Genomic DNA, 222730 nt, shown 5'->3' with positions numbered 1-222730 from the left:
GTGGGCTGCAACTGTTCGACAGGCTTGATCGTGGGCGTGAGCGGTCACAGCCGGAGTGGCGATTCGGCAAGATCAGCGGCATGATCGAAACCGCCGAGAATGTTGCGCAACGCTGCGACATCAGTCGCGAGCAGTCTGATCAGTTTGCGGTGGACAGTCATCGCAAGGCGACGGCAGCGCGAGATTCCGGCCGTTTCGACACCGAGATCGTCTCCGTGGAACTGACCGATCGTAAGGGCAACGTCACGGAGTTCCGCAGCGACGAGGGAATTCGCGACGACACGTCGATGGACACACTCGGTCGGTTGCGGACCGTCACGAAGGGTGGCGTCGTCACGGCCGGAAATGCCAGTCAGCAGAATGACGCTGCGGCTGCGATGTTGGTGGTTGCCGAAGATCGACTGGACGAGTTGGGTCTCGAACCGATCGGCTTCCTGGACAGTTGGGCTGCCGCCGGCTGTGAACCCGCGCTGATGGGACTCGGACCCGTCGCAGCAGTATCGAAGCTCTTTGCCCGGACCGGCGGCAGCTTCTCCGATTTCGAGTTGGTGGAGCTGAACGAGGCATTTGCGTGCCAGGTTCTCGGCGTCGTGAAGGAATGGGGCTTCGAGGACCTCGATCGGCTGAACGTCAACGGGTCCGGAATTTCACTCGGACATCCCGTCGGTGCGACGGGTGCCCGAATGACGACTACAGCCCTGCATGAACTCAATCGCCGCGGTAGCGGAAAGGCGCTGCTGACCATGTGTATCGGCGGCGGGCAGGGCCTGGCCGCTGTGGTGGAATCCGCCTGAGCGTCCCCTGGGTACACTCCGTATGAGGGATAACAGCACTACGGAGGCGGTCGGGCATGGAGTCAAGCGGCGCTTTGAACATCGCCGATGTCCGGCGCGGGCAGGCGGCGCTCGAGGGCCTGGACGTGACTGTGTGGTCCAACAGGTTTGAACTGCTGTCCGATGCCAATCGCCTTCGGCTTCTCCTGTGTCTGCATCACGCGCCGGGGATCTGTGTCACGGACCTGTCCGTGGCATTGGGAATGAGCGGGACGGCTGTCTCGCATGCACTTCGGCTGCTTCGGAGCCAGGGGTGGGTGACAGCGACGCGAGACGGCCGTTCGATGCGTTACCAATTGGCTGACGACACCGTTCACCAGCTACTTCACTCGATCGGTGCCACGCACTTCGGCGACGATCCCACACATGGTCACTCGCACGACTGAACTACAACGCCTGAACTACGGAGTGGCGAAGAATTTCTCCACTGCCGGTGCGGCATTCGGGTTTCCGTTCATGATGCCGTTGCCCAGACCGATACCCGTTCCGATGGCTCCGCCGACGATGCATCCGGCGATGAAGTTGGGGAAGATCGACAAGCACCCAATCCCGATACCCGTGGCCGCACCGCCGAGCGTCGACTGCAAGCCGCCGTTGTTCCACCCGATATTGATTTCGTTCGTCATGGTGTCGAATGCAGCTTGTTTGGCATCGTTACCCGGGAAAAGCGTCGCTGCAGTCGGACTGTTCGTGCTTACCGGTTGGTTGAACGGATCGAAGCCGGTGTTCGGAGCTGCAACAGCCGTGCCGGCGCCTGCGCCGACGGCAGCAACGACAATCGCGGTCATGGTCAGAGTTCGGGACAGTTTCATGGGGAAAGCCAATCTGTCTGTGTGGAACTTTCGGGCACAAGCGGACCCGTCGACTTCCTCGCGACGGGTCGTGACAAGTGGCTACCCGGCCCCCACACTCCTGAAACCGCCCAGTCTCATTCGTTATTCGACACTCGAGCGCGGAGCGCTTCGTTCTCGGTGGCGAGCCTGGCAACGTCCGCCTGGAGTGAGTCGATCTGTTCCTGTAGTGGCCTGCGGGCCAGCGCCAGAGATTCGTCCATTCGTTCCTTGTCGTAGCGCGGAGTGATGTTTCGCGCGCAGTTCCAATCGAATGCTTCCACGTCGATGACTATCGAGCGCTGCGCCTTGGCCGGCATGATGCCGCCGGAAACCTTCAGAAGTTGTTGCAGCAGCGCGGGGTCGGCATCCGCGTCGACTACGTGAGCGCGGCCGTAGATTTTCAGGCGGGTTCGTGTCGGATAGTCGACGACAAAGAGCGAGACGCGGTTGTTGGTCTCGAGATTGCCGAGCGTCACGAACTGTTGATTTCCGGGCAGGTCGGCGAAGCCGATCCGGTTCGGACCCAACACGTGGAGAAACCCGCGGGGACCACCACGATGCTGGATGTACGGCCAACCGTCGGAAGTGACCGTGGACAGAAAGAACGAATCGACAGATGTAACGAAACCCTGAGCGCGAGAGTCGAATTCCATGGGGCCGGTATCGGGATGATCGAGTTTGGATCCGTAGATCGTGAAACTGCCCGACTCGCGCTGGCGCTCGACAGCAGCGGGTGAGAACGCGATGTGTGCGTATCGACTCGACATGATTACTCTCCTTGCGCTCAGTGCCAACAATGATCTTGCGCTCAGTGCCAACGGTGATCGGCGATTGCGGTGCGAGGCCCGAACTTCGGTTTGACGGCCTGGCCGCTGACCTGCAGGAGCCGGACCGCCCGATACCGATGCGGTTGCAGGGGAGCGAGGTACTCGACCATACGAGCGTCGTCGATCGGTTCCCCGAGGAGGGACCAGCCGACTACTGCGGCGAGATGGTAGTCGCCCACCGACAGAGCGTCCGAATCCCCGAACGCACGCTGGGCAACTTCGGCGGCCGTCCAGATTCCGACGCCGGGCACGGCTCGCAATCGCCTCGTCGCCTCCGCCCTCGAGAAGGTCGACGCTTGCTCGAGCCGATCGGCGACCCGAGCGCACTGCACGATCGTCTTGGATCTTGCCGGGTCCACGTTCGCGCGATGAAACTCCCACGACGGCATCCGTCGCCACTGATCCGCGGTGAGGGGAACTCGCATTCCGTCGGGTGCCGGTCCGGGAGCTCGTTCTCCGAACTTGGTCAGCAGACGTCGCCACGCTGCAAAGGCGTCGACGCCGTGGACACGTTGTTCGAGGATGGCGGGGACGAGAGCCTCCATGACGCGTCCGGTGCGTCCGATCCGCAGATGTGGGAAGCGTCGATGAGCTTCGGCCAGCTTGGGATGTTCGGGAGCAAAATCGTCGGCTTCGTCGTCGAGACCGAGCAATGCTTCGGCTCCGCTCAGGAACTCCGTAGCGCCGACGCCCCACGACTGCACGCGGACGGTGTGGCGATCCGACTGTGTAATGCGGTAGGTCACAGGACCCGAAAGTTGGCGGGAAACTCGCCAGATCGCGCCGTCCGGGGTACGCCTGTGAGCGGGGTCGCCAGGTCCGCGCTGATGCGGGCTGAGCGTCAGCGCGGCATCGAGTGGTCGCTGAGAAGTCACCGTGACTTCGGCAGCCTCGAGTTTCGGCGTCATCGTCGGCCAGCGTATCTGCAACGGTCGCCCCGCGTTCAGACACATGTCGGTGGGGCAACGTAAGGTCCGAGCCATGATCATCGTGAGCACCGACGGATCCTGTCTGCGCAACCCCGGCGGAGCTATCGGCTGGGCTTGGGTAAATCACGAGGGTCCGTCGATGTCGGGCGGCGAATCATCCGGAACCAACCAGATCGCCGAGTTGAGGGCGCTCTTCGAGGCCGTTGTCGCTCACCCCGGAGACGAGCCTTTGCTCATCGAATCGGACTCCCAGTACGCCATCAAATGTGCATCCGAGTGGCTGCCGAGTTGGAAGCGCAAGGGCTGGAAAACCGCGGGCGGCGGCGCTGTCAAGAACCTGGAACTGGTGCAGAGCATCGACCGTGCCATCACCGATCGTGTCGGGCCGGTGCGTTTCCGTTGGGTCCGCGGGCACGTGGGCAACCACTACAACGAGATGGCCGACAAGCTGGCAGGCGAAGCCGCCCGTGCGATTGTCTCCGGGGACATCGAGTCGGTACCACTTGCTGCGCAGACACCGGTGCCGGTGAAAAAAGAAGTAACCGCCGTGAACTCCTCGTACAAGGAGAAGTCCACGACGGCTGTCGAACCGGAAGATCTGTTCACACTGTTCTGAAAAGGCCTTCGGCCCTGTGCGCCTTTTTGGTAGTGGGCACTACCAAAAAGGCGCACAGGGGGCGCAGCCCCTAGATCAAGCTGCCCTCATGCACCGCTCGATCGAATGCCGGCAACGGACCGCCGGCACGCAGGGTGGTGGCGAGTGCCGGATCAGCCAAGTGCAAGCGGCCGATCGCGATCAGATCGAACTCTCCGCTACCGATGCGCTCCTCGAGCTGGGGGATGTTGTCCACGACGGGTGCAACGCCTTCGATGCGACTGTCGCGCAGTGACTTTCCGAGGCCGACGCTGCCCACGGCCATGGTGACGGCGCCAGTCAGCTTCTTGGCCCAGCCGGCGAGCGAGAGGTCGCTGCCTTCGAAGGCGGGAACGTCGAAGCGTCGGATGCTGGCGTCCAGCACATCGACCCCGGCATCGACCAAAGCGCCCAGGATCACGCCCAGCTCTTCCGGGGTTTCCGCGATCTTCGCGGTGAAATCCTGCTGCTTGTGCTGGGAGAAGCGGTAGATAATCGGCAGATCGGGGCCGATGGCTTCGCGGATCGCCGCAACGACGGCTGCGGGGAATTTGGTACGACGCTCCAAGTCGCCGCCCCACGCGTCGTCGCGCCGGTTGGTGCCTTCCCAGAAGAAGGAATCCAGTAGGTAGCCGTGGCCGCCGTGGATGGCGATGCCGTCGAAGCCGAGCTCGACAGCGTGCTTCGCGCTACGGACATACGCGTCGATGACGTCCTGGATGTCCTGCTCGGTCATCGCGTCGGTTGTTGCCTGGGCGCGCTCGACGTAGGCGGCAGAGTACGAGGTGACACCGAGCGGGCCCCACTCACCGGACGGGCGCATCGGTTTGAGCGAAGGATCCATCTGCGTCATCGCGCCCCACAACGGGCCGACGTGCCAGAGCTGCGGCACGATCTTGCCGCCGGCGCCGTGAACGTCGTCGATGACCTTGCGCCAGCCGGCCTGAGCGGCGGGCGTATGCAGGTTGGGGACGTTGGCATGGTCGACCGCAGTTACGTGGTCGATCGCAACGCCTTCGGTGACGATCAGGCCGGTGCCGCCCTCAGCGCGTCGACGGTAGTAGTCGGCGACATCCTGACCGGGGACGCCCTCGATGGAGTAGGTGCGCGTCATCGGGGACATGACGATGCGGTTGGGCAATTCGAGCGAACGAATGCGCAAAGGCTGGAAAAGGGGACTGGTCATGTCAATCACAGTGCTTTCATGAATCGGAAGAATCCGGGGTCCTGATCGACGCGCAACCTCGTGAGAGTGCGGTAGCTGATCAGCCACTTACCGTTCTCTTTGCGGTATTCCTCGTGGTAATGGCCGTAGCCGTGCAGGTGCAATTCCTTCTCACCGTCGTTCCACCACAGCATGTCCTCCATCGCCCAGATTCCCGTGGCGGTGGTGGGGGAGGTCAGCACGATTTCAGGTGTGTGTGCGTGGTGCGCCGTGGTGAGAGGAATCTCGCCGTCGAGCATGTTCCGGATGGCGTTGGTGAGTTTCTCGATACCGACCACCTGATTGGAGGTGTCACCGGTCTTGGGTTGCTTGTCCGTGGGGAGGCCGCCCCAGGTTTCGCTGACGACGTCCTCGGTGTGCAGTGTCGGGTAGATATGCCACTGCTTGGTGTCCATGCAACGCAGGCGAGCCGAGAAGACCTTCTTGATTTCCTCGATTGCGAGTAGTTCCTCGACAGGACTGAGTGACGCGACTTCGGACTCGGTCAAAGACATGCAACCTCCAGCAGTAATCGGCAAGATGCCTTCAGATTCGAGTGCGTACGGCCTTGCCGTCAATCACCTGTCTCAGTGAGCGCGACAACACTCGGTATGGTCGAGCAAACGGAAGGAGCGCTCGCTATGTGCGTAGATACGGATTCGGTCCCCGGGGCCGAGGAGATCGCCGCGGTTCGGGACTTTTGGGATGAGCTGGGTGTTCCGGGTTTGATCGACGTTCACACCCACTTCATGCCCAAGAGTGTCATGGACAAAGTGTGGGGGTACTTCGACTCGGCGGGTCCGATGATCGGTCGACCATGGCCGATCACGTATCGCCTGGTGGAAGAGGAACGCGTACAGCGGCTGCGTGAATTCGGAGTCCGCGCCTTTACCTCGATGATCTACCCGCACAAGAACGCGATGGCTGAGTGGCTCAATCAGTGGGCCGTCGAGTTTGCCGCCCAAACGCCGGATTGCCTACATACGGCCACGTTCTATCCCGAAGAGACGGCCGCGTCGTACGTCGGGAAAGCGTTGGAGTCGGGCGCGCGAATCTTCAAGTCCCACATCCAGGTCGGCAATTACGACCCTAACGATCCGTTGCTCGACAACGTGTGGGGCCAACTCGAGGACGCCGAGACACCCATCGTCATTCACTGTGGCTCAGGGCCGGCGCCGGGTACGTTCACCGGGCCGGATCGAATCGCGTCGTTGCTGGCGCGCTACCCGAGGTTGCCGCTGATCATCGCGCACATGGGCATGCCGGAGTACAGCGAATTCCTTGATCTTGCAGAGGCCTACGGGAATGTGCGACTGGATACCACCATGGCGTTCACCGACTTCACGGAAGAGCAGTGTGCCTTTCCGAAGCCGGATATCTCTCGCCTGATCGACATGCAGGACCGGATACTCTTCGGGAGCGATTTCCCGAACATTCCGTACCCGTATCTCAAATCGTTGCAAGCACTTACGCGGTTCGATCTCGGGGACGAGTGGTTGCGCGCCGTCGTACACGACAACGCGGCCAAGCTCTTCTCGGTGAGCTGAGCTCACCGAGAAGACTTCAGCTCAGCGCAGTTTGATGCTGCCGCCGTCGGCCATCAACGTCTGACCGGTCATGTACTGCGAGTCGTCGCTCGCGAGGAACACGACGACGGGAGCGATGTCGGTTTCGGGATCACCGATACGTCCGAGAGGAACCTTGGCAACCGACGCGGCTGCACGCTCGGGGAAGGCTTCCTGCCACTTGACGACGCCTTCGGTTGCGGCGAACGGGCAGACCACGTTGACGCGGATGCCTTCCGGCGCCCACTCGTTGGCAACGACGCGGGTCAGACCGCGCACAGCTTCCTTGGCCGCTGCGTACGACGTCTGGGTGGGCATACCGTCCAAGCCTGAACCGGAGGCGAAGTTGATGACCGAACCCTTGGTCTTCGCCAGTTCGTCGTGGCACGCCTGCATCAGATGGACAACCGGGTAGAAGCCGGTGTTGAAGGACAGGTCGAACATGTCCTGCGTGGTTTCCAGCAGCGGGGCCTGACGAGACGCGTGAGCGTTGTTGACCAGGATGTCGAGCTTGCCGAACGCCTCGAGTGCGGCGTCGCGGATCTGCTCTGCCGAACCTGCGGCGGCAAGGTCGACGTTGAGGAACTTGCCGGCGCCGGCCAGTTCCTGCTCGAGGGCCTGGCCCTGCTCGTCGTTGATGTCGACGAACAGGACCTTCGCGCCTTCACGGGCAAAGACTCGGGTGATTGCGCGACCGATTCCGCCGGCGCCGCCGGTGACAATCGCTACCTTGCCGTTCAACCTCATGAAAACGCTCCTTCTGTGTTTGATGCTGTTTAGACGGTTGCGGTCTCGTCGACTGCGAGTGCGATCTTCTCGAGGCCGGCGATGCTGTAAGCAGCGTAGGTCTCGTAGGGGCCACGGCCCGAGAAGTACGACGAGAGCTGACCACCGAGCTCTTCGACGGTGAACGCGGATCCGGCTGCGTCGAAACGGTTCTCGACCTTCGGTGCTTCCATCAGCGCCACCATCTTGCCGTAGACGACAAAGACCTGTCCGTTGATCTCGTCCGAGGCGGGCGAAGCCAGGTAGCTGACCAGAGTTGCAACACGCTCGGGTGCAAGCGGATCGAGACCGGTGACACCGGTGTTGTTCTCGCCGAACGCATCTGCTGTCATTGCTGTCCGGGCGCGCGGGCAGATTGCGTTGCTGCGGACGCCGTAACGGGAGAGGCCGGCTGCGCTCGAGAGCGTCAGAGCCGTGATGCCGGCCTTGGCTGCCGAGTAGTTGGGCTGTCCGGCGCTGCCGAAGAGGAAGGCTTCGGAGGAGGTGTTGATGATGCGTCCGTAGACGGGAGCATCGGCTGCCTTGCTTGCGGCGCGCCAGTGCACTGCAGCTGCATGGGAGGTTGCGGCGTGGCCCTTGAGGTGCACGCGAATGACGTCGTCCCAGTCGGATTCGGTCAGGTTGAAGATCATCTTGTCGCGCAGGATGCCCGCGTTGTTGACGAGAATGTCGAAGGAGCCGAAGTTCTTGACGCCTTCCTCGACGAAGCGCGCACCGAGAGACCAGTCGGAGACGTCGCCCGTGATGGCGATGGCCTGTCCGCCTGCGGCCTTGATCTCGTCGACCACGTCATTGGCTGCGGGGCCCATGTCGTTGACGATGACGGCTGCGCCGGCGGCTGCGAGGCCGAGTGCCTCCGCGCGGCCGAGTCCGGCGCCGGCACCGGTGACTGCGGCTACTTTGCCTTCCAAGCTCAGTGATTGCGTCATGTCGTGCTCCTTCGATCCGGGTCAGAAATTAGTATTCATTCTAATTTGTTGAATCTATTTTGGCGTAACTTCGGCAAAACTAACAGAGTCAAAATCAGAATTAGTTCTAGTTTTGATCAGAAATGCGAGCCAGAACACTACAGTCCCGGTCAGTGGGAGCGGTGATGTAGGTCACGAGCTGGACATGCCACCTTGTGGCTACGCGCCGACCGGGCGCGCACGCACTTGCGTCACCGCCGACACTGCCCGGAGCAACCCATGTTCAACGACTCGCCTGCTCGGAAGCATCTACGCCCCAGCCAATCGTCGGAGATCCTCACAGCAGGATCCGCTCTGGCTGCATCGGGTGGAACAACGGGAGGATCTGCGCAGCTCCTGGCATCGTTGTTGGGGCGTCGGATCGGCGGATGACGCACTCGAAGTACCACTAGATGCGGCCGGGCCGGACCTGCCGCACCTGAAATAACGGAAGGCACCAACAGTGTCACTGAATTTGGCAGATCTGTACGAGGGCGTAACGGACTTGATCTCGGACCGCACGGCAATCGTGTGCGACGGGCGTCGACGGACATACGCGGAACTCGACGAAGGCTCGAACCGCATCGCCCATCACCTCGCGAGTGTTGGCGTCGGACCGGGAGATCACGTCGCCTTGCACATGCGCAACAGCATCGAATACGTCGAGAGCCTGTTGGGCTGCCTCAAGATTCGCGCAGTGCCGATCAATGTCAACTACCGCTACGTCGATGCCGAGCTGACGTACCTCTACAACGACTCCATGGCGGTCGCACTCATCGTCGACGAGGAGTTTGCCGACACCGTCGCGTCGATCCTTCCCACAACGCCCGGCGTCAAGCATGTTGTCGTCGTCGGCGAAGCCGAGCTTGCCGGCGTCGACAGCATCAGTTACGACGTTGCAACGCAGGCGCAGTCGGCCAAGCGAGACTTCGGGCCGCGCAGCGAAGACGACCTCTTTGTCATCTACACCGGCGGCACGACGGGTATGCCCAAGGGCGTCATGTGGCGTCACGAGGATTTCTACTTCGCAGCGCTCACAGGTGGAAACCCGTTCGGCCCTCCGCACGTCAAGGCCGAAGATCTGTACGCCGCTGTGCCGCACGTCCCCGCGATGAACATGCTCAGCACTGCACCGCTGATGCACGGCGCGGCGTCCTACTCGTTGTTCACCGGATTCTTCATGGGCGCCAACGCAATTCTGATGGCGCGTTTCGACGCGAAGAAGACGCTCCAGCTTGCCGGGAGTGAAAAGGCTGTCTCCATCACCGTTGTCGGCGACGCGATGGCGCGCCCGCTCGCCGACGAATTGGCTGCGAACGCCGCGGAATACGACCTCAGCACGGTGGGCATGGTCTCGTCCGGCGGAGCGTTGTTCTCGCTCTCCCTGCGTGAGCAGTTGAAGTCGATTCTTCCGAACCTGATCATCCGCGACGGTTTCGGTTCGTCCGAGTCCGGCGTCGACGGCAACCTCGAGATCGGCGCGGACGGCTTGATGCGGATCGCCGCTCGCGACGAGACTCGTGTCGTGGACGATCGGATGCGTCCGCTCGAGCCCGGTTCACCCGAGACCGGGTACATCGCTCGTTCCGGTCACGTTCCGGTCGGATACTTCAACGATCCCGTGAAGACGGCAGCGACGTTCCCCGTCGTCGACGGCGTCCGCATGTCGGTTCTCGGCGACATCGGACGGGTCGAGGCCGACGGCTCGATTGTTCTGCTGGGGCGCGGTTCTCAGTGCATCAACACCGGTGGCGAGAAGGTGTACCCCGAAGAGGTCGAGCAGGCACTCAAGAGTCATCCGGCTGTTCTCGACGCCTTGGTTGCCGGAGTGCCGGACGACAAGTTCGGCGAGCGCGTGGCTGCGGTCATCACCACTCGTGACGGTTTCGCTGTCCCGGACCTCGCCGAGATCGGTGAGCATTGCGCGTCTCAGGTCGCGCGGTACAAGGTGCCTCGTACCGTCGTGAGCGTGTCGGAGATCCGTCGTTCTCCCAGTGGCAAGGCCGACTACCGCTGGGCCAAGGCAACTTTGACGGAAGCTAACTAGTTCGACGTCATCCAGCGCGTTTTGTGAGGGACGCGCTGGATGACGTTCGGGCAGAGCAAGAAGAGCTAGTTCGCCACCCCTGCGGCCAAGAGGGCGCGGGCTTCGGGGCGGCCGTCGAGGAGCGCGTTCGTACGCAATTCGACCTTCCAGACGCCGTCGTTCTTGACCAGTTCCCACCGGTTCGCGGTGATCCGGAGAACCTTGAATCCGGACGGGTTCTCGGGATCCTTGATGACGAGCTGCGAGTGGCAGGTTGCGACGGCTTTGTTGCCGTCGATGCGGATGTGCGCCGGCGTCATCATGTGCGCTGCGCCGTTCATGATCCAGTTCTGATGAGCGGCACTGCGCACCATGGCGCGGAGTTCGCCACGGCCGTGCATTGCTCCCGTGTCGACGTCGTAGACACCGTCCTCGAGCCACAGGTTTGCGACCTCGTCGGCAGATCCACTGTCGACGGCCGGGCTGTACGCGGTGAGCAGTTCGGTGATGGCCAGCTTGTCTTCGAGCAATTCGACTCGGGCAATCAGTGATTCGACCAGGGCAAGTGAGTTGCTCAGTGCGGTGGCGTCGGTCATCGGCATTCCTTACGTAGACGAAGTGGATCTATCAGGTGAAATCGATGCCCTCGGCGAGGGCGATGCGGTGAAGTTCCTCGAGTTGTTCCGCGAAGTGCTCAGCGCTCGACGCGCTGATCGACGTGCTGGCGATCGTGGCACCGGCGTCGCGGACTCGGGTCAGTGAGCGGACGACGCGTTCCGGGTCGCCGAGCGGATCGAAGGCTGCGCCAGTGGACAAGATGACGTCGAAGTTCTCGGGGAGCGGCGCTGCCGCGAGCATGTCCGCGAGCTCCGAGAGGCGCAGTCCGAAGGGAACCCAGCCGTCGCCATGGGTGAGTGCGCGGCGCAGTGAGCGCTTGGTGCGGCCACCGATCCAGAGAGGCACTCGCGGTTGGACGGCGTGCGGCTCGACAACAAATCCCGAGTAGTCGTAGAACTCGCCGTGGTACTCCGGGAGCGGAGTGGAGAGCGAGGTGCGCAGCGCTGCGAGGGCGTCGTCGGCGCGAGCTCCACGATCGGTGAACGGAGCGTTTATGAGATCGAATTCTTCTTTTAGCGTCCCGACTCCGAGGCCGAGGACAAGTCGCCCGTTGCTGACCCGATCCAGCGTTCCGTAGCGCTTCGCGATCTCCAGTGGGTGGTGGTATCCCAGCACGAGCACTTGAGTTGCGAGCCGAATAGTGCGTGTTCGAGCCGCAAGATATCCGAGTGTTGCGAGCGGATCCCAGTAGGTTCCGCCGCGTTCTCCGGCTATTTCTGTGGGAACTGCGATATGTTCACTGCAGGTCAGGTGGTGAAAACCGAGGCGATCAGCAGTTTCGGCGATCTGTGCGACCTCGTCGATCTCAGCCGTCGCTTCCCAATCTGATCGGGTGCTGGGGTGCTGGATCAGTACCGGTGTGACGAGTCCGAGGTGCATCGAGCGTTTATAGCTGCGACGAGCAGTTCTGGCACAGAAATTTCCGGTGATCGGGATGAGATTGTCGGATTGGCTTTCCAGATACTGTGACCTGGGTTATAGTCACTAGAATCAATTCCAGTTTCCGGGAGGCGTCAATGACCATCGTTGAAATCAACGACACCATGACCACTGCTCAGCCGACCAGCGCTCAGGCTAAAAAGGATCTTCCGCCGTCGATGGTCGAGCGGATGACGCTGATTCTCGACGCCTTCGACGGACGCGCAGCACGGCTCACCCTGGAAGAGGTGGCGTGCCGCACGCAGTTGCCGCGCTCCACCGTCCACCGCATTCTCGATCAGCTCGTCAAGCTCGACTGGGTAGATCACGCATCGTTCGGCTACTGCCTCGGACGGCGTGCACTCGGCCTCGGTGGCGGCGACGGTGGCCACAGCCAGATTCGTGAAGCTGCTGCACCCCTCCTGCACGAACTGCACCTTCAGACCGGAATGGTTGTGCACCTCTCGGTGCTCGACGGCCGTGAAACTGTTTATCTCGACAAGGTCGGCGGCCGGTTTGCCGCTGCACTCCCGTCGCGCGTCGGTGGCCGGGTTCTTGCGCACTCCACCGCGGGCGGCAAGGCGATGCTCGCGTGGATCGATCCGGAGCGCGTCGACGCCTTGTTCGGCGCGACCCTTCCGCGCTGTACCGAGAACACCATCGCGGAGATCGGCATCTTGCATCAGGAACTCAACCGCATCCGTCAGCGCCGGGGCTTGGCCTTCGAGCGCGGTGAATCCGCTCGCGGCCTGGCATGCGTGGCCGCTGCGATTCGTGGGCATGAAGGCCCCGTCGGCAGCATTGCGTTGTGCGGCGACATGCGGACGGCTCAGCTCGAGCGAGTCGCCCCGTTGGTAGTCGACGCGGCCCGTGAGGTCTCGCGCTCGCTGTACCCCGAGCTGGGTGCGCCTCGCCGTGGCCGCAAGGCTCCTCCGATCCCGACAAACACCTTCTCGGCAGACACGATGGACCGACTTCTGGCGGCGTCCACCGAGCAGTGGATCTGAGTTTTCTTGCCCTTTCTGTCTCGCTGATCGGGACGGTTCGTAGCAGCTCAGCGGCGGTGATGGCACCGTTCCGGGTATGACGACTGAACTGAGCTACGAGGACACTCTGAAAGAGCTGCAGACCGATCTCGGTGTGCTTCGGTATCACGAGGCCGGCGACGGTCCGCCGCTGGTGCTGCTGCACGGATCAGGTCCCGGAGTCACCGGGTGGCGCAACTACCGCGGCGTTCTCGCGGACTTCGCCGAGCACTTCCACTGCTACGTTCTCGAGTTCCCCGGCTTCGGCGTCAGCGACCCGGGCGACGGCCATCCGATGATGATGGCTCAGGCTTCGGTCAGCGCGTTCCTCGACGGACTCGGTCTCGGTCCGGTCCACCTGATCGGCAACTCCATGGGCGGCATTGTCGCCACCAAGGTCGCGATCGACGAACCGCACCGCGTCAGCAAGCTCGTCACCATCGGTGGCATGGGCAAGAACACCTTCTCGCCCGGCCCCGGTGAAGGCATCAAGCTCCTCATGGAATTCACCGACAACCCCACCCGCGAAGCCCTGATCCGTTGGCTGCAGTCGATGGTCTTCGACCCGGCCGTTGTCACCGAGCAGCTCATCGAAGAGCGTTGGGCGCTCGCCACCGAGCCGACGACCCTCGAGATCGCACGCCGGATGTACAGCAGCAAGGCCATGGCCGCTATGGGCGCCGCCGCTGCTGCGTCGACGGATGTTCCGTACTGGGCACAGTTGAACAAGATCAAGGCTCCGACACTGCTCACCTGGGGTCGCGATGACCGCGTCAGCCCCGTCGACATGGCGATTCTGCCGATGCGCGACATTCCCAACGGTGAAGTGCACATCTTCCCCAGGTGCGGTCACTGGACGATGATCGAGGCCCGCGACGCCTGGGTCTCGGCAGTTCTGGCATTCCTTACCCGCCCGTAAGGGCCTTCGGCCCCCGTGCGCCTTTCCGGCAGTTCCCACTACCAAAAAGGCGCACAGGGGCTGCTCCCACTCACCGGGAAGCATTTCTGCACTACCGATCCGCACCTGCCACGGTTTCACCAACAGATTTTCACCTCGCCAGATCTTCCAGGAGGACGCGATGCTCAGTGATACGCAGCGAGTTTTCCGCCGCAAGGTAGTTGGTGGGCAGGAAGACCAGTTGATCGACATCGCGCTTGGACTCGCCGCGAAGAAGTCTGCCTAGGCATTCGCCGGGTACCGAAACCAGAAAGCCGAGAAAACCATGGGACAGGTTCTAGACAACATCTCTCAGTTCGCCGACGAGATCCGCGCAGGCGGCGTCGAGGGCGACAAGATCATGCAGCTGTCGGACGGCAACGCGAAGCGTCTTCGCGATTCCGGCGTCATCCGCATGTTCCAGCCCAAGGAATTCGGTGGGCTCGAATCGCACCCGCGTGAGTTCGCCGAGACGGCAATGGCTATCGGCGCGATGGACGGCGCAACCGGCTGGGTCAGCGGCATCGTTGGCGTCCACCCGTGGGAGCTTGCATTCTTCGACAAGAAGGCGCAGGAAGAGGTCTGGGGCGAGAACCCGGACACCTGGATGGCTTCCCCGTACGCACCGATGGGTGTTGCTCGTCCCGTCGACGGTGGCTACATCCTCAACGGTCGCTGGTCATTCTCCTCGGGAACGGATCACTGTGACTGGGTCATGATCGGCGCGATGGTCGGCGACGCCGAGGGCAAGCCCCTCATGCCGCCGAAGCACCTGCACGTCCTGCTGCCGCGTAGCGATTACGAAATCGACCAGGACAGCTGGAACGTCGTGGGCCTGCGAGGCACCGGTTCCAAGGACCTCATCATCAAGGATGCTTTTCTCCCCGCCTACCGCACCATCGACGCGTCCAAGGTGTACGACGGCAGCGCGTGGAAGGAAGCCGGCCGCACGGAGACCCTGTACAAGTTCCCGTTCTCCTGCATCTTCCCGCTCGGCATCACCTCCTCGTTGATCGGTATCGCCGAAGGCGCATTGGCCTGCAACATTGCAGCCCAGCGTGAGCGCGTCACAGTCAGTGGTGTCCCGATCAAGGAAGATCCGTACGTACTCTTCGCCATCGGCGAGGCTGCTGCGGAGATCGCGGCTTCGCGCGCGGCGATCCTCGAGACGGTCGACCGTTTCTGGGACATGACCGAAAAGGGCCAGGAAGTTTCGTTCGAACTTCGTTCCATCGGCCGACGCACTCAGACGGCTGCCGCGTGGCGTGCAGTGCGCGCAGTGGACGAGATCTTCGCTCGCTCCGGCGGCGGCGCCCTCCAGCTCAGCACTCCGATGCAGCGATTCTGGCGTGACGCGCACGCGGGTCTCTCGCATGCCATCCACGTGCCCGGATCGATCTTCCACGCGTCGACCCTTACCCAGCTCGGTGGCGAGCCGCAGGGCATCCACCGCTCGATGATCTAGTCCCACAAATACTTTCGAAGCAAGGACGGTTAGGCATGACTGAAATTCGGGGCCTGGGGTATCTCAGGATCCAAACGCAGGACGTGGCTCGCTGGCGCGAGCTCGTGGTTGACGGACTCGGTCTCGCGGTCGGCAGCGGCCCGGAACCCGACGGCCTCTACCTCCGTCTGGACGAGCGTCGCTCGCGACTGATCGTCCTTCCGGGTGAGTCGGACAAGGCGCTCGCAGTGGGCTGGGAAGTGCGAGATCAGTTCGCCCTCCAGCGCGTTCGCGAAGCGGTCGAGAAGGCCGGAGTCGAGGTCGAGGTTCTCTCCGAGACCGACGCCAGCTACCGCGACGCCGAGCAGGTCATCGCGTTCAACGATCCCAACGGAAACCGCGTCGAGGTCTTCTTCGGACCGGTTCTCGACCACAGCCCGTTGGTCACCCCGCACGGTGGACGCTTTGTCACCGGCGACCAGGGACTCGGCCACGTCGTGCTCCCCGTCACGGCCTTCGACGAAGCACACGCCTTCTACACCGAGGTTCTCGGCTTCCTGCCGCGCGGCTCCATTCGCCTCGGCGGTATCGACGCGCCGCCGCCGGCTCGCCGTGTCCGCTTCATGGGTGTCAACCAGCGTCACCACAGCCTGGCTCTGTGCCCGGCCCCGCCGGTCGACGAGCCTGGTCTGGTGCACCTGATGATGGAAGCCGAGACCCTCGACTCTGTCGGTCAGGCACTCGATCGTGTCGCCAAGCTCGGCTTCACGATCTCCTCGACTCTGGGACGCCACACGAACGACAAGATGGTGTCGTTCTACGTGCGCGCTCCCGGTGGTTGGGACCTCGAATTCGGTTGCGAGGGAATGCTGGTCGACGAAGCGTTCTACACCGCTGAGGAAATCACAGCGGACAGCTACTGGGGCCACGACTGGTCCGCAAGCGAACCGCTTGCGGCCTTCACGCCCAAGAGCTAGTTTCACCCGGCAAAAGGCTCGGCCCCGACTTTCGCGTCGGGGCCGAGCCTTTTGTTGTCGACGATCAGGAAGCTGCTGCAGCCAAACCGATTTCGAGGTCGGCGAGGATATCGTCGATTCCTTCGATTCCGACTGCCAGGCGGACGAGTCCCGGGGTAACGCCCGACGCGAGCTGCTCCTCGGGAGTGAGCTGCGAGTGCGTCGTCGACGCGGGATGGATGACCAGCGAGCGGACATCACCGATGTTGGCGACGTGGCTGTGCAGAGTCAGGGCGTTGACGAACTTCTTACCCGCATCGACCCCACCGGCCAGCTCGAACGCCACGATCGCGCCGGTGCCCTTGGGCGCCAGCTGCTTTCCGCGCTCGTGCCACGGAGATGACGGCAGTCCGGCGTAGGCCACCGACGTAACCTCGGCGCGGCTGTCGAGGAACTCGGCCACCTTCTGCGCATTGGACACGTGGCGCTCGATACGCAGGCTCAACGTTTCGATGCCTTGCGAAATCAGGAACGCGTTGAACGGTGCGATTGCCGAACCGAGGTCGCGCAGAAGCTGAACGCGGGCCTTGAGAGCGTAAGCGGGCGCACCGAGGTCGGCAAAGGTGACGCCGTGGTAGCTGGGATCCGGGGTGGTGAAATTGGTGTGGCGACCCTGGGTCCAGTCGAAAGTTCCGCCGTCGATGATGACGCCGGCAATCGCGGTGCCATGTCCGCCAAGGTATTTGGTGGCGGAGTGGACGACGATGTCCGCGCCGTGTTTCAGCGGCTGAATGAGATACGGAGTTGCAACCGTGTTGTCCACGATCAACGGGATGCCGTTCTCATGGGCAATCGCACTGATGCCGGGGATGTCGAACACGTCGTTCTTCGGGTTGGAGATGGTTTCGCCGTAGAACGCCTTGGTGTTCGGACGGATTGCCTCGCGCCAGTGATCGAGGTTGTCCGGGTCTTCGACGAAGTCGACGGTGATACCGAGCTTGGGCAGCGTGTAGTGGAAAAGGTTGTACGTGCCGCCGTACAGACGCGGGCTCGAGACGATGTGGTCACCGGCTTCGGCGAGGTTGAGGATCGCGAACGTCTCCGCAGCCTGACCGGACGCGACCAGTAGAGCCGCAACTCCGCCTTCGAGGGCAGCGATGCGCTGTTCGACGGCGTCCTGCGTCGGGTTCATGATGCGGGTGTAGATGTTGCCGGGTTCGGCGAGGCCGAACAGCGCGGCGGCGTGGTCGGTGCTGTCGAAGACGTAGCTGGTGGTCTGGTAGATCGGCAGTGCCCGAGCATTGGTGGCGCTGTCGGGGCCCTGCCCGGCGTGGACCTGCTTGGTTTCGAACGACCAGTTGGCGGTCGGATCAATTTCGGCTGGGGTGTTCTCGCTCATGAATTCATACTCCGTAGTGAAGGTGATTGATGCGGGTCAGGCGGTTTCGACGACTGTATGCACTGGAACAGGATTGCGGGTGAGATCAAGCACGGGGCAATGGGCGTCGACGGTCTCCTGCAACTCCAGGTAGCGCTCACGCGATTCCGGGCCGGTCAGTGTGACAACCACACGAACCTCGGAAAAACCGGGGCGGACAGCGTCGTCGAATCCGAAGAAGCCGCGCACGTCGAGGTCGCCCTCGGCGCGTGCCGAGATGTCGTCGAGTCGGATGCCGAGCTTGTCCGCCCATACTCGATACGTCACCACCTGGCAGGACAGGAGTGAAGCGAGGTAGTACTCGACCGGATTGGCGGCAGTGTTCTCGCCGCCGAGGGCCGGCGGTTCGTCGACCTCGACGCTGTATTTGCCGAGCGTGACTGTGCTGGCAACGGCATCGTGAGCTTGCGCCGACGCCTTGAAGACGACATGAGCCTTGCCGGCGTCCTTGCCGATCGCGTCAGCGTTTGCGGCAACAACGGAACTCAAGTGTGAAACGGATGCGGTGGTCATGACAGAAAGATCCCCTGATCTGGGTGAGCATACGAATACCTTCCGCGGGCGGTGACCGCGGAAGTAGGTCCGATCAGAAGATCGGACACCCAGAGGTACAGACGTGCGCAAAATCGACATGGCGACGCCGCGTCAGCAGCGTGCGTGTCGTGTATGCGCCGAATCCCGTCACGCCAGTGACTGTAACCGGCTGGCAACCTTTCCCACCAGCCCTATAGGGAATCTGTCCCGAATGCTGGTTGCTCATGCGGTCGGGACGTTGTTCCAACGTGGCACTCGGCGGTTGGCAAATGCGTCGAGTCCCTCGGCGATGTCCGGCGATTGCAGGATGTGATCGCGCGCCGTGTCGGTGACATTCCAGCCATGCGAATCATCTTCGGTGTACAGGGCATTCACCGACTTCAAAGTCAGGCTCACCGAGGTGGGGGAGGATTCGCAGATTTCCGACGCCATAGCCAGTGCTTCGTCGAGCGCCTTGCCCGGTTCGGTTACCGCATTGACGACGCCCAAATTCAGCGCGCGTTCGGGATCGAGTGTGCGGCCGGTAATCAAGAGTTCACGGGCAACGTTGAGAGGTAGTGCGCGTGGTGCCCGGAACAGGGCACCCGACGTGGCGACCAATCCGCGGCGGGTCTCGGGAAGGCCGAATTGTGCTGTGCGAGAAGCAACAATCAAATCGCAGGCCAGGGCGATTTCGAATCCGCCGCCCAATGCGTATCCCTCGACTGCTGCGATCAACGGCGTGTTGCGCTGTCGCCGGATGACGCCGTATTCGCCACCGCGCGGCATGCGAAGGTCGGCGCGCTCACGGATGTCGGTGCCGGCGCAGAAGACGGAGGTTGTGCCGGTGATGATGCCGACCCACAGCTCGGGATCGTCGTCGAGGAGGTCGAGTGCGGATTCTATGCCTTCGGCGGTTTCGCGGTTGATGGCGTTGCGACGTTCTTCGCGTTCGATCCGAACGATAAGTACCTTGCCCTGGCGTTCAGTGGTTACAGTCGACATAATTGGACTGTAGTCCATCTATATTCTTACGTACGCTGATTGCAAGGCCAAGGGCTGAGGAGGCGAGTCCGCGTGGTTTCGAAAGACGTGGTTTCCAAAGACATGGTTTCCAAACGCGAGCAGAACAAGCGCGACACCAACGATCGGTTGTTGTCCGCGTCCCGTGTTCTCTTCTCGGCGCAAGGATTTGCAAGCACTACCGTCGACGATATCGCCGAAAGGGCAGAAGTTTCGCGGGCTACTTTCTTCAATTATTTTCAGGGCAAGGATGCGGTTCTCGAAGCGCTGCACAGCGACCATCTGGATCGGCTGGCGTCAATGGTGGACAAGCTCATGGGTACGCCGATGTCCACGACGGATCGAATCGTCAAGCTCTTCGAGGATTTTGCACTGCAAGCGGTGAAGCATCCACGCTATTTGCGTATGGTGACAACGGAATTGGAACGCGACTTTGCCGCATCCGGTGCGGGAGCCGCCCACGACAAGCGGTTTCACGTGGAACTGTTGCGCATCGTCACGGCAGGTCTCGAGACCGGTGAAGTTCGAGCCGACTATCCACCGTTGTTCTTGGCGCAGATGATCGGTGGCGTCTACAGCACGCTGGTCAGGTTCTGGCGTCAGGATGCCGGCTACGATGTGGTGGCCGAATTCGATCGTGGCGCAAGGTTTGTCACGGATAGTATCGCTGCCCGCTAGGCGTGTGGTGTGGGCACCACCTGTAAGAGAATCGACTGCACGGTGTCGGACAGATACGTGGCTGCGCTCGCGTCGCCGGAGAAATGGCGAAGCAGACCCTGTTGGAACAGGCCGTCGAAAACTCCGTACATAGCGGCGGGCGTAATGGTGGGTTCGGTGTCGAGGAGCTCTGCGTAGCGGCTGACGATGCGCCAGATCATGTTTTCGAGGCTTTCATCGATCGCGGCCACATCCGCGCGGAAAGAATCCTCGAACAGAGACTGTGCTCGCAGGTCGTACCAGAGCCGGTGCATGGTCGCCTCGTTGATCATGGTCTCGGCCAAGATAGCCCCGAAGCCCGCTCGCAGCTCGTCGGGTGTCTGCGCAGTGGAGACTATGCCGTCGTAGCGGGTGACGCAACGCGCCTTGTAGTGGCGCACGCAGTGCGTGATGAGGTCGACTTTGTCGCTGAAGTAGTAGTGCAGGACGCCGTGCGAAAACTCGGAGTTCTGAGCGATTTCGCGCAGGCTGGTACGCGCATATCCGAGTTCGGCGAGCGTTTGCAACGCTGCTTCGGCCAGCTCGTCGCGGCGATCCGAGAACTTGTCGACCTGCCGACGTGAGACCTTGTCGGCATTGCTCGGGGAGGACTTTTTACTTGTCCCACTTGCATTCTCGACGGTGGAAGTCACGGCGTTACGTCCTGTTCGTGCGATGTGTGCCATCAGTATGACCGGCTGCTGGAAACAGTGTAGTCCCTGCTCTTTGACGATCGTGTAACAAAATCTTGACAGTCGTCAAGATTTCTCTTGACACTCGTCCAAAGTTGAATACTCTGTGACTCACACCACTTGGCAGCGTCGCTGTGAACGGTGGCATCGCGAGATTCATTTCAGTCATGGAGGCAGTGAAAAATGAGCGTGTTTGATCTCGAGGGACGAAAAGCACTGGTCACAGGCGGCGCCAAGGGTCTCGGTGCAGGAATGGCAGAGGCGTTGGCAAAGGCGGGAGCGTCGGTGATGATCGGCGACGTTCTCGAGGACGAGGGCCGGGCAACCGCGGAGGCCGTCGGTTCGGGCGGAGCCAAGACCGGCTTTGTGAAGCTGGACGTCACCGACGACGCCAACTGGGCTGACGCGGTCGCTGCCACGACGGAGACCCTGGGCGGTTTCGACATCCTCGTCAACAATGCGGGCATTGAAATCTCTTCGCTCGTGGTGGACCTGGACGCGGATGACATCCGCCGGATGTGTGAGGTGAACATCCTCGGCACCGCGCTCGGCACCAAACACGGTTTGCGCAGCATGCGGCCTGGTGGGATTGCCGGCGGCGGCGGTTCCATCATCAACATCTCGTCGGTTGCGGCCACTATTCCGTTTCCCGGAATCAGTGGGTACTCGGCCACCAAGTCCGCCGTCGACCGCTTTACCCGCGTTGCTGCGACGGAGTCCGGAAAACTCGGCTACGGAGTACGCGTGAACTGCGTCTATCCGGGACTTGTCGCGACGGAGATGGGGCTGGGTCTCGCGTCGGACATGGAGAAGCTCGGTTTGTGGCCGAGCGCGGAGGCGGCCGTTGGCGACGTCATCGGCCTTACGCCACTCGGACGTCTCGGTGAAGTGAACGACATGGCGGACGTGGTCGTCTTCCTGTCCTCGGATGCTGCCCGCTTCATTACCGGTATCGGCCTGCCCGTCGACGGCGGCATGGGTATGTAACCCACACAGTCTTTTTCGGCTCGACCCCAACTTCGAAAGGTTCAACCAACATGTCTGACAAGAAGCCAGTCGTCGTCTACGGCGTTTCCGGGTACACAGGACGCCTCGTGTGTGAATACCTGCGTGAGTTCAACATTCCGTTCATCGCCGCCGGCCGAGATGCCGCACGCATCCAGGAAGTGCTCGACAAGATCCCCGGCCTCGACACTGTTGATCACGAAGTGGTCGAGGTGGAGCATACGGTAGAAGCATTGACCGAGTTGTTCACCGGCGCACAGGTAGTCAGCAACATGGTTGGCCCGTTCATCAAGTTGGGTGGCACCGTGGTCGAGGCAGCGCTCAATGCCGGCTGCCACTACATGGACACCACCGGTGAGCAGGACTGGGTTCTCGACGTCCAAGAGAAGTTCGGCGACAAGTACCAGGAGAAAGGCTTGTTGCTCTCACCCGGTATTGCGCAGATGTACACGACAGGTGAGATCGCTGCCAACATCGCGCTGGAGAATCCGGGCCTGGACACGCTCGATATTCTGGTGTTGTGGAAGGGCTTTCCCACGTACGCGTCCACCCAGACCATCTTCACGATCCTCAAAGCCAACTGGTACTACCTCGAGCAGAACAAGTACGTGCAGTGGGCGCCCGGTTCGACCTTCGACGTTGTTGTTCCGGGTCAGCACGAAACCGCTCTCGCTTTGCCGTGGGGCGGAACCTGCCATCCTGTGTGGTTCAAGAACGACCCGCGCGTGTCCAACGTCAAGGCTGCGGGTGGCGTGTTCGATCGGTCGGTGATGGAAGGTGTTGTTGCCACCCAGAAGATGGTGGAAGAGCAGATCAAGACGTTGCCCGCCGATCAGCAGGAGGCAGCGCTGGCGGAAATCGCCGGTTCGGTGCAGGCAGGCATGCCGCCACGGGAAAACCCGCGCATCAACACGTCGATGGACTCGGTGTACGCATCCGGTCCGCTCGGACGTGCTCACGTCGTCATCCACGGCAACTGCAACTACAAGCAGACGGGCCTGCTGCAGGCGTACGCGGCTCACTCGCTGCTGCAGCAGCCGCCCAAGCGTGCCGGGTTGGCGTCGGCGTGCCAGGCCTTCGGTCACCGTGAATTGCTCGGTGCGCTAAGGAGTTTCGGTTTGGTGCTGGAGCCGGAAATCACCGTCAACACCTAGACCACCATTCGATTCTGCCTGAGAGGCTCCCGCTATGCGTTTGACCGACTATCTCGACAAGGGAGCCTCTCTCGGTTCCACCGCGCCATGTTTGACGATGGGGGAGCGCACGCTCACCTACGGTGACGTTCAACAGTTCAGTCGCCGGTTTGCCTCATCCCTTGCAGCCTCCGGGATTGCCCCGGGAGACAAAGTGGCCATCCTGTCCGGCAATGATCCGATCTCGTTTTCGTGCGTTTTCGGTATCAGCCGGGCGGGTGCGGTGTGGTGTCCGATCAATCCGCGCAATGAGGCTGCGGAAAACCGTGACCTGTTGGATCTGTTCGATACTCGGGCGCTGTTCTTTCAGAAGTCGTATGCGCCTCTTGTCGATTCGATCCGGCAGGCGCTGCCGAAATTGGCGACGCTGGTCTGCATCGACGGTGAGACCGACTGGGCGCCGTCCCTCGAAAAGTGGCTCGGGGAGCAAGATTCGGAGGCGTCGCCGCCCGACGACGTGACCATGCTCGTCGGAACCGGCGGCACCACCGGGCGCCCCAAGGGTGTGATGCTGACCGGCCACAATATCGAGACGATGACAGCGATCACGTTGATGAGCTACCCGTTCGAGGGTCGTCCCGTGTATCTCGCGTTGGCGCCGTTGACACACGCGGCCGGGGTTCTCTGCTTTCCGATTATGGCGTTGGGCGGGGAGGTTGTCATCATGCCGAAACCCGATCTCGGTGCGTTCTTGGAGAACGTACAGAGGCATCGGGTCACGCACACGTTCCTGCCGCCGACGCTGATCTATATGCTGCTCGAGCATCCTGATCTGGCGGATACGGATCTTGGCTCGCTGCAATGCTTCTGGTACGGCGCAGCGCCTATCTCGCCGACCAGGCTGGGGGAGGCGATCACCAAGATCGGGCCGGTCATGGCGCAACTGTTCGGCCAGAGCGAAGCGCCGATGATGATTTCCACGATGGCACCGAAGGACCATTTCGGCCCGGACGGTGCCATTGCAACCGAGCGGCTGTCCTCCGCCGGACGCCCGTCGCCTTTGGTCACCGTCGCAATCATGAACGACAAGGGGCAACTGCTCGGGCGTGGGGAACGCGGTGAGGTCGTGATTCGCAGTTCGCTGGTGATGGCGGGGTACTTCAAGAACCCCGAAGCCAGTGCGGAGGCATCGGCACACGGATGGCATCACACTGGTGATATCGGATATCTGGACGAGGACAACTTCCTGTTCATCGTCGACCGGGCGAAGGACATGATCATCACCGGGGGATTCAACGTCTATTCGGTGGAGGTCGAGCAGGCCCTCATGGCCTATCCGGGAATTCAGGACTGTGGGGTGATCGGCCTCCCTGACGACAAGTGGGGCGAGCGCGTTGTGGCTGTAGTGCAGCCGCATCAGGGAGCTGTCATCGACGGAGCCGAAGTCATGGCCTTTGTGAAGGCTCGCATCGGAAGCGTGAAGACACCGAAAGAGGTTGTCGTCTGGGAAGATCTGCCGCGGTCGAAAGTGGGGAAGGTGCTCAAGAACGAGATCAAGGGGGTGTTGCAGGGATAAGTCCGGGATGAGTCATTGACAGGTTAAGGGCGTCTCCTTAAAGTTGAAGTGATCTGGTTCACTGTCGCTGTACTCGAGGGAGTCTGAAGATGGCCGTCCTGTTTCCCACCATGATCTTTCCGATTCCGACGGACCCATTGGCTGCGTATGGCCCGCTAGTGGCAAAACGGAATCCGGAAACGGTTGCACCAGAGCCGTATATCCATTTTGCGGTCAAGCCGCACACACCCACCATCGGTGCGGAAATCTCGGGGCTGCGGCTGGGTGGCGACCTGTCCGACGAGGTCATGGCCGAACTACGCCGCGCCTTGCTCGAGTGGAAGGTGCTGTTCTTTCGGGACCAGGACATCGACCGCGCGGAGCATCGTGCCTTCGCGGAACGATGGGGTTCACTGGAGCAGCATCCGTTCTTCAAATACACCCAGCCTGGTCAGACCGACATCGACGTCACGACGCTGGCCAAGGACGCAATGGTTGGGGGCGTCGAGAACAACTGGCACAACGATGTGACGTGGCACGAGCATCCGTCCTTTGCGGCAGTTCTTCGGGCCGTCGAAGTGCCGGAAGTTGGAGGCGACACGTTGTGGGCTGACACTGCTGCGGCGTACGACCTCTTGCCGCAGGACATCAAGGAACGCATCGAACACCTTGAAGCCGAGCATGATTGGATCAACGCGTTCGGAAAGTCGATGCCGGCCGAAGCGGTAGACATGCTGCGCCCCAAATTTCCGCCGGTTCGCCATCCGGTTGTGCGCGTTATTCCCGAGAGCGGCCGACGGGTCCTGTTCGTGAACATGACTTTCACGCAGCGGATCGTCGGCGTTTCGCAAGAAGAGTCGAACGAACTTCTCACCCTGCTGTACCGGCACGTCAACCGTCCGGAGTTCCAGGTCCGGTTGAAGTGGGAGCCGAATACCGTTGCCTTCTGGGATAATCGGACGTGTCAGCATTATGCGTCGAGTGATTATTTTCCCGCGCGGCGCGTGATGGATCGGATCTCCATCGTCGGCGACCGGCCGGTTGGGATCGTGTAGCCGCCCGCCGAATTTCGGGTGTAGCAGGGGCAAGGTCACTCGTCACGTACTTGTGAGTTCATTCAAGAAAGTTGGACTGAGCCGTTCGTCAGGCGTTCACTGGGATCAATTGGGTATTTCCCGCCCTACGGGAGATCCGGAGCTCGGTGATACCCCGAAAGGAACGAAGATGAACAGGCTCGAAGGTAAGAATGTTGTGATCACGGGGGCGGCCAGCGGGATCGGGCGCGCTGCGGCAGGGTTGATGGCTGCAGAAGGTGCGAAGGTTCTGGTTGCCGATCTTGATGCGTCTCACGCGGAGGAGGCTGCTGCTTCGATTCGTGAATCAGGCGGTATTGCAGTAGGTTTCGGCGTCAATGTGATGGACGAAGATGCCGTCGCTGCGATGATCGACCGAGCAGTAGCCGAATTCGGTGGCATCGACGTGCTGTGTAATCACGTCGGTGGAAGCAATCCACGCAAGGATCTTGATCTGCTTCGGATGGACTTGGACGAGTGGGATCGTGTCATGGCGCTCAACGCTCGCAGCACCGTTGTCGCGTCGCGGCTGGCGATTCCGCACATGATCAAGGCCGGCGGTGGGTCGATCGTGAACACCGCGTCGGTTGGCGGATTGATCGGTGACTCTTTGCAGTCGGCCTACGGCGCGGCCAAGGCTGCGGTGATCCGGCTGACTCAGTACATCGCTGTTCAGTACGGGCCGGAGAACATTCGGTGCAACGCCGTGGCACCGGGTGCGATTATGACACCCGCACTCGTGGACAACATCCCGGCTGACGTCATCGAAGGAATGAAGCAGGCAAACGCGCTTCCCTACCTCGGCGAACCTGAAGACATCGCGCACGCCATGGTCTACCTGGCCTCGGACGAATCTCGCTACATGAGCGGGCAGACCTTGGTGGTCGACGGGGGACTCACCAGCAAGAGCCCGCTCGCGACCGGCCGTTCGTCGATGTTGAGCTGAGTCAGCTCCGCCAACCGCTGGGGCCGGTGCCCAGAACCTCGATAGATCCCTGGCTGGCGTGGGAATGTTTGGTGCGGTGCGTCATTCGCCACGTTCCGTCGATCCGCGCCCACGAATCGTGGTAGTCGCCGAGGGTGAAGAAGTTCAGGTGAGCTTTGCTCCCGGTGCCAACATGCATGTCGCTGACATAGGAGCGGCTGGTGGCGAGATCGCCGACCACCTCGACCAGCACGTTGCCGATCAGATGTTGGGTGGGACCGCACTCGTCGAGGAACGAGCGGATGGAAGCCACGACCTCGGCGGGTCCGCGCAGCGTTCCGGTACCCAGTTCTGCAGTAGCGTCCGGCGTCATGATCCGGTGGAGTTCGTCCCAATCGCGAGCGTCCATGGCTCGGGCGAACTCGAAGATGGAGCGGGTGATCTCGCGTTCGGCAAGAAGAGTGGTGATGTCGACGCTCATGCTGTGCGCCTTTCTTAACGTAGAGGGGTTAATAAAGGCGCACAGCAGATCTCAGCGGTTGAGCAGCTTGCGCATCGCTTCGGCAGCGCCCTTGACCATCTTGTCACGGGGGAAGCCGCTGCGCTTCTGAGCGCCCTCGTAGTTTCCTGCGGCAACCCAGATCGGGCCGTCGGCAAGGTGCTCGAGGCCTTCGCGTGCAACATCTTCGGGCTCGGCGACGTTCATGCCGGGGATGTCGAAGTTGAGACCGGCGCGAATCATAGCCGGTGTGCGCGTCACCCCGAGAATGAACTCGACGACGTGAACGCCGTACGGCTGGAGTTCGAGCCACAGGCTCTCGGCAAAGATGCGTCCGAATGCCTTGGACGCTGCGTAGATGCTCTGGTGCTCGGAACCCATGAATCCGGCCAGCGAACCGAGCAGCATGATGCCGCCGCGTCCGCGATCCTTCATCAATCCGCCGAAGTGGTGCGAGAGTTCGAGCTGCTTATTGATGTTCAGCTCGATGACTCCGGCAAATCCCGTCAGATCACCGGTGACGAACTCGTGGCCGTAACTGTTGGCGCCGGCGTTGAAGATGAGCAGGCCAACCTCGACGTCGTCGGTGACAGCCTTGATCTGATCGAGCGCGTCGGGAACCAGCAGATCCAGTGCAAGAGTGCGTACTTCGACGCCGTTGGCACGTGCCTTGGCCGCGGTCTCCTCGAGCGGGCCCGGCTTGCGGGCGATGAGCACGAGGTTGATACCGAGCTTGCTGAGCTCGTCGGCGAACCCCGCGCCGACACCTTCGGAACCGCCGGCGATGACTGCCCACGGGCCGTAGTACTGAGGATCGATCATTACTACCTTCTTCGAAAGATGTTGGCTTGACTAATGAAACGGAGCGGGAACGGGTTCGCTGTCGTCGACGATCGGCTTGGGCACCGGCTCGTCGTTGAGGATCTCGAGCTCGCCTGCCGTTGCAGCGTTCACGATGGACGCGATCAAGGCGCCGCACTCCTTGCGAGGAGCGCCTGGGCGTCCCTCACGTTGCCCGAATTCACGTTCGTCGGCGATCTCGAGGCACTTGGCGCGGGCCTGGTCACTCCACTGAACGGTGGTGTGTTCCCAACTGTTCTTCTGGACCAGGACCTGCGCCTTGCACTCAGCGCACTGAAGAGGCTGCATCTTCGTCTGCCTTCTTCGCAGCGAGGTTGTCTTCGACTTCCTTCTGCCAGGCGGCGACGGGGCGCGCGGTGTCGAGTTCGAATTCGAAGCGTTCGGTCATCTCGGGAGCGATGTCCGCGACGTCGACGTAGAACTGCTCGTACCAGCGACGGAGCTGGTAGACCGGGCCGTCCTCTTCGCACAGGAGTGGGTTCTCGATGCGAGTCTTGTTCTTCCAGATCTCGACGTCCTGCTCGAAGCCCTTGGCGATGAACGTGCCGAAGTTCGCTGCCATCGCGTCGGCGGCTTCACCCTGGAAACGATCCGACTTCTTGACGATGATGCCGTACTGGAGCACGAACTTGTCTGCGCTGACCGGGTAGTGGCAGTTGATGAGTACGGAGTCGACGTTGTAGTCCTCGTACTCGTAGGTCAGGTCGTCGACCATGAAGGAGGGGCCGAAGTACGTGGCGACGGAGTTGCTGCCGACCATCTTCGGGGTGCCTGCTGCGTGCGGACGCATGTCCGAGCGAGCGACGCCGCGCATGTACTGCGTTGCGGCGTGGCCTTCGAAGACGTTCTTGAAGTACGTCGGGAAGGAGTAGTGCACGTAGAAGAAGTGCGCCATGTCGACGATGTTGTCGACGATTTCGCGGCAGTTGGTGTCGACGGTCGTGGTGTACCAGACCCAGTCGCTCCACTCGTCGCTGAGCGCGCCTTCGATGCGGGGGATGGCTACGTCGTCCGTCGGCGGGTTGCCCTCGGGGTCGTGCCAGACGAAGAGCATGCCGTCCTGGTCGAGGGTCTGCCACGCGCGGGTCTTGGCGAGCGGGGGAACGCGGCGTGCGTACGGAATCTTCTGGCACTTGCCGTTGCCGCCCCAGCGCCAATCGTGGAACGGACAGGCTATGGCGTCGCCCTTGATGGTGCCCTGGCTCAGGTCGCCACCCATGTGACGGCAGTACGCGTCGAGGATCTTGACGTTGCCTTCACTGTCGGCGAAGACGACGAGCTTGGTGCCGAACGCCTCGATGGAGTGCGGTTCGCCGTCCTTGAAGGACTCCGTGAGTCCAATGCAGTGCCATCCACGTGCAAAGCGAGTAGGTGCGGTTCCAGCTTGGATCTCGCGAACCTCGTCGTTGTCGGACTGATTGATCGTCACGATGAGTCCCGTCCTTTCCAGGGTCAATGTCAGACTGACGCTAGGTGAGCCGTGATGGGCGCTCTGGCCGTCGTCTCACTAGGCGGGACCAGTGTGTGACCGAGTCGAAGACGGCATCAGTCCCGGCCTCCGGGACTTCCGGTCAGCGGAATCACGGAAGAAGATATCGTGACGGGGCATCCGCTATGTCTATTTGCCGATCCAGTTTCCGTTGATCGGTGCAAGGAGTGTCTTCCCATGGTCAACAAGGTTCTGAGCGCCGTTCGCGATCTGCTTCCCAAGATTGCCGAGCGAGCTCAGAAGGTGGACGACTCCAGGAAGATACCGGATCGAACCATTCGTGAGCTTGGCGATGCGGGTGTCTTCGCGATGCTGCAGCCCAAGCGCTACGGCGGCGCCGAGAGTGATCCCGTCCAGTTCTACGAAGTGGTTCGTGCGATTTCTGCAGCCTGCGGGTCGACCGGGTGGGTCGCCTCCGTCGTCGGCGTACATCCGTGGCATCTGGCCCTCTTCGACGACCGTGCCCAGGCAGATGTCTGGGGCGATGACCAGTCGACGCTCATCTCGTCCGCCTATGCGCCGGTCGGTCGTCTGACGGCGGTGGAAGGCGGATACGAGCTGTCCGGCAACTGGGGATTTTCCTCCGGGTGTGAGCACGCAACCTGGGCTTTGCTTGGAGCGATGGTCGTGGGCATGGACGGGCGTCCGGTCGACTTCATGACTGTGTTGGTACCGCGCACGGATTACGAGATCCGTGACGTCTGGGACGTGGTGGGCATGCGCGGGACGGCGAGCAACGAAATAGTTGTGAAGAAGGCCTTTGTCCCCGAGCACCGGTTGAAGCGCAATTACGAGACGGCCCACTTGCAGGGACCCGGCCAGGCGGTCAATCCCGGTCCGCTGTACAAATTGCCCTTCGGAACTATCTTCACGTCGACGGTGGCAGCACCTTGCGTGGGAATTGTCGCCGGTTGCTACGAGGGTTACCTCGAAGTCATGCGCGAGCGTGTTCGGCTCAGCCTGGGCGGTGGACGGTTCAGCGAGGACCAATTCGCTCAGGTGGCCGTGGCGCGGGCGTCGTCGGAGATCGATGCGGCGATTCTGCAGATGGATCGCAACGTCCGCGAGATGTACGAACTCGCCGCGGCCGGTAAGGAGCTGCCTCTCTCGATGCGGCTGCGTGCTCGGCGTGACCAGGTTCGCGCTACGGAGCGTTCGGTGGAAGCGATCGACATGCTGTTCAAGACGGCCGGCGGAAACTCGCTGTCGCGCGGCAACCCGATCGAGCGGGCGTGGCGCGACGTTCACGCGGGCAGCGTGCATGTGGCAAACGAACCGGAGCGGGCGCTGGCGCTGTACGGACGGGCAGCATTCGGTTTGCCGGTCGAAGACAATCTGATCTGACTGTCCCGGGTTCACAATGTGAGGTTGCGGGGTAACCTCCGCCCTGTGAGGTACACCTCCGAACTGATCATCGGGTCGATTGTCGATCTGGCTGGTGTTTCGCGGGCGAAAATGGTGCCCGCGAACAGGGTTGACGTTTTTGTCACCAGCGGGATGGGGGCGTCGCCGAGCTGGAGTGTGTTCTGCGCCGACGACGCCCTCGCCTTCACCGAGGAGCTTTCCGCGGTGGGTGATCTTCGGTTGAGGATCGCGGAATCAGACCTGCGTGCCGTGGGGGACGATGTGTCCTGGGCGCCTGCGACCCTGCACGAGTTGGACGGATCGATATCGGCTGTGTGCAGTCGAACGGCACTACGCCGCACAGTCCAGACGCTTGCGCACGACAATCTCGAAGCTCGGGTGGGTCACGAAATCGAGTTCACACTCTTCGGCGGGGTTGTGGCCGAACAATGGTCCGCCTACGGACTCGGAGCTGCACTTGCGCAGGAGAGCTTTGTCAGGGATCTGTTGGTGAATGCCGAACGCGCCCAACTGAATATCGAACAGTTTCACGCGGAGTACGGCCTCGGACAGTTCGAGATCTCGCTGGCGCCGGCGTCACCGCTCGAAGCGGCGGACAGCGTGATCACAGCCCGAATTCTGATCTGCCGCACCGCCCGATCGCACGGAATGGCTGCATCGTTCTCGCCGATGCCCATCGTGGGTGGCTCGGGAAACGGTGCACATCAGCATATTTCGTTGACTCGATCCGGCAAGCCGATCTTCTCCGCTGGAAAACAGGATTACGGGATGACCGAAGACGGTGCCGGTGCGGTGGGTGGCCTACTTGCTAACCTCGCAGACCTGGGCGCGGTGTTGGCGTCGTCGCCGCTTTCGGGACTGAGGTTGCAGCCCGACACCTGGTCAGGTGCCTTCATCTGTTGGGGTCATGAAAACCGCGAGGCCGCAGTCCGATTCTGCGCCGAATCCATCGGAAATCCTCACGGCGCCAACGTCGAAGTGAAAGTGGTGGATGCCTCCGCGAATCCGTATCTTGCTACTGCCGTCATTCTCGGCGCCATGCATGCGGGTATTGCCGGTGCGCTGACGCTGCCGCCGGAAGTGAGCGTCAATCCGTCAGGTCTGGCTGATGCACAGCGGGCGGTACTTTCGATTACGCGCATGCCGACCGAGATGGGCGAGATGCTGCAACGACTGCGTTTGTCGGAAGTTGCGAAGAGTGTCCTCGGAGACGCGATCATCGATGCAATGGTCGCCGTGAAAGCACTCGAAAGGTCACGGTGCTCGGAGTTGGACGAGTCGGTGCTCGTCGAGCGATTGCGATACGCCTGGAGTGCTTGACGGGGACCGATGGGCGTTCTAAATTTAAGTTGTTCCTTAATTAAGGAGTTGCTTAAATGAGCAATGAGCTCGACGCGGTATTCGGGGCGTTGGCAGATCCCACTCGGCGTGCGATGCTGACGCGCTTGACCAGCGGTTCCATGACCGTGGGGGAATTGGCCGAGCCGTTCGAGATGAGTCGGCCGGCGATATCGCAGCATCTGAAGGTGCTCGAAAAGGCCGGATTGATCGAACGGACGGCCTCTGCGCAATGGCGCACCTGCACGCTGCGAGCCGAAGGTCTCAACGATGCAGCCGTCTGGGTCGAGGAACACCGTCGCGGTTGGAACGAGCGTTTCGATCTTCTCGACGAGCGACTCCGTGAACTGAAGAATCCCGAATTGAAGAAGGAGAAGGGCAATGAGTGAGCACAATGTCGATCAGACCGCAGAATTCACCATCATCCGAATCTTCGACGCACCACGTGAACTTCTCTGGCGCGCGTGGACCGACCCGGACGAGGCGGCGCGCTGGTGGCACCCGCGTGGTGTGAGGAGCCCCCGCGAGCACGTCGCCATCGACCCGCGCGTTGGTGGGACATACAGCTATTTGATGATCAACGACGAGGACGGCGCCGAATACCCGACAGGCGGAACGTATCTCGAAGTCGAAGAGCCGAAGCGGCTGGTCTTCACCTGGGGTAACCCGGAGGAGTCGGTCGAGAGTGCACCCCGCATCACTGTCACGTTGGTGGAGCAAGGGGACAAGACGGAAATGACGTTCCACCTGGTTGGTATCCCCGGATTCAAGGGCGATGGGAATGTGTACGACGGTTGGAACGAGGCCTTCGACATCTTCGAGGAGTTGATGACTGAATAGTCGCAATCGGGCCCTGTGTCCGGGTGCCGGTGATTGAATGGCGGAAAGCTCGCACTTCACCGATACCGCACTTCACCGATTTAAGGGGAGTCCAAGGCCATGGCGCGTGAGACGACCGTCGTACTCGACGGCTACACCTATTTCGAATGCCCACGTTGGCACGACGACCGCATCTGGGTATCGGATTTCTATAGCCACCAGGTGGTTTCGGCTCGCGAAGACGGAACGGATGTTCGCGTCGAGGCCGAAGTTCCCGGGCAGCCGTCGGGTCTCGGCTGGTTGCCGGACGGCAGGTTGCTTGTGGTGTCGATGCGCGATCAGAAGGTCCTTCGTCGCGAACCGGACGGGCAACTGGTCGTTCATGCGGACCTGTCGACGTATGTGAGCGGCAACGTCAACGACATGCTCGTCGACGCTCACGGCCGTGCGTACGTCGGCAGCTTCGGGTTCGATCTGATGAATCTGGCGGCGGTGGAGACTGCGGATCTGCTGCGGGTCGATCCGGATGGCAGCGTGCATGTTGTGGCGCGGGATCTGCACTTTCCCAACGGCATGGCACTGACTTCCAGTGGGGAACTGCTGGTGGACGAGACCTTGGGCAATCGCATCAGTGTTTTCTCCGTCGCGGACGACGGTTCCCTGGGGGAGCGTCGTGATTGGGCGACGTTCGGCGGCGTGCCTGATGGTTCGACGATGGAGTCCACCATTTCCCAGATGGTGATCGCGCCCGACGGGTGCTGCATCGATGCGGACGATTCGATGTGGGTAGCCGACGCAATCGGTAGTCGGATACTTCATGTGGCGGCGGGATCTGGAGTGATCGACGAGATTCCCTTCGAAACCGGGGTGTTTGCCTGCGGATTGGGTGGAGCCGACGGACGAACACTGTTTGTCTGTGCGGCACCGGATTTCAACGAGCACGCACGTAAGGTGGCAACGGAAGGAAAGTTGTTGTCGATACGTCTGGAGTAGTTGGATTCACATGGAATTAGTGACGTCGCTGCCTGCCGATACCCCGCTCCGGCACGTTGCGGAACGGGTGCGCCGCATCGAGGAACTCGGTTTCGACACCGTGCACATTTCGGAGACCGTTCGAGATCCTTTTGCCGTTGCGGCTCTGGCCATTGAGCACAGTTCCAGGCTCACCGTGCGGACGTCCATGGTGGTGGCGTTTGCGCGTAGTCCGATGCTGACGGCATTGGCGGCCTGGGATCTGGCGGACTTCTCCGGCGGCCGATTCCAGTTGGGTTTGGCAACTCAGGTGCGCGGAAACATCGTCGGACGGTATTCGATGCCGTGGACGGACCCTGTTGCGCAACTGCGCGATTACGTCGGCGCTGTTCGGGCGATATTCGAGGCTTTCCGATCCGGTAGTGCTCTCGACTACGAGGGCACACACTACACATTCAATCGGTTGCAGCCGTATTTCAATCCGGGGCCGATCGACGTCCCCGCACCCGAGATCTGGACGGGCGGGGTGAACGCGCGGATGTGCGCCCTGGCAGGCGAGGTTGCCGACGGTTTTGTTGCACATCCGACAAGTTCACATCCGAAAGTGCTCGGGGAGAAGATAATTCCGGCGCTCGAGGCCGGTGGTCGGAAACCTCGGATTGTCGCAGTTCCGAAGGTGATCACCGGGCGTGATGGCGCCGCAGTAGCTGCGGCCCGTGAGCCGGTACGCAAAGAGCTTGCGTTCCTGTACTCCACACCGGCCTACCGAATTGCGTTGGATGTACTGGGATTCCCTGAGGTCGGTGAGAAGTTGACGTCGATGGCGCGCTCTGGTGACTGGGCCGATCTGGCCGGCGTACTTACCGACGACGTTCTTGACGGGTTGATCACACAATGCACGTATTCAGAGTTGCCGGAAGTGCTGACTACGAAGTACGGAAGCATCTGTGACGGCGTTGCCTTGGCGATCCCGACGGATCCGGCCGACGATGAAGGTTTCCGAAGGATGTGCGCGGAGCTTCGAGCCGCGGAGTAATGCTGCTGCGGAGTGATCTCATCTCTTGCGGGTGATGCGCCGACGGTGTCGGCAGGCCAGATTGACTCCTGAGGGTTCTGAGACGAAGTCGGAGGAGACGTCATGTCCGGGCAGGAAAAACCAGCAACAGCATTCACCGCTGAGGTCAACCGCGCGGCGGTGGCTGATTACCCGATGTCGGATCGGGAAGATTTCGGCGACATCGATCGTGGATTCATCGCAGGCTGGAAAGACGACCAGGTCTTCAACGACAAGGGCGAACTGATCCACGATGGCCGGCCTCTCGAATACATCGCTGATGACAAGCAGGCGCCCGAGTCGGTGAATCCCAGTCTGTGGCGGCAATCGCAGTTGGTGAAGCGGTGCGGTCTGTACAAGGTTGTCGACGGTCTGTATCAAGTCCGATTCGCGGTCAACCTGACCATCGTCGACGCCCCTGACGGACTGGTCATCATCGACACCACCACCAGCGCTGATCTCGCCAAGGCAGGTCTTGAACTCTTCCGCCGTGAACTCGGCAACAACAAGCCGATCGTTGCAATCATCTATACCCACACCCATTTCGACCACTACGCGGGCGTCAAAGGACTTGTGGACGAGGCCGATGTGGTGGCGGGCAAGATCCCCATCATCGCCCCGGGCACCATCGAGTCGTTCAACAAGCACGCCATTGGTGAGAACGTCATCACCGGAAACGCGATGTCGCGTCGGATGGGATACACCTTCGGTTTGATTCTGCCGCAATGTGATTGCGGGCTGGTGACCGTTGGCCTGGGCTCTGGCGCTGACGGAATGAACATCCACATGACCTACATTCCGCCGACCGACGGCATCACCAAGACCGGTGAGGTACGCAATCTCGGCGGGTGGGATTTCGAGTTCCTCTACGCTCCCGACACCGAAGCACCGGAGGAGATGCACATCTGGATCCCGGCCATCAAAGCACTCACCTGTGCCGAGAACGCCAATCACTCGATGCACAACATCCAGACGATCCGAGGCGCACGTACCCGAGATGCGCGCAACTTCGCCAGGTACTTGGATGAAACACTGGTGCGGTGGGGCGACGAGGTCGAAGTTCACCACGGTCCGCACACGTGGCCGGTATGGGGGAACGCCACGGTGGTGGAATTCCTTGAATCGCAACGGGACATGTACAAGTTCATTCACGATCAGGCGCTACGATTCGCGAACCAGGGCTACACGCCGCTCGAAGCTGCGGAGGTCGTCCGGCTACCGGAGGCAATCGGTCAGAAGTGGTACAACCGCTACTACCACGGCGGATTGCATCACAACGTTCGCGCTGTCTTCCACAAGGAGCTCGGCTTCTGGGACGGTGACCCTGCGACGATTTTGCCGTTGTTGCCGGTAGATCATGCCAAGCGCCACGTCGACCTGATCGGACGTGAAAAGTTGCTTGCCGAAGGGCGCAACGCTTTCGAGTCCGGTGACTACCGGTGGGCAGTGCAACTGCTGCACCACCTCGTTTTTGCCGACCCTGACGACGTCGAGGCGAAGAACCTGCAGGCCGACGCCTACGAGCAGCTCGGATACCAGCAGGAAGTGCCGCAGTATCGTTCGATCTTTCTCGCCACAGCGATGGAACTGCGGAACGGGGTGACCGGTGCAGGCCAGATCAACACCGACACAACCGACACAATTCTTGCGATGCCGATCGATCTGCTCTTCGACTATGCGGGTGTACATCTCATCGCCGAAAAGGCGGACGACGTCGACATTTCCATCAACTTCAGTTTTGCTGACACAAAACAGGATTGGAACATGTGGGTGCGACGGGCGGTGTTGAACGCTCGGGCAGGGCACGTCCCGGATGCGCAACTGACGCTCAGCGGTCCCAAGCCTCTACTTGCGGGAATCCTGCTGAAACCGGGTGACGCATCAGCGATTCTCGACGGTGGGAAAGTAAGTGCAACAGGTGATCTGTCGGTTTTGAAGACGCTGGCCGAGGTGATGGATACCTTCGATCCGAATTTCGATATCGCCACGCCGTGAAACAAAGCAAGTGGGGCAGGCGGTACGACATCGCCTGCCCCACTTGCCTGTGTTGTGCTACTTCGCCATATCCTGGGCTGCTCGGTAGGAGAAGACCATGGCCGTACCCAGCGGGACGCCGGGGCCGGGGTAGAAGCGGCCGCTGAGCGACGCGCTCGTGTTGCCTGCTGCGTAGAGGCCGTCGATCACGGTACCGTCGGCGCGCAGAACGTGGCCGTCGATGTCGGTGACCAAGCCGCCCTTGGTGCCGAGGTCACTGAGAACGATGCGTGCCGCGTAGAACGGGCCGGTCTCGATTGCGGTGAGTGCTGCGTTGGCGCCGCCGTTGGGCGGGCAGAAGAACGCATCGTAGGGATCTTCGCCGCGGTGGAACTGCTCGTCGACACCCAATTTTGCTGCGTCGTTGAACTTTTCGACGGTGCTACGCAGCGCGTCAGCCGGGATGCCGGTCTTTTCTGCGAGCTCTTCGAGAGTGTCTGCAGCAACCCAGGTTCCAGCCTCGAGGTGCTTGGCGGGAGGGGTGTTGGGGATGCTGATCGCGGGCAATCCGCCGCGTTCACGGGAATCGAAGATCATGAACGACGGTACGGCAGAACCGTTGTCGTTGTGCGCGTCCATCGCGCGGCCGAACTGGTCGTACGGCAGCGACTCGTTGAGGTAGCGCTCGCCGGCCTTGTCGACGATCAGCCCGCCGCGGACACCGACCATGAATGCGGCGCTGCCGTCGGGCTGCTCGACGCCGGGGCAGAACCAGGCCTGATCCAGCAGCGCTGTTGCGCCGCCGACAGCAACGCCGGCACTGATCGCGTCGCCGGTATTCGCGCCGAACGGGCCCATGCTCCAGATGGCCTTGCCCGGGGTGCCTGACTGCTCGCGCAACGTGTCGTTGCCTTCGATTCCGCCGGCCGCCATGAGCACGCCGCGGTTTGCCTTGATGCGCTGGGTTTCGCCACCGGATTCGACCTCGGCGCCGACAACGCGGCCGTCTTCGACGATCAAGGAGGTGAGAGTGGTTTCGGTGCGCAGATCGGCCTTGCCGGTGCTCTGAACGGCTGCAAGTAGACGGCCGATCAGTGCACGTCCGCCGATCATCTTGCCGGGCGCATGGCCCTGGCCGGTTCGGTCCTGATCGAGTTCGGGACGAACCAGTTCTGCGAGGTCGCCGATGTCGGCCGGGTCGAGATCCAGCGGGTTGATGGAGCGTCCCGTGTCCATCCGGCCTTCAGCCTTGTAGTAGTCGGGGAAAGCCCGGAACTCGAATTCGATGTTCGGGTTCTTCTCCAGTAGCGCGACGACAGCGGGGGCTGTGTCGACGTACGCGTCCTGGCGATCGGACTCGGAATCACCGAGCAGTGAGCGCAGGTAGGTGCGCGCGTTCTCGGTGGAATCGGGCAGGCCGGCACGTTCCTGGACCTGAGTTCCCGGCAGCCAGATGGAAGCTCCGGAGTACGACGACGTTCCGCCGAAGCGGTTGGTCTTTTCGATCACGATGGTGCTCAATCCGGCAGCTGCGGCGGTATAAGCACCGGTCAGCGCGCCGCCGCCGGAACCGACGACCAATACGTCGCACTCCGTGGTCCAGTCCTGCATCATTGCGTCCTAACTCGAAGAGGGTGGGGCCTATACGCAATACCCAGTGACCCGCGTTGGCTATGTCAGGTCTCACTCAGCGGGCAATATGCCGACATGCGGGGATTGGGTGCGAGAATTGACTCGGTCGTCCGCGGCCGCTACACACTCACAGGATGATTAGGGGCGACGGTGCCGAGAATTGCCGAGGTCAGAGACGCGGCCGAGCCCAGTTCGGACGAGCAGCGGGCACGCCATGTCCGGATGTTGCAAGCTGCAGAAGAGCTGGCGACGGAGAAGGAACTTGCTCGCGTCCAGATGCACGAGGTCGCGAAGCGTGCCGGAGTCGCTATCGGGACGCTGTACCGCTACTTCCCGTCGAAAACTCACTTGTTCGTTGCCGTGATGGTCGAGCAGATCGATCAGATCGGCGACACCTTCACCAAGCATCAGGTGCAGTCGGCAAATCCGCAGGATGCCGTCTACGAAGTGTTGGTGCGCGCCACCCGTGGATTACTGCGTCGGCCGGCCCTCTCGACAGCGATGCTGCAATCAACCAGCACCGCCAACGTCGCAACAGTTCCCGATGCCGGCAAGATCGATCGGGGTTTTCGTCAGATCGTGTTGGATGCGGCGGGAATCGACAATCCCACCGAAGACGACAACACCGCATTGCGACTGCTGATGCAGCTGTGGTTCGGCGTGATTCAGTCCTGCCTCAACGGCAGGATCTCGATTCCCGACGCGGAGTACGACATCCGCAAGGGCTGCGATTTGCTTCTGGTCAATCTTTCGCGGCACTGACAGCGATTCGCCTCCGGGCGTTGAGCTTGTCTTATTCTCAAAATTGAAATGAATTCTAATTCAAGAAGCGTACTGAACGTGGACCGCCGCGTTGCTCTACTTAAATAAATAGAATACATTGCAGAAAAGTGATAGGTGAGCCAGCTCACCAACCGATATCTCTACGAAGGAGCGCTCATCATGGGCCATGCAGTCATCGTCGAAGCCGCCCGCACACCGATCGGCCGTCGTCGCGGCGCGCTGGCGGGACTGCACCCCGCCGAGATTCTGGGAGCAGCGCAGCTCGGAGTTCTCGAACGGGCAGGCGTCGCCCCGGAAGACATCGGACAGATCATCGGCGGCTGTGTCACCCAGGCGGGCGAGCAGTCCAACAACGTCACGCGTCAGGCATGGCTGCACGCCGGACTGCCGTACAGCACCGCGGCAACCACCATCGACTGCGCCTGTGGATCTGCCCAGCAGGCAGTGCATTTGATTTCCGGCCTCATTTCCTCGGGTCAGATCTCAGCAGGTATCGGCTGTGGCGTCGAGGCTATGAGTCGTGTGTTCCTGGGCCAGGCAAATGCGCCCGGAACGGGAAACCCGTACCCGGACGACTGGACGATCGACATGGGCGACCAGTTCACCTCTGCGCAGCGAATTGCCGAGAAGCGTGGCATCACGCGCGCCGACGTCGACGCGTTCGGTCTCGAGTCGCAGCGCCGCGCAGCCCAGGCGTGGGCCGAAGGTCGCTTCGACCGTGAAATCGTGCCCGTCAAGGCTCCGGTCGTCACCAAGGAAGGTACGCCGACCGGCGAGATCGCTACGGTGACCCGTGACGGCGGCCTTCGCGAGACCACTGCGGAAGCGCTCGCCGGACTCAAGCCGGTCATCGAGGGTCATATCCACACCGCCGGCAACTCGTCGCAGATCAGCGACGGAGCCGCAGCAGTGCTGCTGATGAGTGAAGAGCGCGCGCAGGAACTGGGCCTCAAGCCCCGCGCGCGGATCATCGCATCCGGCATGGTCGGATCCGATCCCTTCTACCACCTGGACGGACCGATCGAGTCCACCCAGATGGTGCTCGACAAGGCCGGAATGACCCTGAACGACATCGATCTCGTCGAAATCAACGAGGCTTTTGCCTCCGTCGTCCTCTCCTGGGCGCAGGTCCACGGGGCAGACCTGTCCAAGGTCAACGTCAACGGCGGCGCAATCGCTCTGGGACACCCCGTCGGTTCCACCGGTGCTCGCCTGATCACGACGGCGCTGCACGAACTCGAGCGTTCCGACAAGTCCACGGCTCTGATCACGATGTGCGCCGGTGGAGCTCTCTCGACCGCCACCATCATCGAACGCATCTGATCCGTACTCACACTTTCGAATTGACGAGGTAGACATGACTATTGGATTGAGTGAAGAAGATCGCGACCTCCGCGATTCCGTACGGGGCTGGGCCGCGCGCCACGCAACGCCCGCCGTCATCCGCGAAGCTGTCGAGGCCAAGGTCGAGACCCGCCCGCAACTCTGGGACGGGCTTGCCGAGCAGGGCCTTCTGGGTCTGCACGTAGCCGAGGAATTCGGTGGCGCCGGATACGGATTGGTCGAACTTGCGATCGTCGTCGAGGAACTGGGGCGTTCGATGGTTCCCGGCCCGTTCCTGCCGACCGTGCTGGTCAGCGCAGTCCTCAGCGACGCCGGAGTCACCGCGCCGCTTGCCGGCCTGGTCGACGGCAGCACACTCGGAGCTGTTGCCGTGCAGCCCGGTTCGCTGAAGATCACCCGTGACGGTGACACCGCTACCCTCAGCGGAACGTCGAGCCACATCCTCGGCGGACATGTCGGCGACCAGTTCCTACTCGCCACGGACAGCGGTTTCGTTCTGCTCGGACGCGACCGGCTCGAGGTCACCGACTTGGCCAGCTACGACGTCGTGCGTCGTAATTCCGAGGTCACCGTCGACGGACTGGTGCTCACCGCCGCCGAGATCCTCGACATCGACAGCCAGCGTGTACTCGACATCGCCGCAACCCTGTTCGCGGCCGAGGCGTCGGGTCTGGCCGACTGGGCGGTGACCACTTCTGCCGACTACGCGAAGGTGCGTCAGCAGTTCGGGCGCCCGATCGGTCAGTTTCAGGGTGTCAAGCACAAGGCTGCCCGGATGCTTGCTCTTGCCGAGCAGGCCCGCGTCTGTGCTTGGGACGCAGCGCGTGCGCTGACGCCCGCAAACGGAGTCGGTGCCGAAGAGGCTTCTCTCGCAGCAGCAGTCGCCGGAGCCACGGCCCTCGAAGCCGGTTTCTCCGTCACCCGTGACTGCATCCAGGTGCTCGGCGGAATCGGCTACACGTGGGAGCACGACGCGCACCTGTACCTGCGCCGCGCGCAGTCCCTGCGGATTCTGTTGGGCTCCACCGCTTCTTGGCGCCGCCGCGTCGCCGCGCTGACCATTGCCGGCACCCGCCGCGTGCTCAGTATCGAATTGCCGCCGGAGGCCGAGGCGATCCGCGCCGATGTTCGCGCTGAACTCGCTCCGGCTCTCGAACTCGAAGGCGCCGCGCAGAAGACGTACCTCGCGGAAAAGGGCTACACCGCACCGCACTTCACGGCTCCGTGGGGCAAGTCCGCCGACGCCGTCAGCCAGCTCGTGATCGCCGAGGAACTGCGCGCGGCGAAGATCAAGCCGCACGACATGATTATCGGAAACTGGGTCATCCCGACGCTCATCGCGCACGGCAACGAAGAGCAGCTTGCCAAGTTCGTCCCACCGTCACTGCGCGGTGACATCGTCTGGTGCCAGCTCTTCTCCGAGCCGGGCGCAGGTTCCGACCTCGCAGCTCTGAGCACGAAGGCCACCAAGGTCGACGGTGGCTGGAAGTTGCAGGGCCAGAAGGTATGGACGTCGATGGCACGCGACGCGCACTGGGGCATCTGCCTCGCCCGCACCGACGCCGACGCCCCCAAGCACAAGGGCCTGTCCTACTTCCTCATCGACATCAAGAACAGCGGCCTCGACATTCGCCCGCTGCGCGAGATCACCGGTGAAGCACTGTTCAACGAAGTCTTCTTCGACGACGTCTTCGTTCCCGACGAGTGCCTCGTCGGCGGGCCGGGCGACGGCTGGAAGCTCGCTCGAACCACGCTGGCCAACGAGCGTGTCTCGCTGTCGAACGACTCCTCCCTGGGATCGGGCGGCGAGGCACTGCTGAGCCTGGTCGACGGACTGCCAGGCGGTATCGACGACGAGCAGTTGACGGTACTCGGAAAGGTGCTGTGTGACGCGCAGTCCGGCGGTTTGCTGGGTCTGCGGACCACGCTGCGCTCGCTGTCCGGTGCGCAGCCTGGTGCGGAGTCCTCCGTTGCGAAGCTCATCGGTGTCGAGCACATCCAGCAGGTGTGGGACGTGGCCATGGAGTGGGCCGGACCGAGTTCGCTACTGGGCGACCAGCATCGGATGTCTGCAACTCAGATGTTCCTGAACTCGCAGTGCATGTCCATCGCGGGTGGTACAACGAATGTTCAGCTCAACATCATCGGTGAGCGAATCCTGGGTCTACCTCGTGACCCCGAACCGGGAAAGTGATCTGCACATGAGCAATCGCACATTCGTCATCGGCGTGGGTATGACCAAGTTCGAGAAGATCGAGACCCGTGACTGGGAATACCCGGACATGGTGACCGAAGCTGTCACGAACGCACTCACCGATGCAGGGATCAGCTACGACCAGATCCAGCGCGCTGCAGTCGGTTACGTGTTCAACGCGTCGACAGCGGGCCAGCGTGCCCTGTACGAAACGGGTCTGTCCGGTATCCCGATTTTCAACGTCAACAACAACTGCGCCACCGGTTCGACGGCGCTGATGATGGCTCGCGAGTGGGTCCAGGCCGGACAAGCCGACTGTGCACTGGCCGTCGGGTTCGAGAAGATGACCAAGACGGCACTGACCGGCAACGGTGAGATGCCCAAGGTCACCACCTTGGACTCGCAGTTGAAGATCATGGTCGAGGATTACGGGTTCGCCCGCTCGCCGATGACAGCTCAGCTGTTCGGTAACGCTGCCGTCGAGCACATGCAGAAGTACGGCACCACGGTCGAACAGATCGCTGCCGTCGCGGTCAAGAATCACAAGCATTCGGTCAACAACCCGTATGCGCAGTTCCGTGACGAGTACACCCTCGAACAGGTGCTCGAGGACAAGATGATCCATGCGCCGCTGACACGTTCGCAGTGCTCGCCGACCTCGGACGGCGCCGGTGCTGCCGTCGTCGTGAGTGAGAAGTTCGTCCGTGAACACGGACTCGAGGACCGTGCGATCGAGATCGTCGCTCAGGCCATGACTACCGACACCGAGGCAGCGTTTGCCGAGAAGTCGATGATCGACGTGGTCGGCGCTCCGATGACGGCTGCGGCCGCCGAGCAGGTCTTTGCCGAAGCCGGCATCAGCATCGACGACGTCGATGTCATCGAACTGCACGACTGCTTTGCGATCAACGAGATCATCACCTACGAAGGTCTCGGAATGTGTGCGGCCGGTGAAGGCGGCAAGCTCGTCGAATCCGGTGCCACGACGTACGGCGGCCAGTGGGTCGTCAATCCGTCTGGAGGCCTGATCTCGAAGGGCCACCCGCTAGGTGCCACCGGGTTGGCGCAGTGCGCCGAACTGACGTGGCAGCTCCGCGGTACCGCAGACGCCCGTCAGGTCGAGGGCGCTCGAATCGGATTGCAGCACAACCTCGGACTGGGCGGCGCGTGCGTCGTGACGGTCTACCGAGCCGGAACTTTGGAGAACTGATGGCTGTCGATCTCGAGGTGGCATTGGCCGCCGAACCGACTGTGCGCGAAGCGTCATGGACTGACCGCGACGTCATGCTCTACCAGCTGGGCCTCGGAGCGGGAGTAAATGCTCTGGATCCTGCCGAGCTCACCTGGGTGTACGAAAAGGGTCTGAAGGTTCTTCCGACCTTCGCGATGGTTGCGGGTCAGGGCATTTCGGCAGGCGTACTGCCGCCCGCCGCGATGAACATGCCCGGCATCGACATCGATCTGCGCAAGATCCTGCACGGCGGACAGTCGCTGACCCTGCACGCGCCGATCCCGTCGACGGGTACTGCGCGCATCTCCACTCGCATTGCCGATGTGTGGGACAAGGGCAAGGCTGCCGTCATCGTGCTCGAGACTGCGGCCGCGGACTCCGACGGTAATCCGTTGTGGACCACCGGAATGCAAATCTGGGCCCGCGGTGAAGGTGGATTCGGTGGAGGCGCCGGTCCCGAAGTTGTTGCCGGAGTTCCCGATCGTGCGCCCGACGCCGTGCTCACCTCCGCAACCAGCTCGTCGCAGGCGTTGCTCTACCGGCTCAGTGCAGACATGAACCCGCTGCACGCTGATCCGGCATTCGCGAAGATGGCCGGCTTCGACGCACCGATCCTGCACGGCCTCGCGTCGTACGGCATCGTCTGCAAGGCCGTCGTGGACGGTGTGCTCGGCGGCGACCCCTCTCGGGTGAAGAACTACTCGGTGCGCTTTGCCGGTTCGTTGTTCCCGGGCGAATCCATCACCACGTCGGTGTGGCAGGACGGCAACACCTTGACGCTGGCTGCAACCTGCCCTGAGCGCGAGAACTCCCCGGTTCTCACGCACGCCACAATGGAGATCAACTGATGACCGTCGGAACCCACCCCACTGCCGCAACACATCCGGGCGGAACGGTTCTGACGTCGCCGCCGCAGGATGCACCCATCGATCGGGCGACCGAGGCAGCGCGCAGGCTCATCGACGCGCTACAGCGCACTGACCGCGACAACGCAAACCTCGATCGAGTTGCCGAGGAACTCAACAGCATCGTCGCTCACCTCGAGCAGCATGCGCCCGAGGTCGAAGAGCGATTGATCGACATGTGGAACGGTGAAGGCGTCACTCGTCACGACCCGGTGACCGGTCGAGAAAACGCCATCGCACCGCCGGTGGTTCTCGAAGGACTCGAAGACGGTTCTGTGCAGGGCGTTGTCACGTTGACATTGCCGTACCAGGGCCCTCCCGGCCACGTGCATGGTGGCGTGTCGGCGATGCTGCTCGATCACGTCCTCGGTGTCGCGAACGCTTGGGGTGGAACAGCCGGTATGACAGCACAATTGAGCACGCGCTACCACCGTCCGACCCCGTTGTTCGTGCCCTTGACCATCAGCGGCAAGTTCATCTCCAAAGAAGGCCGCAAGGTTCACACGGTGGGCGAGATCAGGACGCCCGACGGTGAAGTGTGCGTTTCGGTCGAGGGTCTGTTCATCGACAAGACAATTCCGCGCCCCAGGTAGGGGTTCTGACGAAGGAGGAACCGCAGTGGGGAAGCTCGACGGACGCGTAGCTGTTGTGACCGGCGCCGGCATGGGCATCGGACGTGGTGTGGCAGGTGCCTTCGCGCGTGAAGGCGCGTCGGTGCTGGTTGCCGAGATCGACGAGGCGGCCGGCCTCGAAACCGCCCAGTGGTTGCGCGACGAGTGGGGCGCGGAAGCAGAATTCATCCGCACCGACGTCACCGACAAAGCTCAGGTTCTTGCCATGGTCGACAAGGCCGTCGAGCGGTTCGGACGCCTTGACATCCTGGTCAACAATGCTTGGCGGACTTTCGGTTTCGCTCGGCTGGAGAAGATGACGGACGAGCAGTTGCGCGGCGGTTTCGACATGGCAGTGATGGCCGCTTTCTGGGCCATGCAGGCTGCGTTGCCGGAACTCGAGCGTCACGGCACCGGCCGCGTGATCAACATGTGCAGCCTCAACGGCGTGAATGCTCACATGTACTCGGTGCAGTACAACGCGGCCAAGGAAGCGCTGCGGACACTGACTCGCACTGCTGCCCGCGAGTGGGCTCCCAAGCACGTGAACTGCAACGTCATCTGCCCCGGTGCGCAGAGTGCGGCGTATAAGCGTGTTGCCGAAGCTAATCCGGAGAACGTGGCCGTCATGGCCGCGCAGAATCCGATGGGGCGGATCGGCGATCCCCTCGACGATATCGGCCCCGTTGCAGCCTTCCTGGCAAGTGACGACAGTCGTTATGTCACCGGCAATACCCTCTTCGTCGACGGTGGTGGGCACATCAACGGTGTGCAGTGGGCGCCTACCGTGGACTGACTTTCGCCTGCATAGACACATGTGGCTCGACGCTGATTCAGCGTCGAGCCACTGTGCGTTTGTAGGCCTTGTCCCGTTCCTGCCGCGAGTACCCGAAACAAACGACGTCCTTGACAGCGCCTCGTGGCTCACCGATAGTAGTCAAACGAACGATCGCTAACCTGTCGATTGCAGGTTGAGGCTTCACGGCGTTGCAGTGGCGTCTGCGATCGATCGCTCAGGCTATTCTTCCGAGCTGAAAGTACCGAGGCAGACATGGAAATCGAGCATTCGACTCTGTTCATCGACGGCGAGTGGGCAAAGCCGGCGACTGGTGGTGCGATTCAGGTATTCTCGCCAACTACCGAACAGTTGTTTGGCATTTTTCCGGAATCCTCGACGGCAGATGTCGACTCGGCCGTCGCTGCCGCAGGCCGAGCACTGCGCTCCTCGGAGTGGGCAAACCTGGACGGATCCGATCGCGCCGCGATTCTCGACAGGTTCGCGGATGCTGTCGAACGGCGATCGGAGGAGCGAGCTTCGCTGGTCAGCCGGCAGAACGGTATGCCGATCACGCTCGCCCGGTTTGCTGAGGGGGACGCCCCGGTGCAGCTGCTGCGCTACTACTCCGATCTGATTCGTTCGTCGTCGGTCGAAGAAGTGCGTCAGAGTCTCTCCAGTGCCGGTACGACGATCGTTCGCAAGGAACCGGTCGGCGTCGTGGCCGCGATTGCGCCGTGGAATTACCCGGCCATCTTGTCGATGTTCAAGATCGCTCCTGCACTGGCCGCCGGTTGCACGGTAGTGCTCAAGCCTTCTCCCGAAACGACACTCGACTCCTACCTCCTGGCGGAAGCTGCCGTCGAAGCCGGCCTACCTGCAGGTGTTCTCAATATCGTGACCGGCGGCCCCGACGTCGGTCAGTATTTGGTGGCCCACCCAGGCGTCGACAAGGTTGCGTTTACCGGTTCGACACCTGCCGGTAGGCACATCGGTCGAGTCTGTGGTGAACTTCTGCGTCCCGTCACCCTCGAACTCGGCGGAAAGTCAGCCGCGTTGATCCTCGACGATGCTGATATCGAAACGACCGTGGCAGGCCTGGCCACGGCGTCTCTGCTGAACAGTGGTCAGACGTGCTACATGTCGACGCGAATTCTTGCACCGGCCAATCGGTATTCCGAATTCCTCGATGCGGTGACTGCAATGGCGGCGTCGCTGCCGATCGGTGACCCCGCTGATGCCGGTACCTTTGTCGGCCCCTTGGTCAGCGAGCGTCAGTACAAGCGAGTTCTGTCGATGATCGACGCGGGAAGTGCCGAGGGCGCAACGGTCACGACAGGTGGCAAGCGTCCTGCGCACCTCGATCGTGGATGGTTCGTTGAGCCGACAGTATTCGGCAATCTGAGCAACGACGCGAACATCGCGAAGGACGAAGTGTTCGGGCCGGTTCTGACCGTGATCCCCTACAGCAACGAAGCCGACGCCATCGCGTTGGCGAATGATTCCGAGTACGGCCTCGGCGGCACGGTGTGGACTGCCGACCGCGATCGGGGAATCGACGTGGCCCGGAAGGTGGAAACAGGTTCCTTCGGAGTGAATACCTATGGCCTGGACTGGGGTTCGCCCTTCGGCGGGGTCAAGGCGAGTGGGGTAGGCCGTGAATTGGGGCCGGAAGGGCTCGCGTCGTACTACAGCCTCAAATCGATCTTCCTGCCGGAATAGGACTTTCCCGGTGTGCCATTCACTCGACATTTCGAAAGAGGTTTCTCGATGAAGACAAAAGCAGCAGTTCTGTTCGAGGTTGGAAAGCCCTGGGAAATATCGGAAATCGAACTCGGAGACCCGGTCGCCGGCGAGGTGCAGGTGCGGTTGGTCAGTTCGGGAATGTGCCACTCCGACCATCACCTTCGGACAGGCCAGAGTCCTGCTCCGCTACCGATCATCGGGGGCCATGAAGGTGCCGGTGTGGTGGTGAAAGTTGGCCCCGGAGTGCGTGAATTCGAAGTCGGGGATCACGTGGTGACTGCTTTCCTCCCAGCCTGCGGAGTGTGCCGGTCCTGTGCGAGTGGTTTGCAGAATATCTGCGACGAAGGTGCCGGACTGTTGACAGGACTGGCGATTTCGGACAAGACGCACCGAGCAAACGTGAACGGGAACCCGGTTGGACAGATGTGTCTGCTCGGCACGTTCAGTCCGTACATCACAGTCAACAAGGCGTCGTTGGTGAAGATCGAGAAGGATATTCCGCTCAGAGAAGCGGCGCTGTTGGGATGCGGAGTAGCCACCGGTTGGGGTTCCGCGACCGCGATCGGTGAGACCAAGGTTGGTGACACAGTTGTTGTCATCGGTTGCGGTGGTGTGGGAATGAACTCGGTCCAGGGAGCGGCCGCTGCCGGAGCCCGCTTTGTCGTAGCTGTGGATCCCTCTGAGTTCAAACGTAATTCGGCATTGTCGTTCGGTGCCACTCACACGTTCTCTGATATCGAGAGTGCCATCGACACCATCTCCGAGATCACCTGGGGAGCAATGGCTAACGTCACCATCATCACCGTCGGAGAAATCAAGGGCGATATCATCCAGCCTGCTATGACGGCGACGGCCAAGGGTGGGCAGGTAGTAGTCACGGCCATGGGCGACTTCCAGGACACCACCGTGACGTTGAGCCTGTTCGAGCTGACGCTGCTGCAAAAACGGCTGCAGGGCGCGATCTTCGGTGGAGTTGGACCTCGCACTCAGATCCCACAGCTTCTGGATCACTACCGAAGCGGCGCTCTCAAACTCGGTGAACTCGTCACGAACACGTACAAGCTCGAAGACGTTAACCAGGGCTATGCGGATATGTTCGACAACAAGAATATTCGAGGTCTTATCGAGTACTCGGAGGCAGATTACTGAGCAGGCCGACTGCTAGGTCTTCTTGCAGGTCTACCTGCCCTGGAGTCTCTACCGGCCCCGGAGTCCGCACGTCGTGTGTGGACTCCGGGGCAGTGTTGTGCCCACTCGCAAACTGTCCGAATTAGTCGATTTAGACGTATTCTCGTTGCAGGAATAGCGCGGACTCGGTTCGGAAGAGAAGAGGCTCGGGATGTCCGATTGGGTGAAGAAGATCGAGGCCGAGGCCAAGGGTCTGCTAGCCGAGGCAGAAGAAGAGCTGACGGTGTTGGAGGGCGTCGACACCATCGATCCTCTTGCCGAGCAAGATGAAGACACGCCCACCTCGGATTGAGCCTTAAGAGCGCTGGCGCCCGTCAGAATGGCGGCGGGTCGTTGCCGTAGTCGACGGTTTCTCGAGGCACGCGCTTGCGGGGTGTGGAGATTGGGAAGGTTTGCCGGCGTTTCCGTTCGGCGTGTTTTGCTGTGCGGTGTTGAATCTTGACGCGCCGATGTTGGCGTTCGCTTCGGATGCGGGCGGCTTTGTTCTCGAGTCGTGTTCGTCGCGGTTTGCCGCCTTCCGGTGGCGGTGGTTCCTGCATCCCGGCTAGTAGTCCGGCAGCCCTGGTTCGGTAGCAGTGGCCCGTCTGTGAGGTCAGGGTGATGCTGCGATCCGGATTCGGGTGGAGCCGCCACTTGCCGGAGTGCTTGAGGCGGTGGTGGTTGCGGCAGAACGCGCTCAGATTCGACGCAAGCGTCTTGCCACCCTGTTCGGGGTCGGTGTGGTTGAACGGGTCGTTGTGGTCGAGGTCGCAGTTCCAGGCCGGGACATCGCAGTGCGGCCATTGGCAGCTTCCCGCGATGACCCGCAGCCACCGATCGAGTGCCGCGCCAGGGCGGTACACCAACGCCGATGCCGGCTCAGGTGTCGGTTCAGGTTCAGCATCTGCCGGGACTCGCACTTCCCGAACCTGGGCGTCTTTCGCGATGTCGCGGGCATGCTCGGCGCTGATGACGCCAAAGCCGTCGAGATGTGCAGGTTCGTTCGATCCGGGGCTCAGGGTGGAATCGTGTACTACGACATGTACCAACGGCCGGCGCATGATCACCAAACCACTGCGGTCCTGCGGGCAATCTCTGCGGTCGCAGTCGCACACCAACACCGTTGAACCGCTCACCAAAGCGCCCAACGCGTCGGCTCGGCGCTGCTCGTACGTACGCGAATCACGGCGGCACACCGACATCGCCAACTCCCGCAACCTGCCGTCAAAGGCGCGGGCCTGCTCCGCCGGGATACTGCCCAGGATGCGGGCCATCCCGTCCTCGGCGGCACTGACCCCCACGAACCGATCCGCCAGGGCCCGGCGGCGTCGTTCCCGCATCCCCTCCGGATCGACGCGGGCGACAATCCGGTCGATCGCCGCCGTCAACCGCCGACCCGTCAACCCCGTCCCACCGTCCACGGGTGGAGCCAACACCTGCTCGAGCAACAAGCGTTCGACCTCGTCGATCAGCTCGTCACCGACATTCGCGGTCGCGGACTCGATCAACCCCACCCGGTAGAAATCGAGTTCACCGCGGGCCATCGCGGCCCGTGTGCGATGCAGCCGCGTCTTCAAAGCGAACCCCAAACCGATGAGCTTCCCGGCAGCGGCGCGCCCCATCGTCAGGACCGCGCCGACTTCGGATTCGGCGAGCTCGTGCGCCGACGACGTCCACGTACCGCCCTCGACATGCTCGGCACTACGACGGGTGAAAAACTCCGCCACCACCGCCAGCTTCCGCTCGACCAACATCGCCTCGCACGAATGCAACTGGGCCATCAAATCAACGAGGGCGCAATCGGTTTCAGTACCACTCAGCTGTGCTGAGATACCGAAACTTCCCACCCCCGAATCGAACATTTCCTCACCATAATCGAAACCCTGTTCGAATAGAACGGTTATTCGAAATCAGTCGGAAAAGTCCGATTGTTGTGGAAGAGATTTTCTCAAAGCGGCCAACGGATCTGAATCGTCGCGTCGTCCTCGGGGACCGGCACTCTCGGGATTCACGAAACGGCCTTCGTCGGAGCGGGTCCATTCGCGTACGGCCCAGCGCTCCTTGATTGCCCAATGCCCGTCCCGACGCTCCATATGGTCGATGAAACGTGCGCCGCTGGTGAAGTTGATCATTCCGACTCCTTCGGGTCCGCCCCAGTGGGTGGACATCGAGTACGCCTCGCTGATCGCGTGGTCGCCGTGCAGTTCGACGAGGTGGTTGCCGATGTGATGCATGGTGCCGCCGATGACGGAGAGTTTGGGCTTCACCCAGGCAATGTATTCGTCGATGTTGCCGTCGAATCCGGTGTGATGATCGATGGCGTCGGGGTGATAGGCGCTGCGAACGAGATCGAAATCGAGCCGGTCGATGCCTCGGGCATACGTCAGAACGACTTCACGAATAGCCTGCTTGTCCAGCAGATCCTGCAATTGCTGTTCCATTTCAGGACTCCTTGACGCTGATCATCCAGTCGAGCAGTTCCGGTAGTTCTTCGCTGGCACAGTCGAATACGACCGGACGGAAGACGACGACGGATGCGCCGCGGTGGGACCAGTCGTGAGCCTTCTCAGCAGTGGCTTCGAGGTCGACGGTTCCGTTGTCACGACGAACCGGCGAAGCAGACACCTGCACGCGCGCGGTATCGGGATCACGATCGTGAGCTTCGAATGTGTTGCGCAGCAGCGCAACACTGTCGGTGAAGGTCGCCAAATCGGCAGGGTTGACGGTCCAACCGTCGGCGACACGTGCGATGCGGTCGAAGTTCCGCTGGCTGGGCCCGAACCCGAAGAGGACAGGAACGCGGTCTTGGGTCGAGAGCGGAATGCTGTGGTAGTTCTCGAAGGAGAAGTCGCGCCCCTTGAAGTTGGCGGGAGCCTGTGTCCAGAGTTCGCGGCACGCTGCGACGGTTTCCTCCATGCGCCCGAACCTGGCATCGAAAGGCATGTTCGTGGCGGTGTATTCGGCCTCTTGCCAGCCGACTCCGAATCCCATGGTCACTCGTCCGTCCGACAATGCGTCGAGCGTTGCGACCTGTTTGGCGAGCAGTGCCGGTGGGCGAACCGTTGCGATAAGAACCGACACTCCGAGGCGAGCGCGCTCGGTGACGGCAGCGATCGAGGAAAGCAGTGAAATCGGCTCGTACCAAGGATGATCGAGCGGAAACAGAAAGTTGTGTTCGCTGACGCGCTGCGCATGAGCGTCAGCATTGAACCCGAGGTGATCGCCGGTGCAGATCAAGTCGACGCCGGCCCGATCGGCGGCAGCAGCAAAATCGAGAACCGGTCTGATCTTCCCCTCGAACAGTGCCTCGAGGCCCAATACGTTGACACCGATTTCCATGCAAACAGTCCTTTCCGAAAATCTACGGGAACGACGGGCGAGTCTCAGCTGTGCGGCAATTCGCGCTCGTCGGTAACAAACTGAATGATCTTGCTTTGATCGAGAAAGTTGGATTCGTCGGCCCGGATTCGATCGCCGACCTCCGGGCGGGCATGAGTGGCCAGCATGTCTTCGTACCCGGCCTTGTCGTGGAACCACAATTCGGTGATGACATCGAAAGCCGGGTCGGGGACGCCGTCTGCGCGCAGAGCCTGAGCGAGATCGGGGTAATTCCGCCGGTACTCGATGATCGACGGGAAGGTTGCGGCAATCAGTGGGGCATGGTTGTTCTCGTAGTAGTCGATGAACTCTTCTTTCGTGAGTCCCGGCTTACGAGTGAGTAGCGCGATTGCCTTGAACATCGTTCGTCTCCCCGTTGAAGGTGCTGCGAGATGTGCTCAGAGTGACCGGTTGGCATGAGCAGACATATCACCCATGTTGTCCATGCAGAAAAGCCGTGATGCAAACTGCCACGATCCCTCGACGCACGTGAATCGATCGAAGTACCGTCCCGACAAAATGGGTTGCAGGGCAAAATCTTCGGTGCCCTGGATGACCGTGATGTAGGACAGCGCCGACGCCTCGTTTCCGTCAACCGAGATACGGGTATTGGTCAGCAGGTGTTTGGTTCGCGGGACCGCGGGAGTGCCGTACATCCGGATGAAGCTGCTGCACGCGGCGAACACAGCGTCGGCATCGGACGAAATCAGAGTTGTTGCAACACCGTCCGCGCCGCACTGGCCGTAATCGGAGTGCGCAAACAATGATGCGACATCACGCAACCTACCCTGATCGATCAGGTGCGTGTACTCGCAGAGCAGGTCACGGATCGCCGACTCGGCGACGATCCGTGACAGCTCTTCGGTCATACCGTGATCTCGCGGCGAACCATCTTTCCGGTTGCGTTGCGGGGCAACAGATCGCCGGTTATACGCCACTTCGAGGGCACCTTGAAGTACGACAGACGCTCAGCCGCGAATTCGCGGAGGTCTTCCTCGGTCGTGACTGCACCGGCGCGCAGAACGACAACTGCTGACACTTCCTGGCCGAGGTCCGGGTGAGGCGAACCGATAACGGCGCATTCGATGACGTCGGGATGCTCGTCGAGGGTCTGTTCGATCTCTGTGGGGTAGACGTTCTCGCCGCCACGCAGAATGAGATCCGACCGGCGTCCCGTCAGACGGAGGCGACCGTTCTCGATCACGCCGAAATCGCCGGTGCGGAGCCAGCGTCCGGGAGAAATTGCCGAAGCGGTGGCTTCTTCGTTCTCCCAGTAACCGAGCATCACGAACGGGCTGCGCACGCAGACCTCACCCTCGATGCCGTCGGGCAGCCATTCACCGAAGGGGTCACGAATTTCCATGGACACGGTGATGATGGGACGTCCGAGCGTCCCGGGGAACTCTTCGAGCTCAGCTCCGACGGCAACGGCGATAGCCGTGCTGCACTCGGTGAGGCCGTAGCTGTCGACCAGGGCGTTGCGGGCGAACGGTACCTGCTCCTTGAGGCGTTCCTTGAACGCGGGCGACGACGGCGCCGATGCCAGGGAGAATGCCGTCAGCGAGGACACGTCGTACTTGCCGATGTTGCCGTGTTCGAGCAACCGCGACGCCATGGTGGGAACCGCGCCCCAGTTGGTGATGCGTTCGCGTTCGACCAATCCGAGCACCTTGTCCACGTCGAAGCCGCCGTCGATCATCACGACAGCGCTGCCGGTAGCCAGACGCGGGATGACAAGGTTATGGAGGCTCGCGATGTGGAACAGGGGAGAGGTCAGGAGGTAGCGGAGCGGGCTGGGCTTGGAGCCGTCGTACTCGCGGCCCGTGAACGCAGCGCCGATGGCGTCGCTGTACTTGTGGTAGTCGACAACAGCCATCACGTTGCGGTGTGAGTGCAGGGCGCCCTTGGGGCGGCCGCTGGTGCCACTGGTGAACAGGATGACAGCCGGATCGTCCTCGTCGATGTCCGTGGCGGGTACATCTGCGCCGGCGTATTCGGCGATGAGTGCGGGCAGATCCTCTTCCATGGTCAGAACGGTGATGCTTGCCGGCAGTTCGGGAAGCGCAGCGCCGCGCTTGGCGTCGACTACCAGCACCTTCGGGCTCGACAGCTCGATGCCGTGTGTCACCTCGCGCGGAACCCACCAGCCGTTGAGACCGACCGCGATGGCGCCGAGTGCCTGCGTCGCGAAGAAGGTCATGACCCATTCAGGGTTGTTGGCGGCAAGAATTCCCACTCGATCGCCCTTGCGGACGCCGTACTTGTCGCGAAGCGCAGTCGCCAGCGCGGCTACCGCGTCGGCATGCTCCGTGAAGGAAATCCGACGGTCGCTCGTGACGAGATAGTCGCCGTCGCCCCAGGCCCGGGACGCGGAGATGAGCTCACCGATGGCATGTCCGCGATTCTTCATCACGGGCATGACGGTGCCGAGAACCTCTTCTTCGACGATCTCGAACGGCCCACCGGGACCGGTGAGGCGCGAGACCGCCTGGTCCAGGAGCAACTGCGGATCTGCGGGGGCAGTCATGGAATGGCCTTTCGTATTGTGGCGCTTTTCACGTCACAAAATGTCACGGGACAATCCTATCTGTGGGGCGGTTACCACTGAGCGAGACTGAGCGGGTTACTGACATAACGCGCAGTTAGCGTTCCGAAAGAATCGCAGCCGAAGGAATGAGCGTGAGCGCACACGAATTCCCTCCCTCTCGAGTAGGACACAGGATCACGATGACGAACACCGCCACCGAAGCACCTCCGAGCAGTTCCGTTGCCACTCCGCAGCGCGCGGACGTCGCACAGATGTTGATCGATCGTGTCGGTGATCAGCATCTGGGACTGCGGACGCGTACTCAGGACTGGACGTGGGACGAGGTTGTCCATGAAAGTGCCGCCCGCGGTTCGTACGCCAAGTCGCTTCGCGCGCCGGGCCCCTTCCACATCGGTGTTCTCCTCGAGAACGAGCCCGAGTTCCTGTTCTGGCTCGGCGGCGCCGCACTGACGGGCGCCACGATCGTCGGAATCAACCCGACTCGTCGCGGTGCCGAACTCGAAGCCGAGGTCCGGTATGTCGATTGCCAGATGATCGTCACCGACAAGGCAGGCCACGAGAAGCTCGCTGGTCTCGATCTCGGTCTGACCGACGACCGCTTCATCCTCGTCGACGACGCGTCGTATGCCGAAACCGTTGCTGCGCATCGCGTCGAGACGCCGCAGATCGACCTGGGCGTCGATGCGTCGACGCTTTTCCTTCTCCTCTTCACCTCCGGCACTACCGGTATGTCGAAGGCTGTCCGATGCAGCCAGGGTCGTCTGACGCGTCTGGCATACGCGAACTGTGCCAAGTACGACATCGATCGCGATGACGTCTGCTACTGCTGCATGCCGCTCTTCCACGGCAACGCGCTGATGGCACTGTGGGCTCCCGCGCTGTCACAGGGCGCTACGGTCTGCCTCGTTCGCAAGTTCACGGCTTCGGGCTTCATGCCCGACGTCCGGTTCTACGGCGCAACATATTTCACGTATGTCGGCAAGGCACTCGGCTACCTGATGGCGACGCCGGAGCAGTCCGACGACATCGAGAACACCCTTACACACGGTTTTGGTACCGAAGCGTCGCCGGGTGACAAGGCCGAGTTCATTCGTCGCTTCGGCGCACAGCTTTTCGAGGGCTACGGCTCGAGCGAAGGCGCCGGTTCGGTGGTTCTCGATCCGAACCAGCCCGCGGGAGCGTTGGGACGTCCGGCTAACGAGAACATCGTCATCGTCAATCCCGACACCAAGGAAGAGCGTCCGCGCGCGATCCTGGACGAACACGGCCATGTGCTCAACTCGGACGAGTCCATCGGCGAAATGGTCGACAAGGCAGGTTCGCAGAAGTTCGAGGGCTACTACAAGAACGAAGACGCCATGGCGGAGAAGATCCGTGACGGTTGGTACTGGACAGGCGATCTCGGTTACGTCGACGAAGCGGGATTCATCTACTTCGCCGGCCGTAAGGGTGACTGGATCCGCGTGGACGGTGAGAACACGTCGGCTCTGATGATCGAGCACATTCTGCGTCGCCACCCCAAGGTGATCGCAACCGGTGTGTTTGCCGTACCTGACCCGCGCTCGGGTGATCAGGTCATGGCGGGCATCGAGGTTGCGGATCTGGCGGATTTCGACCCCGTCGAATTTGCGGCTTACCTTGCCGCACAGGCAGATTTGGGAACAAAGTCGGCGCCGCGCTTCATTCGCGTATCGACCAACCTGCCCGTCACCGGTTCCAACAAGGTGCTCAAGCGTGACCTTCAGGTCGATCGCTGGCGGACCGACGAGCCGGTGTACCACTGGGTGGGCCGCGGCGCTCCCGAGTACACGCTGATGACAGAAGCTGATATCGAGAGCCTCGAGAAAGAGTTCGAGACTCACGGTCGTTCGAGGTTCCTGTGAACCGAGTTGCGCTGGTAACCGGGGCTTCTCGCGGTATCGGCCGCGAATGTGCACTGGCATTTGCTCGCGCCGGGTTCGATGTCGCGATCACTGCCCGCACCGTCCGTGAAGGTGAGGGCAGAGCCGCACCGCGAACGCGCGACGGCGAGCAGGTTATCCCTGTTACCGGAAGCCTCGAGACGACAGTTTCCGAAATCGAGGCCTGCGGCGTGCGGGCCATGGCGGTTCCGATGGACCTCCTCGATCGGGCATCGGTTGTTGCGGCCGGTGAGCAGGTGCTGCGCGAGTGGGGCCGGGTGGATGTGCTGGTCAACAACGCCTATGCGCAGACCGTCGGCAACATGGACCGGATTCTCGACATCGAGATCGACGATGCCCAGGCAATGGTTGTCGGAAACTATCTGCATCAGCTCGCCTTGGTCCAGGTGATCCTTCCGTCGATGATCAAGAGCGGCAACGGTGTTGTCATCGGTCTCGCATCCGGTTCGGCCACCATGGACCCACCGGCACCTCCCGGTGAAGGCGGCTGGGGCCTGTCGTATGCAGCGTCGAAGGCCGGCTTCGGGCGTATCGCGGGTGCGATCAATTCGGAGTACCGCGGCGCCGGTATCAAGGCATTCAATCTGAGTCCGGGGTTTGTGATCACGGAATCGGGTAAGGCTCGCGGCGGTGCGGACGCGATCGTGGACGCAGGATTTGCCGCCACACCGGCGTCGGTCCCGGCAGCGGCCGCAGTATGGCTGGCAACTGATCCCGATGCCGACCGATTCCTCGGCCGAGTGGTGGACGGTCCGAAACTGATGGCGACGCTTCACGAGAAGAAATGAAGCTTGGGGTTCATCGACGAGAAGGCCGAATACTCGAGCAGTTGACGGCAAATTCGTAGCACCCCACAGCTCTCGATCACGGTGTTAGCATCCGATGGTGCCCGGGTGAACAGCTCGGGCACGAGCGATGTTTGCTGTCTTTGGCCAGCGAAAGCGCAAGTACAGCAACCCTTCACATAAGGAGTTTCACATGGGATCGATCGCCGATCTTCTTGCCCAGAGCCAGGCTTTGGCTGCGTTCAAGTACCTCCTCGGTGTGCTCGGTGGAGCGTTCGGTAGCTGATAGCGCGCCCGGACTGCGGTGACTACCAGTAGTCGCCACCGCACTTCAACGTGCGCTCTATCCGAGCGCGATCAATTTTCTCGAAAAGGCCGGTTTCTTCGGCCTGGTCCAATCATGGAGGCACACAATGGGTTCCCTTTCGACAATTCTCATGATCCCGGTCGGTAGCGCAGACCTCGTCCTCAAGGGCGTGTTCGAATCTCTGACGAACACCGTGAACAGTCTCGTCGTGGTTTTCGGTGGGTTGAGCTAGTTCCGCATCGAATCGACCGAGAAGGTCCGCGCGCCTCTGGCATGCGGACCTTCTCTGGTTTGAGGCTACGGCCGTGCGCTCGTGTCGTAGGCATAGACCGAGACCCAATCGAGCATCAGGTTCCCGTTGCTGGTTCCCGTGCCTTTTGTCTCGGTCTGCAACTGCCAGCGCATCGGGGTGGACGGAACCCAGGACGTGCTTTCCAGGACTACCTGGTTGTCGAGTAGATATTTGATCCGCCCGGGCGACCACTCGATCGTGTACGTGTGCCAATCGGTGAACCGCGCTCCGATGTCTGTCGCGAGTTCCTGACACCCGCCTACGCAGGAACCCGCGCCGGAGTAGTGGTGAAAACCGCCTGCAGTGCCGGACAGTCCACCTTCGGGGAAGTCGAATTCACCGTCGCGTGGCCACACTTCGGACTGTGGCCACAACAACCAGGCAACGTAATATTCGTTGAGATTCGGATTGTCGACCTTGAACCTGGCCGAATAGCGGCCGTAGGTTTGATTTTGATTCTGGCCGTTGATGACGGGTGACGGGCTTGCCCCCGCCGGTTGCCCGTTGACATTGTGCAGATTGAAATTGAGGACGCCATTCTTGACGCTGAGAACTTGATCGGCGCGATACGGCCGCTGTTGATATGTATCGAGATAACAAGACGGGTATGTTCGCCACTTTTGCCCTTGTGCGCCGGTGTAGACGATCTTGTTGGGATCACACGTATTTGCCCACGTCCCCAGCGCAGCGTCTTTTGTGAAGTCGTCGTAGAAGATCTGACGCCATCCGTTGAGATTGCCGACCGGTACCGCAACCCCTGACGGAGAGGGAAGCGTCACGATGGCTCCGGTGTACGACCAACTCTGCGCCTGTGTGCCATCGCATACCTGTACGGCAGCTGGATTTCCGTTTGCATTGACACCACCGCGATTCTCGACGCAGAGTCCGTTGACCTGGCTTCGAACGGTACCTCCGGGACCGGAGGTCCATTTTTGGAATGCTGCGCCTGTGCAATTCGATATGACCAGGGCAGTCCCTGCCGCCAGAGAACCACCCTGGGGACCCAGGCATTTCGTCTGTACCCGGACGGTGCCATCGCTTTCAACGCTCCAGATCTGTGCGGCCGAGCCGTTGCAGTCGTAGATCTGAACCGGGTTGCCGTCCGATGTCACGCCCCACTTGTTTTCCAGGCATCGCCCACTGGGTGTCTTGACCGCGCCGATCACGGCAGCCTCGGACACGGCAGGAGAAACTACCAGTGCGCCCATCGCCAAGACGATGGACGCGATGAGAAAACAAACGGTTTGTTTCGAATGTCGATTCTCTGTTGACGATTCCCCCGAAATATACGAAAACACAGTCACTCTCATTGTGATTCCATTCTTTTGTGCGGCGAGAACCTAGCCCGGTGGAAACAATTCCACAGGCTTTGTTGGCGAAATGCTACACAAAAGGATCGGGGTTATTTGCACCTTTCGGGAAGGTTGAAATAGTGCAGATATTGACGAAATTCGCCGATGCGTGATGCTCTTCGGTTGCTGCCGGCGTCAGTCGAGTGAAGGAGCGTCTGTGGCTTCCGTATCGAGGATCATTTCGCCGTTCGTGGACTCTTCAGGGAAGACGAATTTGCGCATCGCCCACCAACGGAAGGCCGTTGCGAGCAGCGTGCCGATGATGGAGCCACTGATGAAGTCGGCGAAGTTCTCCATCAATACGGAGACGTTTGGCTGGCGGAGGTCGAATACGTAGCTCGAGATCCAGAGTGGCACCTGGTTGATGGCCAGGCCGATACCGGCGACGATGAAGAACAGTGCCGCCTCGTGATGACGTTGGCGTCCACCCCGCTCAGCGAACGACCATTCCCGGTTCAGTACGTACGACAGGACCGTCGCGACCAGGACCGCGATGATGTTGGCGGTAACCGGATGTTGCGGCAGTACGGTCCACTTGATGCCGAAGAACAACACCGTGGTGACGATGAAGGCGATGCCGCCGACCACCAGAAACTTGAGCATCTCCGCGTGCGGCAAAACCCGTACGAGAATCTTCTCAGGAAGCCAATTGACCAGTTTTCCTACAAACGCCATTGGTCGAGGCTAACCGTGTCGGTGCCGTTAGGCATAAAAATCGCAAGCGCCGGAGCGTTCGGAAAGTTAGAAACCATACCCCATGACTGCGGGGCGTGTGGTGCCGAAAGCGAAGTCGAAGTCGCGTATCTCCTGAGGGGTGGAGGCCTGGACGCGCCCTGCTGCCGCGAAGATTCGAGCCTGATGCGAACCCAGGTAGATGCTGGACAAGATATCGGACGGCATCGTGATCTGTGCGTCGGCGTCCGTGGGTCGGCAGGTGGCCTTTCCACCCCGAATGCTGAGCGCGAACGTACCACCGGAGTCGAGGAACGGATCCTCGATTTTGATGACAGTGTCGAGGTCAGCGGCATATTCACGAGCTTCGAGTGCTGCTGGGACGTTCATGATTCGCAGCCACAGACGGTCGGATCGGCGGGTTGTCCGCACCGAACGGTAGTCCGTCAGCATCAGTCGCAGCGGATCTTCAGGATGCTGCTCGGCTTCGATGCGGGTCACGAGATCGAGCCCGCACATTGTCCGCCACAGCGCGGCGTAGGCGTCGTCGTTGATGGCAACGAACTCGGCGATGTCGACGACGCTGTCGGAGCCGTCACTTCGGTGGCGGTAGGAAACGTAGCCGTCGGGATGTGTCAGAAAGAACAGTCCGGAGGCGCCGGCACGATGGTCGGACGGGTCGGCAAATGTGAAATCCCAATGCGCCTGCGGACGCCTTTGCGCGCCTGGAGTGACGAGGCGCCAGCGGTCGTAGATTGCGGGCAGTAGCGTGGCTGCGGTCTGCGCGTCGGTGATCCGCACGCCGCTTCCGGTTGGAGCCTGCGGGCGGAAATCGGCAAAACGCCGATCGATCGTGATGCTCTCGCTGACGGTTGCGGGGCCGTAGCCGAACCGGTTGTAGATGCGCGCGTCGCTGGCCGTCAGAGCTACCAGGGGAGCACCCGTCGACGCGATGTGGTGGTGCAACCGGACGAACATCGAGCGCAGAATTCCGCGGCGACGGTGCGTCGGGGCGACGGACACCCAGGTGATTCCGCGAGTGGGTAGCTGGTTCCCGCCCGGAACCGTGATTTCCATGTCGAACTCGATGGCCAGTCCGACAACTTGATCACCTTCTGTCGCGACGACGATGTCCTCGGGGCGATAGAGCGTCCGAGTGAGTGTTTTGTCGGCGCTCGACGGATGGAATCCGAACCCAGTCGAGTCGAGTAACTGGATCGCCGGCCAATCGGCTTCAGTGGCAGTTCGGATGGTGATCTGGTTGTCGGTGCTCACGCTCATTGATGCTGGCACAGATTGCGCGGTGACGCACGTAGCGCGCGAGTCGACGTTTCACCGGTGATTCATGGGGGTACCGTCCGACGAACCGGCCCCGCGACAGGAGTGAACACAGTGGCGATCACCGATATCAAGGAATATGCGCACCTCACCGAGGAAGACGTCGAGGCACTTGGGCGTGAATTGGACGCTATTCGGCTCGACATCGAGGAGAAGCGCGGTGCGCGTGACGCTCGATACATTCAGCGAACTATCGCGTTTCAACGCTCTCTCATGGTGGCCGGTCGTGTCGTCCTGTTTGCCAGCAAGAAGAAGCCCGCATGGATCCTGGGAACAGCGCTTCTGGGGGTCGGCAAGATTATCGAGAACATGGAACTCGGCCACAACATCATTCACGGTCAGTGGGACTGGATGAACGATCCCGAGATTCATTCGAGCAACTGGGAGTGGGACAACACCTGCCCATCGTCGGGTTGGAAGCACTCGCACAACTTCACCCATCACAAGTTCACCAATATCGTCGGTCTCGACAATGACGTGGGCTACGGCATCATGCGCGTCACGCGAGATCAGAAGTGGCACGCGGACTATCTATTCCAGCCGATCACCAATTTCGCGTTGGCAACACTGTTCGAATGGGGCGTCGCACTTCACCATCTAGAGACAGACAAACTTCGCAAGGGGCAGGTGAAGTGGTCCGACAAATCCGAGATGGCAAAGGAAATCGGCAAGAAGATCGCACGGCAGGTGACCAAGGACTACATTCTGTTCCCAGCTCTGACCGGCCCAGCGTGGAAGACCACGCTGACGGCAAATATCGTCGCAAATCTCATTCGCAATTACTGGAGTTACGCAGTCATCTTCTGCGGGCATTTTCCCGACGGAGCCGAGAAGTTCACTCTCGAGGAATTCGAGAACGAATCGCGCGCGCAATGGTACCTACGACAGATGCTCGGCTCGGCCAACTTTCACGCCGGACCGATCATGGCATTTATGAGCGGCAACCTCTGCTACCAGATCGAGCATCATTGCTTCCCCGACTTGCCGAGCAACCGATACTCGGAAATCGCTGTGCCACTTCGTGAATTATGTGACAAGTACGATCTCCCGTACACAACAGGTCCGCTGTGGAAGCAGTACGGACTGACATTGCGCACCATCTGGAAGTTGTCGCTCCCCAACAGGTTTCTCTCCGCCTCCCAGGACGACGCACCGGAAACGCACTCCGAGTTGAAGTTTCGAGTTCGTGGCGGCATCAAGGAAGTATTCGGCGTCGACCCGCACACAGGTAAGCGTCGTGGGTTGCGAACGGCCATCGCCATGATGGCGAGTTGACGCTCGCCTTTAACTGCCGAGCAGAATGACCGGCACGTCCTCGGCGAAGTCCACAACCAATTCGCGACGAGAAAACAGCCAGGTGCCGTCGACCTTGTCGAAACTGTCCTGGTAGCGAATCTCGATTCGGTTGTTCCGGAACCCCTCGCCGCGGGGATAGATGTGATGCGCGGAGCAGTACGCCTCGCCGTGGGCCGTGGTGGCGCTGTCCTGATCGAGGACCTGCTGCTCGACGATGTGCCGCGTCGAGTGCAGGTGTGCGACGGCGCCGACTATCGAATCGGACAGAGTCGACCGGCCCTGAATTTCGGTCGGCCCGGCGGTGCCGTTCAATGCCGGAGGCAGGACAAACGTGGCGTTTTCGGTGAACAGGGCTGCGAGAGCGGCCGGATTTCGGCGGTCGACTGCCTGTGCGTACCTGGCAGCCAAGTCGGTGAGGGCGATCCGATCCGAAGGTTCCATGGCAGCATTTCACCTTATGTGACGGCGCTCATGTTTCGCCTTCCCGCTCAACGAGACACATTCAGCGCCCAAAGATGCATCTAGTTAGCGTCCAGATCAAAGTTGCTAGCCATGAAAGCCATAGGAGAACCGCGATGGATCTGAGGGAATCGCCCGAGCAGCAGGAGCTCCGCAAGGAGCTGCGCGCGTACTTCGCGACGCTGCTGCCGGAGGAGAAGCGCCGCGCTGCCGGTGAACAGGGTGTTGGCGGCGAATACTTCCGTGAAATCGTGAAGTTGCTGGGCAAGGACGGCTGGCTCGGTATCGGCTGGCCCAAGGAATTCGGTGGCCAGGGACGCTCCATCGAAGAGCAGTTCGTGTTCTTCGACGAGGTTCAGCGCGCGGGATTGCCGTTCCCCTTCGTGACGGTCAATACCGTCGGGCCGACATTGATGAAGTACGGCACCGAAGAGCAGAAGGAACGATTCCTGCCGGGCATTCTTGCCGGCGACATCGTTTTTGCCATCGGCTACACCGAGCCGGAGGCCGGAACGGACTTGGCTTCGCTCAAGACCCGTGCAGTCCTCGACGGTGACGAGTGGATCGTCGACGGCAACAAGATCTTCACCAGTGGCGCCAACACTGCCGACTACGTGTGGCTGGCCTGCCGCACCGACGCGGACGCCCCCAAGCACAAGGGCATCTCGATCCTGATCGTCCCCACGGAGGACGCAGGCTTCGAGTGGTCACCGATCAACACCGTCGGCGGCTTGATGGTGACGTCGACGTACTACTCCGGCATTCGCGTCCCGTCGAAGGACGTTGTCGGCGAGGTCAACGGCGGCTGGCAGCTCATTACCGCTCAGCTCAACCACGAGCGAATCGGCCTGGCGGCCATCGGTGGTCGCACTTACGGTCTGTGGAACCTGGTTCTGGACTGGGCCAAGGAAAACGGCGCCATCGACATCCCGTGGGTGCAGCAGGACTTCGCTCGTACACACGCCAAGCTCGAGGCCATGCGACTGCTGAACTGGAAGATGACGGCAGCCGTCGCACAGGACACGCTCTCCGGAGCCGACGCCGGCGCTACCAAGACATACGGGACCGAGACTCACGTCGACGTCTACCGCACTCTGCTCGGAATTCTCGGCTCCGCCGGACGCATCCGCCCCGAGTCTCCGGGCGCTTTGCTTGCCGGTCAGATCGAGCAGATCTCGCGTCAGGGTGTCGTGAACACCTTCGGCGGCGGCGTCAACGAGGTTCTGCGTGACATGGTCGGCACCATCGGCTTGGGACTCGTTCGCGAAAAGAGGGTCAAGTGAGCGACATTTCGGCGCAACTCGACGCTTTTGTCGGCCAGACGCTTGTTCCCACCACCTGGGGACCCGACGAGGTCAACATCCCCATGATCCGGCATTGGGCCGAGACCATGGGCGATACCAACCCCGTCTACCTCGACGACGAAGCTGCCCGCGCCACCGGCCGTGACGGCGTCGTCGCTCCCGCTCAGATGCTTCAGGTCTGGATCATGCGGACGTTCACCGACAAGATGGCGGGCAACGACCCGTCACAGGTGTGGACCGATCTGATCGCCACCCTCGACGCTGCGGGCTACAGTTCCGTCGTCGCCACCGATTCCGATCAGGAGTTCTTCGGCGAACTGCGCCCAGGCGATCGCGTGAACTACACCGAGGTCATCGAGTCGATTTCCCCGGAAAAGAAGACCGGCCTAGGCGTCGGACACTTCGTGACGACGCTCAAGACGTACCGCAACGGCGACGACGAAGTTGTCGGCACGCAGCGGTGGCGGACACTGCGGTTCAAGCCGCAGGAAGCCAAGGCTCCGGAGGCTCCGCGCGCACTGCGTCCGCGTCCGGCTCTCAACGCGGACAACGCTTTCTGGTTCGAAGCGGCCAAGGAGCACCGTCTGGTGATCCAGCGCTGCACGTCCTGCAAGACGTTGCGTCATCCCACCGGCCCGATGTGCGGTGAGTGCCAGTCGCTCGAGTGGGACACGATCGATGCGTCGGGCCGTGGCACGGTGTACAGCTTCGTGGTCAATCATCACCCCAAGATCGACGCGTTCGACTACCCGCTCATCGTTGCGGTCATCGAACTCGAAGAGGGAACCCGATTGATCGCCAACATGGTGGGTATCGCGCCCGAAGATGTCGTGGTCGACATGCCCGTGGAACTTGACTGGATCGACGCCGACCCGGATTTGACGCTTCCCGCGTTCCGGCCGGCCGCACGCGAGGAGCACTGATGGACTTCAATTTCAGCGAAGAGCAGGACGCGATTCGCTCACTGGCCGACGAGGTCTTCACCAGCAAGGCCACGATCGAGCGCACCAAGGAGATCGAACTCTCCGCCGAGCGCGTCGACCGTGAACTGTGGCGCGAACTCGCGACCACCGGCCTGCTCGGTATCGCCCTGCCCGAGGAGTTCGGCGGCGGTGGACTCGGCTTGTCCGAGCTGTACACCCTGCTCGAGGAACAGGGCCGCCACGTTGCGGCCGTGCCGATCTGGGAGACGGCGCTCGCCGCGTTGGCGATCAACGAGTTCGGTTCCGATTCCCTTCGCGCAGAGCTCCTTCCGAGTGTTGCCGACGGCAGTCGATTCCTCACGATCGGGCTCGAGGAATTCGGGCCGTACACTGCCGGCGACCCGCTGACGACGGCCGCCGAGGATACCGACGGTAACTGGACGCTGACCGGTGAGAAGGCCGTTGTGCCGATCACGAACATCGCGAACCTCGCGCTCGTCTCGGCAACCACGTCCACGGGAACAGCTCTGTTGCTGGTGGATCTGAATGCAGACGGTGTCACGGTGGAGCAGACGCAGTCCACCAACCACGAGATCTGTGCCAACCTCACGTTTGCCGGTGCCCCCGCGCAGCTGATCGGTGCGGCTGACGGCACCACGGTTCCGTGGCTGATCGACCGAGTTGAGCTGGCATTGGCCGCAATTCAATGGGGCGTCGGCTCCGGCGCCGTTGCGCAGGCTGTCACGTACCTGAACGGCCGCATGCAGTTCGGCCGTCCGCTCGCGACCTTCCAGGCGGTCAACCACCAGCTCGCGGACTGCTACATCGATCTCGAAGCGATGCGCGTGACACTGTGGCAGGCTGCATGGCGCATCTCCGAGGGACTGGATCTCGGCACCTCGGTACTCGTCGCCAAGTGGTGGGCCACCGACGGCGGACAGCGCGTCGTGCATCGCACCACGCATGTCCACGGTGGTATGGGCGTCGACACCGACTACCCGGTTCACCGTCACCTCTTGTGGGGCAAGCAGATTGCTGCCACCCTCGGCGGTTCCAGCTCCGATCTCGCGCGTCTGGGTGCGCAGCTCGCATCCGGTGTGGAGGTGCTCGCATGACCGTTCTTGCCGGTCGTAGCTACGCAGACGTCGTTGTCGGAGAGGCATTGCCCGAGTTGGCGATCCCGCTGACCCGCACGTTGATCGTCGCCACGGCAATCGCCACTCGCGATTTCCAGGACGTGCACCACGATCCGAGCCTGGCTCAGGAGCGCGGCTCCAAGGATGTCTTCATGAACATCCTCACGAGCAACGGCCTCGTCGGCCGGTATGTGACGGACTGGGCCGGATCGGCATCGACCCTGCGTCGCATCGCCATTCGTCTCGGCGCGCCCAACTACCCGGGTGACACCATGACGATGACCGGTGAGGTCGTGTCCAAGGAAGACGGTGTTGTCGTGGTCAAGGTGCAGGGCGCAAACAGCCTCGGCAACCATGCATCCGGCACCGTCACAGTTGCTTTCAAAGAAGAGGGGAAGCCCTGATGGCGATCAGCCCGCTCTCGGGAGCCGCTGCCATCGTCGGCATCGGATCCACCGAGTTCTCCAAGAACTCCGGTCGCACCGAACTGCAGTTGGCCTGTGAGGCCATCGTCGCTGCACTCGCGGACGCGGGTATCGCCCCGTCCGAGGTTGACGGACTTTCGACCTTCACCGCGGAAACCAACGGCGAAGCCATTGTGGCTCGCAACTGTGGTCTCGGCGAGCTGAAGTTCTTCTCCCGCATCGGTTACGGCGGTGGCGCCGCATGCGGCCCCGTGCAGCAGGCAGCCATGGCCGTTGCGACGGGTGTCGCCGATGTCGTGGTCTGCTACCGCGCTTTCAACGAGCGCTCCGGTGAGCGTTACGGCCTGGGTCAGCATGATCGCCCGATGGCAACCACAGCGGACCGCGCGGCTTATGCGTGGATGACACCGCAGGGCCTGTCGACTCCCGCTCAGTGGGTCGCTATGTTCGCACGGCGGTACATGCACCAGTACGGTGCGACGAGTGAGGACTTCGGACGAGTTGCAGTGGTGGCGCGCAAGCACGCTGCCAACAACCCGGCTGCCTGGTTCTACGAGCGTCCGATCACACTCGAGGATCACCAGAATTCCCGCTGGATCGCCGAACCGCTGCACTTGCTCGACTGCTGCCAGGAAACAGACGGTGGCCAGGCGCTCGTCGTCGTCTCCGCTGAGCGCGCCAAGGATCTGGCCAACAAGCCGGCCTTCATCAAGGCCGCTGCTCAGGGCAGTGGCAAGGATCAGCACATGATGACCAGTTACTACCGACCAGACATCACGGGTATCCCGGAGATGGGTCTGGTCGGCCGTCAGCTGTACAGCCAGAGCGGCCTGACACCGGACGACATCAACGCGGCTATCCTGTACGACCACTTCACTCCGCTGGTCCTCCCACAGCTCGAAGAACTGGGATTCTGCAAGCCCGGCGAGGCCAAGGACTTCATCCGCGAAGGCAACCTGGAACTCGGTGGACGCCTGCCGGCGAACACTCACGGTGGTCAGGTCGGCGAGGCGTACCTGCACGGTGTCAACGGTGTTGCCGAAGGTGTGCGGCTCATTCGTGGCACGTCGACCAATCAGCCCGATGGTGTCGAGAACGTATTGGTCACTGCCGGAACAGCAGTACCTACCAGTGGTCTCATTCTCGGCGTGGTGTGAGAGAGGAATTGAACGTGACTACTTCGGAAACTGCGAAGACTGCCGGCGATTGGCGCGGAGCCGATCTCGGTACCCGCACCGTGTCGTACACCGAGCGCGACGCGATCCTGTACGCACTTGCCGTGGGCGCCAAGGCAACCGAGTTGGACCTCGTTTTCGAGGATCAGCTTCGGGTGCTGCCGACATTTGCTCTGACACTGGCGCAGTGGGCTCCCGACGCTCTGGGCTCGGCGGGCGCTTTCGACACCTCGACGGCACTGCACGGCTCGCAAGAGTTGAAAGTGCTTGCTCCGCTTCCGCGTAGCGGTGAGGTGACGCTGAAGGCTTCGGTCGGCGAGGTGTGGGACAAGGGTGCTGCAGCCGTCTTCGAAGTGAAGGTCGAGTGCGAGTACTTCGTCGCGACCTGGTCGCTGTTCGCTCCCGGCGCCGGTGGATTCGGCGGAGAACGTGGGCCGTCCCGTCCCGCAGAGCCGACGGGCGAGCCTTCACTCACCGGTGTGCTGACCACGGCGGAGAATCAGACGGCGATGTATCGCCTGCTGGGCGACATGCACCACATCCACATCGATCCAGAGGCCGCGGCACGGATCAATCAGCCGCGCCCGATCATGCACGGCCTGTGCACGTTGGCTGCCAGCACGCTCGAGCTTGCCCGGGTCGCCGGAGTGCATCCGGCAGACCTCGTGAGCCTCGAGGGTCGATTTGCGGCGGCTATTCATCCGGGTGAGGCGCCGTCCATCGTTGCGTGGGGTACTCCTGACGACCTGGCCTTCCAGGTGCACAAGGATGGTCAGGTAGCGATTTCCGGTGCGCGAGTGAGCTTCTCCGCTCGCTAGCATCCGCAGACTCAACTGCGGGGCGCTTGACCCCCCCGTCGCGCCCCGCAGTTGTTCACACAAAACGAGGAAGCCCTCGAGCAATTGCTCGAGGGCTTCCTTGGTTGCTCGGTCTTACGAGCTGGTTCGCGAAAACAGCTCGGGGTGGGTAGCAAGGTAACGGGCCGGGTATTCGCCGCCGCCGTGGACGGCGATGTCTGTCCCCGTCACGTACGACGAGAGCGAACTTGCCAGGAACAGGCAGGAATTCGCGATGTCCGACGGTACGGCCATGCGCTCCATCGGGATGATCTCGGTGACGGCCGCGCCGCCGTCTGCGCCGTAGACCTCTGCGGCTGCTTCCGTGCGGATCAAGCCGGTCGTGATGTGGTTGATGCGGACCTTGGGGGCCCATTCGAGCGCCAAAGCCTTTGTCAGGACCAACAGTCCGGCCTTGGCGGCGCTGTATGCCGCGGTGCCGGGCTGCGGGTCGATGCCCGAGACACTGCCGATGTTGATGATGGCGCCGCCGTTGTCCTGTGTCTGCATGACGGCGTTTGCAGCCTGAGCAACGTTGAAGGGGGCCAGCAGATTCAGCGCCACGATCTTCTCCACGAAGCGCGGGGAGACGGTGGCTGCGTCGGCGTCGGGGGAGCCGCCGGCATTGTTGATCAGAACGTCCAGTCGGCCGAAGCGATCGACGGCATCCTGGACGAGCGCTGCGGCGTCTGCCGGATCGCGGACGTCCGTGGCTTTGAATGCTGCAGTGCGTCCGTCAGCCGACGGGAGCTTTTCGGGCTCGTTTCGGCCACAGACCAGTACGTTTGCCCCGGCAGCCAGGAAGGTTTCGGCGATGACAAAGCCGATGCCCTTGGTGCCGCCGGTGACGATCACCGAGCGTCCGCTGAAATCGACGGGGTTGGGGAGTGTCACGGTGGAGCCTTCCTGATGTTGGGGCCGAGCCGATTTGCCGCCCAGTGTGATTGACGCGACAGTGCCGGTCGTCATAGGGTCAAGCAAATGCTTGGTTGCTTAGTTCGTTGAGTGTAGACGACCAACACCGGCAGTCACCAGAATCGACCAGTCCCCGCAGGCAACAGGACATTGGAGCAATCACATGGGCACGCTTGACGGCAAAGTTGCACTCATCACCGGTGCAGGTCAGGGAATCGGGCAAGGCATTGCCTTGGCATTGGCGAAAGAAGGCGCCGAGATCGCGGTAGCCGGTCGCACCGAGTCCAAGCTCCACACCACGTGCGGGCTGCTCGCCGACATCGGTGCCCGCGGCGAGGTAGTCGTGTGTGACGTCAGCAAGAAGGACGACATCACCGCCGCCGTGGACCGTACCGTCGAACTGTTCGGCGGAATCGACATCCTGATCAACAACGCCAACGACTGCAAGCCCGGCCCGCTGCTCAGCGTGCTCGACGAAGACTTCGAACGCTCCTTCGCGACGGGACCGCTCGCCACCCTGCGCATGATGCAGGCGTCGTATCCCCACATGAACAGCCGCGGCGGCGGCGTCATCATCAACATGGTCACCTCCGCGGCCGTGCGCTGGGATGCCAGCAACTACGGTGCCTACGGCTCCATCAAGGAGGGCATGCGCGCACTAACCCGCGCTGCGGCCTGCGAGTGGGGCAAGGACAATATCCGTGTCCTCAACGTTGCGCCACACGCGCAGACCCCGGCCCTGCAGTGGTGGATGGACAAGAACCCGGAAGAAGCGGCAGCCTTTGTCGCGGGAATCCCGCTGGGTCGCGTCGGCGATCCCGAAACCGACATCGGGCGTGCCGTCGTCTTCCTGGTCGGCGAAGATGCCGGTTACCTGACCGGCGCAACCATCCCCCTCGACGGTGGACAGTCGCGCTGGGGGTAGTTCCGTCAGGTGCGGTCGAGCCACTCCCTGGCGTCCGCCGGGAAATCCGTGGTCGTGCCGTCCACTCCGAGTTCGAGGGCTCGTGCTGCATCTGCCGGAGTGCGCAGGGGCCACGCGTGAACCTGCAGTCCGGCTTCATGGAGGTCGCGGACCAGGTCGGCTGTCAGGCCGTCCCAGCCGCAGTAGAACGCGCCGGAACCGGTGGCCGCAAGAACGGATTCGATACCAGCCGGGTGAGCGTCGGCGCTTGGATACGCCGATACGATCAATCCGCGCGGGATGAACGGTGCTGCCTCGGCAACTGCGAGCAGAGCCTCGGCCGAGAAGCTCGTGAACTGAATGCGCTGAGCGTCTTCCGGCCGCGCCGCCACGATCCGTCCGAGTTCCGGCACCACCTCGATGGCCTTGATCTCCACCTGCAAGGTCACCGTGGTGTTGTCGAGAGCTTCGTCGAAGGTCAGGACGCCGCGTCCGGAGTCCAATTCGATGTCTTTGATCTGGTCGAACGTGAGTTCCGCAACGGGTCCGAGCCCACGCCCGGAATCGTCGGCGGCGGTGCGATCGAGCGTCGCGTCGTGGAGCACGATCGCAACGCCGTCGGCGGTCAAGCGCACGTCGAGTTCGATCTCGTCGACGCCCATCTCCTCGGCGAGACGAAATGACGCAATGCTGTTCTCGGGTGCGTGGGCCATGGCGCCGCGATGGCCCACCAGGGTGAATGATTCGGATCGCATGGTCAGGCCACTTTGCTTTCGTAGAGTTTGCGCACGGATTCCGTGTCTGCGCGCAGCTTGGTTGCCGTTGCCTTCAAAGTTGCGCCGGCGTCGGCATTTTCGGTGTACAGCTTCTGAATTGCGGTGCGCATTTCCGTGATGGTGCTCTGGACGTACCGTCGAACCGCGTCAGGCTGGCGGGCGAGCTCGAGTTGGTCGACGGCCAGTTTGTAGTTCGGATTGTCGGACATGACCTGACGCACCTTGGTGGAGTTTGCCGCGGAGATTGTCGAGGGCAGGTATCCCGTTCCGACGGTCCAGGTCGACGACGCTTCCTCGCCGGACAGATACGCGAGCACCTGGGCGGCGGCCTCCTTGCGTTCCGGGCTGGCATTCTTCATGATTCCGAGTCCGGCACCACCGGTCGGCACGCCGTGTGTGGTCTGTTGAGGCAGGAAGCCGGCACCGACTTCGAACTGGGCGCCCTTGATCAGTCCGGTCAGCGATCCGGTGGAGTTGGTGATGGTTGCGACCTGGCCGTTGATGAAATCGTTGTTGATTTCCTGTGCGAGGTACGCGATCTTGTCGTCGTTGATCACGGCCCGGTCGAACTCTGCGGCGGCAATTGCAGCTGCGGAGTCCACGGTGACGTCGAGTCCGTCGGAGATCGATCCGCCGAAGTTCCAGAGCAGTCCCTGCATGTACCAGTCGTCGGCACCGGTGTATGCGCGCATCTTCAGAGAATTGCCATTGTAGTTCTGGCCGGTGATTTGTTTTCCCCACGAACGGAATTCATCCCAGGTGGCGGGGGCGCGATCCGGCAAACCTGCGGACGAGAAGATCTCCTTGTTGTAGTAGAACAGTGGTGTCGATCGGCCGAACGGGATCCAGTAGGACTCGCCGCGGACAACGCCCTCGGTGAACAAGCGCTCGTTGAACGTGCTCGGACCGAAGTTGCTGTCGAAGTATCCGCCGAGCGGTTCGAGTGTGTCGTTGAGGAAGAACTTGTTCCACGACACGTCGGAGAAGACGCCGATGTCGGGGATCTGCCTGGCCTGGAGTCCGGCGGCGATCTTCTCGGTGACGCCGTCATACCCGTTGAACTGCTGAACTTCTGCGTAGATATCGGATTGCGAGCGGTTGAATCCGTCGACCACTCCGGTGAAGACCTCGTGGTTGTTGCCCGACCACGGACTCCAGATGACGACGTTGGTCCTCCCGGCAAATTCGCTGGGGGCCTTGACGTCCGGTGCTGAGAACGAAGCCGTGCCGCCGGCGTTTCCGCACGCCGCGAGTACGGGGAGTGCGATCGCGGTCATACCGGCAGCAGTGAGAAAGCTGCGGCGAGAGATGTTCACAGGCTTCTGCGCGGAGCCTGATCGGGCAAATAACGACATGATGGGTATCTCCTGGAGGATGCTGAACTGGCAGGGAAATTCGGAAAACTGATCAGCGTCGAACGGACGCTCCGGCAAGTCCGGCAACGATGAACCGCTGGGCAAAAAGAAAGAGCAGCAGCATGGGGAGGACAACCATGGTGGTGCCGGCCATGATCGCGCCCCAGTTGTCAACACCCTCACTCTCTTTGAGTGCCATCAAACCGATGGGAAGAGTGCGCATCTGAACGGAATTGGTGACGAGAAGAGGCCAGATGAAGTCGTTCCACTCGTCGATGACAGCGATCAGCGCAACGGTGACAACCGCCGGAACTGACATCGGTAATGCAAAGTAGAACAGCTTGCGGATGTGTCCGGCGCCGTCGAGCTCTGCAGCCTCCATGACTTCCTTCGGGAGACTCAGAAAGTGCTGGCGTAGAAGGAATGTTCCGAATGCGCTCGCGAGTCCAGGCAGGATTATCCCCGCGTAGGTGTTGATCATTCCGAGATTGCCGATGGTGATGTAGTTGAGCAACAGTGTCACGTGCCCCGGCACCATCAAGGCTCCCAGGACCGCGAGGAAGATCCACTTCTTGCCGGGAAAGGGAAGGAAGGCAAAGGCATAGGCGCTGAACACTGCCAAGGTGACCTTCGCAGTGGCACCGACGATCGTGACGATCAGTGAGTTGACGAAGAAGTCGCCGAACGGAACGGCATTCCACGCGTGGCTGAAGTTCTCCCACGCCAGACGGCTGGGGACGAATTGCAGTGGCCACTGGTAGATCTCGCTCTCCGGCTTGAACGCCGACGAGATCATCCAGTAGAACGGGATGGCAAAGACGAGGCCGACAACAACCAGTCCGATCCAGGACAAGCGAAATCGAATGCGCGTCTTGTTCGGGGTTGTCGTTCTGCTGGGTGCGGACATCAGTAGTGCACTTTCTTCTCGACGAATCGCATTTGGAACACTGTGACGCCCATCAGGACGACAAACATCACCATGGATCCGGCGGCGGCAGTGCCGGCACTGAAGGCCTTGAATCCTTCTTGGTAGATGAACCAGCTGAGAGTGGTTGTGGCGCCTGCGGGTCCGCCGCTGGTCATCATCGCGATGACGTCGAAGGACTGAAAGGCGCTGATGACCTGGGTGATCAGGAGGAAGAACGTTGTCGGTGAGAGTAGCGGCATGGTGATGTGGCGGAATGTCTGCCATGCCCCTGCCCCGTCGAGACGTGCCGCCTCGAGGACGTCGGCCGGCATCGACTGAAGCGCAGCTAGATAGACGATGGCTACAAAGCCGACACCTTTCCAGATCGAGACGATGATCAGCGCGGGCATCGCCCATGAACTCGAGGTTGTCCAGTGTGGTGAATCTGCTCCGAACAACCCGAACAGCGCTCGGGACAGTCCGTAGTTCGGATCGAAGATGAACAACCAGATCGCGGCCACCGCCGCGCCCGAGAGGATGTGCGGCGAAAATGCCAAAGCGGAAACGGCTGCGCGTCCTCGTGATTGGCGATTGAACAGGCACGCCAGGGCCAGTCCCACGCTCAGGCTGATGCCGACAATCGCAACAACCCATACCAAGGTCAGGCGTAACACCCGGAGAAACGCAGGATCGTGCAGCAACTTCGTGTAGTTGTCGACGCCGACGAACAGCGGCGTCGGCGCGATCATGTCCCATTCAGTGAGGCTGAGGTAGATGTTGCCGATAACGGGCCAATATGCGAAGACCGCTATCAGCAGCAGGTTCGGGAAGGTGAAGAGCACAAAGAGCTTGTAGCCCTTGCGTTCACGCCTTCGGGTAGGGCGACCCCGGGTTGATCCGCGACTCACAGGGGCGGAGACCGTCGGCGGTGCCGGGCGTTGAGTTGTCAACGACATGTCGAGACCATTTCTTCCGGGGGTGTCGCTTTCTTGATGCGAGACGGTGAAGATCACATCGACGGTGTTACGTCTTCGTTGATCGCAGTGATCGTTTCACTCGTGCGGATGGTCGTCAAATGGACAAAACGGGTAGATCTCGCGAGTGTGAAATGTCTACGTGACGTGTCAAATATGTTGTTAAACAGTGGATTTAGTCGACAGTGCGTCTGCGGTTCTGGCGGTGACCGAGCTGAAGTTTCAGTTTGTCATGCCTAAGCTTCTCGACTCGTTCATCGAGCATTCATATCAGGAAGAGTGATATAAATGACTCGTAATCACACCAGCAACAGCAAGGTCTTGGATGAGTCGACGATTGATCACCCACACCAGGCAAGAACGGCTGGACGGCATTCTCGAATGCTTGATGGCAGATGAATCGGCGTCCGCACAATCGCTGGCCGCTCACTTCGACATGTCGTTGATGACGGTCCACCGTGATCTCGACGAACTTCAACGCCGCGGAATAGTCCGAAAGTTCAGGGGCGGAGTCAGCATCGAACGAACCAGCAGTTACGAGATTGCAGCACCGCTGAGGCGTCGCATCGCCACCGAACAAAAGTTGGCGATCGGCGCTGCTGCTGCCACCGAGGTTGCTCCGGGGCAGGTGATAATGCTCGACGATTCCACCACCGCCTCCCACATGATCCGCCACTTGATCGAGATCGAAGAACTTCGGGTTGTGACGAACTATCTGCCCTCCCTTCGTGAACTGTCCGAAGTGACCGGCATTTCGGTGACCGCTATCGGCGGCGACTTCGACTCCGGTCATGAATCGTTTGTCGGCGAGGGTGCAGCCAAGGCCGTGCGCGAACTGCGCGTCGACGCTCTGTACTTCTCGACGTCGAGTGCTGATCGCGACGGCATGTATCACCAGGAAGAGAAAGTCGTTCGGCTCAAATCGGAGATGATTCGGTGTGCCGGTCGGCGGGTTCTCCTTATGGACAGTTCCAAATTGGCGCACACCTCGCTACATCGAGTGTGTGGTTGGGACGTGATCGACGAGTTGATCACCGATGACGGTGCACCACTGGGGATTATCGAGGATATCCGTGCACAGGGTGTTGTGGTGCGCGTCGTTGGATCCGATCGTGTTGAGCTACAAGAGGAAGGAAAGTCCTGATGCTGCAAGCGGTCTTCTGGGACATGGACGGCACACTGGTGGACACCGAGCCGAGTTGGTTTGCGGCGGAGCGTGCCTTGATGTCGAGGTACGGGGTGGAGTGGTCTGACGAACAGGCAACAGCACTGGTGGGGAAGGCCTTGCCCGACTCTGCTGCGATCCTTCGCGCGGCGGGGGCGGATCTCACGATCCGCGAGATAGTCGATGAACTGGTGGCCGCCGTCGTGGCGGGTGTTCGGCAGTCCATCGAGTGGCGTCCGGGTGCCCGTGAGTTGTTGGCGCAGGTTCGCGACGCCGGAATACCCTGTGTGTTGGTGACGATGAGCGAGGCGCCGTTGGCGGAGGCTGTTGCGAGCGCGCTCCCACCGGGAACATTTCAGTTGATGGTTACCGGAGACATGGTCGAGCACGGTAAGCCGCACCCGGAGCCGTACTTGCGGGCCAGAACGGATCTCTCGGCGCTGACCGGCCCGATCTCCATGGATCAGGTTGTGGCGATCGAGGACTCGATTCCGGGATTGGCGTCGGCGATTGCCGCGGGCGCCGTCGCAGTGGGCGTGCCGAACGTGGTGAGTCTGAAGGAAGATCCAGGCGTTGTCCTGTGGGCGACGTTGGCCGGAAAGTCGGTCACGGACCTCGAGGAGTTGGTGGCTGGGCGAGCAGCGTCGCTCGAATTGCAGTCGATCTGAAGACGTGAAGGTCCCACCGCGAACGAAACTGCGGCGGGACCTTCGTGATTCAGTGCTTACACGTGCACAGCGGTGTCATCGGTGGACAGGCGGGTGCCGGTGGTCGGGTCGAAGAGGTGCGTGCTTTCGGCTACGGGAAGAACGTCGAATCGTGAGCCGATCGGCGGCGCACTATTTCCTTCCTCGCGAATCACCAACTCGTGGCGCTTGCCGTTGATCATGGTGTGGCCATAGACAAATGCGTCGGCGCCCAGTTCTTCGACAACGTCGACAACGACGGTAATTCCTTTGTCCACCCGCACAAACGACTCCGGCCGGATACCCACTGTGACGTGGGGAGTCAGTGAGGCATCGGCGACGGAACGTGGAACGCGGTACGCCGTCCCGCCGAGTGACATCTCGCCGTCGTCGAGGTCGAGATCGATGAAGCTCATGGCGGGTGAGCCGATGAATCCGGCGACAAAGATGTTGGCGGGACTCGTGTACAGGCGGCGAGGCGTATCTACCTGCTGCAACACACCGTCTTTGAGCACCGCAACACGATCACCCATGGTCATCGCTTCGACCTGGTCGTGGGTGACGTACACGGTGGTGACACCGAGTCGGCGGGTCAGGGAGGCAATCTGCGTTCGAGTCTGCACTCGCAGTTTGGCGTCGAGATTGGACAGCGGCTCGTCCATAAGGAATACCTGGGGATTGCGAACAATGGCCCTACCCATGGCAACTCGTTGCCGCTGCCCACCGGAAAGTGCCTTCGGTTTGCGATCGAGGTACTGCTCGAGATCGAGTACTCGTGCGGCTTCGAGGACCCGTGCTTCCCGTTCCTGCTTCGGCACCCCGGCGATCTTGAGAGCAAAGCCCATGTTTGCTCCCACGCTCATGTGTGGATAGAGCGCGTAATTCTGGAAAACCATCGCGATATCGCGATGCTGAGGTTCGACGTCGGTGACATCACGATCACCGATCAGGATGCGGCCCGAATCAACAGGTTCGAGTCCGGCGAGCATCCGCAGAGACGTCGATTTCCCGCAGCCCGACGGCCCGACGAGTACAAGGAACTCTCCGTCTGTGATATCCAACTCGAGTTGGTCGAGTGCGGGTCGATCGGTTCCCCCATATGAACGAGTTGCGCGGTCGAAAGTAACGCTGGCCATGGTGATTCCCTTCACGGGCAGGAACGTGCCCGACGATCCGAGTGAGTGGGCGAGAGTATCGCCTCTGTAACTGAACACGAGCCGGGTGAACGGAGTGTGGCGCACAGCAGAAATGCCGGGTATCGCACTTCCATTGAACTACAATGCAGCGCATGCTGATTCATCCGACACTTCGCGTACAGTCCTGGGGCTTCGTGATCGGATCGACGCTCTTTGCACTTGGTTCAGCCCCCTACTTGTCGTCGCTTTTCGGAGCAACGCTCGTGAATCTTCTCTTCTTTGTCGGGTCGTGGTTCTTCACCGCAGCGGCGATTGTTCAATTGGCGCTCGCCGGTCCCGTCATCATCACTGATTCGGGTAGGCCTGCGGTACGCGTTGTGTGGTTGTCTGCAGCGGTGCAATTGCTCGGCACCATCATGTTCAATATCAGCACCGGATCAGCTATGCGCACGCTCAATGTTCGTGGAGAGATCAACCTCGTGTGGAATCCCGACGCCGAGGGGTCGATTGCGTTCTTGGCGTCAAGTTTTCTGGCGATACTCATGCTGTGGCGCTCGAATACGCGCTGGGCGTCTCGATCGGCGGAATGGCAAAGTGTGTGGCTCAATGCTCTCGGATCTATCGCATTTGGCGTGTCCGCAGTCGGTTCGTTCATTCTGAAAGACGGGAACACGCTTGATCCCAACGTGGCGAACATCGGCACCTTTGTCGGCGCACTGTTCTTCCTGTTCGCTTCTGCGGTATTCCTCGGAAGAAGTCGCCCCGGTGCGCTAGTGGCGGAACCGGCCTAGCAAGACTGTGATGCTCGGAAGGACCCGCCTTGCGTGATCAGTTTTAGTCACTTAGACTAAAACTCATGAACACGGTGAAGAACGATCTCGAAACTGTCGAGGCGGCAACAACCTCGACCGAGCTGTTCGGAAGTGCCACCACGGATTCGGAATCGCGCCGGCAGGCGAAGCGTCAATTCCATTGCTTGGTTGCTGCGATCCATCCGGATCGGGCGCAGGCGAGTGATGTTGCGCGATACGCTGCCGCAACAACTCGGTTGAATGAGCTGTACCGCAGTTGGGTGGCGGAAGCCGAAGCAGTGCAGTCATCCGCGACATATGTCGGGGACAACAACGAGTACGTGTTGGGTGATGTCCTCGCCCGAGGTTCGGTGGCAACTCTCTACCGTGCGCAGGACCGATCCGGGGCATCTGTTGTGGTGAAGATCCCTCGGAGTCGGCGAGCGAACCCGCTGATGGAGACTGAGAGGTCGGCGCTCACCGACATCCGCGGCGCGCCGTACGTCCCGACGCTGGTCGACCGCATTTCGGCGGCCGACCCAGCTTCGGGGGAAGTTCGCCGGATCAATGTGCTCGATGATCTGTCCACCGGCTTTGTCACCCTCGCCGATGTTCGCCGCGCTTACCCGAACGGCCTCGATCCACGAGACTGGGCCTGGATGCACCGACGCCTGTTGCGCGCACTTGCGGCAGCCCACCAGGCGGATTGGGTCCATACAGCGATCGTCGAGGAAAATGTGCTGATACAGCCCGAATTACATGGCGTGGTGCTGGTGGGCTGGTCGTTTGCGACTCGTTCAGGAATGCGGCCGGCAGCAAAGATCAGTTCCTGCCGAAGTGCCTATCCGCCGGAACTTGGCGAAGCAGCTTCCCCGGGGTGGGACGTCTACATGGCGCATCAGTTGATGACGACTATGCTCGGCGACCGAATCCCCAGTCGTATGAAGACTTTTGCACTGGGGTGTATGCAAGACAATCCACGACTACGACCCGACGCCACTGATCTCCTCGGCGAGTTCGACGAACTCCTCGAGCTTCTATACGGCGAACGCACCTTTCGGGCGTTTACCGTCCGCCCAATCTGAAAGGCAGTGATTCATCATGGGATACGGATATTGGGACGACAACACATACCTGGCGGGCAAGACATTCCGTGCCGCACGCGGTGTCGACGATTTCGGGTACACCGACACGCTACGGTCGCGTCCGCGAAACAGTTGGAAAGCAGATCCCACTCTCGATCCGTTCGGTGTAGACAAACGAGAATGCCGGGATTCGGATGGACACCCTGATTCTTTGCCTATTGCAGTGCTTTTCGACGTCACCGGTTCGATGGGTGCCGTTCCGCGCATCATGCAGGACAAGCTCGGGAAGCTGCACGGATTGCTGCAACGCAAAGGATATGCAGACGACCCGCAGATTCTGTTCGGTGGAATCGGAGACGCGGATTCCGATCGGGTTCCCCTGCAGGTAGGGCAATTCGAATCGGGTAACGCGATGGACGAGCAGTTGCGCACCATCTTCCTCGAAGGGAACGGTGGTGGCCAGAAATCGGAAAGCTACGAACTGGCAGCATATTTCATGGCTCGTCACACGAGCACCGACGCTTGGGAGAAGAGGGGCCGCAAAGGTTACCTGTTCATCATCGGCGACGAATTGAACAAGCCGCGACTGTCGGGTCGTCACATTCGCGACGTGATCGGCGACAAGGTTCGACGCGATATTTCCGTTCCCTCGGTGTATCGGGAACTGGAGCAAAAGTGGAACGTCTACTTCGTGTTGCCCAATCAGTCGTCGTACTACAACGATCCGGAGATCGCGGACCACTGGACGGATCTCCTGGGTGAACGCTTCCTCAAGCTCGACGATCCTGCCGCCGTGTGCGAACTCATCGCCCTGACCGTGGGGATCGGTGAAGACCGCATCGACTTGAGTGACGGATTGGCCGACCTTCGCGATGTGGGATCGACAGCCGAAGCCAAGACGGTGCACAAGGCACTGGCGAGAATCACGAGAAGGACGCCCGCACGGGTGGCTGCTTTGCCGAAGGATCTCGGAACAGGCTCGGATGATGTCGATTTCGACTGAGTTAGGACACAGACTGAGGGAGGACACAATGGACGCTCGGAGTGACATTATTGTCGTCGACCTCGGCTTCGGCGACGCCGGAAAGGGTGCCACGGTCGACTGGCTCTGCTCACCGCAGGCGGATCTCGATGTTGCGGCAGTGGTTCGATTCAACGGAGGTGCGCAGGCCGCTCACAATGTCGTGAACGGAGAACGCCACCACACCTTCTCGCAATTCGGATCGGGGACGCTCAACGGTGTCCCCACGTTTCTCTCCCAATTCATGCTGGTCGAGCCGATCTCTTTGGCGAGGGAAGCGCGAGCGTTGGAAGCTGTTGGCGTGCAAGATCCATTCGACCTGTTGACCATCGACGGGCGGGCACTGTTGACCACGCCGATTCACGTTGCGGCCAATCGAGCTCGTGAGGATGCGCGAGGTGACAATCGACATGGCTCGTGTGGCAAGGGAATCGGTGAGACGGCGGCGTATGCGCTCGAGCGCCCTGATGCGCCGACTGTCGGGGACTGCCAACGGCCGGATGTGCTTGCTCGCAAGCTCGAGAACATGGCGGCGTACTACGGACCGTTGATCACCGACAGTCGTCATGGGTTTCCAGAGATAGTGGACATGGCCGACATGTACGCGGAATGTGCTGCAGTAGTGGATATTGTCGGCCCTGGGGCGCTGGAGTCCATCGGTGCACGTGGCCGATTGGTCTTCGAAGGTGCGCAAGGTGTGCTCCTCGACGAGTGGCGTGGATTTCACCCGCATACCACGTGGTCGACGGTGGAACCGTCTAATGCCCGCGCAATGGTCTCCGAAATAGGCAGGGAGAGTTATGTGCTCGGCGTGACCCGCACGTACACCACGCGTCACGGTGCCGGGCCCCTTCCGACGGAGGACAGCGCGCTCGGGGCGGTCCTGCCGGAACCGCACAACGGCGTCGGCGAGTACCAGGGGTCATTTCGGGTAGGGCACCTCGACACACTGCTGCTGCGGTACGCGATCGAGGTCTGCGGCGGCGTCGACGGGTTGGCCCTCACGCACCTCGACGCGCTGGAGCGTGCGACAACGGCGGGAACCCCGATCCAGGGTGTGGACAGGTATGACGGGTGCGCGGGTATACCTGTCGGAGAGTGGAAGGATCTCGAACACCAGGCAGCGTTGACGGAAGCGCTGCGGGCCATGTCGGCTGTGAGACGGGACGTTCCGGCAGAAGCCGAGCCGTTTCTCGATTACCTGGGTAGCGAGGCCGGCGTTCCGGTAGTGCTTACTTCGGACGGACCGGACCGGGCCGACCGTCGGCTTCGCGCCGGCGTGCCTGCATGATGGATGGCGTGGAACAGTCACTTGTCTCGATCGACGTTATCGCTCTGCGTTTCGGCAATCCGGAACCGGGCCAGTTGCGTTTTGCCGTCGCGCAGCGGCAGACAGAACCGTACACCGGGCAGCGTGCGTTGCCCGGTGTACTGCTCGGTGCGGGTGAACGGCTCCAGGATGCGGCTCGGCGAGCGGTGACAACCAAGCTCGGGCTACCCGATGACGCGATTCTGGCGAGCGGACAGTTGGCGGTGTTCGATGAACCTCATCGAGACCCGCGTGGTCCGACACTGTCGGTGACGATGTGGGCCGTGATCACTTCGGGTGACGTGCCTACGGGTGACATCACTCCGGAATGGGTGAGCTGGGATGACCCGGGTGATCTTGCATTCGATCACAACCGAATAGTGGCGGATACCCGGCCGATCCTTGCGGACTCTCTGTTGTGGCGCGATGAGGTCTTCACTCGGGCACTGACCGGTGCGTCGTTTCCGGCGTCCTATGCGTTGGCCGTCGCCGAGGAACTTTCCGGCGCCCGTCCGGACCCCGGCAATCTCAACCGGACGCTCAAATCCTTACCCGGACTGGAACGTACCGACGAGCGTGTGCGGGTCAGTACAACGGGTCGTCCGTCTGTTGTGTGGCAGTGGGGAGCAGACACCTAGAAGTTTCCGCGCATTGCCTGCTCACGCTCGATCGCCTCGAACAGTGCCTTGAAGTTGCCCAAGCCGAAACCGAGTGAGCCGTGGCGTTCGATGAGTTCGAAGAACACGGTGGGTCGGTCGCCGACCGGTTTGGTGAAAATCTGCAAGAGGTAGCCGTCCTCGTCTCGGTCGACGAGGATGCCTCGTTTCTGTAGTTCGTCGATGGGGACCCGCACCTTGCCGATGCGGGCCCGCAGCTCGGGATCTTCGTAATACGACGCCGGTGTCGACAGGAACTCGATTCCTTCGGCATCAAGTGCGTCGACGGCGGCCAGGATGTCGGCAGTGGCGAGTGCCAGATGTTGGGCGCCCGGGCCTTGGTAGAACTCCAGGTACTCGTCGATCTGTGATCGCTTCTTCGCGATGGCGGGTTCATTGAGCGGAAACTTGACGCGGTGGTCGCCGCTGGAGACCACTTTGCTCATCAGCGCGGAGTAGTCGGTTGCGATGTCCCCACCGACGAACTCCGCCATGTTGGTGAACCCCATGACGCGGCGGTAGAAGTCGACCCACTCGTCCATCTTCCCGAGTTCCACATTCCCGACGACGTGATCGAGAGCTTGGAAGATGTGCTCGGGTGCACCCTGACGGGCAACGAATGACGATGTGCGACTGACATATCCGGGCAGATACGGTCCGTGGTATCCGGACCTGTCGACAAGTGTGTGTCGCGTGTCGCCGTACGTCGCGATGGTGGCGAGGCGGACGCTGCCGTGATCATCGGCAATATCGTGCGGTTCGGCAATGACCCGCGCGCCCTGCGTAATTGCGTGCGCTATGGCTTTGTCGACATCGGGGACGTTCAAGGTGATGTCGCGGATACCGTCGCCGTGTACGCGATGGTGCTCGATCAACTCGCTTGCCGGGTCTACTGCTCCCTTGACGATGAAACGCACTGCGCCGCTTTCGAGTACAAACGCGTGGTGGTCGCGGTTACCGGTGGATGGACCCGAGTAGGCCACCAATGTCATGCCGAAGGCGGACTGATAGAAGTGGGAAGTCTGGGTGGCGTTGCCGACGATCCACTCGAGTCCGTCCCATCCGTGGACCGGAAAGGGATCCGAAGCGTCGTCGTATTCGACCAGTCCCACCAGTTGGCGTAGTTGTTCGAGATCGAGTCCGGCCAGTCGTTCCTCGTCGGTGATGCTGTGTTCGATGGTCATCTCGTGTCCTCCCAGCGGTGTCGATGCATGTAGCTAAGTCCGGCGCGATGCAGCTAGTCAACGGGCGTGCTTCCTGCTAGCCGTTTCGACGGAATACCGCTAGATGGGTGTGGTTTTCCAGTCGCTGTGTATAGGTTGGAAGCCATGGTGGAATCGGTGCGCAGTGCAGTGTCGATCGACGGTCTGGACCTGGCGCTGCTCGAAGCGATGCACACGCATCCGCGGGCGGGGGCACTCGAACTGTCGAGGGTGACCAGGGTAGCTCGGGCCACTGTGCAGGCCAGACTGCGCCGGCTCGAGGACGGCGGAATCATCGCCGGCTACGAGCCCCATATCGACCTGGCTGCAGCAGGTTTCGGCGTGCAGGCATTTGTGACCCTGGAGATTGCCCAAGGTGCGCTCGACACCGTCACGGTCAAACTCGAAGCCATACCCGGTGTGATCGAAGCGTTTGCGACCACGGGAGCCGGTGACGTTCTGTGTCGAGTCGCCGCAGCGTCGCATCAAGGTTTGCAGCAGACCCTGCTCGACCTCAATCGTTCGGGAGTGGCCACGCGCTCCACCAGCGTGATGGTTCTGTCGGTGGTTGTGCCGTTCCGGGCGTTGCCGTTGCTCGAGACCCTGGAGACTCGCAGCTCTGCCAAGGCGCCCGCGTATCGGGCGTGACTATTTCCCTGGTCAGCGCAGGTGCTCGCGGCGGGCCATCGTGCTGCGCAACCCTTCGGCGGCTGCACGAAGGACGGTTACCTGGCTTTCGGGCTTGAACCGAGTGGTGGGGCCGGTGACGCTGATAGCTGCCACCAGTTTGTCGTTGCTTCCGAATACCGGCGCGGCCACACACGTGAGGCCCGGCGCTGATTCTTCGCGTTCGAAGGCGACACCGGTTTCGAAGACCCGATCCAGCTGATTGCTCAGGATGCCTGGCGCGACGATCGTGTGCGGGGTGCGCCGGGTCATCGGTGCCGCGAGCACTTCGCGGCGAAACTCCGGATCCGAGTACGCCAGCAAAGCCTTGCCGATTGCCGTGCAGTACAGCGGAATTCGTCCACCGGTGCGCGAGGGGGAGTTGGCTTGGCGATGCCCACCGATCTTGGCGATGTACACGACGTCATGACCGTCGCGCACACCGAGATGCACAGTTTCATGGGTTCGCTCGTACAGGTCTTGCAGGAACGGCATCGCCATTTCCAGGAGGCTGCGCTCGAGCGAGGCGAGCATGCCGAGTTCGAACAGGCCGCCGCTCAGGCGGTAGCCGCCCTCGACGCGGTCGAGTAACCGGTTCGCGACCAGTTCACCGGCGAGTCGGTGGACCGTCGCCTTGTGCAATCCGGTCCGCGCGACAAGCGTTGCGAGTGGCACGGCGTGGTCGTCGGGGCGGAAGGCGCGCAAGATCGTCACGGCTTTACCGAGCACGGTGTCGAGGTTTGCGGCACCAGTCATTCGTCAATCGTATCGGTGAGTGAGACATCAGCCTGGCGTAGTGGGGTACAAGCCTGGAAAGTAGGGGTCATGAGCCAGCCCTCGAATTCCAGTACAGCGAGCGAGACCGACATCGCCGCTGCCGCGGATCGCCTCGCGACCGCCGCCGCAACCGGCGTGCCCTGCGCACCCGTGCGGGATCTGATCGGTAGTGAAGACCTCGTTGCCGCATACGCCGTGCAGCGCCGCGTCGACGAAATCCGTCGCAATGCCGGTGCCGTCGTTGTGGGCCGCAAGATCGGCCTGACCTCGGTGGCAGTCCAGCAGCAACTCGGCGTCGATCAGCCCGACCTCGGTGTTCTGTACGCCGATATGGACTTCACCGGCAGCGAGTCGATCCCGATGGACCGCCTGATCCAGCCCAAGGTCGAGGCCGAGGTTGCTTTCGTACTCGGTGCTGACCTCGTCGACGGACCGCTGGACAACGCCCAGGTTCGCGACGCGATCGAATACTCCGTCGCGGCGATCGAGATCTGCGACAGCCGCATCGAGTCCTGGGACATCAAGTTCGGTGACACCGTGGCCGATAACGCGTCGTCCGGCGTGTACGTCCTCGGCACCGAGCGTCACACCCTCGCCGAGGTTGAACCTGCTGACGTTGTCATGTCGATGAGCGTCGACGGCACCGAGGTGTCCACCGGCGTCGGAACCGCCTGCTTGGGCGATCCCATCGAGGCAGTTGTCTGGCTCGCCCGCACGGCCCGCGAACTCGGTCAGCCGTTGACTGCAGGTCAGGTCATTCTCTCCGGCGCTCTCGGCCCCATGGCGCCGGTTGTAGCGGGAAATGTCGTCACCGTGAACGTATCCGGACTCGGTTCGGTCACCACAAGTTTTTCCACTAAAGGGGACATCGCATGAGCAAGGTCAAGGTCGCGATCATCGGATCGGGCAACATCGGCACCGATCTGATGATCAAGGTGCTGCGTAATTCCGACTACCTGGAGATGGGTGCCATGGTCGGCATCGATCCCGCGTCGGACGGTTTGGCTCGCGCGGCGCGCCTGAACGTGCCGATCACCGCCGAAGGCGTCGAGGGCCTCGTCGGTCTGCCGAACTTCGACGAGATCGAGATCGTCTTCGACGCAACGTCGGCAAAGGCGCACGTCGCCAACAACGCACGCCTGGCACCGCTCGGCAAGCGCATGATCGACCTGACACCTGCCGCGATCGGCCCGTACGTCGTGCCGGCCGTCAACGCGGACGAGCATCTGGACGCACCCAACGTCAACATGGTGACGTGTGGTGGCCAGGCCACGATCCCGATGGTTGCGGCTGTTTCTCGGGTTGTCCCGGTGGCATACGCGGAGATCGTCGCGTCCATCGCCTCCAAGTCGGCCGGTCCCGGAACGCGCGCCAACATCGACGAGTTCACCGAGACCACATCCGAGGCGATCGTGGCAGTCGGTGGCGCTCGCCGCGGCAAGGCCATCATCATCCTCAATCCGGCTGAGCCGCCGCTGATCATGCGCGACACCGTCTTCTGCCTCGTCGACGCCCCGGACCCGGCTGTTCACGAGGAGATCCGTGCGTCGATCGAGAAGATGGTCGGCGACGTCTCCGCCTACGTCCCGGGCTACCGCCTCAAGCAGGAAGTCCAGATCACCGAGATCCCGGCCGACCAGCCGGTCGAGACGTTGCTCGTCGACGGCAATCGCCCCACCCACCAGGTGTCGGTATTCCTCGAGGTCGAGGGTGCTGCACACTACCTGCCCGCGTACGCCGGCAACCTCGACATCATGACGTCCGCCGGAATGCAGATCGCGGAGCGCATCGCCCAGCAGAAGGAAGCAACCAAGTGAGCAACCGCAAGATCTTCGTCCAGGACGTCACCCTTCGTGACGGCATGCACGCTGTCCGCCACCGCATTTCGCCCACCGACGTCAAGCGGATCGTCACAGCTCTCGACGCTGCCGGCGTCGACGCGATCGAAGTTGCACACGGCGACGGTCTCGCCGGCGGCTCGCTCAACTACGGTCCCGGCTCGAACACCGACTGGGAATGGATCGAAGCAGCGGCCGAGGTGCTCGAGCACGCTCGCCTCACCACGCTGCTGCTTCCGGGTGTCGGCACGATCAGTGAACTCAAGCATGCTTACGACCTGGGCGTGCGCTCGGTTCGCGTTGCCACCCACTGCACCGAGGCCGACGTCTCCGCGCAGCACATCGAGACCGCCCGCGAGATCGGCATGGACGTCTCGGGCTTCCTGATGATGAGCCACATGGCGCCTGCCGAAGAACTGGCCAAGCAGGCCAAGTTGATGGAGTCGTACGGCGCGCACTGCGTCTACGTCACCGACTCGGGTGGACGTCTGGTGATGAACGACGTCGCCGACCGTGTTCGCGCGTACCGCGACATCCTCGACGAGGGCACCGAAATCGGTATCCACGCGCATGAGAACCTGTCGCTCTCGGTTGCCAATTCCGTTGTGGCAGTTCAGAACGGCGTCACCCGCGTCGATGCATCGCTCGCCGGTCACGGTGCCGGTGCCGGTAACTGCCCCCTCGAGGCATTCATCGCCGTCGCCAACATCGAGGAGTGGGAGCACGGCTGCGACCTGTTCGCATTGCAGGATGCTGCCGACGACATCGTCCGTCCGCTGCAGGACCGGCCCGTTCGCGTCGACCGTGAAACCCTCACGCTCGGCTACGCGGGTGTCTACTCGAGCTTCCTGCGCCACGCGGAGACTGCGTCGGAGCGCTACGGCATCGACGTCCGCACGTTGCTGCTCGAAGCCGGCCAGCGTCGTCTGGTGGGCGGTCAGGAAGACATGATCGTCGACATCGCGCTCACCCTCGCTGCAGAACGTGACCGCGCATCCGCCTGACACTCACTAGCTGTCAAGCCAAAGGCGCTGCTGTCGATTCCGACGGCAGCGCCTTTGCGGTTTTCTGCCGTCCGGGTGCCCAGAATCCGAGGATGACCGCAGAGACCCAGATGATCACGGCCAAGGTCAGTGCAGCTTGGTTCATGCCTTCGATGAAGGCTTCACGGGCGAAGTCCGCCAGTTGATCGCCTTGTGAGCCCGCGCTTTCCGCGATGTGCAGGGCCGCGGCCAAGGAACCCGAGACCGGTTCCTTGGCCGGCTCGGGCAGCATATCCACAGCAGGTTGAACATGCCGAGCGTACGTCGTGGCCAGGATGCTGCCCGCAAGCGCAACGCCTATCGCAGAACCGATTTCACGGGTGACGTCATTGATCGCCGACGCGACGCCCTGTTTGGCATCCGGTGTATTGGACACGATTGCAGCGGTAGCGGGTGTGGTGCACAGTCCCAACCCGATGGCCGCGACGATCAGGGGAATGCACACGTCGACGTAGCTCGATCCCAACTCCAACCGGGTCACGAGTGCGATTCCTGTGCCGAGAAGCGCAATTCCCACCGAGGTGAGAATTCGGAGTCCGACGAGCGGGATCAGCAGCGGCGACACGACGGACAGAGCCATGACGGGGACGGCCATCGGAAGAAGTGCGAGTGCTGATTGAAGTGGCGAGTAATCGAGCACGAGTTGCAGGTACTGCACAAGCATGAAGAACATTCCGAATGTGGCGAGGAACTGAAGTACGAGTGATGTTGCGCTACTACCGAATGCACGGTTCGCAAACAGTCCGACATCGAGAAGTGGATGGGCCGAACGCAATTCCACGAAGCTGAATACAACACCCGTGGCGATTCCGCCGATCAGAAGCGCAAGAACCACAGGGTTCAGCCACCCGCGGACGGGTGCTTCGATCATGCCGAGGACAAAAAGGCCGATCGCCGTGGCAATCAGTGCAGTGCCCAGAAAATCGAGTGGAGTTGTCTCCTCGTCCTTCGAGGACGCGATGGTGAACGAGGCCACCAGGATGAGGCCCGAGACGACGGCGAGGCTGATGAATATCGAATGCCACGACCACTTTTCGATCAGAAAACCGGATATGACAAGTCCGGCGATGGCGCCCGAGCCGGCCACGCCGGACCACACGCCGACGGCTCGACTGCGTTGGGTAGCCGGAAAACCGGCCGTGAGCAGTGAGAGTGTCGCAGGCATGACAAATGCGGCACCCACTCCCGAGACGACGCGGGAGGCGATGATCCACGACGGTTCGTCGATGAAGACGGGGATCGCGCTGCCTGCTGCAAAGACGACCAACCCGAACATCAGCAGTTCGCGTCGGCCGTAGCGGTCACCGAGTGCTCCGGCGGCCAGCAGCAGGCAGGCGAGCACGAGTGTGTAGCCGTCGACGATCCAGGTGAGCTGAGTTTGGGTGGCGCCGGTGTCACGGGCTATGTCGGGGAGTGCGGTGTTGAGTGCAGCCATGGCTGCGACCACCAATGCCACCGCGCAGCACGAGACGGTCAGCATCCAGATCTGCCGCGGCGTCCAGGTGCTCTGTTCGATCTCCGTCTTACTGGTCACGAAGCCTCCCATAGAAACGAGACCATCAGTATCGTTGGGAGAATGCTAGTTCCACAACCCCAGGTTGGGTATAACTGTGGTTGTGACAACGGTTCGCTCTGATCGGCAGGCAGCAGACGAGGATCCGCGCAAACTGCGATCCCGGACTCGATTGCTCGATGCTGCAACAACACTTCTTGCCGAAGGCGGAGTCGACGCGGTGACGATCGACGCCGTCACCAAGCTCGCGAATGTTGCTCGCGCGACGTTGTATCGGCACTTCGACAGCGGCACCGAGCTGGTGGCTGCTGCCTTTGCGCGGCTACTGCCGTCCGTACCGGCACTATCGGGAGAGGGCGATCTGCGAGCGCAGCTGCTCGAGCTTCTCACCAATCAAGCCAAGGCCATCGAGAGCGCTCCCGTACAGGTCACAGCGATGTGCTGGCTCGGCTTGGGGCCTGATCTGACGGGCTACTCGAGCGCGGCCGCGTTGACCGAGCGCCAACCGGAGATGCGGTCGCTGCGGCAGATGATCATCGAGCAGTACCGGGACGCGTTCGACCGGGTCCTGCGTACGCCCGAGGCCATCGAGGAATTGGGGGAGTACGACTACGACGTTGCGCTCGCGCAGTTGGTCGGTCCGTTGGTGCTCACGAAGTTGGCAACCCTCACCCCGTTGGGGGAATCAGCGTGTGCGCAGATAGTCGACGACTTCCTCGTGGCAAGGCGAGCGTGAGATAGCTGCGGTTCGAGATCTTTAGGGTTCGAGATTTCGTCGTAGTACGTACTGTTCGAGGCGGTCGATGCCACGCACGCGACGCGGCCGGAGGTGGCGGAGCTTGAAATTGGCATCGTCGCTCACTGCGGCAGCCAATTCCGAATCGATCAGGACCGTGCCGGGACGCGCGGAACTGGTGAGACGGGCAGCTTTGTTGACCACCGACCCGTACAGATCGCCGAAACGCACGAGCGTCGGACCCATGGCAAGACCCACGCGCAGTTGTGGATCGTCGTGGTCGGCGAGCACGGCGCTTTGAATCTGCAAGGCGATTTCGGCAGCGTGACGGGGGCTTTCCACAGCGAACATCACCTCGTCACCGACGGTTTTGACGACCCACCCGAAGTTTCGGCCGATGATTTCGGTTGACGCGGATTCGAAGCGTTCGAGCAAATCGTTCAGCTCGGTGGGATCCAGTCCCCGAGTCAGCGAGGTGTATCCGACTATGTCGGCAAAACCGACGATCAAGATTCGGCTGGAGAATTCTTCTCCGGGATTTCCGACGTTCCGTCCCGTCGACGAAGCGATGTGCCTCTTCCACACGTAGGTCTGGAGCGATTCGACAGCGGGGATGATCTCGGCGCCGAGTCGCAGAATTTGCTTCCGGATCGCCTCGGGATCGTCATCCGCGGACTCCGTCAATTGATCGACGATGTGAGTGCCGATGATCGACACCTGCCATTCGGCGAGACGCGACATCGATTGGCCCAGCGCGCGCGCCGCAGCGACTTCGCTACTGCGCGAGATGATTCCACGATCGACCATGGTGATGATGCCCTGCAACGCATCGGCGTCCTGTTGGGTGAACATGACGGCGTCCGGGTCGTCGTCGACGGCAAATCCCATCGCGACCCACAGGCGATCTGCGCGCTCGCGGGAAACACCCGCGAATTCGGCGATCTGAGACTGCGTGTAACAACGAGGACCGCCGAGGAGGAACTCTTCGACGTCGGACTGAATGCGGCTGAAGGTAGGGGCGTCGAACCCACTTCGCGACAGTGACGCGGATGGTTCGGTGCCCTCGTCGATCGGTGCTGACTCCGAACTGCTCACTGTGCTCCTTGCGTCCCATGTTGCGGTGTTGTCGACACTATCTTTCACGTGCTGCCTGCCGAACAGTACTGAATTCGGCGAACCTGAGCGGCGCTGCGCGGGAACACGTCGGTGCCCTGTGCAAGAGTTGCCCCGAGAAAAGCTCTACCGACACTCTCGAAAGGATTTGCGCATGCCACCCCGTAGACGTTCCGGCGCTACCGCATCAACGCCGGATCACCTCACTGCGGAAAATTTGGCAGCTCTCGCCACGGCAGTCGCCGAAGGCAAACGCGCCACCGTATACCTGCGCGAGGCAACTCCCAGCCTCGGCATCGACGCAGGCACTTCCGCGAAGGTGGTGTCGGTGGACGGAAATACCGTGCTGATTCGCCCCAAGGGCGTGAACGACGAATTGCCCTTCGAGGCAGAGGAATTGCGAATCAACCGCGTCGCGTCGACGCCCCCCAAGCCGGCGCCCCGCCCTAAACCAGTTGTGGAGTCCGAACCGCTCATGGAACCACTCGTCGAAACTCGGCCGAAGCCCCGAACCGTACCGGCAGCAGCCGCTCCGGCCCCTGCGCCCGTTGCGGCTCCCGCGCCTCGTCCGGCGGTCAAGCGTGCCAAGAAACTACCGCCAGGAGTCAGCGTCACCATCCATGCCGGCGCCGACAACGACTGGAGCGTCACCGTCACTTTGGGAGCCAAGCGGCCGGGCAAAGCGGTCCCGGTGGCACCCGATGCAGTTGAGCGCGCAATCCGCGAACTGGGTGAACCGACGGCCATCGAAGCCGTCGAATCGATCATCGTGGAGGCGCGCGACGCAGCGGCCGCGAGGGTGGACGAGCTCAGCCGTCAACTCGAAGAAGCACGCAAGATGCTCGAAGCGCTGGGGACCAACGAGTAACTCTCCTGCGTAGGTGCCGAGTTTCCGGGGTATGCGATTTGTGCAGCGGGGACTATCTCGGCGGGGAGTGTGTGATGTTGCAGAGAATCATTTCCGTTTTGGCGGCGGTCGTAATTGCACTGGGACTCGGGTTGGTGGTCACAGGGACGGCCGTTGCCGCGGCAACACCCCTCGGCGGGGGCAGCGGCATCATCATCAGCGACGAGACGATATGTACGTTGACAACGATCGGGCGTGACAACGGCGGTCGGCTGGTGGGGATCACTGCAGGTCACTGTGGCGGACCTGGTTCGACGGTTGTTCCGGAGGACGACGAGGGAGCCGGGGTCGTCGGCACCTTCGTCGAGTCCAATTCGGAGCTCGACTACGCCATCATCGAGTTCAATCCGGCAAAAGTGACGCCCGTGCGGACCGTTGACAGTGCCACCATCACGTCAATCGGCCAGCCGGCGAGCTTCCCGGCCATCGCCTGCAAAGAAGGTCGGACAACGGGGCAGACGTGCGGCGTCGTGTGGGGAAATCTGAGCGCCGACGCCCAAACCTGGACGCAGGTGTGTGTTGATCACGGCGATTCCGGAGCCCCTGTCACCGTCGGAACCACATTGGTGGCGATGGTGAACGCCTACCTGTACGTGCCGTGTCTGGGGCCGGAACTCGGCACCAACATGTCCTCGATCATCGCGGATATCAATTCCGATGGAGGCGTCGGTGCCGGGTTCCAGCCGATCTAGATCGGTGCGCTGTCTGGCATCAGCGCGCTACCTGTTCGGGTTCAGCCGCACACTGCTCCACCTGACGCTGATCCCACCAGCTTGGTGTACTTCGCCAGCACACCGCGTGTGTAGCGCGGAGGAAGTGGCTCCCAACCTTCTTTGCGGGCAAGCAGTTCCGAGTCGTCGACAAGCAGTTCCAGCAGTCCGGTACTGACGTCGAGCCGGATCTGATCGCCGTCGCGCACAAACGCGATGGGACCGCCGTCCACCGCCTCGGGCGCGACGTGCCCGACGCATAGGCCGGTCGTTCCGCCGGAGAATCGTCCGTCGGTCAGCAGCAGGACGTCTTTGCCCAGGCCGGCGCCCTTGATGGCGCCCGTAATGGCCAGCATCTCGCGCATTCCGGGGCCGCCCTTGGGTCCTTCGTATCGGATCACCACAACATCGCCGGCAGTAATCGTGCCGTCCTCGAGAGCGTCCATAGCGGCGCGTTCGCGTTCGAAAACTCGTGCAGTACCGGTGAATACGTCGGATTCGAAGCCGGCTGACTTGACGACTGCGCCGCCGGGAGCCAACGAGCCCTTGAGGATCGTGATGCCGCCGGTCGGGTGAATGGGCTTGTTCATCGCCCGTAGAACCTTGCCGTCCGGATCGGGCGGGGTGATGTGCGCCAGATTCTCCGCCACGGTCTTGCCGGTAACGGTCAGGCAATCGCCGTGCATGAGACCGGCGTCGAGCAACGCCTTCATGATGACGGGAACTCCGCCGATGCGGTCGACGTCGGTCATGACGTGTTTTCCGAAAGGCTTCACGTCGGCAAGGTGGGGAACCTTGGCCCCGACACGAGCAAAATCGTCGAGTGTCAGAGGCACATACGCTTCGTGAGCGATCGCGAGGAGATGGAGCACCGCATTGGTGGAACCACCAAATGCCATGACAACCGCTATCGCGTTCTCGAATGCTTCCTTGGTGAGGATGTCGCGGGTGGTGATTCCCCGACGAAGGAGTTCGACGACGGCTTTGCCGCTCTCGCGGGCGAATCCGTCGCGTCGACGGTCGGGCGCAGGCGGCGACGCGCTGCCGGGAAGGGACATGCCCATGGCCTCAGCAGCACTGGCCATGGTGTTTGCGGTGTACATACCGCCGCAGGCACCCTCGCCGGGGCAGATGGCGCGCTCGATGGTGTCGACGTCTTCGCGGCTCATCAGCCCGCGGGCACACGCTCCCACGGCTTCGAAGGCGTCGATGACGGTGACTTCGCGTTCAGTGCCGTCGGACAGCTTTGCGACGCCAGGCAACGTCGAACCGGCGTAGAGGAACACGCTGGCGAGGTCGAGACGAGCGGCCGCCATCAACATGCCGGGCAGTGACTTGTCGCAGCCGGCAAGGAGGACGGAACCGTCGAGGCGCTCGGCCTGCATGACCGTTTCCACGCTGTCCGCGATGACTTCACGGGAGACGAGGGAGAAGTGCATACCCTCGTGACCCATCGAAATGCCGTCGGACACGGAGATTGTGCCGAATTCGAGGGGGAACCCACCGCCCTCCCGGACACCTTCCTTGACGGCTTTGGCAAGGCGGTCGAGGGACAGGTTGCACGGGGTGATCTCGTTCCAGGAGGACGCGACGCCGATCTGGGACTTGACCCAGTCGTCGTCACCCATTCCTACTGCTCGCAACATGCCTCGCGCTGCGGTCTTTTCCAGTCCGTCGGTGACGTCACGACTTCTGGGCTTGATGTCGGGTTCGGTCATTTGCCAAGCATAGGCTCCACCTGTGCGCCTTTCTGGTAGCCGGCACTACCGAAAAGGCGCACAGGCGAAGCCTGGGTGAGCATTCCGAAGCTCTCTTGAACATCTGTTCAGATGCAGATTCACTCCTAGCGTGCACACGAATGCCTTTGATCGAATAACCAGACGTGGCCTCCTGCAGAGTTCGGCAGCACTTGCCGGTGCGGTGGGCCTCGGTGTCGCCTCGGCGAACCGTGCGAGTGCCGCGGTGCCCGCCGGCTTCAACCACGGCGTTGCGTCCGGCGACCCACTGGCGGACGCCGTCATCATCTGGACGCGCATCACACCGACGGCCGACGCGACCCCGGGTTCGGGGATCGGGCCGGCAGTGACGCTGAACTGGCACGTCGCGACCGATGAGGGGTTTGCGACTGTTGTGGCGTCGGGAAGCATTGTGGCTTCGGCAGATTCGGATCACACTGCCAAAGTTGATGTGACGGGACTCGATTCCTCCACTACGTACTGGTACCGATTCACCACCGGTTCGGTAGTTTCGCCAGTCGGCCGCACACGCACCGCTCCGTCGAATTCGGCAGATCTCGAACGGATGCGCTTCGGTGTTGTCTCCTGCTCCAACTGGGAGGCCGGGTATTTCGGTGCCTACCGCCATCTCGGGTTCCGGGAGGATCTCGATGCGATCATCCACTTGGGCGATTACATCTACGAATACGGTCAGGGGGAATACGGCGCGAGAAACGGATCGGTACGGCTGCACGAACCGGCACACGAGATCATTTCCCTGGCCGACTACCGAATCCGGCACGCGCAGTACAAGACTGACCTGGACCTTGCTGCTCTGCATCTGAAACTGCCGTTCATCACCACGTGGGACGATCACGAATCGGCGGACAATGCGTTCCGGGACGGCGCCGAAAACCACACTCCCGGTGTCGAAGGCGATTGGGCGGATCGAAAGGCCAACTCGGCCAAGGCCTATTTCGAGTGGATGCCGGTTCGGCCCTCTGGCAGTGGTTCGAGCGTTCAACTGTACCGGCGGTTCCGCTTCGGGAACCTGGCAGAAATCTCGATGCTGGATTTGCGCACGTACCGCGACGAGCAGCCCACATTGCGTCAGGTCGACGACCCGAATCGCACCATTACCGGACGCGCGCAAATGGATTGGCTCACCAGCGGCATCGTCAGCTCGCCGGCGCAATGGAAGATCGTCGGCAATCCCGTCATGATCACCCCATGTGTGTTTCCGCCGCTCGAACCGGCTACTACCGCAGCGCTGACCGAATTGGTCGGACTTCCGCAGGCCGGGTTCCCGTACAACACCGATCAGTGGGACGGCTACACGGCCGATCGCACACGTCTGTTCGACGCCATCACGTCGAACAACGTTGACAACACAGTCTTTATCACCGGTGACATTCACACGTCGTGGGCGTGTGACCTGCCCACTAACGCCGCCAACTATCCGGGTGGACCGACCGTCGGAGCCGAGTTCGTCGTTCCGTCGGTGACCTCTCCCAACATCGACGACATGTTGAAAGTGCCGCCGCGCACCGCATCCGTTGCGGCAGAAGAAGCGTTCAAGGCGGTCAATCGCCACGTTCGGTACGTCGAATTGGATTCGCACGGCTACGGCGTATTCGACATCGCCCGCGACGGTACCCAGATGGATTGGTATTTCGTCGACAACGTCACCGATCCACAGAGCAACGCCCACTACGCAACCAGCTACCACCTGCCTGCCGGTGCCGGTGCCAGGGTAGCTCCGTCCTTCAGTCCGCTCGACCCGAACTCGTACCGACCAGGAGTCAACCAGTGAGCCTCGAACTCTCCCGCCGCAACGTCTTGATCGGCGGAAGTGTGCTTGCCGGAACAGCTTTGCTCGGTGCGCCCGCGCACGCGGGTGTGCCTACCGGTGGCGGTCTGCCCGATGTCGACGTCTACGTCATCGTTGTCGACGGTATGCGCCCGGACGAACTGCGAGCAGATCTCACTCCGATGCTGACCGGCCTGGCCGCGGGCGGTGTCCACTACCCGAATGCCAGCGCGATCAACATCGCCGAGACGCTTCCCAACCACACGGCGATGATGACGGGTGTGTACCCCGTGCGTTCGGGTGTGCCGGCCAATTCCGTCTACGACCCGGCGATCGACAAGAAGCGCGACCTCGATCAGGCGTCGGACCTGCGGACGTCGACGGTCCTCGACCGCGCGCGCACCGAACTCGGATTGACCACAGCGAGTGTGCTGTCCAAGCAATACCTGCACGGACTGTTCGGTGATCGCGCATCCGTCGTCTGGGATCCGCAACCGCTGCTTCCCGGCACCGAGCACGCCCCGGACAACTTCACGATCGACGCGTTGATCCGGATCGTCGGCGAGAACTCACCGCGGTTGTCGTTCACCAACCTCGGTGACGTGGACCGTGTTGGTCACCTTGACCTTTCGGGACCGTCGATTCGGATCGCGCGGACCGCCGCACTGCAGAACACCGACAATCAGGTACGACGCTTTGTCGATTTCCTTCACAGCACCGGACGGTGGAATCGGAGCGTCCTCATCGTGCTGGCCGATCACTCGATGGACTGGTCGGAGCCAACGCGCCTTATCGGGCTGGATCGTCCGCTCAACGCAGATCCGTTGTTGGCCGGGAAGATCCGCATCGCGCAGAACGGTGGCGCCGATCTGATCTACTTCGTAGGACCGGATCAGGAACGGGCAGAGGCTGTTCGACGTATTCAGGAAATTGTCTCCGCCGTCGACGGTGTCGAATCGAGCCATCTGCCGGCGGAATTCAATCTCGGTGACAATGCCGGTGACGTTGTTGCGTTCTGCGCACAGGGGTGGCGGTTCAGTGATCCGACACCGCTGTCCAACCCGATCCCTGGCAATCACGGCCACTCCGTGACACTGCCGATTCCGTTCTTCCTCAGTGGTGGGCATCCTGGCCTCGACGGCGGCCGCCGCGTCGACACCCCCGTGTGCACGATCGACGTGGCGCCGACAGTGGCGGCACTCTTGGGCCTTCCGGCACCGACTGGCGGGTGGGACGGTGCCGCTCGCACGGCGGGTGTCGCGGTAGGTGTCTAGCGGCGGTCAGTAGCATGACGAGGTGACGATCAACCGCAGTCGCAAAGCCCGATACGCGCGCAAACGCAAGCGCCGGATGGACAGCACGACACACGACCTCAGCACCGAGCAGTGGGCCGCGCTCAGATCCTCGTGGGGTGGGTGCGCCTACTGCGGCGCGCAAGACGTACCGCTGCAACGTGATTGTGTTCTCGCGATCTCGCGCGGTGGCCGTTACACCCTCGACAACATTGCGCCGGCCTGCGCGTCGTGCAACGCCAGCAAATGCAACAGCGAAGTCACACTCTGGTTGCGTCGCAAAGGGTACGACGAGAAGTCGTTCTTACTCCGTCACGCCGAGATCGGTATCGATCTGAGAGGGCGTTTCTCGGAGGCAGATCTCCTTTAGCGCGTCTCCTTCAGCGCGGATCACGGCCGGTCAGTGCCATCAACTTGTCCTGCAGAGGCGAGTCCTCGGGAATCTCGACCGGGGCGGCAAACAAACCGCTTTCGGCCAGCATGTCGCGTTGACCGTCGAGATCGGACCAGACGGCTTCGACGAGCGTCTGATCCAGTCGATCGTCCGCACCGACGGCTCGCGCCAGATCCCACGCGTGAATCGTGACGTCAGAGGTCTGCTGACGCAGATACGGCTCCATGTCCACCGTCCCGTAGGACAGATGAACCTGCGTATCGAGATTGGTCGATTTCCAGGCATTGATCGCGGCCTCGGAGTACTTCTGCCATTCGGTCCACAGATCGTCGCCCACCGGAACGATGTCCGGCGTCGCTTCGCCCACGGTCAGCCCGGACAGTAGAGGTGGCACCCACTGTTGTTCCTCGATCACATGACGAACCAGGTGTTCCACCTGCCAGTCGGAATCCGGGGTAGGCGCATTCCAGTCCTCGACCTGAGCGAGTCGTGAACCGAATTCGCGGTGGGCAGTGAGCACGAGTTCGAGCCAGTCAAATTCCACACTGGAGGGTAACCCGATCTTGGCGGGCTCAATCGTGTTTTCGTTTTTGCTGTCGGAGGTGATGGCTAGTCTTCACGAGTATGAGCGAAGTAGTGTCTCCGGCCGCGGCGCGTCGCATCGCGCTTGCAGCGCAGGGGTTTGGAAAAGCGCATCCTGCAGCCGTGACACGACGCAATTTGATCGGGGTAATGGACCGATTGCAGGTGCTCCAGATCGATTCGGTCAACGTATTCGAGCGCAGTCATTATCTGCCGATCTATGCGCGAATGGGTGCGTACGACAAGTCGAGACTCGACCAGCTCGCCTTTGCACCAGGATCGGGATACCTCGAATACTGGGGCCACGAGGCGACATTCCTGCCCGTCGACATGTGGCCGCTGTTCCGTTGGCGAATGGATCAGTTTCGGGAAAAGGCCCTCGCAGACAAGGACGGATGGGCGTCCGAGCGTCTCGACTTCCTCGAGTGGCTGCGCAGCGAATTGCGCGACAACGGGCCGATGGCGGCGAGCGAGGTCGAGCACGACGCGAACACGCGGCGCGGACCCTGGTGGGGGTGGTCCGACGTGAAGGTCGGCCTGGAGACCCTGTTCCGATGGGGCGAGGTGGTATCGGCAGGTCGAACGGGGTTCGAACGTCGCTACGCACTCGCCGAGAACATACTGCCGCCGGCGATACTCGACGCCGGGGTGGAGCGGCCGGACGCGATCCGTGAGCTTGTGCTGCGCGGAGTGCGGGCACACGGACTGGGCACTCTCGACGATATCGCCGACTACTTTCGACTCCCCAGCGCCGAGACAAGAGTTGCACTGCGAGAGCTCGAAGACGCCGGCAGCGTGCGCCCTGCCTCCGTCGAAGGTTGGGAGCGTCGAGGAAAGCCGCGAGAGGTATGGATCGATCCTCAGGCTAAACGGCCAAGGGCAATTCGGGCCGACGCTCTGTTGTCTCCCTTCGATCCGGTCGTATGGGCGCGTGATCGAGCGTTGCGGCTCTTCGACTTTCACTACCGGATCGAGATCTACACGCCCGCCCACAAGCGGGTCCACGGTTACTATGTCCTGCCGGTGCTGATCGACGACAAGATCTGTGCGCGAGTCGATCTCAAGAATGACCGTCAGAACCGTCAACTGCTCGTGCGCTCCGCCTGGGCAGAACCCGACGCCGACGCAGATACTGCACCGCGCCTGGCGGCGCTGCTCCGACGAACCGCACTCTGGCAGGGCTGCGAGACCGTCGTGGTGGAGAACAAGGGAACGATGGCGGCGGAGTTGGCGGACGCGATGAGAGCTGTGCCGGACGCAGCCTTAACGCACTGAGTGCGCCTCCCCTGATATCGGGGGAGACGCACTCGGTGATTGCTACGTGTTCAGCGAAGAGCGGCCAGCGCGTCGATGCGCTTGACGGCGTCTTCCATGATGCTGTCGATCAGTTCCTTGCAGCTGGGTAGATCGTTGATCATGCCGACAACCTGACCCGACGCCAGCACACCGGCTTCGGTGTTACCTTCCACCAGACCGGCTTTGAGCAACATCGGGGTGTTGGCAGCCATGATGATCTGCATGATGGTGCGGTCGCCGGATCGCTTCATCGCGATTCCGTCCTTGGCGAGCGTTGACCACTTCATGCCGGTCATTGCCTTGAACTTCATGGCGTTCTTGGCGGCAGCGATCAAACCGGTTGCGTAGCTGGAACCTTCGAGGCTGTTGACCAGGTCGGTGTTGAGCACGCGGTGCGGCATGCCGTCGACCTTCCGTGAAACGGTCGTATCCGTCAGTCCGCGCTTGAGATATTCCTGCTTGACGGAATCCGGTACCGAGGAATCGCTCGTGAGCAGGAAACGCGTGCCCATTGCGACGCCGGCAGCACCGTACGCGAGTGCAGCCGTCAGGCCGCGGCCGTCGAAGAAACCGCCACCGGCGATAACCGGAATGTCGACGGCGTCGAGGACCGAGGGGAGCAGAAGGGTTGTTGCCACACCGCCGGTGTGACCGCCACCCTCGCCGCCCTGGACGACGACGGCGTCCGCGCCCCAGGATGCAACCTTCACGGCGTGCTTCGCCGCACCGATGGACGGAACGACAACGATGCCGTTGTCCTTGAGCTTGGAGATCAGATCCTTCTTGGGAGCCAAGGCAAAAGAGGCAACCTTGACACCTTCGCGGATGAGCAGATCGATACGCTGCTTCGCGTCGGTGGCGTCGGCGCGCATGTTGACGCCGAAGGGCTTGTTCGTGAGCTGCTTCGTCTTCTTGATCGCGTGCTCGAGCTCGTCGTACGTCATCGTGGCCGAAGCCAGGATGCCCAGACCACCGGCGTTAGCCGTCGCCGACGTGAGAGCGGGACCGGAAACCCAGCCCATGCCTGTCTGCACGATCGGGTAGTCCACGCCGACCAGTTCGGTCAGCGCAGTCTTGAGGGTGGGGGTCATGCCGAGACCTCACGGTCCCGCAGGTTGCGCGGGTCGAGCGTCTCGCGAATGAGGTGGAGCTCTTCTACTGTGGGTTCGCGGGTGACGCCTGCCTCGGCGAGTCCGGCAACCTCGAACGAGGTGTTCTCGGCAACCTCTTCGGCCGTGACGCCGGGGTGAAGGCTCAACGCGCGGAAGGTGTTTCCCGGTCCGCCGAAGTCGAAGACACCGAGATTGGTGACAACGCGGGGGATGTTGAGGTACTTGTATGCCGGGTTCTCGGGATCGATCTGGTCGTAGCCGACGCCGCACACCACGTCGACCTTGTCGACGAACACTCGCTTGGAGTGCTTGGGGACGAAGTAGCTCGTGGCGTGGTTGATCGTGTTACCCGGAGCGCCGCGCACACCGAACATCTGACGCGACGGCTGCTGAAGCGGGCCGAAAGCGGAGAGGTTCTGGTTACCGTGGCGGTCGAGCTGGTTTGCGCCCATGACCACGTGGCGACGACCGGAAGCGACCACGTCGAACACCTTGCGGAACGGCATCCATCCTTCGATGGGGCCCTTCGTTCCCACTGCCGGGGTGTCCTCGAGGATGAGGGCTTCGCCGTCGGTGATCAGGAGATCGGGTTCGGTGGTCAGGCGGGCAAGGCGAGCGCCGATGGTCGATGACGTCGACATCGGGCTGGCCATGATTTCACCTGCGCCGGAGAAGATTTCGGCGCAAGCCAGGACTACGTACTCTGCGCGGGTGACGGTGGATTCGCTCATGACGCCTGCTCCTCTGCAAACTTCTTTACTGCGGCCTGGTAGTCCTCTTCGCTGCCGGAGAGGAAGGTGTCGACAAATGCCTGCCACGACTCGGGGGTCTTTGCGGCTTCGGCGTAGTGACGCTGGAACTTCTCGTCGCGGCCGTAGCTCTCGCCGGCGAGGGTGAAGTGCGCGCCGTTCGGGGCCTCGACGACGCCGTCGACCATCATGCGGTTGATCAGAAGATTCTGCAGCGGAACGGATTTGACCAGTTCCTCGGTTTCGACGATGCGTTCCACCGAGACGTAACGCTTCTCCGCTGCCATGCAGTACAGGTCGTCGAAGTACGGGTCGACGCCGTTGTACGCGGCATTGCCGTGCTTGTCACCGAGGTTGAGGTGAACGAACGACGCGTCGAGGTTGAGCGCGGGCATCGCGATCAGAGTCTCGGAGCGGCCGTCGGCCTCGGGGTACGGGGAGGTGACGGTCTTGAGTTCGTCGCCCCAGAAGTTACGGACATCGGATCCCAGACCTGCGCGGATCGGCAGGAAGGGGAGGCGGGCAGCTGCAGCTTCGAGGCCGCACTTGACCATTCCCTCGTCCATTTCGCGGGACTCGATCTCACCGTTGGTGCGTGCCTTTGCAAACCACGGGTCGTAGAACGGAGCCGAGTCCAGGGACACGAAGCCGTAGTACGCCTTCTTGACCTTGCCGGCCGAGCACAGCAGGCCGAGATCCGGTCCACCGTACGTGACGACGGTCAGGTCCTTGATGTCCGAACGCAGGATCGCGCGCACGAAAGCCATCGGCTTGCGGCGAGATCCCCAGCCGCCCAATCCGATGGTCATTCCGGAGCGAAGCTCGCCGACAACCTCGTCGAGCGACATTGTCTTGTCACGCTTGCTAGCCATGATGTCTCAGCCTTCCTTCTGGGTTGCGTTCTCACGCGGCTTGCCGGTTGCGACGAACTCGTCGCGATGCTCGTCGGACACACCGAGCAGGTTGAGCTCGAAGGTGTATCCCTGCTCGAGGCGGTAGCTGCTCTTGACGTCGACGGGGTCGATGCCGTTGATGGCTTCCTTCGCGCACCGGATGATGCGGGTGTCCTTGGCGGCGATCTTGGCGGCGATCTCGCGGGCGCAATCGTCGAGCTTCTCGCGCGGGACGACGTCGTAGACGCTGCCGAACTGCTTGAGTGTGTGGGCGTCGACGCTCTGCGCCGTGTAGTACAGCGTGCGCATCATGTGCTGCGGTACCAGGCGAGCGAGGTGGGTGGCTGCGCCGAGTGCACCGCGGTCGACCTCAGGGAGGGAGAAGATCGCGTCGTCGGACGCGACGATGACGTCAGCGTTGCCGACCAGGCCGATGCCGCCGCCGACGCAGAAGCCGTTGACTGCCACGACAACCGGAACGGCGCAGTCGTAGACCGCGGCAAAAGCAGCAGCGCAACCGCGGTTGGCAGCAACCAGAGCGTCGTAGCCGTCGGTGGCCTGCATCTCCTTGATGTCGACGCCGGCGTTGAAACCACGGCCTTCGGCTCGCAGGATCACGACGTGGGTATTGAGGTCCTTACCTGCGGCAAGGATCGCGTCGGCGAGATCGAACCATCCCTGCGACGGGATTGCATTGACCGGTGCGTAGTCGATGGTGACCGTGGTGATGCCGGTCCCGTCGGAGGAGGTGCTGATGCCCATAGCGGGTTTCCTTACGTCTGTGTACCAAACCAAGCGATTGCTTGGTAAGTTAGCACACAAGCGGAGCCGACAAGCCCGAGCAGAGTGCAATAGGAGATAAAAATGAGTGGATTGGTCGATGGACGAGTAGTCATCATCACCGGGGCAGGTCGCGGTATCGGACGCGCGCACGCACTGGCATTCGCGGCAGAGGGCGCCAAGGTTGTCGTCAACGACATCGGCGCAGGCGCGGACGGCTCCGCAACCGGCGAGAGCCCAGCCGAGCAGGTAGTCGCCGAAATCATCGCAGCCGGCGGCGAGGCCGTCGTCAACGGTGACGACGTCGCAGACTGGGCGGGTGCGGAAAACCTCATCAAGACCGCCATCGACAACTTCGGTCGCCTCGACGTGCTCGTCAACAACGCCGGCTTCCTGCGTGACCGCATGCTCGTCGGCATGAGCGAAGCCGAATGGGACGCCGTCACCCGCGTCCACCTCAAGGGTCACTTCGCGCCCCTGCGCCACGCCGCTGCCTACTGGCGCGCCGAGGCCAAGGCAGGCAACCCGATCGACGCACGCATCATCAACACCAGCTCGGGCGCCGGACTGCAGGGCTCCATCGGCCAGGGCAACTACGCCGCAGCCAAGGCCGGCATCGCCGAGATGACCATCCAGGCAGCAGCAGAGTTCAAGAATTACGGCGTCAGCGTCAACGCAATCGCGCCGTCCGCGCGTACCCGCATGACGGTCGGTGCCGGCGGCGCCATGGCCGAGATGATGGCAGCTCCGGAAGAGGGCTTCGACGCCATGGCTCCGGAGAACGTCTCACCGCTCGTCGTGTGGCTCGGTAGCGCAGAGTCCAAGGATGTCACGGGACGCGTCTTCGAGATCGAGGGCGGCAAGATCACCGTCGCAGAAGGATGGCGTCACGGACCGAGCGAAGACAAGGGTGATCGCTGGGATCCGAAGGAAATCGGACCCGTTGTGGCATCGCTGTTGGAGAAGGCCGAGACCCCGACGCCGGTGTACGGAGCTTAGGGTCTTCGGCCCCGTGCGCCTTTTTGGTAGTGCGAACTACCAAAAAGGCGCACAGGGGCTTTGCCCCTACCAGATCTTTACGCGCTTTTCGGGCTCCAAATACAGTGCATCACCGGGCTTGACGTCGAACTCCTCGTGAAAGACATCGAGGTTGCGGACGACGCCGTTGCAGCGGAACTCCGGCGGTGAATGCGGGTCGACGGCGAGTCGACGCAATGCCTCGGCCTCGCGCGCCTTGGTCCGCCACACCTGAGCCCAGCCGAAGAACACGCGCTGCAAACCGGTGAGACCGTCGATAACGGGCGGTTCGGTGCCTTCGGTCGCGATCTTGTATGCCGCGATCGCGATGGACAGCCCACCCAGATCGCCGATGTTCTCGCCGATCGTGAACTCGCCGTTGACATGATGACCCGGCAGTTCCTTGGGTTCGAATTCGTTGTACTGCTCGATCAAAGCTTTTGTGCGCTTGCCGAATTCGGTGCGATCGTCGTCGGTCCACCAGTCGACCATGTTGCCGTCGCCGTCGTATTTGGCGCCCTGATCGTCGAAACCGTGCCCGATCTCGTGACCGATAACAGCACCGATTCCGCCGTAGTTGGCGGCGTCGTCAGCGGCGGCGTCGAAGAACGGCGGCTGCAAAATAGCTGCGGGGAAAACGATTTCGTTCATACCCGGGTTGTAGTACGCGTTAACCGTCTGCGGTGTCATGAACCACTCGTCGCGGTCGACGGGGCCGCCCAGCTTTGCGAGATCGCGGTCGTATTCCGCGGCGTATCCGCGGCGGTAGTTGCCGACGACGTCGGTGGCCGAGATCTCGAGACCCGAGTAGTCACGCCACTTGTCGGGGTAGCCGATCTTGGGAGTGAACTTGTCCAGCTTGGCCAGTGCGGCCTTGCGGGTATCCGGACTCATCCACTCGAGTTCGGAGATGTTGCGACGGTAGGCTTCCTGCAGATTGCCGACCAACTCCAGCATGCGTACCTTGGCCTCGGCCGGGAAATGACGCTCCACGTACAGCTTGCCGACGGCCTCGCCGAGCAGGTCTTGGACCAGGCCGACGCCACGCTTCCAGCGCTCACGGTTCTCCTCGGTGCCCGAGAGCGCGGTGCCGTAGAACGCGAAGTTCTCGTCCACCAACGAGGAATGCAGGTACGGAGCGCGCGCATGGATGACTTTCCACGCAGCCCATGCCTTCCAGTCGTCGAGTTCTTCCGACGCCCACAGTGCGGTGAAGGTGTGCAGGAATCCGGGCTGGCGAACCACGATTTCCGAGAACTTCTCGGACGTCGTTCCCAAGCCGGACAGCCAAGCAGCCCAATCCAATCCGGGGTTCTGCTCGGTGAGCTCCTCGAATTCGACGAGGTTGTAGCTCAACTCGGCGTCACGACGCTTCACGACGTCCCAGTGCCCGGCCGCGATCTTCTTCTCCAGGTCGAATACCCGCTGCGCTTCGTAGCCGAGTCCGGCGAGGTTGAACATTTTCTCGACGTGGGCGACGAACTTGTCGCGAATTTCGGCGTAGTTGTCTTCGCGGTAGTACGACTCGTCGGGAAGGCTGATACCCGACTGACTGAAGTGAATGAGGTAGCGCTCGGAGTTCTTGGCGTCGGTGTCGACGTAGTGCGCGATGGCGCCGCCGACACCCGTGCGCTGATGGCGTCCGATCACGGTAGCCAGCGAAGAACGATCGGCCGCGTCCGCAATTGCGTCGAGTTCGTCGTCGATCGGGGTGAGACCGGCAGCCTCGATAGCGTCGGCATCCATGAAACTCGAGTACAGATCGCCGATGCGTTGGGCATCGGTACCGGACTCCGGTGACGACGCGGAAGCCTCGGTGATGATGGTCTGCACATCTTCCTCGGCCTTGTCGTACAGCGTGCGGAAAGCGCCGTCGACTGCGCGGTCTGCGGGAATCTCGTATTCGGCGAGCCATTTCCCGTTGACATGGACGAACAGGTCGTCCTGCGCGCGGGTCTCGCTGTCTAGGTGGGTGAGGTCGATGCCTGAGCGATGAGCCGTGGTCATTTCTCCATCCTTACACGATCACCACAATCCGCTCAGTCGTTATCGTGAGCCGTTCAGTGCTCGGGCGATCTGCGTCACCACAAGTTCGGGTGTGAGCGTCAATTGATGCCAACTGAACCGCCCGCTTCCGGTGATCGGGGTCAGGCGTCGATACCCAGATTGATGACGGCGAGGTATGACCCGTCCGACTGCTTTTCGACGGTCATCATGCCGGTGTCGGAGAAGATGTTGTCGTTGGAATTGTTGGTGTTGTTCTCACGGCCCGTGTGCTCGCTGTACGGGCTGACGGAATACACCTCGTCGAGAAGGGTCTCCTCGAAGAAGGTCTGCGTGGTGAGGACAGTCTTCTTGTCGATGTGAACCTTGACATGGATGTGCGTGGTGCGGCCCATGTACCAGCCCGGGAAAATGGTGGTGAACTGCGCGATGCCGTTTGCGTCCGTGGTCTGGGCGCCACGCAGGTAGGTGCCGTCGTCGGTGGTGGTGGCTTCGCTGTCACCGACGCTGTACGAGCCGTCGGAAGTTTCGCCGGAGCCGCCCATAGAACCCATGTCGCCGCCCATACCGCCGCCGGGTGCGCCCGACGGCGGCTGACCCATTCCGCCTGCCGGGGGTTCGCCCATGCCACCGGACGGAGGAGTTCCACCGCCGCCGCCACCGTTTGCGCTCAGTGAACCGGACTCGAAGCCGGAGTACACGCCGCCTGCGTCGCAGTGCCAGATTTCGACGACGGCGTTGCTGACGGCGCCGATGGTGCCGTCGGCGTTGCAGATGCTGTTGTCCTGTACCCGCAGTGCGACCTGGAGGGTGGTGCCTGGTCGATCTTCGCGGATATCACTGCGGATGGAGTCGACGTCGAACCAGTACGGGCCCTGAGTTTCTTCCTCGCTCATGACGCACTGTGGTGCCTTGGCGAGCAGCGCGGTGACAGCGTCGCCGGAGGTAGCCGAGGCAGCAGCGGCGCCGGTGCCGGCGGTGGTCGTGGAGGCCGCAGCGGTGGACGTGGTGGTTGAATTGCCGCTGTTGCCGGAACATGCGGCGATGAGTCCACCGAGGCTGATGGTCCCGCCGAGCGCCAGTGCTCGCCTGCGACTCACTCGTTGCCGACTGGCTTCGATGTCTTTGTTCACGCGTCTACCTCCATTGATCTGGGCTGTTGAATCAATGGTGGACGAGCGGTCTGGCGCGGGGCTGGTTATCAGCTGTGAACTTGCTGGGAGATCATCTGGACGCTCGAGGTGGCGCGGATGTAGACCTGACCGGTGTTGTCCACGATGCGCGATTCGATGAGTGCGAGCCTACGTCCGGCGCGGATCACGTTGGCTTCGCCGCGCATGACGGGACCACCGATGGCGGGTGAGCGCAGGAAGTCGATCTTGTGATCGAGGACGCGGTAATCCTGTTCGGCGGTGGTCAGGGTTTGCGCGGCGAGCCCGGTGATGGCGTCGGTGGCGGAGATGAGTACACCGCCCTGTACTGCGCCGAGCGGGTTGGCCATCCATTCGACCGGCGCAAGTTCGCCGACGACAGCGCCTGGCGTTACCTCGGTCAGCGTGAGGTCGAGGAGTCCGGCGAGCGGTCCACGCTTGATAGTTCCGGCCAGGATTCCTTCGACGACGTCGGATCCGCTCAGTCCACTCAGGTCACTGACTTCTTCGGGAACCGGCACATCGAGGGCAGGGCCGGCGATGTAGTCGTCGGGTGCAACGACGGGTGGCCGCGAGACAATCATGGCGCGCCCGGCCATCACTGCCAGAAGTGTGCTGTCGTCACCGCGTAGTTGTCCCGACGCCAGTCCAACTCCGTCGTCGAGGTGCACGAGTGCACCGGTGGCTCCGACTGTTCCCGTCGACGGGATATCGGCGGCCGCACTGACCGTGACCTGTGCGAGCACCGACTGGTGACCCGAAGTGAGCCCCGAGTACACAGCCCCACCCATGGCGCCGTCGATCATGACGCCGAGCGATCCGAGCACTGTGCGTCCGCGGTGGTCGTGGAAGCGGTCCCCGATTGTCTGCGCGAAGCTGAGATCGCCAGGAGTGATCGCTACTGCGCGTACATCCATCAAGGTGTTGAGGGGATCAAGTTTGACGGTGGGCGCGGAGTTGTCGATGCTCATGTATCGAGTATCGCCCGTACCGGAGATGGGACCGGTCGCCGGGTCTCAGCCACCGATACGTGCGTGCATTTCCCAGACCAGCACTTCGGCACCGGTTTCGGAGGTGACGAGTTGTCCGCCGGAGTCGCTCATGCGTACGGCATCACCTTCGTAGAGGGTGCCGGTGCCCTCCATATCTGCGGTCCCTTCGGCCACGAAAACGTGGAGGAACGGGGCGTTCGGCAGGGTCACACTTGTGCCGGGGAGAATCCGCGCCACATGCAGTGCCGCGTACTTGTTGTTGATGCGGATGGCCGAATGATCTTTGTAGCGATCCATTCCGGAGGCGACGGGTATGAGTCCGCCGCGTAGGAGTTCGTCGTCGATTTCGAGTTGTTCGTATCCGGGAGTCAGTCCACCCTCGTCGGGCGCAACCCACATCTGGATGAAGTGCACCGGATCGGAGTGCTCTTGGCCGCCCAGACGCCACGAGTCGTTCTTCTCGCTGTGCATGATCCCGGTGCCTGCGCTCATCCGTTGCGCGAGTCCGGGATAGATGACACCGGAGTGCCCGATGGAGTCTTGGTGAACGAGCGAACCGCGCAGCACCCAGGTAACGATTTCCATGTCCTTGTGCGGATGGGTGTCGAATCCGGTACCCGCGAGCACGGTGTCGTCGTTGTTGACGAGGAGCAGGCCGTGGTGAGTGTTGTCGGGGTCGTAGTGCTGCCCGAACGAGAAGGAATGCTTCGAATCAAGCCAGGAGATGCGGGATTTCAGGCGATCACCGCTGCGGTGGACGTCGATGTGCGGGGTTGTGAGCGCCGACATGGCGTTCCTCCTTTGGGGCCGAATGCTTTCAGCGTACGAGATGGGGCCGCAGTCCGGCGTGCATCTCCCAGATCAGAACTTCTGCGGGTTCCGCGGCGGTGACTCGATGTCCGCCGGTTTCCTTGAGTCGCAACGAATCTCCGGTCGAGAGAGTGTCGACGCCCTCGACTGTGACGGAGCCCTGCGGGATGTAGGCGTGAACATACGGGGCGTCCGGCAGGGTTATCGTCTGACCGATGTCGAGGCGTGCAACGTGCAGCGCCGCAAACTTGTTGTGAAGCGTGATCGCGCTGTGATCACGATGCGCGGGCATTCCCGACGCCAAGGTGATCAGGCCACCGGCGTCGAGTTCGGTATTGACGTCGAGTTCCTGATAGCTCGGAGTGATCCCGGATTCGTCTGGTGGAATCCACATTTGGACGACGTGGACCGGTTCTGTGTGGCGGGTACCGTCGGCGCGCCGGGTGTCGTTGCGCTCGGAATGCAGTATCCCGGTTCCGGCGCTCATTCGTTGCGCGAGGCCGCGATGAATTTCGCCGGTGTGCCCAGCTGAATCCTGGTGGACCAGGGAACCGCTGAGCACCCACGTCACGATTTCGGTGTCGAGGTGTTGATGGGTGTCGAAACCGGAGCCGGCTTCGACGATGTCGTCGTTGTTGACCAGAAGTAATCCGTGCGCGTAAGCGGCGTGGTCGAAGTTTCCGGCGAAGGGGAAGCTGTGACGGGACGTGAGCCAGCCGTAGTTCAGGTGCGCACGTTCATGCGCACGCTGAACTACTACCGATTTCATGTCAGCTCAGAGTTTCGTGGGCTGCCGGGATGGAACCGAGGCGTCCGGCCTGGAAGTCCTCGAATGCCTGCATGACCTCGGACTTCGTGTTCATGACAAACGGTCCGGCCATGGCGATGGGCTCGCGGATCGGCTTGCCGCCGAGGATGAAGACCTCGAGCGATTCGGTCCGTGAATCCTGGCGATCGGATGCGGCGATGGTGATGGAGTCGCCGCGTCCGTACACGGCGGTCTGGCCTGCGCGGATCGGCCGACGCTCTGCGCCGACGGTTCCCTCACCGGCAAGAACATAGGCGATGGCGTTGAACTCGGGGTTCCACGGCAACGTGACGCTGGCGCCAGGTGCGATGGTCGTGTGGGACAACGCGATGGGCGTGTACGTCGATCCCGGTCCGGCGTGGCCGGCGATCTCGCCTGCGATGACGCGTACCAATGCGCCGCCGTCGTGCGACGAGAGCAGAGCGACCTTGTTTCCGGTGATGTCCTGGTACCGCGGCGCTGCCATCTTGTTGTCTCGGGGGAGGTTCACCCACAGTTGGACGCCGTGGAAGAGGCCGCCGCTGACAACGAGGTGCTCCGGGGGCGTCTCGATGTGGAGGATGCCGCCACCTGCGGTCATCCACTGGGTGTCACCGCCGCCGATAATGCCGCCGCCGCCGTTGGAGTCCTGGTGCTCCATGATGCCGTCGATCATGTAGGTGACGGTTTCGAAGCCGCGGTGCGGGTGCCAGGGCGTGCCCTTGGGTTCTCCGGGGGCGTAGTTGACCTCACCCATCTGGTCCATGTGGATGAACGGGTCGAGTGCGGAGAGATCGATGCCCGCGAATGCGCGGTGTACGGGGAAGCCTTCGCCTTCGTAGCCGACGGGAGCGGTGGTGATGCTCTTGACGGGACGGCTGACTGCGGACGCTGCAGGCTCGTCGAGCCGGGGCAGGGCCAAAATATTCTCGACTGTCACAGCAGGCATGTCGTAACTCCTTGCACTCAGGTAGTTGATTGTTCAACTATCTCATGCTGACTCAACAATGTCGAGCCTGCGATATTCCCGAGGCTCGACATTGCGGCGATCAGCGCAACAAGCTTCCCAGTTTTTGTGCGGCGGCGATAACCTCCGCGCCGAGTGCGTCTTGGTCATCGGCGTGGAAAGCGGAGATTCCGATACTGGTGATGGCGTCGCCGCGGCGTCCGGGAACTGCCGCCGATATGCCGTGGACGGAAGGGGTGATCTCGCCGATCGTCGACGCGTAACCGCGCGCACGGGCAATACGCACTTCGTCTCGTTCACCGTCGACGGGTGGGAGTGAGGCCAGCATGGACAGGCCGGCGGAGCCGCGGTCGATCGGATCGACCTGGCCGGGACGGAAGGCGACGTGCATTCGGGCGCTGCGTGGCTCGACGACCATCAGTGCGCGAACTTCGGTCTCGCTCTCGCGGACCACGAGGTGGGCCGTCGCTTCGGTGGCGTCGGCAAGTTCTTCGAGGATCGGGCGGGCGAGGGTTCGTAAATCCTGCTCCACCGGTTCGGCGAGGGTGACCAGTCCTGCGCCGAGTGTGACGCGTTTGAAAGTGTCCTTGCGGCACAAGTGATGTGCCTCGAGAGTCCGGATGAGTCGGTGCGCGACCGTCCGGTGAACTCCGATGCCGTCGGCAATGTCTGTGACCGACAACCCGTGCGGATAGGAGGTGAGGAGCTCCAGAATCTCGAGTCCGTGATGGAGAGTTTTCGACATGCCGGAGTCCACTTGAACTGGACTTATTCGGGGTCGATGGTCATCACTGAGTTCGCGCATCGAGTTCGCTCCTTGACGTTTGTGAGGTGGGCCACCTACGCTTTGTTCATATCGCACGGCCTGTGCGATTATCGCACACATTCGACAGGTGGGCAACCCTTCAGGGGAGTCCAGCGCAGTGTTTTCCGGAGGGAACATCCTCATGACTGACTACCGCGGAGTGGCGGCCGGCGACGTTGCCGCAATCCACCAGTTGTATGCATTGCAGAGTCATCTCATCGACTCCGGGCGTCAACGGGATTGGGCGGCAACATTTACGACTGACGGTGAGTTCCATTCGCCCAGCTATCCGGAACCGGTAGTCGGTTCTTCGGATCTCGAAGCTTTTGCCGGCCGGTTCTACTCCGGAGCCGAAGCGGCGGACGAGGTTCATCGGCACGTGATCACCAACTTGTTGGTAGAAACGGCAGTCGAAGCCGAGTTGACGGTGCGCGGCTATCTGCAGATCGTCGCGACCAAGCGCGGTGGGGACACGCGATTGGTTCGGATGACAACGATCACGGATCGAGTGATTCGAGTCGGTGACGAGTGGAAGATTGCCCGCCGCATCGTGTCCCGCGACGACGCGCCACGCAATCCCTAACCGTCTTTCACGTTTGTGCACAACAGAATTCAGTAGGAGATCAAATATCATGACCGTTAACGCCGATCAGACGAACCCGGGCCGCACCGTTGCCACGCAAATGTCGGCGGTGTACCCGGAGTTGGCAGGCAAGGTTGCCGTAGTGACCGGCGCTGCCCAGGGAATGGGGGCAACGTTCGCGGAAGGTCTGGCGTCACGCGGAGTCAACGTAGTCGGTGCAGACATCAACGAAGAGCAGATGCGGGAAACTGCCCAGACAATCAATGCTGCCCTGAGTGCAAACTCCTTGGCGGACAAGCCCGGCCGTGTGATCGGTGCCCGCGTCGACGTCACCAAGCCCGACGATCACGAGACGCTGGCCAAGCTGGCACTCGCGGAGTTCGGACAGGTCGACTTCTGGATCAACAACGCCGGTATCTTCCCGTTTGCGCTGGCCGAGGAGATCACACCCGAGCAGATCGGTGCGACGTTGAGCGTCAACGTCGAAGGCGTCCTGTACGGCGCTCAGGCCGCCGCTCGCCACATGAAGCCCGGTGGTGCCATCGTGAACATGTCCTCGGTGTCCGCTCTGCGCGTCCGTAAGGGCCGTGGTGCGTATTGCACGTCGAAGGCAGCCGTCGCGCACCTCACCGAATCTCTCGCAGTCGAATTCGGCGACAAGGGACTTCGTGTCAACTCCATAGCGCCCGGGTACATCGACACCGCCATGACCAAATGGGTCCAGGAAGATCCGGCCGCATTGGCCAAGGCTCTCGACGCTGTTCCGCTGCACCGGTTGGGTTCCCCGGAAGAGGTCTTCGGCCCGGTGCTGTTCCTGCTCTCGGACAGCGCGCGTTACGTCACCGGTCACAGCATTGCCGTCGACGGCGGTTCGCGACATGTCTGATCGCACGAATTATCCTGGTGTCGTTCTGGTTACGGGTGGTGCCGGGGGAATGGGAGCACACCACTCGCGCACGCTGGCGGCTCGTGGTTCCCACGTGTGCATCGCGGATGTGGCGGATTCCTCCGCTCTGGTCGAGGAGATCATCTCAGGCGGAGGTTCGGCGTCCGCGCATTCGCTCGATGTCACCGACCCCTCCGCGTGGGCGCGAGTTGTCGACGAAATCCGCTCTGCGCACGGTGAACTGGGCGGGCTGATCAATAATGCCGGTATCTCTCGGCGGCTCGAATTCATGGACACCCCTGATGACATCTGGGAACTGACCATGAAGATCAACCTCTTCGGGCCGTTTTACGGCATGAAGGCGGTGGCTCCGTTGATGCAGGAGAGCGGAGGCGGATCCATCGTCAACATCTCGTCCATCGCCGGTCAGGTCGGATACTTCTCACCGGCCTACTCCTCGAGCAAATGGGGCCTGACCGGGCTGTCGAAATCAGCGGCAGGCAACTTTGCGCAGTGGGGAATTCGTGTCAACTCGGTGCACCCGGGTCTGGTCGGTACGGACTTGCTCGGTGGAGCAAGCGATTTTGTTGCCGCGTCACTGAAGTCGGTTCCCTTCGGGCGCATGGCAACTCTGGACGAGATCACCGAGGCCGTTCTGTTCCTGCTGTCCGACAAGTCGACCTACACGAGTGGAACCGAAATCACTGTGGACGGCGGACTGGTCTCGAACGGCTTGTACCACCGCATCATTGCGGAGACTGGAGAACTTTCGTGAGTGATCACTGGGATGTTGTTGTCATCGGCGGCGGCGGAGCGGGACTCGCAGCTGCGGTATCGGCAGCCGAAGAGGGCGCTTCCGTGCTGCTGTTCGAGTCCGAGACCGAACTTGGCGGCTCCACAGCACTTTCCGCCGGCATCTTCACGGCTGCCGGCACCAGCGTGCAGTCCGGCCTGGGTATCGACGACACCGCGGAGAAGTTCTTCCAGCACTACATGGATCTCAACCAGTGGGTGCTTGCACCCGGATTGATTCGTGCGTTCTGCGAGAACGCCGCACCGACGCTCGAGTGGCTGATCGGCCTCGGCGTCGAGATCCCGGCCGCGATCTCGGGTAACGCCCATCAGCCGGGGCTGGCACAGGCCGGAGTCGAAGATGTCTGGCGTGGCCACGTTCCGAAAGACCAGGGATACGGTCTGATTCAGGTACTGGACAAGGCTCGGCGCAAGCACGGCATCGAAGTTATCTTCGGCACGCGGGTGCAGAAGCTGATCGAGGAAGACGGTCGGGTTGTCGGCGTGGTCGCCGACGACATCGAGGTTCCTGCGGGTGCCGTCGTCGTTGCATCCGGTGGCTTCGCTCAGGATCCGGCTCTGGTCGATCGCTACTTCCCTGACGCCAACAAAGCTGAAGAATCGTTGTTCGTCGTTGCCGCCGACGGCAGCCGCGGCGACCACCTGCGGTTCGCCGAGGATCTCGGCGCGTCGGTTGCCGGCGACGGCTGGGGCCTCATCATGCCGACCGTCTACTTCCAGCGGTTCCATCACTGGCAGTCCGGGTTTCCGCCGAAGTCCCGCGTCAACGTCAATCAGAACGGTCGGCGTTTTATGGACGAGGACGCGTCGTACGCGGTCTCGACGGGCATCATCGACCAGCAGGGCGGCTACGGCTGGATGATCTTCGACGAGGACGCCCGAGTGAATCAGACTCCCGGTTATGCAGACTGGAACCCCGAGCGTGTCGCCGAAGAAGCTGCTGCCGGTCGCACACTTCGAGCCGACACGGTCGAGGAACTCGCCGAACTGATCGGCGTTCCGGCGCAGACATTGACGGCAACGGTAGATCGTTGGAACGAGCAATTGCCCAACGGATACGACGACGACTTCCTGCGTCACCGCACGTTGCGAAACAAAGGTGCGGTCGGCAATCCGGACCGGATCGGCACCGCACCGTTCTACGCGGCAAAGATCCTTCCCGCCGAACTGGTGTGCACACACGCCGGTCTGGAAATCAACAGCAGTGCAGCAGTTCTCGGAAAAACCGGTGTTCCGATCGAGGGACTTTACGCCGCCGGCGAGGCCGGTGCCGGCATTCTGGGACTGCGCTACGTGGGCGGTGGCAACGCGGTTGCAAACGCTCTGACCATGGGTCGTATTGCGGGACGCAATGCGGCGAGTTTCACGAAGACCGACGCCGCGGGCGTACCGGTCAATTCCATTGCGCACGCCTGACGTCTATCGTTTGCGCTGCACGACTTCAGTCAGTAGGGACCAACATGTCAGAGAATGAGACCATGGCGCGCGCCGAGGGCGGCGTCGAAGACAGTGGCACTCCAGCCGAACGCCAGTCCACCGTCAAGGTGATTCGCGCGGCCATCGTCGGTACCGTCGTCGAGTACTACGACTTCGGTATCTACGGATACATGGCGACCACCATCGCCGCGCTGTTCTTCGTGTCCTCCGATCCGAATGCAGCGCTGCTCGGTACTTTCGCGGCGTTTGCCGTGGCCTTCTTCCTCCGTGTTCCCGGCGGAATCTTCTTCGGTCATATCGGCGACCGGTACGGCCGTAAGAACGCGCTGTCGTGGACCATCTTGCTGATGGTTATCGCCACCGCCGGTATGGGTCTGCTACCGACCTATGCCACGTTGGGCATGTGGGCGACATCGATCCTGGTGTTGGCTCGTTGCCTTCAAGGCTTCGCAGCCGGCGGTGAGCTCGGCGGTGCCAACGCATTTGTCTCCGAGTCCGCTCCGGCGCGGTGGCGTGCGACCCAGACGTCGATGGTCAACACCGGAACCTACCTGGGCTCTCTCGCGGCTTCGCTGATCGCACTCGGCCTCACGTCGGTGTTCTCCGAAGAACAGGTCCTCGAATGGGCATGGCGTCTGCCGTTCCTGCTCAGCCTGCTGATCGGTGGTATCGGTATCTGGATCCGTAGCCAGATGGAAGACACCCCGCAGTTCGAGGAGCTCCAGGAAAAGGGTGAGACCGAGTCCCTCCCGATCAAGGAACTGCTGCGCAGTTCAGGTGGCAGCGTCGTCAAGATCATCCTTCTCGGAGCGCTCATCACCGGCGGCTACTACATCGCTTCGGTGTACGCCGCGACGTACCTCCAGACTGCCGGCGGACACTCCAAGCAGGTTGCATTCCTGTCCACGTCGCTCGCCCTGGTGCTCGGCGTGATCACACTCCCCATCGCGGGTTACATGGCCGACAAGTACGGACGTCGTCCGGTGCTGTTTGCCGGTAGTGCCGCGTCGGTGGTCCTGGGCGTCCCGATGTTCATGCTGATGGCGAGTTCGGGCACGTGGGCTGCAGTGGCCGGTCAGTCGGTTCTGTTCATCTGCGTCTCCGTAGTCAACGGTGCGTCGTACGTGACGTACGTCGAGATGCTCAAGGCATCAGTGCGATACAGCGGCCTCGCCTTGGGTAACAACGTCACCAACATGCTTCTCGGTGGTACCGCACCGTTCATCGCGACGTACCTGATCAGCGTGACCGACAACAATCTGGCTCCGGCCGGCTACTTCGTGTTCTGCGCCCTGATCACATTTGTCACGGTGTTCTTCGTGAAGGAAACCAAAGGCGTCGCGCTGCAGATCGACTGAGCCCTGCTGTGCGCCTTTGTTAACCGCGGGCGGTTGACAAAGGCGCACAGTGCGTTACAGCTTTACACTCACCACGCGGGTCTCCAGGAAATCGTGGACACCGGCTTCGCCACCTTCCCGGCCGAAGCCACTGCTCTTCACTCCGCCGAAGGGAAGTTCGACTTCGAGGGCATTGTGGGTATTGACCCACACCTGACCGGCATCGATCTGTTCGGCGACCTCGACTGCGGCAGCTTGTTCTCCCCAGACAGATGCACCGAGTCCGAACTCCTGACTGTTCAGGAGGGAGACAACGTCGTCGACGTTGGTGTAGGCGACGACGGGGAATGCCAAACCGAACTGCTCGAACTTGACGATGTCGCTGGAGTCGTCCACACCGCGCACCAAAGCGGGTTCCATGAAATACCCGGGCAGAGTGGTGATTCGATTTCCACCGGTGATGGCTGCGCCGTCAGCTCTGGCCTTGTCGAGCAGGCCCTGCACGTACTCGAGTTGCGCAGAATTGTGCAGGGGACCGACCGTGGTGCCGGCTGCGGCCCCGTCGCCCACCACCATTGTCGACATGACCGCTTCGAACGTGGCGCAGAAGGCGTCGACCTTGTCGGCGGGCACGTACGCGCGCTTGGGGGCGATGCACATCTGCCCGCTGTTGAAGAAGGCGGAGTGCGCCAAAAATTCTGCGGCGTAATTGATATCTGCGCTGTCGAGGAGGATCGCGGGATCGTTGCCACCAAGCTCGAGGGTGACCGGCGTGATCGTTTCGGCGGCCTGCTTCATGATCGCCTTGCCAACCCCCGTTGAACCGGTGAACGAGACCTTGCGCACGGCAGCGTGTTCGATCAACGCCTTGCCGGTATCCGGTCCGCCGTAGACGATGTCGAGTACGCCCTCGGGAAGAATGCTTTGCAGGATGCGGACAACCTCACCGACTACCAGCGACACCGACTCGGCAGGTTTGACCAGGACTGTGTTTCCTGCGGCCAGTGCGGGCGCAATCTTGGCCATCATGAGGAAGATCGGGAAGTTCCACGGCACGATAGCCGCAACGACGCCCAACGGGCGGTGCTGAATTCGAGCGTCGCGTATCGGCGATGCCGGGGCTTGCGATTCGTCCGCCCAGTCGAGGCGGGCGAAGTGTGCGAGGCAGCGGGCCGAGATCCAGACTTCGCCGCTCGAATCGGTGAGCGACTTACCCTGTTCCGCGGTGAGTAGGGCGGAGATCGCCGGGGACTGCCTCATCAATTCGTAGGAACAGGCAGCGAGTAGACCCTGCCGGGTGCTCCGCGACGTTCGCCAGGACTGGAATGCGGACTGGGCGGCAACAGCTTTCGCATCGAGTTCGGCCGGCGTGGTGACGGCGGTGCGCCCCACTTCCTCGAGAGTCGCCGGATTGATCGAGATCAGTTCGTTGTCGGTGCTCATAGTGGTTCTCCTGACTAGGCGCTGGTCGCCATCGCGGCCATGGCCGGCGCGATGTACGAACGGAAGATCATGGCGCTGAATCCGCCGTCGATCGGGATGTCTGCTCCGCTGATCCAGGCCGCGTCTGTGGAGGCGAGGAAGATGATGGCGTCGGCGATCTCGCCTGGCTGGGCATGACGGCCCGCCCAGGTGACGGCACCGGAGATGGCGGCGTCACCCATGGTGGCCGTGAAGTCCTTCAGGAGCGGCGTGCCGACTGTGCCGGGGGAGACAGAGTTGGAACGTAGTCCGATGTGCTTGCCGTCGACGGCCAGGTTGCCCGCATTGATGATGGCGGCTTCCTTGGAGAGGTTGTAGCAGACCTCCTCGATACCGGGGAAGTCTGCGAGAGATTCGAGGGCGTCGTCCCAATTATCGATGGCGAGAAAGGCATTGAGCCGGGCAAAGTTCTGCTGCCACAGAAAACCTGCCTGTGACGCGGTCGTGACTACCGCCGGGTCGACGGCAAATTTCGGCAGGAGAAGGCGAGTGAGATCGCGCGGGGCGAGCGCGTTGATCGACATGACGGTTCGCCACGGCAGTGTTGCCGCGACGCCGGCGTTGTTGATCAGCACATCGACGGGGCCGTCGATCTGCGCGGCGATGTCAGCGACACCCGACTGGGTGGAGAGGTCGCCGACAATCATCTGGGCGATCGAGTTGTCGGTCGAGGCAACTCGGTCGACACCGATCACGCGGGCGCCGAGAGCGGCAAGTTTGGTGGCGGCCTCGGCTCCGATTCCGGACGAACATCCGGTGAGGACAACGGTTTTGCCGGTGAAACTGATCATGATTGATGCTCCTGACGTAAGGGGTGGCTACCAGGTGACGGGAAGTGAGAAGACTCCGTTGATCCCGGACCACACTTTGAACTGCAGTTCTTCGGGCGGAGCGGCCAGTTTCAGCGTCGGCACCCGGCGGGCCAGGGTTTCGAAGATGATCTGTAGTTCGAGACGAGCCAGGGCCTGACCGATGCACTGATGAACGCCGTAGCCGAAAGCGAAGTGGTCACGTGCTTTTCGATGGATGTCGAGTGCGTCTGCACCGGGGAAGTGGGCGTCGTCGCGGTTGGCCGACAGGTTGAGCGGGATGATGGCTTCGCCGGCGGGAATGGTGACGCCACCGATTTCGATGTCCTCGGTCGAGGATCGGAGGATGACAAGATGGACGACGGTCAGGTAGCGCAGCAGTTCTTCGACGGCATTGCGAACCAGCGCCGGGTTCTCCTGCATCTGCGCCCACTGCTCAGGGTGCTGCAGCAAGGTGTACATGCCAAGGGCGGTCATGTTGGTGGTGGTGTCATGCCCGGCGATGATGAGGAGGAATCCGGAGTTCTCGACGTCCATCATCGTGATGGTGCCTGCCCGTTCGGCGGCCACGAGCTGACCGATGATGTCGTCACCCGGATCATCAAGTGCTGCTCGTTCGTTCGCGATCTTGCGGATATATCCGCGTAGATCGTTCATGGCTGCAATGGCTCGGCCCATCGCGTCGGGGTTCGTGAGGTCATTGGCCATCAGAGCCTCGTCGGCGGCCTTGTTGAAGAATGCGCGGTCCTCGGCGTGCACGCCCAGAATCCAGCTCAGAACCGTGCTGGGGATGGGGAGCGCAACGGCCTTCACGAAGTCGGTCTGGCCTTCGGGAGTGGCCAGCATCGCGTCGATGGTGGTGTCGACGAGTTCTTGCAGCGCCGGACGGATCTTCTTCATCGCGGTGAGCGTGAAGTTCTTGGCCAGCAGGTTGCGGAAGATCTCGTGCTCGGCGCCGTCCATCCGCAAGAAAAGTCGCTGGTCTTCGGGTTCGGGTGGTGCGCCGAATCGGGGATATCCGGGATTGCGGCTGTCGGCGCTGACTCGCGGATCGGACAGGATCGAGCGTACGTCGTCGTAACGGGTTACGAGCCACGCATATTCGCCGCCGAAGATCTCGACTCGCGTGACGGGGGCGTTCTCACGCAACCACTGGTACTCGGCCGGCGGGTCGATCGGAGGGCGAGGCCAGGGGAAGGGCGCGCTCGGGTGTTCGGTGACGGACGGGACGGTACTCGTCATGGTGAATCCTTTGTCTGGGTGAGATTTGTGCGCCACTTGAAAGGCAGTGGGGGATGAAATCACCAGGTGCACTGCAGGATTGCAGGTCTGTGATTGCGAATGATGGAGAGGCAACAGGATTTGACGTGGGTGCGATAACGCCGGTCCCGGTGAGTGGGACTGAGCCTGTCCGGTGCTTGAATGCGCTGGGCTCGGCACTATTGACACGTGTCAAAAACTTCCATACGATGTGGTTCGGCTCACAAACTGATCGACGTGAAGGTGGATTGTGGAATCGGCTGTGCGAGACGGTGTTGATGCCGGAAGGTCGGATAAAGGTGAACTTCGGCGTGAGTCGATTCTGCGTGCCTTGGAAAACCTTTTGGAGACAACAACTCTCCATGAACTGAATGTCCGCGATATTTCCAAGGCTGCCGGGGTAACCCGTTCGGCCTTCTACTTCTATTTCGACAACAAAGCTGCGGCAGTCAGCGAACTCAGCAAAGCGGTGGACGAAGAGGTTGCAGCAGCGTCGGCAATCTATTCGGGCGGGACTGATGATCCCGCGCGGCAAGTCGGGCAGATGATCGGTGCGGTTCGTGATACCTGGATGCGCCACCCACATTTGTTCCGGGCAATGCGCGACGCCAGATCATCGGACCCCGGGGTGGACGACCTGTGGAACCGTGGGTTGGAAGGGTTTGTCGAACCTGTTGCGGCAGTGATCGATTCGGAGCGGGAATCCGGCCGCGCGCCTGTCGGTGCCGACAGTCGGATGCTTGCGCTTGTTCTGTTGGAAAGCATTGCCCGCATGGGCGATCGCTACTGGATCGGTGATCAAAAGGCTGCTGATGTGGCTGCGGCAACGCAGGCACTGTGCGCGGTCTGGATGGGGTCGATTTATGGACGTGTATAGCAAGTCAACTGGCATCGACGCTGGAGAAGCGCTGTCCCGATACGCGCCGGAAGTATCAGAAGTGCTGTACCGCATGATCTTTAGCAGTAGCGGTGTGCTCGACGCGCAGGTGCGCTCGACCTGCGCCGAGGCTTTGTCGCTGTCTGCCTTGCCGTTGCCGCCGTCGACTGACTTCGCCCAGGAATCGGTAGCGCACGATTTTGCCGAGCAGTTCAGCATCGACGTGTCGAATGTCGACAGCAGTCTGCGCGGCGCGTTGTTGAACGAACTGGGATCGCAGGCCAAGGAATTCGTGTTTGCGGTGTATGCGGCGGACTGGTTTCCGCGGCTACTGCATGCATTGGATCTGCTGTTCAGGCCGTCGACAATGCAATGGCCGCCACCGCAGGACTGGCGCGAAACAGAACTGTCGGTGGACAGTGCAGAATTCTCGCGCAGCGTGGCGCGGTTGCGGGTTCTCGATCCGGTCACCACCGAACTTGTGCGGCTGCGCCAAGCTCGCCAACACAATTGCAGATTGTGCAAGTCCCTGCGAATGAGTTCTGCGCTCGAGGCCGGTGCCGACGAAGCCCTCTTCGACGAGGTCGACAACTACCAGGGCAGCGGGTTGTCGGATCGCCACAAGGCGGCTTTGGCGCTGGCTGACGCGATGGTGTGGCAACCCGGCTACATCCCGGCTCACGTGATCAGTGAAGTGCACGAACATTTCTCGCCGGCTGAGGCCGTGGAACTGGTTCTGGATATGACCAGAAACGCAAGCTCGAAGGTGGCTGTCGCGTTCGGTTCGGACGCCCCGCACGTGGATGAAGGCGTGGAAATCTACGAGGTGGACGAGGACGGGCAGGTCACGTTCGGGTTGGGCTTCCGTGCCTAGCTCCGACGACCCTTCGTGCATACCTACATTCGACTGATTCCGGCGCAGAGAAGTTCGACCAGGCGCCGATAAACGCGGTCGGGATCCGTGCCGGCTGGGTGGCCTTCTTGGGACTCCAACACGCAGAAGCCGTGCAGTGCGCTTCGCAACGACCACGCTGCCTGCTCCGAGTCGTCTTCACCGAGGCCGTATCCGGCAATGACTCGGTTGATGACGTCGACAACTTCTCCGACCGCTGCGACGAGGTCTGCGTGTGGGGCTGTCGGGTAGCGGTCGGTGATCGCGTACAGCCCGGGGTGGATGCGAACAAATTCTCGCCACGCGTCGGCGAGAGCCACGACGGCGTCGTCGCGGGAGAGGCCGACTGCGGCGTCGCGGAGGTGCTGGGCGAGCAGTTTCCGGGCGAGGAGGCTGAGCTGGTGTTGGACGTCGTCGACGCCGTCAACGTGCTTGTAGAGAGCTGATTGCCGCACGTCGAGGGTGTCGGCGAGTTGGCTGAGAACCAGTGCGTCCGGGCCTTTGCTGTCCACAAGTTCGGCTGCGGCCGAGATGACACGTTCGCGGGTGACCGGGGTTCTCATGGCTCCATCTTCCCTTGTAGGGCAGATCTCACTGTCGGTGATACATTATCACCATGAGTGATGATGTATCTTCGGGACTCGCCTCGGCGCGGACCGGCGACGAGCAACGCCGTCGAGATCTGCGAGTGGTTGTCTCTGGTGCATGCATTCTCGGCCTCACGTCGATCCTGTACGACCTGTCCGGGGTGTCGCCCGCGACCGGCGCGTTCTTCCGGTGCGTCTACGCCTTGATTCCGCTCGGGATCCTCGTCTGGGTTCAACGACGCCGCCAACCGGGAAAGACCTCGACGAGGCCGTGGATAGTCAAGGCTGTTCTTGCTGGAGTGTTCCTGGGCGTCGACCTCGTTCTGTGGCACGAGGCGATTCACTCGATTGGCGCCGGTTTGTCGACGGTGCTCTTGAATCTGCAGGTGCTCTTTGTGGCTGTCCTGGGCTACATAGTGCTACGCCAGCGCATTACGAAGGAACTGGTGACGAGCCTGCCACTTCTCCTGGTGGGTGTGGCGTTGGTTGCGGGAATGAGTACGACGCTCACCGGAGCCAACCCTGCTGTAGGTGCGACGTTCGCGGTGATCGCTGCCGGCGCGTATGCCGTGTATATCTTCCTGATGGGATTGGCGACGCGAGCTGCGGGCCGGACTGCATTGCCGGTGCTGGTTTCCACGATCGCTACCGGACTTACATCCGGCTTGATCGGAATTGTCACCGGAACTCTTGATCTTGCACCAGCTTTACCTGCTCAAGGGTGGCTCATCCTGCTGGCCTTGGTATCTCAAGTGGTGGGGTGGCTATTGGTGGCAAGTGCGAGCCAGCGGTTGCCAGCTGGTTCCGTTGCCGCCAGCTTGGTGCTGCAATCGGCGTCGGCGTTAGTGTTCGGTGCCTTTCTGCTTTCTCAGATCCCCAGCGTCGTGCAGATTGTCGGTGCGGCGCTGATTCTTGCCGGAGTGGTTGTCGCGACGCGGCAGCCTGCAGCGAAAACACCGACAGCCGTTGTCGGTGAACGAATGGAGACACGAGCATGACCGTGACGGCCGACCGCATCTACATCAACGGCGACATCAAGACCATGGACGGATCGGGCTCAGTTGCGCCGACGGCTATGGCAAGCAAGGACGGCAGATTTGTGGCCGTCGGATCCGATGCCGAGATCACGGTGCTGGCCGGACCTGACGTGGAGATCGTGGATCTGGATGGAGCGGTGGTAGTTCCCGGATTCATCGAAACCCATCTGCATCCGATGATGTGGGGATTGATGCTCGGTGACGTCGAGGCCACGACGGGTGCGTGCCCCACAATCGACGCGGTTGTTGCTGCATTGGCCGCGCGCGCGGAGACGACGCCGCCTGGTGAGGCAATCCAGGCGTGGGGATTCGACGACAGTCTTGTGGCCGAGGACCGGGGATTGACGACAGCAGATCTCGACCGCGCGTCGACGCAACATCCGATTTTGGTGCGTCACCTGTCTGCTCACGGGATCTACGTCAACTCGCTTGCACTGGAAATGGCTGGGATCACGCAGGCTACCGTCGACCCCGAGGGTGGCGTCATCGTCCGCGATGCCGACGGCACACCTACCGGTGAGCTGTGCGAGATTCCGGCAATGTCGTTGGTGCACAATCTGGCTCCGGCAATGGACCCGGGTGCCTCCAAGCTGGCGCTACTGCGAGCGCAAGATGTGATGGCATCCGTAGGCGTGACCAGCTTCCACGACATGTACGTCACCTCGGAGATGTACGACGCCTACCGCGAGCTTGACGACGAGGGCGAACTGCGCCTACGTGCGCGGCTGTACCTGGGTCATGGTGTGCACGATCAGTTGGGCGAACTAGCTGATTCGACCAGCCATGTAGCGGTTGGCGGCGTGAAACTGATTTCGGACGGTTCCATTCAGCTGCACACTGCGGCGCTGAGCGAGCCGTATCACGATTTGGGTGGATGTCATTGTGGTGGAATGGCAATCCCGTCGGGTGCGCTCGATGCTCTGGTGAGCGAGCATCACGGCGCGGGACGGCAGGTAGCGATTCACACCAACGGTGATCAGGCAATCGACCACGCGCTCGATGCCATTGCCCTCGCCAAGGCCGCGTACCCTGACATCGACATTGTGCACCGGCTCGAGCACGTGCAGACGCTTCGCGAGGATCAAATTCGGCGAATGGTCGAAGTAGGTGTTGTTGCATCGATTTTCGTCAATCACGTCTACTACTGGGGTGATCGTCACCGCGATCGTTTTCTCGGTCCCGGCCGAGGTGAACGAATCAGCCCGGTAGCGTCGGTCGTGGCTGCCGGACTTCCCTACGGTTTGCATTGTGATTGCCCGGTCACTCCGGTGAATCCGCTCTTCACCATGAATACCGCTGTCCATCGGCTGACACGCGAAGGTCATGTTCTCGGTGCGCAGCAACGTGTGAGTACGCACGATGCGTTGTCCGGCTACACACATGCCGCCGCACGCATCACCGGCGAAGAGGTGGACAAGGGCAGAATCGCAGTAGGTCTGCTGGCGGATTTTGTTGTCCTTGACGGAGATCCGCTTGTAGATGACACTGTCGATCTGGCGGCACTTCGGGTACTGCGGACTGTTGTGGGCGGAGAAACGATCTTCACGGTGTGACGGTCAGGAGCAGACTCTGATGGCGCCTCACGAACAGGCTCGGCACCCATTCGGGAGGCGCACCGTCTGTCAGGCTCACGTGTTGGCTCTTCTCGAGCAGCATTGTGAGTGCGATCTTTGCTTCCAGTCGAGCAAGAGCGGCGCCGACGCAGAAGTGGGCTCCCTTGCCGAAAGCCAAATGCGAGCGAAGATTTGGCCGTCCGATGTTCGGGCTGTCCGGATCCGGGAAGGTGGCTGGATCGCGATTGGCGGAGCCCCACAAGAGGATGAGATGGCTTCCCGCCGAAAGTGGGACGCCGCCTAGCGTCGTATCGCGGGTGACATGGCGATGGTGTCCGCGGAACGGGGACTCGAGTCGTAGCGATTCTTCGAGGAACGGTGGAATCAATTCGTGATTCTCTCGAAGTTCTTGCTGTAGTAAGGGATTGTCGGCCAGTATCCGAGCGGAATTAGCGATCAAACCTGCGGTGGACTCGCCTCCAGCGCCGACAAGTTGGACGAGAATCAATACTGCGACGGTTGTATCGATATCGCCGTTGGTGTTGGCGCGCACCAGATCGCCGAGTAGGTTCTCGCCTGGTGCGGCCTGGGCGGCTTCCAGTTTGTTGTACAGGTACCCGGCGAGTTGGGTGGCTGCGTTCACGACTTCGGGCAGGCGTTCAGCGCTCACCAACCCGCTGAGCAACTCAGTGCTGTCGTAAGACCACGTCAGTAGTTGCGGCACATCCGCTTCGGGTAGTCCGATCAGATGGGCGACCATCTGCAGTGGTAGTCGATCGGCGAGCGCAGAAACCCACTCGATGTGCCGTCCATCGAAGTGGTTGTTCCACAACCGTTCTGCGTAGTCGGCGATGGCAGGTTCCATGGTGCGGATTCGTTTGGCGACCAGTGTGGGTAGAACCAGTTTGCGATGTCTTTGATGGCTGGGATCGTCAGTGGTGGCAAGGACGTGAATCGCTTGCCCATTGCCATCCATGTCGAACGTGACCGGTGGACCTTCTGCCGGGTGGACCAGAACACCGGTGAGATGGGACGAGAAGTCTTCGGTCCGGGTGAGTGCCTCGGTGACAAGTTTCCAACTCGAGACGAGGTAGAAGTTGGTACCGGAAACCCGGTACGCCGGGCACTTTTGTCGTAGTGACGCATACAGCGGGTACGGATTTTCGATGTTTGTGATGGCAAATGGGTTGATGTCGGTCGAGGCGGTCATCGGCCTAAGAATTCTCCGCTCGCACAGGCATTGTCAACACCGAAAAATGCGAGTTGACCAGGGAGTTTCATAAATTCTCACCCGATTCGTCGTTCTCGCATTCGATGCTGGTCACAGCAGTGGAATGGGTCCGAAGATGAGAATCTTTGGCTATCTTTGTCTCATGGTGAGACATATTGAACCGAAAGGCGCAGACTGGCTGGCCGGCGGTAATCGTCATGAGTTGGCGGTGGAACGCATCTATGCGGCCGCCGCCGAACTCATTCTCGAGCGCGGATTCCAACGAATCAGCGTCGAGGAGGTGGCCGAGCGCGCGGGGTGCTCGCGGGCAACGCTGTACCGCTACGTCGGCGGGAAGAAGGCGATCCAAGACGGAGTGATCTCCCGTGCGGTTGAAGCGGTAGCACTCGAGGTGTCAGCTGCCGTCGAACCATTGGAAGGGGAGCGGCGGGTAGTCGAAGCCGTACTTGCTTCGGTGCGTGCGATCCGGGCGAACGCTGCAGTCAGTGCAGGATTCGCGTCTGCCCGGGGCAAGGGAATGGACGAGTACCTCATGTCGTCGCCGCTGCTGGGTGAGTCGGCGAAGCATCTTGCGGGGCTGGGCGCCGGCGACGAAACCTCACAGTGGGTGGTCAGGATAGTTCTCACGCTACTTGCCTGGCCGTTGCCTGATGAAGAATCAGAACGACGCATGGTCGAATCTTTTATCGGGAGGTGATTGCCCCTTCTGCCTCCGCAGCGATGCGTAGATCGCGCTTGAGGACCTTACCGGCAGCAGAGAGGGGCAGAGCGTCGACGAACTGCATCGAGCGGGGTGCCTTGTACGCGGAGACAAGCGATTTCACGTGATCGCGAAGTTCCTCGAACTCGACGTGAACGCCGGGATGCAGAACCACCACGGCATGTACTCGCTCGCCCCACTTCGGATCGCGCACTCCCACAACAGAACACGCAGCGACAGCAGAATGCCTGGCCAGCGCGTTCTCCACCTCCGTGGAATAGACGTTCTCACCTCCGGTGATGATCATGTCCTTGATCCGGTCGACGATGAACAGATAACCGCGTTCGTCGAGGTATCCCGCGTCGCCGGTGTGCATCCAGCCGCCGGCGAGAGCCTCGGCCGTCTCGGCAGGAAGATTCCGGTATCCGAGCATCAGATGGTCACCGCGAGTAACTATTTCGCCGACGGTTCCGGTTGGTGCCTCGTTTCCGGCGGGATCGACGATCTGCACTTCGCAATGCGGAAGTGCGCGACCGGCAGAGCGAAGCAATTCGCCGCCTTTCAGGTGATCTGCAGCGCTCAGGACGGTGATGTGCGCTGTTTCGGTCATCCCGTAACCCTGAGTGAAACCGCTATGCGGAAACACCTCCATGGCGCGTTCGAGCAGAGCCGGCGAAATGGGGGAGGCGCCGTACCTGACGACTTGCACACTCGAACGGTCGTAGGAATCGAGATCGTCTGCGGCAACCAACATGTGAAGCATTGTCGGTACGACGCCCACCGTGGTGGGACGATGTCGGTCGATCGCCTCGAGCATGGCCCTGGCCGAGAACACCGGCAGGAATACCTGCGTGCCGCCCATGAGGTTCTGCGCCATCCAGCTCGCGATGCCGGCGATGTGGAACAGTGGATTCGCAAGCAGATTCACGCCGTCGGCGATGGCGGGTTTGCCGGCAGCCAGCGTTCCGAACGTCGACGTCATCAGGCCTTTGTGGCTGACCATCACCCCTTTGGAACGGCCAGTCGTTCCACCTGTGTAGAGCAGAAGCGCAACGGCGTCGTCGCCGATCCGTAGGTCGGGGACAGGTTCCGATTCGGCGATGAGACGGTCGTAGTCGATCATGCCCGTGGGGACAGCCCCCGAGCCGGCGTACACGACGCGGTCCAGGGTGGGGCAGAGTTCGCGGAGTTCGGGAACCAGTGGGGCGGAATTCTCGTCCACGATCAAAATCGTGGATCCGGAATCCTCGAGGGCAAAGGCGATTTCCGGCGCGGTCCACCGTGAGTTGAGCGGGCTGACCGTTGCGCCTGACCACCAACCAGCCAAGATCGTCTCGTGACATCGATCCGAATTGAGCGACAGGAGTGAGACGCAATCGCCCGTACCGGTGCCCAGTCCGTTCGCGAGTCGCGCCACGCGATCAGCAGATTCGGTGGTGCTGAAGGTTCGATCGCCGAACACCGTCATGGGGCGTCCCGGCGATTCGCGCAGGGACCGATGAATGAACTGGGTCAAAAACATGACTGTCCTCCGGCGGCAGTGAATCAACGACTCCGAAATCATCGCATCAGGCCTCTACCGGGTGATTTTTCGGACTATTCCGACTGGTTTCGAATAGCTGTTCTATTCGAACAGGATTTCGATTACGGTTGGGGAATGTTCGATTCGGGGGTGGGAAGTTTCGGTATCTCAGCACAGCTGAGTGGTACCGAAACCGATTGCGCCCTCGTTGATTTGATGGCCCAGTTGCATTCATGTGAAGCGATGTTGGTCGAGCGGAAACTGGCGGTGGTGGCGGAGTTCTTCACCCGCCGCAGCGCTGAGCATGTCGAGGGCGGTACGTGGACGTCGTCGGCGCACGAGCTCGCCGAATCCGAGGTCGGCGCGGTCCTGACGATGGGGCGCGCTGCTGCCGGGAAGCTCATCGGTTTGGGTTTTGCGTTGAAGACGCGGTTGCATCGCACTCGTGCGGCTATGGCCCGCGGTGAACTCGATTTCTACCGGGTGGGGTTGATCGAGTCCGCAACCGCGAATGTCGGTGACGAGTTGATCGACGAGGTCGAACGCTTGTTGCTCGAGCAGGTGTTGGCTCCACCGGTGGACGGCGGTATCGGTTTGACGGGTCGGCGGTTGACGGCAGCGATCGACCGGATCGTGGCCCGCGTCGATCCGGAAGGCATGCGGGAACGCCGCCGCCGAGCCCTCGCCGACAGGTTTGTCGGAGTCAGCGCCGCCGAAGACGGGATGGCCCGCATCCTGGGGAGTATCCCGGCCGAACAAGCCCGCGCCTTCGACGGCAGGTTGCGGGAATTAGCGATGTCGGTGTGCCGCCACGATTCCCGTACGTATGAGCAGCGCCGAGCCGATGCCTTGGGCGCCCTGGTGAGCGGTTCGACGGTGTTGGTGTGCGACTGCGACCGCGGTGATTGCCCGCAGGACCGCAGTGGTTTGGTGATCATGCGCCGGCCGTTGGTACATGTCGTAGTACACGATTCCACCCTGAGCCCAGGATCGAACGAACCTGCACATCTCGACGGCTTTGGTGTCATCAGCGCAGAGCATGCCCGCAACATCGCGAAAGACGCAGACGTTCGGGAAGTGCGAGTCCCGGCAGATGCTGAACCTGAACCGACACCTGAGCCGGCATCGGCGTTGGTGTACCGCCCCGGCGCGGCACTCGACACGTGGCTGCGGATCATCTCGGGCAGCTGCCAATGGCCGCACTGCGATGTCCCCGCCTGGAACTGCGACCTCGACCACAACGACCCGTTCAACCACACCGACCCCGCCCAGGGTGGCAAGACGGTTGCGTCGAATCTGAGCGCGTTCTGCCGCAACCATCACCGCCTCAAGCACTCCGGGAAGTGGCAGCTCAATCCGAACCCGGATCGGAGCATCACCCTGACCTCGCAGACCGGTCATTGCTACCGCACCAGAGATGCCGGACTACTCGCCGGTCAACAGGAACCGCCGCCACCGGAAGGCGGAACCCGGCGACGGACACGACTCGAAAACAAAGCTGCCCACATCCGAAGCGAACGAAAACACCGTCGCGTCAAGATTCAACACCGGGCGGCACAACATGCCGAACGGAAACGCCGCCAAACCTTCCCGATTTCCACACCCCGCAAGCCCATGCCCCGAGAAACCATCGACTACGGCAACGACCCACCCCCATTCTGAGGTGTCACAGCCTCCACGAATTTGCCACGACAGGCACAATGAGCACATGCGCAGTGTTACGTGGAACCCCGAAATCTACGGTCGATACGCCGACGAACGCTCACGCCCCTATATCGACTTGACTTCGCGGATTGCGGCGCAGGCGCCGGCGCGAGTCGCGGACCTCGGATGCGGATCCGGGTCACTGACCGGGATACTCGGTGAGCGTTGGCCGGATGCTCGTGTGGCGGGGACTGATTCGTCGCCCGAGATGGTGGCACAGGCGCCCACCGATCTGCCAGGCAACGTCACCATCACGCTGCAGGACATCAACGAGTTCGACGCCACCGGCTACGACGTCATTGTGAGCAATGCTGCATTGCAATGGGTTCCGAACCATCGTGAGCTGATCGACGGATGGGCCGAGACCATGGCGCCCGGAGCGTGGATTGCGTGGCAGGTTCCCGGTAACTTCGACGCCCCGTCGCACGCTTTGATGCGTGAACTTGCCGAGTCGTCGAGATGGCGAGATCGCGTGGGTGGAGTTTTGCGTGGACCCGAGGGTGTTGACGACCCGGCGCACTACGCAGCCAGGCTGCAGGCTCACGGGTTCGACGTCGATGCCTGGGAAACCACGTACATCCATGTGCTGACTGGCGAAGACCCTGTGCTGGGCTGGGTTCGGGGGACAGGCCTGCGTCCAGTGCTTGATGTGCTCAGTGAAGCCGACTCGCTCGAATTCGAGCAGGAGTACTCCGCAAGGCTCCGCGAGGCCTATCCCTCCACGGCCGCAGGCACACTGTTCCCGTTCCGAAGAGTCTTCTGCGTGGGGCGAAAAATGAGTGACTAGTCCGCTGTCACAAACCCTTCCGACACCATCCAATCTCGGGCAACCTCTGCGGGTTCCTTGCCTTCGACATCCACTTGGCGATTCAGTTCGGTCATCACCTCGTCGGTGAGACGAGCCGAAATCGGCGCCATGACCTCAGCTACCTGCGGATGATCCTCGGCAAAGCTCGCACGCATGACAAGGGCTGGATTGTATTTGGGGAAGAAGGACAGATCGTCCTCGAGTAGCTCGAGGTCGAGGGCGATGATGCGTCCGTCGGTGGTGAACACCTCGCCGAACTTGCACTGATCACCGTCGGCTGTCGCCTGGTAGATGATGCCGGTCTGCAATATCTGGCGCTGGGCACGCGAAGCGTCGAATCCGTATTTTTCTGCGAGACCGGGGTATCCGTCTTGACGGACGTTGAACTCGGTCTCGACGCATGTCACTGCAGCACCGGGATCGGATTCGACCAACTTAGCGTAGTCGGAGACAGTCTTGACTCCGGTCTTCTCGGCCGTCTCCTTGCTCATCGCCAAGGCATACGTATTGTTCATCGGCGCCGGATCGGTCCACACCATGTCGTTTGCAGCCAGGTCCGCATCGCGGACTGCCTCGAACTGAGCCTGCGAATTGGGAAGCGGTGTCTCGTTTCCGAGGTAGTTGATCCATCCGGTGCCCGTGTACTCGTAGGCAAGATCGATCTGCCCGTTGAGTTGCGCGTCGCGGGTGCTGTTGGAGCCCTGGATGTTGGTGAGGTCGCGAACTTCGGCGCCGGCCGCAGACATCGCGAATTCGATGATGTATCCCAGGATGATCTGCTCGGTGAAGTCTTTGGAACCGACGGTGATCTTCACGCCTTCGAGTTCCGGAACTGGCTGGATACTTCCCGGACCGACCGCGAGGGGTAGTGCGCCGCCGGATTCCAAACCACACGACGCCACAAGGGCAAACCCGAGTGCGGCTGCGGTAATTTTCCAACCGCGCATGCGTCGTCGATTCATCGCAATCCCTTTGGCCCGAGGAACTGTTCGGCGAGTGCGCCCAACCAGTCGATGAGCAAAGCGAGCGATACCGCAAGCACCGCGCCTACTACCAGCGTCACGTTGTCGCGCAGTTTGTACCCGGTGTCGATCATGATCCCCAGTCCGCCGGCACTGACCAGGAAACACAGTGTTGCTGTTCCTACGGCAAGAACCAATGAAGTACGAAGACCGGCAAGGATATAGGGCACTGCCATCGGGAATTCGAGCTGTCGCAAAATGGTGAACGTTGACATGCCTTGGCCGCGCCCGGCGTCGATCAGTGTCTCGTCCACCTGCTGATAGCCGAGAATCGTGTTGCGCAGCACCGGAAGCAGTGAATAGAACGCGATGGGGAATACACCGATCCAGAATCCGGTGGTGCGAGTGGCGAGATAGAACAGGACCAGAAGGCCGATGGCCGGTGCAGCCGCGCCGATGTTGGCTATTCCCACGAAGAACGGCGCCAGACGGGTGAATCTCGGTCTGGTCAGCAGAGTGCCGAGCGGCACGGCCACCGCGACGACGATGATGACCACCGCGGCTGTGAGCAAGATGTGCTGCCAGGTGAGCGTCGTAATGTTGTCGACGTTGATACTGGCTTTCTGCGTTGCGTTGAGATCGCGGCTGAAGGCCCAGACCAGTACTCCGACTACAAGTATCAGGACGACAACCGGCTGAACCAGTAGCCGGATCCTTTCTGCTCTACGTGTGGCGGCATTTTCGGCGGCACCGAGATCCGCGCCGCCATCAATATCTGCGGCTCCAGCAGCGGGCGGCGCTGCCAGGTCCTCCGTCGACGCGCTCACTCCGGAACATCCTCGTCATGATCGTGTGCGTGTTCCTCACGCATCTCCGAAAGATGGCTGACCAGTGTGTCGATGGTGATGAGACCGACGTATTCGCCGCGCCGGCCGGTGACTACCGTCGACGCATTGCTTTCGGCAAGCAGCGCTTCGAGTGCATCTTGCAGTGTCGACTGAACGGACACGGCTTCCCCGATTTCGTTCCCAACGCCACGCAGCGACGACGCGTGTGCCAGATGTGACGGTGAGACCCAGCGGAGTGGGCGTCCGCGCTGATCGAGAATGAGGGCCCACTTCCACTTACGTGCTGCGAGTGAACTTCTCAGCTCATCCACCGAGTCGGTCTCCCGCGCGGTGAGGCATTGCTTGAGTTTGATCTGCCGCACCCGCGTCAATGTCAGCTGCTTGAGGGAGGCGTCGGCGCCGACGAAGCCCGCGACCATGTCATTGGCCGGATTGGCGAGGATAGCTTCGGGAGTGTCGTACTGCATGATCGTGGATTGATTGCCCAGCACGGCAATTCGATCGCCCAGTTTGACTGCTTCGTTGAAATCGTGGGTGACGAATACGATCGTCTTCCCGAGTTCCGTTTGCAGACGCATCAACTCGTCCTGCAGTAGTCCGCGCGTGATGGGGTCGACAGCACCGAAGGGCTCGTCCATCAACAGGACTGGGGGATCAGCGGCAAGTGCCCTCGCGACCCCGACACGCTGCTGCTGACCACCGGACAGTTGCCGGGGATAGCGGTCTCGATACGTATCCGGATCCAGCCCCACGAGATCCAGCATCTCGTCGGTGCGGGCAGCAATCCGCTTCTTGTCCCAACCGATCAATCCCGGCACCGTCGCCACGTTCTTGGCAATCGTGAAGTGTGGAAACAGGCCGGCCTGTTGGATCGAGTAGCCGATGCCGCGTCGCAGCTTGTCCGGGTCGATCGACAAGGCATCCTTGCCGTCGATGGTGATCTTTCCGGACGTGGGTTCGATGAGACGGTTGATCATGCGCATCGTCGTGGTCTTGCCGCAGCCGGACGGGCCGACGAAGACAACGATCTCACCTGCAGGAACAGTGAGGGACACGTTGTCGACTGCCGCGTCTTTCTGCCCTGGGTATCGCTTGGTCACGGATTCCAGAACGATCTCGACTCCGGAAACCGTGGGATCGCTGGTGACGTCATGGGGGATGGTTTCAGTCACTGGAGACCCTTCGAGGTAGTGAGCCGACCGATGACGACGTAGATGGCGTCGAGTATCAGAGCCAGAATGACGATGAGTACCGTGCCGGTCAGCGCTTGAGGAACAGCAGTTGGGCTGCCGACGCGAGATAGTCCGGAGAAGATCAAGTTGCCCAGACCTGGGCCTTTTGCGTACGCCGCGATAGCCAGAATGCCCATGAGCATCTGAGTGCTGACCCGCATACCGGTCAGGATCGACGGCCACGCGAGAGGCAGTTCGATGCGGCCGAGTACACGCAGTCGATTCATACCGACACCGCGTGCAGCATCGGTGATGGCCGGATTCACCGAGTCGAGACCGATGATGGTGTTTCTGATGATCGGAAGTAGTGCATAGAGAATCAGTGCGGTGATGGTCGGCGCGACACCCAGACCGAGAATCGGAATGAGAAGTCCGAGAAGAGCGAACGATGGAACAGTCAAGATCGTGCTGGCCAGCGCTGTTGCCACTGATGAACCAATAGGACTGCGATACACGAGAATTCCGATGGCAACCGCGGCAATGGTTGCAATAATCACCGACTGAATGACGGCCGAAACATGGAGATACGAATCGGTCAATAGTTGTTGTCGTCGTTCGACGACAAATTCCCACAGTGCGCCCATTTTCCGAACCGACCCTCTTTCGGACTGTTGCTGACTCGAACGTGTACCCGTCCCGCAGTTCGGATACACAGGCGTCGTTCGAGTCGTGAAGTGTTTACGTCGACCCTCGTCCAAAAAGTTCAGTACTGCAACTATTTCGGATAGCTGCGTGTCGGATGTTGCTCAACAGACGAAAAGCCGGCGTCACCCGCAGGTATATGCGGTGTGACGCCGGCTGTTCGGCAATCGTAGGTTCGGGTCAGATTTGTCGCTCTGGATAAATGACGGACTACGGGCTGGAAGTTCCTACTGCAACTGGCTCATCCGCTACTTCGCTGGAGGTGGCCTTGGCTCGTCTGAGGTTGTCCAAAGCAGCAGCGCCCGGCCCGATGAAGACCAGCAGGAGCAAGGACCAGCAGAACAGGACAACCGAGTCTCCCTCGTTCTGGATGGGTAGCAAGCCGTCGGGCTGATGCTTCCAGAAGTAGGCAACGGCCATGGAACCTGAGGCAATGAAAGCTGCTGCACGAGTGCCGAGTCCGATGATTATCAACGTGCCGGCCACCAGCTCGATCGTTGCTGCCCAGCCGCCGGGCCAGTCCGTCCACGACGATGTGTTTCCGCCCCATGGAGCTACCGGCCATCCGGTCAGTGTCGACAGGCCATGGCAGAGAAACAGGAAACCGACAACGATGCGGAATGCTGCGATGCCCCATGGTGCCGCCGTGCTGGATATGTTTTTCACCGGAGGAGCATTACACACTCGAGTATGGTTTGCCTACCCTAATAACTGGACGGGTGTCCGAGGTCCTTCCATGTGGGTTTACATCCCAAATGTGCGGCAAGGTAACTGAGGCAAGGGCGTCGGAGATTTTGCTGCGAGTTCAAAGAATGCGGCCTAGGGTAAATCCACCAATCCGCCCTTATGGGAGTGTGACATGGACAAGCCGAATACGGAGACCACACCCGAGCCCGACAAGTCTGCAGTCAAGAACAAGTGGGCCGCCCTGATCGTACTGGTCGGCGGTCTGGCGATGATCGTCATCGACGGCACCATCGTCGGAGTAGCGCTCCCGGTTCTGATCGACGATCTGAAGTTGAATTTCGACGACGCGCAATGGGTCAACAGTCTCTATTCGGTGATCTTTGCTGCGCTTCTGCTCACTGCAGGTCGGTTAGGCGACAGATTGGGCCGCCGACGTCTGTACGTCGTCGGTATCGCGATATTCGTGGTCGGTAGCTTGTTGGCCGCTACCGCGGACGGCGCAACCAGCCTGATTGTGGCCAGAGCGATTCAAGGCGTCGGTGGTGCGTGCGTACTGCCCGCCACGCTGTCCTCGATGAACTCGATCTTCAGAGGCAAGGACAGGGCGGTGGCGTTCGGCGTGTGGGGTGCCGTCATCGCCGGCGTTGCTGCGATAGGTCCGCTACTCGGTGGCTGGATCACCACGTACTTCACCTGGCCGTGGATTTTTGTCATCAACGTGCCGATCGGCATCGCCCTGATGATCGCGACATACATGGTGGTTCCCGAAACCCGAGCCGGGGTCGTCGAACCGGGGCTCGATGTTCTGGGACTGTTCCTGAGCGCCTTCGGTTTCGGTGCGTTGATCTTTGCACTTATCGAGGGCGGCACACTCGGTTGGTGGACTCAGAAGGCGGATCTGCATCTCTTCGGTATCACGTGGTCCGCCGACGCACCACTATCCGTGGTTCCGACGATCGGCACGATCGGTATCCTCCTGCTGCTGGGATTTGTGTTGTGGGAGAGGCATCGTGGACGAATTCACCGATCTGCGATTCTGGACATGAATTTGTTCTTCACGCCCACCTTCAGCTGGGGCAACGTGACTGCCATGACGGTCGCGATCGCCGAATTCGGCTTGTTGTTCGTACTGCCGCTCTATCTCGTCAACGCATTGGGCCTGAGTACGATGGGCGCAGGCTTCGTGCTTGCCGCGATGGCCGGTGGCGCTTTCATATCCGGTTCGCTCGCAAGGCATCTCACTGCGCTGATCGGCGCACCCCGAACAGTGATTCTGGGATTGCTCCTGGAAGTTGTCGGTGTTGTCGTAGTTGCTGTTTTTGTCAGTTCGACTGTCGCGCCGTGGCTTCTGGCGCTGCTTCTGGTGGTCTACGGAACCGGCCTCGGATTGGCCTCCGCGCAGCTCACCGGAATTACCCTGGCAGACATACCCACCGAAGAATCCGGTCAGGGATCAGCGACGCAGAGCACGGTTCGCCAGCTGGGCTCGGCCATCGGAAGTGCCGTCGTCGGCGCAGTATTGGCGTTCGGGTTGTCGAGAAACATGCCAGGCACACTCGAATCAGGGGGAGTGCCGTCGTCCGAAGCAATCCAACTGTCAGACGCGACACGAGAATCCGCAGGCAGTTCTATCGGAGTCCTGCGGGAGCAGGGGACGCACGGACAACTGGGCGAAGCCGGCCCAGATGTCGTGCGTCTGCTCTCCGACGGATTTGCGGAAGCGACGCGCTACTCGCTTTACGTGTCGGCGGCGTTCCTCGTCCTGGGTCTGATCGGAGCGTTTCGAGTGCAGGCGAGCGCCAGACTCAGGCCCAGCTGAGTGCGTCTTCGTTGGACAGGCGCGGCAGGCGGTCGAACCACGGGTTCTCGCCGGGATGGCCGATGTTGACCACGAGGGTGGTCTTGAAGCGGCCGTCGGCGAAGAACTCGCCGTCGATGCCCGCAGCGTCGAATCCGGCCATCGGGCCGGCGACCAGGCCCTGTGCGCGGATCGCGAGAATCACGTAGCCGGCCTGCAGGGCGGCGTTGAACCGACTGGTCGACGTGGCAGCAGCCTCGTCGGACGCGAAGTGGTCCTTCATTTCCGGGCGGATCGGGAACAGGGCAGGAATGTGCTCGTAGAACTTGGTGTCGACGGCCAGAACGGCGACAGCCGGAGCCGACGCGGTCTTCGCCTTGTTGCCGTCGGCCATGTGCTCTACAAGGCGCGCTTTGCCCTCCTCTGTCCGTACGAACAGCACGCGAAGCGGGTTGGTGTTGGCTGCGGTCGGCGCCCACTTCGCGAGTTCCCAGATCGCGGTGAGTTCGTCGTCGGTCACAGGTTCGTTGGAGAATGAGTTGGCCGTGCGAGCTTCGGTGAAGAGAAGTTCGCGGCTGGCGGTGTCGAGCTGCTTTGCGGTAAATGGGGTGGCTGCGTCGATTGACATCGGTGGTTCCGTTCCGTGATGGCTTGCCAGACATCTCCGGCAAGACGAGTTGCTAGTAAAAACAAAGTGACTATGAGTACGTTAGCACTGACGCTAGGATGGTGAAGTGGAGAGCAAGAGTGGAACTGATCATCAACCCCGCGTCTGTGATGCGGCTTTGGCACGGGCTTTCCGCTTTCTCGGCAAACGCTGGAACGGTGTCATCCTCGCAACGCTGCTCGGTGGGCCTGCGGGATTCGCGGAACTGAAGCGTGCGGTCGGGGGAATCAGTGATTCCGTACTGTCTGACCGGTTGACCGAACTGGCGAGCGCAGGGCTGGTGACACGGACCGTCGACGCCGGACCGCCCATTGCCGTGGAGTACCAACTCACGGTGTCTGGCCAGGCCTTGCTCCCTGCGTTGAGTGAACTGACGACCTGGGCTGCCGAGAATCTGCCGGCCGAGGGTTGTACGAGCTGAACTACCGCGTGTGTACGGTTCGGTGTGATTCGTACCAGGTGTCACCCGCCGGTTCTCCCGCCAAGTTCCAACTCCACGAGACTGTCGGCGTGATGCGTGAATAGATTCCGGGACCAACCATTCCCACCCTGTGGATCGGCGGTTCGGCAATGCCGTAGATCCTGATTCCGCGCGCGACGAATGGCTCGAACGACGGCATGTCGTCGATGACCAGTGCTATCTCGTAGTGCCCTGAGCGGATGTTGCGGAATTTGCGGGTATTGACGACGGCCTCGCCGACCCCACCTATCCATAGGTGAGTGCCGTCGTATTCGAAGGCCAACGGCACGACGTCCGGTTGACCGTCTGGGCCCACAGTGGCAACTCTCGCAAGAGGTTGCGACGCCATGTACTCGATTTCCTGGTCTGTGAACGACATCAATTGATCCTTCCGCAGGTTCGCGACAAGTCCGCAACGTAGTTGCAACGTATGCGCCAATAGTGTTCTGGATCACACCGAGTTTCCGCGTCGGAAACTGGTGCGCAGTATCGGTCCAGGTTCGCTACCGGTGGCGATCACGGACAAGGCTCCGTGGGTTGACAACACAGCCCACGGAACCGTCCCCTCCGGCCAGGTGGGGCGAACCGCCCGGACACCGGCCGACAAGGAGTCCAGGTGTCTGTCGCGGCGGATACGTCTGTAGTGGACCTCGGGTGCTCCGAGCTTCCCGAAACTTTCCCCGAGCTTCTTCCAGGACCGCCGTCGTTGGCGATGTGCCTGACGGAACCGCCACGAGGGCTCGCCGACATTGCCTCGCTGGTGCTCGCGGCACCGTGGTTGCTCCGTTCGCCGCGAGGTGACGGACACCCGATTCTGGTCCTGCCGGGATTGTTGGCGTCCGACACGTCGACGATGGCAATGCGCGCGTACTTGCGGTTTCTCGGATATCGAGTCCACGGCTGGAACCTCGGCATCAATACCGGGCCGACGCCTCAGGTTGTCGACGGTCTGCCTGGGGTCCTCGCAGGTCTGGCGGATCGCTACGACAAACCGGTGTCGGTGATCGGGTGGAGCTTGGGCGGTATCTATGCCCGCCAACTTGCGAGGGATCTCCCGCACTCCGTGCGACAGGTGATCACCCTGGGAAGTCCATTCGGGTTGAGCAACCTGCAGCAGACGCGTGTCGGTGCGCTGTACTCACGTATGTCCGGCAACCATGCGACCTTCCACCCGTCAACGGTATCGAGTGGGAACTCGGTCACCCGTTACCCGTTCCGGCAACGGCGCTCTACTCCAAGCGGGACGGTGTGGTTCCGTGGCAGGTGTGCCGCGACTTCCCGTCGGATCGTTCGGAAAGTGTTGCGGTACATGGCAGTCACATGGGGTTGACGCACAATCCTTCGGCGTTGTGGGCCGTGGCCGACCGGCTCGCGCAGGCCGCAGATACCTGGAATCCGTTTGTCGTTCCCAGGCATCTGCGGCGACTGTATCCGCGCTGAACCGTCGTCTGGCCTCTAGGCCTTGGGTACGCGGACGATCAGTGCGTCGCCCTGCCCGCCGCCGCCGCACAGTGCGGCCGCGCCGATGCCGCCGCCGCGGCGCGCCAACTCGAGTGCGAGGTGCAGCGCGATCCGGGCACCGGACATCCCGAGGGGGTGCCCGACGGCGATGGCGCCGCCGTTGACGTTCACCTTCGCCGGGTCGAGGCCGAGCTCACGCGTGGAGGCGATACCGACGGCCGCGAACGCCTCGTTGATCTCGACGAGATCGAGATCGGCGGGGTTGATGCCTTCCTTCGCGCAGGCCTTCGCGATGGCCCGCGCCGGCTGGGACTGCAGGGTCGAATCGGGGCCCGCGACTACACCGTGGGCGCCGATCTCGGCGATCCAGTCCACCCCGAGTTCTTCGGCTTTGGCCTTGCTCATCACGACCACGGCGGCGGCGCCGTCGGAGATCGGGGAGGCGGAGCCGGCGGTGATGGTGCCGTCCTTGCTGAACGCGGGACGCAGTTTGCCGAGGGATTCGACGGTGGTGTCGGCGCGGATGCCCTCGTCCTGCGTGAAGACGATCGGATCGCCCTTGCGCTGCGGGATGGAGACGGGGACGACCTCGTTGTCGAAGAGGCCGTCTTTCCAGGCGCGGGCGGCGTTCTGGTGTGAGGCCGCGGCAAACGCGTCCTGCTCCGCGCGGGTGATGTGGGTGTCGTCCTGCTGGTTGACCTGTTCGGTGAGCAGGCCCATCGCCTGGTCGGTGAAGATGTCGTGCAGGCCGTCGTACGCCATGTGGTCGCGCATCGTGACGTCGCCGTACTTGAACCCTTCGCGGCTTTTTTCGAGCATGTGCGGTGCGCGGGACATCGATTCCTGCCCGCCGGCGACGACGACGTCGAATTCGCCGGCGCGGATCAGCTGATCGGCCAGGGCGATGGCGTCGACCCCGGAGAGGCACACCTTGTTGATGCTCAGTGCGGGAACGCTCATCGGGATGCCCGCGGCGACGGCGGCCTGGCGGGCCGGCATCTGGCCGGCGCCGGCGGTGAGAACCTGACCCATGATGACGTACTCGACCTGCTCGGGGGCGACACCGGCCTTCTCGAGGGCGCCCTTGATGGCGATGCCACCGAGATCGGACCCGGACAGGTCCTTCAACGAACCCATGAGTCGACCCATCGGGGTACGGGCTCCGGCAACAATCACAGAACTGGTCACGTCAGGTCTACTTTCAATTCGGTGCCGGTGGCACGGACAACGTCATCGACAGTGACGCCGGGGGCCAATTCACGCAAGGTAAGTGTGCCGCCGTCGGTGACGTCGATGACCGCGAGGTTCGTGATGATGCGATCTACGACGCCTTGGCCGGTCAGCGGCAGGGTGCATGCGTCGACAATCTTGGGGTTGCCGTCGCGATCGGTGTGTTCCATGACGACGATGACACGGCGGGCACCATGGACAAGATCCATCGCGCCGCCCATGCCCTTGACCATTTTGCCGGGCACCATCCAGTTGGCGAGGTCGCCGGTCTTCGAGACCTGCATGCCACCGAGAACTGCGGTGTCGATGTGGCCGCCGCGGATCATGCCGAAGGAAAGAGCGGAATCGAAGTATGCCGCACCGGGATTGACGGTGACGGTTTCCTTGCCCGCGTTGATGAGATCCGGGTCGACGTTGTCCTCGGTGGGATACGGGCCGGTGCCCAGGATTCCGTTCTCCGAGTGAAGAACTACCCGAACGTCCGAGCCGAGGTACCCGGGGATCAAGGTGGGGAGACCGATTCCGAGGTTCACGTATTCGCCGTCGATCATCTCGGCCGCGGCACGGGCCGCCATGTCGTTGCGGGTCCAACCGGTCACTGTTGCTGATGCGGTCATCGTGTTGCTCCTTCGGACGCGCTGACGGTTCGCTTTTCGATTCGTTTGTTCTGGGGCCCGGTGTGGACAACACGCTGGACGAAAACCCCAGGAAGATGAACTGAAGCCGGGTCGATCTCGCCAGGCTCGACAAGCCGTTCCACCTGGGCGATGGTGATTCGCCCCGCCATAGCAGCGAGTGGGTTGAAGTTCATCGCCGTCTTGTCGAAGACGAGGTTGCCCTCGGTGTCACCCATGACGGCGTGAACCAGGGCGTAATCGGCCGTGATTGCTTCTTCCATCACGTATCGCTTGGTTCCGAAGGTGCGAGTTTCCTTGGGCGGGGACGCAATTGCGATGGAACCGTCGCTGTTGTAGCGCCAGGGCATGCCGCCGTCGGAGATAGGGCTACCGACACCTGCCGGAGTGAAGAACGCCGGGATTCCGGTTCCGCCGGCGCGCAGGCGTTCTGCCAGTGTTCCTTGCGGTGTCAGTTCCACTTCGAGTTCGCCAGCCAGGTACTGACGCGCGAATTCCTTGTTCTCGCCGACGTACGACGCCGTCACGCGCCGAATCCGACCGGCAGACAGCAGGATTCCGAGTCCGTGATCGTCAACGCCGCAGTTGTTGGAGAACACTTCGAGTTCCCGTGCGCTGGTTGCCGCGATCGCTTCGATCAAGGCGTCAGGGATTCCGCACAGTCCGAATCCGCCGACGGCCAGGGTCGCGGCGTCGGTGATGTCGGCGACCGCATCGGTCGCGGACTGGTACACCTTCGTTGCCATCGTCATCTCCCCATCTTGCGTTCATCTGACGAACGCATTGTTTTTCTCTGGATGAATTCAACTATGCGCAGATCCAGCAATCAATGACGATGGGAAAGATGATAGAAAATGGTCGCTGGGCGACCAATTCTCGTTAATACGTTCATTCAGTGAACGCTAGGATGGACACATGGCATCGAGGGAGCAAGCGCCGCACATGGTGGCGCGGGTGGCGGCGGTTTTGCGTGCGGTCGCCGCGTCGGAACCAGACGGCGCAACGACCACTGAGCTGAGCAAGGCGGCCGATCTCGCTCGTCCGACGGCTCACAGGCTGCTTACGTCGCTGGCGGAAGAGGGTCTGGTGGACCGCGACGCGAAGAGCGGTCGTTGGTCTCTGGGGCCGGAGTTGTACCTCCTCGGTACCGCTGCGGGCAGTCGATATGACATCACCGACTCGGCGCGCGATGTTCTCGAGGATCTGGCCCGATTGACGGGGGAGAGTGCCTTCTTGTCCGCACGGCGCGGCGACGAAACAGTGTGTGTCGTGAGGCAGGAGGGGAGCTTTCCCCTGAGATCCCATGTGCTTTATGAAGGAAAACGATTTCCACTAGGCGTCGCGTCGGCTGGTCTGGTGATCCTGAGTCACTCGCCTGCCAGTGAGGTCGACAGTTATTTCGCGCGTAGAGATCTCGCCGCGGAGTGGGGAGACGGCCACAGTGAGGAAGCCGTTCGCCGTCGAATCAGCCTGACCCGCGCCGCCGGCTACGCCGTCAATCCGGCTCTCCTCGTCGAGGGGAGTTGGGGAATGGGCGCCGCCGTCTTCGACCGACGGGGACGGCCGGCGTGGGCCCTGAGCTTGACCGGTGTCGAGACTCGATTCCGGCCGGACCGGATCCCCGAACTGGGAAGACTCCTGCTCGAGCAGGCACATGTCCTGACGACTCGGCTCAAAACCCACTCCGTACCGTAGAACTTGCCGCGTCACTTCCGGAGGAGGAACTCGAGCGTGACTCGTTCGAATGCTTCTTTCGCTTCGACCATGACCCAGTGCCCGCAGTTCGGGAAGATGTGCAACTCGGCGTTCGGTATGAGTCGCATCGGGATCATCGGCATGTCGGGCGGGCACTGACGGTCGTCGAGGCCCCAGGTCAGCAATGTCGGGCATTGCACGGCGTGCATCATGGACCAGTACGGTGGCCGATTCGACTCGGACGTCATTTTCTGCTGCGCGGCAAAGGCTTTGGACCCGTACATCGCTGCGAGGCTCTTGTGGGATTCCGGATCCTTGGCGCTCTCCCAGCGTTCCTCGATGCGTTCTTCGGTAATGATGCCGGGGTCATGCACCATGCATCGAAGCCATCGAATCAACTTCTCCCGAGTGGGACCGTCGGCAAATTCCTGAAGCAGTCGAGTGCCCTCGCTCGGGTTCTGGCTGAAAATGTTGGGGCCAACACCGCCGATCGTGACCAGTTTCTTCACTCGCTCGGGGTGCCGCATCGCCACGTTCGACCCGACGACACCGCCCATCGAGTTGCCGATCATCGCAGCGGATTCGATGTCCAAAGCATTCATGAAGCGAGTGACTGAGGAACCTGCGGTGACGACGGGATGCCCGTCGACGGGATCGCTGATGCCGAAGCCGGGGAATTCCAGTACGTAACAATGGAAGTGCTGCGCGAAGGTGGCAAGATTGCCGCGGTAGTTTCGCCATCCACTGACTCCGATTCCGGATCCGTGTAACAGAATCAGCGGTGGACCGTCGCCCGCCTCGTGATAACGCAATACCCCTTTGTCGGTAGCGATTTCTCTCTTGGTTCCCTCGTAGCTCACATCCATTCGGCAATGCTAGAACAGGTTTCAGTTTTGAGGTGTGTTTCTGTCGGGGTCAACCCTGATTGCGACTCGGGGTAGCACTGATACCTGAGGATGAACCGTGGCCGGAAAGATGGGTCCTGCGCCCGATGTGCGGCGCGGCAGTTCGGCGGATAGTTGATGTCAACGCGGCAGTCGCCGCGACACGTACCGAAAGGTCAGTCCATGACGTCATCGATGAAGACCCGCAAGCTCACTCGTGCACGATCGGGTGCAATGTTCGGCGGTGTCTGCGCCGGCATTGCACGCTACTTCGGGTGGAAGGCGTCGACTGTTCGGTTGCTGTTCGTACTGTCGTGCTTGCTGCCCGGACCGCAGTTTCTGATCTACCTCGTGATGTGGATTTTCATTCCGCGCGAGGCGATCTGAGCGCGCTGTTCAGCGTTTGCGCGACTTCATGATCAGCTTTGCCTGATGCAGCTCGTCCGGCGTCAGGGGCGGCAAAGGTAAGGGGTCTCGGTGTTTGCCCTCGGCGCGGAGTCCGTCGAGCATCACCGACAGGAACCGGCGCCACACCGTCGGGTTGACGGGTTGGGCGAACTCGGTGACCGCTCCCACCATGAAGATAAGTCCGAAGAGATCGGTGGACACCGCATCGGGGCGCAGCATTCCGGCGTCTCGGGCTCGCCGAAAGATCTCTTCGACGGCAGGTTCGATGATGGATCGCTGACTCGCGACCTGCTCGCATCCTTCGTCTGTTCCGTTGAGTACGTCCTTGAGTCCACGGTTGACAGACATTCGGCCACAAGCGAATTCGGCAAATGTCACCAAGGCGTCCCAGGGGTCCGGATTGGCGAGTGACGCCTCGGTGGCAGCGGCCATGTCGGCGAAGTTCTGTTGAAAGACGCCGTCGATCAATTCTTCTTTGTTTGCGAACCGTCGGTACACCGTGCCGACGCCGACGCCTGCTCTGCGAGCGACGTCGTCGAGTGTGACGTCGATGCCTTCTTCTGCGTACAACTCACGCGCGGCGTCGATGATCAATCGCCTGTTGCGGGCGGCGTCGGCGCGAAGAGGGCGCTCCATTGCGGTGCTCATGATGTCCAGTTTACTCGCCAAGTGGAGACATGATCTCCATTTGGGTGTACCGTTTTTGCTAACCGGAGAAGCTATCTCCGCATAGCTCGGGCGAGGGAACATGTCAGAAACTGCTGAGTGGACTGAAATCGACAAGTCCCCGGCGCCTTCAGGGGACAACCACGCAAAACGGTGGCTGATTCTCGCGGTTCTGGGAATTGCGCAGCTCATGGTGGTCTTGGACGCCACCATCGTCAACATCGCGCTGCCGGCAGCGCAGCGTTCATTGGAATTCGGTGATTCCGATCGTCAGTGGATCATCACCGCGTACGCCTTGGCCTTCGGCAGCTTGCTGCTGCTCGGTGGCCGGTTGAGCGACCTGTTCGGCCGCAGGCGCACCTTTATCGTCGGGCTGATCGGATTTGCGGTTACCTCGGCAATCGGCGGCGCGGCGGTCAATTTCGAAATGCTGGTCGCCGCGCGTGCAGGTCAGGGCGTCTTCGGTGCACTACTTGCTCCGGCGGCACTGTCACTACTGTCGGTGACCTTCACGGATCCGGCAGAACGGGCAAAGGCCTTCGGCATCTTCGGCGCAGTGGCCGGCGGCGGCGGCGCTATCGGATTGCTCCTCGGCGGTGCGCTTACCGAATGGGTGGACTGGCGCTGGTGCCTGTACGTGAACCTGTTCTTCGCGGCAATCGCGCTGGTCGGAGCCGTGCTGCTGTTTGCGCCCCACGTCACTACCGGAGCCAGGCCGAAACTCGACATCCCCGGAACCGTTCTGGTGTCGACCAGCCTCTTCAGCATCGTCTTCGGATTCTCGAAGGCTGAATCGAACGGTTGGGGTGCCGGTACCACCATTGCGTGGCTGACCGCGGGCGTCGTATTCATGGCCGCATTCATCTACTGGCAGACCAAGTCCGACCATCCGCTGCTCCCGCTGCGAGTGGTCACCGATCGAATCCGCGCCGGCTCGTACCTGGCTATCTTCCTTTCCGGCGCAGGCATGTTCGCGGTCTTCTTGTTCTTGACGTACTACATGCAGTTGATCCTCGGATACACGCCGATCGTGACCGGTCTGGCCTTCATGCCCATGGTGTTCGGAATCGTCACGGCGGCAACGCTGTCCACGGCAGTACTTCTGCCGAGATTCGGTCCTCGTATCCTGATCACCGGCGGAATGGTCATCGCCGCAATCGGAATGACAATTCTGGCGCAGATTTCGGTGGACAGCACGTACGCCGTCCACATTCTGCCCGGACTGGTCGTCACCGGCCTCGGTATGGGCAGCATCTTCGCGCCGTCGATGCAGGGCGCAACCTCGGGTGTGCGCTACGAAGATGCCGGAGTTGCGTCGGCAACGGTCAACACGATGCAACAGGTGGGCGGTTCCATCGGGACAGCGCTACTGAGCACCATCGCGGCATCCGCGTCTACGAATTACCTCGTCGGTCGTGAGGTCAACCCCATCACGCAGGCGCAGGCCGCCGTCGAAAGTTACACCACGACGTTCTACTGGGCTGCAGCCATTTTTGCGGTCGGCGCTGTGCTGACGGCATTGGTTGTTCGGAGTGGACTACTCCCGACGGCACCTGAGGGTGAACCGGTTCTGGTGCACTGAGATAAAGGTCGGGGCCGCTGTCTGAATGAACTGGTCAGCAGGCGGCCCCGACCTTCTCGACTCAGCAGGGGCCGTCCGGTCCACTTCCGTAACGGTGCATGACGTGGTCGAGTTGCTCGGTCGTGAGGGCCGGCACGGGAAGTTCACGGTGTGTGGTCCGCGATGCCCGCAAGCCGTCGATGATGAAGCCGAGAACGCGGCGGTATGCCTCCGGAGCATCGTCGCCCGTGAAATTCTGCGACAGCTTGATGGTCTGGATGAGAAGTGGAACGTCGCTGATTTCGAAGTCGTCGCGCAAGGTGCCCTCATCCTTCGCGCGGTTGACGAGGGCGGCGGTACTGCGAGTGATGCTGGCACGGGCACGGGTGAACGCGTCGGACGTGAAACGGGCGTCCATCAGAATGTCGCCGAATCCGCGACTGTCTGCCATACGACGCGAGATCGCTTCGAGGTAGTGGACAAGCCCGTCCCAGGCGCCGGGAATCTCGAGTGACGTTGTCGCAAGGGATTCGATCTCCGCGCAGCGGGAGTCGAACAAGGCCTGGATCAATTCGTCCTTGCTGGCGAATCGTCGGTAGACGGTGCCGACTCCGACGCCCGCGTGACGTGCGACATCCGCCAGCGTGGCATCGAGGCCCTGGGCTCCGAAGACTTCACGCGCGGAACAGAGGATGCGTTCGAGGTTCGCCTGGGCGTCGGCACGCAGACGTGGCTGTCCGCAAATGTCCGACGATCCCACTAGTGCATCGGGGTGACTTGTCGGCATCCTCACAGTCTACGACACTAAGCGGAACATACGGTTCCGCTAGTGTTATATTGCTAAGCGGAACGAATGGTTCCGATTAACTTCACGAGAGAAGCCATTTATGAGCACGTCTGACATCTGGGTCGGGAGTAAAACGACCTCGATGATGGGTACGCGGAATATCGGCTTCTCGGGCCGCGCACTGCGGGCTCTCTCCGGTGACGGTGCGTTCATCCAGCTCATCCGATTCGCTCTTGTCGGCGGCATCAGTAACATCCTCTACTTCGCCGCGTTCCTTGCTCTGCATGGCGACGGAGTCCTTGTCGCCAACGCCGTGGGCGCGGTGCTCAGCACTATTCTTGCCAACGAACTTCATCGGCGGCTCACGTTCCACGCCGCTGACCGCGTCCACTGGTTCACCGCGCAGTGGGAAGGCGGCGGACTGGCACTTGTCGGACTGCTCGCCAGCTCGGCTGCCATCAGCGCACTGGGTTTCCTGTTCCCCGGCGCAACTGGCGTTGTACAAGCCGGCCTCGTGATCGGAGTCAGCGCACTCGTCGGAGGCCTGCGCTTTGTCGCCCTCCGCGGATGGGTGTTCTGACCGAACCAGACGCAGCGTGCGGAACACTGTGAGTCATGAGCATGTCGATAGCCGACTCCGGTATCCGTCTCGGGCTGCTCTGTCTGGCGATGGCGGTGTTGGCGGCGCTCGTTTATCGCTTCACTCGCATCGGCAGTGTTCGTGTCGTCCCCGGTGCGCTGGTGCGTGGCGCCATCCAATTGGCAGCGATTTCCTTGATCCTGGCTGCTGCTCTCGCTCACCTCTGGTCGGCGGTACTCGTGCTGATCGGGATGTTTGCGGCCGCGTCATTCACGGCTGCGCGTAGATCGAACTCCGGTCGCTCCGGCGTTTGGCTGAGTGCCGCTGTGCTCGCGGGCATCGCCGTTGTGCTCCCACTCATGCTCATATCAGGGGTGGTTCCCTTGGAGGGGGTTGCGATCGTGCCGATCGGCGGGATCGTGATGGGCGGCGCTATGACCGCGACATCGATGGCCGCTAAACGTGGACTCGACGCCGTCGACTCCCGATACGGTGAGGTCGAAGCTGCCCTCAGCCTTGGTTTTTCGCAGCGCGACGCCCGGTGGGAGGTGGCGAGAACTGCCGCCGCCGACGCTTTGCTGCCAGGAGTCGACCAGACGCGAACCGTCGGCCTGGTGACTTTGCCCGGAGCGTTTGTCGGCGTTCTGCTTGCGACGGGATCCGCGGTGCAGGCCGGGGCTGTGCAGATCCTTGTATTGGCAGGGCTGTTGTTGGCGCAAACCTGCGCGGTAGCTGTTGCCGTGGAGTTGGTTGCGCGAGGCCGCGTCTACCGAGGTAGGCGAGTCAGAGCTGCGCGAGTTCGTTGATCTTGTTGCTGCGCAGGACCCGATCGGGCAGATCAGGGGCGTTCGACGCGAGGGTGATCATCGCCGTGCCGATGTTTTCACTTGTTGTCACGCTTCCTGGCAGCACAATCCGCAGCAGTGGGTACAACCCCGCTGACAGTTGATAGAACGCCTGGTACCACCACGTCTTCGACGGTGATCCGGAGCGCGGGCGGATAAACCCCGGCCGGAAGATGTAAACGGTCAGAGGCAGTGCCAGCAGTGCGTTCTCGGTTGCGCCACGTACTCGCTTCCACATGGTCGTGCTGGTCTCGGTGGAGTCGGCACTCTCGCCGGAAACGTAGACGAACACCATGTGCGGATTCAGCCGTGCGAGTGTCGTCGCGGCAGCGAGCGTGAAGTCGCGGGTGATCCGGGTGTAGTCGGTTTCGTTCATTCCGGCAGACGAGGCACCGAGGCAGAAGAAGCAGGCATCGGCGCCGATGAGGTCTCCCTCGATGCTCGTGAGATCGAGCAGATCGTGATGAACGATGTCGACTATTTTTGCGTCGCCGATCGTGATCGGATTACGGCCGACGGTCACTACCGTGTCGATTCGCGAATCCGTCAGGCACTCGCGCAGAACGCTGTTGCCCACCATTCCCGTTGCCCCGAAAATTACGACCTTCATCTGTGTTGCCCCCCGTTGTCGAATTCTGCGTTGTCGAATTCTGCGAACACACTACGCAGCGGTGTCGGGGCGGAGTATGCCGGAGCGCCAACTGAACGTTTGACCTGCAACGATTGGTCTCTTTCATCCAACTTGCGACCAAAGTCCCTACAAACCGTCCGGACGGTAGGGAGAGGATGGGTGCATGGACGAAGCGGGGGACGAGCTACATGTGCTCGGGTCGGAAACCGCCGGTCGATGTGTGGAGGCGTTGACCATCATCGTTTTCGGCGCGCTGTGTGCTGTTGTCGCAGGTTCCGCGATGTGCCTTCTCATCGGTGTGGTGGTGGGACTCGTTCGACTGGTCTACCTGTTTGCGCGCGAGTTGTTCTTCGAGAACGACATGTGGTCGTTGATGCTCCCGAATGTCGAGTGGAAGCGATCCAGGATGTAATTCTGACGCATGTTCCAGGGCGACTTCGATCCCTGCTTCGGGAATTGTTCGACGGCACGCAACACATATCCCGACTCGAGATCGAGAATGGGGCGTTGATCCATGTCCTCGGTTACCTGCGGAACGCAGGTGGAGTATCCGCGCTTGTCCATCTCGGCGAGCAGGCGGCACACGTACATCGACGTCAGGTCTGCCCGCAGCGTCCACGACGCGTTGGTATACCCGACGCACATCGCGAGATTCGGAACTTCGCTGATCATCATGCCTTTGTAGACGTATCGATCGCCAAGGGATACCGGCTCACCGTCTACGTCGAGGGACATTCCGCCACAGGCTTCCATCTTCAATCCTGTTGCTGTGACCACGATGTCCGCGTCGAGTTCAGTGCCGGACATCAAACGAATCCCGGACTCGGTGAACGTCTCGATGCGATCGGTTTCGATGGAGGCCTTGCCGGATTTCAGCGCCTTGAACAGATCGCCGTCGGGTACGACGCATAGTCGCTGATCCCACGGGTCATAGGCGGGCGTGAAGTGCGGATCGATCGGAACATCATGGGGGAGTTGCCGCTTGGCGGCTATGCTCAGTAGCTTCTTCGCGCGTGCCGGGCTGCGGCGGCACAGTTGGTAGAAGCCGAGATTGACCAGGACGCTCTTCCATCGGGCCACGCTGTGTGCCACCTTGCTCGGCAGGTACTTGCGGAAGGAATCCGCGATCTTGTCTTTCGACGCCAACGTGAGAATGTACGACGGCGACCGCTGCAGCATCGTGACGTGCTCGGCGCTCTTGGACATCGTGGGAACCAAAGTGACTGCGGTAGCGCCACTTCCGATCACAACCACCTTCTTGCCGGTGTAATCGAGATCGTCCGGCCAGAACTGTGGATGCACGACGGTTCCGCCAAACGTTTCCAAGCCTGGGAAATCGGGTGTGTATCCGGCGTCGTAGCTGTAGTAGCCGCTGCAGAGATAGAGAAAATTGCAGGTGAGTGTGTGTTCCCGATCCTCGGACACGACAGTGAGCGTCCAGACCGACGTTTCCGACGACCAGGACGCCGCAGTCACTTTCTGGTTGTACCGAATCTTCTGATCGATACCGTTCTCACTGGCGGTGTCCCGGACGTATTGCAGGATCGACGGGCCGTCGGCGATTGCCTTGGCATCGGTCCACGGGCGGAACGGATACCCCAGCGTGAACATGTCGGAGTCGGAGCGAATGCCGGGATACTTGAACAGATCCCAGGTTCCGCCACTGTTCGAGCGAGCCTCGAGAATGGCGTACGACTTTCCGGGAAGCTCGGTTTGAAGGCGATACGCAGCACCGATACCCGACAGGCCTGCACCGACGATCAGTACATCGAGGTGTTCGGTGCTCATCTGTGTACTCCGTATCGAGTGCGCCGTCCCGGTGAAAAGGTGGTCGAAACCCAGCCTACTGACCGATGCGCCGGCGATCGAAATCGGAACCTCGCGCCGCGAAGCTCCACAATTCACGGCTGTTATGGCAGATGATGGGATGTCCGAGTACACGTCATGGGCATTGTTGTGGAGAAAAGAAAACATGGGCTGTTCGAGTAGGGTCGGCGCGGCACTGGTGGTTGTGTGTACAGCGCTGTCACTGAATGCGACAGTTGCGCGCGCGGAAGAACCGATCGCGGGATCGGTTGTCTCTCATATGCCACTCGCCGCGGCGACGCTACCGATTGGAGCCGCCGTTTCCGAACAGATTGTCTACCGAACTCTTCGGACGGCCGATCGGCAAGGAATCTCGTCGGGTTCGATATTCCTGCCGGAGGGGGCACCGCCGACGGGTGGGTGGCCGGTGATCTCGTACGCCCACGGAACGGTGGGCAGCGCTGATCGCTGCGCGCCTTCGGTGGCCGGGTTCTACGAGACCGAACGACGCCCCATCGAGCGATGGTTGGCGGAGGGCTACGCAGTTGTGGCGACGGACTACTCGGGACTCGGGACCGAGGGCGCTCTGGCCTACCTCGACGGCCCAGCCGCGGGTGCCAACGCAATCGACGTCGTTCGCGCCGCGCACGAGGTGTACGGCGACGTGCTGGACGAACGCTGGATGGTGGCGGGTCTGTCGGAAGGTGGGCATGCTGCCTACTTCGCCGGCCATGAAGCAAGTTCCCGCGCACCGGGATTGGATTTCCGGGGCACAGTGGTTGTTGCCGGACCTACTCATCTGGAGGGGTTGTTCCCGCTCGGTGGCCCGTTGTTCCCGGAGTTGGGTATTCCCGGCCTCGTGGTTTATGTCCTCTACCTTCTCGGTGGGATCGATGATCAGCGCCCGGAAGAGAATGTCCGACAGTATCTTTCGCCCCTCGGAATTTCGTGGATGGAGAAGGCTGCGACGCAGTGTGCGGTCGATATCGGTAAGACTGTTGCAAGCGAGAGGGTTCCCTTGGGCGCTCTCTTTTCTCAATCGCTGTGGACGCCACACATTTACGAATTGATGCGAGAGATGCTTCAGGTTCCTGTCGACGGTTACGACCGGCCGTTGCGCATCGTTCAGTCCACCGCCGACACAACACTCCCCATTCCGTTCACCTGGGCGCAACTCGTCGATCTACGTTCCAGAGGTACGCAATTCGAGTATCAAGAAATCCAGGGAGTCCCCCACAGTCAGTCCGTGATTGCATCGATGGATCAGACTGTCGAGTTCACGCAGCGAGTAATGCGCTAGCGCATGCGGCGATGAAAATCGCTGTCGCCGGTCTGCGCGAACCACACTATTGCCGCGATCGCGTACAGGATGACGAAGATCAACAGCAGCCCGCCCGCTATCACGAGTGATATCTGTCCAAGCCTCTTGACCCGGTCCGATGCGTAGCGTGAACCGTCCGCGTCGCCGTCCGCCCACAACGGATACACGTTGAACGCGTGGTTGAAAGCCGAGAAGGCCAGCGGCCAGAAGAAGAGCAAGGACACAACCGCCCACCCGGCATTGACCGGTGGGCGGTCAGGGTTCCGCGGGAAGGCTGCAGAGGTCGGTTGCGCAGAGGTCGGTTGCGCAGCGGTGGGTTGCGACCGAGGGGGTTGTTCCGAACTTGTCATGATGGGCTCCTGACATGAGGGTTCTCCTCGACGCTACTGCGATTCAGCTCGAGAATCATCGGAGTAACCCAACTAGGCGGAAACCGATGTGTGATCCGCGAGCAATCTGGCTACCGGAAGAACGTCCTTGACGGCCATGTCGATACGTTCGAATACCTCAGGGTTGAGGATGGTCGTCCCGTCGAAATCACCGGCGCTGAGATAGATGCCGACAGGAGCAGTCCATGCTTGGAAGAACGCAAAGAGTGGCCGCAGTGCCTGGTCGAGAACCAGTGCATGCCGATCACTTCCACCGGTTGCCGCGAGAATGACAGGCGTGTTCGCGAGAGCATATTGATCGACGAGATCGAAGAAATGCTTGAACATTCCGGTGTACGAACCGCGGAACACAGGCGACGCCGCAATCACGATGTCTGCGTTTTCGACCGCGTTCAGCGCGTCGGCGGTGGCTGCGTCGACGTGGTCACGATCGAGTGCGCCGGCCAAGCCGGGTACCAGATCCACGATCTCGATCACCCGAGCGTCGACTTGCTCGACGTCTCCCATCGTCTCGATGACGAGGTCGACCAGTGCCCGGGTTTTCGACGGCCTGGACATGCTGCCGACAACGGCAACAACTTTCAGGGGTGTTGTCATGAGTTGTCCTACTTCTCGGTTGGTGTCAGGGATTCGATTTCCTTGCGGACGACGGGAGCGACTTCGGTGCCCAGGATCTCGATGGCTCGGAGCATGTCCTTCTGGGGAACGTTGCCGAAACCCATCTGGATCATGATCCGGTCGTGGTGAAACAGTTCGTACTGCGCCATTGTCTTGTCGATGATCTCTTGCGGACCACCGAGGAAGAAGGCTCCGGCTGTTGTCGCCTGCGCTTCGTATGCCCTGCGCGGCATGGGAACTCCGTTGCCACGCTGGTGGTGGTTCTGCATCCAACCGGCTTGGAAGTACGGGTACGACGTATCGAGAGCGGCCTGCTTCGACGTGTCGACGAAGCCTGGCGACGCAATCGAAACCTTCAGGTTCTTCGGGTCGTGGCCGAACTCCACGGCGGCCCGGCGGTACAGGTCGACAAAGGGTTCGAACTGCTGGTAACTACCGCCGATGATGGCCAGCGACAACGGAAGTCCCAGCTTGGCTGCCCGAACTACCGACGCCGGGGTGCCGCCGACAGCGATCCACACCGGGATCTGACGGTCAGGCCGAGGTGTTACGTCACCGTCGACAAGGCTGGGACGCAGGTGTCCCTCCCACGTGATCGGATTCTCGTCCCGCAGTTTCAGGAGCAGATCGAGCTTTTCGGCAAAAAGCTCGTTGTACTGGGACAGGTCGTATCCGAACAGTGGGAACGATTCGGTGTACGACCCGCGTCCGGCGATGATCTCCGCTCGTCCCTCGGACAGGAGGTCGAGCGTCGAGAACTGCTGGAAGACGCGGACCGGATCGTCGGAGCTGAGTACGGTGACAGCGCTGGAGAGTTTGATGGAGTCGGTGGCCTGCGCCATCGCGGCGAGCACCACAGCGGGCGACGAGACCGCGAAGTCCGTCCGATGATGCTCGCCGACTCCGAAGACGTCCAACCCGACCTGGTCGGCAACGGTTGCCTGCTCCACCAAATGTCGAAGGTGGACACCGGGGTTCATCGTCTTGCCGGTTTCGGGGTCGGGCGTGAGTTCGCCGAAATGGTAGATGCCGAGTTCGAATGCCATGGTGATTCTCTCTATCGTGTCGTGGGGGTGATGGGGAGGCGCGTGCCGCCGACATCACAGGTGTCAGTTGTTGTGGTGTGGCGAGCTGCGAGGCGGCTGAAGAAGCGATCGAGGACCGGAAGTTCTTCCGCTTCGACCAGGTCGGCGAAGTACTCCGCTATTCCGCGCGAATGAATGGCAGATGCGGCTCGCAGAGTTTCCTTGCCTGCGGGCGTCATCGAGACCGTGACGACCCGTCGGTCGGCGTCGGGGCGCACTCGCTCCACCAGTCCGGCGTTGACTAGTCGATCCGCGACTCGGGTGACGCCACTGGTGGTCACCAGGACTTGCTGGGCGAGGTCGCCCATACGCAGTGAATTGCCGGGGGCTTCGTGCAGTCGCAGCAGTACGTCGTACTGACCGAGCGTCAGCCCGGTGCTTGCGCGCAGGTCAGCCTCCATTTTTCCGAGGATGACGCTGTGCGCGACGACAAGATTGCGCCACACCCGGCCGCGCGTCTGTTTGTCCTGGTCCATCGCCCTCGCTCCTCGATTTATTTGCTTACGCAAGTATTGCTTACTCAACTATTACGCTGGGAGGGCGGAATCTATTCCTGAACGCTCTGAGAGGTCCGGATCTCGATAGTGTTCCCGCATGGAGTTGGTACGCGGAGCGAACACAACGGTCGACGGACACACGCTGAGAGTGGCGGTGACGGGTGCCGCCCCTGGCAGCGTCGACCTGATGGTTTTCCAGCTCGACGGCAACAACAAGGTCCGCAGCGACGCGGATTTCATCTTTTTCAATCAGCCGAATTCGCCGGAAGGTGCGGTACGCCTGAGCGACGGAGGAGTTGTCGAGATCGACAGCGCCGGCGTGCCGGCCGACATCATGATGCTCAGCGTTGCGGTCGCGCTCGACGGCGATGTGTCCGGTGCTCTTGCCGACGTGCCGCAGTTGGGGGCCATGGTTGATCAGGCAGGGGGCGATCAGGCAGGCGGTGAACGGATCGCTGCCCCTGCGCTGGGCTTGACCACCGAACGGGCGGCTGTGCTGGTCGAGATCTACCGCCGCGGTGAGGCATGGAAGATCCGCAACGTCTCAGCCGGGTGGGACGGGGGATTGGCGGACCTGGTAACGACTTTCGGGGTCTCGGTCGACGATGAGCCTGCAGAAGCGTCGACGGACGGTATTCGCAGCGTTCCCGACGAAGCCAAGCTGTCGATGGTCAAGCGCGAGAAGCTCGACCTTCGTAAACGCGAAGTCGCGAAGGTGCTGTTGACCAAGGGCGGCAACGGAATCCGCGCCCGCGTGATCCTGGTGATCGACAAAACCGGCAGCATGAGCAAGCAGTACAGGTCGAAGGTGGTTCACCGGGTCGTCGAGCGAATGGTTCCCGTCGCGATTCAGCTCGACGACGACGGCAAGCTCGAGCCGTACCTGTATGCGGTTGGCTTCCATAAACTTCCGGAGATATCGGTGCACGACGCCGAATCCTGGTCGGACGAATACCTGCACCTGCGCGGATCGCACGGCGGATTCGACTACGACGCGATCGGTGCGTCCAACCGCGAAATTCCGATCATGACGGAAATCGTCTCCGGCTTGCGCTCCGGTACGGCGCCAACGCTTGTCCTCTTCTTCACAGACGGAGGATTCACCGAGCGTCGGGAAATTACGGCTCTGATGCGCGACGCGTCGGCGCTACCGGCGTTCTGGCAGTTCGTCGGGATCGGCAAGGCCAAGTACGGAGTGCTCGAGAAGCTCGACGACATGGACGGGCGAGTGGTCGACAACGCCGGGTTCTTTGCCCTCGACGACATCGATTCCGTTTCCGACTCCGAGCTCTATTCACGGTTGTTGAGCGAATTCCCGGACTGGCACAAGAGTGCCGTCGCAGCCGGAATCACGAGATAGCGTCTCGCGGTTCGAGTGCTTCGGCGATGAAACGTAGAGCGTCGTCGAAGCTGCCGGTGTTATCCGTGTTGTCGGCTGCTGGCGGCCGCGAGTACTGAACCGATGAGATATACACGGCAGCAGCTGTCTGAGCGAGAAAATGGGCCGAGAAGTCCGTGCGCACTTCGCCGTCGACGATTCCGCGATCGAGTAGTCGACGGATTTGATCGTGGAACTGTTCGGTGCGTTCGGGACTGATCTGTTCGCGCGCCGGGTCTCGCTCGAGTTCGCCGGCGCGGAGGTACTCCCTGAATCTGTGCGTTGCGTCGGTGACGTCTTCGAGGACGAGGCGAATCCGTTCATTTGTCGTCATTTCACGCTCGAGCAGTCCGTCGATCAGAACGCCCAGCTTCTGCATGTGGCCGTCGTGTAGTGCCGAGACCACCGCATCCTTGCTGGGGAAGTAATTGAAGAACGTCGCGCGCGAGACATCGGCTGCCTCGGCGAGGTCGTCGATCGTCGTGCCTGTTACACCCCTTTCGGCAAACAATGTGCGGGCTGCGCTCAGGAGTCGCTGGCGTGTCTCGTACTTGTTGCGCTCGCGGCGTGAGAGCGGCATCTGTTCGTCGGTCATCAATTCTCCCGAAAACCTTCCACAAAACTAAACTCAAGTCTATATTTGGCCTGCAGTACAGAAAGTTTAGCCCAATCACGGAACTTTTGACGCTGCCGGCGATTTTCTCGGAGTCGAAGATGCGGCGCGAACGTGAATCAAGTGAAGGAAGGCTCCCTGAAGTGACAACGAGCATGCCGGACGACGTGGAAGCGTCGATCACCACAACGGAGACCGACCTCGAGGTTGTCTCTGCGCAACTCGAAAAGTGGCTTGTCGGAACGCTCGGCGCCGCCACTGATGTGCGTGTGTACAACGTGAGCAGGCCGGCCCATTCGGGAATGTCCAGTGTCTCAGTGCTGTTCGATCTGGACTGGACCGAGGAAGGAGCCCCACAGTCGGCACAGTTGGTGGCGCGACTGGCACCTGAGGTCTCGGCATTTCCTGTTTTCCCCACGTACGACCTCCAATATCAGTTCGACGTCCTGACCGCGGTACGCGAGCGAAGTGATGTGCCCGTCCCGCACGTTCGCTGGGTCGAGACCTCGTCGGAAGCCCTCGGGACCCCGTTCCTGGTCATGGACCGAGTGACCGGTGCAGTCCCGGTGGACAACCCGCCCTACGTATTTGGTGGATGGCTTCTGGAATCGAGCAGTGAAGACCAGGCGCGTGTTCAGTCGAGCAGTATCGATATTCTGGCGCGGATTCACGGCATCGACGCAGAACTGCCCTTTCTGAGTGGCATGTCAGGCCTGCGCCGACACTTCGAGGGCGAGCGTGCATACTACGACTGGACCCGCCGCGACGACGGACTACGAATCCCGCTGTTGGAAGCTGCTTTCGAATGGCTCGAAGCCCACTGGCCGAAAGAGCCGAGTGCAGATGTGTTGTGCTGGGGTGACTCTCGGGTTGGCAATATCATGTTCCAAGGGACCGCTCCGGTCGCGGTCCTCGACTGGGAATCGGCAGCCGGGGCGCCGCGCGAAGTTGATCTCGGTTGGTTCATATTCTTCCACCGTCAGTTCCAGGACCTGGCGGAACAGTTCTCCATGCCCGGATTGCCGAAGATGTTCCGACGCGAAGACGTAGTCGCACAATACGAGCAGGCGACGGGTGTGACGGTTCGTGACCTCGACTTTTATCTGGTGTACGCGGCGTTGCGGCACGGAATCGTCATGTCACAGATCGCTCGACGTCGAATCCACTTCGGGGAGATAGAGGCTCCGGAGAATCCCGACGAATACGTACTGCATCACCGCATGCTTGCAGACCTCATCGATGGAACCTACGAATGGGACAAGAAATGAAGCCGATCGATCTGGACGAATACCCAGTGCACCAGGCGCCGCTGTCCATGGCGCGCGTTGCCAGCACGGACCGCAATTTCTACGACCGATGCTACTTCAACGCCCACGACCGCACCGGGGACGTCTTCCTCGTGACCGGACTCGGGGTGTACCCCAACCTCGGCGTCGTCGACGCATTTGCCACCGTCCGCACCGGTGATACGCAAGTGGCAGTGCGGTTTTCGGATGCGCATGACGGTGCATCGACCAAAACCGAAGTGGGTGGGTACCGGGTCGAGGTGATCAAGCCGCTGCAGACCTTGCGGGTTGTCTGCGAACATGAAGACCTTTCCTTCGACATGACATGGGAGGGCGCCTTCGATTCGGTTCTCGAGGAACACCACACTTTGATGTCGGGTCCGCGAGCGATCCTCGACGCCACCCGCTTTGCGCAGGTCGGCAGTTGGTCCGGCATGATGAGCGTGCGCGGCACCGATATTGCCGTCGATCCGGCAGTCTGGACGGGAAGTCGTGACCGCTCGTGGGGGATCAGACCCGTCGGCGAGCCGGATCCAGCGGGCCGCATGGGCGACGAGCCCCCCGGCGGTCACTGGTGGACGTATGTGCCGCTTCGATTCGACGATTTTGCGCTGATGATCATCGTGCAGGAAAGCCCCGACGGCTACCGCACTCTGAGCCACGCGACGCGCACCTTCCCGGACGGGCGAGTTGAGCAATTAGGTTGGCCGCGTACCGAAATCGCGTACCGACCCGGAACCAGGCATCCCGAGAGCGCACGTATTCACCTGACTACGCCGGCCGGCGAGGCTCTGGTTGTCGATATCGACACCATCGGATTTGTTGCTCTCAACGTCGGTGCCGGTTACGGCGGCGACAGCGACTGGACGCATGGAGAATGGCGCGGCCGTAACTGGAGCTCGTCGTCGGTGTACGACCTCACCGACCCGGCGATCGTTGCCAAGCTTCCCTACGGAACAATTGACCACATCGCGCGGGCAACCTGCAACGGGTCCGAGGGGTGGGGCATGTTCGAACACGCCGTCATGGGGCGCCACGACCCGTCCGGCTTTGTGGGTTGGCTCGACATGGCGAAGTGAACGTGTATCTAGAGAGCCGTAACCATCTGCTGGGTAACGTCTTTCAAGAAGCTGTCGATGTGCGCCCAGGTGGAGTTCTCTGACGTCGGGCCGGCCACAATGCCGAGGTGGCTTCCCGGCACCTCCTCGAATCGAACGGACGGTGATCCGGTCAGGACCGACCGGATTGCCGCAACCGAGGCGGCGGGTGCGATGACATCGGATGTTCCACCGATCGCGAGTACCGGCACATTCAGTTCGGCCAGGTCGATGCTTCGGCCTCCCAGAACGATTGTGTTCTTGTACAACCCGTTTCCCAGGATGAGTTGCCTACAGATCTGCCTGAATGCCCGCCCGGGGTAGCCGGGCATGTCCGCCATGAAGGTGTCGATCGATTCCATGCGGGCGAGGGTCTCGGTGTTGTGCAGGTTCTTGGCGATGAACCACGGCTTGAGTAGTTCCCGTTGCGGCGCGGTCACGCGATAACTAGCTTGCACCAGGGGAGCGGGAAGCCCGCCGATCAGATCGGTGGCCGTCGTGAGTGGGCGATCGCCGGTGTATCCACCGATCAGCCGAAGTGGGCTGATTGTGGGAATTTTGGTGTAGTCGACCGGGGTGCCGATCGCTGTGATCGACGCTATCGGCAGGTCGGAGTGAGCCGACGCGGTCAACAGCGTCATGGTTCCACCGAGGCTCCATCCGATGACGGAAATGTCTGTGCCGTCGTGCAATTCGGAGACCACACGTATGGCATCGGGGATGATGCCGTCGATCCAGGATTCAAATCCCATGTGCCGATCTGTGTATTGCATCGTTCCGTAGTCGAGCGCGTACGGCGTATGTCCACCTCGAACGAGATGGGAAGCGAGACTCTGGCCGGGCCGGAGATCGTAACAATATGCGGGGACAGCCAACGGGGGCACCAGGAGTACGGGTCGTCCCTGGATTTCTCCGAAGCGGTACAAATCGCGGTGCGGACCTTCGGAGATCAGGGTGGACGGGGTGCGCCGGCGCCCTTCGATGCCGTCGCCGAAGGACAGACCCCACGCGTTACGTGCACTCGTGATCAAACGCCTCGTATCCAACACAGCTGTCCCCTCGCAGTCGGCAGCCGTGCTTCGGCCACAACGAGTGTATGTTACCTACGATCACATACACCCGCTGCAGTGTGTTCGAATCAGTCCAGGAACAGATCAAGCTGCGGGTTGTCGCCGCCGCCGTAGACCGACAGGTCCGTGATTCCCGACTCGATGAGTACATCGGCGTCGATGAAGCAGTTGCCGGTGGTCTTCGTGGACGGCTGGGAGAAGATCTCGACGGCCGCGTCGGCCATGATTTCCGGACTACGTGACGAGGACAGCAGGCTGTCTCCGTCGGCCATGTTGGCGACCGCTGCAGTGGCGATGTACGTCTGTGGCCACAAGCAATTCGCGGCGATGCCGGCGTCGGCAAATTCTGCCGCAAAGCCCAAGGTGAGCAGGCTCATTCCGTACTTCGAGAGCGTGTATGCGGGGTGTGCGCCGAGCCAGTACGGGTTCATGTTCACCGGTGGTGCGATGGTGAGGATGTGTGCGTTTTCCGACTCGCGCAGGTGTGGCAGGGCGGCCTGTGTGAGTAGGAACGTGCCTCGCGAATTGATTTCCTGCATGAGGTCGTACTTCTTTGCCGGCAGGTTTTCCGTGCTTTCGAGGGCTATTGCACTCGCATTGTTGACGCAGATGTCGACGCCACCGAAATTCTCGACCGCGACGGCGACAGCGCGCCTGGCGTCTTCTTCTTTCCGGACGTCGCCGACGACGGCAACGGCCTTTCCGCCGGCAGCTTGGATGCCTTCGACGGCTGTGTGCACGGTTCCCTGAAGTCTCGGGTGTGGTTCGCCTGTCTTGGCGAGCAGAACGACGTTCGCTCCGTACTTGGCTGCTGCGGTGGCGATGGCAAGGCCGATTCCACGGCTTCCGCCGGAAATGACCAAGGTGCGATCGGTGAGTGCGTTCTGGCTGGGCATCGTTCTCCTAAGTTCTCGTTCTCTGGAATGGTATTGGCATTCTCATTTTTTGCAAGTACCGTATTCAACGATGAACGACTTCACGGAAACCTCGTCCGGCATCCCTCTCGCTCCGGTCTACGGACCGGAGGACAGGACTGTCGATCCGCCCGCACCGGGCGCGTACCCCTTCACCCGCGGCAACTTCTCCTCGGGATATCGAGGGCGCTTGTGGACTTTTCGGCAGTACTCCGGGTTCGGCACCGCGGAAGAGTCCAACGCTCGCTATCGCTATCTCCTCGCGCAAGGCGGCACCGGACTCTCGGTTGCCCTCGACCTGCCCACCCAATGCGGCTACGACTCCGATGACCCAGAGGTCACCGAAGAAGTCGGGCGCGTCGGTGTAGCCGTCGATACCCTTGCCGACGCGGAGGTGCTGTTCGAGGACATCCCGCTCGACAAGATCAGCACCAGTTTCACCATCAACGGAACGGCCGCGATTCTGCTGGCGTTCTATGTGGCTGCTGCTGAACGCAAGGGTGTTCCGCGGGAGAAGCTCACCGGGACAATCCAGAACGACATCCTGAAGGAATATGCCTCCCGAGGTACGTGGATCTGGCCCCCGGAGCCGTCGCTGCGGTTGATTGCCGACACCATCGAGTTCTGCGCCGCCGAGGTGCCCAGGTTCAATGCAATCTCGGTGGCCGGAGCGCACTTCCGTGATGCCGGCGCCACCGCCGTCCAGGAGATGGCCTTCACACTCGCGGACGGTGTCACCTACTGCGACACAGTGGTCGAGCGTGGACGCATGACCATCGACGAGTTTGCGCCGCAGATTTCGTTCTTCTTCTACACGCACGGCGACTTCTTCGAGGAGATCGCCAAATATCGTGCCGGACGCCGTCGTTGGGCCACCATCGTCCGCGAGCGTTACGGAGCCAGCACGGACAAGGCGTCGATGTTCCGCTTCGGTTGTGTCGCCGGTGGCGCGTCGCTGTACGCGCCTCAGGCGCAGAACAACCTCGTGCGTGTGGCGTACGAGTCCATGGCGTCGGTACTCGGCGGCGTCCAGTCCATGTTCACAGCGGCCTGGGACGAGCCCTTTGCTCTTCCCAGTGAAGAGTCCGCAACGTTGGCCCTGCGTACCCAGCAGATCCTCGCGTACGAGACCGGCGTGACGCGGGTGGCTGACCCGCTCGGTGGGTCCTACTTCGTCGAAGCCCTTACGGATGCAACGGAAGAGCGACTCATCGAGATCATGGCGGATCTCGAGGCGCACGGCGGCATGGTTCGAGCAATCGAGGACGGTTACCTGCAGGGGCTGATCGCCGATGAGGCCTACCAACTCCACAAGGACGTCGAATCGGGCGTAAAGCCGGTTGTCGGTGTCAACCGGTTTGTCTCCGAGGAACCCGCGCCGGAGATTTCGACTTACGAGCTCAACGCCGAAGGGCGTGAGCTGCAACTGAAACGGCTCGCGAGGGTCAAAGCGGACCGTGATCCTGACGAGGTGGCGAGGTCACTGACGGCACTGTCCCGAGCAGCGGAAGGAACGGACAATCTGATGCACAAGTTGATCGACTGCGCCAACGCGTACTGCACAGTCGGCGAGATGGTTTCGTCCCTCAAGGCAGTATGGGGCGAATTCCAGCAGCCGGTGGTGTTCTGATGAGCGCCCGCGTACTTGTTGCAAAGCCAGGCCTCGACGGCCATGATCGTGGTGCCAAGATCGTTGCGCGAGCGTTGCGCGACGCAGGATTCGAAGTTATCTATACCGGTATCAGGCGAACGGTCGAAGACATCGTTACCATTGCACTGCAAGAAGATGTGGCCGTTGTCGGACTCAGTATTCTCTCCGGTGCTCACGTCGCGCTCACATCTCGAACCGTCGAGGCTCTTCGGGCTGCGGACGCAGGAGACATCAAAGTTGTTGTAGGAGGCACAATCCCGCAGTCGGATGTGCCGCGCCTGCTCGAGGCCGGTGCCTCGGCAGTGTTTCCCACCGGCGCTTCACTGGAAGAACTGGTCAGCGGAGTACGCGCATTGACTGAAACATCGGCAACAGCAAATCTGGAGGAACCGTGCGCATCGGAGTGATGATCGGCCCCGAGCGGGGCGACTCCGCGAAGAAGGTCGCCCGCATGATGGCGGACGTGGAGTGGGCAGAGGCCGCCGGTCTCGACAGTGTCTGGGTGCCGCAGGTTCCCAGCGACTTCGACGCGTTGACGGCTGTGTCCCTGATGGGCACGCGGACGTCGAGAATCGAAATCGGCACAGCCGTGGTCCCGCTGCAGGCACAACATCCGATTGCACTGGCGCGGCAAGCGCTCTCGGCTCACGCAGCAACCGACGGGCGGTTGGCGCTCGGTGTCGGTCCGTCGCATCACTGGATCATCGAGGACATGCTCGGCTTGCCCTACGACAAGCCGGCCGGGCTCACCCGCGACTACCTCGAGGTCCTTGCCGCTGCCCTCAACGGCCCCGGTCCGGTAGACGTGGAGAACTCGACGTTCACGGTGCACAATCCGCTTGAGATCGGTCCCGTATCTCCGATGCCAGTTCTGGTTGCCGCTCTCGGACCAGTCATGCTGAAGATCGCCGGCGAGCGCGCAGACGGAACCATACTGTGGATGGCAGACCAGCGTGCGATCGAAGATCACGTCGTTCCTCGGATCAGCAAGGCAGCAGCCGACGCCGGTCGTTCCGATCCGCGCATCATCGCCGGCATCCCGGTCTGTCTGTGCAGTCCGTCCGAAGTCGACAAAGCGCGCGAGCGAGCCAACCGGATCCTCGGTGAAGCCGAGGTGTCGCCGAACTATCAGAAACTCTTGGAAAAGGGTGGCGCCAAGGACATTGGTGATCTGTGCGTTGTGGGTGACGAGAATGCGATACTCGAGGGATTCCGCAGCTACGAGGCTGCCGGGGTTACCGATCTTTCGATGCGACTACTCCCCATCGGTGACAACCGGGACGAGCTGATCGCCTCCAAATACCGGACGCGCGAAGTGATCGCACAGATCGCAGCGGAGTTCCGGTGACCTCCGGGCCGCTGGCAGGCATCCGGATCCTCGAGATCGGGCACATGCTCGCCGGACCGTACGCCACCATGATGCTGGCTGATCTCGGCGCAGATGTCATCAAGATCGAACCGCCGAGCGGAGACATATCGCGCCAGGTCAGCGATTCTTACTTCGCGAGCCTCAATCGCGGCAAGCGGAGTATCTGCATCGACCTCACGACAGAGGCCGGGCAGGCGCGACTCGGCGAATTGGTGGAGGAATCCGATGCGCTGCTGGCAAACCTGAAACCGTCGGCCATCCACCGGTACGGCCTGACCTACGAGGCTCTGCGTAAATGGAACGAACAAATCGTATGCGTTGCACTTACCGGATTCGGGCTGGCCGCCGGTGACGATCCTGCCTTCGACTACGTCATTCAGGCAGCAACCGGCGTAGCTTCGCTGACTGGTGACCCGTCCGGTCCGCCGACGCTTCCCGGATACTCCTCGGCAGACAATTCCTCCGGGCTTACTGCGGCTCTTGGACTTCTGGCGCAGATCGTATCGGGTAGCGGCGGACAGGTAGAGGTGTCGTTGCAAGACGTCATGCTCTCGCAGCTCAACTATCGAGCGTCGTCCTACCTCAACGACGGTGTGGAGCCGCGTCGACTCCCTTCAGGCGCGCATTCGTACTATGTTCCCGCTCAACTATTTCCGACGGCAGACGGACACCTCGCACTGTTCATCACACACGACGGTTTCTGGCGCTCGTTTGCCGGCGAAGCCGGCATCGTGGGATTCGAGACGATGGCTGAGCGAGCTGAGCGCAGAGACGAGGTACTGGGCGCCGTTACCGAAGTGTTGGCCACGGACACCGCCGCCAACTGGGAATCTCGCCTGCGCCCATTAGGAGTGCCCGCATCTGCAGTGCGTTCACTACCTGACGCGCTCGACGCGCTTCCGGAGGCGATAGTGACGGCCGGGGACTACCGTCTGGTCGGAAGTCCGATCCGCGTCGCTGGTTACGAACCCGAGTACGGCCCGCCGCCCCTGCTCGGTGAGCACGGGGACATTCCGGCTCGGATCTGATGTCACGCCGGCCGTGCACCGAGCTCGAATTGCGCTACTTGCGGAAAGTTGTCCGTGAAATATTCTCGCGCAAGGGATTTGAATGCGTGCACGGTCGGGGGAACCGAGTGACTTCGGTTGATGACTCCGATCTTCGTGGGAATCGGGGGATTGATGGAGTCGATTCGAAACCCCGGCAAGCCGAGTACCGATACTCGGTCTGCAATCGTGGAACCCAAACCCATTCGTGCCATGTCCACGCGTGACTCGAAATTCTCGCTCTCGATGCAGACCTTCATCTGCAATGACTGTTCGATGAAGATACGCTCCAACCCCACCCGCACAGGGCTGCCCGCAGACGGTGCGATCAACTCCAACTCCGCTACGTCGGGCCAACTGAGAACTCTCGGCGGGCAGTCGTCGGCAGTAGCGGCGCTCAGCACCACCAGTTCGCTCTCGTACAAGACCTGGAAGTCGAGCCCGGGTAAACGTCCGCCGATCCGGCAGAACCCCACGTCGCACTTGCCTTGATCGACAGCGTCGAAGACCTCCTCGTCGGTCATCGGATCCGTGACGTCGATGGAGACCAATGGGTACTTCTCGTGAAAGCGTCGCACCAACTCGGTGGTCGTACGCATGAACGTCCGGCGTGTGGCGATCCGCAATGCACCCGTCGTGACGCCTTTGATGCTGTCGACGACGGAATTCAATTCGCCGAGACTGTGCAACACTCGCCGGGCTGAATCGACAACTCTGGCGCCGTCCACGCTCACTTCCGCCCCGCGCGGGGTCCGAACGAAAATCTTGAGCTCTAGTTCCTTCTCGAGCTTCGCGATGGCATTGGACAGTGCCGGTTGAGTGAGGTGCAAAGACTGTGCGGCGCGGGTGAAATGGGCGTAGTCGGCAACGGCGACGATGCAGCGGAGTTGCTGTACTTCCATGCGCGCGAGTCTACCTGCCGGGATGTCGTGTCCCGGCAGGTAGAACGGTGCCCCGCTACTCGACCTGGAGCGCGATTCTGATGACATCCTTCTCCGGAATGATCTGCGTACCGGCCTCGATCCGAACCTGGTGCAGCACTCCGTTCCACGCGAAAGGCGGACGGTAGCTGTTACTGACCGGGAGGCCGCGGTCGTACCCGAGCGTCATCGATGTGCCGCCGTGTTGCCAGGCATGGGGCAGAGAATGATCGCTGTGCCCGGTCCCGACAATGTTGCCGTCGACGAAAATCTGCACGCGCGCACCGCCTTCGGGTACAGGACTGAGAACACACCCGAGCTGATGACGTCCACTGGTGAGTTTCCGATCGGCGGAGAGCAGGATCTCCCCGCCCGGCGTCGCCACCGTGACGGTAAGGACCCCGTCGCAGACGTACGCCGCGAAACCACCGGTCCAATCTCCGAGAGCAAACAGAACGCCCTCGGGATTCTCGGCTGCCACATCGACGTCGGCGGTGATACGCCCGCCTGCAAAAAGTCGGGGAATCGCCTCGTCCGATACCGGACCGCCCTTCGGATAGAGCGTGATGTCCGAGCCGACGGGATAGTCCCGCGGCACAATGCTTGCAGTGCGGCCCCGCAGGTTGTCGGCGATCGGTGTGACGTTGTTCCGTTCCGCCTCGGCGAACCACAGCTGCTCGAGTTTCGCTACGACGTCGGGGAATTCGTCGGCCACGTCGTTGGCTTCGGAGAAGTCGGATTCCAGGTTGAACAACGACCAACGGTCGTTGTCGAAATCGCGACTGCCCTCCATCAGCAGTTCCTCGTCCATCACACCCATCGACACGTGATTGGTTGTTGCCTTCCACCCGTCCGCCACGATCGATCGTGAACCGAGCATCTCGAAATACTGAACAGTCCGCGGGTCGGGAGCAGATGCGTCGCTGAACGTCGAAAGCAGGCTTGCCCCGTCGACCGACTGCTGTGCGACGCCTCCGACTGTATCGGGAGCGGTGACGCCGCAGGCTTCCAAGATTGTGGGGAAGACGTCGATAACGTGCGCGAACTGCCCACGCACCGCGCCGGCAGCGCTGATGCCCTTGGGCCAGTGCGCAATCATCGGGACACGAGTACCGCCGAGCCAGGTGTATCGCTTCCACAGTTGGAACGGAGTGTTACCGGCCCAGGCCCAACCCCAGGCGTAGTGCGGGTATCCGTGAATTCCGCCCCAATCCTCGAGTTGATCGAGACTCTCCTCGATGTTGTCGTGAATGCGGTGCGTGAACCGGTGTTCGTTGGATGTGCCGGCGACGCCACCCTCAGCACTGGCGCCGTTGTCTGACATCACGAAGATCAGTGTGTTGTCGAGGATCCCCAATTCCTCGAGACTGTCCACGACGCGGCCGATCTGAGCGTCGGTGTGTGTCAGGAACCCGGCGTACACCTCGTGCATACGTGAGTACAGGCGCCGCTCGTCGGAGGTGAGCTGCTCCCAATCCGGAACCCATGACGGTCGCTCCGTCAGTATCGTATCGGCGGGGACGATTCCTTCGGCCACTTGCCGCTCGAAGACGTTCTGGCGCCATCGATCCCAACCGAGGTCGAATTGACCGGCGTAGTCGTCCGCCCATTTCCTCTCGACATGGTGCGGCGCATGCATGGCGCCGGTGGCGAAATAGAGGAAGAAGGGTTTGCCCGGCGCCGACTCCTGCTGGTTGACCACCATCCGAATAGCCTCGTCTGCAAGATCTTCGGTGAGGTGATAGCCGTCCTCGGGTCCGCTCGGAGGATCTACGTACGAGTTGTCGCGGACCAACTCGGGAGCCCAGTGGTTGGCGTCGCCGCGCAGGAAACCGTAGTACTTCTCGAAGCCAAGTCCCGACGGCCACCGATCGTACGGTCCGGCGCTGCTGCGTTCACCGGACGGGAGGAGGTGCCACTTGCCGACGGCCATCGTGTTCCACCCAGCGTCACGCAGGATGCGGGGGACGGTTGCCGCTTCCTGCGGAATCTTGGCGGTGTAGCCGGGATCCGACGTCGGGATATCGGCGAGAAACCCCATTCCAACGGCATGGTGATTGCGCCCGGTCAGGAGGGCGGCACGCGTCGGCGAGCACAGAGCGGTGACATGAAATCGGTTGTAGCGTAGTCCACCCTGGGCCAGTTTGTCGATGTTCGGAGTCTCGATATCCGAACCGTAGCAGCCGAATTGGCCGAAGCCCAGATCATCGAGAACGATGACGACGACGTTGGGTGAACCTTCTGGTGCCTTGCGGCTGTGCGCATTCGCGGACATCCCACTCCTTCGGTGAACGGTGTGTTGACGGGTCAGTTCTGGAACCAGAGTTCCTCGGGTAGGGGAGATCCAAGGCCGTACATCTGCGCGCCATGTACATTTTTGCCGGTGATGACGGACGGCGACGACCGCACGTACCAGATCCCGGGATTCAATGCGACCAGACGTTTCTGGACTGTTTCGTACGCTTCCTTGCGCGCAGCCGGGTCTTCGGCAACACGGCCGGCATCCAGCGCGGCGGTGAGTTCTCGATCGTCGACGCCGATCGTATTTCCGCGAGAGGCCGAATGAAAGGCGTTCCACAGACCGGAATCCGGATCCTGGATGAGCGCAGACGTGATGGTCATATCGAAATCGTGCGCCGCGGTGCGTGCTGTGGCGGCAGTAAAGTCGACGACATCGATCTTGGCTTCGACGTTCTCGAATGCACTCAACTGGGCCTGAACGCTCTCGGCTGTTGCCTTGGCTTCCGGCGTCGGATAGGTGGTGAAGGCAAAGGAGACAGGCTTGCCTTCTGCTGCCAGTTCGTCGAACAGTTTCTGAGCCTCGACCTTGTCCGGACTCGGCAACGCAATATCGGTGAAGTAGGGGGAGTTCTTCTGGAACAGGGTGGCGGGAACTTGCCCCTTGCCGTTGTACACGGCGACGTTGACCGATTCCGGATCGATCGCGAGAATGACTGCCCGGCGAGCCCGGGGATCGTCGAAAGGTGCTCGGCGGAAGTTCATTCCGATGAACTGGCCGCCGCCGAGTGGCACCGTCTGAGTGGGGAATCCGGCCTCTTCTGCCTTTGCGAGGTTCGCCCAACTCGTTTCTGCTGCGACGTCGACAGCGCCCGTCGTGACCGCGTTGAGTCGCTGAGCGTTATCGCTCGCGGCGCGGAGGGTAATGCTGTCGAGGTATGGACGTGGCGCGTCCCAGTAACCCGTGTTCTTCGACAGCTCGATGACATCTTGGCGCATCCACTTGGTCAGGGTGAATGGACCGGCTCCGACGGGTTCCGCGTCGAATGCCGCCTGTCCTTTCTGTAGTGCCGTGGGTGAGGCTATCCAGTTCATGGCGCCGGCGAGCAGGTTCTGCGGGAAGTGCGGACTGGGGGAGGTCATGGTGACGCGAAGTGTGGTTGCGTCCACCACATCGTTGCTCGCGACCTGCGCGGCCTGTCGGAGCGACGTCGATGCCAACGCAGGGTCGCGCAATCGGTCCCAGTTGAATTTCACGGCAGCGGCATCGAGCGCAGTGCCGTCGGTGAACTGAAGCCCCGGGCGAAGTTTCAACATGAAGGTCCGGCCACCGTCGGTGGTAGAGAAGTCCGTGGCCATCTTGTACTCGATCGCGAGGGTATCGACGTTGTTGACGATCAACGTTCCGTACAGTGCGTTGCCCAGAACCGCCTGGTGTGCCCACGTGTTGGACAGTGCTGCAGGGTCGAGGGTGCGAGGCTCGCTGTTGTACGTGAGCGCTGCGCTGCCGCCTGCCACCGGATCTCCTGCAGTGGTCGATGTTTGATCGACAGCAGTTCCGCCGCCGCAAGCACTCAGGAAGAGCACCGCCGCACACGCCAAGACTAGTGTCGTTCTAGCTTGCCGTGTGGGTCGAAACTTTCTCAAAGACACTCGCTGCGCTCGAGTCATCGTCAGCCTTTCGGAGGAATCGCGTGCCGGGGAAGTTGCCTGATCGGCAAGGGGTGCTTGTTATTACAAGTCAGCGCCAGGCGGTACGTCCAATAGACATTTCGTATCGAGACAATCATTGGAATGTATCGGCGCCGCGTGTCCTGTGACTTCGGCCTTGCCGGACGACGAAGATGGTCCCGCGAGTTCGCAACTCGCGGGACCATAGTTGTGTCTTCAGTTGTGGAAGATCAGTTGGTCATCCAGAACTCCTCGGGCAGTGGTGATCCGAAGCCGTACATCACAACGCCATGTGCATTCTTTGCAGTGATGACCGACGGTGCAGACTTTGCGTACCAAATACCCGGATTGAGTGCTACCAGACGCTTCTGCACGGTTTCGTACGCCGCGCGGCGTTCCTCGATCGTCTTCCCGACACGGCCGGCGTCCAGGGCGCCGGTGAGTTGCTGGTCGCTGATTCCGGTGATGTTTCCCTGCGAGGAGGAATGAAATGCGGTCCACAGCGCGGCATCGGGATCCTGGAACAATGCCGATGCAATGATCATGTCGAAATCGTGAGTGGCATTGCGGGAATTTCCGGTGGCGGCGTCGACAACCTCGATATCCATCGAAACGTTCTTGAAGGCGCTCAGTTGCGCCTGCACAGTTTCGGCGGTTGCCTTGTTTTCCGGCAGTGCATAGGTGGTGAAGGTGAAGGACAGGGGTTTGCCCTCGGCTGCCAACTCGTCGAAAAGTTTCTGCGCCGTTTCCTTGTTCGGAGTTGTCAGTGGAATGTCGGAGAAGAACGGTGACGTTTCCGGGAAGAGTGTTTGCGGGACAACGCCTTTGCCGTCGTTGATCACGGTGTTGACTGCTTCGAGATCCACAGCCATGGAGACTGCCCGACGGGCGCGTTCGTCGTCGAACGGTGCGCGCCGCACGTTCATGCCCATGTAGAGTCCGCCGCCGAACGATACTGTGTCGGTGGACAAACCGGCGTCCTGCGCCTGAGCCAGGCTCGCCCAGTTCGTTTCCATGGCAAAGTCTGCGCCGCCCGCGATCATCGTGTTGAGGCGTTGCGTGGCGTCAGCGACCGTTCGGAGGGTCAGCCCGTCGAGGTACGGCTTCGGTGCATCCCAGTACCGCGGGTTCTTCTTCAACTCCATGACGTCCTGGCGTGTCCACCTCGTCAGCGTGAAAGGCCCGGCACCGACGGGGTTTTCGTCGAAGGCGGCTTGCCCCTTCTGCAATGCAGTTGGTGAGGCGATCCAGTTCATGGCACCGGTCACCAGCGCCTGTGGGAAGACCGGACTGGGCGCTGCCATCACGACGTTCAGAGTCGTGGCGTCCACCACCTCGGTGGACGCCACCTGCGACGCCTGCCTGATCGAATCGGATGGATTCGCAGGATCACGCAGACGATCCCAGTTGAACTTCACGGCAGCCGCATCCAACGGTGTTTCGTCGGAAAATGTCAGCCCGGGGCGAAGTTTCAGTGTGAACGTCGATCCACCGTCGACTGTGGAGAAGTCTGTCGCCATGGTGAACTTCATGTCGAGCGTCGAGGGATCCTCGATCATCAACGTCCCGTACAGCGCGTTTCCGAGAAGGCTTTGCCGCGTCCACGAATTACCCAGTCCAGCCGGGTCGAGAGTGCGAGGTTCGCCGATGACAATGGCGCGCGCCACCCCACCCGCTACCGGTTCACCGGCATCGGCGCTGGTTCCTGTGGTTTCTGCGGGGCTGGTGCCGCACGCACTGACAAACACTGCCACGGAACACACCGCGGCCAGAGTCGCGGCTAGTGCGCGCCTCGTTCGGATCATGGTCGACCTTTCAGAAGTAATGCAGCTGGCAAGTCGAGATCACCCGGCGACGCTGTCCACCAGAAGGTTCTTGCTCACCGAAGCCAGGGGGAAGTGACACGCTGCGAACTGGCCGGGACGAACCTCTCTCATCTCAGGTTCCTCCGTAACGCAACGTTCCTCGACTTGGGGGCACCGGGTGCGGAATCGGCATCCGCTCGGCGGTGAAAGCGGCGACGGCACATCCCCTTCCAGCGCTGGCCCGGCAAAGCCCTTCTCCGGATCGGTCAGCGGTACGGAATCGAGTAGTGCGCGGGTGTAAGGGTGTGCGGGGTCGTCGTAGACCTCGACGGAGTCGCCGAACTCGCAGACTTTGCCCAAGTACATGACCATGACGTTGTCGCTGACCGTTCGCACCACACCGAGGTCGTGGGCGATGAAGACAACGGTGAGGTCGAACTCGCTCTTGAGTACCTCGATGAGGTTCAGGATCTGTGCCTGGACGGAGACGTCGAGTGCGGAGACGGGTTCGTCGCAGATCAACAGTCGTGGGCTCAGTGCGAGTGCGCGCGCGATCGCTACACGCTGTGCCTGGCCGCCGGAAAGTTGGCGCGGCAACATCTCTGCGAACCGCGTGCCGGACAGGCCGACCTGTTCGAGAACCGATGCCGAGGTGGTGACTTTTTCTGCGGTGGGGGCGCCGGCGACTGCCATGCCCTCGACGACGATGTCCTTGACGGAACGCCGCGGGTTCAGCGACGCTACCGGATCTTGGAAGATCATCTGCATGTCGCGGCGCAGTTTACGCATCTGCGATTCGTCGGCGTTTTCGATCCAGTCCTCGCCGAAGCGGATTCGGCCCGCGGTGACTCGGTCCAGACGCAGAACTGCGCGTCCGGTGGTGGACTTTCCGCAACCGGATTCGCCGACGATGCCCAGGGTTTCGCCGGGCAGTACGTCGAAACTGATCTTGGATACGGCCTGAACGGTTCCGGAACTTGTGTGGTATTCCACGACAAGATCTTGAACACTCAGGAGAGCGTCGTCGCCCCGTAGATGGGCGCTACCACTACCAGCCATGAGATTCTTTACCTTCCGGACATTGCCGACGCCGGAACGGCGACCGGGTTGAGGCACGCCACGTCATGGTCTGCGCCAACTGATTCCAACTGCAGGCCGGGAGTGGAACACTCTGCGACGGCCTGACCGCAGCGTGGCTCGAAGCGGCAACCCTCGGGTGGGGATGTGGGGTCGGGGAGCGATCCGTCGATCAAACGCAACGGTGAGTGGCGTTCGTGGTCGATGGTGGGCGTTGCTCCCAGGAGGGCGTGGGTGTAGCGGTGGCGTGGCTCGTCGAATACTTCTCGGGTGGAGCCGATTTCGGCGATCTTTCCCGCATACATGACGGAGACGCGGTCGGTTCGGCCGGCGACGACAGCCAGGTCGTGGCTGATCAGCAGCATCGAGGTGCCACGTTCGCGTTGGATGCGTCGCAGCAGGTCCAGGATCTGGCGCTGAATCGTCACGTCCAATGCCGTGGTGGGCTCGTCGGCGATCAACAGATCCGGCTCGCACGCGAGTGCGATCGCGATCATGACGCGTTGGCGCATGCCGCCGGACATTTCGTGGGGGTAGTTGCTCAGACGTCGTTCGGGGTCGGGCACCCCGACCTCCTTGAGGAGGTCGAGGGCCCGACTGTGAGCTTCGGAACGGCTGACTCCGAGATGGCGGCGCATCCCTTCGGTCATCTGTCGTTCCACTTTGACTACAGGGTTGAGTGATCTGCCCGGATCTTGGAAGACCATGGCGATCTGGTTGCCCCAGATCTCGAGCTTTTCCTTCTTCGTCAGCGACAGTAGATCGCGTCCTTGGAAGGTGACTTCCCCTGATCGGCCCGAACGCGGGGGCATCAGGCCCATGATGGCCCGTGCCATGACGGACTTGCCGGAGCCGGATTCACCGACGATTCCCAGTGCTTGACTTCGGTCCAAGGTCAAGGAGACCCCGTCCACGGCACGCACGATTCCGCGTGGTGTGCCGATGTGGGCACGTAGGTTCCTTACTTCGAGGAGTGGCTGAGAGTTCATGGTGATCCGGCCCTTTGATCTGTAGTCGGCTACTGCGTCGAATTGCTTTCGGCTACTTCGCGATCCACATAGCGTCGGTGAGCGGCGAGCCCGAGCCGTACATGGTGACGCCCTGTACGTCCTTGCCCGTCACGGTCGACGGTGCTGCGCGGATGTACCAGAGTCCGACGGTGAGGTCGGCGAGGCGCTCCTGCACGGTCGTGTACGCGGCCTTGCGCTCGTCCTGCGACTGCGAGGTACGGCCGACATCGAGTGCGTCGCTCAGTTCCTGATCGTCGACACCGATGATGTTGCCAGGGGACTTGTTGTGGAAGGTCGACCACATGGAATCCGGATCCTGGATGATCGCGGAGGAGATCACCATGTCGAAGTCCTTGGTGCCCATCTTGGCGGTAGCGGCGGCGTAGTCGACCACGTCGACCTTGGCCTCGACGTTCTTGTAGGCGCTCAACTGTGCCTGCAGTGCCTCACCGGCGGTCTTGCTCTCGGCCGTCGGGTACGACGTGAAGGTGAACGAGACAGGCTTGCCTTCAGCGGCGAGCTCGTCGAAGAGCTTCTGTGCTTCGGCCTTGTTGTACTCGCCCAACTTGATGTCCGCGTAGAACGGGGAGGATTCCTGGAACAGGGTCTCCGGGACCTCGCCCTTGCCGCTGTAGACGACGGTGTTCATGGCGTCGAGGTCAACTGCGAGTGACACTGCACGACGGGCACGCTCGTCGTTGAAGGGGGCGCGTCGGAAGTTCATGGACAAGTACTGGCCGCCGCCCATCGGAACGATTTCGGTCGGGAAGCCCGCGGTCTCGGCGGTATCCAACGTCTGCCAGTTCGATTCGTTGATCAGATCAGCGCCACCGGTCGAGAGTGTGTTGTAACGCTGATTGGTGTCAGCGGCCACACGGATGGTGAGGGTATCCAGGTACGGGCGCGGTGCGTCGTAATACGTGGGGTTCTTTGCCAATTCGATGGAGTCCTGTCGCGCCCACTTGGTGAGCGTGAACGGTCCGGCACCGATGGGGTTCTCGTCGAATCCGGCCTGACCCTTCTGCAGTGCGGCCGGTGAGGCGATCCAGTTCATCGAGCTGGCGATGAGGGTCTGCGAGTAGTGCGGGGTAGGCGTAACCATCGTGACCGCGAGGTTGGCCGGATCGACGACGCTCAAGTTGGCGATCTGTGCGACGTAGCGAGCGGACGTCGAACCGAGAGCCGGGTCCTTGAGACGCTCCCAGTTGAACTTGACCGCCTCGGCGTCGAGGGGTGTTCCGTCCGAGAACTTCAGGTTCGGGCGAAGTTTCAGGTTGAACGTGGCACCACCGTCGGCGGTCGAGAAGTCCTCGGCCATGGTGTATGTGACGTCAAGGGTCTTGGTGTCGTTGATCATCAACGTGCCGTACAGCGAGTTGCCGAGGATGCCCTGGTGTGCCCAGGTGTTGGACAGCGTGGCCGGGTCGAGGGACCGCGGCTCGCCCGCCATGATCGCGCGGCCGGCACCGCCGGATACGGGATCGCCTGCAGCCGTGGTGCCCTCGTTGCTGCTGCCGGAATCGGAGCCGCAGGCGGTCAGCACGAATGCTGCGGTACACACCATCGCGACCGCTGTCAGTAAGCGTCTTTTTCGGATCATGGAAAGCCCTCTCAGGTGGAACGTGGAAATGAGTACGTCGTGTCGAGCGGGAAAACGGTCTTGGTCGTTCAGTCGTGCAGTCCTCGAGGTTCAGTCGTGCAGAGTGCGGTCGAACTTGTTGCGGAGGAAGTCACCTGCCTGATTGAGGGCGAACACCGTGAAGAAGATCGCCAACGAAGGAACGAAGACCAAGTATGGGTAGTCGGCAATGTAGTTCTTGCCGTCGCCGATCATTCCGCCCCAACTGGGCTGTGGCGGTGGGATTCCCAGGCCGAGGAAGCTCAGTGAGCCTTCGGCGACGATCAGGGCGGCCATGATGATCGGCAGGAACGCAGCCAGGGGAGCGAGGACGTTCGGCAGGATTTCCTTGAACAGGATTCGCCAGTGGCCGGCGCCCATGTTCCGTGCGGCCCGGACGAATTCCCTCGAGCTCCACGCCATTGTGTTGGCTCTGGCCAGACGGATGAATCCGGGGATGACGACCAAGGTCAGTCCGAGCAGCATGGTCGGAATGGAGGGGGTCAGGACGGACGCCAGCGCCAGCAGCAGGATCAACGGCGGGAATGCGAGCATCGCGTCGGCAAGGAGGGTCACGCCGGAATCGAGACGCCTACCGAAGTAGCCGCCGATCAGGCCGATGAAGGAGCCCACCACAAATCCGATCAATCCGGCTACAGTGCCGACAAGGAGCGAGACACGGGCGCCGTAGATGATGCGGGAGAGCATCGACCGCCCGAGGGTGTCCGTCCCCAGCAGCAGATCGAGGGATTCGAACGACGGTGAAAGACGCGGTGCGCCAACCGGAACGGAGTAGGAGGCAATGGGCAGGACATTTGCCAGCGCCGCTGCGAGAAGCACAGTGACGAGCCAACCGAAGGAGAGGTACACCAGAATGGATCGTGACTTCTTCGCCGGTGGCACCAGGGGTGCCGGCGGGTCCGACGGTTGCTCGTCCTGCGAGCCGGTCCGGTCTTCGACTACTGATCGCGTCATGCTCCGACAACCTTCCTGACCCGTGGGTCGATCAATCCGTAGCTGAGGTCGACCAGGGTGTTGATACCCACGTACACAATCGCGATGAAGACCACGATTCCCTGGACCATGATCACGTCGCGCGACGTGATGGACGAGGAGATGAGCTGTCCCAAACCGGGTAGACCGAAGAGTGTTTCGACGATGACGGTGCCACCGATGAGTCGACCGAGACTGATGCCGGCAACGGTGATCAGGGAGAACGACGACGGTCGGAGCGCGTGCCGGAACATCACGTACCACCCGGGCATTCCCTTCGCCCGAGCCGCTGCCACGTAGTCCTCGCGCAGGGTTCCGATCAGGTCGGTGCGCAGCAGACGGTGGAATGCGGCGATCTCGGTCAACGCGATTGCGATCGCGGGCAGCAGTGCGCTCTGGAGGTTTGCACCGAGGCCTTCGCTCATACGCGACCAGCCTGTCACCGGGAAGAGCTGGAATTTGATCGCGAAGTAGTAGATCAGGACCGGGCCGGCGATGAACGCGGGAACCGAGAGGCACACAGCCGAAACGACATTGATGCCGCGGTCGAGCTTGCTTCCTGGGCGCGACGCGGAGGCGACGGCCATCAGGACGGCAACAACCAGAGCAATGATCAGGCCCATAGCGGCCAATTGCAGGGTGACAGGGAGGCGCTCGACGATGGCCTCGCTGACTGACTGACCGGTGAGCGGTGAGGTTCCGAAGTCTCCGCGGAATGCGTCACCGAGCCAATTGAAGTACTGAGTCCAGACGGGAACGTCGAGTCCCATCTTTGCTTCCATCGCCGCAACGGCCTCGGGGGTAGCGTTTTCACCCAGGATCACCTCGGCGGCAGACCCGGGCGCCAGGCTCAACAGCAGAACAGCTGCTGCCGCTACCAACAAGACGACCACCAAGCTGCGGCCTACACGCCTCGTAATTGTGAGAATCATCCAACTCGACTTTCATCATGCAAGCGCGGCCAAAGTTCCTTGTATGCAGAGATTTTGGACTGTTACGAAGCTTGCGTGTGATTATGCGCACTCTTGGCGCACCTGGATTTGTTGTAATATATTCAATGATCGCTGCGAATAGCAAGAGAAACCTGGATCGAACTCCCGTTGGTGCATTTCGACGTTCGCCGATTTCCAGTTAATGATCTTGTAATTCAACAGGATTGAGGGTCGTCAAAGTAGCGCCCTCAGCGTGTCTGCCGAAATTGGGCGCGGCGATGTTGCTCATGTCGGCGAGCTGATGGCCCCGAGCGAATGCGTCAATTCTGTTGTTTTACAACGACTTTTGGCCTGGAATCTCCTGTCTCACTCGTATTTCACTGTGATCGACTCGGAGTCGGGTATTGCCTGGCAGGTCAGAACGTAGCCGTCCGACACCTCCTCGTCGGTCAGTGCGTCATTGATTCTCATCACGGCGCTTCCCGAGGTGACGTGTGCCATGCAGGTTGCGCAGTTTCCGGCTTCGCAGGAGAACGGCGGCGTAAGTCCAGCGCGCCGAGCACTTTCCAGCAGAGTCTCGTTGGGGTGTCGTGGTACCGAGGTCTTCTTTCGCCCGAGAACGATGGTCACTGTTCCGGTGACTTCGGTGGAAGTTGGTTCGGTAGCGGCAGATTCACCGGTGCTCACCGGTTCGGCCGCAATCGGTTCGGCCACAATCGGTTCGGCTGCACTGCCGAATCGTTCGCTGAAGACGCGGCCCGGTCCGGGTAGGGCCGATTCGATCAGGTCCATGAAGGGTTCGGGGCCGCATAGGTAACTGTCGGCTCCCACGTGCTTGCCGACAAAGTCGAGTACTGCGGCCTTGTCGAGGAATCCGTTCTTGTCGTCGAGGTGGCGTGTGACGGTGAGTCGACCGGGGTAGCGGTCGACGAGTTCCGAGAGAACGCGCTCGAAGATCATCGAGTCGTGATCACGATCGGCGCACAGAAGGTGAACCTCGCGATCGGTGGTGGCGAGAGTGGTCTTGGCGAGCGACAGGATCGGGGTGATGCCGCTGCCGCCGCTGAACCCGAGCAACGGCGCCTCGGATTCGCGAAGGCGAAACGTGCCGGCCGGCCTGGTGACGACCACCTCGTCACCTTCGGAGACATTGTCGTGTAGCCAGTTCGAGACCTTGCCTCCGGCAACACGTTTGACGGTGGTCATCAATTCGTTGTCGGTGTCCGGTGAGCTCGACATCGAGTACGACCGGAACAGTTCGGTGCCGTCGACCTCGACGCGGAATGTGCAGAACTGCCCGGCGCTGTAGGTGAACGGACCGTCTGCCGGAGCGAGAACAAATGTACGCGCGTCGGAGCTCTCTTTGACGATCCGGGTGACGGTCGCTCGTTGGAACAACGGTGGTCTCGCCATGGCTACCTCCTGCTGATATTGAGATTCTATAAGTTTGAGAATACTATTCTCTCAAACGAGATAGGATCTTCTCAATGAAGCATTTGTACACGCGAGACGGGGGATGCGCTAGCCCCCATCCCCCAGTGAGGAGCCAAGGATGAGCGGGCAGAGCGTCCTTGTGTTCGACGAACAGAAATACAGCCGAGACGAGCTGGAGGCGCTAGCCGACGCGCTTGCATCGCGGCTGGTTCGGGATGGTGTCACTGCTGGTCAACGCGTTGCTCTCATGTCGTCGAATCGGCCGGAGTTTGTGGTCGCGGTACTTGCGGTCTGGCGCGTGGGTGCCGCTGTCGTGCTGATCAGTCCGGCGTGGAAGAGCGTCGAGGTTGCGCACGCACTGGCGACAACGAGCCCCGTGTATGCAATCGGAGACAATCCTGTGCTCGCGGAACTGATGCCGATGCTGAGCCTTGACGAGTCGGTCACGTGCAGCGCCGATACCGAAACGTTCGGCGAGCCCGATCCCGCGTCGGATGCCGTTCTCGTCTTCAGTTCGGGAACAACCGGCTTACCCAAGGCGGTCCGGCACACTCATGCGTCGTTTGCCGTTGCCGTCGAGCAGTGGCGAGACGTGCTGGAGCTGACGGAACGCGATCGCATGCAGATCGTGACTCCGCCTTCACACATACTCGGGCTGCTCAACATCGTGACGGCACTCGAGTCCGGTGCATGGCTGCGGCTTCACCGCCGATTCGATCTCGATACGATGCTGCACCACATCGAGGTAGACCGGATTACCGTCGAAATGGCCGTGGCGCCCATCGCTCTGGCAATCGCCTCGCATCCGAAACTCGAATCGTACGATCTCTCGTCGCTGCGCTACATCATGTGGGGCGCAACGCCGGTGACACCTAGCGTTGCCGAGGAAGTCACGCGGCGAACAGGTGTCGGGTGGATGCCGGCGTACGGTGCCAGCGAGCTGCCCGTCATCGCGTGCAACCCCGTCGAGGGTGCACAACTCGACAGCGTGGGGCGTGCGGCACCGGGCGTGAGCCTTCGAATCGTGTCCACCGAAACCGGCGAGGTGCTCGGCACCGGCGAGACCGGAGAAATCCAGGCACTGTCGGCTTCGGTCATGGCTGGGTATCTTCCCGACGAGGAAACCGCCGGTGCGTTCGCAGGCGGTTGGTACCGCACCGGTGACGTCGGACATCTCGACGACGGCGGTTGGCTGCGAATCACCGACCGCCTCAAAGAAATGATCAAGGTACGCGGCTTCCAGGTAGCCCCGGCCGAGATCGAAGCAGTCCTCCACGGACACCCCGGCGTCGCGGATTGCGCGGTGTTCGGAATCCCCGACCCGAAAGACGGCGAAGCGATCGTCGCGGCTGTCGCGACAAGCGGCTCGATCGGGGAAGTGGAACTCATGGAACTCGTAGCCGGCCGGATGGCCGGCTACAAACGCCTGCGGCGAGTGGTGTTCGTGCCCGAAATTCCTCGCCTGCCCTCCGGCAAGGTGTTGCGCCGAGAACTCAAGGAGCGCTATGGACGTACGTCTGACTAATGAACAGCGGCAGCTGCGTGACGCTGCCGCAAAACTGGCCGACGATTTGGGACCGGGTTCGGTCCTCGATTTGGAGGACGGCTCTCGCATCGCTCGTCTGGAGAAGGCGGTGGCCACAACCGGCTGGCGTTCACTCCGCTCGGACGGAGCGTCTGGCGTCGAAGTTGCTATCGTCGCAGAGGAATTCGGCCGCGGACTGGTCGACGTTCCATTTCTCGGACCGGTGCTTGCCGACGATCTACGTCGTCATGTCGCCGATGATCAGCTCACGTGGGCAATAGCTGTCGGTGACGAGGCGGTCGACGCGACCGGTCTCGACCACGCTCTCGTCTTGCGTGAGAACAAGGCATTTGCCGGCCGCGTCGGACCGGTAGCTGCAGGCGCCGATCTGACCAGAGGTTTTGCCGAGTTGCTCGATCCGACGGATTCCCTCGGGGAGATATCGACGGACGACGTGACGCGGTGGGAGGCACTTGCGCTCGTCGCTACCTGTGCCGATCTGGTCGGCACGGCGCGGGGTGCTCACCATGTTGCGACCGAGTACGCCAAGGTCCGTGAGCAGTACGGCACGGCGATCGGGTCGTACCAGGCTGTTGCACATCTGCTGGCCGAAGGCCTCGCGCTGATCGAAGGATCGGTGAGTGTGCTCCGGTACGCGGCGTGGGCCGTGGACGAGCTGCCGCCGACCGAGGCGATCGCAGCGGTGCGGATCGCAAAGATCTACTGCGCGCGGGCAACTCGAACCGTGTGTGAAACCGCAGTGCAGGTGCACGGCGGAATCGGCAACACGTGGGAGTGCCTCGTGCATGTGTACCTGCGGCGGGCATTGACGTCCACCGAACTGTTTCCCGTAAGGCTGGAGGAGATCGACCTTGGACTTTCGTGATTCGCCGGAAGAAGCCACTTTCCGAGACCGACTGCGGTCATGGGCAGCTGAGCGGGCAAAGACATTCCCGAGCTCGGGAGACGAGTACTGGGCACGGCAGGGCGAGTGGCATCAGGCGCTCTACAGCGGCGGATTCTTCGGCGCATCGTGGCCCAAAGAATATGGCGGACAGGAACTGCCGCCCGTCTACGACGTCATCGTCGACGAGGAACTGGCCATAGCGGGTGCTCCGCCTCGGCCCAGCCTCGGATACCTGGTACACGGACTCGGCAGGCACGGCAGTGAGGATCTTCGGAGTCGTTTCCTTCCCGGAATGATCAACGGCACCGAACGCTGGTGCCAGGGATTCAGTGAGCCAGGTGCCGGTTCGGACCTTGCCTCGCTCACGACCACCGCCGTCCGTGAGGGCGACGAGTACGTCATACACGGCCACAAGATCTGGACAAGCTACAGCGATGTCGCCGACTGGTGCCTGCTCTTGGCGCGGACGGAACCCGATGCAAAGCGTCACCGCGGACTGACCGCATTCATCGTCTCGATGGACCAGCCCGGTATCGAGCAGCGTCCGCTCAAGATGATGAACGGTGTCACCAAGGAGTTCGGCCAGGTGCTCTTCGACGGTGCTCGTGTGCCGGTCGATCAGATGGTCGGTGCTCCCGGTGAAGGCTGGGCGTTGGCCATGACGGTTGTCGGGCACGAACGTGAACCCTCCACGCTGGGCTATGCGGCGCGCTACGGCAAACTGGTCCGCCAGCTCGCAGCCAGGAGCGACGGACCGCCGTCGACGGAATTAGCTTGGGCTGCAGTGGAAACGGAGATGTTGCGGCTACACGTGCGTCGCCGCTTGTCCGAGCAGTTGGACGGACTCTCCCACGGTTCTGAGGGCTCGCTCGACAAGCTCCTGATGACCTGGGTGGATCAGGCCGTCGGGCACGCAGCGTTGACGGAGGCGGGTAGCCGCGACACCGAGATGCTCGGTTCGTACCTGTACAGCCGCGCCCAGAGCGTCATGGGTGGGACATCACAAATTCAGAAGAACATCATTGCCTCGCGCATTCTCGGATTGGGAGTTTGACATGTACGACATGCCCGAAGAGATCGACGTCCGCGCAGAAGGCTCGCTGCGGATCATCACTCTTAATCGACCGGACGCGCTCAACGCCGTCAACGACAGTCTGCATACCGGCTTGGCGGAGTTGTGGCCACGGCTCAGCGCGGATCGTGACGCCCGTGCCGCAGTACTCACCGGCAACGGTAAGGCTTTCTCGGCGGGTGGCGATTTTGCCTACCTCGCAGAGTTGGCCGAAGACTCCGAAATGCGGGCTCGCACAATCGCGCACGGTCGTGATCTGGTGCTCGGAATGGCTCGGTGCCGTGTCCCCGTGATCGCGGCTGTCAACGGCCCGGCCGTCGGCCTGGGATGCAGCCTCGTTGCACTGAGCGACATCGTCTACATCGCAGAATCCGCCTACCTGGCCGACCCGCACGTACAGGTCGGACTGGTTGCCGCCGACGGTGGACCGCTGACGTGGCCGCTGCAGATCAGTCTGCTGCTGGCAAAGGAATACGCATTGACCGGGACGCGCATCGGAGCGGAGAAGGCCTGCACGCTCGGCCTGGCCAACCATGTGTCGCTCGATCCACTTGCCGACGCCATCGAATGCGCGAAAAAGATTGCCTCGCAGCCGCGTCAGGCCGTCGAGAGCACCAAGCGACTGCTGAACATGCACCTCGAGCGGGCGATTCTCGCGACACTCGACTTTGCGACGACGGCAGAAGAGCTGACTTTCCAGAGCGAGGATTTCCGGGACAACATCGCGAAGCTCACCGCCGTCAAGAGTTGAATCGGAGAAAGTGGAAGAGGCTGGGCACCAGGGGATCTGTGCCCAGCCTTTTCTTTTCACATCACAGGCACTTGGAGACGATCTCTTCGGCGAACTTCTCGATGGGGGCTCGGTACTGCTCCGCGCTTCCCTTCAAGTGCGAGTGGTCTCCGCTGTGCTGGAGGTCCCAGTCGGCCCACGGTGAGCACATCACGCCGGTGATGCCGATGTCTTCTGCCCGCTTGTAGAGGTCAGGTGTCCGCTCGTCGAACAATCCGAGAATGATCTCGAAAGGCTCGTTTTCGCGTCCGTATTCGCGGCGGTAGCCCTTGATCCGGTCGATCCACACAGTGGCTTCTTCCAGCGTGTATGCAGTCCCGACCCAGCCGTCGCAGTAACGCGCTGCGCGTTTGAGCGCGGCAGCGGATTCGCCGCCGCAGAGGATCGGGACATGGGCAGGCGGGTGCGGTTCGATCATCATTTCCGGGATGTCGTAGTACTCGCCTTTCCACGACACCCAGCCGCCCTTCCAGAGGGCCCGCAGTGCCTGGATCATTTCGTTGAGTCGTGGTCCACGGTTGTCGAAGTCCTGGCCGAGTAGTTCGAATTCCTCACGCATCCAGCCGGCTGAGAGTCCGATGGACACGCGTCCGTTGGACAGTGCACCCGCGGTGCCCACCTGTTTGGCGACCTCGAGGATGGGGCGCGCGGGAGCGATGTAGACGTTGTTGCCGAAATGCAGGTTCTCCGTCACCGCGGCCATTGCGCCGATGAGAACCCAGGCATCGGGCCACTCGGTGTCGGGTTGCCAGTACGGCACGCCGCTTTCCGTTGCCGGATAACGTGTTTTGAGTTCACGCGGGAAGATGAGGTGGTCCGATACGAGGACGCCGTGGTAGCCGTTTTCGTCGAGCATCTTTGCGACGGAGGGCATCTCGGCGGTGTTCATGAAGGCTGTGCCGGTCCAGAATTTCATGCTTCTGCCCTACGCTGGCCGCTGGTTGTCGAATGTATGGAAGTCATGCGGACACAGTATGGGACTGGCATTCAAGTTGTCGGATAACCAGAATCTTTGATTGTTATTGCAGAACAAAGGTTTTCATAGTGTTTCGCGAACGGTCGGGGGCGTCGCACTGGCGTCGACGCCCCCTGGCGTCGCGGTCCGGCAATTTACTTCGGGGGGAACCGCAGTGCGCCGTCGAGGCGGATGACCTCGCCGTTGAGGTAGTCGTTCTCCACGATCGAGGAGACCAGCGTGGCGTACTCCGGCGAGCGGCCCATGCGCTGGGGATGCGGAACCTGCGGTCCCCAGTACGCCTCGAGCTGATCGCCGGCCTTTCCGTAGGCGGGCGTCAGGAAAGTGCCGGGAGCGATCGTCACGACGCGGATGCCGAGCGGCGAGAGGTCGCGTGCGGCAACAAGAGTCATGCCGACAACTCCGCCCTTGGCTGCGGAGTATGGCAGCTGGCCGATCTGGCCTTCGTACGCGGCGATGGACGCCGTATTGATGATGACGCCGCGCCCACTCTCGAGAGCCTCCTGACGACCCATCGCTGCTGCCGACAGGCGCATCACGTTGAACACCGAGATCAAGTACGAATTGATCGTGGTCGTGAACGCCTCGAGGCTCATGGCGCTGCCGTCCTTGCCGACCAGGCGGCCGCCACCGGCGGGGCCGCCGTGGCAGTCGACCGAGATGCGCAGCGGACCCAGTGATTCGGCTTCGGCGATTGCGGCAAGAACGCTGTCTTCGTCGCCGGCATCGGTGCGGACGTATCGAACGCCGAGTTCGCGTTCGAGTTCCTTGCCCTTGTCGTCGGCAACGTCGGCCACGACGACCTTGGCTCCCTCCGAGTGGAGACGGCGAACCGTAGCCTCGCCGAGCCCTCCGGTGCCACCGACGACGATGGCGGAACAACCGTTGATCTGCATTTTGATTTCCCTTCTTGCAAGTATTGATCTCTGTTGAGAGAATAATGTTCTCATGAACATCACCATGATTGCAGAAATGGCCGCATCGAGTTGCGATCGGGCCGTAGTGACCGTCGAAAATCGGTCATTGACCGCCGCGCAACTCCTTGCCCTTGCCCGCCGCGCCGCCGACCGATTCCGGCAATACCCTGCCGTGCTCTACCTCGGCACCAACCACCTCGCGTACCCCGTCGCGCTGTTCGGCGCCGCGATGGCCGGGGTTCCGTTCGTGCCACTCAACTACCGATTGGGCGATCAGCAGTTGACTGCCCTGATCGACCGCCACCCCGGTGCACTGGTGCTGCGTCTCGACGATCTCGACGAACTGATCGACATCGAAGCGATACAGCAGGATTCGGCCGAATCCGAAGCTCCGGCTCCATCCGATGCTCCGGCTCCACAGTGGGACGGTGACAGCGTCGCCGCAATCATCTACACCAGCGGAACCACCGCTGATCCCAAGCCCGCGATACTCCGGCATCGGCATCTACTTGCTTACGTGCTCAACACCATGGAGTTCTCGTCGGCCGACGAGAGCGACGCGTCGTTGGTCTCTGTTCCGCCCTACCACATCGCCGGTCTGACGAACCTGCTCTCGAACCTCTACACCGGGCGTCGGATCGTCTATCTGGCCGCTTTCGACGCCAACGTGTGGCTCGACACCGTCCGGAGCCAAAGCGTCACTCACGCAATGCTCGTTCCCACGATGCTGGCGCGTGTTGTCGCCGAATTGGGGGAGAACGATGCAAATACTCCCTCGCTGGCAAGTTTGGCGTACGGCGGATCGAGAACACCCCGGCCGGTACTCGAGCACGCGCTGCGAAGCTTCCCGGATACCGGATTCGTCAATGCCTACGGACTCACGGAGACAGCGTCGTCGGTGGCAGTTCTCGGCCCCGACGATCACCGGATTGCGTTTGCCTCTACCGATCCGGCAGTGCGTGATCGTCTCGGATCGGTCGGAAAAACGCTGCCGGGCATCGAAATCGAGGTGCGCAGCGAGGACGGTGATCCGGTCGGTGCCGGGGTTACCGGCCTGGTGTTCGTTCGAGGCGAGCAGATTTCCGGTGAGTACGGAAATCGGAGCGTCCTCGACGAGAACGGCTGGTTCGCCACGCGTGATCTCGGCCGACTCGACTCCGACGGTTTCCTGTTCATCGAGGGGCGCGCGGACGACACCATCATCCGAGGGGGTGAGAACATCGCCCCCGCAGAAATCGAGGACGTGCTTCTTGCGCATCCCGCCATCATCGAGGCTGCTGTGATCGGCGTTCCGGATCCTGAATGGGGACAGCGGATAGTTGCTGTTCTCGTCGGTGAGGTCGATCAGGCAGAGATCAAGGCGTGGGTCAAGGAACGACTGCGATCGTCCAAGACTCCCGACATCGTCGTGTTCCGACACGAACTCCCGAAGACCGAAACCGGAAAACTACTGCGCCGCGTTCTGCTGGCCGAATTGGAGAACACCCATGCCTGAAGCAATTATCGTCTCCGCTCTGCGAACCCCCATCGGTACCGCGGGTAAGGGAACGTTGCGAGACACCACCGCTCACGACCTCGCGCACCATGTCGTCGCGGCGGCAGCAGAAACTCTCGACGCGAGTCAGATCGACGACGTCATGCTCGCCGAGGGACTGTACGGCGGCGGCGTGATCGCCCGCCACGCGGCAATTACCGCGGGCCTGACTACGGTGCCAGGCCTGGCACTGAACCGGCACTGTGCGGCTAGCCTGGGCGCCGTGCAGGCCGCTGCAGGGTCCATCCGTTCCGGGATGGACAAGCTGATCATCGCCGGTGGCGTCAACTCCTCGTCGACCAGCCCGCGGTCGTTGTTCCGCGTCGACGGCGAATTTGTGCCGTGGATGTCCCCGACGCACCCGGATCGCCCCGATGCGCCGAACAAGGACATGTCGATCACGGTGGGCTGGAATGCCGCGGTGAAGGCCGGAGTCTCGCGCGAGGACATGGACGCGTGGGCTCTGCTCTCGCACCAGAAGGCAGTGAGCGCCATTGACGAGGGGCGGTTCAAAGAAGAGATCGTGCCCATCAGCACACCGCACGGACTCTTCTCCGTCGACGAGCATCCGCGCCGTGAGACGAGCCTGGAGAAGCTCGGCTCGCTCAAGGTGCTGCACCCCGAGATCGAAGGCTTCAGCATCACCGCCGGAAATGCGAGCGGCGCCAACGATGCTGCTGCGGTTCTCACCATCGCCAGCAGCGATCTGGGGATGCCTGGACTGGGAACGGTAAAGTCGTGGGCATCCGTCGCGGTCGATCCCGCATTCACGGGTCTGGCTCCTGTCGAGGCAATTCCGAAGGCGTTGGCACGCGCGGGAATGTCGTTGGCCGACGTGGATCTGTTCGAGATCAACGAGGCGTTCGCGGCGATGTGCGTGGCGACGATCAAGATGCTCGGAATCGACGCTGACCGCGTGAATGTCAGCGGCAGTGGATGTTCTCTCGGGCATCCCGTGGCAGCCACCGGTGCGCGCATGCTGGTGACCCTGGTACACGAGCTGCGACGCCGCGGCGGCGGAATCGGTGTGGCAGCTATGTGCGCCGGCGGCGGTATGGGTTCGGCGGTTGTCATCGAGGTTCCGGCTCCGTGATGTCGACTCCGGATATCGACTGGCACCGAGAGGTATTCGAGTAATCGATGACGGTCATTACTGTTGCAACGATCGAGGATCTTGTCACCGCGGCGCGCTCAGGTTCACTGCGCGCCGCGGGTCGGCTGTTGAGTCTGGTCGAGAGTAGTCGGCGCGAAGAAGTTCTCGACATCGTCGGCTCACGACCGGTGCGGGTGGTCGGAGTGACCGGTCCGCCGGGCGCAGGCAAGTCGACCACCATCGCAGTCCTCGTGCGGGCCTATCGTCATCGCGGACTGCGGGTTGCCGTTCTTGCGGTCGATCCTTCCTCGCCGTACAGCGGCGGGGCATTGTTGGGCGATCGAATCAGGATGGCAGAGCACATCGACGACGCCGACGTCCTCATCCGCTCGGTGGCCACTCGCGGTCACCTGGGCGGTCTGGCCGTTGCCGTACCCGCAGCGATCCGCCTCCTCGCGGCGCTCGACTACGATCTGATTCTGCTCGAATCGGTGGGCGTCGGGCAGTCCGAAATCGAGATCTCGGCCATCGCCGATCCCGCAGTGGTCGTTCTCAATCCCGGTGCGGGGGATGCAGTTCAAGCGGCCAAGGCCGGACTGCTCGAGGTTGCCGACATCCTGGTCGTGAACAAAGCGGATCGAGAGGGCGCGGATCAGACCGTCCGGGACTTGCGCGCCGAGGCCGGCGTCCCCATTCTCAAGCTGATTGCGTCCAAAGGTGTTGGTGCGGAAGAACTGGCTGATGCCATCGACGCTCACCAGCGTGCAGACACCCTTGCCCGGCGAACGGCTCGGGCAAGGGTGCAGATTCTGTCGTTGGCGCAATCGAGGTTGCGTGCCCACGCAGACCTCGACGAACTTGCCGCTGCCGTCGCAGCGGGCCGCAGCGATGCGTACACCGCTGCGGCGCGACTGCTCGGAACGTAGGAAAGCCAGCTAGCTCAGATGCGCGACAATCTGCGGAAGATCGTGTGTCGTACGAATTCCCGGAGCTGCATCACAGACAGAAGGAATGGCGTTGACTGCCCGGTTTGCCGTGTAGGCCGGGGCGGTCTCGCTCATCCTCTCCAAGGGGATGGGGAAACGAAGATCGATGTCGAGTGGCGCATCGCCGTCGACGTCGATGTGCCAGCCGGTGTCACGAATCTTCCAATCCACGTCGAGTTCGCTCGAGCAGTACCACGTTGCGCAGAAGCTCAGCAGTTCTCGGCCGGCATGTTTGCCGCTCACGGTGATCCGTTGAGCGGCAACGGTGCCCGCCTCCAGGGTTCCCGCTGCGATCTGGACTGTAGTTCGGGTGGTGGCCAGCTCGCCGTGGGCGTCGACGGAGTCCAGTGGCATACCGATCGACTCGGCGACCAGCTGGAGAGACGGACCGAAGTTCGACTTCACGTGTGCGATTCGGTTCTCGTCGAAATCGGTCGGGGTGAGCCCGAATCCCATGACATCGAAGAGTATCCCGGGTGAATTACGTTGGGAGAGATCGGCGAATTCACTGATCGCGAGGTGGTTCAGGCGACGTTGAATCGAGCTCAACACCAGGGGGAGTGCCTCGGTCACGAATCCGGGACTGCTGCCGGTGCTGTGGATCGACGTTCCTCCGGTTCGGCACGCGGCTTCGATCCGCTCGCGCAGTGCTGGGTCCATGCCGGCAGGGTAGTGAAATTCTCCACGAGTGGTGACGATGTTCGAGCCGGCCGCGAGAATGCGGCATACTTCGTCGGCGTCGAACTGGCGTGGCATGTACAGCACACAATCCGCGGCCAGTCCGATGACGTCGTCGATGCTGTTGGTGGCCACCACCCCGGCGTCGTCGATACCGCACAGTTCACCGGCGTCTCGACCGGCCTTGTCAGCCGAATGCACGTATACCCCGGCCAATTCCAGATTTGAATGTTCGATGACGCCGCGCAACGAGCGGGTGCCGATGTTGCCGGTCGCCCACTGAACCACCCGGTAGGGTCTCACGGCAGAGATTCTCTGAACAGAGCTGTCGGACAGTGTATTTGAACTCATGTCACACCTAACTGATCGGTCGGTGCTACCGAGAATCGGTTGTCACGGTAGGCGGAGCAGGGCTTCCTGTGCATACGAGGCAACGAGGTTGCCGTCCTCGGAGTACACGTCGCCGCGGCCGAAGCAGCGCCCGTGAGCAGTCACGGGGCTGTCCTGACGCAGCAATAGCCACGAGTCGGTCGTGAAGGGTCGGTGAAACCACAGATTGTGTGAGGTGACTGCGGACGTGAAGGTGGTTCCGTTGCCGAGTTGGCTCAATCCGTCGACCGGGCGTAGGGCGGTGCCGATCAGCGTGAGGTCGGTGGCGTAGGTGGCGATGGCGGGCGCGAGGTTCTGGCTGACCGGTGGGGTGCGCATCCACATTTCGAACTCGGGCGCGCCGGTGTCGGTGGAGTTGAGGTCGACGTCGGTGCGTATTTCCCACGGGATCAGGTCGACGTCGGTCCGGAACTCTTCGCCGAGTGGCGACGCAATTGTGTTCTCTGACTGACGATCCGGGCCGTCCTCGGGAGCATGCATGGAGATCAGGGACGTGGCGATGACGCCTTTGGATTGGCGCGCAATGATGGTCAATGTTGCGAAGGAACGGCCTTCGTGTTGACGCGTCACTTCATAGCGGACGGTTTCGTCGGCGCTGCCTTCCCTGGCAAACAGGGAATGAAGCGACTTGATGCTCTTGTTCGGACAGGTCAATTCGGCCGCGCGGACGAACTGACCGAGAATTTGCCCGCCGAAAAGTCGGTGGTACGTCAAATGCAGGTTGGGACCCTCGAAAACGAGGGTTGTCGCATTCTCGTCGGTATCAGTTCGTCCGGTCTGCGGTTGCAGGTCGAGGCAGGCGAGGAGGTCGTTCCATAACTCGGACATCGGCCGAGTGTATATAAAATTTCCTCAATTGAGAATGAAGTTCTCAATCCTGTTTTTCAGCCCTTGTGTGCGAACCCCTGTGAACAGAAGGCCCAGACCTCGTCGGAGGAAATGGGATGGACGGTCGCGTCGTCCGGGGCGCCGCTGGACTGCGCAATGAACATCACCGTCTGCATGGTCATGGCGGCAATTCGGCGGGGGTTGACGCCCTCGCGCAACTGTCCTGCTTCGCTCACCTTCTCCATTAGTTCGACGAAGAACGCGAGAAGCGAGGAGTGGGCAACCTTGACCTCGGCCGGATGCGACAGCAGCAACTGGGGGGCGAAATCGGTGAACAGTGGACGCTGAGCAGCCGGGTCGGGACGACAGAACTCGAAAAGAAGCTCGACTGCGATCTTGAGTTGGTCCATCGGTTCGGATGTGCCGGCGGTCGCTGCACGGATCTGTTCGGCGCTACGGCTCAGGGCGTCTTCGAACAATGCCAACAGTAGTTCGTGCTTACCGTCGAATTGGAGGTAGAAGCTACGCAAGGACAGTTTGGACCGGTCGACCACCTCTTGCACGGTGAAGTCGGTGGTGCCTTTTTCGGTGATGATCGACTGTGCCGCATCGAGAAATCGCTGCACGCGTTGCTCTGCGCGAAGCTTTGCGGTCTTGATGGAACGCTCGACCGACCGTTGCTTCCATGCCGGCTCTTCGCTGGGCGTGGTCACCACTGCACCAGCCCCCTTCCGATTGTCAAAAACATGTTTGCACTGTACCGGAGATGTCTGTGTCACAGTGGAACGACCAAGTGTTATTTACATTTTCGAGACTATTACTATCGCTGAGCGAGAATGCTATTCTCAAACAATAATGCACCGCAGCTCCGACAGGGAGGCAGTTCGGGATGCTCTTCGAGTTCGACTCCGATCAGCGACTATGGCAAAACACCGTGCGCGAAGTGACGGCAAAGGAATGCCCGTCGTCGCTGATCCGGGACGTCGTCGACAACGACGCCAACCCGATACAAATTTGGAAAACTTACGTTTCGCTCGGTTGGACCGAGTTGACCGATCCTGATACCGCAGTTGAATTGGCAATCGTCTTGGAAGAGTTGGGCCGAGCGACGGATCCCACTCCCTACCTGGCGACAATGACACAATTTGCTCCACTTTCGAGTGAGCCGATCGATCCTGAGCAGCCGGGAACGGCAGTATTCGAGGGCGTCAGTGCCAGCCGTGACGGAAACGGGTGGCGTCTGGACGGCACGGCGCACCGCGTACTCGACGGTGATCGCGCCGAGAAGTTGGCCGTCGTCACGTCGGCGGGAGTCTTTGTTGTTCCGGCCGCGGACGTCACAGCGACGCGCAGTCCGATTTTCGATCCGGTGCTTCATGTTGCGGAAGTGTCGTTCGACGGCGTGCGGGTCGGCGTCGACCAGCGCAGTAGCGCAGATCCGGCACGGGCCATGGACCTCGCGCTCACCGGAATGGCGCTCACGACAGTCGGAGCGTGTCAGCGCGTCCTTGATCTTGCACTCGACCATGTGCGGAACCGCAAGCAGTTCGGTTCCCTCATCGGATCGTTCCAGGCTGTCCAGCACAAAGCTGCCGACATGCACCTTGCAATCGAGCGTGCCCGCGCCCTCGCGTACTACGCAGCGCTGACGATTGCCGAGAACGACCCGAGGCGGCGGCTGGCCGCGTCCATGGCCAAGGCTGCAGCCGGGGAGTGCCAATCGTTGGTGTTCCGCAACGGAATGCAGCTGTTCGGAGCGATGAGCTTCACCTGGGAAAACGACCTACAGTTTGCGCTCAAGCGTGCCAAAGCCGGTGAGCTACTGCTCGGCGGTGCGGCACAGCATCGGGCGCTGATCGCCGAGGAGTACCGTGCAACTCAACTTTGACGCCGACGTCGAGGAATTCCGGGCAGAGTTCCGCGCTTTCCTGGACGAGAATCTTCCCAGCGAGGCGCAGGCCGCGGAGCGCGCCGGATCCAGCGCGGATATTCCGCAGTGGGCGCGCGAATGGCAGCGTCTGCAGTTCGACAACGGTTGGCTGTTACCGGGCAACCCGCCGGAATTCGGTGGGCGCAATGCTGGGATCCTCGAGCAGTACGTGCATCTGGAGGAACTGTCGAAGCGGCGGATCTATCACAGCTTCAATCCGCAAGGACTGGGCATCATCGCCGCGTCGTTGCTCTCGTTCGGAACCGAGGAGCAGAAAAAGCAGTGGGCCGCACCGATCTTGCGTGCTGAGATCACCGCGGCACTCGGCATGAGCGAGCCAGGCGCAGGTTCGGATCTTGCGTCGCTGCGCACCCGTGCCGATCGTGACGGAGACCATTTTGTGGTCAACGGTCAGAAGGTCTGGACATCCGGCGCGCATGACGCCGACGTGATCCTGACCTTCGTCCGCACCGATCCCGACGCCCCCAAGCATCAGGGCATCAGTGTGCTGATGATCCCCACCGACTCACCAGGCTTGGTTCGCCGGCCCTTTGCATCCATCTGCGCAGACGATGATCTCGACTTCAACGAAGTGTTTTTCACCGATGTGAAAGTTCCGGCAGAGAACCTGATCGGTGAACTGAACAAGGGGTGGTCAGTGGCAACCGGTTCGCTCGGACACGAGCGAAACTTGTTGTGGCTCAGCTTTGCCGATCGCCTGCAAGATCTGATGGCGGACTTCCATCCGGCGACGGACATCGACCGGGATCACTACGCGACGCTCGTGATGGACCATCAGGCGCTGCGTCTGCTCGGTTCGGCAGCGTTGGCGCGCGCTGCTCGCGGTGAACAGGACGTGGCCGCCCTGTCGATACTCAAACTGCTCGGTTCCGAAGCGGTACAACGCTCTTCGGAAGAGGCCTTGATCGCCGCCGGACCTGAAGGTTTGGTTCATCCGGCTTTGACGTCGGCGTACAACCCGATGGACAACGAGGCCTTCAGTTCGAGTTGGTTCGAACGTTATGCACGAAGCTTCGCCGGCACGATCGCCGGTGGAACCTCCGAAATCCAGCGCACTATCGTCGCCGAGCGCGTGCTCGGCCTTCCCCGAAGCTGAGGAGCCTGACATGTACATTCTCTACGAGGTGGCCGACAAGATCGCGACCATCACCCTCAACCGTCCCGAAGTTGCGAACGTCCAGAACATGCAGTTGCTCGACGAACTCGACGCAGCCTGGACCCGTGCGGCCGAGGACGACGACGTCGCGGTGATCGTAGTTCGCGCCGAAGGCAAGCACTTCTCGGCCGGTCACGACCTCAATGATCGTTGGCCCTCGCCCAAGGAAATCACCTTGGAATGGATCTACCGCGCCGAAAGCCGTCGATACCTGGAATACACGTTGCGCTGGCGCAACACTCCCAAGCCGTCGATCGCAGCGGTTCAGGGGCGCATCATCGCGGGTGGCTTGATGCTGTGCTGGCCGTGCGACCTCATCATTGCTTCCGAGGACGCATTGTTCTCCGATCCGGTTGCGCTGATGGGCATCGGCGGCGTCGAATACCACGGTCACACTTGGGAACTCGGCGCCCGTAAGGCAAAGGAAATCCTCTTCACCGGTCGTCCGGTGACGGCCGAAGAGGCTGAGAAGACCGGCATGGTCAACAAGGTTGTGCCGCGCGATCAGCTCGATGCCGAGGCGCGCGCCATGGCCTTGCAGATTGCCGAGATGCCGTCATTCGGCCTCCGTCAGGCCAAGCGCGCAGTCAACCAGACACTCGACGTGCAGGGCTTCTATGCTGCCGTGCAGTCCGTGTTCGACATCCACCAGACCGGTCACGGCAACGCCCTCAGTGTTTCGGGCTACCCGATCCTGGTGAAGTTGGACGAGATGAAGGAAAAGATCAAGTAGGGCCTTCGGCTCTGTGCGCCTTTCTGGTAGTTCGCGCTACCGGAAAGGCGCACAGGGTTATTCCCACCTTGCGGGGGCAGGCTTCTCCAACGTCAGCGGACGTTCGTATGACAAATCCTCGCGGTCGCGGGTGCCGACGAGGTAGCCCTTTTCTGTGAAGAAGGGCGATTGCAGCACCCGTGCGTCGGCGATGAACATTGCCTCGACGGTTGATCTGCGAACTGCAATGCGCCACTGACCCTCTCGCCGTTCCAGGCGATCGAGATAGCGTCCACTGATGAATTGCGCGCTCTTGCCGTCATTGCCGACGAGGACAACGATGACGTAGCTTTCGGCATGTGCGACCTCGCCGTCGATGTCGCACGAGTGCGTGGTGATGTTGTGCGTGTGTACCTGCGAGGTTTCGGCGTGGGCAGTGTTCGCCCATTCACCGTATTCGGGACCCGTATTGGTTGCGAACCCGTGTTCGTCGACGCCGTTGTCGTGGTACGCGGCGGTGATGAGATCGATGTCGTGTCGATCGCATCCGCGGGCGTGCCGGCTGATGCAGTCCAGGATCGCGGTGCGATCCATGAGATAGCGAACATCTTTCTGTAGTGTCTCGAGCTGCTGGGTCTCGGTGGAGTTGTCGAGGGTCATCCTCTGCTCATTTCAGCTGATGTGATGTCGGTGGGAAGTCTGCCGCGATAGACGCATTGGACTATACAGTTGTATAGTCCAATCGTGGCGTGATTCGACCGGCGGTCATATGTCTCCGTCGAGGCCAACCCAATTCTCTGGCAGCATTATTCGCGCCAGACGGTGGCCGGGATCAGCCACTCCAACTTTGGAGGAATCATGCGAATCGGATTGACCGGCGGCGCTTCGTCCACCGACAAAATTGTCCAGCAAGCACAACGAGCAGAGGCAGACGGTTTTACCTCACTCTGGTACGCCAGCACGGTCGCCGGTGATCCGCTGACTGCACTTGCGGTAGCCGGGCGGGCCACGACGTCGATCGAACTCGGAACTGCTGTTCTGCAGACCTATCCGTGCCATCCACTGCTGCAGGCGAATCGCGTTGCTGCCGTAGCAGAGGCCATGGGACGCAAGGGATTCACATTGGGGCTCGGACCTTCGCACGAATCGCTGGTCCGGGACGTGTACGGCTTGTCCTACGACCGCCCGGGTCGCAATACCGAAGAATATGTACAGATCGTCACCGCACTGCTTCGCGGGGAAGACGTCGACTTCCGCGGCGCGGATTGGTCGACGCGCAGTGCCGGCCGGATGGCCAAGGTCGTCCACGACGTCCCGGTGCTGCTCTCCGCCATGTCGCCCCGCATGTTGCGGGTGGCAGGACAATACGCCGATGGCACGGTGTTATGGATGGCGTCGGGCAAGGTGATCGAGTCCCACATCGCTCCCGCGCTCCATACTGCTGCGGAATCTGCGGGTCGCCCAGCGCCTCGAATTGTCGCCGGGTTGCCGGTGGCGGTTCACGACGATGCCGACGAAGCTCGCGCCGCTGTTGCTGCAAATGCCACCGCGTATGCCGGAATGCCCAACTATCAACGGGTTCTCGACGCCGGCGGAGCAAGCAGCCCAGCGGATGTGGCGATTGTCGGCAACGCTCGATCGGTGCGCGCACAATTGCAGTCCCTGGTGGATGCCGGTGCGACCGATATCTGGGCTGCCGTCTTCCCCGTCGGTGCGGACCGGAAGGAATCCGTCCGCCGGACCACTGATCTTCTCGCCGAAATGGCAACTCCGGTAACAGGGTAACTTCCGGGAGGAACCGAATGAGGTACGACGTGGACACGGTGGCACAGCAGGATTCGGATGAGGTTGCCCGAGCTGTTGTGTCCGTGCGGCGGCTGACAGCGGCTGTAGCGGCCGCCCGCTCCGACATGCCGGGGCTCTCTGCCGTGGCCTCGCGGATACATGCTCTCGCTGACGATCTCGAGGCTCGCTCCTGCTCTGCCGCGGAGCGGGTGAATCAGATGAACACTATCGGCAGGATCGTCCGATACAGTCCGGTAGTCGGATCCGCCAATGTGCTTGCAGCTCCGCTCCACTTGCGTCACATCGGCGACGGTAACGAGGGGACAGTCACTTTTTCGGTCGCGCATCAGGGTTCCCTCGGAGTAGTGCATGAGGGTTTTGCGGCGATGGTCCTCGACGTTGCTCTCGCGGAAGCGAACATGGCAGCAGGAGTCCCCGCCATGACAGCAGGTTTGACGCTTCGCTACCACCACCCGATGCCGGTGTGCTGCGACCTGACGGTACGGGCCTGGCATGTGTACGTAGACGGCCGAAAGTCGTGGTGCCGTGGAGAAATCTGGTGGGAACACGACCTGTGCGTGAGTGCAGAAGGACTGTTCATCGTTCCGCGCGAAGGAGGGGCTCGTGGCCAGGATCGACAGGGCTGACGTGATTAATCCGTCACCGATCGACGACGCGGCGGACGGACTGCGGCGATTGACTGACCTTCTCCTGAGGGTGGACGAGAACGATCCCGCCCTGGTCGCGGTAGCCGACGAACTCGACCGCATCGAAGCGGCGCTCGAGCAGAACGCTGGACCCGTGGAGTTCCGTGACCCTGTCAGTGGGAGAGGCAATGCCCTCGCACCGCCCCTGGATATGGAGAGATTGCCTGACGGCACTGTCCGGGCGACCGGCTCGCTCGGCCTGCCCTACCAAGGACCGCAGGGACTTGTGCATGGTGGGATGTCGGCGCTGATGCTCGATCACATACTCGGCCTGACACACCCGGAGGGATCGACCCTTCTGGAGGAACTGGTGGTGCGCTACCACCAGCCGCTCCCACTCTTCGAAGGCGTTGTGATCACCGGTCGTCGGATGAGCGATGAAGACGAGAAGGTCCGCGCTCACGGTGAGATCACCGTGGACGGGTACCTGGCGGTGTCGGCGGAGGCGCTCTTCCGTGACGCGCCTCCGCCGACGACCTGACTTGTGTGAGCTCAGCTCAGTTGCGTCAGACGTGGAGCAAATCCCTGAGTTCGGATGGTTGCCCCCGCCTCACGGGTGAGTTCCCGTGCACTGCCGAGCAATCCGTCGAGAAGCATGGCCCGACGGACGTGACGGTGAAGGTCGTGTTCGGCAGTGAAACCGATCCCGCCGAGTACTTGCTGGCAGTGGCGGGCCGTTGTCAGAGCGGCTTTGCCGGCCGCGGCCTTCGCCAGCAGCGAGCCGAGGTCGTCGGTGGCGGTATTCAACGTTGCTTCCGCGCCCTCGATGGCGACCAGCGTCTCGGCAAGCCGATGACGAACAGCCTGGAACGATGCCACCGGCTTACCGAACTGCATGCGGTTCAAGGCATGGGTGCGGGCGAGATCGAGCATTGCGCGACTGGTACCCACCAACCACCATCCGAGTGCCCGGCGACCCGCCGCGAGCGGGACGGCATCACCGGCCTCCACGACGCGTAGCGGAACATCGGTGTCCAATGTTGTTCCGGGTCCCTCGCTCCGTTCCCACAGGACCCAGCGCACACCGGAGTACGGCAGCGCGACGGTACCGCCCACGGGCAGACTCAGCGCGGTATCGGCCAACACCACGTCGTTGACCAGTGGTGCATGGGCGCCGGTCTCGCCGAGCAGGCGAAACACCAGAGGCACTGCTACATCGGGCATTTCGGTGAGCATCTCGGTCCAACCGAGTTCGGTCATGGCGGCATCGAGTTTGCTGCCGGACACACTGAGCATTGTCTTGCGGAGCGTTTCGGTGAGCAGATTCAGCTCGTCGTCGTGCATGCTCATTCCTTCCCCAGATCCAGCAGCCGCCGCGCGATGATGTTGCGCTGAATTTCAGCTGTACCGCCGTAGATGGTGGCTGCACGCGAGTACAGGAACTCCGACCGCCATGGCGTCTCGTCGAGTTCGATGGTGCCAGGCAACAAGTCGCGCACGGTATCGAACAACTGCTGCTCGGAGGTCGCCAGCAGAACCTTGTCGATCGATGTCTCCGGGCCGATCTTTGCGCCCTCCGCCAATCGGGTTTGTGTCGCGAGGGACCGGGCTCGCACGGTGTGCAGTGCCAGGTAGGCGGCGCCGAGTTCGGCGTCATCTGTTGCGTCTGTGTCGGATTCGGCGAGCAGCTGATCCAGACGGGAGAACAGGTACGCGATCCGATGCCAGAAGCACGTGGAACGCTCATGGGGCAGTAGATCCATCGCCACTCGCCAACCGTCGCCCGGCTTGCCGAGCATGCGGTCCGCCGGAACGACGACGTCGTCGAAGTAGACCTCGGCAAACTCGTCGACTCCGTGCATGGTGCGCAGCGGCCGGACGGTGATGCCTGGAGTGTCCATGTCGACGAAGAAGGCGGTAATTCCGTCGTGGCCCGGCCCGGTACGGGTGAGCAGGACACATCGCGCCGAATACTGAGCCAGCGACGTCCAGACTTTCTGACCGTTGACAACCCAGTTTTCCCCGTCTCGGACTGCCCGGGTGCTCAGCGACGCGAGATCGCTACCCGAACCGGGTTCGGAGAAGCCCTGGCACCATTGCTCACGTCCACTGAGAAGTCGCGGAACCATTTCCGCTGCCAACTCCGGCCGGGCGTACGAAATCATCGTGGGAGCAAGGACTTCGATCATCGAGTAGATGCCGGGCTCGGCGAGGTCGCGAGTGGCAACTTCCTCGCCGAGAACCGCACGCAGGACAGCGGGCCCACCGAGCCCGCCGACCTCCTCGGGCCAGCCGTACCGCATCCAACCCGCGTCGAACAGTGCACCTCGAACGCGGCCGAGCTGTTCTACCTGACCGTCGAGCGAATGATCGGATCCGGGGGAGAGATCGTTTTCGGCCAGCCAGGTCTGGACGGCCGACCGAAATTCGGGGACGTTCATGCCCCCGGACGATCGAAAGCGTGAGGAATACCCGAATCATGATCGCCGTTGCGGCGCAGGAACGTCATCGCGCGCGTCTGCAGCCGCCAACCGTCTTCGGTGCGCAGGTACGTATCGCTGTAGTAGCCGATCCGCATGTCGTGCGTTGCATGATCGACGAAGCACAGTGTCTGGCTTCCGGTTGCCGTGTCGGCACCGGTGAATTCGACGACGGGTGTCCCCGTCATGAACAGCCCCTGGGGAGCGGCCGCAACCAGAGCGGGAAACTCGTCGAGTGGGTACTTGTCGCCGAAAGCGCTGTACGTGCCGTCCGGAGTGAACACAGCGACAACACCGTCGACATCGCCCTTGGTCATGTTGACCGCATAGCGAGCGAGAAGTTGCGAGATCTCCATGATCTCGTCAGTTGTTGACATAAATCTTTCCGCCCTTCATGACGAAGCCGACTCGCTGGGTAACCGTGATGTCCTCCAACGGATCTCCGGGTACCGCAATGATGTCGGCGAGTAGACCTTCGGCCAGACGGCCACGGTCGGTGACGTTGATGAGATCTGCGGCGACGGTGGTGGCCGCCCGCAACACCGCGATATTGCTCATGCCGCGAGAGACGAGGGCAACCAGTTCGTCTGCATTCTTTCCGTGCGGGATTGCCGGCGCATCGGTGCCTACGGCGATCTTCACACCGGCGTCGTATGCCGCCTTGACCGAAAGTCGTGCACGCGGGAACATTTCGGCTGCCTTGGCCTGTAGCTCCGGCGCGGCCTTGGAGGTATCCATGGCGTCGGCCAAGCGCGTGGTCGGCACCAGGAAGGTGCCGTGCTCCACCATCATTGCGATGGCCTCGTCGTCGACCAGGAAGCCGTGCTCGATGCAGTCGATGCCGGCTTCGATTGCCGCCTTCACTGCTTCTGCGCCGTGCGTGTGCGACGCGACACGCAGACCGCGTCGGTGCGCCTCGTCCACGATCGCACGCAGTTCTTCGTTGGAATAGTGTTGCGCACCAGGTAGTCCGGTGTGTGACATGACTCCACCCGAAACGCAGACCTTGATCAACTGAGCGCCGTGCTTGATCTGGTAGCGAACAGCCTTACGGCACTCGTCGACACCGTTGGCGATGCCCTCTTCGATAGTCAGGTCCAACACGCCGGGAGCAAACGCCGCGAACATCGTCGGATCGAGGTGGCCACCGGTGGGAGTGATCGCGTGGCCGGCCGGGATGATTCGCGGTCCGTCGACCCAACCCGCATCGATTGCCTTGCCGAGAGCCACGTCGAGCAGGTAGCCACCGGTTTTCACGAACAGTCCCAGGTTGCGCACAGTGGTGAAACCCGCGCGCAGAGTGCGACGTGAGTTGCCGACGGCACGCAGCATCCGGAGCGGCGGATCATCCTGAACCGTTGAGTAGACCGGCTTTTCGCCGCGTCCACCCATCAGCAGGTTTACCTCCATGTCCATGAGTCCGGGAAGAAGAATCTGGTCGCCGAGGTCGACGATTTCGCCTTCGGGTGTTCCGCCGATTCCGACGATCTTGCCTTCGTCGACCTTGATGACGGCCGGCCGGACGATCTCGCCGCTGTCGACGTCGAGCATTCCCGCTGCTTTGAGTGTGATCATGTTCAGTCCCTTTGAGATCAGAAGATCAGAAGATCAGACGATCGGTAGATCGGGTCAGACGACGGGTTCGACGGTGACGGCTACGTAGGCTGCGCCGCTGTCGGGGACGCGGGGTTGTTTCCAGACTTCGATGGGGAAGGTGACCATGACGAAGGATTGCATGAGGTGTACGAGTGCTCGTGCGTCGTCGGGTAGGTCGTCGAGGGGGAATTTGTCGCAGTAGGTGATGGCGTCTTCGAGTCGGTTGAAGGCGGCGTCGTAGAAGTCTTGCATTTCGGGCATGGTGGAGGCGAGGCGTTTTGCGTAGCGTTCGCCTTCGGTGGGGAGGATCCAGTCGGCGAAGCGTTCGAGGTCGGCGAAGTCAGTTGGTAGTGGCATCGCGGTGCTCCTTGACGTGTGTTCGTGCGGTGTGGTGAAGGTGGCGGATGAGGAGTTCTTGGTCGCAGAGGGGGAATTCGGTGACGGTGCGGGTGGCCATCATTGTTTGTGAGGCTTCGAGGGTGTTCGCGTCTTGGAGTGCGTATTCCTTGAAGGTGACTGCGGCGAGTTCGTGTGCGAGTCGTTCGCGGGTGTTCTTGGGGGGTACGAAGTAGAGGCTGGCTTCGAAGATGTGTTTGTCGACTGCGGTGGGCCAGTAGTGGTAGGTGAGGTACCAGCCTGGTGCCCAGATGAGGAGCATGAAGTTGGGGAAGATGGTGAAGCTGTCTTCGCCCCAGGCTGCGTGGCGTGCGGGGTTGAGTGTGGGGGGTAGGGGGTCGAGGCCTTCGATGTCGGGGCGGTCCCAGGGGCCGAAGAGTCCGCTGCGCAGTGCGCGTTCGATGGGCTTGACCATGTTGAGGTCTTTCGGCGGTGCCATTCCGCCCCATGAGGAGATGAGGGAGTGGGGTCCGTCGAGTTCGTAGTGGAGTGCTTCGAAGCCGGTGGCGGCGAGTTTGTCTGCTTCGGCCTTGGTTGCCTGCTTCTGGTGCAGGATGGGGGCGTGGTAGAACTCGGCGAATGCGTCGATGAAGAGTTTCCAGTTGCTGCCGATTTCGGCGCGGTAGCTGTAGACCTCGGTCATTTCGTGGAAGGGGTAGCCTTCGACGCCCTTGAGCATGGGGCCGAGGTATTCCTCGAGGCTTTGCTGGGGGTTGAGGTTGACGAAGATGAAGCCTTGCCAGGTTTCGCAGGTGACTTCGACGAGTCCGTAGTCCTGCTTGTCGACGTCGAAGAATTCGCCTTCTTGTTGGATGAAGGAGAGTTTGCCGTCGAGGTCGTAGCGCCAGGCGTGGTATTTGCAGGTGAACTGGCGGCAGGTGCCTGAGGTTTCGTCGCCGGGGATTTCGTTCCATACCAGCTTGTTTCCGCGGTGGCGGCAGACGTTGTGGAATGCGCGGATGGTTCCGTCGGCGCCCTTGACGATGATCAGGGAGGTGTTGACGGCGGCGAGTTCTTTGGTGAAGTAGCTGCCGGTGCGGGGGACTCGTTCGACGCGTCCGACGTTGAGCCAGGTGCGTTTGAAGATTGCTTCGCGTTCGGCTTCGTAGTGTTCGGGGTCGATGGAGTCGGTGTAGTCGACGGGTGCGGTGCCGAGGTGGGGATACTGTTCGGTCCAGCTTCCCGCGGCCGGTTTGGCGAAGTGTGGCACGGTCTACTCGCTTTCGTGGTCTGGCTCGATGCCAAATGAGTTGAAGGCCATGGCCATCAGGCCATAGCAGCCGACGGTGAAGACAAAATCCATCAGCTGTCGTTTGTCGAAATACTCGCTGAGTGCAGCCCAGGTTTCGTCGGAGACGATCGAATCGACTTCGAGCTCTTCGACGGCGCGCAACACCGTGATGTCGGGTTCGACGAGGGCTTCGCCGCGCATCGCCGATTCGATCTCGGCCGGCGTCAGGCCTGCTTCCTCCTGGGCGATGATGATGTGGTGGGTCTTCTCGTAAGCGCAGTTTCGGCGCGTTGCAACCCTCAGGATGGCGAGTTCGCGCAGGCGCGGCGGAAGGCTGTTGCGGTACAGCATTCGCGTGCTGAAGATGAGGAAGTCCCTGGTCAGTTCAGGGTGATTCACCAGAGTGGACAGAGCCGGTCCGGCACCTTCCGGGTTCTGCCGCTCACGGGGCAGCATTCCGCGCAACGACATTCGGACCTGGTCGTCCCAATCTGCTTCGGGTAACGGAGATAGCCGCATCAGATGTTCGTTTCCTTTGCTGTCATCGAAAGGCGCAATATTTTCGATCTCATCTTTGAGAATCACATTCTCTTTAACTGAGCGCAATATTTCCACAGTCCTCACCCGTCGTCAACGTCGGCCGGGTTCGGTCGGTCTACACACAAAAAACACGCGGTGTTCGACAGACGAACACCGCGTGAGATTCAGGGTCTGCTCGACCCGTTAGAGGTCGACATCACCCACGGCGACTCGGCATCTCGAATCCTGACAGGATCACGGCATTGGTCTCGGCAGCACTCTCGCGCAACACCTTTGCCTCCTGGTACTCGTCGGACTCGTACCAAGTGCGGGCCGCCTCGACCGATGCGAACTCGAGGACGACTGTCCGGTCGCCGTGCCAATCGCCCTCGAGTACGCGAGGTGTCGTCTCGACCGACAGAACTGTGGCGCCGCCCTTTGCCAGTGAGGGCGCAGATGCCCGGCCATAGGCATTCATGCCGGCTTCGTCCTTGACGGCTTCGGTCAAGATGACATATCCCTTGGGCATTACGTACTCCTGGTAGTCGTGATTGATGGTTGAAAGTGAAGTCAGGTCAGGGTGATTGCGCGCTCGGGGCAATTCGAGACAGCGTCACGAACTGCACCTTCCGAGTCTGTCGGAACCTCGTCGGCAATCGCCTCGGCGTAACCGTCGTCGGTGAGAGTAAAGACCTCAGGGGCGATCGTGAGGCAGACGCCGTGCCCCTTGCATCCGTCCGGGTCGACAGTGACCTTCATCAGGCGCCCTCCTCGGCGAGCGTGTACTCGAGATTCAAGTTGGTGAGACCGCGGAGGATGAACGTCGGAACATACTGGAATTTACGGTTATCCGCCGTTCCGTGAATACTCTCCGAAATTCGGATGTCCGTGGTGCGGTCCAGAAGGCGCTCGAGGCAAATCCGGGCTTCCGTACGAGCGAGTGGGGCGCCGGGGCAGCTGTGAATGCCACGGCCGAAGGCGATATGTGTGCGGGAATTGGGTCGATCGATGTCGAACGTCGCAGCATCCGGGAACTGGCGCGGATCGCGATTGGCAGCGCCGTTGACCAGCATTACCGTGGTGCCTGCCGGGATATCTACTCCGCCAATGGTTGTGGGAACTCGAGAGAGCCGGAAATCGCCTTTGATCGGGCTTTCGATCCGCAGTGTCTCTTCGATGAAGTTGGGAATGCGGTCGCGTTCCTTGCGTAGAAGTGCTTGGAGCTCCGGCTCTTCGGCAAGAATCTTGAGTGCGGAGCTGAGCAGGCGGACCGTGGTTTCCTGGCCGGCCGAAAAGAGGTTGGCAGCAACATGTACGACGTCTGCGACATCGGGGGTCGAGCCGTCCGGGAACGTTGCGGTGGCCAATCCGGTCATGACATCGTCACGTGGTTCACGGCGACGATCCTCGACGTAGGCGGTGAACTGCGCGTACAGGAATTCCATCGGAGTGTGTGCCATCGTGTCGTCGCCGGTGCTTCCGACACCGCCGCCCCCACCGCCGTGCGGTTGTCCGAGATTCCGAACAAAATCGTTGCGATCGTCCTCGGGAACACCGAGCAGATCGGCGATGGCCAGCAACGCATACGGGAGGGCGAACTCGCTGATGAATTCACCTTCGCCGCCCTCGAGTGCCTTGTCCAGCAACTGGTCTGCGAGCGTCCACATCCAGTCCTCGTTCTCCTTGAGGCGCTTGGGGGTGATCAATCGCATGAGCAGCGCGCGGTGATCGGTGTGCATCGGGGGATCGAGTGTCGGTAGCTGATCGTTCATCGGGAGCTTGTGTCGGTGCAGTTCGATCAATTCCGAGACGTCGTCGCCTTCGAGTGGGACCGGGAAACCTGGGAACGGACCGGTAACCGACGTGCACGACGAGAATGTCACGCTGTCCTGCAGCACCTCCACGGCTTCCTCGTACCCCGTCACCATGACTACGTCGTGGTGCGGTTCGCGCTTGACGGGGCATTGACCGCGCATCGCCTCGAAGTACGGATACGGGTCCACGACAAGATCGTCGTCTTTGAAAAAGTTCTTGGTCTCGAAGTCGGTCATGGCTACACCGTTTCCCGCGACATCGCTCGCGCGTATGTCTCGATTCTTGAGGCGAGGGGCTGCTCACCTGAGTCAGTGGGTCATTTCGAACAGTGGGACATTTTCAGAAGGATGGTTCGGTGAGACGGTTCAGGACCGCGTCGCCGCCGTCTACGACCCTGGGCTGATGCCAGATTTCGACGCACATCGCGACCATGATGACGGAGTGCACCAGGCGGAGCAGATTGCGCGCGTCGTCGGGGAGATCGTCGAGCGGAAACTTGTCGCAGTAGGCAAGAGCGTCTTGAAGGACGGGGAAACCGGCGTCGTAGAACGCCTGCATCGTTGCCATGCTGCTCGTCATCCGCATATTCCAGCGTTCAGCCTCCGTTTCGAGACTCCACACGGCGGCAAAACCCTCGAGTTCCGAGAATTGCTGAGGAAGAAGAGGATTGATGTTCGTCATGCATTCACCCCGGAGCCTTGGTAATTCGCGACCCAGTCGGCAACGGACTTGTGGAAATGCCGGACGAGGAGTTCCTGGTCGTTGAGTGGGAAGTCGCTCGAGTCGCCCAGAGCGTCGAGACCCTGTTGAGTTCCGACGAGGGTGCCGGCGTCCTGCAGAGCGAACTCCTTGAACATGACGACGGAGCATTCCTGCGCAGCGCGGTCGCTGGCGGTTTTGGCCGGTGGGAAGAAGAGGGTGCCCTCGAACCGGTGCGTGTTGTGCGACGTAGGCCAGTAGCGGTAGACGAGGTACCACCCGCTCGCCCAGATCAGGATCTCCAGGTTGGGGAAGATCTGGAAGTTGTCGGCCGCCCAGGCCTTGATGCGTCCCGGGTTGGTTCCGGACAGCTCGCCCCCGAGATCGGGTTCGTTCCACGGGCCGAACAAGCCGCTGCGCGTTTCCATTTCGATCGGGTACTGGAAATTGGCCGGCCACAGTCGACGCGGAACGCTGGACGTGGACACCATTCGATGGGGCCCGTCGAGTTGATAGTGCGGCGCCTCGAAACCCTTCATCATCTGGGGCCTGGCGTCGGGGGTTGCTTCCTGGGTATGCAGCGACGGGACGTGGTAGTACTCCTGGAATGCGTCCAGGAAGACCTTCCAGTTGCAGTCGATGTCGGCGCTGAAATCGTAGCGCTCGGGCATCTCCTCGAACGGATACCCCGCCAGATCCGTGATCATCGAACCGAGGAATTCGGTAAGAGTGGTGGCCGGTTCCTTGGCGAGATTGACGAAGATGAACCCGGCCCAGACATCGCAATGCACCGGGACCAGTCCGTAATCGGCCTTGTTCAAGTCGAAAAACTCGCCCTCCTGCTGCACAAACGTCAGCGACCCGTCGAGCGAGTAGCGCCACGCGTGGTACTTGCAGGTGAAGGCGCGGCACGAGCCGCTGGTCTCCGCACTAGGAATGTCGTTCCACACCAACTTGTTTCCGCGGTGACGGCAGATGTTGTGGAAGGCGCGAACCTGCCCCTCCAGATCGCGCACGATGATGAGCGAGGTATTGGCGACCTCGATTTCCTTGGTGAAATAGCGGCCTTTGTCGGCGACGTCCTCGACGCGCCCGACATTGAGCCACGCCTGCTTGAACACTGCTTCGCGTTCGGCTTCGTAGAATTCGGGCGAAATGCAGTCCTGATAGGACACCGGCCCGGTTCCGACGTCCGGATAGTGCTGGGTCCAGCTTCCTTCGGCAGGTTTGGGAAAGAGTGCCATGCGGATGTCCTTCTATAGTGGCGGCGCTTCCGATGCTTCCCAGCGCGCCGTCAATTGTCAAGAATTGCATTCTGTTACAAGAGTATTCGTATCCTAGGCAGTGATGCCAAGACTTTGTCCGTAATTGTGCATTGTGGTGCAACATATTTCGATATCTCGGGCAGTGCGGGCGAAAATGAAAAGACCGCAACGCCCGGCATGCGTGAAGATGTGCATGCCGGACGCTACGGTCTGTACAGTTTTCTTGCTTCCCAAGAGCTTTCGCGCGAATCCGTGTCTAGACGATCGGTAGATCGGGTCAGACGACGGGTTCGACGGTGACGGCTACGTAGGCTGCGCCGCTGTCGGGGACGCGGGGTTGTTTCCAGACTTCGATGGGGAAGGTGACCATGACGAAGGATTGCATGAGGTGTACGAGTGCTCGTGCGTCGTCGGGTAGGTCGTCGAGGGGGAATTTGTCGCAGTAGGTGATGGCGTCTTCGAGTCGGTTGAAGGCGGCGTCGTAGAAGTCTTGCATTTCGGGCATGGTGGAGGCGAGGCGTTTTGCGTAGCGTTCGCCTTCGGTGGGGAGGATCCAGTCGGCGAAGCGTTCGAGGTCGGCGAAGTCAGTTGGTAGTGGCATCGCGGTGCTCCTTGACGTGTGTTCGTGCGGTGTGGTGAAGGTGGCGGATGAGGAGTTCTTGGTCGCAGAGGGGGAATTCGGTGACGGTGCGGGTGGCCATCATTGTTTGTGAGGCTTCGAGGGTGTTCGCGTCTTGGAGTGCGTATTCCTTGAAGGTGACTGCGGCGAGTTCGTGTGCGAGTCGTTCGCGGGTGTTCTTGGGGGGTACGAAGTAGAGGCTGGCTTCGAAGATGTGTTTGTCGACTGCGGTGGGCCAGTAGTGGTAGGTGAGGTACCAGCCTGGTGCCCAGATGAGGAGCATGAAGTTGGGGAAGATGGTGAAGCTGTCTTCGCCCCAGGCTGCGTGGCGTGCGGGGTTGAGTGTGGGGGGTAGGGGGTCGAGGCCTTCGATGTCGGGGCGGTCCCAGGGGCCGAAGAGTCCGCTGCGCAGTGCGCGTTCGATGGGCTTGACCATGTTGAGGTCTTTCGGCGGTGCCATTCCGCCCCATGAGGAGATGAGGGAGTGGGGTCCGTCGAGTTCGTAGTGGAGTGCTTCGAAGCCGGTGGCGGCGAGTTTGTCTGCTTCGGCCTTGGTTGCCTGCTTCTGGTGCAGGATGGGGGCGTGGTAGAACTCGGCGAATGCGTCGATGAAGAGTTTCCAGTTGCTGCCGATTTCGGCGCGGTAGCTGTAGACCTCGGTCATTTCGTGGAAGGGGTAGCCTTCGACGCCCTTGAGCATGGGGCCGAGGTATTCCTCGAGGCTTTGCTGGGGGTTGAGGTTGACGAAGATGAAGCCTTGCCAGGTTTCGCAGGTGACTTCGACGAGTCCGTAGTCCTGCTTGTCGACGTCGAAGAATTCGCCTTCTTGTTGGATGAAGGAGAGTTTGCCGTCGAGGTCGTAGCGCCAGGCGTGGTATTTGCAGGTGAACTGGCGGCAGGTGCCTGAGGTTTCGTCGCCGGGGATTTCGTTCCATACCAGCTTGTTTCCGCGGTGGCGGCAGACGTTGTGGAATGCGCGGATGGTTCCGTCGGCGCCCTTGACGATGATCAGGGAGGTGTTGACGGCGGCGAGTTCTTTGGTGAAGTAGCTGCCGGTGCGGGGGACTCGTTCGACGCGTCCGACGTTGAGCCAGGTGCGTTTGAAGATTGCTTCGCGTTCGGCTTCGTAGTGTTCGGGGTCGATGGAGTCGGTGTAGTCGACGGGTGCGGTGCCGAGGTGGGGATACTGTTCGGTCCAGCTTCCCGCGGCCGGTTTGGCGAAGTGTGGCACGGTCTACCTCTCGTTCTCATGTTCGTGTTCCGCCGCGATGCCGAAGCGTGATTTGGCTGTGCGCTGCGGCTGGTTCGGCTGGTACAGATTTCTGAAGGATGCACTCTCTCGAATGAGAATGCGATTCTCAACAACGAAATTCAGACTGCCATACGCGAATGTCGGTAGTCAACCGCTATCGCCGGAGTTTGGAGAAATCCCAGCTCACGATGTTCTCCGGAACGAGTTGGAGCCAGCCGTGCCGGCCGTCGTAACTGAAGTTCCCGTCCTTGCCGATGTACTTGTCGGCAAACAGGCGCTCGGGGGTGATCAAGGCGTCGTCCGGTTCCCCGTGGCGAGGTATTTCGCCTACTTGTCGCACCTTTCCCTCCAGCTCAACGCCGCGTAGGCCGAGGAAGTCCGTATCTCCCTCGTCGACGATGACGCTTACCCGGGGATCGAGTTCGAGATCGGTCCACCGTCTGCTCCGGGTGAGTGAATTGAGCCAGATCGAGGTTCCGTCCCAGACGAACCACAGGGCGCTGACGTGCGGTCTTCCGCTCTGTCCGACGGTCGCCACTCGGCAGATCGGCTGCGCGGAGAGGAACGTATGGCGTTCCTCCTCTGTCATGGCGATGGCGGTTCCACGACGCTGTCCTGACATTTTTCCTCCTGCGAATAGTCAAAGAGAGCTTGATTCTCTAGTATGGAGAATATAATTTCCTAGGAAGTCGTCAATTTGGACGATCCACCGACGAGTACCTGTCGGCTCGGCCTGATTTCTTCGCGTCGACACTTGACGCCCACAGGTTCGGCCCTGCTCGGCGATCGACCTATCGAAAAGGGAGGTTCACCATGACCGCACCAATACCTTTGCGGCCGGGAGGCCAGCTCGCCAGTTCCGTGTGCACCACGCGGGTGATCGTCGTCCGCGCACCTGCAGCCGGAAACCCGGTAATCGCCTGTGGGGGTAGCCCAATGGTTCCCGCTGCGCCGGGGCAGGCGGCCGCCTCAACAGTCACCGACGCGGTCACGCTCATCGGGAAACGCTATGTAGACGCCGATCAGAGCCTCGAAGTGCTGTGCACGTCGTCCGGAGTAGGTGAACTGAGCTGCGACGGCGTTGCCATGACCCTCAAGGCTGCCAACGCGCTCCCCGCCTCCGATTGAACACGTAGACAGCAACGAAAGTCGGTGCGGGAGTTCGGGTAACCGGGCGCCGCACCGACGAGCCTTCAGGTGATGCACAGCAGAGGAGTCGATTGTGTCCGGCGGTATGAATTTCGAACTGACCGAGGATCAGGAATTGATCCGCAAGTCGGTCGCTGAACTGGTGAAGAAGTTCGACGATCAGTACTGGATGGAGAAGGACCGGGCGCACGAGTTCCCCGTCGAGTTCTACAACGCCATCGCCGAGGGCGGTTGGCTGGGAATGACCATCCCCGAGGAATACGGCGGTCACGGGCTCGGAATCACCGAAGCCACAATACTTCTCGAAGAGGTGGCCAGGTCCGGCGGCGGCATGAACGCCGCCAGTTCGATTCACCTGTCCATCTTCGGCATGCATCCGGTGGTGGTCCACGGATCCGATGAACTCAAAGCGCGAACACTGCCGCGTATCGCGTCAGGTGACCTGCATGTCTGCTTCGGAGTGACGGAACCTGGGGCCGGTCTGGATACGTCTCGAATCTCGACCTTCGCCAAGCGCGACGGAGACCACTATGTGGTCAACGGGCGTAAGGTGTGGATCTCGAAAGCACTTGAATCCGAGAAGATTCTGCTTCTGACCCGTACTGAGCGTTATGACGACGTCAAGAAGAAAACCGACGGAATGACGTTGTTCCTGACCGATCTGGACCGCAGTTGTGTCGACATCCGGCCGATTGCGAAAATGGGTCGAAACGCCGTCACGTCCAACGAATTGTTCATCGACAATCTTCGGATTCCCGTCGAGGACAGGGTTGGTGAGGAAGGTAAGGGGTTCTCGTACCTCCTCGACGGCCTGAATCCGGAACGCATGCTCATCGCGTCCGAGGCGCTCGGTATCGGCCGGGTGGCACTCGAGAAAGCAGTGAAGTACGCCAACGAGCGTGAGGTATTCGGTCGGCCGATCGGCATGAATCAGGGCATTCAGTTTCCGCTTGCGGACGCGCTTGCCCATCTTGATGCCGCAGAGCTGGTGCTGCGCAAGGCAACCTGGTTGTACGACCAGGGGAATCAGTGTGGTCGCGAAGCCAACACGGCCAAGTATCTGTGTGCCGAAGCAGGTTTTGCCGCTGCGGACCGAGCACTGCAAACTCACGGTGGGATGGGCTATTCCGAGGAATACCACGTCGCCCGCTACTTCCGTGAGGCCCGACTGATGCGGATTGCACCCATCAGTCAGGAAATGATTTTGAACTATCTGGGATCACATACTTTGGGAATGCCGAGGAGCTACTGATGACCGCAACCAATCCGATGTTCGACTTGACGGGACGATCAGCACTGGTCACCGGCGCGGCCGGCGGTATCGGCTCCGCCGTTGCGCGGGCGTTTGCGACGGCTGGAGCGACCGTGCTGGTCACCGACGTCGACGGTGACGCGGCAGCTGCTGTTGCAGAACGTATTACGGCGGCGGGTGGCAAGGCGGACAGTTTTGCGCTCGACGTCAGGGACCGTGCAGCCGCCGACGCCGCGGTGGCACGCGCCGCCGGTTTCACCGAGGGGAAGCTGCACATCCTGGTGAACAATGCCGGCGTGACCGCGCCCGCGATGTTCAAGGATCTTGCGCAGGATTCGTTCCAGCGGATGCTCGACATCCACCTGCTCGGCGCATTCCATTGCTCGCAGGCAGCTTTGCCGTTCCTGGCTACCGACGGGACAGGGCGAATCATCAACGTGACGTCCTCGGCCGGAATCACCGGAACGCTCGGCCAGGTGAACTATTCGGCCGCGAAGGCCGGGATCATCGGCCTGACCAAGTCTTTGGCTCGGGAACTGGCGCGCAAGAACATCCTGGTCAACGCGCTTGCTCCTTTGGCGGCCACGCCGATGACCGAGACTATCCGCACCGACGAGAAGTTCGCCGCGAACATGATGACGCGAATCCCGTTGCGCCGCTGGGCGGAGCCCGAGGAAATCGCGGGTGCCTTTGTGTTCCTGGCGTCGAATGCTTCTTCCTTCGTCACCGGGCAGGTGCTGCCGGTGGATGGTGGCATGGTGATGTGATGTCGGGTTCGGAGCCTGCCGCGGGCTCCTCTGCTACATCAGGGGGGCCTCTCGCGGGAATTACCGTGGTGACGTTGGAGCAAGCTGTGTCCGCTCCGATGTGTACGCGTACGTTGGCGGATTTCGGCGCCCGCGTGATCAAGGTCGAGAATCCGCAGGGTGGCGATTTTGCGCGAGACTACGACGATGTCGTGAATGGTCTTGCCGCACATTTTGTCTGGGCCAACCGCGGTAAGGAATCAGTCACCTTGAACTTGAAGTCCGAGGCCGGGATCGAAACCATGCACAGGCTGTTGGACAAGGCTCACGTGTTGGTGTCGAACTTGGCGCCGGGCGCGATGGCACGACTTCGTCTGTCGGCGAGTGATCTGGCCGAACGGCATCCGGATTTGATCACGGTGGAAATCGACGGCTACGGCGCCGGCGGTCCGCTGTCGCACAAGCGGGCGTACGACCTTCTCGTCCAGGCAGAGTCCGGTGCATGTGCCGTCACCGGACGCCCGGGCGAGCCAGCAAAACCCGGACCGCCCGTCGCCGATATCTCCTCGGGACTGTATGCGGCGCTGTCGATCCTGGCGCTGCTGTGCGGTAAGGGGCGTGGAAACGGCGGCGAACTGTCGTCGGTGTCGGTGAGTCTGTTCGACACCATGACGGAGTTGATGGGCTACCCGCTCACGTACACGAAGTACTCGGGGATCGATCAGCAACCATTGGGGATGAGTTCGCCTGCAGTGTCACCGTACGGTTCGTACGGGACCCGAGACGGGCAGACGGTTGTACTCGGCACGACCAACGACCGTGAATGGCAGCGACTTGCCCGCGAGATACTGGAGCGTCCCGACCTGGCGGACGACACGCGGTTTGCCGGCAACTCCGGGAGGGTTCGTCATCGGGAGGTTCTCGACGAGGCGATCGAATCATGGTGTGGTCGACACGATCTCGAGCACATTCAGAAGACTGCCGACGCTGCTGGAATCGGAAACTCTCGCTACAACCTCCCCAGCGAAGTGCTCGAGCACCCACAACTGAGTGCTCGTGACCGCTGGCGGCAGGTCGATACATCTGCCGGCCCGATCGAGGCACTGCTGCCACCGCCGATCATTGCGGGCTTCGAGCCGCCGATGGGGGCGGTACCGGGACTCGGGCAGCACACGGATCGTGTGCTCGCGGACTTCGGTTTCACCGGAGACGACATCGCGGCGTTGCGCGGCGACGGCGCAATCGGACCGGCGTACTGCTGATGGCGCACGAGAAAAACACATCGGTGGCGCCCGGCCCCGTCCTGCTGAGCGACGACCGCGACGGCGTTCGGACACTGACGCTCAACCGCCCGCACCGTAAGAATGCGATCAACCCGGAATTATGGGCAGCGCTGCGTGATTCGCTGGTATCTCTCGAGACCAACCGCGACGTCCGGGCGTTGGTCATCGAGGGGGCCGGCGGCTCGTTCTGTTCGGGTGCGGATCTGTCGGAAATCGCCGACATCCACCCCATGCACAAGTTGCGTGTCCTCACCGATGTTGCCCTGCTGCTCCACGAACTGCCGATACCGACCGTCGCCAAGGTGTCCGGAGTGGCCGTCGGTGCAGGGTGGAATCTGGCGCTCGGGTGCGACCTGGTGGTGGCCACACCCGAATCGACGTTTTCGCAGATCTTCTCCAAGCGAGGGTTGTCATTGGACCTCGGCGGATCATGGCTGCTGCCAAAACTTGTCGGTCTACAACAGGCCAAACGCCTGGTATTGCTCGCCGAGACCATCGGCGCCGAGGAAGCCGAGGCTCTTGGCCTGGTGACCTGGGTTGTGCCGAAATCGGAGATCGACAGATATGCCCGCGACCTGGCACAGCGATTGGCGTCAGGACCACCTATCGCGCTGGCACAGAGTAAATCGTTGTTGAACGAAGGCGCCGACCGCACGATGCGGGATGCGCTCGCCAACGAGGCACGCGCGCAGGCAATGAATTTCGGTACCTCCGACGCACCGGAGGCGTACGCCGCATTTGCGGAGAAACGTGAACCACGATTTGCCGGCCGCTGGGCCGTGCCGCGAATCGGTAGTTGAACAGAATCAGTTCGGAGAGTGGAGAGACATGCGTGAAGTTGTAATCGCCGAAGCAGTTCGGACTCCGGTGGGGAAGCGCAACGGCGGGTTGTCGAGCGTACATCCGGCGGACTTGTCCGCAGTGGTCCTCGCCGCCCTGGCCGAGCGCACCGGAATTGATCCTGGGATCGTCGACGACGTGATCTGGGGTTGCGTCTCCCAGGTCGGTGACCAGTCGAGCAATATCGGCCGCTACTCGGTACTCGCAGCCGGATGGCCCGAGTCCATCCCGGGCACGACGGTCAACCGGGCGTGCGGTTCGAGCCAGCAGGCACTTGATTTTGCGGTGCAGGCCGTCATGTCGGGTCAGCAGGATGTTGTTGTCGCGGGCGGCGTCGAAGTCATGAGTCGGGTTCCGCTGGGCGCCGCCAAGGCGTCCGGGCAGCCGTATGGCCCCAAAGTCTTCGAACGCTACGACAATTTCTCGTTCAATCAGGGATTGTCGGCCGAGGCCATCGCACAGAAGTGGGCTCTCACGCGTACCCATCTCGACGAGTTCTCCGCGCTTTCACACGAGCGCGCCGCCGCAGCCCAGGACGACGGCGCCTTCGAGAGCCAGATCGTCTCGGTGACAACCGATTCCGGAGTCGTCTCGGCTGACGAAGGTATTCGCCGCGGAACCTCGGTGGAGACTCTCGCGAAGTTGAAGCCCGCATTCGCAGATGACGGAGTCATTCACGCGGGCAACTCGTCGCAGATTTCCGACGGCGCCGCAGCACTGTTGGTGACGACGCCGGAGCGGGCACGTCAGCTCGGACTGACGCCGATTGTTCGCTACTGCGCAGGCGCTGTGACCGGTTCCGATCCGGTGCTCATGCTCACCGGTCCGATTCCGGCGACGGACAAGGTCTTGAAGAAGGCTCGAGTCGACCTGAACGAGGTCGGAGTGTTCGAGGTCAACGAAGCCTTCGCGTCGGTGCCACTGGCGTGGCTTGCGGAAACCGGTGCGGATCCGGCATTGGTCAACCCCCTCGGCGGCGCGATCGCGCTCGGACATCCGCTCGGTGGTTCCGGAGCGGTTCTGATGACTCGAATGATTCATCACATGCGCTACAACGGAATTCAGTACGGATTGCAAACAATGTGTGAGGGTGGCGGCACCGCGAACGCCACGCTCGTCGAACTGGCTGTGTGAGGAAGATACAAAATGCGCAGAGAAGTGTTCACTCCCGATCACGAGTCATTCCGTAAGCTCGCCCGCGATTTCATCGAGAAGCACGTTGTCCCCGAGTACCCGTCGTGGGAAAAGGCCGGCCAGATGCCGCGGGCAACTTTCGAACAACTCGGCTCGTTGGGGCTGCTCGGTACCGCAATCCCCGAGGAGTACGGGGGAGCAGGGATGCCCGACTATCGGTACAACGTCATCTTGCAGGAGGAGTCGGCGCGCGCGCTGGTCACGTTGAGCACGGTCCGCACACAACTCGATGTGATCCTTCCGTATTTCCTTGCCTACGCTAACGAGGAACAGCGATCACGTTGGTTCCCCGGGTTGGCGGCAGGAACACTTCTCTCGGCGATCGCGATGACCGAACCGGGTACCGGTTCCGATCTTGCGGGCGTACGCACCACTGCGGTGCGCGACGGGGACGAGTACGTGATCAACGGTGCCAAGACATTCATCACCGGCGGCTTGCTCGCTGATCTCGTGATCGTTGTCGCGCGCACGTCGACGGATCCGGAGAATCGACGCGCCGGTCTTTCACTGCTGGTCGTGGAGGATGGAATGCCCGGGTTCACCCGCGGGCGTGTCCTCGACAAGATGGGCTGCAAGGTTCAGGACACAGTCGAGTTGTCGTTCGACAATGTGCGAGTGCCTGCTGCGAACAGATTGGGCGACGAAGGCGCCGCGTTCGGCTACCTCGGTCGCAATCTTCCGCAGGAGCGGATGACTGTTGCTGTCGGTTCGGTGGCTCAGGCTCGGGCCGCGGTGACGGCAACTATCGAGTACGTCAAGGAGCGCAAGGCTTTCGGGACACCGGTTGCGTCGTTCCAGAATACGAAGTTCGAATTGGCGGCTATGTCGGCGGAGATCGAGGCCGGGCAGACGATGATCGATCGGGCGGTTCTCGATCTGGTCGACGGCGAGTTGTCGGGTGCTGATGCAGCACGGGTCAAGTTGTTCTGCACCGAAATGCAAGCGCGCGTGGTCGACCGATGCCTTCAGCTTTTCGGTGGTTACGGCTACATGATGGAGTATCCGATCGCGAGGCTGTACACAGATGCCCGGGTGGCACGTATTTATGCAGGTACGAGCGAGGTTATGAAGGTGATAATCGCGAAGTCCCTCGGGTTGTAAGCGATTTAGGGGTCTTTGCGCGCGCGGCGACCGAAAAGCGGCACATTAGCTGTGTCCTGTTGCACAACTTCATCTTTGATGAGACGCTTGTCACAGGGCTGAAAACAACCTACTGTGTGTTCAGTAGGTTGCTTTGAGCAGAGGAGTTCGATGACCGCGCAGCGCCCGTATGCCACTCTTTTAGCAAAGGGCGAAGACCGGAAACAGCTCATCCTTTCCGCTGCTCAGCGACTACTTGCACTAAACGGGTGGCGCAGTACGACGCTTGCGCAGATCGCCGGTGAAGCCGGTGTGACGTCGGCTGGACTTTTGCACCACTTCGAGTCCAAAGAACAGTTACTGCATGCCGTGCTCGACGCGCGGGATGCAGATGACGATGCTCATGCTGATCGAACTGGCGATGTCATAGAACAGCTCGAGCAAGTGGGTGCGCGGTTCGAACGCTCGCCTCACTTGATCGGGATGTACTCGGTGCTTCTGATCGAGAGTTTGGATCCGGAAGCCCCGTTGCATGGTCGCCTGCTCGCTCGGCAGCGTGCGGCAATCGACACGATTGCCGCAGGTATTCTGCGCGGTCAACGCGCAGGAAAATACCGCAATGATATTGACCCGGCCGTCAAGGCCGTAGAGATTGTCGCGTTTCTCAACGGAATGGAGACCTCATGGCTGCTCGATCGTTCGATTCCACTGACCGAAATCTTCAAGGACTACACGCAATCGCTGACTCGACAGCTCGCGCTCGCCGGCACAGTCTGAGGTACCGTCTGGCAGTCCTCGCGCCCAGCGTTGCCGACGTGGTGCGCCATGCAGGCGGGTGGATGTTCGACCAGGTAATGGCTGGCTGGGACGTCACGGTTATCGTCGAAAAGCACGAGAACACCCGGCCGTTGCAGATTCTCGGGGCAACCACGTTGGATTTGGACTCCGTGATGGCCGCGCCCAACGGGCCGCGCCCGCAAGCGATTGCTCTGGCAGGTGATCTGTTCGAGTCCAATGCGATGGTGCGTGAAGGACTTCTCGATACCCTCGATCGCGGCATTATCGACGTCACGTTGTGGGGCGATAAGGTCCCGAGCGATCTGGCTCATCACTTCGGGCCGAGCTCGCACCAGTTAAGCCGCGCTGCAATGGTTTTCAAGTCCCACGCCCTCGCTGCCGCATCCAGCTCGCCCGATCCCGTCAGCGCGACCGAAATGTTTCGTGGGGTCAGTCTGTTCGGCAAGTGTCCGGCAGACGGAGTGAACCTCGTGTCAGTCGGTTAGTGAACCACTTCCCGCGCACAGTCCGGTGCGGGAAGGATCGAGAAGCCGCATGCTCCGGCTGTTGATACGCGTGAACGCGAATCAACAGGCGGAGCATTGTTGTGAGAAAGCAGTGCATGTGAACGGTAATGACTTTGTCAGCAGATATGGCCCGGTAGCGCTGGTGACTGGTGCTTCCTCCGGCATCGGTCAGTCGTTTGCCGAACAGTTGGCGGCCATGGGCCTGGATGTGGTCTTGGTTGCGCGCCGGGAATCGCTCCTGGGGGAATTGGCCTCGAGATTGCGAGCCGAGCACGGCGTCGAAGTAACTGTCTGCTCTGCAGATCTTGCTGAAGTTACGGCGACGGCGTCGATTCTCGACGCGACATCAGGCCTCGATATCGGGCTGGTTGTGAGTAATGCCGGTTACGGGTTCAAAGGAGAACACTCCGCCATGGACCCAGCAGAGCTGGCGGACATGGTGACGGTGAACTGCACAACGCCCATGCTGCTGACCCGTGGTTTCATTCCGCGCCTGCGAGCGCGTGGACGTGGCGGCATCATTGTAACCAGCTCGATCGAAGCATTGTTGGGTTGCCCGTATTCCACGGCCTATTCGTCGAGTAAGGCATTCCTGAACAGTTTGGGAGAGGGCCTGTGGGGTGAGCTGACGCCGGAAGGTATTGACGTACTGACGATTTGCCCGGGGGCCACCGATACCGAAGCGCTGCGGCGGAGCGGGATCGACCCGGCCACGATGAATAATGTCATGTCGCCGGACGAGGTGGTGACGCTGACCTTGGACAACATCGACAACGGGCCGACGCTGTTTCCCAGCGACCATCACAAAGCGGTTTTCGATCAACTCCTGTCGATTCCTCGGCGAGATGCTCTGACGGCGATGGCTCGGGGTATGAAGGTGAACTCGGTCCAGCCCAACTAGTCGGGACGGGCAAATGTCTTGGTCGCGTGTTGTTTTGCGGGGATCGCGAGATTTCCTTGCATTCCGCGCGTCCGGGTGAGAATATTCTTCTCATGCCAAAGAATCTTGTTCTGGGTGTTTTGGGCGCACGGGTGTCACAGGCGCCGCGGATCGAGGTGATCGAGGAATGAAGGCCGAGGATCTCTTCCATCTCGGGATCGTCACCGAAACGTTCGAGCAGACCAGGGACGAACTGTCGTCGCTGTTCGGGTACGAATGGGGCCCTGAGGTCGGTGGCCCGATCAACGTCACATTGCCGAGCGGCGACGCCACCGTTGATCTGCGATGTGCGTATTCGGTGACCGCGCCGCGCGTGGAAATCGTTCGCGCCGTTCCGCAGTCGACTCTGTGGGATGCAAGTAGAGGGCAAGGCATTCATCATGTCGGGTACTGGTCCGACGACGTCGCGGCAGATTCTGCAGAGCTGGCGCGTCACGGATACGTCACCGAGGCAACACGTCTCGGGTCTGATGGCATACCGTTCTTCTCGTTCCAGCGTAGTCCTTGGGGATTTCGGATCGAACTCGTGAGCAGAACCGCGAAGACCGGCCTCGAACAGTGTTGGGCGACACCGGTCGCGCGGCAAGCGGAAGTTGGTGCGAAGTCATGACTACTGTCGGAATTGTGACCGGCGCGGGACGTGGCATGGGTTTTGCCTGCGCGCGGCGTCTGACCGACTCGGTGGACCGTTTGTTGCTGGTCGACATGGACCCGGAAACCGTGGCGGCGGCAGCAGCTGAACTTTCCGGGACCGGCCGCGCCGTCGTAGAACCGTTTGTTCTCGATGTCACGGACCCTGCTGGCCTTGCGCGTCTAGTCGATCGAGTGCGTGAACTCGGAACCTTGCGGTCGGTCGCACATGTCGCCGGAATCTCGCCGACCATGGCCGACTGGCGCAGAATCTTTTCTGTCGATCTTGTGGGTACCGCCTTGCTCGCGCAAGCGTTGCGCCCGCTCGCCACGGCTGGCACGGCAATGGTGTGTTTTGCATCCATGGCGCCGACACTGGCGTCGCTCGAGCCGGACGCTGCCACCGCTGCAGCACTGGAAGATCCTCTGCGAGATAACTTTCTGGACGAGATCTATGAAGCGGTCGGGCCCGCGATCGAACACACCGGCGCCGCGTACGCATGGGCGAAATACGGTGTTCAGCGTTTCGTGAAACACGAGGCCGTGCGATTGGGAGCCGTCGGCGCACGCGTCTGCTCGCTGTCACCCGGATTGATCGACACCCCTCAAGGCCGACAAGAAGCCGAGAACAACGCGCACCTGAGTGCGCTGGTCACACAGACGCCTCTTGCCCGGACCGGTACTGCTGACGAAGTAGCAGCAGTCGTGTCGTTCCTGCTCTCGGATGACGCCAGCTTCCTCAACGGAACAGATATTCTCGTCGACGGTGGAATCTGCGCCGCGGTGCATACCAGCGGCGGACTGAGTGCGGCTCGTTCGTGACGGGGTATCTTCTTCCGATGGACATGAGTGGTTCGACCACCGAGCCGACACAAGATCTGGCAACCCGAATTGCTGCGCGGGCCTTGGCAGATCGAGGCGCTGTGTATGCCAGCGAGGTTCGCCGATTGCTTGACGCCGCGTTGGTGGTCATCAGGTCACTGGGAACGAACTCCCGCCCTCGCGTCGCGGATATCGTGGCACAAGCGGGACTGTCCAACGATGTCTTCTATCGGCACTTCAAGTCGAAAGATGCACTGGTTTCGGCAATCTTGGAGGATGGCTCCGAGCGATTGACAACGTATGTTGCGCATCAGATGGACAAGGAGAACACCCCAGAGGGGAAGATTCGGCGGTGGGTCGAAGGTGTCCTGTCCCAGGCCGACGAAGATTCGGCGGCCACCACCCGAGCGGTGCTCTGGAATGCGGGTGGGACGGGCGTCGGCGCAGTTTCGGGGCCACCGTCGGCGAGCGGTCCACTGGCGACCCTGCTGCGTGGTCCCCTTGCGGAACTGGGCAGCGCAGCACCGGAGTTCGATGCCACATTGGCGGCACACGCGACAGTCGGAAAGCTTTCCGACTACCTCTGGCAGCGGATTCAGCCTACCGATTCGGATATCGACCGGATCACCGAATTCTGTTTACGCACAATAACGCCCGCCTAGTCGATCTCAATCAGGTCTGAGACTTCGAAGAAACAGTGCTACCGCGGACTGAACATGCCGTTCTTGATCTGCGGGGTCGTGCACAATTCCGAACGAGGCCAGGCGGGCCGGACCGCCGGACGCCATGCCGAGAAAGAGTTCGGCGAGTACGTCCGGTTCCTCGGCGACGATCTCGCCGGCCTCGGCATGCC

229 protein-coding genes and 1 pseudogene (2 of these 230 running past the window's edge) are annotated in these 222730 nt (G+C 61.5%); 119 read left to right on the top strand and 111 right to left on the bottom strand.

Translation table 11 applies throughout. The features are described from left to right. Window positions 1-794, top strand: the 3' portion of a protein-coding gene (locus C7T36_RS09865; protein ID WP_045064995.1) for an acetyl-CoA C-acetyltransferase. Its footprint begins 403 nt before the window's first position; the window shows 794 of its 1197 coding nt (coding positions 404-1197); the start codon falls outside the window, past its left edge; its stop codon occupies window positions 792-794. A 56-nt stretch (window positions 795-850) separates the two neighbouring features. Beyond that, window positions 851-1219 (top strand): helix-turn-helix transcriptional regulator, encoded by a 369-nt coding sequence (locus tag C7T36_RS09860; RefSeq protein WP_033233260.1) that lies wholly within the window; start codon window positions 851-853, stop codon window positions 1217-1219. Window positions 1220-1234: 15 nt separating this feature from the next. On the opposite strand, the gene C7T36_RS09855 is transcribed toward C7T36_RS09860, so the two are convergent. The 3 genes from C7T36_RS09855 to C7T36_RS09845 form a co-directional block, all read right to left on the bottom strand. Further along, window positions 1235-1645 (bottom strand): hypothetical protein, encoded by a 411-nt coding sequence (locus C7T36_RS09855; RefSeq protein WP_033233259.1) that lies wholly within the window; start codon window positions 1643-1645, stop codon window positions 1235-1237. Window positions 1646-1761: 116 nt separating this feature from the next. Then, window positions 1762-2433, bottom strand: coding sequence for a pyridoxamine 5'-phosphate oxidase family protein (locus tag C7T36_RS09850; protein ID WP_045064993.1), 672 nt, complete (start codon window positions 2431-2433; stop codon window positions 1762-1764). Window positions 2434-2474: 41 nt separating this feature from the next. Continuing rightward, complete coding sequence (locus tag C7T36_RS09845; protein ID WP_033233255.1) at window positions 2475-3401, bottom strand: DNA-3-methyladenine glycosylase; 927 nt, start codon at window positions 3399-3401, stop codon at window positions 2475-2477. Between the two features lie 73 nt (window positions 3402-3474). Here C7T36_RS09845 and C7T36_RS09840 point away from each other — a divergent pair, with 73 nt between their 5' ends. Continuing rightward, window positions 3475-4038, top strand: coding sequence for a ribonuclease H (locus tag C7T36_RS09840; protein ID WP_033233812.1), 564 nt, complete (start codon window positions 3475-3477; stop codon window positions 4036-4038). Between the two features lie 70 nt (window positions 4039-4108). On the opposite strand, the gene C7T36_RS09835 is transcribed toward C7T36_RS09840, so the two are convergent. After that, the gene (locus C7T36_RS09835; protein ID WP_045066715.1) at window positions 4109-5242 is read right to left on the bottom strand and encodes an NADH:flavin oxidoreductase; all 1134 of its coding nucleotides are present in this window, start codon (window positions 5240-5242) and stop codon (window positions 4109-4111) included. Window positions 5243-5247: 5 nt separating this feature from the next. Next, a complete protein-coding gene (locus C7T36_RS09830) occupies window positions 5248-5775 on the bottom strand; it encodes a nuclear transport factor 2 family protein (protein WP_033233253.1) in 528 nt (175 codons plus the stop codon). 126 nt (window positions 5776-5901) lie between these two features. Between C7T36_RS09830 and C7T36_RS09825 the strand changes: the two genes are divergently transcribed. Continuing rightward, window positions 5902-6807: an amidohydrolase family protein gene (locus tag C7T36_RS09825; protein WP_045066714.1), complete on the top strand. Its 906-nt coding sequence runs from the start codon at window positions 5902-5904 to the stop codon at window positions 6805-6807. 21 nt (window positions 6808-6828) lie between these two features. Here C7T36_RS09825 and C7T36_RS09820 read toward each other — a convergent pair whose 3' ends face one another. Together C7T36_RS09820 and C7T36_RS09815 are read right to left on the bottom strand one after the other, a co-directional pair. Next, window positions 6829-7572 (bottom strand): SDR family NAD(P)-dependent oxidoreductase, encoded by a 744-nt coding sequence (locus C7T36_RS09820; protein WP_033233251.1) that lies wholly within the window; start codon window positions 7570-7572, stop codon window positions 6829-6831. 29 nt (window positions 7573-7601) lie between these two features. Beyond that, window positions 7602-8540 carry a 3-oxoacyl-ACP reductase gene (locus C7T36_RS09815; RefSeq protein WP_033233249.1) on the bottom strand — a complete coding sequence of 313 codons (939 nt, stop codon included), beginning with the start codon at window positions 8538-8540 and terminating at the stop codon, window positions 7602-7604. Window positions 8541-8798: 258 nt separating this feature from the next. On the opposite strand from C7T36_RS09815, the gene C7T36_RS30090 reads away from it, so the two are divergent. Beyond that, window positions 8799-8951, top strand: a complete 153-nt coding sequence (locus C7T36_RS30090) for a hypothetical protein (RefSeq protein ID WP_162487725.1) — start codon at window positions 8799-8801, stop codon at window positions 8949-8951. Between the two features lie 70 nt (window positions 8952-9021). Then, entirely contained in the window at window positions 9022-10605 is a 1584-nt protein-coding gene (locus C7T36_RS09810; protein ID WP_033233247.1) for an acyl-CoA synthetase, read from the top strand. 65 nt (window positions 10606-10670) lie between these two features. Here the strand turns inward: C7T36_RS09810 and C7T36_RS09805 are convergent, their stop codons facing one another. Both C7T36_RS09805 and C7T36_RS09800 read right to left on the bottom strand, forming a co-directional pair. Further along, window positions 10671-11180 (bottom strand): nuclear transport factor 2 family protein, encoded by a 510-nt coding sequence (locus C7T36_RS09805; protein ID WP_045066713.1) that lies wholly within the window; start codon window positions 11178-11180, stop codon window positions 10671-10673. 31 nt (window positions 11181-11211) lie between these two features. Continuing rightward, window positions 11212-12081, bottom strand: coding sequence for a TIGR03619 family F420-dependent LLM class oxidoreductase (locus tag C7T36_RS09800; RefSeq protein ID WP_033233243.1), 870 nt, complete (start codon window positions 12079-12081; stop codon window positions 11212-11214). Between the two features lie 137 nt (window positions 12082-12218). Between C7T36_RS09800 and C7T36_RS09795 the strand changes: the two genes are divergently transcribed. From C7T36_RS09795 to bphC, 5 genes are all read left to right on the top strand, one after another. Continuing rightward, a complete protein-coding gene (locus C7T36_RS09795; protein ID WP_033233241.1) occupies window positions 12219-13127 on the top strand; it encodes an IclR family transcriptional regulator in 909 nt (302 codons plus the stop codon). 76 nt (window positions 13128-13203) lie between these two features. Beyond that, the gene (locus C7T36_RS09790; RefSeq protein ID WP_033233239.1) at window positions 13204-14064 is read left to right on the top strand and encodes an alpha/beta fold hydrolase; all 861 of its coding nucleotides are present in this window, start codon (window positions 13204-13206) and stop codon (window positions 14062-14064) included. A 160-nt stretch (window positions 14065-14224) separates the two neighbouring features. After that, window positions 14225-14329: a hypothetical protein gene (locus C7T36_RS30770; protein WP_072782658.1), complete on the top strand. Its 105-nt coding sequence runs from the start codon at window positions 14225-14227 to the stop codon at window positions 14327-14329. 39 nt (window positions 14330-14368) lie between these two features. Beyond that, window positions 14369-15547 (top strand): acyl-CoA dehydrogenase family protein, encoded by a 1179-nt coding sequence (locus C7T36_RS09780; RefSeq protein ID WP_033233236.1) that lies wholly within the window; start codon window positions 14369-14371, stop codon window positions 15545-15547. A gap of 35 nt (window positions 15548-15582) precedes the next feature. Further along, on the top strand, window positions 15583-16503 hold the full coding sequence (gene bphC, locus C7T36_RS09775) for a biphenyl-2,3-diol 1,2-dioxygenase (protein ID WP_045064991.1): 921 nt from the start codon (window positions 15583-15585) through the stop codon (window positions 16501-16503). A 64-nt stretch (window positions 16504-16567) separates the two neighbouring features. Here the strand turns inward: bphC and C7T36_RS09770 are convergent, their stop codons facing one another. The 3 genes from C7T36_RS09770 to C7T36_RS09760 form a co-directional block, all read right to left on the bottom strand. Beyond that, the gene (locus C7T36_RS09770; protein ID WP_045064988.1) at window positions 16568-17881 is read right to left on the bottom strand and encodes a bifunctional o-acetylhomoserine/o-acetylserine sulfhydrylase; all 1314 of its coding nucleotides are present in this window, start codon (window positions 17879-17881) and stop codon (window positions 16568-16570) included. A 36-nt stretch (window positions 17882-17917) separates the two neighbouring features. Beyond that, the gene (locus tag C7T36_RS09765) at window positions 17918-18433 is read right to left on the bottom strand and encodes an OsmC family protein (protein ID WP_045064985.1); all 516 of its coding nucleotides are present in this window, start codon (window positions 18431-18433) and stop codon (window positions 17918-17920) included. A 243-nt stretch (window positions 18434-18676) separates the two neighbouring features. Then, on the bottom strand, window positions 18677-19438 hold the full coding sequence (locus tag C7T36_RS09760) for an enoyl-CoA hydratase-related protein (protein ID WP_045064983.1): 762 nt from the start codon (window positions 19436-19438) through the stop codon (window positions 18677-18679). A 72-nt stretch (window positions 19439-19510) separates the two neighbouring features. Between C7T36_RS09760 and C7T36_RS09755 the strand changes: the two genes are divergently transcribed. After that, entirely contained in the window at window positions 19511-20134 is a 624-nt protein-coding gene (locus tag C7T36_RS09755; RefSeq protein ID WP_230590074.1) for a TetR/AcrR family transcriptional regulator, read from the top strand. Here the strand turns inward: C7T36_RS09755 and C7T36_RS09750 are convergent. After that, entirely contained in the window at window positions 20131-20838 is a 708-nt protein-coding gene (locus C7T36_RS09750) for a TetR/AcrR family transcriptional regulator (RefSeq protein WP_084702466.1), read from the bottom strand. The genes C7T36_RS09755 and C7T36_RS09750 overlap by 4 nt on opposite strands. A gap of 189 nt (window positions 20839-21027) precedes the next feature. On the opposite strand from C7T36_RS09750, the gene C7T36_RS09745 reads away from it, so the two are divergent. From C7T36_RS09745 to C7T36_RS09725, 5 genes are all read left to right on the top strand, one after another. Further along, window positions 21028-21831 (top strand): SDR family NAD(P)-dependent oxidoreductase, encoded by an 804-nt coding sequence (locus C7T36_RS09745; protein WP_045064980.1) that lies wholly within the window; start codon window positions 21028-21030, stop codon window positions 21829-21831. A gap of 50 nt (window positions 21832-21881) precedes the next feature. Next, the gene (locus tag C7T36_RS09740; RefSeq protein ID WP_045064978.1) at window positions 21882-23003 is read left to right on the top strand and encodes a DUF5938 domain-containing protein; all 1122 of its coding nucleotides are present in this window, start codon (window positions 21882-21884) and stop codon (window positions 23001-23003) included. A gap of 34 nt (window positions 23004-23037) precedes the next feature. After that, window positions 23038-24558: an AMP-binding protein gene (locus C7T36_RS09735; RefSeq protein WP_045064976.1), complete on the top strand. Its 1521-nt coding sequence runs from the start codon at window positions 23038-23040 to the stop codon at window positions 24556-24558. Window positions 24559-24647: 89 nt separating this feature from the next. Further along, the gene (locus C7T36_RS09730) at window positions 24648-25592 is read left to right on the top strand and encodes a TauD/TfdA family dioxygenase (protein ID WP_045064974.1); all 945 of its coding nucleotides are present in this window, start codon (window positions 24648-24650) and stop codon (window positions 25590-25592) included. A 169-nt stretch (window positions 25593-25761) separates the two neighbouring features. Then, entirely contained in the window at window positions 25762-26556 is a 795-nt protein-coding gene (locus tag C7T36_RS09725; protein WP_045064972.1) for an SDR family NAD(P)-dependent oxidoreductase, read from the top strand. A 1-nt stretch (window position 26557) separates the two neighbouring features. Here the strand turns inward: C7T36_RS09725 and C7T36_RS09720 are convergent, their stop codons facing one another. The 4 genes from C7T36_RS09720 to C7T36_RS09705 are packed head-to-tail and all read right to left on the bottom strand — an operon-like array spanning window position 26558 to window position 29324. Then, the gene (locus C7T36_RS09720) at window positions 26558-27016 is read right to left on the bottom strand and encodes a nuclear transport factor 2 family protein (protein WP_020909165.1); all 459 of its coding nucleotides are present in this window, start codon (window positions 27014-27016) and stop codon (window positions 26558-26560) included. A gap of 51 nt (window positions 27017-27067) precedes the next feature. Beyond that, window positions 27068-27856 carry an SDR family oxidoreductase gene (locus C7T36_RS09715; protein WP_045064968.1) on the bottom strand — a complete coding sequence of 263 codons (789 nt, stop codon included), beginning with the start codon at window positions 27854-27856 and terminating at the stop codon, window positions 27068-27070. A 30-nt stretch (window positions 27857-27886) separates the two neighbouring features. Continuing rightward, entirely contained in the window at window positions 27887-28183 is a 297-nt protein-coding gene (locus C7T36_RS09710; RefSeq protein WP_033233220.1) for a hypothetical protein, read from the bottom strand. Beyond that, window positions 28161-29324 (bottom strand): Rieske 2Fe-2S domain-containing protein, encoded by a 1164-nt coding sequence (locus tag C7T36_RS09705; RefSeq protein WP_033233219.1) that lies wholly within the window; start codon window positions 29322-29324, stop codon window positions 28161-28163. The genes C7T36_RS09710 and C7T36_RS09705 overlap by 23 nt, the downstream gene beginning before the upstream one ends. Window positions 29325-29561: 237 nt before the next feature. On the opposite strand from C7T36_RS09705, the gene hsaA reads away from it, so the two are divergent. From hsaA to C7T36_RS09670, 7 genes are all read left to right on the top strand, one after another. Then, the gene (hsaA, locus tag C7T36_RS09700; RefSeq protein WP_045064965.1) at window positions 29562-30728 is read left to right on the top strand and encodes a 3-hydroxy-9,10-secoandrosta-1,3,5(10)-triene-9,17-dione monooxygenase oxygenase subunit; all 1167 of its coding nucleotides are present in this window, start codon (window positions 29562-29564) and stop codon (window positions 30726-30728) included. Between the two features lie 45 nt (window positions 30729-30773). Next, window positions 30774-32069 carry a glutamine synthetase family protein gene (locus tag C7T36_RS09695; protein ID WP_045064963.1) on the top strand — a complete coding sequence of 432 codons (1296 nt, stop codon included), beginning with the start codon at window positions 30774-30776 and terminating at the stop codon, window positions 32067-32069. Window positions 32070-32125: 56 nt separating this feature from the next. Continuing rightward, window positions 32126-32476: a helix-turn-helix transcriptional regulator gene (locus C7T36_RS09690; protein ID WP_045064961.1), complete on the top strand. Its 351-nt coding sequence runs from the start codon at window positions 32126-32128 to the stop codon at window positions 32474-32476. Next, complete coding sequence (locus tag C7T36_RS09685; protein ID WP_045064958.1) at window positions 32469-32927, top strand: SRPBCC domain-containing protein; 459 nt, start codon at window positions 32469-32471, stop codon at window positions 32925-32927. The genes C7T36_RS09690 and C7T36_RS09685 overlap by 8 nt, the downstream gene beginning before the upstream one ends. A gap of 99 nt (window positions 32928-33026) precedes the next feature. Beyond that, a complete protein-coding gene (locus tag C7T36_RS09680) occupies window positions 33027-33899 on the top strand; it encodes an SMP-30/gluconolactonase/LRE family protein (RefSeq protein ID WP_045064955.1) in 873 nt (290 codons plus the stop codon). Between the two features lie 10 nt (window positions 33900-33909). Beyond that, a complete protein-coding gene (locus C7T36_RS09675) occupies window positions 33910-34914 on the top strand; it encodes a TIGR03617 family F420-dependent LLM class oxidoreductase (protein ID WP_045064953.1) in 1005 nt (334 codons plus the stop codon). A gap of 102 nt (window positions 34915-35016) precedes the next feature. After that, window positions 35017-36927 carry an alkyl/aryl-sulfatase gene (locus tag C7T36_RS09670; RefSeq protein ID WP_045064950.1) on the top strand — a complete coding sequence of 637 codons (1911 nt, stop codon included), beginning with the start codon at window positions 35017-35019 and terminating at the stop codon, window positions 36925-36927. A gap of 57 nt (window positions 36928-36984) precedes the next feature. Here C7T36_RS09670 and C7T36_RS09665 read toward each other — a convergent pair whose 3' ends face one another. Next, a complete protein-coding gene (locus C7T36_RS09665; RefSeq protein ID WP_045066711.1) occupies window positions 36985-38517 on the bottom strand; it encodes an FAD-dependent oxidoreductase in 1533 nt (510 codons plus the stop codon). 171 nt (window positions 38518-38688) lie between these two features. Here C7T36_RS09665 and C7T36_RS09660 point away from each other — a divergent pair, with 171 nt between their 5' ends. The 10 genes from C7T36_RS09660 (at window position 38689) to C7T36_RS30085 (ending at window position 49607) form a co-directional block, all read left to right on the top strand. After that, entirely contained in the window at window positions 38689-39300 is a 612-nt protein-coding gene (locus tag C7T36_RS09660) for a TetR family transcriptional regulator (RefSeq protein WP_033233213.1), read from the top strand. 180 nt (window positions 39301-39480) lie between these two features. Then, complete coding sequence (locus tag C7T36_RS09655; RefSeq protein WP_033233804.1) at window positions 39481-40644, top strand: steroid 3-ketoacyl-CoA thiolase; 1164 nt, start codon at window positions 39481-39483, stop codon at window positions 40642-40644. A gap of 34 nt (window positions 40645-40678) precedes the next feature. Beyond that, window positions 40679-42859, top strand: a complete 2181-nt coding sequence (locus tag C7T36_RS09650; RefSeq protein ID WP_033233212.1) for an acyl-CoA dehydrogenase — start codon at window positions 40679-40681, stop codon at window positions 42857-42859. Between the two features lie 7 nt (window positions 42860-42866). Then, window positions 42867-44069: a lipid-transfer protein gene (locus C7T36_RS09645; protein ID WP_045064948.1), complete on the top strand. Its 1203-nt coding sequence runs from the start codon at window positions 42867-42869 to the stop codon at window positions 44067-44069. After that, window positions 44069-44938, top strand: a complete 870-nt coding sequence (locus tag C7T36_RS09640) for a MaoC/PaaZ C-terminal domain-containing protein (protein ID WP_045064947.1) — start codon at window positions 44069-44071, stop codon at window positions 44936-44938. The genes C7T36_RS09645 and C7T36_RS09640 overlap by 1 nt, the downstream gene beginning before the upstream one ends. Further along, window positions 44938-45588 (top strand): PaaI family thioesterase, encoded by a 651-nt coding sequence (locus tag C7T36_RS09635; protein WP_033233208.1) that lies wholly within the window; start codon window positions 44938-44940, stop codon window positions 45586-45588. Before C7T36_RS09640 ends, C7T36_RS09635 begins: the two co-directional genes overlap by 1 nt. Before the next feature lie 25 nt (window positions 45589-45613). Next, window positions 45614-46402 carry an SDR family NAD(P)-dependent oxidoreductase gene (locus C7T36_RS09630; RefSeq protein ID WP_033233207.1) on the top strand — a complete coding sequence of 263 codons (789 nt, stop codon included), beginning with the start codon at window positions 45614-45616 and terminating at the stop codon, window positions 46400-46402. A gap of 255 nt (window positions 46403-46657) precedes the next feature. Continuing rightward, a complete protein-coding gene (locus tag C7T36_RS09625) occupies window positions 46658-48103 on the top strand; it encodes an aldehyde dehydrogenase (RefSeq protein ID WP_033233205.1) in 1446 nt (481 codons plus the stop codon). 48 nt (window positions 48104-48151) lie between these two features. Continuing rightward, window positions 48152-49276, top strand: a complete 1125-nt coding sequence (locus C7T36_RS09620; protein ID WP_045064946.1) for an NDMA-dependent alcohol dehydrogenase — start codon at window positions 48152-48154, stop codon at window positions 49274-49276. Between the two features lie 190 nt (window positions 49277-49466). Then, entirely contained in the window at window positions 49467-49607 is a 141-nt protein-coding gene (locus tag C7T36_RS30085; RefSeq protein WP_181317471.1) for a hypothetical protein, read from the top strand. Window positions 49608-49629: 22 nt separating this feature from the next. On the opposite strand, the gene C7T36_RS09615 is transcribed toward C7T36_RS30085, so the two are convergent. Genes C7T36_RS09615 through C7T36_RS09590 form a run of 6 tightly spaced genes read right to left on the bottom strand, consistent with a single transcriptional unit; the run spans window position 49630 to window position 55199 of the window. After that, entirely contained in the window at window positions 49630-51156 is a 1527-nt protein-coding gene (locus tag C7T36_RS09615; protein WP_045064943.1) for an HNH endonuclease signature motif containing protein, read from the bottom strand. 48 nt (window positions 51157-51204) lie between these two features. Further along, the gene (locus C7T36_RS09610) at window positions 51205-51735 is read right to left on the bottom strand and encodes a nuclear transport factor 2 family protein (protein WP_045064940.1); all 531 of its coding nucleotides are present in this window, start codon (window positions 51733-51735) and stop codon (window positions 51205-51207) included. Window position 51736: 1 nt separating this feature from the next. Continuing rightward, on the bottom strand, window positions 51737-52633 hold the full coding sequence (locus C7T36_RS09605; protein WP_045064938.1) for a TIGR03619 family F420-dependent LLM class oxidoreductase: 897 nt from the start codon (window positions 52631-52633) through the stop codon (window positions 51737-51739). 44 nt (window positions 52634-52677) lie between these two features. Beyond that, on the bottom strand, window positions 52678-53034 hold the full coding sequence (locus tag C7T36_RS09600; protein ID WP_045064935.1) for an EthD domain-containing protein: 357 nt from the start codon (window positions 53032-53034) through the stop codon (window positions 52678-52680). Between the two features lie 36 nt (window positions 53035-53070). Beyond that, window positions 53071-53541 (bottom strand): nuclear transport factor 2 family protein, encoded by a 471-nt coding sequence (locus C7T36_RS09595; protein WP_045064933.1) that lies wholly within the window; start codon window positions 53539-53541, stop codon window positions 53071-53073. Continuing rightward, the gene (locus tag C7T36_RS09590; RefSeq protein ID WP_045064931.1) at window positions 53538-55199 is read right to left on the bottom strand and encodes a class I adenylate-forming enzyme family protein; all 1662 of its coding nucleotides are present in this window, start codon (window positions 55197-55199) and stop codon (window positions 53538-53540) included. The genes C7T36_RS09595 and C7T36_RS09590 overlap by 4 nt, the downstream gene beginning before the upstream one ends. 272 nt (window positions 55200-55471) lie before the next feature. Between C7T36_RS09590 and C7T36_RS09585 the strand changes: the two genes are divergently transcribed. The 3 genes from C7T36_RS09585 to C7T36_RS30500 all read left to right on the top strand — a co-directional run bounded on the left by C7T36_RS09585 (window position 55472) and on the right by C7T36_RS30500 (window position 58466). After that, window positions 55472-57103, top strand: a complete 1632-nt coding sequence (locus C7T36_RS09585) for an AMP-binding protein (RefSeq protein WP_033236683.1) — start codon at window positions 55472-55474, stop codon at window positions 57101-57103. After that, the gene (locus C7T36_RS09580; RefSeq protein ID WP_033236622.1) at window positions 57100-57930 is read left to right on the top strand and encodes an SDR family NAD(P)-dependent oxidoreductase; all 831 of its coding nucleotides are present in this window, start codon (window positions 57100-57102) and stop codon (window positions 57928-57930) included. The genes C7T36_RS09585 and C7T36_RS09580 overlap by 4 nt, the downstream gene beginning before the upstream one ends. A gap of 410 nt (window positions 57931-58340) precedes the next feature. After that, window positions 58341-58466, top strand: coding sequence for a hypothetical protein (locus tag C7T36_RS30500; RefSeq protein WP_255285241.1), 126 nt, complete (start codon window positions 58341-58343; stop codon window positions 58464-58466). A 65-nt stretch (window positions 58467-58531) separates the two neighbouring features. Here the strand turns inward: C7T36_RS30500 and C7T36_RS09575 are convergent, their stop codons facing one another. The 3 genes from C7T36_RS09575 to C7T36_RS09565 all read right to left on the bottom strand — a co-directional run bounded on the left by C7T36_RS09575 (window position 58532) and on the right by C7T36_RS09565 (window position 61831). After that, on the bottom strand, window positions 58532-59734 hold the full coding sequence (locus C7T36_RS09575) for a ricin-type beta-trefoil lectin domain protein (RefSeq protein WP_233366200.1): 1203 nt from the start codon (window positions 59732-59734) through the stop codon (window positions 58532-58534). A 279-nt stretch (window positions 59735-60013) separates the two neighbouring features. After that, window positions 60014-60553 (bottom strand): GtrA family protein, encoded by a 540-nt coding sequence (locus C7T36_RS09570; RefSeq protein ID WP_045064928.1) that lies wholly within the window; start codon window positions 60551-60553, stop codon window positions 60014-60016. Window positions 60554-60619: 66 nt separating this feature from the next. Continuing rightward, on the bottom strand, window positions 60620-61831 hold the full coding sequence (locus C7T36_RS09565; protein ID WP_045064926.1) for an enhanced intracellular survival protein Eis: 1212 nt from the start codon (window positions 61829-61831) through the stop codon (window positions 60620-60622). Between the two features lie 111 nt (window positions 61832-61942). Here C7T36_RS09565 and C7T36_RS09560 point away from each other — a divergent pair, with 111 nt between their 5' ends. Then, a complete protein-coding gene (locus C7T36_RS09560; RefSeq protein WP_045064924.1) occupies window positions 61943-63163 on the top strand; it encodes a fatty acid desaturase in 1221 nt (406 codons plus the stop codon). A 9-nt stretch (window positions 63164-63172) separates the two neighbouring features. Here the strand turns inward: C7T36_RS09560 and C7T36_RS09555 are convergent, their stop codons facing one another. Then, on the bottom strand, window positions 63173-63625 hold the full coding sequence (locus tag C7T36_RS09555) for a nuclear transport factor 2 family protein (protein ID WP_045064921.1): 453 nt from the start codon (window positions 63623-63625) through the stop codon (window positions 63173-63175). A 134-nt stretch (window positions 63626-63759) separates the two neighbouring features. On the opposite strand from C7T36_RS09555, the gene C7T36_RS09550 reads away from it, so the two are divergent. From C7T36_RS09550 to C7T36_RS09525, 6 genes are read left to right on the top strand one after another with little or no spacing between them, the layout of a single operon-like run. Further along, window positions 63760-64926 (top strand): acyl-CoA dehydrogenase family protein, encoded by a 1167-nt coding sequence (locus C7T36_RS09550; protein WP_033236626.1) that lies wholly within the window; start codon window positions 63760-63762, stop codon window positions 64924-64926. Continuing rightward, complete coding sequence (locus C7T36_RS09545; protein ID WP_033236627.1) at window positions 64923-65870, top strand: bifunctional MaoC family dehydratase N-terminal/OB-fold nucleic acid binding domain-containing protein; 948 nt, start codon at window positions 64923-64925, stop codon at window positions 65868-65870. Before C7T36_RS09550 ends, C7T36_RS09545 begins: the two co-directional genes overlap by 4 nt. Beyond that, on the top strand, window positions 65870-66985 hold the full coding sequence (locus C7T36_RS09540) for an acyl-CoA dehydrogenase family protein (protein ID WP_045064917.1): 1116 nt from the start codon (window positions 65870-65872) through the stop codon (window positions 66983-66985). Before C7T36_RS09545 ends, C7T36_RS09540 begins: the two co-directional genes overlap by 1 nt. Further along, the gene (locus C7T36_RS09535) at window positions 66982-67410 is read left to right on the top strand and encodes a MaoC family dehydratase (RefSeq protein WP_033236629.1); all 429 of its coding nucleotides are present in this window, start codon (window positions 66982-66984) and stop codon (window positions 67408-67410) included. The genes C7T36_RS09540 and C7T36_RS09535 overlap by 4 nt, the downstream gene beginning before the upstream one ends. Beyond that, entirely contained in the window at window positions 67410-68588 is a 1179-nt protein-coding gene (locus tag C7T36_RS09530; RefSeq protein WP_033236630.1) for a lipid-transfer protein, read from the top strand. Before C7T36_RS09535 ends, C7T36_RS09530 begins: the two co-directional genes overlap by 1 nt. A 14-nt stretch (window positions 68589-68602) precedes the next feature. After that, a complete protein-coding gene (locus C7T36_RS09525) occupies window positions 68603-69424 on the top strand; it encodes a MaoC/PaaZ C-terminal domain-containing protein (protein WP_033236631.1) in 822 nt (273 codons plus the stop codon). Between the two features lie 114 nt (window positions 69425-69538). Here the strand turns inward: C7T36_RS09525 and C7T36_RS09520 are convergent, their stop codons facing one another. Continuing rightward, entirely contained in the window at window positions 69539-70336 is a 798-nt protein-coding gene (locus C7T36_RS09520) for an SDR family oxidoreductase (protein WP_033236686.1), read from the bottom strand. A 184-nt stretch (window positions 70337-70520) separates the two neighbouring features. On the opposite strand from C7T36_RS09520, the gene C7T36_RS09515 reads away from it, so the two are divergent. Further along, window positions 70521-71282: an SDR family NAD(P)-dependent oxidoreductase gene (locus C7T36_RS09515; RefSeq protein WP_033236632.1), complete on the top strand. Its 762-nt coding sequence runs from the start codon at window positions 70521-70523 to the stop codon at window positions 71280-71282. 5 nt (window positions 71283-71287) lie between these two features. Here the strand turns inward: C7T36_RS09515 and C7T36_RS09510 are convergent, their stop codons facing one another. Genes C7T36_RS09510 through C7T36_RS09495 form a run of 4 tightly spaced genes read right to left on the bottom strand, consistent with a single transcriptional unit; the run spans window position 71288 to window position 75255 of the window. Next, window positions 71288-72016: a glycerophosphodiester phosphodiesterase family protein gene (locus C7T36_RS09510; protein WP_045064914.1), complete on the bottom strand. Its 729-nt coding sequence runs from the start codon at window positions 72014-72016 to the stop codon at window positions 71288-71290. Window positions 72017-72018: 2 nt separating this feature from the next. Continuing rightward, the gene (locus C7T36_RS09505; protein ID WP_045064911.1) at window positions 72019-73392 is read right to left on the bottom strand and encodes an ABC transporter substrate-binding protein; all 1374 of its coding nucleotides are present in this window, start codon (window positions 73390-73392) and stop codon (window positions 72019-72021) included. A gap of 52 nt (window positions 73393-73444) precedes the next feature. After that, window positions 73445-74299: a carbohydrate ABC transporter permease gene (locus C7T36_RS09500; protein WP_033236635.1), complete on the bottom strand. Its 855-nt coding sequence runs from the start codon at window positions 74297-74299 to the stop codon at window positions 73445-73447. Beyond that, window positions 74299-75255 (bottom strand): carbohydrate ABC transporter permease, encoded by a 957-nt coding sequence (locus tag C7T36_RS09495; RefSeq protein WP_051730728.1) that lies wholly within the window; start codon window positions 75253-75255, stop codon window positions 74299-74301. Before C7T36_RS09495 ends, C7T36_RS09500 begins: the two co-directional genes overlap by 1 nt. 343 nt (window positions 75256-75598) lie before the next feature. Here C7T36_RS09495 and C7T36_RS09490 point away from each other — a divergent pair, with 343 nt between their 5' ends. Both C7T36_RS09490 and C7T36_RS09485 read left to right on the top strand, forming a co-directional pair. After that, on the top strand, window positions 75599-76417 hold the full coding sequence (locus C7T36_RS09490) for a DeoR/GlpR family DNA-binding transcription regulator (protein ID WP_045064910.1): 819 nt from the start codon (window positions 75599-75601) through the stop codon (window positions 76415-76417). Then, a complete protein-coding gene (locus C7T36_RS09485) occupies window positions 76417-77106 on the top strand; it encodes an HAD family phosphatase (protein ID WP_045064909.1) in 690 nt (229 codons plus the stop codon). Before C7T36_RS09490 ends, C7T36_RS09485 begins: the two co-directional genes overlap by 1 nt. Before the next feature lie 56 nt (window positions 77107-77162). On the opposite strand, the gene C7T36_RS09480 is transcribed toward C7T36_RS09485, so the two are convergent. After that, entirely contained in the window at window positions 77163-78260 is a 1098-nt protein-coding gene (locus C7T36_RS09480) for an ABC transporter ATP-binding protein (protein WP_045066709.1), read from the bottom strand. A 152-nt stretch (window positions 78261-78412) separates the two neighbouring features. Here C7T36_RS09480 and C7T36_RS09475 point away from each other — a divergent pair, with 152 nt between their 5' ends. The 5 genes from C7T36_RS09475 to C7T36_RS09455 all read left to right on the top strand — a co-directional run bounded on the left by C7T36_RS09475 (window position 78413) and on the right by C7T36_RS09455 (window position 83104). After that, window positions 78413-79051, top strand: a complete 639-nt coding sequence (locus C7T36_RS09475; RefSeq protein WP_033236690.1) for a hypothetical protein — start codon at window positions 78413-78415, stop codon at window positions 79049-79051. Between the two features lie 65 nt (window positions 79052-79116). After that, a complete protein-coding gene (locus C7T36_RS09470; protein ID WP_045064906.1) occupies window positions 79117-80136 on the top strand; it encodes a serine/threonine-protein kinase in 1020 nt (339 codons plus the stop codon). 16 nt (window positions 80137-80152) lie between these two features. Continuing rightward, complete coding sequence (locus tag C7T36_RS09465; RefSeq protein ID WP_045064904.1) at window positions 80153-81139, top strand: hypothetical protein; 987 nt, start codon at window positions 80153-80155, stop codon at window positions 81137-81139. Window positions 81140-81167: 28 nt separating this feature from the next. Continuing rightward, on the top strand, window positions 81168-82448 hold the full coding sequence (locus tag C7T36_RS09460; RefSeq protein ID WP_045064902.1) for an adenylosuccinate synthetase: 1281 nt from the start codon (window positions 81168-81170) through the stop codon (window positions 82446-82448). Then, a complete protein-coding gene (locus C7T36_RS09455; RefSeq protein WP_045064899.1) occupies window positions 82445-83104 on the top strand; it encodes an NUDIX domain-containing protein in 660 nt (219 codons plus the stop codon). The genes C7T36_RS09460 and C7T36_RS09455 overlap by 4 nt, the downstream gene beginning before the upstream one ends. On the opposite strand, the gene hppD is transcribed toward C7T36_RS09455, so the two are convergent. After that, window positions 83101-84306: a 4-hydroxyphenylpyruvate dioxygenase gene (gene hppD, locus C7T36_RS09450; RefSeq protein WP_045064897.1), complete on the bottom strand. Its 1206-nt coding sequence runs from the start codon at window positions 84304-84306 to the stop codon at window positions 83101-83103. The genes C7T36_RS09455 and hppD overlap by 4 nt on opposite strands. A gap of 144 nt (window positions 84307-84450) precedes the next feature. Between hppD and C7T36_RS09445 the strand changes: the two genes are divergently transcribed. After that, complete coding sequence (locus tag C7T36_RS09445) at window positions 84451-84972, top strand: Lrp/AsnC family transcriptional regulator (RefSeq protein WP_033236642.1); 522 nt, start codon at window positions 84451-84453, stop codon at window positions 84970-84972. Between the two features lie 12 nt (window positions 84973-84984). Here the strand turns inward: C7T36_RS09445 and C7T36_RS09440 are convergent, their stop codons facing one another. Beyond that, entirely contained in the window at window positions 84985-85746 is a 762-nt protein-coding gene (locus C7T36_RS09440) for an IclR family transcriptional regulator (protein ID WP_033236643.1), read from the bottom strand. A gap of 69 nt (window positions 85747-85815) precedes the next feature. On the opposite strand from C7T36_RS09440, the gene C7T36_RS09435 reads away from it, so the two are divergent. Genes C7T36_RS09435 through dmpG form a run of 3 tightly spaced genes read left to right on the top strand, consistent with a single transcriptional unit; the run spans window position 85816 to window position 88609 of the window. After that, on the top strand, window positions 85816-86643 hold the full coding sequence (locus C7T36_RS09435) for a 2-keto-4-pentenoate hydratase (protein ID WP_033236644.1): 828 nt from the start codon (window positions 85816-85818) through the stop codon (window positions 86641-86643). Beyond that, a complete protein-coding gene (locus C7T36_RS09430) occupies window positions 86640-87584 on the top strand; it encodes an acetaldehyde dehydrogenase (acetylating) (RefSeq protein WP_033236645.1) in 945 nt (314 codons plus the stop codon). Before C7T36_RS09435 ends, C7T36_RS09430 begins: the two co-directional genes overlap by 4 nt. Continuing rightward, window positions 87581-88609, top strand: coding sequence for a 4-hydroxy-2-oxovalerate aldolase (gene dmpG, locus C7T36_RS09425; protein ID WP_033236646.1), 1029 nt, complete (start codon window positions 87581-87583; stop codon window positions 88607-88609). Before C7T36_RS09430 ends, dmpG begins: the two co-directional genes overlap by 4 nt. Before the next feature lie 13 nt (window positions 88610-88622). Here the strand turns inward: dmpG and C7T36_RS09420 are convergent, their stop codons facing one another. Beyond that, window positions 88623-90194: an MFS transporter gene (locus C7T36_RS09420; protein WP_033236647.1), complete on the bottom strand. Its 1572-nt coding sequence runs from the start codon at window positions 90192-90194 to the stop codon at window positions 88623-88625. 70 nt (window positions 90195-90264) lie between these two features. Here C7T36_RS09420 and C7T36_RS09415 point away from each other — a divergent pair, with 70 nt between their 5' ends. Continuing rightward, complete coding sequence (locus C7T36_RS09415; RefSeq protein WP_045066706.1) at window positions 90265-90897, top strand: TetR/AcrR family transcriptional regulator; 633 nt, start codon at window positions 90265-90267, stop codon at window positions 90895-90897. A gap of 21 nt (window positions 90898-90918) precedes the next feature. On the opposite strand, the gene C7T36_RS09410 is transcribed toward C7T36_RS09415, so the two are convergent. Beyond that, window positions 90919-91968 (bottom strand): adenylate/guanylate cyclase domain-containing protein, encoded by a 1050-nt coding sequence (locus C7T36_RS09410; protein WP_371851348.1) that lies wholly within the window; start codon window positions 91966-91968, stop codon window positions 90919-90921. Window positions 91969-92164: 196 nt separating this feature from the next. Here C7T36_RS09410 and C7T36_RS09405 point away from each other — a divergent pair, with 196 nt between their 5' ends. Together C7T36_RS09405 and C7T36_RS09400 are read left to right on the top strand one after the other, a co-directional pair. Continuing rightward, the gene (locus C7T36_RS09405; RefSeq protein ID WP_033236649.1) at window positions 92165-92878 is read left to right on the top strand and encodes a DUF6319 family protein; all 714 of its coding nucleotides are present in this window, start codon (window positions 92165-92167) and stop codon (window positions 92876-92878) included. A gap of 74 nt (window positions 92879-92952) precedes the next feature. Next, window positions 92953-93609 (top strand): serine protease, encoded by a 657-nt coding sequence (locus tag C7T36_RS09400; RefSeq protein ID WP_045064893.1) that lies wholly within the window; start codon window positions 92953-92955, stop codon window positions 93607-93609. A 41-nt stretch (window positions 93610-93650) separates the two neighbouring features. On the opposite strand, the gene ilvD is transcribed toward C7T36_RS09400, so the two are convergent. Beyond that, complete coding sequence (gene ilvD, locus C7T36_RS09395) at window positions 93651-95345, bottom strand: dihydroxy-acid dehydratase (RefSeq protein ID WP_033236651.1); 1695 nt, start codon at window positions 95343-95345, stop codon at window positions 93651-93653. 130 nt (window positions 95346-95475) lie between these two features. Here ilvD and C7T36_RS09390 point away from each other — a divergent pair, with 130 nt between their 5' ends. From C7T36_RS09390 to C7T36_RS09380, 3 genes are read left to right on the top strand one after another with little or no spacing between them, the layout of a single operon-like run. Further along, window positions 95476-97155: an alkaline phosphatase gene (locus C7T36_RS09390; RefSeq protein ID WP_045064891.1), complete on the top strand. Its 1680-nt coding sequence runs from the start codon at window positions 95476-95478 to the stop codon at window positions 97153-97155. Next, entirely contained in the window at window positions 97152-98426 is a 1275-nt protein-coding gene (locus C7T36_RS09385; RefSeq protein ID WP_045064889.1) for an alkaline phosphatase family protein, read from the top strand. The genes C7T36_RS09390 and C7T36_RS09385 overlap by 4 nt, the downstream gene beginning before the upstream one ends. 22 nt (window positions 98427-98448) lie before the next feature. Next, complete coding sequence (locus tag C7T36_RS09380; protein WP_233366212.1) at window positions 98449-98814, top strand: HNH endonuclease; 366 nt, start codon at window positions 98449-98451, stop codon at window positions 98812-98814. A gap of 10 nt (window positions 98815-98824) precedes the next feature. On the opposite strand, the gene C7T36_RS09375 is transcribed toward C7T36_RS09380, so the two are convergent. Next, entirely contained in the window at window positions 98825-99382 is a 558-nt protein-coding gene (locus C7T36_RS09375) for a TIGR03086 family metal-binding protein (RefSeq protein ID WP_045064887.1), read from the bottom strand. 80 nt (window positions 99383-99462) lie between these two features. Here C7T36_RS09375 and C7T36_RS09370 point away from each other — a divergent pair, with 80 nt between their 5' ends. After that, window positions 99463-100695: a winged helix-turn-helix domain-containing protein gene (locus tag C7T36_RS09370; protein WP_045064885.1), complete on the top strand. Its 1233-nt coding sequence runs from the start codon at window positions 99463-99465 to the stop codon at window positions 100693-100695. Window positions 100696-100745: 50 nt separating this feature from the next. On the opposite strand, the gene C7T36_RS09365 is transcribed toward C7T36_RS09370, so the two are convergent. From C7T36_RS09365 to echA20, 4 genes are read right to left on the bottom strand one after another with little or no spacing between them, the layout of a single operon-like run. Continuing rightward, window positions 100746-101807, bottom strand: coding sequence for a nitronate monooxygenase family protein (locus C7T36_RS09365; protein ID WP_033236657.1), 1062 nt, complete (start codon window positions 101805-101807; stop codon window positions 100746-100748). Then, window positions 101804-102559 (bottom strand): CoA-transferase subunit beta, encoded by a 756-nt coding sequence (locus C7T36_RS09360; RefSeq protein ID WP_033236658.1) that lies wholly within the window; start codon window positions 102557-102559, stop codon window positions 101804-101806. The genes C7T36_RS09365 and C7T36_RS09360 overlap by 4 nt, the downstream gene beginning before the upstream one ends. Next, entirely contained in the window at window positions 102556-103449 is an 894-nt protein-coding gene (gene ipdA / locus C7T36_RS09355; RefSeq protein WP_033236659.1) for a cholesterol ring-cleaving hydrolase subunit IpdA, read from the bottom strand. The genes C7T36_RS09360 and ipdA overlap by 4 nt, the downstream gene beginning before the upstream one ends. Window positions 103450-103455: 6 nt before the next feature. Next, window positions 103456-104232, bottom strand: coding sequence for a (7aS)-7a-methyl-1,5-dioxo-2,3,5,6,7,7a-hexahydro-1H-indene-carboxyl-CoA hydrolase (gene echA20, locus C7T36_RS09350; protein ID WP_033236660.1), 777 nt, complete (start codon window positions 104230-104232; stop codon window positions 103456-103458). Window positions 104233-104334: 102 nt separating this feature from the next. Here echA20 and C7T36_RS09345 point away from each other — a divergent pair, with 102 nt between their 5' ends. Then, the gene (locus C7T36_RS09345) at window positions 104335-105249 is read left to right on the top strand and encodes an SDR family oxidoreductase (protein ID WP_033236661.1); all 915 of its coding nucleotides are present in this window, start codon (window positions 104335-104337) and stop codon (window positions 105247-105249) included. Between the two features lie 66 nt (window positions 105250-105315). On the opposite strand, the gene C7T36_RS09340 is transcribed toward C7T36_RS09345, so the two are convergent. The 7 genes from C7T36_RS09340 to C7T36_RS09310 form a co-directional block, all read right to left on the bottom strand. Continuing rightward, window positions 105316-107274 carry a M13 family metallopeptidase gene (locus C7T36_RS09340; protein ID WP_045064883.1) on the bottom strand — a complete coding sequence of 653 codons (1959 nt, stop codon included), beginning with the start codon at window positions 107272-107274 and terminating at the stop codon, window positions 105316-105318. A gap of 140 nt (window positions 107275-107414) precedes the next feature. Then, the gene (locus C7T36_RS09335; RefSeq protein WP_045064880.1) at window positions 107415-108404 is read right to left on the bottom strand and encodes a protocatechuate dioxygenase; all 990 of its coding nucleotides are present in this window, start codon (window positions 108402-108404) and stop codon (window positions 107415-107417) included. A gap of 68 nt (window positions 108405-108472) precedes the next feature. Then, a complete protein-coding gene (locus C7T36_RS09330) occupies window positions 108473-109393 on the bottom strand; it encodes a PaaI family thioesterase (RefSeq protein ID WP_045064878.1) in 921 nt (306 codons plus the stop codon). Between the two features lie 45 nt (window positions 109394-109438). Further along, window positions 109439-110203, bottom strand: coding sequence for a pirin-like bicupin family protein (locus C7T36_RS09325; RefSeq protein WP_045064876.1), 765 nt, complete (start codon window positions 110201-110203; stop codon window positions 109439-109441). Between the two features lie 28 nt (window positions 110204-110231). Then, complete coding sequence (locus C7T36_RS09320; protein WP_045064874.1) at window positions 110232-110993, bottom strand: pirin-like bicupin family protein; 762 nt, start codon at window positions 110991-110993, stop codon at window positions 110232-110234. A gap of 1 nt (window position 110994) precedes the next feature. Continuing rightward, window positions 110995-111960 carry a pirin family protein gene (locus C7T36_RS09315; protein ID WP_033236667.1) on the bottom strand — a complete coding sequence of 322 codons (966 nt, stop codon included), beginning with the start codon at window positions 111958-111960 and terminating at the stop codon, window positions 110995-110997. A 100-nt stretch (window positions 111961-112060) separates the two neighbouring features. Then, on the bottom strand, window positions 112061-112783 hold the full coding sequence (locus C7T36_RS09310) for an IclR family transcriptional regulator (protein ID WP_045064872.1): 723 nt from the start codon (window positions 112781-112783) through the stop codon (window positions 112061-112063). Window positions 112784-112925: 142 nt separating this feature from the next. On the opposite strand from C7T36_RS09310, the gene C7T36_RS09305 reads away from it, so the two are divergent. Genes C7T36_RS09305 through C7T36_RS09285 form a run of 5 tightly spaced genes read left to right on the top strand, consistent with a single transcriptional unit; the run spans window position 112926 to window position 117860 of the window. Further along, window positions 112926-113366 carry a nuclear transport factor 2 family protein gene (locus tag C7T36_RS09305; protein WP_045064870.1) on the top strand — a complete coding sequence of 147 codons (441 nt, stop codon included), beginning with the start codon at window positions 112926-112928 and terminating at the stop codon, window positions 113364-113366. A 49-nt stretch (window positions 113367-113415) separates the two neighbouring features. After that, window positions 113416-114252, top strand: coding sequence for an SDR family NAD(P)-dependent oxidoreductase (locus tag C7T36_RS09300; RefSeq protein WP_045064868.1), 837 nt, complete (start codon window positions 113416-113418; stop codon window positions 114250-114252). Further along, entirely contained in the window at window positions 114245-115027 is a 783-nt protein-coding gene (locus C7T36_RS09295) for an SDR family NAD(P)-dependent oxidoreductase (protein WP_033236670.1), read from the top strand. The genes C7T36_RS09300 and C7T36_RS09295 overlap by 8 nt, the downstream gene beginning before the upstream one ends. Further along, window positions 115024-116481, top strand: coding sequence for an FAD-dependent oxidoreductase (locus C7T36_RS09290; protein ID WP_045064866.1), 1458 nt, complete (start codon window positions 115024-115026; stop codon window positions 116479-116481). Before C7T36_RS09295 ends, C7T36_RS09290 begins: the two co-directional genes overlap by 4 nt. Window positions 116482-116525: 44 nt before the next feature. Further along, a complete protein-coding gene (locus tag C7T36_RS09285; RefSeq protein WP_033236672.1) occupies window positions 116526-117860 on the top strand; it encodes an MFS transporter in 1335 nt (444 codons plus the stop codon). A gap of 54 nt (window positions 117861-117914) precedes the next feature. Here C7T36_RS09285 and C7T36_RS09280 read toward each other — a convergent pair whose 3' ends face one another. From C7T36_RS09280 to C7T36_RS09270, 3 genes are read right to left on the bottom strand one after another with little or no spacing between them, the layout of a single operon-like run. After that, window positions 117915-119282: an aldehyde dehydrogenase family protein gene (locus C7T36_RS09280; RefSeq protein ID WP_045064864.1), complete on the bottom strand. Its 1368-nt coding sequence runs from the start codon at window positions 119280-119282 to the stop codon at window positions 117915-117917. Window positions 119283-119296: 14 nt separating this feature from the next. Next, window positions 119297-120112 carry an SDR family oxidoreductase gene (locus C7T36_RS09275; RefSeq protein WP_045064862.1) on the bottom strand — a complete coding sequence of 272 codons (816 nt, stop codon included), beginning with the start codon at window positions 120110-120112 and terminating at the stop codon, window positions 119297-119299. Between the two features lie 27 nt (window positions 120113-120139). Beyond that, the gene (locus C7T36_RS09270) at window positions 120140-121372 is read right to left on the bottom strand and encodes a cytochrome P450 (RefSeq protein WP_045064860.1); all 1233 of its coding nucleotides are present in this window, start codon (window positions 121370-121372) and stop codon (window positions 120140-120142) included. A 349-nt stretch (window positions 121373-121721) separates the two neighbouring features. Between C7T36_RS09270 and C7T36_RS09265 the strand changes: the two genes are divergently transcribed. Continuing rightward, window positions 121722-122267 (top strand): TetR/AcrR family transcriptional regulator, encoded by a 546-nt coding sequence (locus C7T36_RS09265; RefSeq protein WP_258190597.1) that lies wholly within the window; start codon window positions 121722-121724, stop codon window positions 122265-122267. 73 nt (window positions 122268-122340) lie between these two features. Further along, the gene (locus C7T36_RS09260) at window positions 122341-123141 is read left to right on the top strand and encodes a carboxymuconolactone decarboxylase family protein (protein ID WP_239654631.1); all 801 of its coding nucleotides are present in this window, start codon (window positions 122341-122343) and stop codon (window positions 123139-123141) included. Window positions 123142-123164: 23 nt separating this feature from the next. Here the strand turns inward: C7T36_RS09260 and C7T36_RS09255 are convergent, their stop codons facing one another. Next, window positions 123165-123722, bottom strand: coding sequence for a TetR/AcrR family transcriptional regulator (locus C7T36_RS09255; protein ID WP_033236676.1), 558 nt, complete (start codon window positions 123720-123722; stop codon window positions 123165-123167). Between the two features lie 53 nt (window positions 123723-123775). Here C7T36_RS09255 and C7T36_RS09250 point away from each other — a divergent pair, with 53 nt between their 5' ends. Both C7T36_RS09250 and C7T36_RS09245 read left to right on the top strand, forming a co-directional pair. Continuing rightward, entirely contained in the window at window positions 123776-124744 is a 969-nt protein-coding gene (locus C7T36_RS09250) for a DMT family transporter (protein WP_045064857.1), read from the top strand. Beyond that, entirely contained in the window at window positions 124741-126336 is a 1596-nt protein-coding gene (locus tag C7T36_RS09245) for an amidohydrolase (RefSeq protein WP_045064856.1), read from the top strand. Before C7T36_RS09250 ends, C7T36_RS09245 begins: the two co-directional genes overlap by 4 nt. Here C7T36_RS09245 and C7T36_RS09240 read toward each other — a convergent pair. Beyond that, complete coding sequence (locus C7T36_RS09240; RefSeq protein WP_045064854.1) at window positions 126326-127546, bottom strand: cytochrome P450; 1221 nt, start codon at window positions 127544-127546, stop codon at window positions 126326-126328. The two genes, C7T36_RS09245 and C7T36_RS09240, sit on opposite strands and share 11 nt — an antisense overlap. Window positions 127547-127709: 163 nt before the next feature. On the opposite strand from C7T36_RS09240, the gene C7T36_RS09235 reads away from it, so the two are divergent. Continuing rightward, complete coding sequence (locus C7T36_RS09235; RefSeq protein WP_045064852.1) at window positions 127710-128264, top strand: TetR/AcrR family transcriptional regulator; 555 nt, start codon at window positions 127710-127712, stop codon at window positions 128262-128264. Here the strand turns inward: C7T36_RS09235 and C7T36_RS09230 are convergent. After that, window positions 128251-129789, bottom strand: a complete 1539-nt coding sequence (locus tag C7T36_RS09230; RefSeq protein WP_045064851.1) for an AMP-binding protein — start codon at window positions 129787-129789, stop codon at window positions 128251-128253. The two genes, C7T36_RS09235 and C7T36_RS09230, sit on opposite strands and share 14 nt — an antisense overlap. A 135-nt stretch (window positions 129790-129924) precedes the next feature. Between C7T36_RS09230 and C7T36_RS09225 the strand changes: the two genes are divergently transcribed. Next, the gene (locus tag C7T36_RS09225) at window positions 129925-131451 is read left to right on the top strand and encodes an HNH endonuclease signature motif containing protein (protein ID WP_045066703.1); all 1527 of its coding nucleotides are present in this window, start codon (window positions 129925-129927) and stop codon (window positions 131449-131451) included. 46 nt (window positions 131452-131497) lie between these two features. Further along, complete coding sequence (locus C7T36_RS09220) at window positions 131498-132280, top strand: trans-aconitate 2-methyltransferase (RefSeq protein WP_045064850.1); 783 nt, start codon at window positions 131498-131500, stop codon at window positions 132278-132280. On the opposite strand, the gene C7T36_RS09215 is transcribed toward C7T36_RS09220, so the two are convergent. The 5 genes from C7T36_RS09215 to C7T36_RS09195 form a co-directional block, all read right to left on the bottom strand. Further along, window positions 132277-133263, bottom strand: a complete 987-nt coding sequence (locus tag C7T36_RS09215) for a glycine betaine ABC transporter substrate-binding protein (protein WP_033237346.1) — start codon at window positions 133261-133263, stop codon at window positions 132277-132279. The two genes, C7T36_RS09220 and C7T36_RS09215, sit on opposite strands and share 4 nt — an antisense overlap. Continuing rightward, window positions 133260-134036, bottom strand: coding sequence for an ABC transporter permease (locus tag C7T36_RS09210; protein ID WP_045066702.1), 777 nt, complete (start codon window positions 134034-134036; stop codon window positions 133260-133262). The genes C7T36_RS09215 and C7T36_RS09210 overlap by 4 nt, the downstream gene beginning before the upstream one ends. 50 nt (window positions 134037-134086) lie before the next feature. After that, window positions 134087-135283, bottom strand: coding sequence for an ABC transporter ATP-binding protein (locus tag C7T36_RS09205; RefSeq protein ID WP_033237348.1), 1197 nt, complete (start codon window positions 135281-135283; stop codon window positions 134087-134089). Beyond that, window positions 135280-135927, bottom strand: coding sequence for an ABC transporter permease (locus tag C7T36_RS09200; RefSeq protein ID WP_033237349.1), 648 nt, complete (start codon window positions 135925-135927; stop codon window positions 135280-135282). The genes C7T36_RS09205 and C7T36_RS09200 overlap by 4 nt, the downstream gene beginning before the upstream one ends. Before the next feature lie 268 nt (window positions 135928-136195). Continuing rightward, window positions 136196-136651, bottom strand: coding sequence for a DoxX family protein (locus C7T36_RS09195; protein WP_033237350.1), 456 nt, complete (start codon window positions 136649-136651; stop codon window positions 136196-136198). Between the two features lie 193 nt (window positions 136652-136844). On the opposite strand from C7T36_RS09195, the gene C7T36_RS09190 reads away from it, so the two are divergent. Continuing rightward, the gene (locus C7T36_RS09190; protein WP_045064849.1) at window positions 136845-138491 is read left to right on the top strand and encodes an MFS transporter; all 1647 of its coding nucleotides are present in this window, start codon (window positions 136845-136847) and stop codon (window positions 138489-138491) included. Here the strand turns inward: C7T36_RS09190 and C7T36_RS09185 are convergent. After that, window positions 138478-139098, bottom strand: coding sequence for a malonic semialdehyde reductase (locus tag C7T36_RS09185; RefSeq protein WP_033237352.1), 621 nt, complete (start codon window positions 139096-139098; stop codon window positions 138478-138480). The two genes, C7T36_RS09190 and C7T36_RS09185, sit on opposite strands and share 14 nt — an antisense overlap. Window positions 139099-139204: 106 nt before the next feature. On the opposite strand from C7T36_RS09185, the gene C7T36_RS09180 reads away from it, so the two are divergent. After that, window positions 139205-139558: a helix-turn-helix domain-containing protein gene (locus C7T36_RS09180; protein WP_033237353.1), complete on the top strand. Its 354-nt coding sequence runs from the start codon at window positions 139205-139207 to the stop codon at window positions 139556-139558. A 1-nt stretch (window position 139559) separates the two neighbouring features. Here the strand turns inward: C7T36_RS09180 and C7T36_RS09175 are convergent, their stop codons facing one another. Further along, the gene (locus tag C7T36_RS09175) at window positions 139560-139976 is read right to left on the bottom strand and encodes a PPOX class F420-dependent oxidoreductase (RefSeq protein ID WP_045064845.1); all 417 of its coding nucleotides are present in this window, start codon (window positions 139974-139976) and stop codon (window positions 139560-139562) included. A gap of 333 nt (window positions 139977-140309) precedes the next feature. Here C7T36_RS09175 and C7T36_RS09170 point away from each other — a divergent pair. Continuing rightward, window positions 140310-141037: pseudogene (locus C7T36_RS09170) on the top strand (esterase/lipase family protein). A gap of 15 nt (window positions 141038-141052) precedes the next feature. Here C7T36_RS09170 and C7T36_RS09165 read toward each other — a convergent pair. From C7T36_RS09165 to C7T36_RS09155, 3 genes are read right to left on the bottom strand one after another with little or no spacing between them, the layout of a single operon-like run. Then, window positions 141053-142246 (bottom strand): acetyl-CoA C-acetyltransferase, encoded by a 1194-nt coding sequence (locus tag C7T36_RS09165; RefSeq protein ID WP_106939710.1) that lies wholly within the window; start codon window positions 142244-142246, stop codon window positions 141053-141055. Next, complete coding sequence (locus C7T36_RS09160; protein WP_045064841.1) at window positions 142243-142905, bottom strand: CoA transferase subunit B; 663 nt, start codon at window positions 142903-142905, stop codon at window positions 142243-142245. Before C7T36_RS09160 ends, C7T36_RS09165 begins: the two co-directional genes overlap by 4 nt. Beyond that, entirely contained in the window at window positions 142902-143669 is a 768-nt protein-coding gene (locus tag C7T36_RS09155; protein ID WP_172937628.1) for a CoA transferase subunit A, read from the bottom strand. The genes C7T36_RS09160 and C7T36_RS09155 overlap by 4 nt, the downstream gene beginning before the upstream one ends. A 169-nt stretch (window positions 143670-143838) precedes the next feature. On the opposite strand from C7T36_RS09155, the gene C7T36_RS09150 reads away from it, so the two are divergent. Next, the gene (locus C7T36_RS09150) at window positions 143839-144618 is read left to right on the top strand and encodes an IclR family transcriptional regulator (RefSeq protein WP_084702460.1); all 780 of its coding nucleotides are present in this window, start codon (window positions 143839-143841) and stop codon (window positions 144616-144618) included. Between the two features lie 11 nt (window positions 144619-144629). Here the strand turns inward: C7T36_RS09150 and C7T36_RS09145 are convergent, their stop codons facing one another. Then, a complete protein-coding gene (locus C7T36_RS09145) occupies window positions 144630-145484 on the bottom strand; it encodes an alpha/beta fold hydrolase (protein ID WP_045064837.1) in 855 nt (284 codons plus the stop codon). 201 nt (window positions 145485-145685) lie between these two features. Between C7T36_RS09145 and C7T36_RS09140 the strand changes: the two genes are divergently transcribed. After that, window positions 145686-145889 carry a PspC domain-containing protein gene (locus C7T36_RS09140; RefSeq protein ID WP_033237019.1) on the top strand — a complete coding sequence of 68 codons (204 nt, stop codon included), beginning with the start codon at window positions 145686-145688 and terminating at the stop codon, window positions 145887-145889. A 9-nt stretch (window positions 145890-145898) separates the two neighbouring features. Here the strand turns inward: C7T36_RS09140 and C7T36_RS09135 are convergent, their stop codons facing one another. Further along, complete coding sequence (locus tag C7T36_RS09135) at window positions 145899-146558, bottom strand: TetR/AcrR family transcriptional regulator (protein ID WP_239654629.1); 660 nt, start codon at window positions 146556-146558, stop codon at window positions 145899-145901. 100 nt (window positions 146559-146658) lie between these two features. Here C7T36_RS09135 and C7T36_RS09130 point away from each other — a divergent pair, with 100 nt between their 5' ends. Further along, the gene (locus tag C7T36_RS09130) at window positions 146659-148158 is read left to right on the top strand and encodes an MFS transporter (protein ID WP_045064836.1); all 1500 of its coding nucleotides are present in this window, start codon (window positions 146659-146661) and stop codon (window positions 148156-148158) included. A 61-nt stretch (window positions 148159-148219) separates the two neighbouring features. Here C7T36_RS09130 and C7T36_RS09125 read toward each other — a convergent pair whose 3' ends face one another. Next, entirely contained in the window at window positions 148220-148924 is a 705-nt protein-coding gene (locus C7T36_RS09125; protein WP_045064834.1) for a TetR/AcrR family transcriptional regulator, read from the bottom strand. 142 nt (window positions 148925-149066) lie between these two features. Between C7T36_RS09125 and C7T36_RS09120 the strand changes: the two genes are divergently transcribed. Both C7T36_RS09120 and C7T36_RS09115 read left to right on the top strand, forming a co-directional pair. Further along, window positions 149067-149504 carry a GtrA family protein gene (locus C7T36_RS09120; protein ID WP_045066699.1) on the top strand — a complete coding sequence of 146 codons (438 nt, stop codon included), beginning with the start codon at window positions 149067-149069 and terminating at the stop codon, window positions 149502-149504. Between the two features lie 35 nt (window positions 149505-149539). Next, window positions 149540-150310 carry an ABC transporter permease gene (locus C7T36_RS09115; protein WP_045064832.1) on the top strand — a complete coding sequence of 257 codons (771 nt, stop codon included), beginning with the start codon at window positions 149540-149542 and terminating at the stop codon, window positions 150308-150310. Here C7T36_RS09115 and C7T36_RS09110 read toward each other — a convergent pair. Beyond that, on the bottom strand, window positions 150288-150959 hold the full coding sequence (locus C7T36_RS09110; RefSeq protein WP_045064829.1) for an NAD(P)H-binding protein: 672 nt from the start codon (window positions 150957-150959) through the stop codon (window positions 150288-150290). The two genes, C7T36_RS09115 and C7T36_RS09110, sit on opposite strands and share 23 nt — an antisense overlap. A gap of 184 nt (window positions 150960-151143) precedes the next feature. Here C7T36_RS09110 and C7T36_RS29830 point away from each other — a divergent pair, with 184 nt between their 5' ends. Further along, complete coding sequence (locus C7T36_RS29830; protein ID WP_133637934.1) at window positions 151144-151392, top strand: hypothetical protein; 249 nt, start codon at window positions 151144-151146, stop codon at window positions 151390-151392. On the opposite strand, the gene C7T36_RS09105 is transcribed toward C7T36_RS29830, so the two are convergent. Continuing rightward, entirely contained in the window at window positions 151305-152768 is a 1464-nt protein-coding gene (locus tag C7T36_RS09105; protein ID WP_045064827.1) for an NAD(P)/FAD-dependent oxidoreductase, read from the bottom strand. The two genes, C7T36_RS29830 and C7T36_RS09105, sit on opposite strands and share 88 nt — an antisense overlap. 184 nt (window positions 152769-152952) lie before the next feature. Between C7T36_RS09105 and C7T36_RS09100 the strand changes: the two genes are divergently transcribed. Continuing rightward, window positions 152953-154086: a lipase family protein gene (locus C7T36_RS09100; RefSeq protein ID WP_106939748.1), complete on the top strand. Its 1134-nt coding sequence runs from the start codon at window positions 152953-152955 to the stop codon at window positions 154084-154086. Here C7T36_RS09100 and C7T36_RS09095 read toward each other — a convergent pair. The 4 genes from C7T36_RS09095 to C7T36_RS09080 all read right to left on the bottom strand — a co-directional run bounded on the left by C7T36_RS09095 (window position 154083) and on the right by C7T36_RS09080 (window position 156675). Then, window positions 154083-154457 (bottom strand): CD225/dispanin family protein, encoded by a 375-nt coding sequence (locus C7T36_RS09095; RefSeq protein ID WP_045064825.1) that lies wholly within the window; start codon window positions 154455-154457, stop codon window positions 154083-154085. The genes C7T36_RS09100 and C7T36_RS09095 overlap by 4 nt on opposite strands. Before the next feature lie 72 nt (window positions 154458-154529). After that, entirely contained in the window at window positions 154530-155093 is a 564-nt protein-coding gene (gene msuE, locus C7T36_RS09090) for an FMN reductase (protein WP_045064822.1), read from the bottom strand. 8 nt (window positions 155094-155101) lie between these two features. Continuing rightward, a complete protein-coding gene (locus C7T36_RS09085; protein ID WP_033237011.1) occupies window positions 155102-156160 on the bottom strand; it encodes an LLM class flavin-dependent oxidoreductase in 1059 nt (352 codons plus the stop codon). A gap of 11 nt (window positions 156161-156171) precedes the next feature. Next, window positions 156172-156675: a MarR family winged helix-turn-helix transcriptional regulator gene (locus C7T36_RS09080; RefSeq protein ID WP_045064820.1), complete on the bottom strand. Its 504-nt coding sequence runs from the start codon at window positions 156673-156675 to the stop codon at window positions 156172-156174. 118 nt (window positions 156676-156793) lie between these two features. Between C7T36_RS09080 and C7T36_RS09075 the strand changes: the two genes are divergently transcribed. After that, complete coding sequence (locus C7T36_RS09075; RefSeq protein WP_045064818.1) at window positions 156794-158056, top strand: VWA domain-containing protein; 1263 nt, start codon at window positions 156794-156796, stop codon at window positions 158054-158056. Here C7T36_RS09075 and C7T36_RS09070 read toward each other — a convergent pair. Continuing rightward, window positions 158046-158669 carry a TetR/AcrR family transcriptional regulator gene (locus tag C7T36_RS09070; RefSeq protein WP_045064816.1) on the bottom strand — a complete coding sequence of 208 codons (624 nt, stop codon included), beginning with the start codon at window positions 158667-158669 and terminating at the stop codon, window positions 158046-158048. The genes C7T36_RS09075 and C7T36_RS09070 overlap by 11 nt on opposite strands. A gap of 161 nt (window positions 158670-158830) precedes the next feature. On the opposite strand from C7T36_RS09070, the gene C7T36_RS09065 reads away from it, so the two are divergent. Both C7T36_RS09065 and C7T36_RS09060 read left to right on the top strand, forming a co-directional pair. After that, window positions 158831-159955, top strand: coding sequence for a phosphotransferase family protein (locus C7T36_RS09065; protein WP_239654628.1), 1125 nt, complete (start codon window positions 158831-158833; stop codon window positions 159953-159955). Further along, a complete protein-coding gene (locus C7T36_RS09060) occupies window positions 159940-161052 on the top strand; it encodes a hypothetical protein (protein WP_239654627.1) in 1113 nt (370 codons plus the stop codon). The genes C7T36_RS09065 and C7T36_RS09060 overlap by 16 nt, the downstream gene beginning before the upstream one ends. 8 nt (window positions 161053-161060) lie before the next feature. Here the strand turns inward: C7T36_RS09060 and C7T36_RS09055 are convergent, their stop codons facing one another. Together C7T36_RS09055 and C7T36_RS09050 are read right to left on the bottom strand one after the other, a co-directional pair. Continuing rightward, window positions 161061-162119 (bottom strand): alpha/beta fold hydrolase, encoded by a 1059-nt coding sequence (locus C7T36_RS09055; protein ID WP_045064810.1) that lies wholly within the window; start codon window positions 162117-162119, stop codon window positions 161061-161063. Between the two features lie 89 nt (window positions 162120-162208). Next, a complete protein-coding gene (locus C7T36_RS09050) occupies window positions 162209-163036 on the bottom strand; it encodes an NAD(P)-dependent oxidoreductase (protein ID WP_045064808.1) in 828 nt (275 codons plus the stop codon). A 70-nt stretch (window positions 163037-163106) separates the two neighbouring features. Here C7T36_RS09050 and C7T36_RS09045 point away from each other — a divergent pair, with 70 nt between their 5' ends. The 4 genes from C7T36_RS09045 to C7T36_RS09030 are packed head-to-tail and all read left to right on the top strand — an operon-like array spanning window position 163107 to window position 167102. Continuing rightward, complete coding sequence (locus C7T36_RS09045) at window positions 163107-164684, top strand: methylmalonyl-CoA mutase family protein (RefSeq protein WP_045066697.1); 1578 nt, start codon at window positions 163107-163109, stop codon at window positions 164682-164684. Continuing rightward, window positions 164684-165112 (top strand): cobalamin B12-binding domain-containing protein, encoded by a 429-nt coding sequence (locus C7T36_RS09040; RefSeq protein ID WP_033237028.1) that lies wholly within the window; start codon window positions 164684-164686, stop codon window positions 165110-165112. Before C7T36_RS09045 ends, C7T36_RS09040 begins: the two co-directional genes overlap by 1 nt. Further along, window positions 165097-166053, top strand: coding sequence for an LLM class F420-dependent oxidoreductase (locus tag C7T36_RS09035; protein WP_045064806.1), 957 nt, complete (start codon window positions 165097-165099; stop codon window positions 166051-166053). The genes C7T36_RS09040 and C7T36_RS09035 overlap by 16 nt, the downstream gene beginning before the upstream one ends. Next, entirely contained in the window at window positions 166050-167102 is a 1053-nt protein-coding gene (locus C7T36_RS09030; RefSeq protein ID WP_033237002.1) for a CaiB/BaiF CoA-transferase family protein, read from the top strand. Before C7T36_RS09035 ends, C7T36_RS09030 begins: the two co-directional genes overlap by 4 nt. A gap of 2 nt (window positions 167103-167104) precedes the next feature. On the opposite strand, the gene C7T36_RS09025 is transcribed toward C7T36_RS09030, so the two are convergent. The 10 genes from C7T36_RS09025 to C7T36_RS08980 form a co-directional block, all read right to left on the bottom strand. After that, complete coding sequence (locus C7T36_RS09025) at window positions 167105-168022, bottom strand: LysR family transcriptional regulator (protein ID WP_033237001.1); 918 nt, start codon at window positions 168020-168022, stop codon at window positions 167105-167107. Between the two features lie 55 nt (window positions 168023-168077). Continuing rightward, window positions 168078-170315 (bottom strand): arylsulfatase, encoded by a 2238-nt coding sequence (locus C7T36_RS09020; RefSeq protein ID WP_084702458.1) that lies wholly within the window; start codon window positions 170313-170315, stop codon window positions 168078-168080. Between the two features lie 32 nt (window positions 170316-170347). Further along, window positions 170348-171796: an ABC transporter substrate-binding protein gene (locus C7T36_RS09015; RefSeq protein WP_239654626.1), complete on the bottom strand. Its 1449-nt coding sequence runs from the start codon at window positions 171794-171796 to the stop codon at window positions 170348-170350. A 383-nt stretch (window positions 171797-172179) separates the two neighbouring features. Further along, window positions 172180-173754 carry an ABC transporter substrate-binding protein gene (locus C7T36_RS09010; RefSeq protein ID WP_045064802.1) on the bottom strand — a complete coding sequence of 525 codons (1575 nt, stop codon included), beginning with the start codon at window positions 173752-173754 and terminating at the stop codon, window positions 172180-172182. A 39-nt stretch (window positions 173755-173793) separates the two neighbouring features. Beyond that, the gene (locus C7T36_RS09005; protein ID WP_045064800.1) at window positions 173794-174813 is read right to left on the bottom strand and encodes an ABC transporter ATP-binding protein; all 1020 of its coding nucleotides are present in this window, start codon (window positions 174811-174813) and stop codon (window positions 173794-173796) included. 8 nt (window positions 174814-174821) lie between these two features. Beyond that, window positions 174822-175820 (bottom strand): ABC transporter ATP-binding protein, encoded by a 999-nt coding sequence (locus C7T36_RS09000; protein WP_033236997.1) that lies wholly within the window; start codon window positions 175818-175820, stop codon window positions 174822-174824. Between the two features lie 52 nt (window positions 175821-175872). Continuing rightward, window positions 175873-177441: an ABC transporter substrate-binding protein gene (locus tag C7T36_RS08995; RefSeq protein WP_033236996.1), complete on the bottom strand. Its 1569-nt coding sequence runs from the start codon at window positions 177439-177441 to the stop codon at window positions 175873-175875. 90 nt (window positions 177442-177531) lie between these two features. Then, window positions 177532-178434 (bottom strand): ABC transporter permease, encoded by a 903-nt coding sequence (locus C7T36_RS08990; RefSeq protein WP_033236995.1) that lies wholly within the window; start codon window positions 178432-178434, stop codon window positions 177532-177534. Next, window positions 178431-179384, bottom strand: a complete 954-nt coding sequence (locus C7T36_RS08985; protein ID WP_033236994.1) for an ABC transporter permease — start codon at window positions 179382-179384, stop codon at window positions 178431-178433. Before C7T36_RS08985 ends, C7T36_RS08990 begins: the two co-directional genes overlap by 4 nt. 366 nt (window positions 179385-179750) lie before the next feature. Further along, entirely contained in the window at window positions 179751-180797 is a 1047-nt protein-coding gene (locus tag C7T36_RS08980) for a ferredoxin--NADP reductase (protein WP_045064797.1), read from the bottom strand. 139 nt (window positions 180798-180936) lie between these two features. Between C7T36_RS08980 and C7T36_RS08975 the strand changes: the two genes are divergently transcribed. The 4 genes from C7T36_RS08975 to C7T36_RS08960 are packed head-to-tail and all read left to right on the top strand — an operon-like array spanning window position 180937 to window position 185073. After that, complete coding sequence (locus tag C7T36_RS08975; protein WP_045064796.1) at window positions 180937-182343, top strand: class I adenylate-forming enzyme family protein; 1407 nt, start codon at window positions 180937-180939, stop codon at window positions 182341-182343. Continuing rightward, a complete protein-coding gene (locus tag C7T36_RS08970) occupies window positions 182324-183229 on the top strand; it encodes an acyl-CoA dehydrogenase family protein (protein WP_045064794.1) in 906 nt (301 codons plus the stop codon). Before C7T36_RS08975 ends, C7T36_RS08970 begins: the two co-directional genes overlap by 20 nt. Continuing rightward, complete coding sequence (locus C7T36_RS08965; RefSeq protein WP_045064792.1) at window positions 183216-184304, top strand: acyl-CoA dehydrogenase family protein; 1089 nt, start codon at window positions 183216-183218, stop codon at window positions 184302-184304. The genes C7T36_RS08970 and C7T36_RS08965 overlap by 14 nt, the downstream gene beginning before the upstream one ends. A gap of 1 nt (window position 184305) precedes the next feature. Next, a complete protein-coding gene (locus C7T36_RS08960) occupies window positions 184306-185073 on the top strand; it encodes an enoyl-CoA hydratase/isomerase family protein (RefSeq protein ID WP_033236989.1) in 768 nt (255 codons plus the stop codon). Window positions 185074-185134: 61 nt separating this feature from the next. On the opposite strand, the gene C7T36_RS08955 is transcribed toward C7T36_RS08960, so the two are convergent. Next, entirely contained in the window at window positions 185135-186028 is an 894-nt protein-coding gene (locus C7T36_RS08955; protein ID WP_045064789.1) for a TIGR03619 family F420-dependent LLM class oxidoreductase, read from the bottom strand. Between the two features lie 194 nt (window positions 186029-186222). Continuing rightward, entirely contained in the window at window positions 186223-186984 is a 762-nt protein-coding gene (locus C7T36_RS08950) for an SDR family NAD(P)-dependent oxidoreductase (protein WP_033236987.1), read from the bottom strand. A 52-nt stretch (window positions 186985-187036) separates the two neighbouring features. On the opposite strand from C7T36_RS08950, the gene C7T36_RS08945 reads away from it, so the two are divergent. The 3 genes from C7T36_RS08945 to C7T36_RS08935 are packed head-to-tail and all read left to right on the top strand — an operon-like array spanning window position 187037 to window position 190558. Continuing rightward, window positions 187037-188500: a class I adenylate-forming enzyme family protein gene (locus C7T36_RS08945; RefSeq protein WP_045064786.1), complete on the top strand. Its 1464-nt coding sequence runs from the start codon at window positions 187037-187039 to the stop codon at window positions 188498-188500. Then, on the top strand, window positions 188493-189632 hold the full coding sequence (locus C7T36_RS08940; protein WP_033236985.1) for a thiolase family protein: 1140 nt from the start codon (window positions 188493-188495) through the stop codon (window positions 189630-189632). The genes C7T36_RS08945 and C7T36_RS08940 overlap by 8 nt, the downstream gene beginning before the upstream one ends. Window positions 189633-189679: 47 nt before the next feature. Beyond that, the gene (locus tag C7T36_RS08935) at window positions 189680-190558 is read left to right on the top strand and encodes an ArgK/MeaB family GTPase (protein ID WP_045064784.1); all 879 of its coding nucleotides are present in this window, start codon (window positions 189680-189682) and stop codon (window positions 190556-190558) included. A 9-nt stretch (window positions 190559-190567) separates the two neighbouring features. Here the strand turns inward: C7T36_RS08935 and C7T36_RS08930 are convergent, their stop codons facing one another. From C7T36_RS08930 to C7T36_RS08920, 3 genes are all read right to left on the bottom strand, one after another. Next, a complete protein-coding gene (locus tag C7T36_RS08930) occupies window positions 190568-191599 on the bottom strand; it encodes a dihydrodipicolinate reductase (protein WP_230590429.1) in 1032 nt (343 codons plus the stop codon). 90 nt (window positions 191600-191689) lie between these two features. After that, window positions 191690-192514, bottom strand: coding sequence for an acyl-CoA thioesterase II (locus C7T36_RS08925; RefSeq protein WP_033236983.1), 825 nt, complete (start codon window positions 192512-192514; stop codon window positions 191690-191692). A gap of 56 nt (window positions 192515-192570) precedes the next feature. After that, window positions 192571-193227: a TetR/AcrR family transcriptional regulator gene (locus C7T36_RS08920; RefSeq protein ID WP_230590427.1), complete on the bottom strand. Its 657-nt coding sequence runs from the start codon at window positions 193225-193227 to the stop codon at window positions 192571-192573. A 176-nt stretch (window positions 193228-193403) separates the two neighbouring features. On the opposite strand from C7T36_RS08920, the gene C7T36_RS08915 reads away from it, so the two are divergent. From C7T36_RS08915 to C7T36_RS08905, 3 genes are read left to right on the top strand one after another with little or no spacing between them, the layout of a single operon-like run. After that, the gene (locus C7T36_RS08915; protein ID WP_045064781.1) at window positions 193404-194402 is read left to right on the top strand and encodes an acyl-CoA dehydrogenase family protein; all 999 of its coding nucleotides are present in this window, start codon (window positions 193404-193406) and stop codon (window positions 194400-194402) included. Further along, on the top strand, window positions 194386-195561 hold the full coding sequence (locus C7T36_RS08910; protein ID WP_033236980.1) for an acyl-CoA dehydrogenase family protein: 1176 nt from the start codon (window positions 194386-194388) through the stop codon (window positions 195559-195561). The genes C7T36_RS08915 and C7T36_RS08910 overlap by 17 nt, the downstream gene beginning before the upstream one ends. 10 nt (window positions 195562-195571) lie before the next feature. Continuing rightward, window positions 195572-196354: an enoyl-CoA hydratase gene (locus C7T36_RS08905; protein WP_033236979.1), complete on the top strand. Its 783-nt coding sequence runs from the start codon at window positions 195572-195574 to the stop codon at window positions 196352-196354. A gap of 57 nt (window positions 196355-196411) precedes the next feature. Here C7T36_RS08905 and C7T36_RS08900 read toward each other — a convergent pair whose 3' ends face one another. Beyond that, the gene (locus tag C7T36_RS08900; protein ID WP_045064780.1) at window positions 196412-196993 is read right to left on the bottom strand and encodes a nuclear transport factor 2 family protein; all 582 of its coding nucleotides are present in this window, start codon (window positions 196991-196993) and stop codon (window positions 196412-196414) included. 198 nt (window positions 196994-197191) lie between these two features. Between C7T36_RS08900 and C7T36_RS08895 the strand changes: the two genes are divergently transcribed. From C7T36_RS08895 to C7T36_RS08885, 3 genes are read left to right on the top strand one after another with little or no spacing between them, the layout of a single operon-like run. Continuing rightward, on the top strand, window positions 197192-198118 hold the full coding sequence (locus tag C7T36_RS08895) for a TIGR03564 family F420-dependent LLM class oxidoreductase (protein WP_033236977.1): 927 nt from the start codon (window positions 197192-197194) through the stop codon (window positions 198116-198118). 17 nt (window positions 198119-198135) lie between these two features. After that, a complete protein-coding gene (locus C7T36_RS08890) occupies window positions 198136-198765 on the top strand; it encodes a PaaI family thioesterase (protein ID WP_045064778.1) in 630 nt (209 codons plus the stop codon). Then, on the top strand, window positions 198743-199306 hold the full coding sequence (locus C7T36_RS08885; RefSeq protein WP_141485099.1) for a PaaI family thioesterase: 564 nt from the start codon (window positions 198743-198745) through the stop codon (window positions 199304-199306). The genes C7T36_RS08890 and C7T36_RS08885 overlap by 23 nt, the downstream gene beginning before the upstream one ends. Window positions 199307-199317: 11 nt before the next feature. Here C7T36_RS08885 and C7T36_RS08880 read toward each other — a convergent pair whose 3' ends face one another. The 15 genes from C7T36_RS08880 to C7T36_RS08810 form a co-directional block, all read right to left on the bottom strand. After that, complete coding sequence (locus C7T36_RS08880; RefSeq protein ID WP_045064775.1) at window positions 199318-200115, bottom strand: acyl-CoA dehydrogenase family protein; 798 nt, start codon at window positions 200113-200115, stop codon at window positions 199318-199320. Further along, on the bottom strand, window positions 200112-201206 hold the full coding sequence (locus tag C7T36_RS08875; protein WP_033236975.1) for an acyl-CoA dehydrogenase family protein: 1095 nt from the start codon (window positions 201204-201206) through the stop codon (window positions 200112-200114). Before C7T36_RS08875 ends, C7T36_RS08880 begins: the two co-directional genes overlap by 4 nt. After that, window positions 201203-201622 (bottom strand): nuclear transport factor 2 family protein, encoded by a 420-nt coding sequence (locus tag C7T36_RS08870; RefSeq protein WP_045064773.1) that lies wholly within the window; start codon window positions 201620-201622, stop codon window positions 201203-201205. Before C7T36_RS08870 ends, C7T36_RS08875 begins: the two co-directional genes overlap by 4 nt. Further along, window positions 201609-202820, bottom strand: coding sequence for an amidohydrolase family protein (locus C7T36_RS08865; RefSeq protein WP_033236973.1), 1212 nt, complete (start codon window positions 202818-202820; stop codon window positions 201609-201611). The genes C7T36_RS08870 and C7T36_RS08865 overlap by 14 nt, the downstream gene beginning before the upstream one ends. 54 nt (window positions 202821-202874) lie before the next feature. Continuing rightward, window positions 202875-203198 carry a hypothetical protein gene (locus C7T36_RS08860; protein ID WP_033237421.1) on the bottom strand — a complete coding sequence of 108 codons (324 nt, stop codon included), beginning with the start codon at window positions 203196-203198 and terminating at the stop codon, window positions 202875-202877. Then, window positions 203182-204447, bottom strand: a complete 1266-nt coding sequence (locus C7T36_RS08855; protein WP_033237420.1) for an aromatic ring-hydroxylating dioxygenase subunit alpha — start codon at window positions 204445-204447, stop codon at window positions 203182-203184. The genes C7T36_RS08860 and C7T36_RS08855 overlap by 17 nt, the downstream gene beginning before the upstream one ends. Before the next feature lie 3 nt (window positions 204448-204450). Further along, window positions 204451-204987, bottom strand: coding sequence for a carboxymuconolactone decarboxylase family protein (locus tag C7T36_RS08850; RefSeq protein ID WP_045066694.1), 537 nt, complete (start codon window positions 204985-204987; stop codon window positions 204451-204453). A gap of 217 nt (window positions 204988-205204) precedes the next feature. Then, window positions 205205-205516 (bottom strand): DUF1330 domain-containing protein, encoded by a 312-nt coding sequence (locus C7T36_RS08845; protein ID WP_033237409.1) that lies wholly within the window; start codon window positions 205514-205516, stop codon window positions 205205-205207. Window positions 205517-205557: 41 nt separating this feature from the next. After that, on the bottom strand, window positions 205558-205746 hold the full coding sequence (locus tag C7T36_RS08840) for a ferredoxin (RefSeq protein WP_045064766.1): 189 nt from the start codon (window positions 205744-205746) through the stop codon (window positions 205558-205560). After that, on the bottom strand, window positions 205746-207038 hold the full coding sequence (locus tag C7T36_RS08835) for a cytochrome P450 (protein WP_045064763.1): 1293 nt from the start codon (window positions 207036-207038) through the stop codon (window positions 205746-205748). The genes C7T36_RS08840 and C7T36_RS08835 overlap by 1 nt, the downstream gene beginning before the upstream one ends. A 103-nt stretch (window positions 207039-207141) precedes the next feature. After that, window positions 207142-207483 carry a hypothetical protein gene (locus tag C7T36_RS08830; protein WP_045064761.1) on the bottom strand — a complete coding sequence of 114 codons (342 nt, stop codon included), beginning with the start codon at window positions 207481-207483 and terminating at the stop codon, window positions 207142-207144. Further along, window positions 207480-208745 (bottom strand): aromatic ring-hydroxylating dioxygenase subunit alpha, encoded by a 1266-nt coding sequence (locus C7T36_RS08825; protein WP_045064758.1) that lies wholly within the window; start codon window positions 208743-208745, stop codon window positions 207480-207482. The genes C7T36_RS08830 and C7T36_RS08825 overlap by 4 nt, the downstream gene beginning before the upstream one ends. Before the next feature lie 298 nt (window positions 208746-209043). Continuing rightward, the gene (locus C7T36_RS08820) at window positions 209044-209367 is read right to left on the bottom strand and encodes a hypothetical protein (protein ID WP_033237421.1); all 324 of its coding nucleotides are present in this window, start codon (window positions 209365-209367) and stop codon (window positions 209044-209046) included. Continuing rightward, complete coding sequence (locus C7T36_RS08815; protein WP_033237420.1) at window positions 209351-210616, bottom strand: aromatic ring-hydroxylating dioxygenase subunit alpha; 1266 nt, start codon at window positions 210614-210616, stop codon at window positions 209351-209353. Before C7T36_RS08815 ends, C7T36_RS08820 begins: the two co-directional genes overlap by 17 nt. Window positions 210617-210791: 175 nt before the next feature. Beyond that, complete coding sequence (locus C7T36_RS08810) at window positions 210792-211259, bottom strand: pyridoxamine 5'-phosphate oxidase family protein (protein ID WP_045064753.1); 468 nt, start codon at window positions 211257-211259, stop codon at window positions 210792-210794. A 191-nt stretch (window positions 211260-211450) separates the two neighbouring features. Between C7T36_RS08810 and C7T36_RS08805 the strand changes: the two genes are divergently transcribed. The 13 genes from C7T36_RS08805 to C7T36_RS08745 all read left to right on the top strand — a co-directional run bounded on the left by C7T36_RS08805 (window position 211451) and on the right by C7T36_RS08745 (window position 222539). After that, window positions 211451-211765, top strand: a complete 315-nt coding sequence (locus tag C7T36_RS08805) for a hypothetical protein (protein ID WP_033231790.1) — start codon at window positions 211451-211453, stop codon at window positions 211763-211765. Between the two features lie 106 nt (window positions 211766-211871). Continuing rightward, a complete protein-coding gene (locus tag C7T36_RS08800) occupies window positions 211872-213038 on the top strand; it encodes an acyl-CoA dehydrogenase family protein (protein WP_033231878.1) in 1167 nt (388 codons plus the stop codon). Further along, window positions 213038-213805, top strand: a complete 768-nt coding sequence (locus tag C7T36_RS08795; RefSeq protein WP_033231789.1) for an SDR family NAD(P)-dependent oxidoreductase — start codon at window positions 213038-213040, stop codon at window positions 213803-213805. The genes C7T36_RS08800 and C7T36_RS08795 overlap by 1 nt, the downstream gene beginning before the upstream one ends. Then, window positions 213805-215046 (top strand): CaiB/BaiF CoA-transferase family protein, encoded by a 1242-nt coding sequence (locus C7T36_RS08790; RefSeq protein WP_045064751.1) that lies wholly within the window; start codon window positions 213805-213807, stop codon window positions 215044-215046. Before C7T36_RS08795 ends, C7T36_RS08790 begins: the two co-directional genes overlap by 1 nt. Then, complete coding sequence (locus tag C7T36_RS08785; protein WP_045064748.1) at window positions 215046-215867, top strand: enoyl-CoA hydratase/isomerase family protein; 822 nt, start codon at window positions 215046-215048, stop codon at window positions 215865-215867. Before C7T36_RS08790 ends, C7T36_RS08785 begins: the two co-directional genes overlap by 1 nt. Window positions 215868-215895: 28 nt before the next feature. Then, window positions 215896-217041 carry a thiolase family protein gene (locus tag C7T36_RS08780; RefSeq protein WP_033231788.1) on the top strand — a complete coding sequence of 382 codons (1146 nt, stop codon included), beginning with the start codon at window positions 215896-215898 and terminating at the stop codon, window positions 217039-217041. Between the two features lie 12 nt (window positions 217042-217053). Continuing rightward, complete coding sequence (locus C7T36_RS08775; RefSeq protein ID WP_045064746.1) at window positions 217054-218202, top strand: acyl-CoA dehydrogenase family protein; 1149 nt, start codon at window positions 217054-217056, stop codon at window positions 218200-218202. 150 nt (window positions 218203-218352) lie between these two features. Continuing rightward, on the top strand, window positions 218353-218958 hold the full coding sequence (locus tag C7T36_RS08770) for a TetR/AcrR family transcriptional regulator (protein ID WP_045064744.1): 606 nt from the start codon (window positions 218353-218355) through the stop codon (window positions 218956-218958). 38 nt (window positions 218959-218996) lie between these two features. Continuing rightward, on the top strand, window positions 218997-219464 hold the full coding sequence (locus C7T36_RS08765) for a hypothetical protein (protein ID WP_308811197.1): 468 nt from the start codon (window positions 218997-218999) through the stop codon (window positions 219462-219464). 118 nt (window positions 219465-219582) lie between these two features. Then, window positions 219583-220386 carry an SDR family oxidoreductase gene (locus tag C7T36_RS08760; protein ID WP_052683471.1) on the top strand — a complete coding sequence of 268 codons (804 nt, stop codon included), beginning with the start codon at window positions 219583-219585 and terminating at the stop codon, window positions 220384-220386. A 166-nt stretch (window positions 220387-220552) separates the two neighbouring features. Next, a complete protein-coding gene (locus C7T36_RS08755) occupies window positions 220553-221035 on the top strand; it encodes a VOC family protein (RefSeq protein WP_033231785.1) in 483 nt (160 codons plus the stop codon). Next, entirely contained in the window at window positions 221032-221877 is an 846-nt protein-coding gene (locus tag C7T36_RS08750) for an SDR family oxidoreductase (protein ID WP_045064741.1), read from the top strand. The genes C7T36_RS08755 and C7T36_RS08750 overlap by 4 nt, the downstream gene beginning before the upstream one ends. A gap of 17 nt (window positions 221878-221894) precedes the next feature. After that, window positions 221895-222539, top strand: coding sequence for a TetR/AcrR family transcriptional regulator (locus C7T36_RS08745; RefSeq protein ID WP_052683470.1), 645 nt, complete (start codon window positions 221895-221897; stop codon window positions 222537-222539). 6 nt (window positions 222540-222545) lie between these two features. Here C7T36_RS08745 and C7T36_RS08740 read toward each other — a convergent pair whose 3' ends face one another. Continuing rightward, window positions 222546-222730, bottom strand: partial view of a TetR/AcrR family transcriptional regulator gene (locus tag C7T36_RS08740; RefSeq protein ID WP_033231872.1) — the 3' end only. The gene runs 481 nt beyond the window's last position; only the last 185 of its 666 coding nucleotides appear in the window; the start codon falls outside the window, past its right edge — the gene reads right to left on this strand; it ends in the stop codon at window positions 222546-222548.

This window comes from Rhodococcus sp. AD45-ID (assembly GCF_003023755.1).
Classification (GTDB): Bacteria; Actinomycetota; Actinomycetes; order Mycobacteriales; family Mycobacteriaceae; genus Rhodococcus_F; species Rhodococcus_F globerula.
The sequence above is the reverse complement of the archived record's forward strand: the minus strand, read 5'-3'. Positions and strand labels throughout refer to the sequence as shown.

What these genes read in the sequence shown, in the direction of transcription:
- C7T36_RS09860 (WP_033233260.1), top strand. Translation starts at nt 851, where the DNA reads ATGGAGTCAAGCGGCGCTTTGAACATCGCCGATGTCCGGCGCGGGCAG.
- C7T36_RS09855 (WP_033233259.1), bottom strand. Translation starts at nt 1,645, where the DNA reads ATGAAACTGTCCCGAACTCTGACCATGACCGCGATTGTCGTTGCTGCC.
- C7T36_RS09850 (WP_045064993.1), bottom strand. Translation starts at nt 2,433, where the DNA reads ATGTCGAGTCGATACGCACACATCGCGTTCTCACCCGCTGCTGTCGAG.
- C7T36_RS09845 (WP_033233255.1), bottom strand. Translation starts at nt 3,401, where the DNA reads ATGACGCCGAAACTCGAGGCTGCCGAAGTCACGGTGACTTCTCAGCGA.
- C7T36_RS09840 (WP_033233812.1), top strand. Translation starts at nt 3,475, where the DNA reads ATGATCATCGTGAGCACCGACGGATCCTGTCTGCGCAACCCCGGCGGA.
- C7T36_RS09835 (WP_045066715.1), bottom strand. Translation starts at nt 5,242, where the DNA reads ATGACCAGTCCCCTTTTCCAGCCTTTGCGCATTCGTTCGCTCGAATTG.
- C7T36_RS09830 (WP_033233253.1), bottom strand. Translation starts at nt 5,775, where the DNA reads ATGTCTTTGACCGAGTCCGAAGTCGCGTCACTCAGTCCTGTCGAGGAA.
- C7T36_RS09825 (WP_045066714.1), top strand. Translation starts at nt 5,902, where the DNA reads ATGTGCGTAGATACGGATTCGGTCCCCGGGGCCGAGGAGATCGCCGCG.
- C7T36_RS09820 (WP_033233251.1), bottom strand. Translation starts at nt 7,572, where the DNA reads ATGAGGTTGAACGGCAAGGTAGCGATTGTCACCGGCGGCGCCGGCGGA.
- C7T36_RS09815 (WP_033233249.1), bottom strand. Translation starts at nt 8,540, where the DNA reads ATGACGCAATCACTGAGCTTGGAAGGCAAAGTAGCCGCAGTCACCGGT.
- C7T36_RS30090 (WP_162487725.1), top strand. Translation starts at nt 8,799, where the DNA reads ATGTTCAACGACTCGCCTGCTCGGAAGCATCTACGCCCCAGCCAATCG.
- C7T36_RS09805 (WP_045066713.1), bottom strand. Translation starts at nt 11,180, where the DNA reads ATGACCGACGCCACCGCACTGAGCAACTCACTTGCCCTGGTCGAATCA.
- C7T36_RS09800 (WP_033233243.1), bottom strand. Translation starts at nt 12,081, where the DNA reads ATGCACCTCGGACTCGTCACACCGGTACTGATCCAGCACCCCAGCACC.
- C7T36_RS09795 (WP_033233241.1), top strand. Translation starts at nt 12,219, where the DNA reads ATGACCATCGTTGAAATCAACGACACCATGACCACTGCTCAGCCGACC.
- C7T36_RS09790 (WP_033233239.1), top strand. Translation starts at nt 13,204, where the DNA reads ATGACGACTGAACTGAGCTACGAGGACACTCTGAAAGAGCTGCAGACC.
- C7T36_RS30770 (WP_072782658.1), top strand. Translation starts at nt 14,225, where the DNA reads ATGCTCAGTGATACGCAGCGAGTTTTCCGCCGCAAGGTAGTTGGTGGG.
- C7T36_RS09780 (WP_033233236.1), top strand. Translation starts at nt 14,369, where the DNA reads ATGGGACAGGTTCTAGACAACATCTCTCAGTTCGCCGACGAGATCCGC.
- bphC (WP_045064991.1), top strand. Translation starts at nt 15,583, where the DNA reads ATGACTGAAATTCGGGGCCTGGGGTATCTCAGGATCCAAACGCAGGAC.
- C7T36_RS09770 (WP_045064988.1), bottom strand. Translation starts at nt 17,881, where the DNA reads ATGAGCGAGAACACCCCAGCCGAAATTGATCCGACCGCCAACTGGTCG.
- C7T36_RS09765 (WP_045064985.1), bottom strand. Translation starts at nt 18,433, where the DNA reads ATGACCACCGCATCCGTTTCACACTTGAGTTCCGTTGTTGCCGCAAAC.
- C7T36_RS09760 (WP_045064983.1), bottom strand. Translation starts at nt 19,438, where the DNA reads ATGTCGACTGTAACCACTGAACGCCAGGGCAAGGTACTTATCGTTCGG.
- C7T36_RS09750 (WP_084702466.1), bottom strand. Translation starts at nt 20,838, where the DNA reads ATGGCACACATCGCACGAACAGGACGTAACGCCGTGACTTCCACCGTC.
- C7T36_RS09745 (WP_045064980.1), top strand. Translation starts at nt 21,028, where the DNA reads ATGAGCGTGTTTGATCTCGAGGGACGAAAAGCACTGGTCACAGGCGGC.
- C7T36_RS09740 (WP_045064978.1), top strand. Translation starts at nt 21,882, where the DNA reads ATGTCTGACAAGAAGCCAGTCGTCGTCTACGGCGTTTCCGGGTACACA.
- C7T36_RS09735 (WP_045064976.1), top strand. Translation starts at nt 23,038, where the DNA reads ATGCGTTTGACCGACTATCTCGACAAGGGAGCCTCTCTCGGTTCCACC.
- C7T36_RS09730 (WP_045064974.1), top strand. Translation starts at nt 24,648, where the DNA reads ATGGCCGTCCTGTTTCCCACCATGATCTTTCCGATTCCGACGGACCCA.
- C7T36_RS09725 (WP_045064972.1), top strand. Translation starts at nt 25,762, where the DNA reads ATGAACAGGCTCGAAGGTAAGAATGTTGTGATCACGGGGGCGGCCAGC.
- C7T36_RS09720 (WP_020909165.1), bottom strand. Translation starts at nt 27,016, where the DNA reads ATGAGCGTCGACATCACCACTCTTCTTGCCGAACGCGAGATCACCCGC.
- C7T36_RS09715 (WP_045064968.1), bottom strand. Translation starts at nt 27,856, where the DNA reads ATGATCGATCCTCAGTACTACGGCCCGTGGGCAGTCATCGCCGGCGGT.
- C7T36_RS09710 (WP_033233220.1), bottom strand. Translation starts at nt 28,183, where the DNA reads ATGCAGCCTCTTCAGTGCGCTGAGTGCAAGGCGCAGGTCCTGGTCCAG.
- hsaA (WP_045064965.1), top strand. Translation starts at nt 29,562, where the DNA reads ATGGTCAACAAGGTTCTGAGCGCCGTTCGCGATCTGCTTCCCAAGATT.
- C7T36_RS09690 (WP_045064961.1), top strand. Translation starts at nt 32,126, where the DNA reads ATGAGCAATGAGCTCGACGCGGTATTCGGGGCGTTGGCAGATCCCACT.
- C7T36_RS09685 (WP_045064958.1), top strand. Translation starts at nt 32,469, where the DNA reads ATGAGTGAGCACAATGTCGATCAGACCGCAGAATTCACCATCATCCGA.
- C7T36_RS09680 (WP_045064955.1), top strand. Translation starts at nt 33,027, where the DNA reads ATGGCGCGTGAGACGACCGTCGTACTCGACGGCTACACCTATTTCGAA.
- C7T36_RS09675 (WP_045064953.1), top strand. Translation starts at nt 33,910, where the DNA reads ATGGAATTAGTGACGTCGCTGCCTGCCGATACCCCGCTCCGGCACGTT.
- C7T36_RS09670 (WP_045064950.1), top strand. Translation starts at nt 35,017, where the DNA reads ATGTCCGGGCAGGAAAAACCAGCAACAGCATTCACCGCTGAGGTCAAC.
- C7T36_RS09665 (WP_045066711.1), bottom strand. Translation starts at nt 38,517, where the DNA reads ATGCAGGACTGGACCACGGAGTGCGACGTATTGGTCGTCGGTTCCGGC.
- C7T36_RS09655 (WP_033233804.1), top strand. Translation starts at nt 39,481, where the DNA reads ATGGGCCATGCAGTCATCGTCGAAGCCGCCCGCACACCGATCGGCCGT.
- C7T36_RS09650 (WP_033233212.1), top strand. Translation starts at nt 40,679, where the DNA reads ATGACTATTGGATTGAGTGAAGAAGATCGCGACCTCCGCGATTCCGTA.
- C7T36_RS09645 (WP_045064948.1), top strand. Translation starts at nt 42,867, where the DNA reads ATGAGCAATCGCACATTCGTCATCGGCGTGGGTATGACCAAGTTCGAG.
- C7T36_RS09640 (WP_045064947.1), top strand. Translation starts at nt 44,069, where the DNA reads ATGGCTGTCGATCTCGAGGTGGCATTGGCCGCCGAACCGACTGTGCGC.
- C7T36_RS09635 (WP_033233208.1), top strand. Translation starts at nt 44,938, where the DNA reads ATGACCGTCGGAACCCACCCCACTGCCGCAACACATCCGGGCGGAACG.
- C7T36_RS09625 (WP_033233205.1), top strand. Translation starts at nt 46,658, where the DNA reads ATGGAAATCGAGCATTCGACTCTGTTCATCGACGGCGAGTGGGCAAAG.
- C7T36_RS09620 (WP_045064946.1), top strand. Translation starts at nt 48,152, where the DNA reads ATGAAGACAAAAGCAGCAGTTCTGTTCGAGGTTGGAAAGCCCTGGGAA.
- C7T36_RS30085 (WP_181317471.1), top strand. Translation starts at nt 49,467, where the DNA reads ATGTCCGATTGGGTGAAGAAGATCGAGGCCGAGGCCAAGGGTCTGCTA.
- C7T36_RS09615 (WP_045064943.1), bottom strand. Translation starts at nt 51,156, where the DNA reads ATGTTCGATTCGGGGGTGGGAAGTTTCGGTATCTCAGCACAGCTGAGT.
- C7T36_RS09610 (WP_045064940.1), bottom strand. Translation starts at nt 51,735, where the DNA reads ATGGAACAGCAATTGCAGGATCTGCTGGACAAGCAGGCTATTCGTGAA.
- C7T36_RS09605 (WP_045064938.1), bottom strand. Translation starts at nt 52,633, where the DNA reads ATGGAAATCGGTGTCAACGTATTGGGCCTCGAGGCACTGTTCGAGGGG.
- C7T36_RS09600 (WP_045064935.1), bottom strand. Translation starts at nt 53,034, where the DNA reads ATGTTCAAGGCAATCGCGCTACTCACTCGTAAGCCGGGACTCACGAAA.
- C7T36_RS09595 (WP_045064933.1), bottom strand. Translation starts at nt 53,541, where the DNA reads ATGACCGAAGAGCTGTCACGGATCGTCGCCGAGTCGGCGATCCGTGAC.
- C7T36_RS09590 (WP_045064931.1), bottom strand. Translation starts at nt 55,199, where the DNA reads ATGACTGCCCCCGCAGATCCGCAGTTGCTCCTGGACCAGGCGGTCTCG.
- C7T36_RS09585 (WP_033236683.1), top strand. Translation starts at nt 55,472, where the DNA reads ATGTTGATCGATCGTGTCGGTGATCAGCATCTGGGACTGCGGACGCGT.
- C7T36_RS30500 (WP_255285241.1), top strand. Translation starts at nt 58,341, where the DNA reads ATGGGTTCCCTTTCGACAATTCTCATGATCCCGGTCGGTAGCGCAGAC.
- C7T36_RS09575 (WP_233366200.1), bottom strand. Translation starts at nt 59,734, where the DNA reads ATGGGCGCACTGGTAGTTTCTCCTGCCGTGTCCGAGGCTGCCGTGATC.
- C7T36_RS09570 (WP_045064928.1), bottom strand. Translation starts at nt 60,553, where the DNA reads ATGGCGTTTGTAGGAAAACTGGTCAATTGGCTTCCTGAGAAGATTCTC.
- C7T36_RS09565 (WP_045064926.1), bottom strand. Translation starts at nt 61,831, where the DNA reads ATGAGCGTGAGCACCGACAACCAGATCACCATCCGAACTGCCACTGAA.
- C7T36_RS09555 (WP_045064921.1), bottom strand. Translation starts at nt 63,625, where the DNA reads ATGGAACCTTCGGATCGGATCGCCCTCACCGACTTGGCTGCCAGGTAC.
- C7T36_RS09550 (WP_033236626.1), top strand. Translation starts at nt 63,760, where the DNA reads ATGGATCTGAGGGAATCGCCCGAGCAGCAGGAGCTCCGCAAGGAGCTG.
- C7T36_RS09540 (WP_045064917.1), top strand. Translation starts at nt 65,870, where the DNA reads ATGGACTTCAATTTCAGCGAAGAGCAGGACGCGATTCGCTCACTGGCC.
- C7T36_RS09535 (WP_033236629.1), top strand. Translation starts at nt 66,982, where the DNA reads ATGACCGTTCTTGCCGGTCGTAGCTACGCAGACGTCGTTGTCGGAGAG.
- C7T36_RS09530 (WP_033236630.1), top strand. Translation starts at nt 67,410, where the DNA reads ATGGCGATCAGCCCGCTCTCGGGAGCCGCTGCCATCGTCGGCATCGGA.
- C7T36_RS09515 (WP_033236632.1), top strand. Translation starts at nt 70,521, where the DNA reads ATGGGCACGCTTGACGGCAAAGTTGCACTCATCACCGGTGCAGGTCAG.
- C7T36_RS09510 (WP_045064914.1), bottom strand. Translation starts at nt 72,016, where the DNA reads ATGCGATCCGAATCATTCACCCTGGTGGGCCATCGCGGCGCCATGGCC.
- C7T36_RS09505 (WP_045064911.1), bottom strand. Translation starts at nt 73,392, where the DNA reads ATGTCGTTATTTGCCCGATCAGGCTCCGCGCAGAAGCCTGTGAACATC.
- C7T36_RS09500 (WP_033236635.1), bottom strand. Translation starts at nt 74,299, where the DNA reads ATGTCCGCACCCAGCAGAACGACAACCCCGAACAAGACGCGCATTCGA.
- C7T36_RS09495 (WP_051730728.1), bottom strand. Translation starts at nt 75,255, where the DNA reads ATGTCGTTGACAACTCAACGCCCGGCACCGCCGACGGTCTCCGCCCCT.
- C7T36_RS09490 (WP_045064910.1), top strand. Translation starts at nt 75,599, where the DNA reads ATGAGTCGACGATTGATCACCCACACCAGGCAAGAACGGCTGGACGGC.
- C7T36_RS09485 (WP_045064909.1), top strand. Translation starts at nt 76,417, where the DNA reads ATGCTGCAAGCGGTCTTCTGGGACATGGACGGCACACTGGTGGACACC.
- C7T36_RS09480 (WP_045066709.1), bottom strand. Translation starts at nt 78,260, where the DNA reads ATGGCCAGCGTTACTTTCGACCGCGCAACTCGTTCATATGGGGGAACC.
- C7T36_RS09475 (WP_033236690.1), top strand. Translation starts at nt 78,413, where the DNA reads ATGCTGATTCATCCGACACTTCGCGTACAGTCCTGGGGCTTCGTGATC.
- C7T36_RS09470 (WP_045064906.1), top strand. Translation starts at nt 79,117, where the DNA reads ATGAACACGGTGAAGAACGATCTCGAAACTGTCGAGGCGGCAACAACC.
- C7T36_RS09465 (WP_045064904.1), top strand. Translation starts at nt 80,153, where the DNA reads ATGGGATACGGATATTGGGACGACAACACATACCTGGCGGGCAAGACA.
- C7T36_RS09460 (WP_045064902.1), top strand. Translation starts at nt 81,168, where the DNA reads ATGGACGCTCGGAGTGACATTATTGTCGTCGACCTCGGCTTCGGCGAC.
- C7T36_RS09455 (WP_045064899.1), top strand. Translation starts at nt 82,445, where the DNA reads ATGATGGATGGCGTGGAACAGTCACTTGTCTCGATCGACGTTATCGCT.
- hppD (WP_045064897.1), bottom strand. Translation starts at nt 84,306, where the DNA reads ATGACCATCGAACACAGCATCACCGACGAGGAACGACTGGCCGGACTC.
- C7T36_RS09445 (WP_033236642.1), top strand. Translation starts at nt 84,451, where the DNA reads ATGGTGGAATCGGTGCGCAGTGCAGTGTCGATCGACGGTCTGGACCTG.
- C7T36_RS09440 (WP_033236643.1), bottom strand. Translation starts at nt 85,746, where the DNA reads ATGACTGGTGCCGCAAACCTCGACACCGTGCTCGGTAAAGCCGTGACG.
- C7T36_RS09435 (WP_033236644.1), top strand. Translation starts at nt 85,816, where the DNA reads ATGAGCCAGCCCTCGAATTCCAGTACAGCGAGCGAGACCGACATCGCC.
- C7T36_RS09430 (WP_033236645.1), top strand. Translation starts at nt 86,640, where the DNA reads ATGAGCAAGGTCAAGGTCGCGATCATCGGATCGGGCAACATCGGCACC.
- C7T36_RS09420 (WP_033236647.1), bottom strand. Translation starts at nt 90,194, where the DNA reads ATGGGAGGCTTCGTGACCAGTAAGACGGAGATCGAACAGAGCACCTGG.
- C7T36_RS09405 (WP_033236649.1), top strand. Translation starts at nt 92,165, where the DNA reads ATGCCACCCCGTAGACGTTCCGGCGCTACCGCATCAACGCCGGATCAC.
- C7T36_RS09400 (WP_045064893.1), top strand. Translation starts at nt 92,953, where the DNA reads ATGTTGCAGAGAATCATTTCCGTTTTGGCGGCGGTCGTAATTGCACTG.
- ilvD (WP_033236651.1), bottom strand. Translation starts at nt 95,345, where the DNA reads ATGACCGAACCCGACATCAAGCCCAGAAGTCGTGACGTCACCGACGGA.
- C7T36_RS09370 (WP_045064885.1), top strand. Translation starts at nt 99,463, where the DNA reads ATGAGCGAAGTAGTGTCTCCGGCCGCGGCGCGTCGCATCGCGCTTGCA.
- C7T36_RS09365 (WP_033236657.1), bottom strand. Translation starts at nt 101,807, where the DNA reads ATGACCCCCACCCTCAAGACTGCGCTGACCGAACTGGTCGGCGTGGAC.
- C7T36_RS09360 (WP_033236658.1), bottom strand. Translation starts at nt 102,559, where the DNA reads ATGAGCGAATCCACCGTCACCCGCGCAGAGTACGTAGTCCTGGCTTGC.
- ipdA (WP_033236659.1), bottom strand. Translation starts at nt 103,449, where the DNA reads ATGGCTAGCAAGCGTGACAAGACAATGTCGCTCGACGAGGTTGTCGGC.
- echA20 (WP_033236660.1), bottom strand. Translation starts at nt 104,232, where the DNA reads ATGGGCATCAGCACCTCCTCCGACGGGACCGGCATCACCACGGTCACC.
- C7T36_RS09345 (WP_033236661.1), top strand. Translation starts at nt 104,335, where the DNA reads ATGAGTGGATTGGTCGATGGACGAGTAGTCATCATCACCGGGGCAGGT.
- C7T36_RS09340 (WP_045064883.1), bottom strand. Translation starts at nt 107,274, where the DNA reads ATGACCACGGCTCATCGCTCAGGCATCGACCTCACCCACCTAGACAGC.
- C7T36_RS09330 (WP_045064878.1), bottom strand. Translation starts at nt 109,393, where the DNA reads ATGAGCATCGACAACTCCGCGCCCACCGTCAAACTTGATCCCCTCAAC.
- C7T36_RS09325 (WP_045064876.1), bottom strand. Translation starts at nt 110,203, where the DNA reads ATGTCGGCGCTCACAACCCCGCACATCGACGTCCACCGCAGCGGTGAT.
- C7T36_RS09320 (WP_045064874.1), bottom strand. Translation starts at nt 110,993, where the DNA reads ATGAAATCGGTAGTAGTTCAGCGTGCGCATGAACGTGCGCACCTGAAC.
- C7T36_RS09315 (WP_033236667.1), bottom strand. Translation starts at nt 111,960, where the DNA reads ATGCCTGCTGTGACAGTCGAGAATATTTTGGCCCTGCCCCGGCTCGAC.
- C7T36_RS09310 (WP_045064872.1), bottom strand. Translation starts at nt 112,783, where the DNA reads ATGCGCGAACTCAGTGATGACCATCGACCCCGAATAAGTCCAGTTCAA.
- C7T36_RS09305 (WP_045064870.1), top strand. Translation starts at nt 112,926, where the DNA reads ATGACTGACTACCGCGGAGTGGCGGCCGGCGACGTTGCCGCAATCCAC.
- C7T36_RS09300 (WP_045064868.1), top strand. Translation starts at nt 113,416, where the DNA reads ATGACCGTTAACGCCGATCAGACGAACCCGGGCCGCACCGTTGCCACG.
- C7T36_RS09295 (WP_033236670.1), top strand. Translation starts at nt 114,245, where the DNA reads ATGTCTGATCGCACGAATTATCCTGGTGTCGTTCTGGTTACGGGTGGT.
- C7T36_RS09285 (WP_033236672.1), top strand. Translation starts at nt 116,526, where the DNA reads ATGTCAGAGAATGAGACCATGGCGCGCGCCGAGGGCGGCGTCGAAGAC.
- C7T36_RS09280 (WP_045064864.1), bottom strand. Translation starts at nt 119,282, where the DNA reads ATGAGCACCGACAACGAACTGATCTCGATCAATCCGGCGACTCTCGAG.
- C7T36_RS09275 (WP_045064862.1), bottom strand. Translation starts at nt 120,112, where the DNA reads ATGATCAGTTTCACCGGCAAAACCGTTGTCCTCACCGGATGTTCGTCC.
- C7T36_RS09270 (WP_045064860.1), bottom strand. Translation starts at nt 121,372, where the DNA reads ATGACGAGTACCGTCCCGTCCGTCACCGAACACCCGAGCGCGCCCTTC.
- C7T36_RS09260 (WP_239654631.1), top strand. Translation starts at nt 122,341, where the DNA reads ATGATCTTTAGCAGTAGCGGTGTGCTCGACGCGCAGGTGCGCTCGACC.
- C7T36_RS09255 (WP_033236676.1), bottom strand. Translation starts at nt 123,722, where the DNA reads ATGAGAACCCCGGTCACCCGCGAACGTGTCATCTCGGCCGCAGCCGAA.
- C7T36_RS09250 (WP_045064857.1), top strand. Translation starts at nt 123,776, where the DNA reads ATGAGTGATGATGTATCTTCGGGACTCGCCTCGGCGCGGACCGGCGAC.
- C7T36_RS09245 (WP_045064856.1), top strand. Translation starts at nt 124,741, where the DNA reads ATGACCGTGACGGCCGACCGCATCTACATCAACGGCGACATCAAGACC.
- C7T36_RS09240 (WP_045064854.1), bottom strand. Translation starts at nt 127,546, where the DNA reads ATGACCGCCTCGACCGACATCAACCCATTTGCCATCACAAACATCGAA.
- C7T36_RS09235 (WP_045064852.1), top strand. Translation starts at nt 127,710, where the DNA reads ATGGTGAGACATATTGAACCGAAAGGCGCAGACTGGCTGGCCGGCGGT.
- C7T36_RS09230 (WP_045064851.1), bottom strand. Translation starts at nt 129,789, where the DNA reads ATGTTTTTGACCCAGTTCATTCATCGGTCCCTGCGCGAATCGCCGGGA.
- C7T36_RS09225 (WP_045066703.1), top strand. Translation starts at nt 129,925, where the DNA reads ATGTTCGATTCGGGGGTGGGAAGTTTCGGTATCTCAGCACAGCTGAGT.
- C7T36_RS09220 (WP_045064850.1), top strand. Translation starts at nt 131,498, where the DNA reads ATGCGCAGTGTTACGTGGAACCCCGAAATCTACGGTCGATACGCCGAC.
- C7T36_RS09215 (WP_033237346.1), bottom strand. Translation starts at nt 133,263, where the DNA reads ATGAATCGACGACGCATGCGCGGTTGGAAAATTACCGCAGCCGCACTC.
- C7T36_RS09200 (WP_033237349.1), bottom strand. Translation starts at nt 135,927, where the DNA reads ATGGGCGCACTGTGGGAATTTGTCGTCGAACGACGACAACAACTATTG.
- C7T36_RS09190 (WP_045064849.1), top strand. Translation starts at nt 136,845, where the DNA reads ATGGACAAGCCGAATACGGAGACCACACCCGAGCCCGACAAGTCTGCA.
- C7T36_RS09185 (WP_033237352.1), bottom strand. Translation starts at nt 139,098, where the DNA reads ATGTCAATCGACGCAGCCACCCCATTTACCGCAAAGCAGCTCGACACC.
- C7T36_RS09175 (WP_045064845.1), bottom strand. Translation starts at nt 139,976, where the DNA reads ATGTCGTTCACAGACCAGGAAATCGAGTACATGGCGTCGCAACCTCTT.
- C7T36_RS09160 (WP_045064841.1), bottom strand. Translation starts at nt 142,905, where the DNA reads ATGACCGCATCAGCAACAGTGACCGGTTGGACCCGCAACGACATGGCG.
- C7T36_RS09155 (WP_172937628.1), bottom strand. Translation starts at nt 143,669, where the DNA reads ATGGCAACGAAGGTGTACCAGTCCGCGACCGATGCGGTCGCCGACATC.
- C7T36_RS09150 (WP_084702460.1), top strand. Translation starts at nt 143,839, where the DNA reads ATGGCATCGAGGGAGCAAGCGCCGCACATGGTGGCGCGGGTGGCGGCG.
- C7T36_RS09145 (WP_045064837.1), bottom strand. Translation starts at nt 145,484, where the DNA reads ATGGATGTGAGCTACGAGGGAACCAAGAGAGAAATCGCTACCGACAAA.
- C7T36_RS09140 (WP_033237019.1), top strand. Translation starts at nt 145,686, where the DNA reads ATGACGTCATCGATGAAGACCCGCAAGCTCACTCGTGCACGATCGGGT.
- C7T36_RS09135 (WP_239654629.1), bottom strand. Translation starts at nt 146,558, where the DNA reads ATGAGCACCGCAATGGAGCGCCCTCTTCGCGCCGACGCCGCCCGCAAC.
- C7T36_RS09130 (WP_045064836.1), top strand. Translation starts at nt 146,659, where the DNA reads ATGTCAGAAACTGCTGAGTGGACTGAAATCGACAAGTCCCCGGCGCCT.
- C7T36_RS09125 (WP_045064834.1), bottom strand. Translation starts at nt 148,924, where the DNA reads ATGCCGACAAGTCACCCCGATGCACTAGTGGGATCGTCGGACATTTGC.
- C7T36_RS09120 (WP_045066699.1), top strand. Translation starts at nt 149,067, where the DNA reads ATGATGGGTACGCGGAATATCGGCTTCTCGGGCCGCGCACTGCGGGCT.
- C7T36_RS09115 (WP_045064832.1), top strand. Translation starts at nt 149,540, where the DNA reads ATGAGCATGTCGATAGCCGACTCCGGTATCCGTCTCGGGCTGCTCTGT.
- C7T36_RS09110 (WP_045064829.1), bottom strand. Translation starts at nt 150,959, where the DNA reads ATGAAGGTCGTAATTTTCGGGGCAACGGGAATGGTGGGCAACAGCGTT.
- C7T36_RS29830 (WP_133637934.1), top strand. Translation starts at nt 151,144, where the DNA reads ATGGACGAAGCGGGGGACGAGCTACATGTGCTCGGGTCGGAAACCGCC.
- C7T36_RS09105 (WP_045064827.1), bottom strand. Translation starts at nt 152,768, where the DNA reads ATGAGCACCGAACACCTCGATGTACTGATCGTCGGTGCAGGCCTGTCG.
- C7T36_RS09100 (WP_106939748.1), top strand. Translation starts at nt 152,953, where the DNA reads ATGGGCTGTTCGAGTAGGGTCGGCGCGGCACTGGTGGTTGTGTGTACA.
- C7T36_RS09095 (WP_045064825.1), bottom strand. Translation starts at nt 154,457, where the DNA reads ATGACAAGTTCGGAACAACCCCCTCGGTCGCAACCCACCGCTGCGCAA.
- msuE (WP_045064822.1), bottom strand. Translation starts at nt 155,093, where the DNA reads ATGACAACACCCCTGAAAGTTGTTGCCGTTGTCGGCAGCATGTCCAGG.
- C7T36_RS09085 (WP_033237011.1), bottom strand. Translation starts at nt 156,160, where the DNA reads ATGGCATTCGAACTCGGCATCTACCATTTCGGCGAACTCACGCCCGAC.
- C7T36_RS09080 (WP_045064820.1), bottom strand. Translation starts at nt 156,675, where the DNA reads ATGGACCAGGACAAACAGACGCGCGGCCGGGTGTGGCGCAATCTTGTC.
- C7T36_RS09075 (WP_045064818.1), top strand. Translation starts at nt 156,794, where the DNA reads ATGGAGTTGGTACGCGGAGCGAACACAACGGTCGACGGACACACGCTG.
- C7T36_RS09070 (WP_045064816.1), bottom strand. Translation starts at nt 158,669, where the DNA reads ATGACCGACGAACAGATGCCGCTCTCACGCCGCGAGCGCAACAAGTAC.
- C7T36_RS09060 (WP_239654627.1), top strand. Translation starts at nt 159,940, where the DNA reads ATGGGACAAGAAATGAAGCCGATCGATCTGGACGAATACCCAGTGCAC.
- C7T36_RS09050 (WP_045064808.1), bottom strand. Translation starts at nt 163,036, where the DNA reads ATGCCCAGCCAGAACGCACTCACCGATCGCACCTTGGTCATTTCCGGC.
- C7T36_RS09045 (WP_045066697.1), top strand. Translation starts at nt 163,107, where the DNA reads ATGAACGACTTCACGGAAACCTCGTCCGGCATCCCTCTCGCTCCGGTC.
- C7T36_RS09040 (WP_033237028.1), top strand. Translation starts at nt 164,684, where the DNA reads ATGAGCGCCCGCGTACTTGTTGCAAAGCCAGGCCTCGACGGCCATGAT.
- C7T36_RS09025 (WP_033237001.1), bottom strand. Translation starts at nt 168,022, where the DNA reads ATGGAAGTACAGCAACTCCGCTGCATCGTCGCCGTTGCCGACTACGCC.
- C7T36_RS09020 (WP_084702458.1), bottom strand. Translation starts at nt 170,315, where the DNA reads ATGTCCGCGAATGCGCACAGCCGCAAGGCACCAGAAGGTTCACCCAAC.
- C7T36_RS09010 (WP_045064802.1), bottom strand. Translation starts at nt 173,754, where the DNA reads ATGATCCGAACGAGGCGCGCACTAGCCGCGACTCTGGCCGCGGTGTGT.
- C7T36_RS09005 (WP_045064800.1), bottom strand. Translation starts at nt 174,813, where the DNA reads ATGGCTGGTAGTGGTAGCGCCCATCTACGGGGCGACGACGCTCTCCTG.
- C7T36_RS09000 (WP_033236997.1), bottom strand. Translation starts at nt 175,820, where the DNA reads ATGAACTCTCAGCCACTCCTCGAAGTAAGGAACCTACGTGCCCACATC.
- C7T36_RS08995 (WP_033236996.1), bottom strand. Translation starts at nt 177,441, where the DNA reads ATGATCCGAAAAAGACGCTTACTGACAGCGGTCGCGATGGTGTGTACC.
- C7T36_RS08990 (WP_033236995.1), bottom strand. Translation starts at nt 178,434, where the DNA reads ATGACGCGATCAGTAGTCGAAGACCGGACCGGCTCGCAGGACGAGCAA.
- C7T36_RS08985 (WP_033236994.1), bottom strand. Translation starts at nt 179,384, where the DNA reads ATGATTCTCACAATTACGAGGCGTGTAGGCCGCAGCTTGGTGGTCGTC.
- C7T36_RS08980 (WP_045064797.1), bottom strand. Translation starts at nt 180,797, where the DNA reads ATGGCGAGACCACCGTTGTTCCAACGAGCGACCGTCACCCGGATCGTC.
- C7T36_RS08975 (WP_045064796.1), top strand. Translation starts at nt 180,937, where the DNA reads ATGAGCGGGCAGAGCGTCCTTGTGTTCGACGAACAGAAATACAGCCGA.
- C7T36_RS08970 (WP_045064794.1), top strand. Translation starts at nt 182,324, where the DNA reads ATGGACGTACGTCTGACTAATGAACAGCGGCAGCTGCGTGACGCTGCC.
- C7T36_RS08960 (WP_033236989.1), top strand. Translation starts at nt 184,306, where the DNA reads ATGTACGACATGCCCGAAGAGATCGACGTCCGCGCAGAAGGCTCGCTG.
- C7T36_RS08955 (WP_045064789.1), bottom strand. Translation starts at nt 186,028, where the DNA reads ATGAAATTCTGGACCGGCACAGCCTTCATGAACACCGCCGAGATGCCC.
- C7T36_RS08950 (WP_033236987.1), bottom strand. Translation starts at nt 186,984, where the DNA reads ATGCAGATCAACGGTTGTTCCGCCATCGTCGTCGGTGGCACCGGAGGG.
- C7T36_RS08945 (WP_045064786.1), top strand. Translation starts at nt 187,037, where the DNA reads ATGAACATCACCATGATTGCAGAAATGGCCGCATCGAGTTGCGATCGG.
- C7T36_RS08940 (WP_033236985.1), top strand. Translation starts at nt 188,493, where the DNA reads ATGCCTGAAGCAATTATCGTCTCCGCTCTGCGAACCCCCATCGGTACC.
- C7T36_RS08935 (WP_045064784.1), top strand. Translation starts at nt 189,680, where the DNA reads ATGACGGTCATTACTGTTGCAACGATCGAGGATCTTGTCACCGCGGCG.
- C7T36_RS08925 (WP_033236983.1), bottom strand. Translation starts at nt 192,514, where the DNA reads ATGTCCGAGTTATGGAACGACCTCCTCGCCTGCCTCGACCTGCAACCG.
- C7T36_RS08915 (WP_045064781.1), top strand. Translation starts at nt 193,404, where the DNA reads ATGCTCTTCGAGTTCGACTCCGATCAGCGACTATGGCAAAACACCGTG.
- C7T36_RS08905 (WP_033236979.1), top strand. Translation starts at nt 195,572, where the DNA reads ATGTACATTCTCTACGAGGTGGCCGACAAGATCGCGACCATCACCCTC.
- C7T36_RS08900 (WP_045064780.1), bottom strand. Translation starts at nt 196,993, where the DNA reads ATGACCCTCGACAACTCCACCGAGACCCAGCAGCTCGAGACACTACAG.
- C7T36_RS08895 (WP_033236977.1), top strand. Translation starts at nt 197,192, where the DNA reads ATGCGAATCGGATTGACCGGCGGCGCTTCGTCCACCGACAAAATTGTC.
- C7T36_RS08890 (WP_045064778.1), top strand. Translation starts at nt 198,136, where the DNA reads ATGAGGTACGACGTGGACACGGTGGCACAGCAGGATTCGGATGAGGTT.
- C7T36_RS08880 (WP_045064775.1), bottom strand. Translation starts at nt 200,115, where the DNA reads ATGAGCATGCACGACGACGAGCTGAATCTGCTCACCGAAACGCTCCGC.
- C7T36_RS08875 (WP_033236975.1), bottom strand. Translation starts at nt 201,206, where the DNA reads ATGAACGTCCCCGAATTTCGGTCGGCCGTCCAGACCTGGCTGGCCGAA.
- C7T36_RS08870 (WP_045064773.1), bottom strand. Translation starts at nt 201,622, where the DNA reads ATGTCAACAACTGACGAGATCATGGAGATCTCGCAACTTCTCGCTCGC.
- C7T36_RS08865 (WP_033236973.1), bottom strand. Translation starts at nt 202,820, where the DNA reads ATGATCACACTCAAAGCAGCGGGAATGCTCGACGTCGACAGCGGCGAG.
- C7T36_RS08860 (WP_033237421.1), bottom strand. Translation starts at nt 203,198, where the DNA reads ATGCCACTACCAACTGACTTCGCCGACCTCGAACGCTTCGCCGACTGG.
- C7T36_RS08850 (WP_045066694.1), bottom strand. Translation starts at nt 204,987, where the DNA reads ATGCGGCTATCTCCGTTACCCGAAGCAGATTGGGACGACCAGGTCCGA.
- C7T36_RS08845 (WP_033237409.1), bottom strand. Translation starts at nt 205,516, where the DNA reads ATGCCCAAGGGATATGTCATCTTGACCGAAGCCGTCAAGGACGAAGCC.
- C7T36_RS08840 (WP_045064766.1), bottom strand. Translation starts at nt 205,746, where the DNA reads ATGAAGGTCACTGTCGACCCGGACGGATGCAAGGGGCACGGCGTCTGC.
- C7T36_RS08835 (WP_045064763.1), bottom strand. Translation starts at nt 207,038, where the DNA reads ATGACCGACTTCGAGACCAAGAACTTTTTCAAAGACGACGATCTTGTC.
- C7T36_RS08830 (WP_045064761.1), bottom strand. Translation starts at nt 207,483, where the DNA reads ATGACGAACATCAATCCTCTTCTTCCTCAGCAATTCTCGGAACTCGAG.
- C7T36_RS08825 (WP_045064758.1), bottom strand. Translation starts at nt 208,745, where the DNA reads ATGGCACTCTTTCCCAAACCTGCCGAAGGAAGCTGGACCCAGCACTAT.
- C7T36_RS08820 (WP_033237421.1), bottom strand. Translation starts at nt 209,367, where the DNA reads ATGCCACTACCAACTGACTTCGCCGACCTCGAACGCTTCGCCGACTGG.
- C7T36_RS08810 (WP_045064753.1), bottom strand. Translation starts at nt 211,259, where the DNA reads ATGTCAGGACAGCGTCGTGGAACCGCCATCGCCATGACAGAGGAGGAA.
- C7T36_RS08805 (WP_033231790.1), top strand. Translation starts at nt 211,451, where the DNA reads ATGACCGCACCAATACCTTTGCGGCCGGGAGGCCAGCTCGCCAGTTCC.
- C7T36_RS08800 (WP_033231878.1), top strand. Translation starts at nt 211,872, where the DNA reads ATGAATTTCGAACTGACCGAGGATCAGGAATTGATCCGCAAGTCGGTC.
- C7T36_RS08795 (WP_033231789.1), top strand. Translation starts at nt 213,038, where the DNA reads ATGACCGCAACCAATCCGATGTTCGACTTGACGGGACGATCAGCACTG.
- C7T36_RS08790 (WP_045064751.1), top strand. Translation starts at nt 213,805, where the DNA reads ATGTCGGGTTCGGAGCCTGCCGCGGGCTCCTCTGCTACATCAGGGGGG.
- C7T36_RS08785 (WP_045064748.1), top strand. Translation starts at nt 215,046, where the DNA reads ATGGCGCACGAGAAAAACACATCGGTGGCGCCCGGCCCCGTCCTGCTG.
- C7T36_RS08780 (WP_033231788.1), top strand. Translation starts at nt 215,896, where the DNA reads ATGCGTGAAGTTGTAATCGCCGAAGCAGTTCGGACTCCGGTGGGGAAG.
- C7T36_RS08775 (WP_045064746.1), top strand. Translation starts at nt 217,054, where the DNA reads ATGCGCAGAGAAGTGTTCACTCCCGATCACGAGTCATTCCGTAAGCTC.
- C7T36_RS08770 (WP_045064744.1), top strand. Translation starts at nt 218,353, where the DNA reads ATGACCGCGCAGCGCCCGTATGCCACTCTTTTAGCAAAGGGCGAAGAC.
- C7T36_RS08755 (WP_033231785.1), top strand. Translation starts at nt 220,553, where the DNA reads ATGAAGGCCGAGGATCTCTTCCATCTCGGGATCGTCACCGAAACGTTC.
- C7T36_RS08750 (WP_045064741.1), top strand. Translation starts at nt 221,032, where the DNA reads ATGACTACTGTCGGAATTGTGACCGGCGCGGGACGTGGCATGGGTTTT.
- C7T36_RS08745 (WP_052683470.1), top strand. Translation starts at nt 221,895, where the DNA reads ATGGACATGAGTGGTTCGACCACCGAGCCGACACAAGATCTGGCAACC.